Below are 230,686 nucleotides of genomic sequence, written 5' to 3' on the forward strand. Positions count from 1 at the left end.
GACGCGGTGACGGCAGCAGCCGCCATAGCCTTCTTGAGCACGAGAGATCCCTTTCCTGGGTTCTTGGGTTCCCGGCGTACCGGGGTTTCGAGCGGTACGGAAGACCCCGGCTTTCCGAGGGGTACGGAAGACCCCGGCTCCGGAGCCTCCTGACCAACTCGGGCTTGCGGAGTTGGTTCTTCCGCTTCACTCCAAAGGGCGGTTGCCGACGACGGCCCGACGGCCTCCCGGCCGGGCATGTCCCCCATCCGCCGGCCGTCTTCGGAGCCGCCTCACGACGGGCGCGCCATGACGGCTGTTCGGGTGAAGTCCCGCAACCAAACGTCCGCCGTTCAGTTTGAGTCGGTGCGCAGACGAGCTGGAGTGTTCCTGCAGAAAGGCAAGCAAGTGATGATCAAGAAGGTTATGGCTGCGGCTGCGGTCACGGCCTCCGTAATCGGTGCCTCGGCCGCCGCCGCCCCCCAGGCCCTTGCCATCGGCGACGACACCGGTACGACGTCCGCCAGTGGCGTCGGTGCCTCGCAGGTGTTCGGCAACTCGGCCACCTACGGCGCCCAGAGCCCGCAGCTCGCCCTGGTCCAGGGTTCGCTGAACAAGCCCTGCATCGGTCTGCCCGCCAAGGCCAACGCCGGTTCGCTCGTGGGTCTGGTGCCGGTCGGCGTCCAGGACCTCAACGTCCTGTCGAGCCCGCAGGCCCAGCAGTGCACGGAGAACTCGACACAGGCCAAGGGCGACGAGGCCCTGTCGCACATCCTGTCCGACATTCCGGTGCTCTCGGGCAACGGCGAGGGCAACGGCTGAGTTCCCGTTCCGGCCCGTTTTCGGGGTCGGCAGTCCGGGCATCCGAGTGAATTGTGCGGAGTCCCGGACCGCAGAAGGGTTTCTTCGTTCGGCACGGCTCGTTGGTAGGGCGTCGTGGCATTGCCCGTGCATGTCCGCGGCACTCACCCGACCGCCGAACAGAAGGAAATCCGATATGAAGTTCAGAAAGACCACGACGGTGCTGGCGGGACTGGTAATGGCCATGGGAATGGCCGCGCCGGCGCTCGCGGACTCCGGGGCGACCGGTGTCGCTGCCGGCTCGCCGGGGGTGCTTTCCGGGAACGTCATCCAGATTCCCGTGCACGTTCCGGTGAATGTCTGCGGCAACTCCGTCAATCTCATTGCCGTGCTGAACCCTGCGTTCGGCAACCTCTGTGTGAACGACTGACATTCAGTCCTCGCATACAGCCCTGAAGGGTCGTTTTCCGCCGGTCCTGGGGCGTGCCCTGCGGCACCGCCCCGGGATCGGCTCGCGAAGCGAAAGCGGGAAGAACAACAACATGCGACAGGTCATCAGCAAGGGAATTCTGACGGCCGCGGCGGCCACCGGGATTCTGTCCTTGACCAGTGTGTACGCCAGCGCCGACTCCCAGGCCGACGCCGAGGCCGCGAACTCGCCCGGCGTGCTGTCGGGCAACAACGTCCAGGCCCCCGTGCACGTGCCGGTCAATGTCTGCGGCAATTCCCTGAACGTCGTCGGGGTGCTCAACCCCGCGTTCGGCAACGCCTGCGTCAACGCCTCCGACGAGGGCGCGGCCGGTGCCGAGGGCGCCTCCGCGGAGGGCGCCGCGGTGGGCTCCCCGGGCGTCGCCTCCGGCAACGTCGTCCAGGTTCCGGTGGACGTCCCGGTCAACGCCTGCGGGAACACCGTCGACGTCATCGGCGCCCTGAACCCGGCCGGCGGCAACAACTGCGGCAACGGCACGGCCGAGACGCCGCTGACGCCGGAGACCCCGGAGACCCCGGAGACCCCGGAAACCCCGGTGACGCCGGAGACTCCCGAGACTCCGGTCACGCCCGAGACCCCGGTCACGCCGGAGACTCCGGAGACGCCCGAGACCCCGATCACCCCCGAGATCCCGGAGGTGCCCGAGGTTCCCGAGGTTCCCGAGGTGCCGGAGGTTCTGGTCCCCGTGGTGGACACCCCGGTCGACGACCGGGTCGTCGACTCCTCGACCACGGACCAGCTGGCCCAGACCGGCGGCAACGCCGGAACCCTGGCGGCCGGTGCCGCCGCGGTCGGCCTGCTGGCCGGCGGCGCCCTGCTGTACCGCCGCGGGACGGCTGCCGCGCGTCGCTGAGTGCCGCGCTTCCCGTGAGAACCCCGGCCGGGAGAGTCACCTCATCGGACTCTCCCGGCCGGAGCCGTTTCCCGGCCCGGCCAGGGAGGGACGCCGTGCGGACATCGCGCCGGGCGGAGACGGTCCCGGACGGACCGTGCGGGGAGCGGGTGCGGGAGTTGCGGCCGTCGGCGTGCGGTCGGGCCGCTCCCCGTCGGGTCCGCGGTGATCGTGCCCGGCGGGTGGCTGCCGCAGGGCCGGCGCAGGGCGATGCGGATGCCGTAGTGCCGTGAGGACCCTCGCCGGCGGGTCGGGTGATCGTGCTCGGGGCGTGCCCGGCTCGCCGCGTCGGAGCGGGGCCCTTCGCGGGGCCGGTACGCCCACGGCGCGTCGGACGACCGTCTTCAGGCGCGCCGCCTCCCGGAAGGGGGCGCGCCCGGTCATGGGGCGCGGTGTGCGCGACGCCGTCGTCAGCCGGCCGCCGGGCCGGCGCCCGTGGGCCGGGCGGCCGACACCTCGCGGTAGACGTCCGAGATCGCTGACGCGCTGTGCCGTACGTCGTGGGTGGCGAGGACGTGCTGGCGGCCCTGGCGGCCGAGCGTCCTGCGCAGCGGGCCGTTGAGCAGGAGGTCGCCGACCGCCGTGGCCAGGGCGTACGGATCCTGCGGGGGCGTCGTGCAGAACAGCGCGTGCCCCGGGGGCAGGCTCTCGCGCGTCCCCGCGACGTCCGTGACCACGACCGGGCGGCCGCAGGCCATCGCCTCCAGCGGTGTCAGGGCCATGCTCTCCCAGCGGGAGGGCACGACGACCAGGTCCGCGGCCCGGTACCAGGGTGCGGAGTCCGGTTCGTCGCCCGCGAACCTGACGGAGACGGGGGCGGACGCGCGCAGGGCGTCGGCCCCGGGCCCGTCCCCGACCAGGACGAGCCGGGCGTTCGGCAGTCTGCGCAGCACCTGATCCCACGCCGCGAGCAGCACGTCCTGGCCCTTCTGGCGGCACAGCCGACCGACGCACACCACGAGCGGTGCGGACCCGGGCAGGTCGGCGACCAGCGACGGAAGGTTCCGCCCCGCTCCCTCCGCGGCGGGCCGGAACCGCTCGGTGTCCACCCCGTTGGGCACGACCGTCCACGCCGCCTCGACGCCGGCCGCCTGGCCCTTGCGCCGCTCCGTCTCGCTGACGCAGACGATCCGGTCCGCCCAGCGGGCCCCGTACCGCTCCCAGCGCCGGGCCGGACCCGCGAGGACGCCCCCGGCCGCCCCGAAGGGCCATCCGTGCGGCTGGAAGACGGTGGGGACGCGTCCGCGCAGGGCGAGCCGGGCGGCCAGCCCCGCCTTGGGACCGTGGGCGTGCACGAGCTGCGGGCCCGCGGCCGCCACGATCCTGGCGAGCTGCCCCACCTCCCGGGCCAGCAACGGGCCGGCCGACCTTCCCGCGCGCCACCGGTGGACGCCGGCGCCGAGCGCGTGCACGGCGTCCGCGAGCACGCCCCCGACCGGGCAGGCCACCGCGACCGGGGTTCCTCCGCGGATCTGATGGGCCACCAGGTCCAGGACCACCCGGGCCATCCCGCCGTCGGTCTGCTGGACGACGTGCAGCACGGCGGGCCGGACCGGACGCGGGTGCGTGCGTCCGGCCGGCGGGTGGGAGGCGGTGCGCCGGTGCCCGTCGGATCCTCCGCCGGCCGCAGGCACGGGAGGGAATTCCGGTGCGCGGGGCATCGGAAGGTGATCCGGCTGCTGCCGGAACTCAGCATGCTGCGCGGATCGTCGATTCCGGTTCATATCCAAGGCTATTCACATGAGCGGGCCGGTGGGGGGCAGCTTCGTGCGCTCTTTGCGGAGCCGGTGCGAGAGGTGACTCTAGCCCTATTCCATTCCGGCGCCGGACCGCTCTTTCCGTGTCCGAGCAGGACGGTCGGTGTACGGATTAATCCTTTTGGCGTTCCTCCGTGTCCGGACTTCGGGTGCCCTCGTTGTTGCTTGCGCCGCATCGGAAACCCCCGGAAGGAAGAAATGATGAAGCGAATCGCGAAGTCGGTCGTGTTTGCGGGCACGGGCGTCGCCCTGATCATGGGCGGAGCGGGCATGGCCGTCGCGGACAGCGGCGCGGCCGGTGCCGCCGAGGGCTCGCCCGGCGTCGCGTCCGGCAACGTGGCCCAGGTTCCGGTCCACGTCCCGGTGGGCGTCTGCGGCAACACCGTCGACGTCGTCGGTCTGCTGAACCCGGCCTTCGGCAACGTCTGCGCCAACGACTGACGCGTGCCGGCGTCCGGCGGCCCGCGCCGCCGGACGCCCGTATCCCTGTGCGCCGACCGGTTGTTCACTCCTTCGGCCGCACAACCTGGCAGACCTCGCTGCCGTTGAACCATTCGGACCGGGCAGTCACGCACGGCCACTGAACATCTTGACCAAGGAGTGCTTCTCCATGTCGCGTACCGCGAAGGCTTTCGTCCTGTCCACCCTCGCCGCCGCCGCTGTTGCGGGTTCCACCGGCATCGCCGCCGCTGACAGCGGCGCGGAGGCCGCAGCGGCGAACTCGCCGGGCGTGCTCTCCGGCAACGTCGTCCAGCTCCCGGTCCACGTGCCGGTCAACGCCTGCGGCAACACCGTCGACGTGGTCGGTCTGCTGAACCCGGCCTTCGGCAACGCCTGCGTCAACGACTGATTCGCCTGTACGGGCGCTTCGGGCCGCCCTTCCCGCCGCGGCGGGGAGGGCGGCTCTTCTCGTGCCGTGCGCGTCCGGGGCGTCCGGACGGCCCCTTTTCCGTCCGTGAGACCGGCGGGAGGATCCGATAGGACGATCCGAACGGGGAGCTTCATTCGGGTGGGGCTGCGAGAATCCGCGGCCTTCGGGGTTTCCGGGCCGGGTGACCGGTCGTTACAGAACACGTAACCGCCCGGAACAGCACGACAGGGCATGCCAGGCATCCGCAATGTGCCTGAAGCGTCCGCCACTTGTGCGCGCGACACGCGTCGCCGAAGGAGAGATTCACTGATGAAGCCCATGAAGGTCGCTGCGGTCGTCGCCGGTTCGCTGGTCGCCGCGGGTGCCGCGGCCCCGGCTTTCGCCGCTTCCGAGCTCGCTCCGACCAGTCTGAACGGCGCGCTGGACACGGTCGCGAGCGAGACCACGGGCGCCGTGGAGCCCGTCGCCGACAGGACCCTGGACACGGAGCAGCACGGCTCGCTGCTGAACACGGTCCAGAACACCGCCGACGACCTGAACAAGAGCAAGGCGGCCGCCCCGCAGCAGCTCCTCGGCGGACTACCCCTGGGTGCCTGACGAAGCCCGGCACGGTTCCCGCGGGCCCGGCGGAAGGTTCCGCCGGGCCTGTGCGCGTCCGGGCTTCGCCCCGTCCCTCGGGGCCGCGGGTCTGCGTACGGATGAGCGAGTGCGACCCCTTCGGGCTAATCGGGCGGAGGGCTCCCCCGGGCGTGTGACATGGGCGCCCGGAGGGTTCCGGTAAGTCGCTATGGTCCCGAAGGTGACCTCAACCCCCGGCGCCGTACGCGCCTTCCGCCCGGCCCGACTGGGCACCCTCGTCGTCATCGCCTGGAGCGGCGAGCACCCCGACGACGAGCGCGACATGCCCTTCCTGCTGGCCTACGCGCTCGGGGACGGTGACGCCGGGCCGGAGGGGACCGAGGCCGCGACCCGGCAGCTGCTCGAGGACGTGGGCCTGCCGGTCGGGGCCGAGTACGTGGACGCCGCCGAGTCCGCCGGGCTACCCCTCACGCTGCTGGTGGAGGCGGGGCAGGCCGTCCTGACGATGCCTCACCTCAGCGCGCAGTGCACGGTGCCGCCGGAGTGGCTGGCGGCCGTCCGGGACCGGGGGCACGTGTACGTCATCTTCGCGACGCGGCCGTGGCCGGACGCCGCGCCCGGGAGCCCCGTCACGGAGGACGGGTTGCGGGCGTTCGTCGGCGACGAGGCGGTGCTGTCGACGGCGGCCCACTGTCTGCTGCCGGTCCGTCAGCTGCGGGGCTGAGCGGTCACCGGGCAGCAAGAGGCCCGGCTGACGGCGGTACGACCGCCGGCCGGGCCTGTTCACACCTTGCTGGTCAGAGCTGCCGGACACCGCTCGCCGGGCGGGAGGGCGCGCGGTGCGCGTCCGCCCGGGCTGCCCCGGCGAGCCTGAATCGTATTCCGGTGCCCACGGCGGCGGCCGCCGCCGGGTGAGGAAGCGTCAGCTTCACGGTGGCCTCCTGTTCACAGGGGGTTGGGGTCACCCGCGACGCTAGTCCGGATCTGACGATCCGTCGTGTCGAGCGGGGTGGCGATTACTGCGTGTGCGCATCGGCCCAGGTGACGGAGGGCCGGGGAATCGGCCGGACGGAACCGTCCGGAGAGGGAGTCTGGAGAGACATGGGGACACGAGCCAAGACGCGCGTCCCGCGCCCCGTGAGGGCGCCGGACGACGCCCCCGCGACCGAGGTGGGCGCGAGCCGGGGCTTCGCCCTGATGCTCGTGGTCACGGGCGCGGCGGGACTGCTCGCCTCCTGGGTCATCACGCTCGACAAGTTCCGGCTGCTGGAGGACCCGGGCTTCACCCCGGGGTGCAGCCTCAACCCGGTGGTGTCGTGCGGCAGCATCATGAAGAGCGAGCAGGCGGCCGTCTTCGGCTTCCCGAACCCGATGCTGGGGCTCGTCTCGTACGCCGTGGTGATCGCGGTCGGCGCCGGGCTGCTGGCGGGGGCCCGGTACCGGCGCTGGTTCTGGCTCGCGCTGAACGGGGGAGCCCTCTTCGGGGTCGCCTTCTGTACCTGGCTGCAGTTCCAGTCGCTGTACCGGATCGGCGCCCTCTGCCTGTGGTGCTGTCTCGCGTGGGTCGCCACGATCGTGCTGTTCTGCCGGGTGACCCGGCACACCGTCGGGCACCGGATGCTGCCCGTGCCGGCCGGTCTGCGGGACGGCCTGCGGGAGTTCGGCTGGCTGCCGCCGATCGTGTGGACCGGGATCATCGGCATGCTCGTGCTCACTCGATGGTGGGAGTTCTGGACCGGCTGAATCCCTGGGGCGCGGACCGGCCGGTCCCGCGTGGCTCCTCGGCGGCCGGGTGACCGGGCGTGAGCCGGCGGCGCCCCCACGGTCCCCGGGCCGGGCGACGAGGCTCAGACCTCGGGGACGTGGGCGAAGCGGCCCGCGATGTGGAGGTCGGACTCGATCGCGGCGGCCGTCGCGCGGAGCTGCGGGAGGACGTCGGCGAGGCACTCGTCGGCCGTGCGGCGGGTCGTGTGCATGGCGACGTTGAGTGCGGCGACGGTACGGCCCGTGTGGTCCCGGACCGGGACCGCCAGCGAACGCAGTCCCTCCTCCAGTTCCTCGTCGACCAGTGCGAACCCCTCGTCGTGGACGCGGGCGAGGAGATCGAGCAGCCGCCCCGGTTCGGTGACGGTGCGTGAGGTCAGCGGGTGCAGTTCGGTGCGGGCGAGCCGGTCCGCGCGCTCCCCGGCGGGCAGTCCCGCCAGCAGGACACGCCCCATCGACGCGGCGTACGCGGGGAACCGGGTGCCGATGGTGATGTTGACGCTCATGATCCGCTCGGTGGCGACGCGCGCCGTGTAGCGGATGTCGTCCCCGTCGAGGACCGCGAGGGACGCGGAGTCGTGGACGCGGCGCACCAGTTCCGCCATGTGCGGGACGGCGATGTCGGGGAGCGTCGTCCGGGACAGCGCGGGACAGCCGAGGGACAGCACGCGCGGCGTGAGCCGGAAGACGCGGCCCGCGGAACTGACGTAGCCGAGGTGCTCCAGGGTGATGAGCGCGCGGCGGGCCGTGGCCCTGGCCAGGCCGGTGGCCTCGGCGACCGCGGTCAGGGGCAGTTCGGGGCGGCCCTCCCCGAAGGCGGTGATCACGGTGAGGCCCCTGGCCAGCGACTCCACGAACCCCGCGCCGAGTTCCTGCTTGGAGGCCGTGGTCCAGTGGGCGAGGCCGTTCGGCGCGGTCGCCCCGGCGGCCGGGCCGTCCCGCCGCAGCTCCTCCTCCATCGCGGCGACGGTGTCACGGAGCACCGGCAGTACGGCCCGGCCCAGCGAGTCCGCGGTGTGCCGGCTGGTGTGGCTGACCACGCTCACGGCGCAGACGACGGAGCCCGCGGGATCGTGCACGGGCAGGGCGATGGCCACCAGTCCCGGCTCGATGAGCTGGTCGTCCACGGCCCACCCGGCCTCCCGGGAGCGTGCCGCTCGCCGCCGGAACGCGTCCCCGCCCGGGGGGCCGTCCCCCGCCGATCCGCCCGGCGTGCCGCTGTCCTCCGTCCCCGGGGCGTTCCCGCTCCGGGCCGCCCACGCGTCCTCCGTCCACCCGGCCGCGAACACCGCGCCCGCGGCCGTCCGCTCGTACGGCAGCAGGTCGCCGATCCGGAAGCTGGGGGACATGGCCCTGCGCCGGGTGGTCTGGTGGACGAAGCGGATGCCGTCCCGGTCGGGGACGGCGAGCGAGACCGACTCGTCGAGCTCGTCGGCGAGGCGTTCGGCGAGCGGGCCGAGCCGGCCCGGCAGGGAGAGCGCGGCGAGGTAGGCGTTGCCCAGCTCCATGAGCCGGGGGGCGAGCCGGACCTCGTGGCCCTGGAGGCGTACGTACCCCATCCGCGCCAGTGTCGCCGCGACGCGGTCGGCGGTCGAGCGGGCCAGCCCCGTGGACCGCGCGAGGTCGCTGAGTTCGATCCGGCCGCCCGCGTCGCTGAGCGCGCGCAGCACGGCGACACCGCGCATCAGCGGAGCCACGGCCTCTGCGGGGGGAGCGGCGGGCATCGGTTCTCCAGGGCGTTGACACGGGTGCCGGGTGCACGCAGACTCATGGCGAGTCGTAGATGAACTCTAGTTCATCTGGCGAACGGATCGAGTGGAAGTCTCCATGGACAAAGTCGTGCGGTCCGCCGCCGAGGCGGTGGACGACATCGCGGACCACGCGTCGCTCGCCGTCGGCGGCTTCGGCCTCAGCGGCGTGCCGAGCGTGCTGATCGGCGCGCTGCACGCCCGCGGGGTCCGAGGGCTGGACGTCGTCTCCAACAACTGCGGGGTGGACGGCAGCGGTCTCGGCGTCCTCCTCGCCGACGGGCGGATCGACCGTGTCGTCTGCTCCTACATCGGGGAGAACAGGGAGTTCGCCCGCCAGTACCTCGCCGGCGAACTGGAGGTCGAACTGGTGCCGCAGGGCACTCTCGCCGAGCGTCTGCGCGCGGGCGGCTGCGGCATCCCCGCCTTCTACACGCCGGCCGGGGTCGGCACCCAGGTCGCCGACGGCGGACTGCCCCGGCGGTACGCGCCCGGCGGAGGCACCGTCGCGGTGGCGTCGCCACCCAGGGAGATCCGCGCCTTCAGCGGCCGCGACCACGTCCTCGAGCACGGCATCACCACCGACTTCGCCCTGGTGCGCGCCGCCCGCGGCGACCGTCACGGCAACCTCGTGATGAACAAGTCCGCCCGCAACCTCAACCCGCTCGCGGCCATGGCCGGGCGGGTGACGATCGCCGAGGTCGAGGAGCTCGTCGAGCCGGGGGAGCTGGACCCGGACACCGTCCACGTGCCCGGCGTCTTCGTGCAGCGGGTCGTGCCGCTGACGCCGGAGCAGGCCGCCGCGAAGGGCATCGAGCACCTCCGGACCTCCGCGCGGGAGGCCGGCGTGCGGGAGACGTCCGTACGGCAGCCGTCCGGGCGAGGGGCGGTGCCCGGCCGATGAGCTGGACCCGGGAAGAGATGGCCGCCCGCGCGGCCGCCGAACTGACCGACGGCAGCTACGTGAACCTCGGCATCGGGCTCCCCACGCTCGTGCCGGGCTTCCTCCCGCCCGGCGTGGACGTCGTCCTGCACTCGGAGAACGGCATCCTCGGCGTCGGCCCGTACCCGTACGAGGACGAGGCCGACCCCGATCTGATCAACGCGGGAAAGGAGACCGTCACGGTGGCGCCCGGCGCCGCGTTCTTCGACTCCGCGCTCTCCTTCGGCATGATCCGCGGCGGCCACATCGACACCGCCGTGCTGGGGGCCATGCAGGTCTCCGAGCGAGGGGACCTCGCCAACTGGGCCGTCCCCGGAAGAATGGTCAGGGGAATGGGAGGCGCGATGGACCTCGTCCACGGCGCCCGCCGGGTCGTCGTCCTCACCGACCACACCGCCAGGGACGGTTCCCCGAAACTCGTCCGCGCCTGCACGCTCCCCCTCACGGGCCGGGCGTGCGTGCACCGCGTCATCACCGATCTCGGCGTGCTCGACATCACCGCCGCCGGATTCGCCCTCGTCGAGACCGCCCCGGGGGTCACCCCCGACGAGGTACGAGAGAAGACTGGAGCTGAGCTGTCATGACCGACCGCCTCCGTGACGTCTACGTCGTGGACGCCGTCCGCACACCCATCGGTAAGTACGGCGGCGCCCTCGCCGGGGTGCGGCCCGACGACCTGGCAGCCGGGGTGCTCGGCGCCCTCGTCGCGCGTACCCCCGAGCTCGATCCGGCGCGGATCGACGACGTCTTCTTCGGCGACGCCAACGGTGCCGGAGAGGACAACCGGGACGTGGCGCGGATGGCCGTGCTGCTCGCGGGACTGCCGGTCACCGTGCCGGGCACGACGGTGAACCGTCTGTGCGGCTCCGGCATGGAGGCCGTCATCCAGGCCGCACGCGCCATCGCGGTCGGCGACGCGTCGATCGCCGTCGCCGGCGGCGTCGAGTCGATGAGCCGCGCGCCCTGGGTGCTGCAGAAGCCCGAGCGCGGCTTCCCCGCCGCCCACCAGCAGCTGCACTCGACCACGCTGGGCTGGCGGATGGTCAATCCGCGCATGCCGCAGGAGTGGACGGTCGGCCTGGGCGAGGGTGCCGAGCTGCTGGCCGACCGGTACGGCATCGGCCGCGACGAACAGGACGCGTTCGCCCTCGCCAGCCACCGCAACGCCGCCCGTGCGTGGGCCGAGGGGCTGTACGACGGCGAGGTGGTCCCCGTCGACGGAGTGGAGCTGTCCCGGGACGAGTGCATCCGCGACTCCACCTCCACCGAGGCACTGGCCAAACTGAAGCCTGTCTTCCGCAAGGACGGCACCGTCACCGCGGGCAACTCCTCCCCGCTCAACGACGGCGCCGCCGCGCTGCTGCTCGTGGACGAGGACGGGCTGCGCGCCACCGGCCGGGAGCCGCTCGCCCGCATCGGCGCCTCGGCCGTCACCGGCATCGAGCCGCAGTACTTCGGCGCGGGCCCGGTCGAGGCGGCCCGGAGAGCGCTGAAGAAGGCCGGCCGGGAGTTCGGCGAGCTGCACACCGTGGAACTCAACGAGGCGTTCGCCGCCCAGGCGCTGGCCTGTCTGCGCCAGTGGCCGGACCTCGACCCGGCCCGCGTCAACCCGCGCGGTGGCGCCATCGCCGTCGGCCACCCGCTCGGCGCCTCCGGGGCCCGGCTCACCGGAGCCGTCGCCCACCAGCTCGCCGCCGCGGGCTCGGGCACGGGACTCGCGACGCTGTGCATCGGCGTCGGGCAGGGGCTGGCCCTGGTCCTGGAGAGGTGACGGGACCGGTGGCCGACGGGGGGATCCCGAGCCAGGAGCGGATCACGGCGGAGATCGCGGCGGCGCACGGGGCCGCGCCGAAGCCGGCGCACCATCCGCGCCGGGACTTCGCGCCGTACCGCAGCAGCGTCCTGCGCCATCCGCACCACTCCGTCGTGACCGTGGAGGATCCGGACGCGGCGGAGCGGAGTGCACCGGTCCTCGGCACGAGGGACGTACGGGAGGGCGATGCGGACCTGACGCGGCAGCATCCGGGGGAGCCGCTGGGCGAGCGGATCACCGTCACCGGACGGGTGCGGGACCGCGCGGGACGGCCCGTACGGGGCCAGCTCGTGGAGATCTGGCAGGCCAACGCGTCGGGCCGGTACGCGCACGAGCGCGACCGGCATCCGGCACCGCTCGACCCGAACTTCACCGGGGTGGGCCGCTGTCTGACCGACGACGAGGGGCGCTACGCGTTCACGACCGTCAGGCCCGGGGCCTACCCGTGGCGCAACCACGTCAACGCCTGGCGGCCCGCGCACATCCACTTCTCGCTGTTCGGGACCGCGTTCGCCCAGCGGCTGGTGACGCAGATGTATTTCCCGGGCGACCCGCTGTTCCCGTACGACCCCATCCTCCAGGCGGTCACCGACCCGGCGGCCCGGGAACGGCTCGTCGCCGCGTACGACCCCACGTTGTCGCGGCCGGAGTGGTCCCTCGGCTACCGCTGGGACATCGTGCTGGACGGGCCGGCGGCCACGCTCCCGGATCCCGGGGAGGGGGCCCCGTGACGCTTCCTCCCACGCCCGCCCAGACCGTGGGCCCGTTCTTCGGCCACGCCCTGCCGTACGAGGGGGGCGGGGACCTCGTCCCGGCCGGGCGTCCCGGCGCGATCTCCGTCCACGGGTACGTGCGGGACGGGAACGGCGATCCGGTGCCGGACGCGCTCCTGGAGTTCTGGCAGCCCGGCACCGGGTTCGGCCGGGTGGCGACGGACGCGGACGGGCACTGGGAGGTGCGGACGGCGCCACCGCCGGCGGCGAGGCCGTACCTCCCGGTCTGCGTCTTCGCCCGGGGCCTGATGCACCACCTGTTCACCCGGGTCTACACCTGCCCGGCCGCCGCCGACGGGCTGCTCGCCGCGCTTCCGGCGGAACGGCGGGCCACGCTGGTCGCCCGGCCCGAAGGGGAGGGGACGTACCGCTTCGACATCCGTCTGCAGGGGGAGAAGGAGACGGTCTTCCTTGACTTCCACGGGTGACGCGGGGGTGTCCGCGGGGGACGGGGGGCGGTTCGCCGAGGACGTGGAGGTGTCCGTGGGGGACGTGGGGGTGTCCGCAGGGGGCGCGGGTCCCTCCGCCGAGGACGTGGGTCCCTCCGCCGAGGACGTGGGTCTGTTCGCGCCCGTCCGCGCGGGGTGCCCCGTCGAGGCCGCGACCGGCGACCGGGCCTTCCTCCAGGCGCTGCTGGACGCGGAGGCCGCGCTGGCCCGGGCCCAGGACCCCGCTGCCGGCAGGACGGTCACGGCCGTGGCCCGGGCCGAACGGTTCGACGTCCGCTCGCTCGCCCTCCGGGCCCGGGCGGGCGGCAACCCGGTGATCCCGCTCGTCGCGGACCTGACGGCCGCCGTCGCCGAACGGGACACCGCCCACGCCGAGTTCGTGCACCGGGGCGCGACCAGCCAGGACATCCTCGACAGCGCGCTGATGCTGCTGGCGGCGAGGGCCCTTGAGCTGACGGCGGCAGACCTGGAACGCACCGAGCGGGCCCTGGGCGCGCTCGCCGCCGCCCACCGGTCCACCCCGATGGCCGGCCGCACCCTCACCCAGCACGCCGTACCGACCACCTTCGGCCTCAAGGCGGCCGGCTGGCGGGAGCTCGTCCTGGACGCCCACGACCGGCTGACGCGGGTACGGGACGCGCTCCCGGCCCAGCTCGGCGGGGCGGCGGGCACCCTGGCCGCCTTCGGCGAAGCGGCACCGGCGACCGTCTCCGCGTACGCCCGGGAACTCGGCCTGGCCGAGGCCCGGTTGCCCTGGCACGTCCTGCGCACCCCCGTCGCCGACCTGGGAGCGGCGCTGGCGTTCGGCGCGGGCGCGCTCGGCAAGATCGCCGCCGATGTGCTGGTGCTGTCCCGCACGGAAGTGGGCGAGGTCGCGGAGGGCACGGGCGGCGGCTCGTCCGCGATGCCGCACAAGAGCAACCCCGTGCGGGCGACGCTGATCGCCGCCGCGGCCCGCCAGGTCCCCGCCCTCGCCATGGTCCTCCTCGGCTCGCTCACCGCCGAGGACGAGCGCCCGGCCGGCGCCTGGCACGCCGAGTGGCAGCCCCTGCGGGAGGCGCTGCGGCTGGTGGGAGGCGCTGCGGCCGCGGCGGCCGTGCTGTGCGAGGAACTGGTGGTACGGCCGGACCGGATGCGCCGGAACCTCGCCGCGACCCGCGGACTGGTGCTGACGGAGCGGGCGGTGGAGGCACTGGTGCCGGTCATCGGCCGGGCCGCCGCGCGGCGGACGGTGACGGAAGCGGCCCGTCGCGCGGCCGAACGCGGTACGGACCTGTCCGCGGCCCTCGCCGAGGACCCCGCCCTGCGCGGACACCCCGAACTGCCCGCGCTCGCCTCCCTCTCCGACCCGTCGGGCCATCCGGGTTCGGCACCCGCGCTCGTCGACCGGGCGCTGGAGCGCGGTCGCGGACGGAACGCCGAGCCCGGCTCGGGGCCGGCTCGCCGGACGACGGCGGACGGCGGTCCACGACCACGGGACGGCGGGGGACGCCGCGTCGCGGAGGGCGGACCGCGCGCGCCGGCCCGGGGTGGCCCAGGCCCGGACGGTGGCGGACCACCGGCCGGTGGCGAGGAGCGCGCGGATGACGGTGCACCGCGCCGGGATGTCGGCGCGCCATGTGCTCACGGCGGCGCGCGACGCGCGCGCCCCGGTGGGCCGTGCCCGGATCAGGGTGCGGCGGGCTCGGACGGTGGCGGACCACCGGCCGGTGGCGAGGAGCGCGCGGATGACGGTGCACCGCGCCGGGATGTCGGCGCGCCACGCGTTCACGGTGGCGCGCCGCGCCCCTGCCTCGACGGACCACGGGAGACGGCGTGACCACCCCCCTGCTGCACCACCGCGTCGACGGGCCCGAGGGCGCGCCCGTGCTCGTCCTCGGCCCGTCGCTCGGCACCTCCCTGCGCGTGTGGGAGCCGCAGACGGCCGGGCTCGCCCGCGACCACCGCGTCGTCCGCTGGGACCTCCCCGGGCACGGCGGGTCCCCCGCCGGCCCCGGCGTGCTGCAGGCCGGGGCGACGGTCGCCGACCTCGGCCGGCACGTCCTGCGCCTCGCGGACGCGCTCGGCGCCGGGGCGTTCGCGTACGCCGGGATCTCCCTCGGGGGCGCCGTCGGGACCTGGCTCGCCGCGCACCACCCCGACCGCGTGACGCGGCTCGCGCTGCTGTGCACCTCCGCGCACTTCGGCGGGCCCGGCCCGTGGCGGGCACGCGCCCGCCTCGTGCGCGCCAGGGGCACAGCGCCGGTGGCGGAGTCCGCCCCGGCACGGTGGTTCACCCCCGCCTTCACGGGCCACGACGCGCTCGTCACCGATCTGCGCTCCGCCGACCCGGAGACGTACGCCGTCTGTTGCGAGATCCTGGCGGGCACCGACCTGCGGCCCGACCTCGCCCGGGTCGTCGCGCCCACGCTCGTGATCACGGGCCGCGAGGACAAGGCCACACCGCCCGCCCACGGCCGGGAACTCGCCGACGGCATCCGGGAGGCGCGTTACGTCGAAGTGCCGGGCGCCGCCCATCTCGCGGGAGTCGAGCAGCCACAATCCGTACTCACCGCACTGCAGGCCCACTTCGCGTAGAGGAGCACCGATGCACACCACCGTCGGCATCGTCGGCGGCGGCCCCGCGGGGCTGCTGCTGGCGCGGCTGCTGCACAACGCGGGCATCGACAGCGTGGTCCTGGAACTGCGCGATCGCGCCTACGTCGAGCAGCGGCAGCGCGCCGGAATCCTGGAGCAGTCCACCGTGGACGCGCTGCGGGCCGCCGGCGCCGGTGAGCGCATGGACGTCGAGGGCATCCCGCACCACGGCATCGAGCTCCGCTTCGGCCGCCGTGCCCACCGCCTCGACTTCCCCTCCCTCACCGGCGGCAGGAGCGTCATGGTGTACGCGCAGACGGAGGTCGTGAAGGACCTGATCGCCCTTCAGCTCGCCGACGGCGGACCGCTGCTCTTCGGCGCCGAGGTGACGTCCGTCGAGGGTGCCGACAGCGACAGCCCGGTCGTCGAATTCGTGGAGAAGGGCCGGGCGCAGACCCTGACCTGCGACTACGTCGTGGGCTGCGACGGTTTCCACGGCGTGACGCGGGACGCGGTCCCCGCGGCCGTGCGCACGGTGTACGAGCGGACGTACCCGTACTCCTGGCTGGGGATCCTCGCCGAAGCGCCCCCCGTGTACGACGAGTTGGTGTACGCCCACTCCGAGCGCGGCTTCGCCCTCGCCAGCATGCGCTCCCCGACCGTGAGCCGGCTCTACCTCCAGGTGCCGAACGGCACCGATCCCGCCGACTGGCCCGCCGAGCGGATCTGGGACGAGCTCGACGCCCGTCTGGCCCTGGACAAGGACCCGGGCCGAAAGCTGGAACGCGGGCCGGTCACGGCCAAGGCGGTGCTCCCGATGCGCAGTCATGTCACCGAGCCGATGCGCCACGGCCGGGTCTTCCTCGCGGGCGACGCGGCGCACATCGTCCCGCCGACCGGGGCCAAGGGCCTCAATCTGGCCGCCGCCGATGTGATCGTGCTGGCCCGCGCCCTCGTGCGGTGGCGGGAGACCGGCTCGACGGAACTGCTCGACGCCTATTCCGACACGTGTCTGCGGCGGGTGTGGCGGGCGGAGCACTTCTCGGCCTTCATGACGACGACGCTGCACGCCGATCCGGCGCAGTCGCCGTTCGACACGCGGCTGCAGCTCGCGCAGCTGGAGCGCATCGCGACCTCGCCGCACGCGGCGGCGGAACTGGCCGAGAACTACACGGGCCTGCCGCTGCCCCGCTGACCGGGACGGCGGGCAGCGGGCCGGCTCCGCGGTTCCGTCCGGCGGCCCGGCCGGGGCGAGGGCCGGGAAACCCCGGCCCTCGTCGCCGCTCCCGGCGAAGCACGAATCCCCTCGTCACCGGGCACGGGCCCTACGGCTCCTGCGGGGTCATGTGCAGCATGAACCAGTCGCGGGCCAGATCGGAGACCTCGTCGAGGGCCCCCGGCTCCTCGAAGAGATGCGTCGCGCCCGGGACGACCACCAGCCGGCACTCGCAGCGCAGCGCCGACTCCGCCTGGCGGTTGAGGTCGAGGACCGTCGTGTCCCGGCCGCCGACGATCAGCAGCGTCGGGGCGCGTACTCCGGGCAGCCGGGGTCCGGCCAGGTCCGGCCGCCCCCCGCGGGAGACGACGGCACCGACCTCAGGTCCGGCGCTCGACGCCGCCCAGAGTGCCGCGGCGGCGCCGGTGGACGCCCCGAAGTAGCCGACGGGGACGGGGGTCCGGGTGCGCAGCCAGCGGGTGGCCCCCGAGAGCCGGTCCGCCAGGACCTCGATGTCGAAGACGTTCCGGCGGTCGGCGGCCTCCGGCTCGGTGAGCAGGTCGAACAGCAGCGTGCCGAGACCCGCGGAGTTCAGCGCCGTCGCCACCGCCCGGTTGCGGGGGCTGTGCCGGCTGCTCCCGGAGCCGTGGGCGAACATCACCACCGCGGAGGCGCCTTCCGGCAGGGCGAGTTCCCCGGCGAGCCGCGTTCCGCCCGCCTCGACCTCGACGGCCTCGGACCGGGCGGGTGCCGGCGGGTCGGCCGCCGACCGTGCCAGCAGCGCGACGACCTCCTCGTCCGGGGTCTGCGAGAAGTCCTGGTACCACTCCCCGACCGCCGAGAACGCCCGCGGCGTCGACAGGCACACCACCTCGTCCGCCTCGGTGCGCAGCCAGGACACCGCGTCCGGCGGTGCGACGGGGGCGGCGAGGACCACCCTGGCCGCTCCCTGCGCCCGGACGACCTCGCAGGCCGCCGCGGCGGTGGCGCCGGTCGCGATCCCGTCGTCCACGAGGATCACGGTCCGGCCCTTGATGGCGACGCGCGGCCGGTCGGCCCTGAACCGCTCCGCCTGCCGGGTCAGTTCGGCGGTCTCGGCCCGTTCCACCGCCGCGACGTCCTTCTCGGAGACATGGCCGCGGCGGACGATGTCGTCGCTGATGACCCGGACGCCCCCCTCGCCGATGGCGCCGAACCCCAGCTCCCGGTGGTACGGCACGCCCAGCTTGCGTACGACGATCACGTCCAGCGGCGCACCCAGGGCCCGTGCCACCTGGAAGGCCACCGGCACCCCGCCCCTCGGCAGCCCGAGCACGACGGGATCGGCTTCCCGCAGATGCCCGAGGGCTCCGGCGAGGCGCTGCCCCGCGTCGACGCGGTCGGTGAACAGCACAGTGGCTCACCCCCAACAGGGGTTCTCCTTCGAACCAACCCCATGGGGGGCCGCTTCGCAACTCGGGACCGGGGTCCCTCAGGCGCCGTCCGGCAGGCACAGGACGGGGATCCGCTGCACCAGGTTGTTCCCGAAGCCGCCCCGGTTCCACGGCTGGTCGAGCGGCTGGGTGCGGCCTTCGGCGTCGGTGGCGCGTGCGACGAGCACATGGGAGCCGGGGGTGGCGGTCCAGGCCGTGTGCCAGTGGCGCCAGGCCCAGCGGTGGTCCTCCGGTACGTCGAGCGCCGCGTCGTGCCAGGTCCGTCCGTCGTCGGTGCTGACCTCCACCCGCGCCACCGGGGCGTGGCCGGACCAGGCGCGGCCCTCCAGCCCGGTGCGGCCGGGGCGCACCACCCGGGTCCGCGACATGAAGTCGGGGAAGCCCGGCGGGATCATCAGGGCGCGCGGGGCGATGCGGGTGACCGGCTCGCCCGGGTCGTCCGCGGACTGCCGGTAGCGGTACGCGACCGACTGCTGGTAGCCCGTGAACGGGGTGTCGGTCAGGCTGATGTCGCACAGCCACTTCACATGGGCCATGCCGTACCAGCCGGGCACGACCAGCCGCACGGGACGGCCGTGCTGGGGTGGCAGCGGCCCGCCGTTCATCGCGTACGCGACCAGTACCTCCGGGTCGTCGCCCGTCGCCACGTCCAGCGGCAGGCTGCGGCGGTAGTCCTGCTCGACCCCGCGTTCCACCCCGTGGTCGGCACCGGTGAACACCGCCTCGACGGCGCCCGGCTCCACCCCGGCCTCCCGCAGCAGCACGCGCAGCGGAACGCCGGTCCACTCGGCGGTGCCCACCGCCTCCACCAGCCACGGCTGGCTCACCGGCCGGGGGCTGAGCAGCGCCCGCCCGTTCCCGGCGCACTCCATCGTGACGCGGACCGTGACGGAGGGGTACGACCTGAGGTCCGCCAGGTCCAGCCGCAGCGGCGTCCGCACCAGCCCGCCGACGCCGATCCGCCAGTCGGAGGCCTCGGTGGCGGGGATGTCGTAGTGGACGAGGACGTAGTGCAGCCCCGGGGGCGTCAGCCCGTACCGGAGGGCCTCCAGCGGCATTCCGTGGTTGCGGGCGGCGAGGGCCAGCTCCTCCGGGCTGATCCCCTCGCCGGGTCCGGCGACGCGCCCGGGAAGGCTGACGGCCGTGAGGTCACGGTCCATGCCTCCATCGTGCGCCGCCCGTCGGCGGGCGGCAGCGCACGCGACCGGCAGTACGCGCTCAGGACCAGGAAGCGCTGGAGAACAGTCCGCCCAGTCCGAACGATCCGGTGTCGGAGAACTCCATCGGTTCCTCGTGCCTCCGGTGCCGCCCCGAGTACTCCCTCGAACCGGTCGCGTAGTCCCGCGAACCGCTCGCGTACTCCCTCGACGGGACCGAATGGTCCCATGAGCCAGTGGCGTAGTCCCGTGGCCCGACCTGGTCGGCCTTGACGAGCTGGCCCTCCGCGGCGAGGGTCTGTACGCGCTGGAGAACCGTTCGCAGTTCCAGACCGAGCTCGTTCGCGACGACCTGGAGATCCAGCCCGGAGTGCCAGCTCCACACCAGAACGGAATCCATCGAAGGAGACCAGACGGGACTTGCGGGCTGGGCGGACGGAACGGGCTGGACGGGTTCGGCCCAGGTCTGTTCCTCGACGGGCGGAACCGAATAGGTGCCGGTCGGCTGGGACGGCTGTGCGGCGGTGTAGGGGGACACGGGCGGAACCGAGACCGACGCCCCGGCCGGCTCCGCCCGGGGAAAAGACGCCGTGGTCTCCCCGGCCGTCTGCACGGGTTCCCCGCCCGCATCGGCGGATTGATCCGACATTCGGGTCAGTAGATTTGCCGCGACGGTCCGCGCGCCTTCCCGGCCGACGGTCCTGCGGGCAACCCTGACCTCGCGTTCCGGCAGACCCATCATGCCGGCGACGGTGCCGTCGTCGCCGACGACCACCGCGAATGCGGCCAGCATCCTCGTACGATCGGCCTGGGCCTCGTCGAGTGCGCTCTGCGCCAGTCGCACCCGGTCGTCGCTGGTGCAGAAGGCATTCGCAAGGACTGTATTTCTTTCCCACAACTCACGCGGTTCCACATACGCACAAACGCTTCGCCCGGGTCCGGGACTCGCGCTCGCCCGAGAATTCACACGATGAGCTCCAATGGCTCAAGTTTTCACGATTCACGGTCGTAGCTACGAGGACGGGGGGCCCGGCGCCGCGGTGGGCCGGAGCCGGGCCGGTCAGCGGGGCCGCGGCAGGTGCGCGACGGCACCAGGCGCGGCCGGGTGCTCGCCGTCCCCGGAGGACACCAGTGCCTCGGCGTCGGTCAGCGGCGGGAGGGGATCGCGCTCGAGCCGGAGCATGCGGAGCGTCCGCTGGGTGTCCTCCTCGAACGCGCGGAGGGAGGCGAGCCGTTCCCACTGCGGATCGCGGGCGCCCGGCAGCATCGCCCCGCGCGCCCGCCACTCGGACACCAGTTGCAGGTACAGCGGTGTCTGGGCGAGTTCGCCCGGACCGTTGCGGCGGGGGCCGGACCGCTCGGGACCGGGGCGGCGCTCCCACGCCAGGACCCCGGTATGGGGCGCCGGAGGGGACAGGGGGTCCGAAGACCCGGGTGCCGGCGGAGTGCTGGAAGAATTCATCGCTGACAAAACGATTTCCCGCGCCGATGGACACGTCGGCGCCGGGCGTACGGTCCGGCCGGCCCGCCGGAGGTGCCCATTGATACGGAAAGCAGATCTGCGCCGCGGGCGAATGGAACCGGCCGCCGTCACCCGTTTGGATCGTACCCCGGGTGCATTTCCCGGCACTTTTACGGTAGTTGTAGAGCGGCATTCGGGCGGCACACCGCGAAGGGGTCCAACAGCATGAGCGTCGCAGAGTCGGTCGCGGTCCATTCGGGTACCGCCGACCCCGGACCCTGCGGCACTCCCGGGCGACGGAACGACTCACCGGCGATCTCCTACTGCCGGACCATCGACCGCACGCTGGTCATCGCGCTCCGCGGGGTGATCGACCGGGAGAGCGTCTACCCCCTGCGGCTGATGCTGACCGTCGGCGTGAAGTCCGGGTACTCGCGACTCGTCGTCGACTGCGCGGAAATCACCGAGTGCGACAACGAGTTGCTGGAGCTCTTTCTCTCCTGGAAGCGCCACGACCGGAACATCGTTCTGGTCCATCCGTCCTGTCCGGTGCGCGATCTGATTGCCGCCGAGATTTCCCGACGGCTCTTTCTCTGTGCCCTCTCGGTCAAGCACGCACTGGACCTGATGGAGTGCTGAGGGCGGTTCCGGAACGGGCGGCCGAACTCGTGCCGTCCGGAAGAATTTCTTCTTCGCCCGGCCGGTGGCGGGTGCGGCCCGGGGAACGCGACAGGGCCGAATCGGGTACGGGGGGTGCGGGTTTCACAGCCGCTCGGGTGATTGCGTCCACGACACGTGGCAATCCGTAACCCTGGGATCGCGGAGAGTGAAGACTGCAGCCCGTGGCCACGCAGGTCGTGACACGCAGGCGAACGAAACGCACCGCCTAGTGCGTGCACGCCGGTGGTTCGGTCACTCCAAGTACCGCGAGGAAGGTTCTCTGGTGAGCCGTACAATCCGCAGTTCCCGCACGAAGACCGCCATGCTGGTTTCGGCCGGCACCGTCGCCGCCCTGCTCAGCGTCGTTCCGAGCACCGCAGCCGCGGCCGACACGCTGCCCGCCTCCACCGCCGAGCTGCCGGGCTCGAGCGCTCTGGTGATGAGCTTCGACGACGACGACGACCGCCGTGGTGAGCGCGGCGAGCGCGGCGAGCGTGGCGAGCGTGGCCAACAGGGCCCTCCCGGACCGCAGGGCCCCGAGGGTGAGCTCGACACGTACGTCGTGACCGGCCTGGTCGCGACCAGCGACGTCATCGGCACGGACGTCACGTCGACGGCCCTGTGCCTCGGCAACGACATCGCCATCGGCGGTGGCTACGACACCACCGACCTCCTCTCCATCGAGGTCGAGGACAGCGCGCCGGTGTTCGTCGGCACGGGTCCCGCCACCGGCTGGAGGGCGACCGCCTCGGTCCTCGCCCTGGGTGGCTCGATCACCGCCTACGCGGTCTGCCACGACGTGGAGTAGTTCCCGCACACGCAGGGGTGAGGCACCGGCTGTCCGCCTCACCCGCGCACCAGGACGGTGCCCCGGAGCCTCGGCTCCGGGGCACCGTTCCCGTTTCCGGCGGACGTCTCCCGGGCAGGCCGCCGTCCGTCATTCGCCGATGCGCACCAGCGCCAGCGTGATGTTGTCCGGGCCGCCCGCCTCGATGGCGGCCTTCCACAGCTCGTACGCGGCCCTGCCGTCGTCGTGGACCCGCAGCAGGGAGTGGAGTTCCTCGTCCGGCACGGGGTCCGTGAGCCCGTCGGTGCACACGAGGCAGCGGTCGCCGGGCGCCAGGGAGGCGGTCGTGACGTGGGGCGTGACGGGTGTGTAGGAGGGGCCGCCGCCGAGCGTCTGGGTGACCGCCGTGGTGACCCGCCGCCCCGGCCGGGGCGGCGGGCTGTCGTCCACGCTCAGCTGCCGCAGTCCGTCCTGGGCCGCGTCGTACACCTTGCTGTCGCCGACGTTGAACACCGTCACCCGGTCGTGCAGGACGACGACGCCCGCGACCGTTGTGCCCATCGTGAGCAGGTCGGGGTTGCCGTCGGCGGCCGAGTACACCATGTGGTTGCACATGTTCAGCGCCTCGCCGACATCGTCCTCGTCGTCCAGCGCGGGGCCGAGCGCGGCGAGCTGCCGCACGACGAGCGCACTGGCCACCTCGCCCGCGGGCTGCCCGCCGAGGCCGTCGGCGACCGCGGCGACGAGCGGGGTGCCCAGCGGGAAGAGCAGCGTCTGCGGGTTCTCGGTCACCGTGCCGCACAGCGTCCAGGGGCCGGCGACGAGACTGTCCTCGTTGTGCTCGCGGACCAGCCCGACGTCGCTCAGGGCGGTCACGGCTATGTACGGCATCGTGGGCTTCGCCTCACCGCTGTGGACGGCAGGTCCTCACCCCCATTGTGACGCGAAGCCCGTCGCGGGGCCGGGGGAGCGCCCGGAGGCGGCCCGCTAGAGCCAGTCCCGGTGCTTGAAGACGAAGTACAGGCTGACGCACACCAGCAGCATCAGCGCGACGGCGAACGGGTAGCCGAAGCGCCAGTCGAGCTCGGGCATGTGGACGAAGTTCATGCCGTAGACGGTGCCGATGAGGGTGGGTGCGAAGAGGATGGCGGCCCAGCTGGAGATCTTCTTGATCTCGTTGTTCTGGGCGTGGCCCGCCTCGGCGAGCATCTTCATCTCCTCGTTCTGCGCCTGCGAGACGAGGGTGGCGTTGACGGTGAGGATGTCGCCGAGCGCCTGCCGGAAGCCGTTGACCCGCTCGGCGACGGTGGTGGCGTGGTCGGCGACGTCCCGCAGGTAGCGCTGGAGCTCCTCGTTCGTGCCGTACTTCTGGAATCCGGCCTGGAGCCCGTTCATGATCGCCATGAGCGGGCGGGTGGCCCGCTGGAAGTCGACGACCTCGCGGGACAGCTCGTAGATCCGCCGGGAGACCTGCGGGTCGCCGCGGAAGACCTCGGTCTCGATCTCGTCGATGTCGTGCTGGAGGCCCGCGATGACCGGGGCGTAGCCGTCGACGACCGCGTCCAGGATGGCGTAGAGCACCGCCTCGGGGCCCAGGGCCAGCAGTTCCGGGTCGGCCTCCAGCCGGCTGCGCACGACCGCCAGGTCCGGGGTCTGGCTGTGCCGCACGGTGAGGACGAACTCGGGCCCGACGAAGACGTGGATCTCGCCGAAGTCCACCTCCTCGGCCTCGTCGAGGTACCGGGCCGGGCGCAGCACGACGAAGAGCGTCTTCCCGTACCGCTCCAGCTTCGGGCGCTGATGGGCGACGATGGCGTCCTCGACCGCCAGTTCGTGCAGTCCGAACTGCTCCGCCGCCTCCCACAGCTGGGCGGGGGAGGGTCGGAACAGCCCGATCCAGGCCATCGTGCCCGGCTCGCCGGGGAGCCGGTGGTAGATCTCCGCCAGTGAGACGGGCGTCTCCATGCGGTGCCCGTCGCGGTAGAGCGCGGCGTCGACGATGCTGCGTTCGAGGGGTGCCGGCTCCTGCGACTCGTGCTCCGCCCGTGGATCCATGGAGTGCTCGGGAGCGGGGTCGGCCTGCTGCCGGCCGTGACCGGAGGTCCGGAGCGGCCACCTGCCCGCCCTTGTCGCGCGTGGACGCCTGTCGGACATCGCCTGCACCTCGTCTGGCGGGGTCGCTCGGTCGCGGCATTGCTGGGCAAGCCGGCACGGAACAGCCTATTTCGCGATCGCCACGGCCGCGATCACTGCGGTCCGACCGGGGCTGTCCGGCGCAGCCGTCCGCCTACTTCAGTGCCAGGATGATGAACGCCCCGACGACCCCCAGGACCAGGGCGACGCCCGCGGGGACCCAGCCGCCGTTCCGCCACGGGAAGCGCGTGTCGAGCGAGAGCCCGAGCGGTCCGACGGCGGCGACGGTGAGCGCGCCGACGGCGAGGAGCATCGGGTAGGCGAAGGCGGTGCCGGCGGCGGACCACAGGTCGATGTCGGGGGCGACCGCCATCGCGTTGACCATGACCCCGACGCAGGCGGCCGCGGAGAGCGGGGTGAGCAGACCGGCGGCCAGTCCCAGGCCGCCCAGGAACTCGGAGACGCCGGCCAGGCCGGCGAAGAAGACGCCGGGATCCCAGCCGAGCTGGGAGAACCCCTTGCCCGTTGCCTCCAGGCCGGGGCCGCCGAACCAGCCGAACAGCTTCTGGGCCCCGTGCCCCGCCAGGATCAGTCCGACGGCCAGCCGGAGCAGCAGCACGCCCGCGTCGGCCGCGCCGACCGTGACGGCTGCGCCGCCCGCCTCGGGACCCGTCGAGTGTCGGGCACGGTCGGTGGGGAGTTTCATGGTGGTGTCACCTCCTGCGCCGGTGCCGCAGGTCCCCGGGGCCGCCGGAGCGGGGTGTCCGGGGGCGGGCCGTCGGCGCGGTAGGGCGGAGAAGCGGTTGTGGGGCCACACGCCGGTGGATCGAGCCTCACCATCGATACTGCCCTCTCCGGCGGAGGTCGGCCAAGTTCACGGCGTGCACATGCGGGCACCGTGTGCCGGACGCCGGGCCGTCACCCGTCGCTTCCACCCTCAACGGGAAGTCGTCATGTTCCCGACATGGAGGAGTGCTTCGTGAGCAGACCCCTTCCCTTCCGGCCGGCCACCGCCGTCCTGGGCATGGTCCTCGTGGCGTCCGCCGCCCTCCCGGCCGCCGCACAGAGCCCCGAGGCGTCCCCCGGCCCCGCCGAACCCACCGCCTCCGCCCTGCCGGCCGTCACCCCGACGGCCGAGGCGCCGACCCTCTACGACGACGAGGCGGGCGGCCACGCGAACGCGGACGACCCCGCGATCTGGCGCAACGCCGCCGACCCCGGCCGCAGCCTGGTGATCGCGACGGCCAAGGAGGGCGGACTGCGGGTGTACGACCTCGACGCCCGCCCGGTGCAGTCGATCGCGGCGCCCGGGCCCGGCCGTCCGGGCGACGCACCCGGCCGCTTCAACAACGTGGACCTCGTGCACGGACTGCGGCTGCCCTCCGGGCGCGCCGACGTCGCCGTGACCACCGACCGCGGCCACGACCGGCTGCGCGTCCACCGCATCGACCGCGGACGCCCCGGCGGGCCCCTCGTCGACATCACCGACCCCGCCGTGCCGCCGGTCTTCTCCCGGAACCAGGACGAGATCAACGGGCAGCGCACCGCGTACGGCCTCGCCACCTGGACCGACCGGGCCGACGGCCGCTCGTACGCGCTGGTCAGCCGGCGCGCGAGCACCGAGGTCGCGCTGCTGGAACTGCGGCCGACCGCCGCGGGGACGGTCACCTACCGGACGGTGCGCACCCTGAAGCTGCCCGCCTCCTTCCGGCTGCCCGACGGCACCGCCTGGACGCCGTGCGGTGAGCCCGGGGACGCGCCGCAGGTCGAGGGAATGGTCGTCGACCCGGCGAACGGCATGCTCTACGCAGGCCAGGAGGACGTCGGGATCTGGCGCGTCAGGGCCGACCTGACCGGCGCTCCCCGGCTCGTCGACAAGGTCCGCGAGTTCGGCGTGCCCGCCGCCTACGACGAGGCGACCGAGGAGTGCGTCGCGGGCACGGACCCCGGCTTCGGCGGCGAGCGCCTGTCCTCCGACGTCGAGGGGCTGACCCTGGTCACCGAGCCCGGTGGCGACGGGTACCTCCTGGCGTCGAGCCAGGGCGACGACACCTTCGCGCTGTACGACCGTGAGGTGGGCGACCGCAACGAGTACGAGGGCGGTTTCCGCGTCACCGCCGCCTCGGCCGGCCTCGACGGCTCCGAGGAGTCCGACGGCGCGGCCGCGCTGAACGCGCGGCTCGGCGCGAAGTACCCGAACGGCCTGCTCGTCGTGCAGGACGGTCACGACACACCGGGCGACGGCGACCGTGAGGCCACCGGCTTCAAGTTCGTGGACCTCGGCGCCGTGCTGAAGCGCGTCGGCCGCTGACGCGGCGGCCGACCGAACGGCGTGGGCGCCCCGGCAGGACCGCCGGGGCGCCCTCCGTCACGGTCCTACCGGGCCACGAACTGCGTGAGGATGGCCTGCACCTCGTAGATGTCGACACCCTTGGTGAACGTCTTCTGGATCGGCGCGGCACTGCCCGAGATCCAGATCTTCAGCTCCGCGTCCAGGTCGAACGTGCCGGCCGTCTCCACCGCGAAGTGGGTGATGCTGCGGTACGGGACGGAGTGGTACTCCACCTTCTTGCCGGTGATGCCCTGCTTGTCGACCAGCAGGAGCCGGCGGTCGGTGAACAGGATGGTGTCGCGGATCAGCAGGAACGCGGCGTGCACCTGCTCCCCCTGCCCCAGCAGCCGCGCGTAGTCCTGCTGTGCCTTGGCCGGATCGACCGTGTGCGCGTTTCCGAACAGCGCCATGAGAGGCCCCCCACTCATTGAAGTTGCAACGATTTTCGCACTGTATACCGGAAGTCCGGGAAGGAGCCGGATCGGTCCGGCGCCGGGGCGGTCAGCCGGTGACGTCGGGCGTACGGGTCACGGTCCGGCCCGCGGCGGCGGCCGAGCGGGCGAACCTCGCGGCGTCCACGACGGCCGCCCCTCCCGTGTCGTTGTTGAAGTACACGTACACGTCGTCCCCGTCGGGCCACGCGTCGCCCAGCCGCCGGACCCACCCCGTCAGGGCCTGGCGGCCGTAGCGCGGCGGGGGTTGGGCGAGACCGCCGTGGAGACGCAGATAGCCCCAGTCCGCCGTGCGCCACAGCGCGGTGACGGGGCGGGAACCCCGGTCCGCCCAGCACAACGCGCTCCCGTGCCGCTCCAGCACCGCCCGGAGCTCCCGCTCCGCGTCCCACCACGAGGGGTGGCGCAGTTCGACGGCGACCCGGACCCTGCGCGGGAAGCAGCGCAGACAGGCGTCGAGCGCCGCGGTGTCCTCCCTGAAGTTCGGCGGCAGTTGTAGCAGGACGGGCCCCAGCCGGCCGCCGAGCCCCTCGGCCCGGTCCATCAGCCGGCCCACCGGCTCCGCGGGATCGTGCAGCCGCTTCAGATGCGTCAGGTAGCGGCTCGCCTTCACCGCCATGACGAAGTCCCCGGGCGTGCGGTCGCGCCAGGAGGCGAAGACGTCCCGGTCGGGGAGCCGGTAGAAGGCGTTGTTGTTCTCCACCGTGGCGAACCGCCCGGCGTACTCCTCCAGCCACAACCGCTGGGGTGCCCGGGGAGGGTAGAGGACGCCGCGCCAGTCCTTGTACTGCCATCCCGAGGTTCCGACGATCAGGGGCACGGAGGGATCCGTGCCCGGCCCGCGGCCGGTCGTACCGCGCGCGCGTGACGGGCACCCGTACGGGGCCCCGCCTCAGGGGGCGACGAACAGCGTGGGGAACCGGGGCGCGAGCCAGGGCCTGCGGCCCCAGGCGAGCACCCCGCCCCGGGCGATGGCTCCCCAGGGGCCGCGGCGGCCGAGCGCCATCAGGAGGAACGCGACCGGCTCGGTGAGGATCGTGCAGTCCGGCCGGTCCGGCGTCCGCGCCTCCACGACGGGCCGGCCGTCGGTGAAGGTGACGCCGAACGCGCCGCCGCCCCGCAGCCGGACCTCGTAACGCGCCGTCAGCCCGGCGGCGGCGGAGGTGTCGAGGACCCGGGGCATCGCCGCGATCAGGAAGGGGAGCGTCAACCGGACCCGGCGCCGGTCCACCATGTGCGGACGCCCCAGGGCACGGGCCAGGTCCCAGCCGTGGCCGAGCATGTGCGTCAGAAGGTACGAGCCGAGCGTCGCCAGGTCCATCGGGCCCAGCGGGGTGTGCAGCGTGCCGGGCTCCTCGGTTCCCCGGGCGTCCACCGCCCCGAGGAACGCCTCGGCCTGCTCCACGATCATCGCGGCCAGCGGCCCGGCGCCCCGCTCGGCGAACCCGGCCAGGGCGAGGGCGTTGGCCGCGGCCAGGCTCTGCGGTGTGCCGTCCCCGTGGCGGCGCTCCCGGCCGGCCGCGATGTCGGCCATCAGTTCGTTCGCCTGGGCCAGATGGGCGGCCGCCTCGCCGACGGTCCACTCCGACCCGGGCACCGGGAGGCCGGTGTCCGCCGTACCGGACAGCAGGGCGGCGATCTCCCCCGCCGTGTCGCGTATCGCGTCGCCCAGCCCCTCGGGCAGAGTGCCCACCGTTCCCCGCCCGGCCGCCGTCGCCATCTCTCCGCCCTCCGCACCTCGGGTCCGCGGTACCCAACCAGGTGGGCCGGGACCTGACAAGAGCGGTGGCGGGGCCGAACGGCGAACGGGGCACGGGCACCGGAGGCGGGAACGGCCGTGCGAGCGGCGGGACGAGGAGCGCGAGCCGGCCGTGAACGCGGACGAGCGGGAGATCCGGAACCTGATCGATCGGTGGGCGGAGCGCGTGCACGCGGGCGCTCTCGACGCCGTGCCGGCGCACCACGAGGACGTGCGAAAGTCCCTCCTGGCCCGCGACGCCTGGCCCGCACGCTGCGTTGTCGGAGTCATCCACGTACGTCCCGTACGAGGCTGATCCTCCGCCTTCCGATCCGCGGGCCGCGCCACCGGTCGGCCGCGGGCAACACGGCGGTCGGCCTCGCGTCGACTGATGTTCGCCCGGACGTCACCCGCCCCGGGACCTGATCGACGACGATCCCAGGGGGGAAGAGGGGCGGGCGCCGAGGCATGGGACGCATGAGACGTACGAACCGACGGGCGCGCCCGGCCGCGGGCGCGGTCGTGGCCGCACTGGTACTGGCGGGCTGTGCGGGGGAGGGCCCTGCCGAGGACCGGGTCGAGGCCGGTCCCCCGGCCGTGACCGCGGACGTCGACTGCGCCGGCTCGGGCAGGGTGCAGGGCTCCGGTTCGACCGCTCAGCAGAACGCCATGAAGCACTGGATCGACCAGTACCAGCGCGCCTGCCCCGGTGTCCGGATCGCCTACAACCCCGTCGGGTCCGGCGCCGGGGTGGCGCAGTTCCTGCGGGGAGCGACCGCCTTCGGCGGCACGGACAGCGCGCTGGGCGATCAGGACGTCAAGATCTCCCGGACGTTCTGCGCCGGCGGCCGGGCCATCGACCTGCCGATGGCGGGCGGGCCCGTGGCTCTCGGCTACCACCTACCGGGCGTCCACGACCTGGTCCTCGACGCCCCCACCCTGGCTGCGATCTTCGACTCCCGCATCACCGTCTGGGACCACCCCGACATCCGCCGGCTCAATCCCGGCGTGCGGCTCCCCGAGCTCGCGATCACCGCCGTGCACCGCTCGGACGACTCGGGCACGACGCAGAACCTGAACGCCTATCTGTCGGGCGCCGCGGGCGACGACTGGCCGTACGAGGCGAAGAAGGCCTGGCAGGCCAGGGGTGGCCACTCGGCGGCCGGTTCGGACGGAGTCGCCTCGGCGGTGGCCGCCACCCAGGGGGCGATCGGCTACGTCGAGCTGTCCTTCGCCGCCACCCGGAAGATCGACACGGTGCGCATCGACACCGGCGCGGCCGAACCCGTCGCGCCCAGTGCCGATACCGCCTCCCGGGGCATCGCCCAGGCGAAGGTGGTGGGGCGGGGCAACGACATGAAGCTGGAGTTCGACCACGGGACCTCGGCCGACGGCGCGTACCCGATCGTGCTCGTGACGTACGAGGTCGTCTGCGACACGGGGAACGACCCGGCGAACCTGCCGGCGCTGAAGTCGTTCCTGGCGTACACCGCAGGTGAGGAAGGGCAGAAGCTGCTGCCGACGATCCACTACGCCCCGCTTCCGGAGAGCGTGGCGCTCCGGGTCAGGAGGATCGTCGCCACGCTGTCCTGACGCCTGACGCCTGACGCCTGACGCCTGACGCCTGACGCCTGTGGCTCGGCTCGGCGGCTCGGCGGTGGTCAGCCGAAGCGGCCGGAGATGTAGTCCTCGGTGCGCTGGTCGGAAGGGTTGCTGAAGAGCGTGCCCGTCTCGTCGAACTCGATCAGCCGGCCGTGGCGCACTCCGTCGCGGTCGGTCTGCGAGCTGAAGAACGCGGTCCGCTCCGACACCCGCGCGGCCTGCTGCATGTTGTGCGTGACGACGATGATGGTGAACTCCTGGGCCAGGTGCTCCATCAGGTCCTCGATCTTCGCCGTGGCGATCGGGTCCAGCGAGGAGCACGGCTCGTCCATGAGGATCACCTCCGGTTCGACCGCGATCGTCCGCGCGATGCACAGCCGCTGCTGCTGTCCTCCCGAGAGCGTCAGCGCCGAGGCCCTGAGCTTGTCCTTGACCTCGTCCCACAGGGCCGCGTGGGTCAGGGTCTCCTCGACGAGGTCGTCCAGGTTCCCCTTGAAGCCGCCCACCCGGGGGCCGTACGCGATGTTGTCGTAGATGGACTTCGGGAACGGGTTGGGCTTCTGGAAGACCATGCCGATGCGGCGGCGGACCTCGATGGGGTCGACCTCGCGGCTGTAGAGGTCCTCGTTGTGGTAGCGGATCTTGCCGACGACGCGGGCGTCCGGCAGCAGGTCGTTCATCCGGTTGAAGCAGCGCAGCACGGTGGACTTGCCGCAGCCCGAGGGGCCGATCATCGCCGTGATCTGGCGGGCTCCGATGTTCATATTGACGTCGCGCACGGCCTCGTGGCCGCCGTAGAACACGGACAGACCGCCGACCTCGAAGACCGTTTCGGACGGCCGCAGGGGGTCGCGGTGGGCCGGCTGCGGCGGCCTGGTGCCGCCGGGTCCGTGACCGGGAGGGGTGGTCATGGGGCTTCCTCACACAGGGTCTTCGATGGCACGGCGGTCACCAGCGGCGGGTGAAGTGGTTGCGCAGCCAGATCGCCAGCGAGTTCATGACCAGCAGGATCACCAGCAGGACGACGATCGCGGCGGACGCGAGCGCGGTGAACTCGGCGCGGGACTGACTGATCCAGTTGAAGATCTGGATCGGCAGCACCGTGAACTGGCTGTTCACACCGGTCGGGTTGAACGTGATGAACGTCAGCCCGCCGAGCAGCAGCAGTGGCGCGGCCTCCCCGATGGCGCGGGACAGCGCGAGGATCGCGCCGGTCGCCATGCCGGGCACGGCGGCGGGCAGCACCTGGCGCCAGATGGTCTGCCACTGGGTGGCGCCCAGCGAGAGGGAGGCCTGCCGGATGGACTGGGGCACCGCCCGGATGGCCTCCCTGGACGAGATGATCACGATGGGCAGCACCAGCAGGGACAGGGTGAGCGCGGCAGTGAGCACGGTCTGGCCGAAACCCAGCCCGCGCGAGATGATCCCGAGCCCGAGGATGCCGTAGACGATGGAGGGAACGGCCGCCAGGTTCTGGATGTTGATCTCGATCGCCCGGTTCCACCACCGGCCGCGGTCGGCGTACTCCTCCAGATAGATCGCCGTGAGCACACCGGTCGGCAGGCAGTACAGGGCGGTGAAGGAGATGACCCAGATCGTTCCGGTGATCGCCGACTGGGCGCCGGCGTTCGACGGGTCGATGATGTCCGGGAAGTTGGTCCACAGCTTCGCGTTCAGCCGGGGCCATCCCTCGACGACCACGTAGGTGAGCAGACCGACCAGGAAGACCACGCCGATGGCCAGCGAGGCCCACAGGCTGAGCCGGAAGAACCGCTCGCGCAGCGGAGTGCCCCGGCCCTTCAGCCGGGGGACGTCGGGCGGGTCGGAGGTGACCGCGGTGGGGATCATTCGTACACCTCCCGGTAGCGGCGCACCAGGCGGATGCTGATCAGGTTCATCACCAGCGTGATGGCGAAGAGCAGCAGGCCCACGGCGAAGATCGTCTGGTAGCCCGTGGACCCCGTGGGCAGGTCGCCGATGCCGGCCGCGGCGATGAACGCCGTCATCGTCTGCATGCCCTCGAGCGGGTTGAAGGTGAGGTTCGGGCGGCCGCCGGCCGCGATGGCCACGATCATCGTCTCCCCGATGGCGCGGGAGACCCCGAGGACGACGGCCGCGACGACGCCGGACAGGGCGGCGGGGAACACGACCCGGGTGGAGACCTGCATCCGCGAGGATCCGAGGGCGTAGGCGGCGTCGCGCAGCGAGCGGGGCACGGCTGCCATCGAGTCCTCGGACAGCGACGCGATCGTCGGGATGATCATGATGCCCATGACGAAGCCGGCCGAGAGGGCGTTGAAGACCTCCGGCGGGTCGTTTCCCGGCCAGAACCGCTGGAGGAGGGGGGTGATGGCCTTGAGCGCGAAGAAGCCGTAGACCACGGTCGGGATGCCGGCGAGCACCTCCAGCACGGGCTTGAAGATCCCGCGGACGCGGGGCCCGGCGTACTCGCTCAGGTACACGGCCGCGCCGAGACCCAGCGGAACGGCCACGAACAGCGCGATGACCGTGACCACCAGGGTGGCCGTCACCAGCGGCAGCACGCCGAAGTGCGGCGGTTCGAACAGCGGTGACCAGTCGGTACCGGTGAGGAACTCCCCGAGGTCCACCTTGCCGAAGAACTCCACGACCGGCGGGATCAGTGCGACCACGATGCCCACCGTGGTCAGTACCGAGACCAGTGCGGCGGCCACGAGCAGGACCTTGACGGCCCGCTCGGTCCAGCGCGGCTGAGACCGCTTCAGGAAGCCGGGGGTTCCCGGAGCGGTGCGTCGGCGCAGTGTCCGCGGGGTCATGGCGCGTGCTGCTCGCGCAGCCTCGTCAGGTCCTGCCGCAGCTCCGCCTCCTGGCGGGAGCTGAGCGGGACGAACTGGGCGGCCCTGGCGATGTCGGCGTTGTTCTCGACGTAGTACTCGACGAACGCCTCGACCTCCTTCCGGTCGAGGGCGGCGGCGTTCGGATAGATGAGCAGGGGCCGCGACAGGGGCCGGTAGGTGCCGTTCTGGACGGTGGTCCGGGTGGGCGCGACACAGCCGTTGCCGCCGTCGATCCTCAGGAGCTTCAGCCGGTCCTTGTTCTCCTCGTAGTACGACAGTCCGAAGTAGCCGAGTCCGCCGCGGGAGCCGGAGACGCCCTGCACGGTGACGTTGTCGTCCTCGCTCGGCGAGTAGTCGGTGCGGGACCGGCCCTCCTCGCCGTTGACCGCCTGGGTGAAGTAGTCGAAGGTGCCGGAGTCGGTGCCGGGCCCGAACAGCTCCAGTTCGACGTCCGGGAAGCGCGGGTCGACCTGGTTCCAGTTGTCGACCCGGGAGCCGGGCTCCCAGATCTTCCTCAGCTGCTCGACGGAGAGGCAGTCGGCGAAGTCGTTGTCCTTGCTCACCACGACGGACAGGCCGTCGTTGGCGATCCGGAGCTCCTCGTACCGCACACCCTTGTCCGCGCAGAGGGCCTGTTCCTCGGCGGTGATCCGCCGCGAGGCGTCGGCGATGTCCGTCTCGCCGTTGCAGAACTTCTCGAAGCCGCCCCCGGTGCCGGACGTGCCGACCGTGATCCGCACCCCGGGGTTGCGCTGCTGGAAGAGCTGGGCGGCCGCCGTGGAGAGCGGGGCCACGGTGCTGGAGCCGTCCACTCTGATCGTCCCGGAGAGCCCGCCGCCGCCGTCCCCGGAGCCGGCGTCGGCACCGCCGCACGCGCCCACGGCCACCACGACGGCGGCGGCCAGCGTCACACGTGCCGTGGCCCGGCGCGGGGAACGGGGGATGTTCACGTCGGTTCTCGATCCTCGTCTGCGCACTCGCCGGTCGTCGGTGCCGGGGCACGCCTGTCGGCCGCCAGAGCGACAAAGTACCCCATAAGGTTACGAACGACCCGTGCTCTGCGCGACCGACGAGGAGATCGCGGGGAGAGGGCGGGAGACCGGGCCGGACGGGCGGCGGTCCGGCCCGGCGGATGACGGTCAGGCGGGCGCGTGCTCCCGGTCCCCGCTCGGCCGGGGCAGGCCCTCCGGCCGGCCGAGGCCCCGGAAGAGACGGCCCGGCCACCAGAACCGGCGCCCGAGGTCCAGGGCGAGGGCGGGCACCAGGACCGTACGGACCAGAAGGGTGTCGAGGAGGACGCCGATGCCGACGAGCACTCCCATCTGGGCCATGGTCACCAGGGGCAGTCCCGCGAAGACCGCGAAGGTCGCGGCGAGCACCGCACCGGCCGAGGTGATGACGCCTCCGGTGCTGGTCAGACCCTCCAGCACGCCCGGGACGTGCCCGAGGCGCCCGGTCTCCTCCCGCACCCGGTGCATGAGGAAGATGTTGTAGTCGATGCCGAGCGCCACCAGGAAGACGAAGCCCGTCAGCGGGATCGACCAGTCGACCCCGGCGTGCCCGAGGACGTGCTCGAAGAGCAGGTTCGAGGCGCCGAGAGCGGCGAAGTAGGAGAGCACGACCGTACCGAGCAGCAGCAGCGGCCCGACCAGCGACCGCAGCAGCCAGACGAGGACGAGCAGGACGACGGCGAGGACGGCGGGGATCACCGTGCGCAGGTCGCGGGCGGCCGCGCGCTGGGTGTCCAGGGTCTGGGCCGTGGTCCCGCCGACCAGGGTGACGGAGCCGTCGTGGCCCCGGTCGGCGGAGTGCACGGCGGCGCGCAGCCGGTCGACGGTGTCCTTGGCGGCACCGCTGTCGGGGGCGTCCTCCAGCACCACGGAGAGCGCGGCGAGTTCACCGTCCGGAGTGCGGTCGCCGTCCTCCACCCGGGCGACGCCCGGCACCTCGGACGCGACGGCCCGGACCTCGGCGGCCCGATCCGCCGCCACGACGATCCTGGCCGGGTCGGAGGCGCCCGACGGGTAGTGGGCGGAGATCCGTTCCTGGGCGACCACCGACTCCGGCTTGTCCTGGAACATCTCGGACTGCTGCAGGCCCATGTTCATCCCGGTCGCGCTGAGCGCCAGCACGCAGGTGACGGCGGCGGCCATCAGCCAGGACCAGCGGGGGTGCCGGGCGACCGCCGCGCCGACGCGGGACCAGACCGTGTGCGCCTTGCGGGCGGGGGTGCGGTACCGGGGCACGAACGGCCAGAACACCCAGCGGCCCGCGATCACCAGCAGCGCCGGCAGGACCGTGACCATGGCGAGGAAGCCGCACACCACCCCGACCGCGCCGACGAGTCCCATCGACCGGGAGGAGTTGATGTCGGCGAGGGCGAGGCAGGCGAGCCCGACCGCGACGGTGCCGGCGGAGGCCAGGACGGCGGGGCCGGAGCGCCGCAGCGCGACCGCCATCGCCGTGTGCCGGTCCTCGTGGCGGTGGAGCTCCTCCCGGTAGCGGGCGATCAGCAGCAGCGCGTAGTCCGTGCCGACGCCGAAGACGAGCACCATGAGGACGCCGGCGCTCTGCGGGTCGACGGGCAGGTGCGCGTACCGGGCCAGCAGATACGTGCCGACCTGGGTGAGCACGGCCGCGAAGCCGACGGCCAGCAGCGGGAACAGCCACAGCACCGGGCTGCGGTAGGTGACCAGCAGCAGAACGGCCACCACGAGAGCGGTGGCGATCATCAGGGTGGAGTCGAGGCTGTCGAAGACGGCGACCTGGTCCGTCAGTGAACCGGCCGGGCCGCCGACCGCCGCTTCCACGCCCGGCGGGGCGCCCTCGCCGGCGATCCGGCGCATCTCGTCGAGGGTGCCGGTCAGTCCGTCCTCCTCGGTGGAGAGCGGGACCACGGTCATCAGCGCCTCGCCGTCGTCTGACGGGAGTGGCGGGGCGACCTGCTCGCCGTCGGCCGCGAAGCCGGCGAAGACGGCCCGGTCGGCGTCGGCCTTCGCCCGCGCGCCGTCACCGGTGTAGACGACGACGGCCGGCATGACCGTGTCGTCACGGAACCTCTCCAGCTCCGTGTTGACCCGCGCGGACTCGGCACCGCGCGGAAGGAAGGCGTTGGCGCCGGTGTCCTCGACCTCGCCCAGCCTGCCCGCGAGCGGGCCGAGGGCGACGGCGAGCAGCAGCCAGACCGCGAGGACGAGCCATTTCGTGCGGCGGCCCCCTGGGGCGGTGGCCACGCGCGTGAGCAGCGCGTTCATGAGTAGTCTCCTGGGGGTGGAGTTCGGGGCGCACGGGACCCGCACCGCGGCGTGAAGGTTGCCGACCTGCCGCGGAGTCACGGGTGCCGTGGGCCTGGGACGTTGTGCTCCATGGGCACGGCCGGGAGTTGCAGCTCCCGGCCGTGCCGTTCGTCGTGATGTGACCGGGCCGATCGCCGTGGTGCGCGGGGCCCGTCGTCGTGGTGTGACCGGGCCGATCGCCGTGGTGCGCGGGGCCCGTCGTCGTGGTGCGACCGGGCCGATCGCCGTGGTGCGCGGGGCCCGTCGTCGTGGTGCGACCGGGCCGATCGCCGTGGTGCGCCGGGTCGGCGGGTGCGCGCTACTCGATGGAGCGCATCATCTTCTCCATCGAGGCGATCGAGGTGCGGGCCTGCGTCAGCTCCTCCAGCGTGCGCCGGTGCAGCTCGACGTTGTCCTCCAGCAGCTCGGCGTACCTGGCCGCGAGCCGCTTGTACTGCTCCTCGCGGGCGGCGAGCATCCTGGCCCGCCAGGTCGCGGCGACCTGCCACACGACCACCATCAGGAAGAGGAAGACACCGCCGGCACCGACCGCTCCGGCCCAGTCCGTTGAGTTCATTTCGCCGTCTCCTTCACGGTCTCTTTCTCCTCCTGGGTGATCGTCGCGGCCGCTCGTGCGACCGCTTCCGGGGTAAGGGCGACGGCGAACGGGGTGACCTCGAAGTACTTCACGGCCTTTCCGTCCGCCGCCTGCTCCAGCGAGCCCGTGACGAGCCCGGCGGCCTCCAGACGCTGCAGGTGCATGTGCAGAAGGGGCCGTCCGATGCCCAGTTCGCGGGCGAGCCTGCTGACGTAGTCGCGGCCGCCCTCGGCGAGCGCCGCGACGATCCGCAGCCGGTGCGGATTGCCGAGCGCCGCGAGGATCCGCAGCAGTTCGTCCCCGGTCGGGTGCGGGGCCGTTCCTCCGGTCATCACGCCCCCTTCTCGGGCTACCTGTCAGACAAAGCTGACACCCCCCGCGGCACCTGTCAAAGAGAACTGACACATCTCAGGGTCGAAGGGGGGAGATCTCAGGGGTGCCTCGGGGTCGGGCCACGCACGAAGGCCCCTCACCGCTGGGTGAGGGGCCTTTCGGGGTGCGGGACGCCGCCCGCCGTGCGGTCCGTGCTCAGGACTGGTCGGCCGTGCGGTCCAGCGGGGGGCGGTCGAGGTGGGGGAGCAGATGGCCCATGCGCTCCCGCTTGGCCCGCAGATAGAAGATGTTCTCCTCGCGGGGCTGCGTCAGCAGCGGTACCTGCTCGCTGACCTCGATGCCGTGCCGCAGCAGCGCGTCGCGCTTGAGCGGGTTGTTCGACATCAGCCGCACCGACCGGACGCCGAGGTCGTGCAGCATGTCCGCCGCCACGCCGTAGTCACGGGAGTCGACCGGGAGGCCGAGCGCGAGATTCGCCTCGACGGTGTCCATGCCCTCCGCCTGGAGCTGCATCGCCTGGAGCTTGGCGAGCAGGCCGATGCCGCGCCCCTCGTGACCCTGGAGGTACACGAGGACACCACGGCCCTCGCTGACGATCGCGCGCAGTGCCGCGGACAGCTGGTCGCCGCACTCGCAGTGGCGTGAGCCGAACGCGTCACCGGTCAGGCACTCCGAATGCAGCCGGGCGAGAACGTCCTCTCCCGTGATGTCGCCGTATACCAGCGCGATTTGTTCGTCACCGCGAATACGATCCAGGTAGCCGATGGCGCGGAAAACACCGTATTTGGTGGACAGTTGGACAGTTGCCATGCGCTCGGTGTTCTTGGCGCGAGCGTCCATGCGGAGAGTGCCATCGCTGTCTGTCATGGCCGGATCCTATCGGGTAGCCTCTGGCGGGAGTTGTCTTCGGTGTGGAGATCTCGACTGACCGGTGTATTAAGCCGGTTCCGATCGGCCGCATCTCATGGAACGCAGAAAGTGCGCGGAAAGAAAGGGGCGGGAACATGACCGACCCGCAGGTACGGCCGCCGGAACCGGGCCTGTTGCCCTTGGACACGACCCGGGACGCGGGCGAGGGGCGGGCGGACGTCGCGGTCCTGCCGATCGGCAGCTTCGAGCAGCACGGCCCGTATCTCCCCCTGGCCACCGACACGTTGATCGCCTGTGCGATCGCCCGGGAGGTCGCCGCCGCGTACCCGGTCCACCGGCTGCCGCCGCTGACGTTCTCCTGCTCGCACGAGCACTCCGCCTGGCCGGGCACCGTCAGCATCTCCGCCACGACGCTCCATGCCGTGGTGCGGGACATCGCCGAATCGCTCCGGCGCTCCGGCGTCCGCAATCTGGTGCTGATCAACGGGCACGGCGGAAACTACGTCCTGCGCAATGTGGTTCAGGAGGCCGTCGGCACCGGCATCCGGATGGCGCTTTTCCCCGGATCGGCCGACTGGAGTGCCGCCCGTGAACGCGCGGGTGTGGAGACCCCGTCCCACAGCGATATGCACGCGGGTGAAGTGGAGACTTCGATTCTGCTGCATGACCATCCCGAACTCGTACGCCCCGGTCATATGACCTCCGATTTCCTTGCCGACGACCGGGAGCATTTGCTCACCCTCGGTCTGCGCCCTTACACGGAGACCGGTGTGGTCGGCCGGCCTTCCCTGGCCTCGGCGGAGAAGGGTAAGGAATTGCTGGCCGCTCTCGTCGATTCCTTCGACGCGTATTTCTCGCTGCTGGCGGCGGAACGTTCCGCCGCCCCGGCCGGGGAGGGGGCCCGATGAGCCGGGGAGGGAGCCCGGCGAACGGCCTTCCCACCGAGCGGCCGGCCGGCGTGCTCGACGCGACCGGCGCCTGGGAGCGCCTGCTGCGCATACGGACCGAGGCGGACGCCGCGGCCGCCGGGCTGCGCCGCGACGCGCACGGGCGGTACAGGTGGACGGACGACGTCTCCGCCGAGGCGCACCTCCTCGCCGAGCGCTACGTGCCGCTCTGCCTGTCGGGCCCGCGCTTCACCTTCGCCCAACTCGGTCAGAGCCTCGACGGATTCATCGCGACCCGCAAGGGCGACGCCGACTACGTCACCGGCCCCGAGGACCGCGAACACCTGCACCGGCTGCGCGCGCTCTCCGACGCGGTGGTCGTCGGCGCCGGGACCGCCGTCGCCGACGACCCCCGGCTGACGGTCCGCGCCTGCCCCGGCCCGCACCCGGTGCGCGTCGTCCTCGACCCGCACGGCCGGGTCCCTGCGACACGGCAGGTGTTCACCGACGGCGCGGCCCCCACCCTGTGGGTGGTCGGTGCCGGCAGCGAGGACGGACGGGTCGCCGCTGACGCCACGGCCGGCACCGGAGTGGACGTACTGGTCCTCCCCGACACCGCGGCGTTCGCCCCCCGCCGACTGGTGCACGAGCTGGCGCGCCGGGGACTCGGCAGGGTGCTCGTCGAGGGCGGGGGCGTGACCGTGTCCCGCTTCCTGCACGAGGGCGCCCTGGACCGGTTGTACGTCACCGTCGCGCCGGTGCTGATCGGCGACGGCGTGCCGGGCCTCGCCTTCCCCGGTCCCGACGTGATGCGGGACGCGCTCCGGCCGCCCGTGCGCCGCGCCTTCCTCGGCGAGGACACCCTCTTCGAACTCGACCTGCGCGCGACGCAGTCCGGCGAACCACTGGACGGCGAGCACGGCGGCACCGGGGAGGGCGGCGGCGAAGGCGAGTAGCCCGTAGGCCACGGCAGTGCTCAGTCCCTGGGCACTGCCCAGGCCGGCGGCGCCGAAGGCCCAGGCGGTGACACCTTCCCGGGGGCCCCAGCCCCCCACGTTCAGCGGCAGGGCCATCGCGAGCAGCGCCAGCACCATCAGGGGCAGCAACTCGGCCGCGGCGGCCGTCGATCCGGCGGCCCGGGCGGCGAGGAGGAACATCGCGAGATGCCCCGCCAGCACCGCGACGGAGGAGACCAGCACTCCGGGACCGTGGCGCCGGCCGAGGAACGCCACCCGCGCCTCGGCCAGCGTGCCGCGGACCGCGCGGCCCCACCGCGAGCCGGCCGTACCGCCCCGCCGCCGTACCGCGACCGCGGCCACCAGGCAGACCGACGCCGCGAGGACCACGGCCGCACCGGGTGTCAGGACGAACTCCCGGAGGACCCCGCCCGCCCGGTCCAGCGGCCGTGACGGATGCGCCACCAGCAGCACGGCACCGACGGCCACCAGGACCGCCTGCCCCGCCACGCGCTCGAGGACGACGGCGCGCACCCCCCGGCCCACGGAGCCTTCGCTCCGCCCGTGCCGCACCGCGCGGTGCACGTCACCGGCCACCCCACCGGGCAGCGCGGCGTTCAGGAACAGGGAGCGGTAGTAGTCGGCGACGGCCGGGCCGAGCGCCAGCCGGATGCCCAGCGCCCGTGCCACCAGGCACCAGCGCCACGCGCTCAGCACCGTCGTGAACAGGCCGATGCCCAGGGCGGCCAGGAGCGTGGGCGCGTCGACACCGCGCAGCCCGTCCACGAACGCGCCGGTGCCCTGCCACCACAGCGTCGCCGCGACCAGTGCCGCCCCGGCGAGCATGCCGAGCCGCCCCCGGACCGCCCTGATCACGAGGCGCCGCCCGTCCGCCCGGGCAGTGCCAGCACATCGCTGTGATGGACGACGACGCTCAACTCGCCTGCCTCGCACGCCTCCAGACGCCGCCGCAGATACGCGTCGGCGCGCGAGGCGAGGTCCGGCCGCTGGTCCCGCGCCGCGCCGACCCAGCCCCGCAGCCACTCCGCCGTCAGCTGCCGCGACAGCCGCTCGTCCGGCGCGTGGCCGTCGACGCCCACGGCGCCGGAGGCCGGCACCGCGTCCGCGGAGGTTCCCGCCGCGGAGCCCAGCCGCCACGGGCTGGTCTGCACCCGCACGGTCATGCCCCGGCGGGCGAACGCGACGGACGCCGCCGCGACCGCGTCGGGCCCGAGCAGCCGGCGGCCGTGCTCCTCACGGCGCTGATGCGCGTTGAAGGCGTCGGTGATCTCGTCGTCCATCGGGTCCGCCGGGGCGAGGTCCACCCGCCCCACCACCGACAGCGCCAGCAGCACCGGGCAGCCGGCGCCGGCGCAGGCCGCGACCAGCCCGTCCAGCTCCTCCCGGGTGAGCAGGTCCAGCAGCGCGGACGCCGTCACCAGCGAGGTGCCCTTGAGCCGTTCCGCCGTCAGACGGGAGACGTCACCGCGCTCCGTGGCGACCGTGACGGGGCTGCCGTCCGCGGCCGTACGGGGCAGCCGGGTGGCGGCCAGTTCGAGCAGCCGGGGGTCGTGGTCGTGCAGGATCCAGTGCTGGCGGCCGCTGAGCCGGGGCGCCAGCCAGCGGCCCATCGAACCCGTGCCGCAGCCCAGGTCCCGGATCACCAGGGGGGCGATCCGCCCGTGCCGGTCGGCCGGCGCCGCGCCGGAACCGGGCAGACGCAGCCGCAGCGGCTCCAGGAGTTCGGGCGCTCGGGCGGCGGCGTCGGCGGCCTCCCGCAGCGCCAGCCACTCCGGCGCGTAACGCGTGACATCGGTCGTACTCACACGGCCTCCAGGGGATTCTGCCGGAGTTGTTCCAGCGCCTTGGCCAGGCTCCGGGAGGTCGACTCCCAGCCGGCCAGTGCGGTGCGCCGCCGTCGCGCGGCCGTCTTCGAGCGGTGCCGCTCGCCGGGCTCGGTGAGCCATCGGCGCAGGGCCGCGGCGAGCGCCGCCGGGTCCCGCGGCGGCACGAGCGTGCCGGGCACGCTGCCGTCGGGCGCCCGCCCGACCGCTTCCGGCAGCCCGCCGACAGCCGTCGCCAGTACGGGGATGCCGCGCGCGAGCGCCTCGGTGGCGACCATCCCGTACGTCTCGGTGTGCGAGGCGAGTACCAGCAGGTCGGCGGCCGCGTAGCTCGCGTTCAGTTCGGGGCCGGACCGGGGGCCGGCGAGGCGCACCCGGCCGTCCAGTCCGTGCTCCGCGATCAGTTCCCGGAGCCGGGCGACATAGTCGGGGTCGTGGCCGGTCCCGCCCACGAGGTCGCACGTCCACGGCAGTCCGGCGACGGACGCCAGGGCCTCGACCAGGAGGTGCTGCCCCTTGCGCGGGGTCACGGAGGCCACGCAGAGCAGCCGGGGGCCCCCACGGTCCCGCGCGGCGCCCGGTCCCGGGAGGGCGGGCGCGCCGGTCGCGGTGCCGGGCGCGAGCGGCGCGACATCCGCACCGGGGAAGGCGACATGGACCCGTTGAGGGTCGAGACCGTGGTGCTCCACGAGCCGTCCCGCCGCCCACCCGCTGGGCGCCACGACCGCCGCCGCCGCCCGCAGCGTGGTGCGTTCCGCGGCGTCCAGCTCCGCGGCCACGGCCGGGGCGAGCCCGGTCTCGTCGCCCAGCGGCAGATGCACCAGCACAGCCAGCCGCAGTCGCTCCGCCTCGGGCACGACGACGTCGGGGACCCCGCACGCGACGAGTCCGTCGAGGAGGACCAGGCTGCCGTCGGCCGACTCGCGGAGCACCCGGGCCAGTTCGGCGCGCGGACCGGCACCGGGCCGCGGCCACCCGCCCGCGACGGCGTGCTCGTGGACCTGCCAGCCGATCCTGGGCAGTTCACGGCACACCCTGCGGTCGTAGACGTTGCCGCCGCTCGGTGCGGCCGGATCGTCCACGCCCCCCGGCATGACGAACCGGACGGTGCGTTCGGGCGCTCCGGCGGCGCCGTGCTCCGGGGGGCGTGTGGTCACGGAGCCCGCTCTCACAGATCCCGCTCGTAACTCGCCCACGCGATGTGCGACTCGTGCAGCGTGACCGAGACGCCGGACAGTCCGCGCGCCCCCTCGCCGAGCGCTCCGGTGTGCACCCGGTCCGCGAGCCGGTCGGCGATGACCTTGGCCAGGAACTCCGTGGAGGTGTTGGTCCCGGCGAACTCGGGCACCTCGTCGAGATTGCGGTAGTTGAACTCCCCGACCACGGAACCCAGTTCGGCGGTGGCGAGGCCGATGTCGACGACGAGATTGTCGGCGTCCAGCTCGGCACGGCGGAAGGTGGCGTCCACGAGGTACGTCGCTCCGTGCAGACGCTGCGCGGGCCCGAAGACCTCGCCGTGGAAGCTGTGAGCGATCATGAGGTGCTCACGGACGGTGACGCTGAACAACGGCTGTGACCTCCCGGTCGTACGGCTCGGCCGCCGGCGGGCGGCCGTGTTCATCAGTACGGCCGGAGAGTACTGCCCGTTCAAAGGCGCAGGTCGTTCGGAATCCCGCCTGGTCCGGGCGTGGCGGGGGGCTGCGCGCCGGGCACCGGACGCGGCACGCGGGGGCCCACCCGGGAGGAGCCGTGCGGGGTCGGTCGGGCGCGGTGACGAAGCGTGGTGCGCGGCGGCTCGGGTGCGGTACCGGGCGCTGTGGGGTGTGAGGTTGGGGCCCGGCGTCGCGGCCTGGTGCGCGGCCGGTCGGCCCTGGTCCAGCGGGCGCGGTGCGCGGCGGGACCGGTCAGGCCGCTCGATGCCGTGGTGTCCCGCGGCCCGGACCGGCCGGCTACTCGGTGTCGTACACCACCCGGTGGCACAGGCCCGGGAGTTCACCCGCGGCGATCCGCGCCATCACCGACGGCAGTTCCTCGAAGGCGCACTCGCCGGTGATCAGCGCGTCGAACACGGGGTCCGCGAGCAGGTCGAGCGAGAGCGCGAGGCGGTCGGCGTAGCTGCGTCGCGAACGCCGTGCCTCCGCGACCCGTCCCACCTGGCTGCCGCGCAGGACCAGCCGGCCGGAGTGGAAGGCCTCGCCCAGCGGCAGGCTGATCCTCCGGTCGCCGTACCAGCTCAGCTCCAGCACCGTGCCCTCCGGCGCGAGCAGTTCCAGCGAGCGGGTCAGACCGGCCTCGGTGGCACTGGCGTGCACCGCCAGGTCGCAGTCGCCGAGGGCCTCCTCCGGAAGGGCGAAGTCGACACCCAGCGCCTCGGCCAGTCCGGCCCGCGAGGGGTCCGCGTCGATCAACTGCACCCGCACGCCCGGGTACCGGGCGAGCAGCGCGGCGACCGAGCCGCCGATCATCCCGGCGCCGACGACCGCGATCCGGTCGCCCACCAGGGGCGCGGCGTCCCACAGGGCGTTGACCGCGGTCTCCACCGTCCCCGCGAGCACCGCCCGTCCGGCGGGCACCGTGTCCGGCACGGGGGTGACCGCACTCGCCGGAACGACGTAACGGCTCTGGTGCGGATGGAGGCAGAACACCGTCCGGCCGAGGAGGCGCCCCGGCCCCTCCTCCACGACGCCGACGCTCAGATAGCCGTACTTGACCGGCCCGGGGAACTCGCCCTCCTGGAAGGGCGCCCGCATCGCCGCGTACTGGCTCTCCGGCACCCCGCCGCGGAAGACGAGGCTCTCCGTGCCGCGGCTCACCCCGGAGCACAGGCTGCGCACGACGACGTCGCCCTCGTCGGGCTCCGCCAGACGAACATTCCGAATCTCGCCCTGACCTGGGGAATTGAGCCAGAAGGCGCGTGCGACGCGCTCCATCCACGACCTCCCGCTGAACACTCCCGCGACGGTTTACGTTCTGAAAATCATGAGACCGCGCACACCGTACGCGGCACTCGTCGACTCTGTCACACGTCCGGAGGGTGGTACCGCGGTGGCCCTGATCGGCACCTACGAGACTCGGCTGCTGCGCCCGGAGACGGCAGCGGGGGCGGGCGCGCAGACGGTCCTGCTGGTCCTGCTGGACGCGGCGGCCGGACTGGGCGCCGCCGGCTGGCTGGCGGGCGCCGCGTTCACGGTCGCGACGTGGGCGCTGCTCACACGTGCCCTGCACCGGTCGTGGCCGCCGAGGCCGTTCGGTCCCGCGAACGCCGTCACGCTGGTCCGGACGACGCTCGTCGGCGGGGTGACCGCGCTCGTCGCGGAGTCCTTCGCGAGCGGACCGCGGACCACCGCCCTCGTCGCGCTGACGGCGGTGGCGCTGGTCCTCGACGCGGTCGACGGCCAGGTCGCGCGGCGCACCGGGACGGAGTCCGCGCTGGGCGCGCGCTTCGACATGGAGGCCGACGCCTTCCTCATCCTCGTGCTCAGCGTCCACGTGGCCGCCTCACTGGGCGCGTGGGTGCTGCTGATCGGCGCGATGCGGTACGTGTTCGTCGCCGCGGCGCAGGCACTGCCGTGGCTGAACGGCCCGCTGCCGCCGAGCATGGCCCGCAAGACCGTGGCGGCGCTCCAGGGCATCGTCCTGCTCGTGGCCGCAGCCGGCCTGCTCCCCGTCGTGGTCGCGTGGTTGCTCGTCCTCGCCGCACTGGCCTCCCTCGTCTGGTCCTTCGGCCGTGACATCAGGGGCCTCTGGTGCGTCAGGGCACGCGACGGCGCCCCTGTCGCGCGCCCGTCCCGGCCCCGTGCCGCGGTGGTACGGGAACGGGCGCACGAGCAGGTCTGACCCGCCGGCCGGGTCGGGGGTGGCGGGCGCGGGGGGCCCGCCACCGGCCCGGCCGGTGCGGCGAAAGGCCCCGGCCGGGGGAAACGGCCGGGGCTTTTCGCATGGCGCGCTGCGAGCGCGGGCCGTCGGGCGCACCAAGGGCCGCGGCCCGGGGCGGGCGGCACGCGGCGCGGTGCGCCGACGCAACCGGAGGGCCGGGTGCGGGCCTTCGGACGGGCGCCGGGGTTGCGGGCGCCGAGGTTGCGTGAGTTGAGGGGGCACGGGGAGCCGAGGCCACGGAGGGGCGAGGCTGCGCGGGACGGGGCGGCACGCGCGGGACGGGGCGCCGGCGTCCGGTCCCGCCTTGAGGCAACGGGGGCTGAGGGCAAGGGAGCCGCGACCGCCCGGAGTCGAGGCCACGGGGACGCCCGGAGTCGAGGCCGCGGGACCGCCCGGGTCGAGGCCGCGAGGACGGGCACCGGCATGCGCGCGGGGACGGGACCGGAGGCTGCCGAGGCCCGTCCGTGCGCGTGCGTGGGTCCGGCCGGCGTCGCGCCTCTCAGCGCCGCGCCGCCGTCGCCGTCCCCGGGCGGTCGCCGTAAGCGGAGAGGAACCGGTCCCGGAAGGCGTCCATGCGCCAGACCGGGGCGTCAGGACCGGGCCTGAGGCCGGGCTGCCAGTCCCAGTCGGAGACCCGCTCCAGCACGGCCGGGTCGCGGGCGAGGATCGAGACGGGCACGTCCCGGCCGAACCTGTCCTCCGTGACCGTGGACACGGGCTGGTGGTCGCCGAGGAACACGAGCACCGTGTTCTCGTCGCCGTACTTCTCCACGTACGTGATGAGGGTCGTCAGCGAGTACTCGATCGCACGCCGGTACTCCGTGCGGACCTGCGCCGGGTCCTTCCAGACCTCCTCGGGGTCCTTGCCCGACTCCTCGATGGCGTCGTAGACGGATCCGTCACCGATCTCGTCCCAGCCGAGCGTCCTCGGTATCGGTGCCCACGGGTTGTGGCTCGACGCGAGGATGATCTCCGCCATCATCGGCCCGCGGCCCGGCTTTCCGTGCTCCAGGCGCTCGAACGCGGACAGGCTGTACTGGTCCGGCACCGGAGTCCAGCTGAACTTCGGCCCCTTGTAGCCCATGGTGCGCGAGTCGTACACGTGGTCGAGACCGTAGAACTTCCCCTCCGGCCAGGACCGGGTGACGCCGGGCATGATGCCGACGGTCCGCCAGGCCCCCGTCTTCCGGAAGGCGCTGGTGAGCGTCATGCGGTCGCCGGACGTGAGGTTGCGGTACCGCTGCTGGTTCTTGATCCACAGGCCCGAGTTGAAGGTGGAGTGCGCCAGCCAGCTCCCGCCGCCGTAGGTGGGGGACGTGAGGAACGCGCTCCGGGAGGACCAGCCGGCCGCGCGCAGCCGGCGGTCCCCGTCCGCGAGCAGCGCGGAGACCCGCGGCGCCATCTCGGGGTCCTGGACCGCGCTGCGCCCGTAGCTCTCGATGAAGGCGAAGATGACGTCCTTGCCGCGCAGTCCGGTGAGCAACCGGTCGGCGGGTACGTCGGCGAAGTCGTCGTCGGCGGACTCCCGGGCGAACTCCTCCTTGTCCCGCAGCCCCGCGCGCACCTGCTGCACCCGGTCCTGGAGGAACTCGGCCGAGCTGCCCGCCGCGACGGGCACGGCCGTGTTCCGCACACCCAGCGCGGCGCACAGGACCCACACCGTCCCGAGCACGAGCGTGCCCCCCGCGGCCGCGGCGCCGTGACGGGCCAGCACGCGGTTCAGCCGTACGGTCGCCCACGCGAGGAGGACGAGCAGCAGGAGCACGAGGACGACGACTCCGACCACGACCGCGATCGCGCCCGCCGGCCCCATGGAGTCCCGGAGGAACGACTGGCCGTCGTCGAGGAGGATCCAGTCGAGCACGAGGTCGAACGGTCGCTTGTAGACCGCGTCGAACCCCATGTCGAGCAGCTTGAGCACGACCATCAGACCCAGCGCCGTCCCGACGACCGCCGGTACCGAGCGCCTCACCCGGCCGGAGCCCACCGGCCCGAGGAGCAGCAGCACGGCGACGCCGCAGATCCCCTCCACCGGTATGCGGAGGAACATCGGCACCGTGAGATGCCCGAGCTTGTTCGGCAGGAGCAGCGCGGCGAGGACGAGCACGGCGGCCAGGGCGGTGGCGCCGTGGCGGACCACGAGGGACGCGCGGGCCCCGACCGGGTTCCGGCCCCGGCGTCCTGTGGCGTCGCTGCCGGGTGCCACAGGACGCTCACCGTCCCGGGCCCTGTCACCGTCCCGGGCGCCGTCCTGGGGTCGGGCCCCGTCACCGTCCCGGGCCCTGTCACCGTCCCGGGCGCCGTCCTGGGGTCGGGCCCCGTCACCGTCCCGGGCCCTGTCACCGTCACCGTCTTGTTCACGGTCACCGTCGGTGAGTGTCCCCGCGGCCGCGGTGCCCTCGGCCCGGGCGCCCCCGTCGTCCTTGCTCGTGACGTCCTGACCCGTCGTGCTTCCGACGTCCTGACCTGCGCTCGCCCGGTGAGCATCCTCTTCCGCAGCGGTTCCGCGGTCCGGCACGCCCTCCGGAGGGCCGTGCCGGGAGCCGTCGGGTGCGAGCCGGGCGCCGGCGTCCGTGCCGGTGTCCGTCCCGGTTTCCGAGGCCGGAGCCGTGGCCTGGGCCGGCAGCCGGCTTGAGCGTGTCCAGAGCGCCACCCGAAGGTCCTTCCGCGCAGGGCCGGTGATCGGCATGACGACACAGGGCCGCCACGCCCGCGACTACCTGTACGGCTCGTCGACGGGTTCAGTTCAAGGGCATCCTGCCCCCGCGGCTCCACCACCCCGCCGACCCATCCCACCGGCCAGTCGGCGGGGGCGGTCCGGACACCTGCCGGATGGTCCGCCCGGGCGGCCGTGGCCGACGCTGGAGCACATGAGGCCCGACGTACAGCAGGCCGCTGCCGTCCGCCGCAGCACCGGCGGCACCGGCAGCACCGGCAGCACCCGCGGACTCCCGCCCGCCCACGCGGCGGACGGTCCGGCCCGTCGGGAGCGTCCTCGTCCGCGCCTCTGCGACACACGGCATGTCCGCGGTCCCCACGGGCCGCGCCCAGGCCGCTCGCGTACCTGCGGCACGCGGCCACACACACCGCCCGCCGGTCAGCCGACCGGCGGCAGGAGTCCGGCGCATCCGCCGGACCCGGAAGGAGGTCGGTCGCCATGACGGTCCGCCTGACGATTCTCTGTGCGGCTGCGGGGGACGGCACCCGAGGCACCCGGAGCACGGTCTTCGGTGACGGGTCCCCGAGCGAGCGCGTCCTGCGGGAAGCGGGCGTGGCCCGGGCGGCCGTGCCCTCGTACCTGCCCTCCCTCCGGGCACCTTCGGCGCGCTGCGCGACCGTGGCCGCCGCCCTCGGACTGGAACCCGCGGTCGAGCCCGTGCTGCGCGACATCGACTACGGCACCTGGCGCGGCCGCACGGTCGAGGAGGTCGCGGCCGACGATCCCCACGGCTTCACGGCCTGGCTGAGGGACCCGGACGCCACGCCCCACGGCGGCGAGTCCGTGCGCCGGCTGTGCCGGCGTACCGCCGACTGGCTGGACGGTCTCCCGCCGGACACCGGCCGCGCCCTGGTGATCGCCGAACCGGCGGCGGTACGGGCCTTGCTCGTGCACGCCCTCTCGGCACCGGCGCGTGCCTTCTGGCGCCTCGACGCCCCGGCCCTGTGCACGATCTCGTTCGCCGCGCGCGACGGCCGCTGGGCCGTCCGGCCCGGCCGGTTCCCGGTCCACTCCCGTCCCGGCCAGGGCGTCTGGGGCGTCTCCGACGTGGGGGACGTCTCCGACCTGGTCCGGCACGTCGGCCCCGCGCGGGCGACGCAAGCGAGGAGCGCCGTACGACGCCGGATGGTCGCGGGGGCCCGTCCCGGCCTCAACCGGAATGACGTGAACGCTGCCGGGTGACCCTGAGAGTCAAGGAATCCCGGGCTTCTGACGTGGAAGCGGAATATCTGTCACTTCCCTCGCCCGGGGACCGACTTGGGGTTACCGTGTTTCACCACATCGTTCACTGAATCTACACAAGGGGGGGCCTTGAGTAGTCCGTACACGATCGGTCCGCAGCCCGGACCGCGGCCGCCGGGAACGCCCCGGCCACTGTGGAAGATGAAGCGCACCTATGCGGGTGGCCTGCTCCTCATGGCGATCGGCTTCGGCTGCGGGGGAGCCGCGAGCGGGTCGGCGGAAGGGGAGTCGTCCTCGGCGGCGAAACCGGGGCCCGGCCCGACGGTCACCGCGACCGTGACCGCCAGGGCGACGGTGACCGCGACCCCCGCAGCGCCCGCGGCGACGGTCACCGAGCCGGGCCCCACGGTCACCGTCACCAGGACGAGGACCGTGAAGGTCCGCGACTCGGACGGTGACGGCGGGAGTGCGAGTGGGGGCGGTGGGGGCTCCGCCGACGTCCACTACGAGAACTGCGCGGCGGCGCGCGCCGCCGGCGCCGCGCCCGTCCGTCGCGGTGAGCCGGGTTACGGCAGCCATCTCGACCGCGACAACGACGGCATCGGCTGCGACTGGGGCTGATGACCCGGCGCCTGCCGGACGGCCTCGGGGGTACGGGCCGCCCGGCAGGCGGCCGCGTGCGCCGGGGGTCGGATGTCTGCACTCGGCGGGCGCGTGCGCGGGGAAGCCGGCGCATGCGCTCGTCGGGCGCACCGTCCTCCGGACGTACGGCGAGGACCGGGCCGAGCGGCTGTCCGCCACGGGCCTGCTCCATGAAAGGGACCTCACCCGTCCCGTACGCCGACTCTCCACCGGTCAGCGCCGCCGTCTCGAACTCGCCGTTCTCCTCGCCGACCCGATCGACCTGCTGCTGCTCGACGAACCCACCAACCACCTCGCCCCGGCACTGGTCGAGGAGCTGGAGGCAGCCCTCGCCGACCACCGAGGCACCCTGGTCACGGTCACGCACGACCGCCGGATGCGCCAGGCTTCACCGGTCGCGAACTGACCCTGACACGTCACGATCCACGCCCCGCGCCGCAACCGGCGCCTCGGCCCGGCAACCTTCCTCGTACCCGCACCCGTACCCGTACCCCTTCCTGACCGCTCCCCGGGTCCGACCTCTTTCCGGGCCGACCGTCTCCCGAGCCCGGCCGCCGGCTGAGCCTGAGCCTGACCGTTCCCGCGCGGCTCCTACCCCGCGGCACTGACCAGCGGGCGTGACGCCTGCTGGACCTCGGGCGTCTCCGCCGGGTACAGCTCGTGGTGGATCGCCTTGGCCACCCGCTCGATGGTCTCCATGCCGTAGTCACACCCCACCTCGGGCGCCGCGCCCTCGGGGACGCGATTGTTCTCGGTCAGGATCACGAGGCCGTAGTCGTAGGAGCCTCCGGTGATCGCACTCATGCTGTGGACCTTCCAGTCCCCGCGGTCCCAGGAGCTCCTGACCCCCTCCTTCGAGGAACGCTGCAGCCATCCGTTCTTGACCTGGACGACGGCGTCCGGCGGAGCACCGGTCGGCGTCCCCCAGCGCTGGTCGCCCTGCACCTCACGCATCAGTCGCAGAACGTAGGCACGTTCGGCGGTGCTCAGTACCGACTCGTCCTCGCCGGTGAGCAGTTGCAGCAGCTTCACCTGCTCGCGCGCGGTGATCTGCGTCAGCCCCATGAAGCCGGCGTCGTTGAGGTCGGTGTCCTCCAGCCCGGCCTCGTCGAGGAAGCCCTGGATCCGCTCCTCCCCGAGCCGGTCCCACAGGGCGTACGTCGCGTCGTTGTCCGAGTTCACGATCATCTCCCTGGCCAGGGACCGCTCCTCCCTGGACAGGTCGGTCCCCTTGGCCAGCAGCAACGCCCCCAGCACGATCGGCTTGACGGTGCTGGCGGAGTCGTAGTGCACATCGGCGCGGTAGCTGCACGAGGTACGGGACCTACGGTCGTAGAGCGCGATCGAGACCCGACTGGACCGCCCCTGCAGCGACTTCACCATGTGGCGGACGAGCGTCTGCGCCAGCTTGGGCCTGCCGGAACTGCATTCGACCACCCGGCCGTTGAGCCGCTGCGTCGCGTGCTCGGTCCTGAGGGCGTGCTGAGGGCCGGACTTCGGGAGGATCGGGATCACCGGGTTGATGGCGATCGCAAGGACGACGACCCCGAACGCGGCCACCGATGTGAGCTTGCTGCGCACCAACTCTCCTCCTCCCCGCACCGGTCCACAGCTGTGGACAACGCACCGCGTCCTCGCCGGCCGGCCCCCGCGGGCACGGGCCGGTACCGGTCGTGAAATCAATTGATCACCACTTGTGGCCTGACGCTACAAGCCCGTCCCGCGCCGTGCCCGCCGGGCCAGCCAATGGGTGTACGGACCCGCCCCGGGGCCCGCCGCCCACCCCCGGCGCGCCCATCTTGAGACCCACCGAGGGTCGGGGCCGTCCCGGTGCCGCCCCTCTTCCGCCTGCCCGGACGCTCGCTCGACGGGCGACACGCAGGAAACCGACTTACCGTCGAGCAGGAGACGCCGCACCGAGATGCGGAGCCCTGCCGCGCTTCCGCCCGGCCGATCCTCGTCACGACACCGTCAGGAGACGACCTGCCATGGCCACAGCATCCGAAACCCCGGTACTCGACACCCTCGCCGCGATGACGGTCGACTCGATCGAGAGGTGCGGGCTGGCGCCGGACATGTTCATGCTCACCCGTATCGCCGCTCTCGCCGCCTCGGACGCTCCGCCGATCTCCTACGTCGCCCACATCGACCCCGCCGTCCAGGCCGGCCTGACCGCCGACCAGCTGCAGGACGTCCTCGTCGCCATCGCCCCCATCGTGGGCACCGCACGCGTCATGACGGCGGCCGGCAACATCGCCAAGGCACTCAGCATCGAGATCGCCGTCGCCGACGCCGAAGCCCAGGCCGGCGCGTAAGGACCCCAACCCCTCCTGCCCTGACGCCACGGCGCGCCCGGCATCGACGACCTGGTGCGCGTCGGGGCTTCTTCCACCGGGGCAAGATCGACTTTTCGTCGGCTCCATCCAGTCGCACATCGTGCATGCGCGCGCCGCGGATACCCTCCCGTTGTGGCTGACATCGAACCGACCGATCCACAGCGCGAGCGGGACAACGGGCGCGTAGCCCTCTGGCTCGCACCTGATGACCTCCGGTGGCTCTCCCGCCACTGCTGTTGCCCGCCAGACGCGTCCGAGGCGGACCACGAGCGTTGCGGCCGTCTCCGCTTCAGGGCGCATGCAGCACTCCACAAGCACGGCCTCCAGCGCTGACGACAGGAGTCAACCTAAGCTGCGCCCGTGTGGAAAGAGACTGCCGCTGAAGCCTCGCCCGACGTCGAGTTCAGCGATCCCATCGATGCGACCGCTCTGGCCGAGGCGGAACGGCGCCTCGGCCGGAGTTTGCCGCCGCAGCTGACTGCACTGCTGATGGAGACCGACGGAATGGTCGCCGGGGACGGGACCGACATCGTGTGGTCCCTGGACCGGATCGTGGAGCAGAACCTGCTGTTCTGGTCCCCCGATACATTTCCCGGCCTGTATATGCCCTTCGATCCGCTGCTGTTCTTCGGCGACAACGGCGGAGGAGACCAATTCGCCTTCGTGCTCACACCTGCGCGCCCGGACATCTTCGTCTGGGACCACGAGAACGACAGCCGACTATGGGCGGCACGCGAGCTGGAGGACTACCTGTGCCGCTCCCTTGCGAGCGATGGCGACTGGTGGAGGTAGCCGTTTGAAGGGCGCGCCGGCTCTGCGTCCCAGCTTGGAAGACTCCGAGTCACTGTCGCTTTCGGGCGCCGCGGTTCTCCGTGAGTCCCTCTCGCTCTCGGCGGTTGGGTGCACGTACCTGGGAGCGCGACGCGTTCCTCGCATGCAGCCCGACGAAGAAGTTGAACATGTTCAACAGTGCTGGCAGGATGGCGAACGCGTGATCGGCGCCCGGTCGAACCGCAGTCATTTGCGGTGCCGCGGCGGGAGGCCGGATTGTGAACACACTTGCCTCGCCACGGCGGATCGCGGCTCTCATCGTCTGCCTGTTCGTACTGGTGGGATGCAATCCGCACATGTACGACGAGGTGCCCGCAGTGCAGGATGCGAGGCGGGCGGAGATCGTGGGTTCGTGGGTCTGTACCGACCGCACGGAGGTCACTCTCCTGCCTGACGGAAAGGCGGTCATCAGCCTTCTCAACGGTCAGGAGTTCGACTTCGACGACAGGTGGCGGCTGTCAGGGACGGGGGAGTGGGAGCTGACCAACGAGCGCGCCGGATGGAACGACGGTCAGCATGTCCGGCTGACTCTCACCGCGCGCACGTCCTCGGCCGCGCGCACTCCGGATCCCGCTGAGCGTCTCGACCCGTCGACCGGGCAAGAGCCGGCACCTGAGACCTACACATGGACCTTCGAGTTGCAGCGCGACGACAAGAAGCAGCTGATGTTGTACTTCTTCTTCGGTGACCCTGACTCCCGGAGCACCTACGTCCTGGAGCGAAAGCAGCCGTAGCAAGCCCAAGCCATGCATTGGAGAGGCCCGACGACACGTCTTCTGTCGTTCGGCCCCATCCGTGTCAGGTCGGTCACCGTGACCGCCCGAGGGGTCCAGTCCGGGGCCACGCCGAGGGACGCCATGGTGCGCGCCGGGCAGTCCTCCGAGCGGGCGGCACTGATCTACCGGCAGTCGGACCTGGAGCGGCAGCGGGAGGTGGCGGCCGGTCTGGACCGGCTCGTGCAGGCACGCGTGATGCAGCGGATTCCCCAGCATCCGGCACGGACGTGGCACGGGACGCTCAGCGCGGTCCAGGCAACAGGAAAGGCCCGGGTCTATGACCTGGGCCTTCGTCGTGGAGCGGGTGACGGGAATCGAACCCGCGCTCTGAGCTTGGGAAGCTCATGTTCTACCATTAAACTACACCCGCGAAGCGGCTTGGTTGATCAGTGCCGCAGCGTTGCACAGTGTACCCCATCGAAGGCCTTCGGTGTATTGCACCGAGGGTCTTTCGTGCATTTCCGACGCTTCGGTCATCGGTCAACAGCCGGCGGTCGTTCGTCGCTGCCCGCCACCATCACGCGGTCGGATGAGGCGTCCGCGCCCTCGCCCGTCCCGTCCGTGCCGGGCCCGAAGTGGCTGCGCCGTGGAGGCGTTGGGGCGTACCTTCGGCGGCGGAGTGCCGCGTGGAGTGCTGTCCTGTTGATCCCCTAATGTGGCTGTCTCGTCCATGCTTGTTGGGGAAGGGACTTGATGCAGCCGATGGACCCGAAGGACTCGATGGATCAGGGCGATTCGCTCGCGCGCACCGTCGTCCGCTGTGCCGAGGGGCACGTCTTCACCACCCCGTCGTTCCCGATGCAGCAGCTCGGCACCGGCCGGATCGGGCCCGGGCGGCTCATCCGCTGTCCCCGGTGCGCGCGGCTGCGGCAGGCCGTCCCCGTGGAGCTGCAGAACCGCTGACCGCGGGCGCCGGGTTCGTGCCGGTGCCGCGTCCGTGCGGCGCCGGGTCCGTCCGTGCGGCGCCGCGCGGGCTCCGCCCGATTGGGGCGGGCCCGCGCGCTCTGCGTATCCTCGGGGCGTGCTTCTCTCAGACAAGGACATCCGGGCCGAGATCGACGCGGGACGGGTGCGCATCGACCCGTTCGACGATTCGATGGTGCAGCCCTCGAGCATCGACGTGCGGCTCGACCGCTACTTCCGGGTGTTCGAGAACCACCGCTACCCCCACATCGACCCCGCCGTCGAGCAGGCGGACCTGACGCGCCTGGTCGAGCCGGAGGGCGACGAGGCGTTCATCCTGCACCCCGGCGAGTTCGTGCTGGCGTCGACGTACGAGGTCATCACCCTGCCCGACGACATCGCCTCGCGGCTGGAGGGCAAGAGCTCGCTCGGCCGGCTCGGTCTGGTCACGCACTCCACGGCCGGCTTCATCGACCCCGGGTTCTCCGGGCATGTCACGTTGGAACTGTCGAACCTGGCCACCCTGCCCATCAAGCTGTGGCCGGGGATGAAGATCGGGCAGCTGTGCATGTTCCGGCTGAGCACGCCGGCGGAGCACTCGTACGGTTCCGAGAAGTACGGGTCGCGCTACCAGGGGCAGCGGGGGCCGACGGCCTCGCGGTCGTTCATGAACTTCCATCGGACGCAGGTGTGAGGACCGGTGCGCCATGAGTGAGGTACGCGAGAACCTGACGTACGAGAAGTTCGGCGTCGCGGTCCGTGAGCTCGCGCAGACGATCGCGGACGACGGCTTCGAGCCCGACATAGTCCTGTCGATCGCGCGCGGCGGTGTCTTCGTCGCCGGCGGGCTGGCGTACGCGCTGGACTGCAAGAACATCCACCTGGTGAACGTCGAGTTCTACACCGGCGTGGGCACGACGCTCGAGATGCCGGTCATGCTCGCGCCCGTCCCGAACGCGATCGACTTCTCGGACAAGAAGGTCCTGATCGCCGACGACGTCGCGGACACGGGAAAGACCCTGAAGCTCGTCCACGACTTCTGCGTCGACCACGTCGCCGACGTGCGGTCCGCAGTCGTCTACGAGAAGTCGCAGTCGCTGGTGAAGTGCGAGTACGTGTGGAAGCGCACGGACGACTGGATCAACTTCCCGTGGAGCGTCCTGCCTCCAGTGCATATGTCGGGCGAGGCGCCGAAGGAGAATAGAGAGGCGCTCTGACCTGCGTGGATTCACGCATCCTGTCGTCTGAGTGGTACGAGGGACCTCGGTGTCACCGAGGTCCCTCGTCGTCTGCGCGGTGAGTCGGTTTCGGACCTGGGGCCTTCTGGTCCGTAGCCCTACCGGGATCGGATGTCACCGGGTGAAGGGGCTACGCAACCGACGTTCTGGGTCGGCAAAGGTCGGCGTGTGTCACCGAGGTTGCGGTACTTCGCTGCTGTACCGAGGTAGCTACCGCAACGCGGTCGGATGCACGTGCTTCCACACCTTGCGGATTTCATGGACCAGCGCACGTTGTTCCTCGATCCAACCGCGGTCCACTTCCAGGCTGATTGCCACCCGTGTCGTCTGCTGATCGGCGACCGTGACAGTGATGTGATCCTGGTCCTCTTCCCGGTCCGTGAGCTGGATGCCGATCTCGGCTACTCGGGCGTGCTCGCGCCACACCGCGTCTCGGCCGGCCTCGACCTCGTCCAGCACGTGCTCCCAGGTAGCGAGCTCGTACGGCTCAACGTAGGTGTGATGGACTCCGGCCACGAAGTCGTTGTGCACCATCAGCGCGCCGCTGGTGTCCGGAATGCCGGGCGCTCCGGATTCATCGAGTTCAATGGCCACGCTGCCGCCGTACTTGCCAGTGATCCGAAGCAGAGTAAACCGCTCACGATCTTCCATGTCCCGCCCCAGAGTGTTCGTTCTCCAGCACTGTTGCCGTGCAGCGTACGGGCGCCGCGCGCGGCGAGCGGAGCGAGCCGCCTTGATCGAGGCAGAGAAGCCTGTAACAGATGCGGATCGGCTATCCGATGGCCGTGCGTTGGCCCCGCCGGGCGCATGCAGAAGGCCCCAGCCGCGCATCGGCAGGGGCCTGCTGCATGGTTCGTCCGCCGACCGGACCCCGGTCAGATCGTGCCGAGCTTGATGATCGCGAGCAGCGCGATCAGCTGGAGCGCCGAGGCGCCCAGGGCCTTCGGCCACGGCAGGTCGTGCGACTTGCTGACCATGGACGTGAACAGCGCGGCCGCCGCCAGCCAGGTCACCCAGCCCACCACCTGCACCAGCGAGTTCTCGCCGCCCAGGAAGAGCGCGACGAGCAGCCGCGGGGCGTCCGTGAGGGACATGATCAGCATGGAGAGGCCCACGGTCGGCTGCCATGCCCCGTCGCCGCCGAGCTGCCGGGCCAGGGTGTGGGTGACCGCGCCGAGGACCAGGCCGCCGAGGACGAAGCCGACCCCGGTGACGATCACGGACGTGAGGGCGCTCGCGAACGGCGCGTTGATCGCCTCGTCGCGCGTCTGGTCGAATCCGAAGATCGCGAGCAGGCCGTAGAGGAACGTGACGCTCAGCGCCGGACCCCAGACCGGGTAGTCCCGCATCTGCAGGAAGGTCGGGCCGGGCCGCAGCACGATGCCGCTCAGCAGTTGCTTCCAGTGCAGGCGCGGGCCGGACGGTACGGGCGCGGCGCCGGCGTGGTACGTGGAGCCGTCGCCGTACGGGTCCTCGCCGACGCTGAACGCCCGGGTGTGGCCGGGGTTGTCGGCGTACGGGTCGGCGCCGTGTCCGCCGCCCTGCTGGTGCTGCTGGTACGGGTCGCCGAAGTACTCGGGCTCGCCGTGCTGAGCCTGGTGCCCGTGCCCGTGCCCGTGTCCATGGCCCTGGCCGCCGTGTCCGCCGCCTCTGCGGGGCCACTGCTGCTGCGGGGGGTACGGGGGCGCCGCCTGGCCTCCTCCGGGGCCGTACGGCTGTCCGTACGGCGACGGGGGCGCCTGCTGCGGTTGTTGTTGCGGGGTGCGGTTGTTGTCCCGGCCGCGTCCGATCCTGAATCCAGCCACGCATTCGAACGTACCCGGTCCCGCTGTGTCCGGTGTCCGGGGCCGGGTAACCGGGGGACCTTTGCGGCCGAGCTGTGACATCCCCTAGGGGGACCCCGGGAGGTTTTCGGCAGGTCCTCCGCAGGTCTTCGGTGGGTTCGGCGGCCCAGGGAACGCGGGCCCCGCACCCGGACTCCGCACACCCGGACTCCGCACACCCGGACTCCGCACACCCGGACCCCGCGCACCCGGGATCCGGGCGGCCCTGGTCCCCGGTGCCGCCTCAGCCGAGGAAGACGGAGGTGCTGAAGGTGATCAGGGGCCGGTCCCGGTTCCCGGCGCCGGGGTGGATCGCGATGACGTCCGCGCTCTCACCCCGGTGAGTCCGGGTCACGATGTCCGCGCGTCCGTCCCCGTCGAAGTCCGCGCGGCGGAGCAGTTCGGTGACGGGCGAGGTCTCGCCGGCCGGGAGCGGGGGTGCGGGCGGCAGCGGCACGGCCTCGTACGTGTACCGGCCGCCGGGCCGGCCGGGACCGTCCGGGCCGCCCCGCAGGAGCGTGCCCTTCGCCCCGGCGCCCGGGGCCAGGGGTGCGGTGGAGTGGACGAGGTCGTCGTAGCCGTCGCCGTCCGCGTCCGGCCGGGGTGCGGGGGCGGCGAGTACGGGGCCCGCCCCCGGGACCGCGGCACCGGCCGCGCGGGGCGCGCCGGTGCGGCGGAAGGGCCCGCGCAGAAAGCTCATCCGGCCCTCGCTCGCGGTCACCGCGAGGTCCTGCGCGCCGTCGCCGTCGAAGTCTCCGCAGACGGGGTGGTCGGGCCACTCGTTGCCGTACCGGGCCTGCTCGGGGATCCGCAGGACCACCGCCCTGCCGCTGAGTCCGGACGGGCCGCCGAAGAGCAGTTGCAGCGGGACGGGCGGGCGTCCGGTGCCGTCGTACGGGGGGTCCGTGGCGACGACGAGGTCGCCGAAGCCGTCCTTGTCGAGGTCGCACGCGGCGGCGGCGTCGAAGGCGGAGGGCAGGGTGCCGCCGGCGGCGGCGCCGTTGGCGCGCGGGGTCAGGAGCTGGCGTACGGCCGGGGAGACGGGGCCCTGCGCGGCGGAGGCGCCCGCGGGGCCGTCGCCGGTGCCGTACACGATGCCGATTCCCGCGTCGTCGTCGCGGCCCGCGCCGGGTGCCTTCACCAGGTCGTCGAGGACGAGGTCGCGGTGGCCGTCCCCGTTGAAGTCCTCCGGGACGCGGCTGCCGTCACCGCGCGGCACCGGGAGCGCCTGGGGTACGGCCTGGCCCGCGAGGGCGCGGGGCTGGGCCGAGCGGGGTGCGGCGGGACGGTCGGGTACGGGGCGGGAGGGGGCGACGAGTCCGCAGCCGGCCAGGGGCGCCAGCAGCAGGGCGCCCGCGCCCGTCAGGGCGGCGTTGCGCAGGAGACGCAGCACGAGGGCACCACTTCCGTTCGTCCATCCGGGTCGCCGGAGCCGGGGTGCGGGACCCGGGCCGCATCATCATGCCCCTGTCAGGTGCATCGGCCAATGGCCGGGCGGGCGGCAGTTCGCCGGAGAGCGGAGGGCCCGGCGCCGCAGCACCGGATACGGCGGGAGATCGGGACCGGAGACGGCGGACCACGGCGCCCGGGAGGACGGACCACGGCGCCCGTGAGGACGGAACACGGCGCCCGGGAGGACGGAACACGGTGCCGGGGAGGACGAGACGCGGCGCCCGGGACCGCGGACCGCGGCGCCGGGGACGCGGGACATCCCAGGGGCGACGGAACACGCGCCCGGGACGACAGAAGCGGCCGGTCCTGCCCCCGAGGCAGATCCGGCCGCTTGCTGCTCGTCCTTGCAGACGACTACTTCACTGGCTCCGGTTCCGGGTCCGGCGAGTCCGCCGGCGCCGTGTCGTCCGCGTCGCCGTCGTCGCCGTCGTCGCCCGGCTCCGCCGGGGTCTTCACCGAGTCCAGCAGCAGCTGGGCCACGTCCACGACCTGGAGGGACTCCTTGGCCTTGCCCTCGCCCTTCTTGCCGTTGACCGAGTCGGAGAGCATGACCAGGCAGAACGGGCAGGCGGTGGAGACGATGTCCGGGTTGAGGGACAGGGCCTCGTCGACGCGCTCGGTGTTGATGCGCTTGCCGATCCGCTCCTCCATCCACATGCGCGCGCCGCCGGCGCCGCAGCAGAAGCCGCGCTCCTTGTGGCGGTGCATCTCCTGCTGGCGCAGGCCGGGCACCTTGTCCATGATCTCGCGCGGCGGCGTGTAGACCTTGTTGTGGCGGCCGAGGTAGCAGGGGTCGTGGTACGTGATCAGGCCCTCGACCGGGGTCACCGGGATCAGCTTGCCCTCGTCGATGAGGTGCTGGAGCAGCTGCGTGTGGTGGATGACCTCGAACTCGCCGCCGAGCTGCGGGTACTCGTTGGCGATGGTGTTGAAGCAGTGCGGGCAGGTGGCGACGATCTTCTTGGCGGCCTTCGGCTTCTTCGTGGACTCGTCCACCTCCCCGTCCTCGTCGAGGGACTCGCCGAACGCCATGTTCAGCATGGCCACGTTCTCCTGGCCGAGCTGCTGGAACAGCGGCTCGTTGCCGAGGCGGCGGGCGGAGTCACCGGTGCACTTCTCGTCGCCGCCCATGATGGCGAACTTGACGCCCGCCATGTGCAGCAGCTCGGCGAAGGCCTTGGTGGTCTTCTTGGCCCGGTCCTCGAGGGCGCCGGCGCAGCCGACCCAGTAGAGGTAGTCGACCTCGGTGAGGTCCTCGACGTCCTTGCCGACGATCGGGACCTCGAAGTCGACCTCCTTGGTCCACTCGACACGCTGCTTCTTGGCCAGGCCCCAGGGGTTGCCCTTCTTCTCCAGGTTCTTGAGCATCGTGCCCGCCTCGGACGGGAACGAGGACTCGATCATCACCTGGTAGCGGCGCATGTCGACGATGTGGTCGATGTGCTCGATGTCGACCGGGCACTGCTCCACGCACGCACCGCAGGTGGTGCAGGACCACAGCACGTCCGGGTCGATGACGCCGTTCTCCTCGGCGGTGCCGATCAGCGGGCGCTCGGCCTCGGCCAGCGCGGCGGCCGGGACGTCCTTCAGCTGCTCCTCGGACGCCTTCTCCTCGCCCTCCATGCTCTTGCCGCCGCCGGCCAGCAGGTACGGGGCCTTGGCGTGCGCGTGGTCGCGCAGCGACATGATCAGCAGTTTCGGGGAGAGCGGCTTCCCGGTGTTCCAGGCGGGGCACTGCGACTGGCAGCGGCCGCACTCGGTGCAGGTGGAGAAGTCGAGGATGCCCTTCCAGGAGAACTGCTCGACCTGGGAGACGCCGAAGACGTCGTCCTCGCCCGGGTCCTCGAAGTCGATCTCCTTGCCGCCGCTCGTCATCGGCTGCAGGGCGCCCAGCGCGGTCTCGCCGGTGGCGTTGCGCTTGAACCAGATGTTCGGGAAGCCCAGGAAGCGGTGCCAGGCCACACCCATGTTGGTGTTCAGCGACACCGTGATCATCCAGATCAGCGACGTGCCGATCTTGATCATGGCGGTGAAGTAGATCAGCGTCTGGAGCGTGGGGACGCTCAGTCCGTCGAAGGCCAGGACCAGCGGGTACGAGACGAAGTACGCGGCCTCGTAGTGGTCCACGTGGTGGATCGCGCCCTCCAGTCCGCGCAGGGCGAGGATCGCGAGGCCGATGGTCAGGATGACGTACTCGACGAAGTACGCCTGCCAGGCCTTGGAGCCGGCGAAGCGCGACTTGCGGCCGGCGCGGGACGGCAGGTTGAGCAGCCGGATCGCGATCAGCACGAGGATGCCGACGACGGTCATCAGGCCGATGAACTCGATGTACATCTCGAAGGGCAGGAAGCCGCCCAGGATCGGCAGGGTCCAGTCGGCCTTGAACAGCTGGCCGTACGCCTGTGCGAGCGTCGGCGGCAGTGTGAGGAAGCCGATCGCGACGAACCAGTGGGCGAAGCCCACGATCCCCCAGCGGTTCATCCGGGTGTGGCCGAGGAACTCCTTGACCAGGGTGACCGTGCGGGCCTTGGGGTTGTCGGTACGGCTGCCCGCAGGCACGGGCTGACCGAGCTTCACGAACCGGTAGATCTGCGCGACGGCTCGGGCGATGAGCGCAACGCCGACCACGGTCAGGACCAGCGACACGATGATCGCGGCGAGTTGCATTTGGGGGCTCCTCGGGCCTGCGAGGGTGGGGAATCGGCACTTACTAAGCGGTAACTTAATCAGTCCGTGCCGAGCGTACCCAGTTATTCCGTCGCACTGTAGCCAGGCAGGCGGTGATCTGCGTCGCTCAGGGCACCCTGAGTGCGGGGCGGGAGCAGGGCCGGGAGCGTGCGCACCAGGACGGCCAGATCCAGCCCGATCCAATGGTGCTCCACGTAGTGCTGGTCGAGCAGCTCCGGTTCGTCCCAGGGGAGCGGCGAGCGCCTGCGCAGCTGGGCGGGGCCGGTGAGTCCGGGCCGCACGGTCTGCCGCCAGGGGGCGGCGGCGCGGGGGTTCTCCGGGGCCAGGGCCGCGGGGCCGACCAGGGACATCTCGCCGGTGACGACATGGGGCAGCCGGGAGAGCAGGTCCAGCCGCGCGCGGCGGGTGCGCAGCGAGCGGACCGTGAAGGGGTATCCGTGGAGGCCCGCCCTGAGTTCCCGTGCGACGATCCCGCCGGGCGGGCGCCGGAGGGCGAGGGAGCAGGCCGCGGCGGCCAGCAACGGCGCCGCGAGGACCAGCAGGAAGGTCCCGAGGGTCAGATCGAGGAGGCGCTTGGGGTCCATCGGACCCCTCCGTGACACCGGCCCCGCCGGTCCCGCCGGCCCTGCCGGAGGCGGTGATCCCGCTGATCCCGCTGGTCCCGCCGATCGCATCGACTGTACGGGGCGCAAGGCACTCACCTGACCGTTCTGTCGTTTCTCAGTCGATTCCTGGTGGTTTCTGTCCAGTCGGACGCGTCTATGAACCTTTCGCGTGCTTTGCAGAACGATGGCACGGTGGGCGCGGGGGTGTGTGCAGGCCGCGCCGGGTGGGCAGGCGAAGGGGGGCCGCACCATAGTTGAGTCGACAGGACTCAGGTCTGTTGACGCCTCGGGACGGGTGAGGCATCCTTGAGCGAGTTCCACTCAAGTTCACTGGAGGAATCGAAATGGCACGTGCGGTCGGCATCGACCTGGGCACGACTAACTCCGTCGTCAGCGTTCTGGAGGGCGGTGAGCCCACCGTCATCACCAACGCCGAGGGCGCCAGGACCACGCCGTCCGTCGTCGCCTTCGCCAAGAACGGTGAGGTGCTCGTCGGCGAGGTCGCAAAGCGTCAGGCAGTGACCAACGTGGACCGGACGATCCGCTCGGTGAAGCGCCACATGGGCACCGACTGGGGGATCGAGCTGGACGGGAAGAACTTCAACCCGCAGCAGATCTCCGCGTTCATCCTGCAGAAGCTGAAGCGGGACGCCGAGTCGTACCTGGGCGAGAAGGTCACGGACGCGGTCATCACCGTCCCCGCCTACTTCAACGACTCCGAGCGCCAGGCCACCAAGGAGGCCGGCGAGATCGCGGGTCTGAACGTCCTGCGCATCGTCAACGAGCCGACCGCCGCCGCGCTGGCGTACGGCCTCGACAAGGACGACCAGACGATCCTCGTCTTCGACCTCGGTGGCGGCACCTTCGACGTCTCGCTGCTGGAGATCGGCGACGGCGTCGTCGAGGTGAAGGCCACCAACGGTGACAACCACCTCGGTGGTGACGACTGGGACCAGCGCGTCGTCGACTACCTGGTGAAGCAGTTCGCCAACGGTCACGGCGTGGACCTGTCCAAGGACAAGATGGCTCTCCAGCGTCTCCGCGAGGCCGCGGAGAAGGCGAAGATCGAGCTGTCGTCCTCCACCGAGACGACCATCAACCTGCCCTACATCACGGCGTCCGCCGAGGGCCCGCTGCACCTGGACGAGAAGCTCACGCGCGCCCAGTTCCAGCAGCTGACCGCGGACCTGCTCGAGCGCTGCAAGACCCCGTTCCACAACGTGATCAAGGACGCGGGCATCCAGCTCTCCGAGATCGACCACGTGGTCCTCGTCGGTGGCTCGACCCGTATGCCGGCCGTCGCCGAGCTCGTCAAGGAGCTGACCGGCGGCAAGGAGGCCAACAAGGGTGTGAACCCGGACGAGGTCGTGGCGATCGGCGCCACCCTCCAGGCCGGTGTCCTCAAGGGTGAGGTCAAGGACGTCCTGCTCCTCGACGTGACCCCGCTGTCCCTCGGCATCGAGACCAAGGGCGGCATCATGACCAAGCTCATCGAGCGCAACACGACGATCCCGACCAAGCGCTCGGAGATCTTCACGACGGCCGAGGACAACCAGCCGTCCGTGCAGATCCAGGTCTACCAGGGCGAGCGCGAGATCGCGGCGTACAACAAGAAGCTCGGCATGTTCGAGCTGACCGGCCTTCCGCCGGCCCCGCGCGGCGTCCCGCAGATCGAGGTCTCCTTCGACATCGACGCCAACGGCATCATGCACGTGACCGCCAAGGACCTGGGCACGGGCAAGGAGCAGAAGATGACCGTCACCGGCGGCTCCTCGCTGCCGAAGGACGAGGTCGACCGGATGCGCCAGGAGGCCGAGCAGTACGCGGAGGAGGACCACCGCCGCCGCGAGGCCGCCGAGACCCGCAACCAGGCCGAGCAGCTCGTCTACCAGACCGAGAAGTTCCTCAAGGACAACGAGGACAAGGTCCCCGGTGAGATCAAGACCGAGGTCGAGACGGCGGTGACCGAGCTCAAGGAGAAGCTGAAGGGCGAGGACACCGCGGAGATCCGCACCGCCACCGAGAAGGTCGCGGCGGTCTCCCAGAAGCTCGGCCAGGCCATGTACGCCGACGCCCAGGGCCAGCAGGCCGCGGGTGGCGCGGACGCCGGGGCCTCCCAGGCGAAGGCCGACGACGACGTCGTCGACGCCGAGATCGTCGACGACGAGAAGGACCAGAAGGGTGGCGCTGCCTGATGACGGAGGAGACCCCGGGTTTCGAGGAGAAGCCCGACGTCCCCTCCGGCGCCACTCCCGATGACGCGGCGCAGGCCGCCGCCCCCTCCGAGGAGGGGGCGGCCCAGGCCGGGGACGCAGCACAGACGGCCCGTACGGCTGCCGACGCGGGCCTGACGGCCCAGCTGGACCAGGTCCGGACCGCGCTCAACGAGCGCACGCTGGACCTGCAGCGGCTGCAGGCCGAGTACCAGAACTACCGCCGTCGGGTGGAGCGGGACCGGATCACGGTCAAGGAGATCGCGGTGGCGCAGCTCCTGACCGAGCTCCTGCCCGTCCTCGACGACATCGGCCGGGCCCGTGAGCACGGCGAACTGGTCGGCGGCTTCAAGTCGGTGGCGGAATCGCTGGAGACCGTCGCCGCCAAGATGGGGCTGCAGCAGTTCGGCAAGGAGGGCGAGTCCTTCGACCCGACGGTCCACGAGGCCCTGATGCACAGCTACGCGCCGGACGTCACCGAGACGACCTGTGTGGCGATCCTGCAGCCGGGCTACCGGATCGGCGAGCGCACCATCCGGCCCGCGCGGGTCGCGGTGGCCGAGCCGCAGCCGGGGGCCCAGCCCAAGGAGCAGGCGGCGGAGCAGGCGACGGACGAGGAGAGCGGTGGCCCGGACGAGGGCTGACGCAGACGGCAGGCACCGGAAGGAGGGACGTCGATGAGCACGAAGGACTTCGTCGAGAAGGACTACTACAAGGTTCTCGGCGTCCCCAAGGACGCCACCGACGCCGAGATCAAGAAGGCGTACCGGAAGCTCGCGCGCGAGAACCACCCGGACGCCAACAAGGGCGACGCGAAGGCCGAGGAGCGCTTCAAGGAGATCTCCGAGGCCAACGACGTACTCGGCGACCCCAAGCGGCGCAAGGAGTACGACGAGGCGCGGGCCCTCTTCGGCAACGGTGGCTTCCGGGCCGGACCCGGCGCCGGAGGAACGTTCAACTTCGACCTGGGCGACCTCTTCGGGGGCGCCCAGGCCGGGGGCGGCGGCGGTGCCGGCGGCTTCGGCGGCGGACTCGGGGACGTCTTCGGCGGCCTGTTCAACCGCGGGGCCGGCACCGGCCCCCGCACGCAGCCGCGCCGCGGCCAGGACATCGAGTCCGAGGTGACGCTCAGCTTCACCGAGGCGGTGGACGGGGCCACGGTCCCGCTGCGGATGTCCAGCCAGCAGCCCTGCAAGGCCTGTTCGGGCACCGGCGACAAGAACGGCACGCCCCGGGTGTGCCCGACCTGCGTCGGCACCGGCCAGGTCTCGCGTGGCGGCAGCGGGTCCTTCTCGCTGACCGACCCGTGCGTGGACTGCAAGGGCCGCGGGCTGATCGCCGAGAACCCCTGCGAGGTCTGCCACGGCAGCGGCCGCGCCAAGTCGTCCCGGACCATGCAGGTCCGCATCCCGGCCGGGGTGAGCGACGGCCAGCGGATCCGGCTGCGCGGCAAGGGCGCGCCGGGCGAGCGCGGCGGACCGGCCGGCGACCTGTACGTGGTGGTCCACGTCGGTGAGCACCCGGTCTTCGGGCGCAAGGACGACAACCTCACCGTCACGGTGCCGGTCTCCTTCACGGAGGCCGCGCTCGGCGGCGAGGTGAAGGTCCCGACGCTCGGCGGGCCCCCGGTCACCCTGAAACTGCCCGCGGGTACGCCGAACGGCCGTACGATGCGGGCCCGCGGCAAGGGCGCCGTACGCAAGGACGGCACCCGGGGCGATCTGCTGGTCACCGTGGAGGTCGCGGTGCCCACGGAGCTCGGCGACGAGGCCCGTGAGGCACTGGAGGCGTACCGCAAGGCGACTGAGGGCCACGACCCGCGGGCAGAACTGTTCCAGGCTGCGAAGGGAGCATGACGCGATGGACGGCCGACGTCGACAGCCCGGATTCGGTGGCCGGGCGTATGAACTGACCGAAGAGACGCCGGTGTACGTCATCTCGGTGGCGGCCCAGCTGTCCGGACTGCATCCGCAGACCCTTCGGCAGTACGACCGCCTCGGCCTCGTCTCCCCGGACCGTACGGCCGGGCGCGGCAGGCGGTACTCGGCCCGGGACATCGAACTGCTCCGCCAGGTCCAGTCCCTGTCCCAGGACGAGGGCATCAACCTGGCCGGCATCAAGCGCATCATCGAGCTGGAGAACCAGGTGGCGGCGCTGCAGGCCAAGGTCGCGGAGCTGTCCGCGGCGGTCGAGGGCGCGGCGCTGGCGATGCAGCAGCGCGAGGCCCAGGTGCACGCCTCGTACCGGCGCGACCTGGTGCCCTATCAGGACGTGCAGCAGACGAGTGCGCTGGTGGTGTGGCGGCCCAAGCGGGACGGCTGAGCGTCTCCGCCGGGCCGTGGCGCACGGAAGGCGGTGAGGGGCCGGGAGGTGTGGACCTCCCGGCCCCTCCGTCGTGTGCGGTGGGGTCGTGCCGCGAAGGGCACGGTGCCGGCGGCGCCGACGTCCCGCCGGCCCCGCCGGGGGCCGGTCACGGCGTCAACTCGCCCGCCATGTCGAGCGCGGTCGCCCACCACGGCTGCCCACCGGTCCCGAACGCCGCGGCCAGCGCGGTGCCGACGGCGATGTCCCGGGGCTGCGCGCCGGCGTCCGCGAACCCCTCGGACCGGACGTGCCCGTCGCCCTCGGACGTGAGCGTCCCGAGCGGTGCGCCGTCCCTGAGGAACCGGCTGGAGTCCAGTGAGCAGGGCACCAGCCGGTAGCGGGTGTCCCCGGTGAAGGCGTCGACGCGGTAGGAGCTCCGCAGCAGCCGGCCCCTTCCGGGCACGATCCGCGCCGGTGCGCCGTCGACGGTGAGCGTCAGGAGGGCCCGGTCACGGGTGCCCACGGGGATGTGGGGATGCGCTTCCGTACCCGGGGAGCGGACGATGCGCACCAACGGCAGTCCGGTTCCGGCCACTTCGACGACGCCCGCGGGGTGGTCGAGGCGGACGACGGGGCCGGAATCGCTCTGAGTCATGATCAATGATCATGCTCCAGGATCCCGGACCGGGCAATGAGGAAGCCGAGTTGGGCGCGCGAGCCGCTGCCGAGGGCGGAGGCGAGTTTGGCGATGTGGGCGCGGCAGGTGCGGACGTTCATCCCGAGGCGGCGCGCGATCGCCTCGTCCACGTGTCCCTCGACGAGGAGTTTGGCGATGGAGCGCTGGACGCCGCTGATGCCGTCCAGTTCGGGGGCGTAGGCGACGACCTGGTCGTCCCAGGGGACGCCGTGGAGCCAGAACTGCTCGAAGACGCCGACGAGATACTGCACCAGACCTTCGTGGCGCAGTTCCAGGGCGACCCGGCGGTCGCTGCGCGCCGGAATGAAGGCCACCTTCCGGTCGACGATGATGAGCCGGTCGATGATCTCCTCGAGGGTGCGGACCTCCGCGCCGTAGGGGGCGACCCGTTCCACGTAGGCCAGGGTGGCCGGATGGTGACGCGCCGTGTGCTGGTACAGCGTGCGCATCGAGACGCCCCGGTCGACGAGCATCGCCACACGCCGCAGCCCCTCCTGGAGGGTCGCGGGCCGGCGGCCGCTGCCGGGCTGCACGGTCAGCAGTTCCTCCTCGCACTCGGCGATGACCCGGTCCAGCGTCGCGTTGATCAGGTTCAGGCCCTCGAGGACGGTGATCGCATGTGTCGTGGACGGATCGTGAGCGTTCAGCGTCATGAATGGCTCGAACGACTCCGCCAGTGAGATGGTGAGTCGTCTTCGCTCCTGGATCTCCCGCTCTATGGGGTGCATCAGCTGGTGCAGGGCGATGGACGGCGGAACCGGACGAAGCCACTCGGTGTCGTCGGGATCCGGGCGCAACATGCCCAGATCCATGAGGCACGGGGCGTCGGTCACCTCCGACCGCGCGATGCGGCCACTGCGCAGAGCGGACGCATACAGGTTTTTCCCGGCCTCGCACAGCTCGTCGTGACTGTGCTTATCTCCCCCATCGCCCGGTTTCGTCTGCATATGCACCCCCCTCAGGGTCCTGAATTACAGGAACATGATGCCTGGCCACGCTGGTGAAGGCGTTCGGAGTGAGCCATCGTCTTAAACGCGGGGGAGGAGGTAGTGATTACAGAGGTGGAGATCGGCCATGACCAGGATGGTTCGTGCACTGTGCGCTATAGCCGTTGCGGCTGCTCTCGGCGGTCTCGCGGCGAGCGGTGAGCCGACGTGGGAGTCGGCGCCCACGACGGTGACCGCGACTCCGGGTGAACCCACATGGGAGAGCGCGCCGGCGGACGCGGACGCATGAGCATGCCCCCGGACGATCGCGTCTTCCGGCGGGAGATGGCGACCGCGTACCGATCCGGGTGGCACTTCATCGATCTCGTCACGGCAATCCCCCACCGTGGCGACTCGTTGATGGTCACTCTCTTCGGGGAACCGATCGTCGTCGCCCGCGAGGACGACGAGGACGTCCGCGCCTATCGGTGCCTTCGCCGGCCCCGTGGGGCCCCACGACCCGTCCGCTGTGCCATCCGGTACGGCATGATCTTCGTCAATCTCGACCAGCGCGACCATCAACTGGTCGAACCCGAGACCACCACCGCCACCCCCCGCAGTGCCTGAGCGGTTCCCCCGTCGTTCAAGATCGCTCAGGCGCTTCCCCCACACAGCGGCGCCATCGTGGACCTGAAACACGATGGCGCCGCTGTGCTGTGCGCGTGCACGCGCGCGCGTCCGCTACGCCCGGCCCATCGCGCGGATCAGGGCGATCTCGATGACCACGCGGTCCGGGTTCGGGGCCGGCGTGCGGCCGTAGCGCTCCGCGTAACGCGCGACCGCGTCGGCGACGGTCTCCGGGTCCGTGCGGACCGTGGCGCGGCCCTCGAGCGTCGCCCAGCGCCCCTTGTCCACCTGGCAGACCGCGACCGGGGCGCCCTCGGGCCCGGCGGCGAGGACGTTGGCGACCTTGCGGCTGTTCTTGTTGGTGATCACCCGGGCGACGCCCTTCGCGCCGCCCTCCGGGTCGTACGTGACACCCACCGCCACGACGTGCGGAGTGCCGTCGGGGCGCGGTGTGGTGAGCGTGCACATGTGGTACTCGCGCCAGAAGCCGAGATAGGACTCGTGGGGGTGCCTGGGGTCGATGGCCATGCTCCGGAACCTACCCGGGCGGGTGCACGTCGATGAATCCGGGGAAGACGTACGCGGAGATACTTGAGCGGAATCGACTCAACTTTGTGTACGTTGGATGAGTCAGGGTGATACGGAGCCGAGGCGAGGAGGAGAAGCCGCACGTGGACGCAGAGCTGACCAACAGGAGCCGGGACGCGCTGAGCGCCGCGACCACCCGGGCCGTGTCCGAGGGGCACGCCGACCTGACCCCCGCGCATCTGCTGCTGGCGCTGCTCGCGGGCCAGGACAACGAGAACATCACCGATCTGCTGGCGGCCGCCGACGCCGACCAGGCCGCGGTACGGTCGGGAGCGGAGCGGGTCCTCGCGGACCTGCCCAGCGTGACGGGTTCCACCGTCGCGCCGCCGCAGCCCAACCGTGAGCTGCTCGCCGTCATCGCCGACGCCTCGCAGCGCGCCAAGGAGCTCGGGGACGACTACCTCTCCACCGAGCACCTGCTCATCGGCGTCGCCGCCAAGGGCGGGCGGGCCGCCGAGGTGCTCTCCGGGCAGGGCGCCACCGCGAGGAAGCTGCAGGAAGCGTTCGAGAAGGCACGAGGAGGGCGCCGGGTGACCACGCCCGACCCCGAGGGTCAGTACAAGGCCCTGGAGAAGTTCGGCACCGATTTCACGGCCGCGGCCAGGGAGGGCAAGCTCGACCCCGTCATCGGCCGTGACCAGGAGATCCGCCGCGTCGTCCAGGTGCTCTCCCGCCGCACCAAGAACAACCCCGTGCTCATCGGCGAGCCCGGCGTCGGCAAGACCGCCGTCGTCGAGGGCCTCGCCCAGCGCATCGTGAAGGGCGACGTCCCGGAGTCCCTCCGCGAGAAGCGGCTCGTCGCCCTCGACCTCGGCGCGATGGTCGCCGGGGCCAAGTACCGCGGCGAGTTCGAGGAGCGCCTCAAGACCGTCCTCTCCGAGATCAAGGAGAGCGAGGGCCAGATCATCACCTTCATCGACGAGCTGCACACGGTCGTGGGGGCGGGCGCCGGCGGGGACTCCGCCATGGACGCGGGCAACATGCTGAAGCCGATGCTCGCCCGCGGCGAGCTGCGCATGGTCGGCGCCACGACCCTCGACGAGTACCGCGAACGGATCGAGAAGGACCCGGCGCTGGAGCGCCGCTTCCAGCAGGTGCTGGTCGCCGAGCCCACCGTCGAGGACACCATCGCCATCCTCCGCGGCCTCAAGGGCCGTTACGAGGCCCACCACAAGGTGCAGATCGCGGACAGCGCCCTGGTGGCCGCCGCGACGCTCTCCGACCGCTACATCACCTCACGCTTCCTGCCCGACAAGGCCATCGACCTCGTCGACGAGTCCGCCTCCCGGCTGCGGATGGAGATCGACTCCTCCCCGGTCGAGATCGACGAGCTGCAGCGCTCCGTCGACCGGCTGCGCATGGAGGAGCTCGCGCTCTCCAAGGAGACCGACGAGGCGAGCATCCAGCGACTGGAGAAGCTCCGCCGCGACCTCGCCGACAAGGAGGAGGAGCTGCGTGGGCTGACCGCACGCTGGGAGAAGGAGAAGGAATCCCTCAACCGCGTCGGTGAGCTCAAGGAGAAGCTCGACGAACTCCGCGGCCAGGCCGAGCGGGCCCAGCGCGACGGCGACTTCGACACCGCGTCCAAGCTGCTGTACGGGGAGATCCCCGCGCTGGAGCGGGAGCTGGAGGCCGCCAGCGAGGCCGAGGCCCGGCAGGAGGCCGCCAAGGACACCATGGTGAAGGAGGAGGTCGGCCCGGACGACATCGCCGACGTCGTCGCCTCCTGGACCGGCATCCCGGCCGGGCGGCTGCTGGAGGGGGAGACCCAGAAGCTGCTCCGGATGGAGACGGAGCTGGGCAGGCGGCTGATCGGCCAGTCGGAGGCCGTCCAGGCCGTGTCCGACGCCGTGCGCCGCTCGCGGGCCGGCATCGCCGATCCCGACCGGCCCACGGGCTCGTTCCTCTTCCTCGGCCCGACCGGTGTCGGCAAGACCGAGCTGGCGAAGGCCCTCGCGGACTTCCTCTTCGACGACGAGCGGGCGATGGTCCGCATCGACATGTCCGAGTACGGCGAGAAGCACAGCGTGGCGCGGCTCGTCGGTGCCCCGCCCGGGTACGTCGGCTACGAGGAGGGCGGCCAGCTCACCGAGGCGGTCCGCCGGCGCCCGTACAGCGTGGTGCTGCTGGACGAGGTGGAGAAGGCCCATCCCGAGGTCTTCGACGTCCTGCTGCAGGTCCTCGACGACGGCAGGCTGACCGACGGACAGGGCCGGACGGTGGACTTCCGCAACACCATCCTGATCCTGACCTCCAACCTCGGCAGCCAGTACCTCGTGGAGCCGCTGATCGGCGCGGAGGAGAAGAAGCAGCAGGTCCTGGAGGTCGTACGGGCCTCGTTCAAGCCGGAGTTCCTGAACCGGCTTGACGACCTCGTCGTGTTCTCCGCCCTGGACAAGACGGAACTGGCGCACATCGCCGAACTGCAGATCGCCCGGCTCGCCAAGCGGCTCACCGAACGCCGGCTCACCCTCGACGTCACCCCTGAGGCGCTGGAGTGGCTGGCCGACGAGGGCAACGACCCCGCCTACGGCGCGCGGCCGCTGCGCCGGCTGATCCAGACGGCCATCGGCGACCGGCTCGCCAAGGAGATCCTCGCCGGCGAGGTGAAGGACGGCGACACGGTCCGCGTCGACCGTGCCGAGGGCGGCCTGATCGTGGGCCCGGCACAGTGAGCCACGCCCGGGTGGGGTTGCCAGCCCCCGCCCGGGATGGGGGAGGATGGCCGCATCCGTACGAAGGGAAACACCCGGTGAGCATCGACCCGTCCTCGATTCCGAACTTCGGGGGCAAGCCCCAGCCTCAGGCTGCGTCAGGACCGGCGGGCCCGGTCGTCCCCGACCAGGACCTGGTCAAGCAACTCCTCGACCAGATGGAGCTGAAGTACGTCGTCGACGACGAGGGTGACCTCGCGGCGCCGTGGGAGGAGTTCCGCACGTACTTCATGTTCCGCGGCGAGAACGAGCAGCAGGTCTTCTCGGTGCGGACGTTCTACGACCGTCCCCACGCGCTCGAGGACAAGGCCCAGGTCCTCGACGCCGTCGACGACTGGAACCGCCGCACGCTGTGGCCGAAGGTCTACACCCACACCCACGAGGAGGAGGGACAGCCCACGACCGTCCGCCTCATCGGCGAGGCCCAGATGCTGATCGGCACGGGCGTCAGCCTCGAGCACTTCGTCTCGTCGACGGTCAGCTGGGTGCGCGCGGCCATCGAGTTCGACAAGTGGCTGGTGGAGCAGCTCGGCCTCACCCCGGCGGACGAGAAGCCCGCCGACGACGCCTGAGCGGTCCCGCGGTCCCCGCGCCCGGGCGGCCGGGGGCGCCGCGGCGGTGCACTCCGCCGCGGGGCTCACAACGCCGTCGGGGCGACGGTCAGATACGTCCCGTAGCAGAACGACAGCCCGGCCAGGGCGGCGACCACCGTGATCGCCGCCCTCGGCCGGGCTCTTGTCAGTGCGGCGGCCAGCGGCAGCAGCAGCGGGAACGCCGGCAGCAGGAAACGCGGCTTGGACTCGAAGAAGCCGGAGCCGCCGACCGTGATCAGCACCAGCACCCCCGTGTACACCAGCAGGGACAGGGGCGGCCGGTCCAGCACGAAGAGGGCGAAGAGCAGCACGCCGGCCCCCGCGATCACCAACGCCATCGGGAAGCCGAAGAACGTCGGCGCGGTCACCATGCTGCGGATCACCTTCAGCGACCCGAGTCCCAGGTCGAACCGCGAGGTCCAGCCGCTCTGCACGGCGAAGTAGCCGCCGAGCACATCGCCCTTGCGCACCCCGACCCACAGCACGTAGCCCAGCCAGCCGGCGGGCGCCAGCGCGGCGCCGGCCCAGACGCGCGCCCGGCCGGCGTCGGTGCCCCGCCGCCTGAACAGCTCGCAGCCGGCCACCACGCAGACGGCCGCCGCGACCGCGATCCCGTTGGGCCGGGTCAGCCCGGCGAGCCCCGCCAGCGTTCCGGCCCACAGCCAGCGGCCGGTCACCACCGCGTACAGCGACCAGGCGGCGAACGCCGTCAGCAGCGGCTCGGTGTAGGCCATGGACAGGACGACGGCGTGCGGCAGCAGAGCCCACAGCAGCACGACGAGGGTCGCGAGCCGCCGGCCGTACAGCCGCTCCACGACCGCGTAGACGCCCCAGGCGGCCACGCCCGCCGCGGCCCACGACAGCGCCAGCCCCGCGGTGCCCCCGGTGACCGGCAGCACGGACGTGACGGAGCGGATCAGTCCCGGGTACAGCGGGAAGAAGGCGAGATCGGACTGGACGGCTCCGTCCGGCCAGTACACCGTGCGGCCGTATCCGTTCGCGGCGATGCCGACGTACCACTTGGAGTCCCACGAGGTGGCGAGCAGCGCCCGTGGCGAGCGGCCGATGTGCCACGCCCACAGCGTCACGACCACCATGCCGGTGAGCCGGGCGGCCGCGAACAGCCCCAGGGCGGGGGCCGCCCGGTGGAGCGCGGCGCGCGGGCGGGAGACGGACCGGTCCTCGGTGGACGCTGCCTTGTCGAAGGTCTCGGCGAACAGGGGGCACCTCCGTGCACGCGCGTGTGCGGTCACCCCGACCTTCGGCGGTGCGCGCGCGGTGCGCGACCGCTGGGCAGCCGCCCGGGTGGATCGCCCGCGCACGCGGACCGGACGCGCGTGTCGCCGTGACAGCGGACGGCCCGCTCGCCGAGCGGGTCCGACACATCCCGCCCGGTCCCGCCCCCTGGCGGACGCCGCACTCCTGGCGGACGCCGCCCTGTGGGGGTCACGGCCCGGCGCCGTGGCCGGAATCAGGCCGCACCCGACGCGAGCCCCTTCAGCCGCGAGACGGCCTCCTCCAGGACGTCGGTGCGCTTGCAGAACGCGAAGCGAACAAAGGGTGCGCCCTGCTCGCGGTGGTCGTAGAAGACCGCGTTGGGGATCGCGACCACCCCGCAGCGCTCCGGCAGCGCACGGCAGAAGGCGAAACCGTCGCTCTCACCGAGGGGCCGGATGTCGGTGGTGACGAAGTAGGTGCCGGCCGGGCGGAAGACCTTGAAGCCCGCCTGCTCCAGGCCGCCCGCGAGCAGGTCCCGCTTGGCCAGCATGTCCGCGCGGAGGTCCGCGAAGTACGAGTCGGGCAGGCGCAGGGCCTCGGCCACGGCGTATTGGAAGGGCCCGGCGGAGACGTACGTCAGGAACTGCTTGGCCGAGCGGACCGCGGTGACCAGCTCCGGGGCGGCGGTCACCCAGCCGACCTTCCAGCCGGTGAACGAGAAGGTCTTGCCCGCCGAGCCGATGCTCACGGTCCGCTCGCGCATCCCCGGGAAGGTCGCGATCGGCGTGTGCTCGCCGTCGAAGACCAGGTGCTCGTACACCTCGTCGGTCACGACCAGCAGATCGCGCTCGACCGCCAGCTCCGCGACGGCCGCGAGTTCCGCACGGGTCAGGACGGTGCCGGTGGGGTTGTGCGGGGTGTTCAGCAGGATGACGCGGGTGCGGTCGGTGACGGCGTCCCGCAGTTCGTCCAGGTCCAGCGCGTAGGCGCCGTCCCGGGGCCGGAGCGTGACGGGGACGCGCGTGCCGCCCGCCATGGCGATGCAGGCGGCGTACGAGTCGTAGTACGGCTCCAGGGCGACGACCTCGTCGCCGGGTTCGACGAGGGCGAGCAGCGAGGCCGCGATCGCCTCGGTGGCGCCTGCCGTGACCAGCACCTCGGTGTCGGGGTCGTACCCGAGGCCGTACCGGTCCCGCTGGTGGTCGGCGACCGCGGTGCGCAGCTCGGGCACGCCGGGGCCGGGCGGGTACTGGTTGCCGCGGCCGTCGCGCAGCGCCCGCACCGCCGCCTCCCGCACCTCCGCGGGGCCGTCGGTGTCGGGGAAGCCCTGGCCGAGGTTGATGGAGCCGGTGCGCACGGCCAGCGCGGACATCTCGGCGAAGATCGTCGTCCCGAACTCGGCGAGGCGGCGGTTGAGCAGCGGTCGGGGGCCCGGTGCACGTCCTGGAGCTGTCATGGCGGCCATCCTGCGCGGAACCTCTGGACTAGCTCAAGTCTGCTTTGGGCCGTGAGGGCGGGGGGCATCCCCCAGGCACGTCGGAAGCAGCCTCGCTTCGGGGGACGAAGGAAGGTGAGGTCAATGATCGGAATCGTGATCGCCATCGGGGTGATCGTCGTCATCGGTCTGGTGGTCGCCGCGTCGAGCGGCAAGGGCGGGAGCCGGTCGCGTCGCCGTGGCGGCAGCAGCTGGTGGGCCGGCAGTGGCAGCGGCGGCTCCTCCTGCGGTGGCGGCTCGTCCTGCGGCGGAGGGTCCTCGTGCGGTGGTGGTGGCGGTGGCTGCGGAGGCGGCAACTGACCACCGGTGCGACGGCGGGGGCGGCTGACACGGGGCAGCCGGCCCCGCAGGACCGGAGGCGCTCGGACGGGACGGAAGTCCGCCGGGCGCCTTCCTGTTGACGGGCGATGCACTTAACCGCCGTCGTTGTGCACTTCCTCCATGGGTTTCTGTTGAACAGTTGAACCGTAAGGCCCCCCAGGGGATGGAATGCACGTCAAGTTGGGTAAAAGGGCTGTGGACGCCGCGCACTTCATGGTTCCCTCGCTGTTGAGAACATCCAGCCCTCGGACCGTCTGTGGACCCGAGTCGGCAGATCCCCCACCCTCCCTGTGCTGCCTCCGGGGCGCCCCGGTCCACCCGTCACGCGTGTTTGCGGAGCCGACCCATGCTCACGACCCTGAAGACCTCCTACACCGACACCCGCGCGGCCGACCTGGCCTGGGCACTGGGTCGGGAGCCGCTGCCCGCGCTCGCCGAGCTCGATCTGGAACTGGCGGGCACCAAGCTGCAGTTGAGACTTCTGGGCGCCTCGCACCAGGTGCTGCTCGAAGGGAAGCACGGCACGTGCTCGGAGACGGTGGCGTGCATGCCCGGCCGCAGCACCCCGCTGCCGCTGGGCGTGGCGCGGCGGCTCGGGGACTGGGAGTACGACTTCGCCGCGCGCGTCGAGACGCTGTCCGAGGGCTCGTTCGCGGGGCGCGCGCAGGAACTGCTGGCGCTGGTGGCGGACCATCCGCACGGGCTCGCCGGCACGTTCCCCGGTTCGCCGCACGCCTTCACGGCGATGGTCGCCCAGCAGGTGGACGGCCAGTTGCGATGGCGGACCTGGCACGCGTACCCGCAGGAGGGCCAGTTGGTCGTGACCCGCACCCATGTCGGCGCGCGCGTGCCCGCATCGCGCTGACCCCGGCCGTCGCCACGGCATTTCGGGACAATTGCACCCGTGTGGGTGACGCTTCGGGATGGATGCGTGACGTAGCGTTACGGCATGATCGACCAGCCTGTGTCAGCAGCGGTGCGGGGCGGGGTGCGGCCGCCGCCCGTCCGTCCGGGCGCGGGCCGGTTCCTCGTCCTCCTCGTGGTCTTCGTCTGCGCCGCCTGCGGGCTGGTCTACGAGCTCGAACTCGTCGCCCTCGCCTCCTACTTGATCGGTGACTCCGTCACCCAGGCGTCCGTCGTGCTCTCCGTCATGGTCTTCGCGATGGGCATCGGCTCACTCCTCGCCAAGCGGCTGCGCTGCCACGCCGCCGTCGGCTTCGGGCTGGTGGAGGCGGCGCTCGCGCTGATCGGCGGCTGCTCGGCCCTCGTGCTGTACGCGGCGTTCGCCTGGCTCGGCGAGGCCCGGTACGCCCTGGTGGCCTTCTCGCTCGCGATCGGGGTGCTGATCGGCGCCGAGATCCCGCTGCTGATGAGCCTCATCCAGCGGGCGTCACGGTGCGGCGGCCGGGGCGAGGAGGACGCCGCGGGGACGGTCGCGGACCTCTTCGCCGCGGACTACGTGGGCGCGCTCGTCGGCGGTCTCGCGTTCCCGTTCCTGCTGCTCCCGTGGCTCGGGCAGCTGACCGGCGCCCTGCTCACGGGCGCGGTGAACGCGGTGGCCGGCGGGGCGCTGGTGCTGTGGCTGTTCCGGCGGGACATCTCGCCGCGGTCGCGGTGGTGGCTGATCGGGGCGAACCTGACCGTCCTGGCCGTGCTGGGCACCGCGACGGCGCTGGTCGCCGACTTCGAGTCGGCGGCGCGGCGGGCCGTGTACGGCGAGCCGGTGCGGGTGGCCGTGCACACCGGGGTGCAGGAGGTCGTCCTGACCGGCGCGGAGGACGGGCCCGTCGACCTGTTCCTGGACGGCAGGCTGCAGATGAGCGGCGGGGACGGGGACCGCCACCACCGGGCGCTGGTACATCCCGCGATGCGCCGGGGCCCGCACGCGCGCGTGCTGATCCTCGGCGGGGGCGACGGACTCGCGGCGCGCGAGGTGCTGCGCCACCCGGGGGTGGACTCGGTCACCGTGGTCGAGCTCGATCCGGGCATGGTGCGGCTGGCGCGCACGGATCCGGCGCTCTCCGCGCTGAACGGCCATGTGTACCGGGACCCGCGGCTGCAGGTCGTGTACGCGGACGCCTTCCGCTGGCTGAGGGGCGCCACGGCCCCCCGCCACACGTACGACGTGGTGGTCTCGGACCTGCCCGACCCGGGGGTCACGCCCAGCACCAAGCTGTACTCGCAGGAGTTCTACGGTCTCGCCGCCGGGGTCCTCGCGGACGGCGGACGGCTCGCCGTTCACGCCGGGACGGTCGGGGCGCGCCCGCACGCGTACTGGACGGTCGAGTCCACGATCCGTGCGGCGGGCTTCGCGACGCGGCCGTACCGCGCGCCGGGCCGCCCCGACCGCGGCTTCGTCCTCGCCGTCCCCGCGGCGCGGGGCGCCCCGCCGGCCCCGGGACCCGGTGTGGTGAGCGTCGAGGACGAGCGGCCGGGGGACGTGCCGCCGTCGACGCTGCTGCGCCCGCGGTACGCCGAGTGAGCGCCGTGAAAGGTGCGGGTTCCGCGCAGAAGGGCTCCCGTCGGGCCGGGGCTGAGTAGGCTCGGCTTCCATGGAGCATGAGGTGTTCGTTCCGGTACCGGCAGACAGTCTCCGGCGGACGCTGGCCGACCCCGCGCGGGTCGCCCGGTGCGTCCCCGGGCTCCAGCAGGACGCCGACGCGTCGGCGGGCCCGCTCGTGGGCCGCCTGAAGGTCCGGGTGGGTGGTCACACGATCACGTACCGGGGCGCGCTCCGGATCACGGAGCGGGAGGGGGGATTCGCGGTCGAGGGCGAGGGCACGGAGGCCCGTGGCCACGGCTCGGCCAAGCTCGCCCTGACCGTCCGGCTCACCGGGACGGAGGGCGGTACCACGCTCGCCTTCACCGGATCGGCCCACGCGGACGGCCGCCTCGCCGACGCGGCACCCGGCGCGGCCGAACAGGCCGCGACCCGGCTCCTCGACCGGTTCGCCTCGTCCCTGGGAGCCGCCACGGAGGCGGACGGGAAGCGCGGGGCGGCGGAAGGCGCCGAGTCCGCCGCGAGCCCGGACACGGACACGGGCAAGGACTCAGGCGCGAGCACGGGCACGGGCGCGGGTCCGGAGGCAGCCGGCGGTGCGACCGCGAGCGGAGCCGCAGCCGCGAAGGACTCCGGCGAGGACTCCGGGGAGGCCGGACGGCCGGACGACGCGGCCGGGGCGGCGGCGCCCGACCCGGGCGATGACCCCGCCACCGCACCGGCAGAGGCGGGCGGCGCTCTCGAGGACGCGCTGGACGACGAGGGTCCGGACGACGGCTCGGTGGGCGACGACGCCGTGGACGAGGGCCCAATGGACCAGGGCTCGGCCCTGTTCGAGGTCGACGTACCCCCGTCCTCGCTGGACCCCCTGGCCGACGAGGTGTTCGGCGAGGACGAGGAGCCGCCCGCCGAGGCGGCCCATGCCCGCAGGACGATGATCGGCCGCAGTGCCGAAGAGGTCGACCACGCACCGCCGCGCGGCCGGTACGCCCCCGTCCCCGCACCCCAGCCCGCCTCCGCCGGGAGCACCCTGCGTTGGGCCGCCCCCGCCGCCGCGCTCGCCATCGCCTCCGCCGTGGTCGTGGGACGCGCGCTGCGTCGTCGCAGGTAGCCGACGGATCCTCAAGCGGCCCATACGACACGGGCGCACCTGGCCGTGCGCCAGTAGGGTCGGGGTGTGAGTAGCGAAGAGAACGTCCGGCTCACCGCCGGCGACGTCGAGTTGACCGTCACTCCGGGCAACGGCTGCCGGATCGGCAGCTTCCGCATCGCGGGTACCGAGCTGCTGCGGCAGGGTGAGCGATACGGCTGCTTCCCGATGGTTCCCTGGTGCGGCCGCACCGAGAACGGCCGCTTCCGCAACGGCGGCGTGGAGCACCAACTGCCCGTCAACGATCCGCCGCACGCCATCCACGGCACCGGGCGTGACACCGCGTGGCGGACCGCCCGGACCGGCCCCACCGAGGCCGTCTTCACCTACGAACTCGGCGAACCCTGGCCGTACACGGGGCTCGTCACCCAGACGTTCGAGCTGAGCGAGGACTCGCTGACACTCCAGCTCGGCGTCGAGACGTACGACGACTCGTTCCCCGCCCAGGCGGGCTGGCACCCGTGGTTCCAGCGCCACGCCTTCCCGGACGGCAAGGGCGTCCGGCTCGACTTCATCGCCGACTGGCAGGAGGAGCGCGGTTCCGACCACCTGCCCACCGGCCGGCGGGTCGCTCCGACGCCCGGCCCCTGGGACGACTGCTTCGGCATGGAGGACGGTGTCGACGTCACCCTCACCTGGCCGGAACAGCTCGAGCTGACGGTGAAGAGCCGCACGGAGTGGGTGGTCGTCTACGACGAGCAGGAGGAGGCGGTCTGCGTCGAGCCGCAGTCCGGCCCGCCGAACGGCCTCAACACCCATCCCCGCCTGGTCACACCCATCGACCCGCTGGAGATCGCGACGACCTGGTCATGGCGTCGACTCGACGGGTGACGGGTGACGGGTGACGGGTGAGGGGCGGCGGACCGGAGGGGGTGCATGGAGACCGGGCCGGGGCGGCCCCGGCGAGGCCGGAGGCGGTCCCGGCGGGGCCCGGAGGACAGGGCCTAAGCTCATGGCCATGACTGACGTACGTGCTGAGCTGCTCCAGCAGATCAAGGACAAGGCCGTGGTGCACGGCAGGGTGACCCTCTCCTCGGGTCGTGAGGCCGACTACTACATCGACCTTCGCCGGATCACGCTGGACGGCGAGGCGGCGCCGATGGTCGGCCAGGTCATGCTTGATCTGACCGGGGACCTGGACTTCGACTGCGTCGGCGGCCTGACGCTGGGCGCCGACCCCGTCGCGTCCGCGATGCTGCATGCCTCCGCGGCCCGGGGCGGGCGGCTGGACGCCTTCGTCGTGCGGAAGGCCCAGAAGACGCACGGGATGCAGCGGCGCATCGAGGGCGCGGACGTCAAGGGCCGCCGGTGCCTCGTGGTCGAGGACACCTCCACGACCGGGGGTTCGCCGCTCACCGCCGTCGAGGCCGTCCGGGAAGCCGGAGGCGAGGTCGTCGCCGTGGCGACGATCGTGGACCGCGGCGCCGCCGGGGCGATCTCCGAGGCGGGGCTGCCCTATCTGACCGGATTCGAACTGTCGGACCTCGGTCTCGCCTGATCCGGACAGCCGGATCTGACCTGCGCTTATCGCAAGGGGTGGGCGTTTCACGTGAAACGTCCCGCCCCTTGTTCTCTGAGCCCCCATGGGCGTCTGGAAAGATAGGTGCGACGATGACGTCGCCCCCAGGTCAGGGTGCCAAGCAACGCAAACCGCACATCACAAGGAGCGGACAGATGCCCATCGCAACCCCCGAGGTCTACAACGAGATGCTCGACCGGGCGAAGGCAGGCAAGTTCGCCTACCCGGCCATCAACGTCACCTCGTCCCAGACCCTGCACGCTGCGCTGCGCGGTTTCGCGGAGGCCGAGAGCGACGGCATCGTCCAGATCTCCACCGGTGGTGCGGAGTACCTGGGTGGGCAGTACAACAAGGACATGGTGACCGGCGCCGTCGCCCTCGCCGAGTTCGCGCACATCGTGGCCGACAAGTACCCGGTCAACATCGCCCTGCACACCGACCACTGCCCGAAGGACAAGCTGGACGGCTACGTCCGTCCGCTCCTCGCCGTCTCCGAGCAGCGCGTCTCGCAGGGTCAGAACCCGCTCTTCCAGTCGCACATGTGGGACGGCTCCGCCGAGACCCTCGCCGACAACCTGGCGATCGCCCAGGAGCTGCTGGCCCGCGCCGCCGCCGCCAAGATCATCCTCGAGGTCGAGATCACCCCGACCGGTGGCGAGGAGGACGGTGTCACGCACGAGATCAACGACGAGCTGTACACCACCGTCGACGACGCCATCCGTACCGCCGAGGCGCTCGGCCTGGGCGAGAAGGGCCGCTACCTGCTGGCCGCGTCCTTCGGCAACGTCCACGGTGTCTACAAGCCGGGCAACGTCGTGCTCCGTCCCGAGCTGCTCAAGGACCTCCAGGAGGGCGTCGGCGCCAAGTACGGCAAGTCCGAGCCGTTCGACTTCGTCTTCCACGGCGGCTCCGGCTCCACGGCCGAGGAGATCGCGGTCGCGCTGGAGAACGGCGTCGTCAAGATGAACCTCGACACCGACACCCAGTACGCCTTCACCCGCCCCGTCGCGGACCACATGCTCAAGAACTACGACGGTGTGCTGAAGGTCGACGGCGAGGTCGGCTCCAAGAAGACCTACGACCCGCGCACCTGGGGCAAGGCCGCCGAGGCCGGCATGTCGAAGCGTGTCCTCGAGGCCTGCCAGGTGCTGCGCGCCGCCGGCAACAAGCTGAAGTAACCGCAGCGAGCGGGACGAGACCAGTCCGACGTGAGGCCCGGTACCGGCGAGCGGTGCCGGGCCTTCGTCCTGTCCGGAGGGATCCGACGTTGACGCACCAGGCCACGTACGACTTCGACACCCCCGTCGACCGGCGCGGCACCGCCAGCGTGCAGTGGGACGGAGTCGCCGACCGGTTCGGCGTGGACGGACTGCTGCCGTTCACCATCTCCGACATGGACTTCGCGTCACCGCCGCAGGTGCTGGACGCCCTGCGGGAGCGCCTCGCCCACGGGGTCTTCGGGTACACCGACTGGCGTCTCGGTGCGTTCCGCGAGGCGATACGCGACTGGTACGCCCGGCGTTACGACACCACGCTCGATCCGGAGCGGATCGTGTACGGGCCGTCGGTGCTCAACCAGGTGTCGCAGCTGCTGCGGATGTGGACGGAGCCGGGGGACGGAGTCGTCGTCCACACCCCCACGTACGACGGATTCCGCAAGGCGGTGACGGGGCTCGGGCGACAGCTCCGGGGGGTCGCGGTGGGCGACGAGGCAGGGCTGGAGCGGGAGCTCGCCCGGCCGGACGCGAAGGTGCTGATCCTCTGCTCGCCCCACAATCCCACCGGCCGGGTGTGGACCGAGGACGAGCTGAAGGGGATCTCCCGGCTGGCGGGGGCGCACGGGGTCGCCGTGATCTCGGACGAGATCCACGCGGACTTCGTGCACGACGGGCACCGGCATCTGCCGTGGACGCGGTTCGCGGACGAACGGGGACGGTGGGCCGTCGTCACCTCGGCGTCGAAGGCGTTCAACTTCCCGGCGCTGACCGGCTCGTACGGGATCATCGGCGACCCAGAGGAACGTACGGCGTTCGTCCGGCGGATGGAGACGGGCGAGGGGCTCGCCTCCCCGGCCGTGCTCTCGCTGACGGCGCACATCGCCGCGTACCGGGACGGAGCCGCCTGGCTGGACGCCGCCCGCGGCTATGTGGCGGGGAACCTGGCGATGCTCCGGGAGCGGCTGCGGTCGGCCTTTCCCGCCCTCGGCTGGGAGCCGCCGCAGGCGGGGTATCTGGCCTGGATCGACCTGCGGGCGCTGGGTGTGGACGACGAGGCGCTGCAGCGGGAGCTGGTCGAGCGGGAACGCGTCGCGATCATGCCGGGCGCGGTGTACGGGGCGGAGGGCTTCGTCCGCCTCAATCTCGGCTGCCCGCGGTCCAAGGCGGAGGCGGGCGCGGACGCGCTGGTACGGGCCCTGACCCGGCTGACCTGACCCGGCCGGCCCCTGACGCGGGCGATCCGGCTCGGGGTGTCCCGGACCCGGACCGCGAGGTCCGGCCCCGGCGCCGTCCGCGGGCCCCGTGACCGGCCGGTCCGAGCCTCCTCGGCTCCCGGCGTCTCCGGCCGCCGGGTCCGGATCGAGGTCCGTGCCGGGTCGCCGGGAGCCGCGGAGGGCGGAATGATCGCCCTATGGACATCAGGCTCGCGTCGGCCACCGGGCGCTGGATCGTCCTGACGACCGTCCTCGGTTCCAGCATGGCCATGCTGGACTCCACCGTCGTCAACGTCGCCCTGCCCCACATCGGCGAGGACCTCGACGCCGATCTCGCCGAACTCCAGTGGACCGTCAACGCCTACATGCTGACCCTCGCCGGGCTGATCCTGCTGGGCGGGGCGCTGGGCGACAGGTACGGGCGACGGCGGGTGTTCGTCGTCGGCGTGGTGTGGTTCGCGCTCGCGTCGCTGGCCTGCGGACTGGCGCCGAACGCCCCCGTGCTGATCCTCGCCCGAGCGCTGCAGGGCGTCGGCGGGGCGCTGCTCACCCCGGGGTCGCTCGCGCTGATCCAGGCGAGTTTCCACCCGGACGACCGGGCCAAGGCCGTGGGTCTGTGGTCCGGTTTCGGCGGCGTCGGTGCGGCGGTCGGGCCGTTCGTCGGCGGATGGCTCGTCGACGGTCCCGGCTGGCGGTGGGTCTTCCTGCTGAACGTGCCGCTGGCCCTGCTGTGCGTGCCCGTGGCGCTGCGTCACGTACCCGAGTCGCGGGACCCGGCGGCGCACGGCCGGTTCGATGTACTGGGTGCGGCCCTGGGGGCGCTGAGTCTGGCACTGGTGACGTACGCACTGATCGACGGCTCGTGGTGGACCGGCGTCGTGGGCGTGCTGACGGGCGCCGCGTTCGTCCGGTTGGAGCGGCGCCGGAAGGACCCGATGCTGCCGGTGTCGATCTTCCGCTCCCGGCTGTTCACCTCGGTCAATCTGGTGACCGTGTGCGTGTACGCGGGGTTCAGCGGCTTCTTCTTCCTCGTCGCGCTGCAACTCCAGGTCGTGTCCGGCTACTCGGCCCTCGCGACGGGCACCGCCCTGCTGCCCACCACCGTGCTGATGCTGCTGCTCTCCGCACAGGCCGGGCAGCTCGGCGAGCGGATCGGCCCGCGCATCCCGCTCACGGTCGGCCCGTTGCTGTGCGCGGCCGGGATGCTGCTGATGCTGCGTGTCGGTCCCGACGCCTCCTACGTCTCCGATGTGCTGCCCGCCCTGCTGGTGCTGGGCCTGGGGATGGTGACCGTGGTGGCCCCGCTGACCGCGACCGTGCTGGCCTCCGTGGACACCGCGCGGGCCGGGATCGCCAGCGGCGTGAACAACGCGGCGGCCCGTGCGGCGGGGCTGCTCGCGGTGGCCGCGCTGCCGATGCTGGCCGGGATGGGGCCGGAGACGTACCGGATCCCGGAGCAGTTCGCGGCCGCCTTCGCCCGGGCGATGCCCCTGTGCGCGGCGATCCTCGTGGTGGGTGCGGCACTCGCCTTCGCCCTGGTGCGGCGGCCGACGGAGGCACCCTGCCACGCCGCGTGCAGGGTGCACTGCGGTGTCGGCGCGCCACCGCTGGAGCCGGTGCCGGAGGCCGGGGACGCCAAGGGCCGCCGTCCCTGACGAGGGCCACGCCGGCGGGGTGGTTCCGCCGCAGGTCAGCGCCCTCGCCCCGGCGCCCCGCGGATCCCTCGGAGGGGACGCCGGACCGCCTCGGGCACGACCGGTACCGGCTCCACGGATCCGCCCGCGACCTGTGACACTGAACCCATGGCCATCCACGAGAACCTGCTGGGGGGACCGCCCCCCACCCATCTGCCCGACGACCCGGAGCCGCGGGAGATGCTCGCGAACGGCACGGCTCCCGCCGACGTCGCCGCGAAGTACCCGACCTCCTCGCTCGCCTGGGCCCAGCTCGCCGACGAGGCGTTCGAGGCCGGGCGGGTCGTCGAGTCGTACGCGTACGCGCGTACGGGATACCACCGGGGTCTGGACGCGCTGCGCCGCAGCGGCTGGAAGGGGCACGGCCCGGTGCCGTGGGAGCACGAGCCGAACCGCGGCTTCCTGCGTGCCCTGCACGCTCTCGCCCGCGCCGCGCAGGCGATCGGCGAGCAGGACGAGTACGAGCGCTGCAGCACGTTCCTGCGCGACTCGTCCGAGACGGCGGCCGACACCCTCGGCTGATCCCGCCGGACCGACCCGCACGAGGGGCGGGTGCCCTGACCGGGCACCCGCCCCTCGCGTCACCCGCGGGACCCGTGTTTATGATGCGCGCAGGGGACCGGGGCTCCGAGACCACGAACGGAAGGAGCGGACCGCTACCCGGACACATGTGTCAGGAGACGGCGAATGTCGCAATTTCCCGATGCCTCCGGAGCGGGTTCGGTCACCCCGAACCTCGACTTCGCGGGCACTACCCCGTACGAGGACTACGTCCAGGCGGACGTCCTCACCCACCTCCAGCACCCCCTCTCCGACGACCCCGGCGAGATGGTGTTCCTGGTGACCACCCAGGTGATGGAACTCTGGTTCACCGTCATCGTCCACGAGTGGGAGACCGCCTCCCGGGCACTGCGCCGCGACGAGGTGCCCGTCGCGATGGACGCGCTGAAGCGCTCCGTGCGCGAGCTGGACGCGCTCAACGCCTCCTGGCGGCCGCTCGCGCAGCTCACCCCCGTGCAGTTCAACGCCTACCGCAGCGCCCTCGGCGAGGGTTCGGGTTTCCAGTCCGCGATGTACCGGCGGATGGAGTTCCTGCTCGGCGAGAAGTCCGCGTCCATGCTCGTGCCGCACCGGGGTGCCCCCCGCGTCCACGCCGAGCTGGAGAAGGCCCTGCACGAGCCGAGCCTCTACGACGAGGTGCTGCGGCTCCTCGCCCGCCGCGGCCTGCCCGTTCCCCAGTCCGTCCTCGACCGCGACCTGTCGCAGCGCTACGAGCCGTCCCCCGAGGTCGAGCGGGTGTGGGCGGAGGTGTACGCGAGCGAGGACCAGGACGCCGAGCTCGTGCGCCTCGGTGAGGCGCTGACGGACGTCGGCGAACTGGTGTGGCGCTGGCGCAACGACCATCTCGTCGCCACCCGGCGCGCGATGGGCGCCAAGGCGGGCACCGGTGGCTCCGCGGGCGTCGCCTGGCTGGAGAAGCGGGCGGCCAAGAACGTGTTCCCCGAGCTGTGGACGGCGCGCAGCCATGTCTGAGACGCGACTCACCGAGCGGGCCGCGGAGCTGGACGCGGCGGACGGTCTGGCCAAGCGGCGGGAGCTGTTCGCGCTCGACGACGGCACGGTCTACCTGGACGGGAACTCACTGGGCGCCCTGCCGCGCCACGTCCAGGACCGGATGGCCGACGTCATCGGCAGGCAGTGGGGCGAACTGCGCATCCGCTCCTGGGACGAGAGCGGCTGGTGGACCGCGCCGGAGCGGATCGGCGAGCGGATAGCCCCGCTCGTCGGCGCCGCGCCCGGTCAGATCGTGGTCGGCGACTCCACCAGCGTGAACGTCTTCAAGGCCGTGGTCGCGGCGGTGCGGATGGCGCCCGAAGACCGGGACGAGATCCTCGTCGACGCCACCACCTTCCCCACCGACGGGTACATCGCCGAGTCGGCCGCCCGGCTGACGGGCCACCGGACGGTCGTCGTCGACCCCGCCGACGTGGCGGACGCGGCGGGCCCGCGCACGGCCGCCGCGCTCGTGAACCACGTCGACTTCCGCACCGGCCGCCTGCACGACCTGCCCGGGATCACGGCCGCCCTGCACGCGCGGGGCGCCCTCGCGGTCTGGGACCTGTGCCACAGCGCGGGCGCGCTGCCCGTCGGCCTCGACGAGCACGGGGTGGACCTCGCGGTCGGCTGCACGTACAAGTACCTCAACGGCGGGCCGGGTTCGCCCGCGTACCTGTACGTCGCCGAGCGCCATCAGGACCGCTTCGACTCCCCGCTGCCCGGCTGGAACTCGCACGCCGACCCGTTCGGGATGACCCCCGGATACGCGCCGGCCGAAGGCGCGGTGCGCGGCCGGGTCGGCACGCCCGACATCCTCTCGATGCTGGCGCTGGAAGCGGCGCTGGACGTGTGGGACGGGGTCACGGTGGAGGCGGTGCGGGCCAAGAGCCTCGCCCTCACCGACTTCTTCCTCGAGTGCGTCGAGGCGTACGTGCCGCCCGGCAGGGTCACCTCGCTCACCCCGGCCGCGCACGCCGAGCGGGGCAGCCAGGTGGCGCTGGCCTGCCCCGACGCACCCGCGGTCATGGAGACCCTGATCGCCCGCGGGGTGGTCGGCGATCTGCGCCGCCCCGACGTGCTGCGGTTCGGCTTCACCCCGCTGTACGTCGGTTTCGCGGACACCGAGCGCGCGGCGCGGGTCCTCGCCGACGTGCTGGCCGGGGTGAACCCCCCGCCGAGCGGCTGATCACGGGGGGCCGACGGCCTGGTACCGTCCCGGCTGGCCAGGCCGATTCGGCCCCCTCACCGAAAGGTTGGAGCAGCATGCCGGACCCCGCCGCCGCTCGTGACGCCGCCGAGGAGGCTTCGGCCCTGTCGCATCCGGCCGTCGCCCCGGACGCCTCGGCGGCCTACGGCGAACACCCGGACCAGGTCGTCGACTTCTACGCGCCGCGTGACGGCCGGGACCCGGCACCGCTGGTCGTGGTGCTGCACGGCGGGGCGTGGCGGGCGCCGTACGACCGGCAGCACATCACCCCGTTCGCGGACTTCCTGGCGCGGCGCGGTTTCGCCGTGGCGAACGTGGAGTACCGCAGGGGCGCGGCGCTGCCCCAGCAGCGCGGCGAGGAGGGCGGCGGCGGGCCGGTCGCCGGGCGCTGGCCGGACACCTTCGACGACGTCGCGGCGGCGATGGACGCGCTGCCGGAACTGGCCCGCACGGTGCTGCCGCAGGCCGACCCGAGGCGCATGGTCCTCACCGGCCATTCGGCCGGCGGGCATCTCGCGCTGTGGGCGGCCGCCCGGCACGTCCTGCCGGCGGGTTCGCCGTGGCGGCTCCCGGCCGAACCGGAACTGCGCGGCGTCGTCGCGCTGGCGCCGATCGCCGACCTGGGCCGGGCGGCCGAACTGGACGTCTGCGGTGGGGCGGTGCACCAGCTCCTCGGCGGGGAGGCGGAGTTCGAGGCGCGCGCCGGCTGGGCGGACCCCGCCGTGCTGCTGCCCACCGGGATCGCCACGACCGTCGTCCAGGGGCGCGAGGACACCGTCGTGCCGCAGGCCGTCGCCGAGTCCTTCGTCGACGCGGCGGCGAAGGCGGGCGAGACGGTCGGGTTCACACTGCTCGGCGACGTCGGCCACTTCCCGCTGATCGATCCCTCGGCGGACGCCTGCGCCGTGGTCGCCGAGGAGATCGCACAGCTCGCCTGGTGACGGGCGGCCCCTGCGGATCCCACCGGACGCCGTCGACGAGGAGACGGGACGGTGCGCCGGGAGAGCGCGGAGAGCGCGGAGAGCGCGGAGAGCGGGGAGGGCAGGGAGAGGGCGGAGACGGGTCAGTGCGCCAGGGAAGATGCGGACAGAAGGTGTCCGCAAGGCTTTCTACGGTGAGTCCATGACGAACCCCACGCACCCCCAGAAGATCCTCGTCGCCGGCGCCACCGGGACGGTCGGCCGCCAGGTCGTCGCCGAACTGCTGGACCGCGGGCACGCGGTCCGCGCCCTGACCCGCGACCCCGACCGCGCCCGGACGTCGCTGCCGGCGGGCGCCGAGGCGGTCCGCGGCGACCTCACCGATCCGTCGAGCCTGGCACCGGCACTGGAGGGCGTCACCGGACTGCACCTCATCACCTTCGGCGGCGAGTACATGGCCCCGCTGGAGACCGGACCCGAGATCGTCGCACTCGCCCGCGAGGCCGGGGTGCGGCGGATCACCGTCCTGAACGGCGGGGGTGACACCCCGCTCCAGGACGCCGTGCAGAAGAGCGGCCTCGCCTGGACCGTGCTGATGCCGGTCGAGTTCATGGCAAACGCACTGGAGTGGGCCGAGGGGATCCGCGCCGAGGACACGGTCCGCGAGCCGTTCACGGACCGGCTGAGCGCCATGGTCCACGAGGCCGACATCGGCGCGGTCGGCGCGGTCGCCCTCACCGAGGACGGCCACGACGGGGAGACGTACCTGATCACCGGGCCCGAGGTGCTGAGCCTCCAGGACAAGGTGGACGCGCTCGCGAGGGCCCGCGGCAAGGCCATCGCCCTGACGGAGCTCACCCCGGACGAGGCGGTCGCCCGATGGCGGGCCGCGGGTCTGCCGCAGGACGTGGTCGACTTCCTGATCGACGTGTACGGCAACACCCCGCCCGAGGGCCGGACCGTCGTCGACACCGTGCGGAGGGTCACCGGCCGCCCGGCACGGACCTTCGCCGAGTGGGCCGCTGAGCACGCTCCGGCGTTCCGCGCCTGACCTGGGAGGACGAAGCGACCCCCGAGTAGTACCTGGGACGGACGCGGAAGGATCCGCATCACAGGTGACGACCGCGTCCGTGCCGCGGCCGTACCTTTGCTGACGTGACCGACACGCCGACCACGCAGCGCATACCGCGCACCGAAGCCGACAGCCGCAGCCCCGAGTTCCGCCTGGCCATGGGCGCGCTCGGCGGGTTGCGGCAGGACCTCTTCCAGGACGCCTTCGCGTACCGGCCGCTGGCTCCGCTGGCGGCCGACGGACCGGTGATCCGGCGGCTGCCGGGGCGGATCCGCCGGTACGCCGTCTGGACCCCGCACGCCATCGTCGTGGGCGGCGCCCTGCTCACGCTGCTCATAGGCTCCGCCGTGTCCTACGGGATCCACGGTCTCGTCACCCTCGTCCTCGCGGCGTTGCCCGCGGCGGCGGTGCTGATGACGCTGGTCCGTCCGATGCTGGCCTTCTGGGCCTCGCTCGCCTCGACGCCGTTCCTCGCCGTCCTCGGCAGCGCCGGCGACGGGTGGCCGTGGGCACCGGCCACCATCGCCTCCCACCTCATCGTGCTGACCGTCGTCGCGGCACGGACCCGGCCGCGGGCCGCGTTCTGGATGTGGCTGCTGACCGGCGTGTACGGGCTCTTCGCGGAGGACATCCTCGGCAACGGGTACTCCAGTGAGACCGCACCGGTGATGTTCGTCGCCGCCGTCTCGCTGCTCGTCGTGGCGCTGGCGCAGGTCCGCCGGGATGCGGAGCGCGAGGTGGCGGCCCAGCAGAGCGTCACCGCCGTCGAGCGGGACCGGCGCACGCTGCTGGAGGAGCGCACCACCATCGCCCGCGAACTGCACGACGTCGTCGCCCACCACATGTCGGTCGTCGCCATCCAGGCGGAGGCCGCGCCGTACCGGGTGGAGAACCCGCCGCCCGAGCTGGAGCAGGCGTTCGCGACGATCAGGGAGAACGCCGTGGCCGCGCTCACCGAACTGCGCCGCGTGCTCGGGGTCGTACGGGCGGAGGACTACGAGGCCCCCGACGCGCCCCAGCCGACCCTCGCCGACCTCGGCGGGCTCCTCGGGAACGTGCGGGACGCCGGGCTGGAGGTCGACCTCGCGATCACCGGAGCGGTCCGGCAGCTCCCTCCGGGCGTCGAACTGTCGGCCTACCGCATCACCCAGGAGGCCCTGAGCAACGCGCTGCGCCACGCGCCGGGGGCGTCGGCGAAGGTCGAGGTGTCGTACGTCCTCGGCGGGCTCGGCATCCGTATCGTCAACGGTCCGGCCCGTGGCCTGGCGAAGCCCGCCCCGGCCGGCACCGCGCAACGCGGGCTCCGCCCGCCCCTCACCACCGGAACCGGCCACGGCCTCACTGGCATGCGGGAGCGCGTCTCCATGCTGAACGGCGAGATGACGACCGGTCCGACGGAGGACGGCGGCTACGAGGTCGCCGTTTTCCTCCCCGTCGCGAAGGACGAGACCGCATGACCATCAGCGTCCTCATCGTCGACGACCAGGCGATGGTCCGCGAGGGCTTCTCCGTCCTGCTGAACGCCATGCCCGACATCGAGGTGATCGGCGAGGCCGTCAACGGCCGCCAGGCGGTCGCCCAGGTCGACGCACTGCGCCCCGACGTCGTCCTGATGGACATCCGGATGCCCGAGCTCAACGGCATCGAGGCCACCCGGGAGATCGTCGCGGCCGACAGTGACGCGAAGGTGCTGGTGCTGACGACCTTCGACCTGGACGAGTACGTGTACCAGGCGCTGCGCGCCGGTGCCTCCGGCTTCCTGCTGAAGGACGCCTCCGCCCGCCAGCTCGCGGACGGGGTGCGGGTCGTCGCGGCCGGCGAGGCCCTGCTCGCGCCGACCGTCACCCGCAGGCTCATCACGGAGTTCTCCCGGATCTCGGCGGCGCCCAGGACGCCCGCCCTGGCCAGGATCGGCGATCTGACCGAACGCGAGACGGAGGTGCTGGTCCTCATCGCGCAGGGGCTGTCGAACGGGGAGATCGCCTCGCACCTCGTCGTCGCCGAGTCCACGATCAAGACCCATGTCAGCCGCATCCTGGTGAAACTGGGGCTGCGGGACCGGACGCAGGCGGCGGTGTTCGCCTACGAGGCACGGCTGGTCACCCCGGGCTGACGCACGTCGCCGCCCGGCGTCGGGCGAGGGCGCCGACGGTCCCTGTGGCCGCCGCTCCCCGTGGCCCCCTGGCCGCCGCCGTCCCCGGGCGGGGCACGGCGGTTCAGCGCGGCGGGTGCGGTGGCGGTGCGGGCGGTCGCGGCGGTTCGGGCGGTTCCGGGGCGTGCGGCGGGGCGTGCGGGGGCGCCCCGGGTGGCGGAGCGGGCGCGTGCGGCGGTGGTCCCGGTGGCCGCGGCGGTGCGCCCGGCGGGTGCGCCGGCTCCTGCGGCAGGCTCCCGAGGCCCGGCGCCGGCTCCGGCCACACCAGCAGCACGGGACAGGGGGCGTGGTCGACGACGAACCGCGCGGCCGGGCCCAGACTGCGCGGTCCGAGATGCCCGCGGTCCCCGTCCCTGGCGACGACGAGCAGATCGGCGCCCTCGGCCGCGGCGACGACCTCACGTTCCGCCCGGCCCGTGCGTTCCAGCGGGGTGCACGGCCGGCCGAACCGCTCTGCCGCCCGGGCCAGCAGCCGGGCCGCCGAGTCGGCCCCGAGGCTCTCCACCCGGTTCCCCGGATCGTCCTCGTGATGGCCCCGACCGAGCAGACCGGCGAACGCCCCGTGGGCGACGTCCGCGGAGGCCGGTTCGCTGACGTGCAGCAGCGTGACCGCTTCGCCCTCCGCCGCACGGGCGCGGGCGGCGTCGACGCACGCGGGCCAGGTGCCCTCGACGATCCAGGCGATCACGGGCATGGAATCAGCCTCCCGGGCCTTGGAACAGGAGCAGTGACGCCCACAGTGCCACGACCGACAGCAGGAGTGCGGCCGGCACGGTGAGCAGGCCGAGCCGGGTGAACTCCCCGAGGTCCACCTCGTGTTCGTGCTGGTGCAGGATCCGGCGCCACAACAGCGTGGCCAGCGACCCCGCGTAGGTCAGGTTCGGGCCGATGTTCACCCCCAGCAGGACGGCCAGCACCGCGCCGGGACCGGCCGGGGCGGCCAGGGGGAGCAGCACCAGCACCGCGGGCAGATTGTTGATCAGATTGGCGAGGAGGGCCGCCAGGGCCGCGAGCCCCAGCAGGGCCGGCAGGGAGGTGCCGGACGGGACGACCTGTCCGAGGACGTCCGCGAGTCCGTTGTCGACGACCGCGCGGACCACGATGCCGAGCCCGAGGACGAACGCCAGGAACGGCAGCGAGGCCGCGTTCACGACGCCGCGCACGGTGGTGCGCCCGCGGACGGCCGCGTGGACGCCGAGGACGAGCGCACCCGCGGCGGCCGCCCAGGCGGGCTCGAGGCCCAGTGCCGGGGCGGCGACGAAGCCGGCCAGTGTGCAGCCCACGGTGGCGAGCGCGAAGACCGGCAGCGCGACGGGTTCGCCGGCGGTCTCCGCGCCCGCCCCGGTGTTCAGGTCGGAGGCGAAGAACCGGCGGAGGACGACGTACTCGACGGCGATCGCGACCAGCCACGGCAGGGCCATCAGACCGGCGAACCGGGTGAAGCTCAGACCGCTGGCGGCGAACGCCAGCAGGTTCGTCAGATTCGACACGGGCAGCAGCAGTGAGGCCGTGTTCGACAGATGGGTGCAGGCGTAGACGTGGGGCTTCGGCCTGACGCCCATCCGGGCGGCGGTGGCGAAGACGACGGGGGTGAGCAGCACGACCGTCGCGTCCAGGCTGAGCACCGCGGTGATGACCGACGCCAGCCCGAAGACGGACGCGAGCAGCCGCTCGGGCCGGCCCGCCGACCGCCGCGCCATCCACGCACCGCAGGCGCGGAACAGCCCCTCGTCGTCGCACAGCCGGGCGAGTACGAGCACCGCGGCCAGGAAGCCGATCACCGGGCCGAGCCGCGCGGCCTCCTCGGCCGCGTGCGCGGGGGAGATCGCGCCGGTGACGATCAGCAGGACCGCCGCCGGTACCGCCACGGCCGCTTCCGGCAGACCGAAGGGCCTGATGACCGCGCAGGCGAGCACGAGGAGCAGCAGAAGGACGGACAGTGCCTCCGCGAGGGGTGTGGACAGGATCTGTGCCTCCGGGGCGGTGTGCGGTGGTCGCCCGGTGCTGCGGGACGTGGTGTGCGGTGGTGGCCTGGTGTTCTCGGGGCCGTGGGTGCCGCGCCCCCACATCGAACCACCCCGGGGACCCTCCTCCCGCCACGCGCCGCGGGCGGCTAGCGTCCGCGTATGGATGCTCCTGTGTTCGCTCCCTGGTCGCCTGTGTTCACCGCGGACCCGTACCCCGCGTACGCGGAACTCCGCGACCGGGGACGGGTGCACTGGTTCGAGCCCACGGGGCAGTGGCTCGTACCGCACCACGCCGATGTGTCCGCCCTGCTGCGCGACCGCCGCCTCGGCCGTACGTATCTGCACCGCTTCACCCACGAGGAGTTCGGGCGCACACCCCCGCCGCCCGGGCGCGAGCCCTTCCACACGCTGAACGACAACGGGCTGCTGGACCTCGAGGCGCCGGACCACACACGGATCCGGCGGCTGGTGACCAGGGCATTCACCCCGCGGACCGTGCAGGCGCTGGAGCCCACCGTGCGCCGGCTCGCCGCCGAGCTGGTGCGCGGGCTGGTGAAGAACGGCGGCGGCGATCTGCTCGCCGACGTCGCCGAACCGCTGCCGGTCGCGGTCATCGCGGAGATGCTCGGGATTCCCGAGTCGGACCGGGGCCTGCTGCGGCCCTGGTCCGCGGACATCTGCGGGATGTTCGAGCTGAACCCGTCCGAGGAGACCGCGGCGAGGGCGGTCCGGGCCTCGCTGGAGTTCTCCGCCTATCTGCGGGAGCTGATCGCCGAGCGCCGCGCCGAGCCGGGCGAGGACCTGATCTCGGCGCTGATCTGCGCGCACGACGAGGGGGAGACGCTCAGTGAGCAGGAGATGGTGTCCACCTGCGTGCTGCTGCTGAACGCGGGGCACGAGGCCACCGTCAACACCACCGCGAACGGCTGGTGGACGCTGTTCCGCCATCCCGGGGAGCTGGCGAGGCTGCGGGCGGACCACGCGCTGCTGTCCACGGCTGTGGAAGAGCTGATGCGGTTCGACACTCCGCTCCAGATGTTCGAGCGCTGGGTCCTCGACGACATCGAGATCGGCGGCACGGTCGTCCCGCGCGGCTCCGAGCTGGCGCTGCTCTTCGGCTCGGCCAACCGGGACCCGGCCCGCTTCGAACGCCCCGGCGTACTCGACCTCGGCCGCGTCGACAACCCGCACATCACGTTCGGCGCCGGCATCCACTACTGCCTGGGCGCTCCGCTGGCCCGGGTGGAACTGACCGCTTCCTTCGGCGAACTGCTGCGGGAGGCGCCGACGATGCGGCTCGTGGCGGAGCCGGAGTGGAAGCCGGGGTATGTGATCAGGGGACTGCGGGAGCTCCGCGTGGAGCTGTGAGGCACGCGCCGCGAGGCCGGGCGGGGCGCAGGGCTTCGCGTGCCGGTGCCGGGCCTCGCGTTCCCGTGCCGGACCCGCCGGGGCGCCCGGCCCTTGCGGCGGTGTCCTCGGATCTTGCGGGGTACCGGGCCTCGTGTGCCGGTGCCGGGCCTCGCGGCGGTGCCCTCGGACCTCGCGGGGCGGCGGTCCGCGCTTCGGCGCCGGTCCGCGCTCGGCCGGGCCTCGCGGGTCGGCGGGCCTGTGGAGGCGGGCGGGCCTTGTGGCGGTGCCCTCGGACCTCGCGGGGCGGCGGTCCGCGCTTCGGCGCCGGTCCGCGCTCGGCCGGGCCTCGCGGGTCGGCGGGCCTGTGGAGGCGGGCGGGCCTTGTGGCGGTGTCCTCGGACCTCGCGGGGCGGCGGTCCGCGCTTCGGCGCCGGTCCGCGCTCGGCCGGGCCTCGCGGGTCGGCGGGCCTGTGGAGGCGGGCGGGCCTTGTGGCGGTGTCCTCGGACCTCGCGGGGCGGCGGTCCGCGCTTCGGCGCCGGTCCGCGCTCGGCCGGGCCTCGCGGGTCGGCGGGCCTGTGGAGACGGGCGGGCCTTGTGGCGGTGCCCTCGGACCTCGCGGGGCGGCGGTCCGCGCTTCGGCGCCGGTCCGCGCTCGGCCCGGCCACGCGTTCCCGTGCCGGACCCGCCCTGCGGCCGGGCCCCGCCGTCCTGTCGCCCGGCGGGGCGGCCCGGGTCAGGTCTGCAGATCGCGGCGGCGGAAGGCCGCGAGGCCCGCGGTCACCAGGGCGGCGGACAGCGCCGTCAGGATCAGCACCGGCGGCCAGTCCATCCGCGGTCCCGGGAGCTTCGGCAGATGGCCGAAGGGGGACAGGTTCAGGACCGCCTGCGGAACGTCTAGCGCCGGGCCGACCCAGCCGATCGCGAGGCACAGTCCCGCCACGGCCCAGCCCGCCGCCGCGGCCCCTGGGACGGCGCCGTACAGCAGCAGCGCCACGCCCGCGAGCGTCCACACGGCCGGCACCTGGGCCAGTGCGGCGCCGGTGACGGCGGTCAGGTCGCCACCGTGGCCCAGCGCCAGGCCCGCCCCGGCGAGCAGCATGATCAGTACGGTGCCGCCGAAGGCGACGGCCAGATGACCGGCTGCCCAGCCGGTCCGGCCGACCGCGTTCGCGAGGACCGGTTCCGCGCGCTGGGACGTCTCCTCGCCGTGCGCGCGCAGCACGGACCCGACCGCGTACAGCGCGGCGATCAGCCCGAACATGCCCACCATCGCGGCGAGGAAGGCGTCGGTGAGGGCCGATTGCCCGCCCATCCGCTCGAAGATCTCCCTGGCCTGCTCGTTGTCGCCGACCAGGTCCGCCGCGCCGTCCGCCATGCCCCCGAAGACGGTCCCGGCGAGCAGGAAGCCGGCCGCCCAGCCGGACAGGGTGGCGCGCTGGAGCCGCCACGCGAGTCCGCCCGCGGTCGCGATCCGGCCCTCGGCGGGGCCGGGACGCGTGGGCAGGAAGCCCATGCCGACGTCCCTGCGCCCCGCGAGGGCGTACGCGGCGGCGCCCTGGGCGGCCGTCGCGGCGAGCATCGGCAGCAGGACCCACCAGCGTTCGTCCGCGTAGGCCCGGACGTACTCGGCCCAGCCCACGGGGGAGAGCCAGGTCAGTACGGACGAGTCACCGCCGAGGCCCCCGGCGGGGTCGCCGGCCGTGCCCGCGTCGCCCGCGGCACGCAGGACGAAGGCGAGGCCGAGCACCGCCGCCGCCGCTCCCTTGGCGAGCCGGGCGCTCTCGGTGAGCTGCGCGGCGATCGCCGCCACGGTGGCGAACACCAGACCGGTGCCGCCCACGGCGAGGCCCAGGGCGAGCGCGCCGGTGGAGCCCAGCCCGAAGAGGCCCGCCGTGATCAGCAGGACCACCGCCGCATTGGCGAGGCCCGCGGTCAGCAGCGCGGCCGTCAGCGGAGCGCGCCGGCCGACCATGGCCGAGGAGAGCAGTTCCTGACGGCCCGTCTCCTCCTCCTCGCGGGTGTGCCGCACCACGACGATCAGGCTCATCACCGCGGCCAGCACGGCTGCGAACGTGCCGAACCGCCAGGCGACCAGCGCCCCGGTGCTGTCGCCGAACACCGGACCGTAGAGGCTGCGCAGCGAGCCGTTCGTGGCCATCGACGCGGCGAGCCGGGCCCGTTCGGCCGGGGAGTCGTACAGCGCCTGCATCGAGCCGACGCCGCTGACGACCGTGCCGGCGACCACCAGTACCCAGACGGGCAGCATGATCCGGTCCCGGCGGAGCGCGAGCCGGAGCAGGGTGCCCGTGCCCGCGAGCGGCCGGCTGCCGGTGCCGGGCGCGTACGGCGCACCGGTCTCCGCGACGGCGGTCATCGTGCCATCGCCCCTTCCGTACGGGTGCCGCGGTCGTCGGCTCCGCCGGGCCCGGCGCCGTCGCGGAGGTCGTCCTCGTAGTGCCGGAGGAACAGCTCCTCCAGCGTGGGCGGGGTGCAGGTCAGCGACCGCACACCGGCATCGGTGAGCGACCGCAGCACCGCGTCCAGCTTGTCCGTCTCGACCTGGAACCGGACCCGGCATCCGGCGCTTCCGGAGGGGACCGCCGGGCCCTGGACGTCGAGGTCGTGCACACCGGGCAGCCGCGCGAGCCCGCCGGGCGTGCCCGCCAGGTCGGCGCTGACGCTGGTGCGGGTGAGGTGCCGCAGGTCCGCCAGCGAACCGCTCTCCACCGTCCGCCCCTTGCGGATGATGCTGACGCGGTCGCACAGCGCCTCGACCTCGCTGAGCACGTGGCTCGACAGCAGGACCGTCCGGCCGCGGTCGCGCTCCTCGGCGACGCAGCTCTGGAAGACCTCCTCCATGAGCGGATCGAGCCCGCTCGTCGGCTCGTCGAGGATCAGCACGTCGACCTCGGAGGCGAACGCGGCGACCAGGGCCACCTTCTGCCGGTTGCCCTTGGAGTACGTGCGCCCCTTCTTGGTGGGGTCCAGTTCGAACCGCTCGGTCAGCCGGTCACGGCGGGCCCTGTCGAGTCCGCCGCGCAGCCGGCCGTAGAGGTCGATGACCTCGCCGCCGGAGAGGTTGCGCCAGAGCGTCACGTCGCCGGGGACGTACGCGATCCGGCGGTGCAACTCGACGGCGTCCTTCCAGGGGTCCATGCCGAGCAGCCGGGCGGCGCCGGAGTCGGCGCGCAGCAGTCCCAGCAGGATGCGGATGGTGGTGGACTTCCCGGCGCCGTTGGGCCCGAGGAAGCCGTGGACCTCACCGGTCTCGACCGCCAGGTCGAGACCGTCCAGTGCGCGTGCCCGTCCGAACGACTTGTGCAGTCCGGCGACGCTGATGGCCTTCGTCATGATTCGGAACGTACGCTAGCTTCAGAAAGTTGTGAAGTTAAGGAAGCGTATAAACTCGGATCCGGTCCGTGCACAGGGGAGATGATCCGGGGATGACGCCGATGACCGGGAAGGCCAGGGACGCCGAGGCGGTCTCGCTCTTCGTGGAACGCTTCGCGGCCCAGCTCGTCGAGGCCGGCATGACGCGTATGCCCGCCAGGGTCTTCGCCGCGCTGCTCTCCTCCGACTCGGGCGCGATGACCTCCGCCGAGCTGGGAGAGCAGCTCCAGGTCAGCCCCGCCGCGGTGTCCGGGGCGGTGCGCTATCTGTCGCAGCAGCACATGGTCTCCCGGGAGCGCGAGCCCGGTTCCCGGCGCGAGCGCTACCGGGTCCACAGCGACCAGTGGTACGAGGCGCTCACCAACCGCGACGCGATCCTGAAGCGCTGGTCGGACTCGCTGCGCGAGGGCGTGACGAGCCTCGGCGCGGAGACGCCGGCCGGTCGCCGGCTCGCGGAGACCGTCGCGTTCTTCGACTTCCTCCAGGACGAGCTCACGGCGATGATGGAACGCTGGCGGGGGCACCGCGAGCGGATGTTCGGCCCGTCCTGACGCTCCTCACACGGCGTCCCTCCTCGCGCGGCACCGGCCCTGTCGTCGCCGGCCCGCTCGTGCGACGGCCGCTCGGACGCCGGCCGTACGGCGCCCACCGGCGCGAGGCCGTCCCGCCCCGCCCGCCGTACTGCGCGCCCTCGTGCGAGGGGCATCGCCACACCGCACGCCGCCGGGCGACGCGCCCCCGCTTCTACTCCGCGGCCGCCATCGGCCCCGGCAGGGTCAGCGACCACGCCCTGGGCCGCAGGGTCCAGGTCCGTCTTCGGACGGGGCCGGCGACGAGCGCGTCGGCGCGGTAGCGGAAGTCCGCGCCCGAGACCGTGACGACCTTGGCCAGGGTCCGTACCGCCCCCGCGTCGGATCTGCGGTGCACGGTCACCTCCGCGGCGCCGTCGGCCGCCCGCACGCGTACGTCCTCGACCGGCTCGTCCAGATCGCTCAGCAGGACTCCGTCGGCCTCGACCCGCAGCCGGTGCGTCCGTACCCCGGCCGGTGCCGGCGGAACGGGACGGACCAGGGTGCGGACCAGGGAGCGGCAGGTGTGCCACACCGAGCCGGCCTGAGCCGCCGCCCCCGCGACCGCGGCGCCCGGACCGGCCGGGATGCGCAGATCGGCCAGCACCACTCCGTCGCTGTCGTCGGCGAGCAGATCCAGAGGGTGGGCCGCTCCGTCGAGGACCGCCCGGGCGGCCGCCACCGCACCGGTCGGCACGCCCAGCGAGCGGGCCACCTCCACGGACGCGCCGGCCCCGACCGGGACCAGTGACAGGGCCTCGTCGGCGAGCTCCCGGGCCCGGTGCAGCAGACCCACGGCGCGCAGCAGCGCACGGTCGTCACCGATCACGACAGGGCGCCGGGAACCCCTCCGGGCCAGGGCGCGGGAAAATTCCTCGGGCCCGTCGGGCAGGCAGATTTTCGCCGCCGACCCGGCACACAGCACATCCTTCGCGATACGAACGGACTCGCCGTCGATACGGCGGGCGACCGGGTCGATGACCACCAGGAGCTGGTCGGGAGCCGACACCTCGGTCCTTCCTCGGGTAGCATCTTTGTGCAAGAGCCCCTTGCGCTATTGCGCCAGGGGCTTCGTCTATTCCGGGGCACACCGGTTGGCGGCTCAGGCCCCCGACCATGGACATGCCCCGCCCGGAAGGGGTGTACGCCTGTGCCCGCACTTGTGCTGCTCGGTGCTCAGTGGGGTGACGAAGGCAAGGGAAAGGCCACCGACCTCCTCGGTGGATCCGTGGACTACGTGGTGCGTTACCAGGGTGGTAACAACGCCGGCCACACCGTGGTGGTCGGTGACCAGAAGTATGCGCTCCACCTCCTCCCTTCCGGAATCCTCTCGCCGGGATGCACCCCGGTCATCGGCAACGGAGTCGTCGTCGACCCGGCGGTCCTGCTCTCCGAGCTGAGCGGGCTGAACGAGCGCGGCGTCGATACGTCCAAGCTTCTGATCAGCGGAAACGCCCATCTGATCACCTCGTACAACGTCACGCTCGACAAGGTGACGGAACGGTTCCTCGGTAAGCGGAAGATCGGCACCACCGGCCGCGGCATCGGACCGACCTACGCCGACAAGATCAACCGCGTCGGCATCCGGGTCCAGGACCTGTACGACGAGTCGATCCTGACGCAGAAGGTCGAGGCGGCGCTGGAGCAGAAGAACCAGCTCCTGGCCAAGGTCTTCAACCGCCGCGCGATCGAGACGGACCGCGTCGTCGAGGAGATGCTGGGCTTCGCCGACCAGATCCGGCCGTACGTCGCCGACACCACGCTGATCCTGAACAACGCGCTCGACGAGGGCAGGGTCGTCCTCTTCGAGGGCGGTCAGGGCACGCTCCTGGACGTCGACCACGGGACGTACCCCTTCGTCACCTCCTCGAACCCGACGGCGGGCGGTGCCTGCACGGGCGCGGGCGTGGGCCCGACGAAGATCAGCCGGGTCATCGGCATCCTCAAGGCCTACACGACCCGCGTCGGCGCGGGGCCGTTCCCGACGGAGCTGTTCGACGAGGACGGCGAGGCGCTGCGCCGCATCGGCGGCGAGCGCGGTGTCACCACCGGCCGTGACCGCCGCTGCGGCTGGTTCGACGCGGTCATCGCCCGTTACGCGACCCGCGTCAACGGCCTGACCGACTTCTTCCTCACCAAGCTCGACGTGCTGACCGGCTGGGAGCAGATCCCGGTCTGCGTCGCGTACGAGATCGACGGCAGGCGCGTCGAGGAGCTCCCGTACTCGCAGACCGACTTCCACCACGCGAAGCCGGTCTACGAGTACCTGCCGGGCTGGTCCGAGGACATCACCAAGGCCAAGTCCTTCGCCGACCTGCCGAAGAACGCGCAGGGCTATGTGAAGGCGCTGGAGGAGATGTCCGGGGCACCGATCTCCGCGATCGGTGTCGGGCCGGGCCGTGACGAGACGATCGAGATCAACTCGTTCCTGTAGGCCTTCCGGACCCAGGGCCCGGTAGCCCGGGGACGGGTGATCCGGCCCGGACCGCGCGGGTCCTCTCCCCGCCCACGGCCCGTGGCCGGTGAGCCGAGTGCTCACCGGCCACGGGCCGTCCCCGTGGCCCCCTCTCACGTCCGTGCCCGGCCGAACAGCACGGCGACCGCCAGGTACGGCAGGGCGAGCAGGGCGAAGACGGCGCCGTGCGACGCGTGCGCGGACAGTCCCGCGTACGTCCCGTACACCAGCAGTGTGGTCAGTCCCGTGCCGAGTCCGGCGAGGGAGGTCACGGTCGCTCGGCTCGGGCCGGTGATCGCCTCCTGCAGCCGTGCGTCGGCCAGCACGTCGGTCAGCTGGAAGACCAGGAAGCCGGCCCCCACCAGGACGAATCCGCCGGGTCCGCCGTTCAGCGCACCCGCGGCGAGCGCCGCCGCGCCCGCCGCGACGGCGGCCCCGAGCGTCCGCCCCGAGAACCGCTCGCCCACCCCCACCAGCAGCGAGCCGAGCGTCACCCCGACCCAGACCACCAGCACCAGCAGCGGGACGGTCGCCGTCGCGACACCGGTGGCGGCGGCCAGCAGCGGTACGTACTCGTCGAGCGCGCCCCAGACCGAGGTCACGACCACGGACAGCAGCAGGGCGTGCCGTACGCGACGGCTGCCGCGGACCTCGGCGAGCCCCGCCCGGAGGGCCGCCGTGTACGCGCCGCGGCGGGCGCGCCGTCCCCCGTCCCGGCCCGTGGGCCCCCGATCTTCCGGCAGCGACGCGCCCACGGCGGCGCACAGCAGACAGGAGACGACGCTGCCCGCGCCGACCAGCAACTCGCCGCCCCGGGCGAAGGCGGGCGCCGCGGCGGCAGTGGCCGCGGCGGTCGCGGCCATGCTCACGGTGGCGGCGCGCCCCATGACCCGGCCGTAACGCGAAGCGGCGCCGAGCCGTTCGAGTTCGTCGTGGACCAGGGCCTCCATGGCCCCGGAACGCAGCGAACCGCCGACACCCCACAGCACGAACCCGGCGGCGTACGCGCCGTACGAGGGGAACAGCACCCACAGCGCGAACCCGGCCGCGGTGAGCAGCGGCCCGACGGCGATCAGCAACCGTCGGGACACCGCGTCGGCCCACACGCCCGACGGGACCTCGGCCAGCAGACCGGTCAGCGACCAGAGGGCGAACAGGGACGAGATCTCGGCGGTGTCCAGGCCGTGCCCGGCGAAGAGCAGCGCGTAGACGGGGTAGAGCAGGACGAAGTCCTCGAGGCCCGCGTAGAGGTAGAGCGTTCGCTCGAGCCGGCGGACACCGGGCCGTGGCGGGGACGGGCAGGACGAAGCGATGAGCATGGAGGATGGTCCTTCTGCGGAACGGACGGGGACGCCGGGTGCTCACCCGTCGCGGCGGTCCGCGGCAGCCCGTTCCAGGACCTGCTGCCGTGCATCAATGTCGTCGGCTCATGTGCCCGAGTCTGGCACACGCGGACCCGGCCCGGTCCGGTGTTCTCCCGGCCACCGGACGCACTCCGGCGGGGAGAACCCCTCCCCGGGTGTCATGGCGGTGCCGCACGTTGCACCGGCCCGCATCGTGCGCCCTGTCCACGACGTGGGGGATCGCGCGCGCGGGCGGCTCCCGTGCACCGCGCGGGAGCCGTCCGCCGTCCGGAAGCGGTCCGCCGTACGCGGTCTTCCCGGGCGTCGCCGGTCAGCGGCGGAAGTACTCCGCGGGCTCCCCGTCCGGTCCCATTCCGTACAGGAGCAGGCGCTCCTTGCCCCGGAACCGGTCGACGCGCAGGGTGTGGGCGACGTCGCCCGGGGTGCAGTCGCGGTCGGACGCGGCGGCGTCGGGCACCGTGGGGCCGGCGACGAGCACGTGGGTGACGCCGCCGAGCACGCTCGTACCGGAGCAGTGGACGGTGGCGTCCAGGAGTTCCCCCGTGGCCCCGTCCGTCTTCGGGTACGACTGCTCGAAACGGAGGAGCGGGGCGCCGACCGGGCCCTGGGTGATCGTGACGGTGTTGTCGAAGAGGTCGTTCTGGTCGCCGCCGGCCAATTCGTCGAAGTGCTGCTTCCACGTGCCCAGGAAGGCGGCCGGCACGATCCGCGGACCCGTCACCGTCCTGCGGAAGGTGGCGGTGACCGCGCCGGACCGCCACTCCATGACGTCCTGGGAGCGCACGGTGAGCGTCTGGTGCGCGGCGGGCTGGCACTCCCCGGCCGGGACGCTCGTGGTCACGTCGCTCTCGCCGAACACGATCCGGTCGTCGTCCGCCGACACGAGCACGGACCGCCCCATGCACAGCCGCTCGCCGGTGACCTGGACGTACGTGGCGGTCTTGGTGCCCTTGCCGCCCTGGCCGATCTCGATGCGGGCGGTCGACCTGGGGCTCTCGTCCGAGCCCTTGAGCACGCCCTCCCAGGCGCCGAGGAACACGGCGGGCACCTCCCCTGCCTTGCCCTCGCCCGCGGGATCCGTCGAGGGGGAGCCCGCGGGGGGCTTCTCGTAGGCCTCGGGCTCCCGGTCCGGCCAGTACGCCCTCGCGAGCGCGGTGCCTCCCGCGAGCAGGGCGCCCACGCACGTGACGGCGAGGACGGTGCGCCACCGGCGGCGCGGTCGCGGCGGACGGGCTCCGGGACCGGTCCCGGAGCCCTCGGGGCCGGGCGGCGCCGGGGCATGCGCGCCGCCCCGGCCGCCCCCGGCGGAAGGTTCCGGCGACGGGGTGTGCGGAACCGGGGTGTCCGCGTCCAGCAGCCGGGCCGCCTGCTCGCCCAGCCGCGCCAGCAGCGCGGGCGGCAGCCAGGCACCGCCCGACTCCGATGAGGTCCGGGACAGTTCGGCGGCCGAGGGCCGGCGGGCGGGGTCCTTGTCGAGGCAGGCGCGTACGAGCGGACCGAGCTCCTCCGGGAGCCCTTCCAGGTCCGGCTCGTCGTGTGCGATCCGGAACATGATGGCGTGCACCCCGCTGTCGGAGGCGCCGAACGGCTGCCGCCCGGTGGCCGCGTACGCCAGTACCGCGCCCACGCAGAAGACGTCCGAGGCGGCGCCGACCTTCTCGCCGCGCACCTGCTCCGGCGACATGAAGCCGGGCGAGCCGACGACCGCACCGGTGCTGGTGAGCCCGCCGTCGGTGACGGTGTCCACGGCCCGTGCGATCCCGAAGTCGATGATCCGCGGACCGTCCACCGCCAGCAGGATGTTGGACGGCTTCAGATCCCGGTGCACGAGCCCGGCGCCGTGGATGTGCTCCAGGGACCGCCCCAGCCCGGCGGCGAGGGTGCGCACCGATGCCGGGGGGAGCGGCCCCTGGTCGTCCACGACCGCCCGCAGCGCCGGTCCGGGTACGTACGCGACGGCCACCCACGGCGAGTCCGCGTCCGTGTCCGAGTCGATCAGCGGTGTGGTCCCCGCCCCGCCCACCCGCTCCAGCGCGGCGACCTCCCGCGCGAAGCGGAGCCGGAACTCCTCCTCGGCGGCGAGTTGCGGATGCACCACCTTCACGGCCACCGTCCGCCCGCCCTCGGACCGGGCGAGATACACCCGCCCCATACCGCCGGTCCCGAGCCTGCCGAGCAGTCTGAACGGACCGATGCGTACCGGGTCTTCGGGCGTCAGCGAGTCCACGTCGGGATCCTCGCACACGGTGCCGGAGAAGCCACCGGGCCTCCAGGGGCGGGTCCCGGCGGCACGGGTGCGTGGCCTCCGAGGCTCCGTCCGTACGCCTGCTGTGTGCGCCGCCCGTCTGCGGGCGCGCGGCGGCGGCTCACCGGCGGCGAGGATTCGGCCAATCCTGGTCTAGACCTTGACAGGTCCAGACCATTGCCTGTTCAGTGCTCAACAAGCCTTGTGGCGACACGACTTGGGAAACCCGTCCCGCGTACCCGCCCAACCCCCCCATCCCCCACACCCCCCACAGGGAAAGGTCGATAACGTTGTCGCGTCGGATCATCACCCTGCTCGCCGCCTTCGTGGCGGTGCTCGGACTCACGGTCCTCGTCCCCTCGACCGCGTCCGCCGCCGCGTGCGCCGCGGCGTGGAACTCCTCGTCCGTCTACACCGGCGGCATGACCGCGTCCCACAACGGCCGCAACTGGCAGGCCAAGTGGTGGACCCAGAACGAGACGCCCGGCTCCGCCGACGTCTGGGCCGACCAGGGTGCCTGCGGCGGCGGTGGCGGCAACCCGAACCCGGACCCCTCGGGCTTCGTCGTCAGCGAGGCGCAGTTCAACCAGATGTTCCCGAACCGGAATTCGTTCTACACGTACAGCGGACTGACCACGGCGATGAGCGCGTACCCGGCCTTCGCCAAGACCGGAAGCGACACGGTCCGGAAGCAGGAGGCCGCGGCCTTCCTCGCCAACGTCGCGCACGAGACGGGCGGCCTGGTCCACATCGTGGAGCAGAACACCGCCAACTACCCGCACTACTGCGACTGGAGCCAGTCCTACGGCTGTCCGGCCGGCCAGGCGGCGTACTACGGACGCGGACCGATCCAGCTCAGCTGGAACTTCAACTACAAGGCGGCCGGTGACGCCCTCGGCATCGATCTGCTGGGCAACCCCTGGCGCGTAGAGCGCGAGGCGGCCGTCGCGTGGAAGACCGGCCTCTGGTACTGGAACACCCAGAGCGGCCCCGGCACGATGACCGGCCACAACGCCATGGTCAACCAGGCCGGGTTCGGCCACTCGATCCGCTCGATCAACGGTTCCCTGGAGTGCGACGGCAAGAACCCGGCGCAGGTCCAGAGCCGTGTGAACAACTACCAGCGCTTCACCCAGATCCTGGGCGTGCCGACGGGCGGCAACCTGTACTGCTGATCCCGGTGCGGCGGGCCCCTCACAGGGCCCGGCACGCGGCCGTACACGCCGAAGGGCGGCCACCGAGAGGTGGCCGCCCTTTCGTCCGTCCCGGTCGAACGGTCCGGAAGCGGGGACCCGGTCCCGCCGCGAGCCGTGAGCCGCGAGCCCCGAGCCGTAAGGCCGAAGCCGGGACCGGGGTGCCCGCTACTGGCTGACCGTGCCGAACTCGTCGCCCGCCGCCGGAAGTCCGCCCGCGCCGGGCTGGTACGAGACCACCGGTTCGGAGGCGCCGTCGACCAGGCTCGCCCACGGCAGGGCGTGGAGCGCGCCGCGCGCGTTGGGGCCGACCGGCATGCCGACGTAGAGGTGGGTGGCGGCGGCGGTCAGGTGGTTGCCCACGGCGTGGGAGGTGCCCGCCGTTCCCGGCAGACCCGCCTTGCCCGCCTCGACCACGACCTCGGAGGCTCCCGGGCTGCCGATCAGTGGCACGACCCGGACGGAGCCGGCGTCCTTCACGGTGCCGATGTCCTCTCCGGGGACGCCGATCGACAGCAGCACGGTCCGGGCGGTGCCGACCGCCCCGGGCCGGATGTTCACCGCGGCGACCTTCCGGCCGAAGTTGTCGCCGGCCTCGTGCTCGCCCGCGATGCCGGGGCTTCCCTGGGTGATCTCGGCGAGCTGCGTGATCTTGCCCGCCGCGTCCACGCGCACGGTCACGACGCGTCCGGCGTCCTTGATGAGCGTGCTTCCGCTGCCCATGTCCTCGCCCGGCGAGCCGATCGCGAGGATGGACTCCACCCCGGTGGACGTGGCGTTCGGGCGGTGCTCGACCATCGCCAGCGAGGCGCCGAACTGGTCGCCGGCCTCGGCGCCGCCACTGATCAGGTCCGAGTCCTGGTCGAAGCCGGCCAGCGGGGTGGGCCCGCCCGACGAGCCGACGGCGTGCCCGTAGATCTGCACCCCGCCCGAACCGGACTCGGTGCCGATGTCCTCGCCCGGGGTGCCGACGGCGAAGTGCCCGGGGGCACCGGCGACGGCGGTGCCGAACCGGTCGTCCTTCTCGGCGGCCCCGACCGCTCCGGGCTTGTCCTGGTGCGTCGAGGCGTTCGTGGTACCGCGCAGGTAGAAGACGTTGCCGGCGTTGGCCACGTCGGCCAGGTCCTCGCCGGGGACGCCGATGACGAGGTAGGGCTCGCCCGCGACGGTGGCACCCGCGGCCAGGGCGTGGCCCATCCGGTCGCCGGCCTCGCTGCCGGAGGCCTTGACGGCGCCCGCGCCACTGCCCTGCTCCAGGGTCAGTGCCGCGGGTCCCTTGGCCAGACCGCCGGTCGCGCCGTACAGCACCTGCACCATGCCCGCGTCCGCCGCGTCGCCGAGGTCCTCGCCCGGGATGCCCACGACGAGGTCGGTGCAGCCGTCCAGGTTGTGGTCGAAGCTTGCCAGCGCCTCGCCGAACTGGTCGTTCGCCTCCGCGCCGCCCGGAATGCCGGCGCTGTCCTGGTTCAATTCAGCCGTGCCCCCGCCGCCGCCGTACACGATCCGTACGACCCCGGCCTTGGCGTGCGTGCCGACCGTGGCCTTCGGATCCGAGACCGCGATGTCGCGAACTCCGTCGCAGTTGAAGTCGGTCGGCCTGGCGGCCGTGACGGTGGCGGAGACCCAGCCGGCCAGGTCGTCCGCGCGGGAGGCCACGGCGCCGGTGCGCGTCTCGCGCTCGCCGAAGCATCCGCCCTGCCAGGATCGGCTGTTGACGCCGACCAGCTGAGCCGAGCCGTTCGCCTCGCGGAGCAGCGGGGCGCCGGCGTCCCCCTTGCAGAGTCCGCCGTTCACGCCGGTGACGGCGATGTCGTCGGAGCCCGCGGTGTCCACCGTGAGTGACGCGGTGTGCGGTGTGCCCGGCACCCACTCGGTCCTGGTGCGGCCGTAGCCGACGGCCTTCAGCTCCTCGCCGGGGGCGGCCGCGGTCGCCGACACCGTCACCGGTGCCGTTCCGGAGATCGGCTTGGCGAGCCGGGCGAGGACGAGGTCGCGGCCGGCGCGGGGCACCAGCTCGACGATCTCGCCGGTCTTCCCGGCGACCGTGGCGGTCGTCCGGAGCGCGGGCTTGCCCGCGGCGACGGAAGCGGACTCCGGGTCGGCCGCGAAGCAACTCGCGGCGGTGAGGATCCACTGCGGGGCGACGAGCGAGCCGGTGCAGGCGCGGGCGGCCTCGTCGGCGCCGATGGCGAGCCGGGCGGTGAAGGCGTGGCTGCCGTCGGGTGCGGGGTCGCCCGCCACTGCGTGGGCGGGTACGGAGATGAGCGCACCGGCGGTGGCGACGGCGGCTACGAGGGCGGCGCTCGCGCCGGCCCGTGGACGAACGGGGGTCACGTTTCTCGATTCCTTGGTGCGGGGAGGCCGGTCAGCCGGTGACGCGGATCTCGACGAGCACGGACCGGGCGCCGCCGACGGTGCCCTCGCCCACGCTCTCGAAGCCGTCCTTGGGTACGTCGACGGTGGTGGTGTCACCGTTGGCGGTCAGGTCGGCGCTGATGGGATGGTCTTCCGTCTCCAGGGCGAAGACACGCGGCAGTTCGAGGGTGAGGTACCCCGACTTGGCGGTGGCGCGGAAGCAGTAGTTGGGCTTGCGGCCGACCGCGTCGTCCTTGACCGTGTAGACCTTGATCTGTCCCGGAGCGGTGTCGCACTCCGCGAGGAGGATGCGTCCGTCGCCCTTCTTCAGCTTGATTCCCTGGTCGGCCAGGATGCTGTCGGCACCGGGGTAGTTGTAGTCCTCCACCGCGACCGGGGGGTTGCCGGCCGCGTTCGCCCCGGCGGCCGATTCGCTCGCCACGGCGAGGGGAATTCCCACAACCGCGGCGAGGACGCCAATGGCTCCCGAGAGAAGAAGACGACGAGTGCGGAAAGTCACCGCACGCTCCTTTCAGGCGGCACCCATTCGTTCGGAGTGGCCGAAAAGTAATTGTCCAGTAAAGGTGACGAGCGAATGTAGATCTCTCGGTGAAGGGTCGTCAACTTCGTTTAACGGTACGCAAGTAGCGTCGCGTCAGGGTTTGGTGGGGTAGTTCCCGGACTGTCGCGGCGGCGATGATGCGCGTGTCACACCGGAATTGCGTGACGGCGGGTGCCGGTATCCGGATGTCTGTATTCAGGTTGTGAAGAACGGAGTTGAGGATTCCGGTGATGTGGGCAACATGCGGGCGTCCAAGGCTCGACCGCGCGCGCTCTCGGAAAAGACCCGCGTTATGCTCCCGACGTCAAAGCGGAGTAATGGCAACTCCCGTTGCTGGTAACCGAGATGAGTGTTTCTTTTGAATCGAAGAATTCATGGGGGGAGGCGGGTGAGGGGAGCCGGGAGAGCGGCGCGCACGTCGCTGATCACCGGCCTGCTCCCGCTCGCCCTGCTGGTGGGTCTGCTGGGGGGCACCGCGAACGCCGCCGACGACCCGCTCTCCGACGACGGCCTGTTCAGCGGCCAGAGCGGCAGCCCCACACCGCTCACCAGCCGCGCCCTCGTCGTGGACCTGTGGAAGACCGGCGGGCCGGGCGTCAAGGCGGCCGCCGAAGCGGCGCTGACGGGTAGCGACGCCGACGTGCAGAACCTCCTGGACACCGTGCGCGAGACCGGGGTGCAGGACAACCGCGTCGCCGCGGCCCAGCTCGCGTCCATCGGCGGCAGCGAGCTGCTTGACGCCGCGCGCGCGGCGCTCTCCGGTACGCCGGAGGAACTGGAGACCTTCCTCGCGGAGGGCTGGGAGGACCCGCTCCTCCAGGACCAGCGGGTCCAGGCCGCTCGGATCGCCGGCTCGGGCGGCCCCAACGTGCAGGAGGCCGGCCGGGCCGCGCTGAACGGCACCCCGGCCGACGTGCAGGCGTTCCTCTCCTCCGGCCAGTACGCCGAGCGGCAGCAGGACGAGCGCGTCCAGCTCGTGCAGATCATCAGCACCGGCGGGACCAATGTGAAGGCCGCGGGACGCCTCGCGCTGAGTGGGACACCCGAGGACGTACGGGAGTTCCTCGAGGTCGGACAGCACGTGGCGCGCTCCCGCGACCAGGAGCGGGCGACGGTCGAGCAGCTCGCCGCCCGGGCGAAGGAGGCGGGCCGGCAGGCGGCCAAGGAGACCGAGGCGGCCAAGGCCGCGTCGGCCAAGGCCGTGAAGGCCGCCGAACTCGCCAAGGAGGCCGCGGAGAAGGCCGCGAAGGAAGCATCCCTCGCCGAGAAGGACTCGCTGGACGCCGCAGCCGCGGCAGGACGTGCGGCCAAGGCCGCCAAGCAGGCCGCCACCGCCGCCCAGCAGGCCATCTCAGCGGCCAACGCCGCCAACAACTCCGCACGGGTCGCGGCGAGCGCGGCCTCCCAGGCGGCGGCCGCCGCCGCGGGTGCGGCACGCGCTTCGTCGAACGCCCGCAGCGCCGCCGCCGACGCGGCACGGGACGCGAAGAACGCCTCCGCCGCCCGTAAGGCGGCCGAGGACGCACGCGCGGCCGCCAAGGGCGCCGACCTCGCCGCCGACGCCGCCGACCAGGCCTCGAAGGCGGCCACCGCCGCCGGTGCCGCTGCCCTGTCCGCCGTCAGCGCGGGTGTCAACGCCGACCGGGCCGCGAACGCCGCGGTGACGGCGAGCAATTACGCGAACCAGAGCAGCGCCCAGGCCGCCGAGGCCCGCCGCGCCGCCGCTGCCGCCAAGCGCCACGCCGCCGAGGCCAACCGCGCCGCCGGAGAGGCGGAGCGGCTGTCCCGCAAGGCCGCGACCGCGGCGGCCCAGGCCCGTGACGAGGCCCGTTCGGCCGCCGCCCACGCCAACGCGTCTGCCAAGGCGGCCGACGACGCGGCCGACCACGCGGGCGAGGCGGCCCAGGCCGCCAACAGGGCCACCGCGCACGCGAACGCCGCTTCGGAGGCCGCCGCCACGGCGTCGAAGGCGGTCGCCAAGGCCCAGGAGGTCTTCGAGCTGGCCCGCGAGGTGGAGGCCGAGGAACTGCGCGGCCGGACCAACGCCGGTATCGAGCAGGCCAGGGACCTCAAGGAGCAGGACGACCTGCGCCGGGCCGCGGTGGCCGACGGCGTCCGGGAGGCCGAGGACCGGGACGCCGAGGCCCAGCGGCTGGCGACGGCCGCCGCCCGGCCGGGGGCCGACCTCGGCCAGGTGGCGACCGACGGACGCGAGCTCGCGCTGCTCGCCGCCCGGAACGCGGACGCCTGGAGCCGTGCCGCCGCGGAGGTGGCCCTCGCCTCCTCCGACGACTACGTCGTCGACTACGTCCGCAACGGCTGGAAGGAGGCGCGCGAGCAGGACGAGCGTTTCCAGGTCGAGCGGCTGGCCGAGGACAGCATGAGCAAGGCCGTGCGGGACGCGGCCGAGACCGCTCTCGCCGGGGACGCCACCGTTGTCCACGCCTTCCTGACCAAGGGCCAGTACGACGCCGGTGCGCAGGACTTCCGCGTCGCCATCGCGCAGGTCGCCGACACGGGCGGCCCGATCGTCACCGACGAGGCGAGGAAGGCCCTCGCCGCCGGTACGCCCGCTGCCTACCGGCAGTTCCTGCTCACCACCCAGCACACCGCCCGGACCCAGGACGAACGTGTCCAGGCGGCCCAGCTCGTCTCCAGCGGCGGCCCGGAGGTCAAGTCCGCCGCGCGCGTCGCGCTCGAAGGCTCACCGCAGGCCCTGCACGCGTTCATCGCCAGAGGCCAGTTCATGGCCCAGCGCAAGGACATGCTCGCGGCCACCCACGTCGCCCAGGTCCGTCAGCTGATCTCCGAGGCCTCGGGCGTCGCGGCCACCGCCCAGCAGGATGCCTGGAAGGCCCAGCAGGCCGCCGCACTCGCCCGCAAGGCCGCGGCCGACGCGGACAAGTACGCCAAGCAGGCCAAGGAATCGGAGACCAAGGCCAAGGGACACGCCGCCGAGGCCGCGAAGCACGCCGACGCCGCGGAGAAGTCCGCCGCACAGGCCGCGGAGTCGGCACGCACCGCCCGTAACGCGGCGAACAGCGCCAACAGCGACGCGCGCGCCGCGGCGGCTTCCGCCGCCACTGCCACCGTCTCCTCGGAGATGGCGCAGGCGTCGGCGTCGAGCGCGTGGTCGGCGGCGAACGAGGCCCGTGCCTCGGCCAAGGCGGCGGGCAAGGACGCCAAGGCGGCCCTCGCGGCGGCCAAGGACGCCTACTCCGTCGCCGTCAAGAAGCTGAAGGCGGAGGAGGAGGCCCGCCGCAAGGCCGCCGTCGCCGCCAAGGAGAAGGCGGCGAACGACTCGGGCGCGAAGGCCCGCGAGATATACCGCTGCGGCTTCGTGGGCTGCGACCTCGCCAACAGCAACCATCCGCGCTGGTGCCAGCAGAACGAGATCCTGTGCGCGATCTTCGCCGACGCGAGCCGGTTCGGCGAGGCGATGAAGCAGCTCCACGACGTCGCGTCGATCTTCACCGACCTCGGCCTGCTCGAAGCGTGCGCGGACGACCCGACGATCTCCAACTGCTGGGAGCTCCTGGCGGACGTCACCGTCAAGTCGAAGGCACGGTGGGCGGAGGCGTCGTACGACCTGATGCGCAAGCTGTTCAAGGTGAACAAGGTCTGCAAGGCCGTCAAGGTCGTGCAGCAGTTCTCCGTCCAGCGGGCGTCCCTGTCGGCTGCGGCGGGTCCCCGCAAGCTTGCCTGCGGCTCGTTCAGCAAGGCGTACGACGGCGACGGGATGATCCTCGCTGACGCCAAGGACGGGGTGCTGAGCCTGGCTGTCGAAAGGAACGACAGCACCACCAAGGGCTACCAGATGTTCGACGACGTGATGGCTCACTACGGCCCTGAGAACATCGAGGCCATCGAAGGCAAGTGGGTCACCAAGATGCCGACCAACCTCGATGCCTTCAACAAGGCCATTCGCGAGGGCAAGACGCCGGAGGAAGCCGCGGCGGGTGCCTTCACCGGCAGGAATGCGGCGAGGTACGGGTTCACCGAGGTGGAGATAAAGAAGACGGAAGGGGCGGCCGGGCACTACACGAACGTCGAGGTCGTCTACAGGAAGAAGAGGTAGGAAGGAGGACGGATGTCCGACACCGATGACGCGGTGAGGGCTCTCCGGAGGCTGAGAGCGGAGGGGGCGGGCTTCTCCGCCTTGATCGAAGCGCTCAGGCGTGACGACGGGTTCCGGCTGACCCCGCTCCGCCTGATGTGGGCATTCCAGGAGGCGTTCGGGCTCCCCTGGGTGCAGTTCCGCGATCACCTTCTGGAGTGCCTCGGCCCCGACCTCCGGCCCCTCGTTCCCGAGGAGGAGGTCGAGCGCAGGGCCGAGGAGCTGCTGTCCCGGTACATGACGCGGGAGCGGTAGCCGAGGAGGAGGAAGAGGCCGGTGCGGACCGCGTGAATGCGCGGACCGCACCGGCCTCCGCCGTGCCGGGCGTCAGGCGTCCAGAGCCGAGAGGTCCAGCAGCGCCAGCCGCTCCGGGTCGGCGAGGATGTCGATCCGGACGACCCTGCCGTCCGCGACGGTGAAGGACATGACCGAACGGGCCTCGCCCTCGGGCGCCGTGAGCGTGCCCACCGTCCCGTTGACGAGGACGAGCCGGGCCAGCGGGGCGAAGCGCTGGTACAGGAGGGCCTGCCCGGCGACGGACCGCGCACCCCGGACGACCTTCGACAGGTTCCGTGCCACGACGCCGCCGTCCACGCGCAGCGTGATGTCCGGGTCGAGCAGGGCCACCAGCGCCTCGAAGTCCCCGCCGCGCGAGGCCGCGACGAACGCGTCGACGACCTCCCGCTGCCGGGCCACGTCCGGGTCGGGGGCCGGTCCGGCGTCCTGGACCCGGCGGCGGGCCCGGCTGGCGAGCTGCCGCGCGGCGGCCGGGGTGCGGTCGACGACCGGGGCGATCTCGTCGAACGGCACCGAGAACATGTCGTGCAGGACGAAGGCCAGCCGTTCCGCGGGCGCGAGCGCGTCGAGGACGACCAGCATCGCGAGCCCGACGGAGTCGGTGATCAGCGCCTCCTGCTCCGGGTCGGCGCCGCGCAGCTCGCTGATGACCGGGTCCGGCACGTGGACGTCGAGCGGGTCCTCCCGCCGGGACTTCCGCGACCGGAGCATGTCGAGGCAGACCCGGCCGGTGACCGTGGTCAGCCAGCCGCCCATGTTTTCCACGCCGCTCGTGTCGGTACGGCCGAGACGCAGCCATGCCTCCTGCACGGCGTCGTCGGCCTCGGTGAGGGAGCCCAGCATCCGGTAGGCCACCGCGCGCAGATGCGTGCGGTGCTCCTCGAAGCGCCGCGCCAGGATTTCGTCGTCGTCCACCGGTGCCGAGCCCCCGTCCTGTCGTGTCATCGCGCCCGGCCCGGGAGCGACATCCGGGCGCCGGACGCGACCGCGGACACCGCTGTCGGGCAGTTCGGTGTCGCGGGCGTGGATGTGACCGGACGTGGACCGGTGCCGTTGCCCATGTCTGCTCTCCCGCCAACCGCTCGACGAGGCCCGGCGGTTCACGTGTGCCAGGGCCGTCCCCGGATCCTCGCACAACGCCGGCCGCGTGCGCCCAGGTGCCCGGGTCCTTGATCAAGAGGCGCTTGTCCCGGGACCCCGGGTGCACGAGGAGGTCGTGCGCGGTCGGCTGGACGGGCGTCACGCCGTCGCGCGTCGTGAACGGTGCCGGGTGCTCCTCCGGTCGCCCGACGGTGCCGGGCGCTCCTCCCGTCGCCCGAAGCGACGCCCCTGCCTGCGTGCCAAGCGTGCCTGCGCTACGGCGACCGTCCCGTCGCGTGACACCGGTACCCCTTGCGCGCTTCGTGCCGCCCGCCGGCTGCCACGGCCCGGCTGTCTCCGCCCGGCTGTCTCCGCCCGGCTTTCCCGCCCGGTTCCCTCGGCCGGAGGGCGCGGAACCCGCCGTCCGACGCGGAATCCCCGAGCGGGGCCGGCGCCGCGACGCCGGGAGCCCGATCGGGCGGTCGGTGGGAAAATCGGTGCATGAGCGGCCGGGGCCTCGTGACGCTGTTCCTCTGCGGCGACGTCATGCCGGGCCGGGGTGTCGACCAGATCCTCCCGCACCCCGGCGATCCCGCGCTGCGCGAGAGCTACATCCGGGACGCCCGGGACTACGTGGCGCTCGCCGAGGCGGCGAACGGGGCGATCCCGCGCCCGGTCGACTACACCTGGCCCTGGGGTGCGGCGCTCGGCGTCCTGGACCGGTTCGACCCGGACGTCCGCGTGATCGACCTGGAGAGCAGTGTCACGACGAGCGACGAGTTCGCCTCGGGCAAGGCGGTGACGTACCGGATGCACCCCGACAACCTGCCCTTCCTGACGGCCGCGCGGCCCGACGTGTGCGCGCTCGCCAACAACCACGTGCTGGACTTCGGGCGGCGCGGCCTGGAGGAGACCGTGGACGTGCTCGGGCGCGCCGGACTCGGACCGGCGGGGGCGGGCCGGGACCGGGCCGAGGCCGAGCGGCCGGTCGCGGTGCCCACGAGGAGCGGCGGCCGGGTGCTGGTCCTGTCGTGCGGGATGGCGTCCGCCGGGGTCCCCTCGCGGTGGGCGGCGGGGGAGGGCCGGCCGGGCGTCGCCTATGTGCCCGACCTGTCGGTCCGCAGCGCCGACGCGCTCGTCCGTCGGCTGCGCGCGGTGCGCCAACCCGGCGATCTCGTGGTCGTGTCGATCCACTGGGGCTCGAACTGGGGGTACGGGGTGTCGGAGAGCCAGAGCAGTTTCGCCCACCGGCTCGTCGAGGGCGGCGTGGACCTCGTGCACGGGCACTCCTCCCACCACCCCCGGCCGATCCAGGTCCACCACGGCAAGCTCATCCTGTACGGCTGCGGCGACCTCATCGACGACTACGAGGGCATCACGGGGTACGAGCGCTACCGCGACGACCTGCGGCTGCTGTACTTCCCCGCCCTGGACGCGGAGACCGGCGAACTGGCGGCCCTGCGGATCGTGCCGATGCAGGCGCGGCGGATGACCCTCCACCCTGCGTCTCCGACGGACTCCGGCTGGCTGTGCGAGGTGCTGAGCAGGGCCGGGCGCGCGTTCGGCACCCAGGTGGAGCCCGAACTCGGCGGGGACGGGACGCTGGCCCTCCGCTGGCGCCGCCGCTGAGCCCCGCCCCCCGGTGGATGTCAGGGGCGCCCCGGCCCGCGTCTGCCGCGCGGTCAGCCCACCTTCGTGTACCGCAGGGGCTCCCCGCCCGAGCCGACCAGTTCGCGGACGATCGTGCGGTCGTCCGGCATGTCGAGACGGCTCCACTGGCCCGGCGAGCAGCTCCGCCGGTCGCCGGACGTCACCTGTGTGGGGCCGAGTTCGAGGGGCGGGCCGGGGGCGCGCAGGGTGGCCGACCAGCGGCAGTCGTAGTTGACGCCCTGCCCGGTCAGGGTCATGACGGTGTCGCCGGCCGAACCGCTCGTGATGGTCATGACGCGGGTGTTCGTGTTGCCGTCGGCGGTCGTGAACTCTGCCTGCCAGGTACCCACGTACTCCTCCGGCACGGTCCCCGGAGGTGCGGCGGGGGAGGAGTCCTGTGTGGCGGGCGTGTCGTCGGCCGTCGTCCCGCCCTGGCCGCCCGAGCTGCCGGGCGAACGGGGCGCGGACGCCGAGGGGCCCGGCGCGGCGGGCGTGTCCTTGTGCTTGCCGTTCATGAGCGCGTAGACCGAGCTGCCCGCCGCGACCGCGACCACCACGGCGACCGCGACGAGGGCCACCGTGCCCCGTCTGTCGCGCCGTTGGCTCCCGGGTACGGGCGGCAGTCCGTACTGCGGGTACGTGCCGTACGGAGGCGGCACGGCCGGAGGGGTGTGCGTGGGAGCGGGGTGGTGCGTCGCCCATCCGGGAGGCGGGGCAGGGACCGGGGTGGGCGCCGGGCCCGGAGGAGGCGTCGGAGGACCGGCCATGGTGGGAAGGGCGTGCACTCCCGGCGCCCCCGGCGCGCCGCCCGGACGGCCCGGCGCGGCGGGCGTGTGCCCGGGCGGTGGTGTGCCGACTGCGGCGGCCTGCGCGTCGCCGGGGGAGAAGTGCGCCGGGGAGCCCTGCGCGTGAGAGCCCTGCGCGGCGTCCGGGGTGCGCGGACCGGGCCCGGGGCCCGCGGCATCCGGCCCCGGGGTGTCCGCGAAGCTCTCCGGGTGCTCGACCTCCAGCAGTCTCACGGCGTGGCTGCCCAGTTGGGCGATGAGCGCGCCCGGGAGCCACGGCACGCTGGAGTCCTGCGACACGCCCCCGGCCCGTTCCCGGATCTGCTCCAGCGTGGGCCTGGCTCCGGGCTCCTTGTGCAGGCAGTCCCGTATCAGGTCACGCAGTGACTCCGGGACGCCGGACAGATCGGGATCCTCCTCCGCGATGCGGAACATCTGTGCGTGGACGCCGCTGTCGGCGGAGCCGAACGGCAGCTTCCCGCCCGCCGCGTACGCCAGGACCGAGCCCAGGCAGAACACGTCGCAGGCCGGGGTGATGCGGTCCCCCCGGACCTGTTCGGGAGCCATGAACCCGGGCGAGCCGACGAGCGCGCCGGTGCGGGTCAGCCCGCCGTCCGCGATGGTCTCCAGGGCGCGGGCGATGCCGAAGTCGATGACCCGGGGCCCGTCGATGGTGATCAGGATGTTGGAGGGCTTCAGATCGCGGTGCACGATGCCCGCGCTGTGGATGTCCGAGAGCGCGCGGGCCAGCCCGGCGGCGAGGGTGCGGACGGAGTGCTCCGGCAGCGGCCCGTGGGCCGGGCCGCCCTGTCCGCCGGAGACCACCGAGTGGAGCGACGGCCCGGCGACGTACCCCGTGGCCACCCACGGCACCTCGGCCTCGGTGTCCGCGTCCAGCACCGGGGCCGTCCACGCCCCGCCCACCTGGCGGGCGGCCGCGACCTCCTGCCGGAACCGGCTGCGGAACTCCTCCTGCTCGGCCAGCTCCCGCCGTACGAGCTTGACCGCGACCGTGCGGCCCCGGTCGGAGCGGGCCAGATAGACCTGCCCCATGCCGCCGGCGCCCAGGCGGGCCAGCAGTCGGTACGCCCCGATGCGGCGCGGATCTCCGGATGCCAGCTGCTCCATGGCCGAGCGCCCCTCCCCCGACATACGTGGACGTACCCGCACGTGTGCGGGTACGTGTGCGCGCGTACGGATCTGTGCGCGTGCCCGATCGCACGAGAATAGTGCGCCCCGGGCCGGCGCCCACAGGCAACCGCGTCCGGGCCGGGATCCGGCTCGATCGCGCCCCCGCTGCGGCCTGTTGCGTTTCCCAGGCGAGGACATCCACGACCGTCGCGCCGGTTCCCGGGCGGTGGGCGAGGGGGCGGACGAAACACGACGACGCCGTTGCGCGGCGCGACGCCCTCCGCGAACCGGAGCCGGGGAGCGTCCCGGCAGCGGAGGGCCGGCCCGGGGCCGGGGCCGCCGTGGCGCCCGCCCCTCCCTCCACGCGACGTCGTCGGCTGGTGCCGTGACCGGAAAGGCTCATCCCGGGTCGCGACGCCCCGCACGGCACCCGGCCACGTTGCCACCTCACCCGCGTACGTCCGGGGCGAGGGCGATCCTCCGCCGTGCGATGCACCGCCGGAAGCCGCGACCTTCCCGGCCGTCCTTCCCGGTCACGGTACTGTCACGGCACTACCTGCCGGTCGCCGCGTCCGGGCCGGCCGCGTCCTCCCCGTCGTCCGCACCGAGTGCCTCCATCGCGGCGTGGAGCCGCTCCAGTGCCCGCACCGTCTCGGCGAACTGCTCGTCCCCGAGCCGGGCCGCGAGACGCCCGGCGAACTCGGCGTGCCCCGGGTCGATCTTCTCGACCGCCGCCCTGCCCTCGTCGGTGGGCCGGAGCAGCTTGGCCCGGCGGTGCGCCGGGTTCGGCACGTACTCGGCGAGACCCTTGCCGACGAGCAGGTCGGCGATCCGCTGGACGCTCTGCCGGGTGATGCCCATGGCCCGGGCGATGCCCGCGACCGGAAGCGGCTCGCGCAGCACGGCACCGAGGACCTGCCACCAGGCGGAGGTCAGCCCGGCCGGGCGGGCCAGCTCCTCGGCGACACCCAGGAACTGGCCGTTCAGCCTGAAGACGCCGAGGGCGGTGGCACTGAGCAGCTTCTGCCTCTCCCTGCCCAGGTCCCGGCCCGGTCCCCCGGCCGGCTCCCGGGCGGGTGCGCCGCTCCGTTCACGGCCCCACCCGCGGGCCGGGGTGCGGACCGTACCGCCGGCCGTGCCCTCGCTGCGGTCGCCGGTCATGCGTTGAGCTCCTCGAACGCCGCCGGGTCGGAGTCGTGGAACAGCCGGTACCAGGCGTCGAGCTTGCCGCCCTCGAACGCGCCGAGCCTGCCGAGCACTTCGCGGGCGAAGGCCACCGGCTCGGTCGGGCCGCCCGTGATCAGATCGCCGTCGGTCACGGCGTCGGAGTCGACGTAGTGCTCCCCGCCCTCGTAGCCCGTGGCGGCGAGGTAGTACGACACGGCGCTGGTGTGCTTCCGGTCGTCCAGCAGGCCCTCGCGCGCCAGTCCGGCCGTGGCCCCGCAGATCGCCGCGACGGGTACCCCCGCGTCCAGGAACTCCCTCGCCTTCCGGGCGAACGGTGCCAGGTCGTCGCCCGTGTCCCACAGGTCGGCGCCGGTGAGGATGAGCAGCTCGCTGTCCTCGGGCCGAAGTGTGTCGAGGCCGAGGTCGGGCTGGATGCGCAGTCCGCCGATCGTGGTGACGGGCTTGTCGGCGGCGGGTCCGACCGTACGCACGGCGTGGCCGGTGCGGGCGAGCCAGGCGGTCGCGTGACCGGTCTCCCAGTCGGCGAACGTGTCGTAGACGGCGACGTGGACTGCCTTGTCCGCGCTGCCGGCCTCCGCGGCCTCGGCGGTCCCGGCGGTGGTACCGGTGGCGGATGTCGTGTCGGCGGTCATGGCGGCCTCCCTGGCCCGGGGGTAGGAGCTGGTTCCCTACGATGACAGAATCCTGTCATAACGACAGCACGCTGTCAATAACTGAGGCGTGTGTTCCGTGCCGCGACACCTTGCCCATGAAAGCGGCCGAGGCCATACAAGGTGGCCATGTCGACCCCGGCCCGCGGCTCCCTAACCTGGGCGCATGACCCCTCATGTCGAACCCGATCCGCAGGCCGGCGCGGCCGTGAAGGCCGCCGACCGCGCACACGTCTTCCACTCGTGGTCCGCCCAGGGCCTGATCGACCCGCTCGCCGTGGCCGGCGCGGAGGGTTCGTACTTCTGGGACTACGACGGGAACCGCTACCTCGACTTCACCAGCGGCCTCGTCTACACCAACATCGGCTACCAGCACCCGAGGGTCGTCGAGGCGATCCAGGAACAGGCGGCGCGGCTGACCACCTTCGCGCCGGCGTTCGCCGTCGACGTGCGCTCCGAGGCCGCGCGCCTGATAGCCGAGCGCACGCCCGGTGACCTGGACAAGATCTTCTTCACCAACGGCGGTGCCGAGGCGGTCGAGAACGCGGTGCGCATGGCCCGGCTGCACACGGGCCGGGCGAAGGTGCTCTCGGCGTACCGCTCGTACCACGGCGCCACCTCCACGGCGATCAACCTCACCGGCGACCCGCGCCGCTGGGCCTCCGACACGGCCTCGGCGGGCGTCGTCCACTTCTGGGCCCCGTTCCTGTACCGCTCGCCCTTCTACTCCTCGACGGAGACGGAGGAGTGCGCGCGGGCGCTGCAGCACCTGGAGGACACGATCGCCTTCGAGGGTCCGCAGACCGTCGCGGCGATCGTCCTGGAGACCATCCCCGGCACCGCGGGCATCATGACCCCGCCGCCCGGCTACCTCGCGGGCGTCCGCGAGATCTGCGACCGGTACGGCATCGTGTTCGTCCTGGACGAGGTCATGGCGGGCTTCGGGCGCACGGGCACGTGGTTCGCCGCGGAGCACTACGGGGTCGTGCCCGACCTGATGACCTTCGCCAAGGGCGTGAACTCCGGTTACGTGCCGCTCGGCGGCGTCGCCATCTCCGCCGAGATCGCGGCGACCTTCGACAAGCGCCCCTACCCCGGCGGCCTCACCTACTCCGGTCACCCGCTCGCCTGTGCCGCCGCGGTCGCGACGATCCGGGCGATGGAGGACGAGAAGGTCGTCGAGCACACAGCCCACATCGGCGAGACCGTGCTCGGCCCGGGGCTCCGCGAGCTGGCCGAGCGCCACCCGTCGGTGGGCGAGGTGCGCGGCCTCGGCGCGTTCTGGGCCCTGGACCTGGTGCGCGACCGCGAGACCCGTGAGCCGCTGGTGCCGTACAACGCGGCGGGCGAGGCGGCCGCGCCGATGGCCGCCTTCGGGGCGGCCTGCAAGAAGAACGGCCTGTGGCCCTTCATCAACATGAACCGCACCCACGCCGTCCCGGCCTGCAACATCACCGAGGCCGAGGCCAAGGAGGGGCTGGCGGCGCTGGACGCGGCCCTCTCGGTCGCCGACGAGTACACCGCGTGACGTCTGACGTCTGACGCAGCCGGGGCCCGCGCGCCCCGCCACGGGGCCGGGGCCGGGGAGGCCTCGGCCCCTCTGCGTGCGCGCCGGGCCGGGGAGCACCGGCCCGGCGGTGGGGCCGTGGCAGAGAAGGGCAGAGAGGTGCAGAGAGGTACGGCCCTGGCCGGCAGACGCGTGGAGGGGCCTGGCGAGGGCCGTGCGGCCGGGCGCGGGAGCCCCGGGCCCTACCCCGGGCGGGCCGGGGCGTCGCGGGGCTTAGGGTGTCCGTCAACCGGACGGAGGGGACCGACACCATGCCCGCGAGCGGAGCTGTCACCCGCAACACCCTGCGGCAGCAGATCGCCGGCGCGTTGCGGGACGAAGTCCTGGCCGGACGGCTGCGTCCCGGGCAGGAGTTCACGGTCAAGCAGATCGCCGAGCAGTACGGCGTCTCCGCCACACCCGTCCGCGAGGCCCTCGTCGATCTCGCCGGACAGGGCCTGCTCGACTCCAACCAGCACCGCGGCTTCGAGGTGCACCGCTTCTCCGTCGAGGACTTCCGCGGCATGATCGAGGCCCGCTCGCTCATCGTGGACGGCATCTTCCGCGAGGGGGGCGCCCCCCGCGCGCATCCGGCGACGGGCGCGGCGCTGGTCTCCGTGCGCCGCCGCGCGGAGGAGGCGGCACGGGCCGCCCGCTGCGGGGACCTGAACGTCCTCATCGGCTACGACCTGCGGTTCTGGCGTGAGGTGGGCGCGCTCGTCACCAACCGCTACATCGCCGAGTTCCTCGACCGCCTCCGGGTGCAGTCCTGGGTCTTCGCCGTACCCCGGCTGCGGGCCGAACCCGCGCTCGGGGAGTGGCTGTGGAGCGACCACGAGCAGCTCGTCGACGCGATCACCGGTGGCGACGCCGCGGCGGCCCGGGCGCTGATCGCGGAGGACGACGATCTCGCCCTGCGCTGGGCGGAGCGACTGGAGCGGCGCCCGGAGTGAGGGCTGCGGGGCCCGTGGGGATGCGTCGGGGGTGAGGGCTGCGGGGCCGGCGTGGGTCTGCCGGGCGGGAGCCGCGGGGCCCTGCGGTCGCGTCGGACCGTCGGACTCCCGGAACGGACCGGCGGCGACCGGTGGGAGCGGTCCCGCGCCGGCAACCGGACGCGCGGGCCCCGGCGCGGCCGGAACTCGCGGGCCCGGGGCCGCGCGGACCGGCCGAGGATGGGGTATGTGACCTGCAGACCCCCTGCACGGTGCCGCCACCCGGGCCGGACCCGTCGTCGGCGACGGCTGACTGTGCGCGATGTGCTAGTAGCACTACGCTGTCCCGACCATCGCACAACCTGCTACGACTCCGATGGAGAGCGAGCCCGTCTTGGCCTGTGACCTCTGGCTGGTCCCCCTCGTCGATGTGCTGTGCCACAGCCCCGACAACCCCTTCGCCGAGGAGATCGCCTCGTACGACAAGGCCCTCACCGAGGCCGGTCTGCCCACCGTTCCCGTCTTCGCCTACATGCCGGGCCTCTCGGGCGACGTCGCCCCGGTCGCCGGCTTCGACTACGACGCCCTGCACTTCCTGCGCCGGGCGTACCTCCTCCAGCTCTGCGGGCTTGCGGTGACGCCCGTCGACGAACTGGGCGGCGACTACGAACAACTGCTGGAGATGTTCGAGTCCACGGCCCAGCAGTCCCATCTGGTGTGGCACTACGACCACGCCGGCGCTTACGTCCCCGTCGACTTCCCCGAGCCCCTGTCCAACGAGGAACTCCTCGCGGGCGGCGGGCCGCTGGGCTCCTCCCAGGGCCTGCTGCGCGAACTCGAGTACGTGGCACCGTCCATCGGCATCGACCCCGCCAACCCCCCGTCCGCCCCGGCCCCGCCCACCCGCCCCACCTCCCTGGAGGAACCCGCGGGCCCCATCCCCTACGACGACAGCCCCTTCGCCCGGGAACGCCACGTCTGGCTGGGGCTGCACGCGGCCGCGACCCGGAGCCTGGGCCAGGGTTCGATGATCATCTTCAGCTGACCCCGGACCTCGCCGGTTCCCGGTGTCCGTGCCGCCTACCGTGCCTCCGGCGGGCGCTGCCGCGGCATGTTCGGCCGGGTGGGCGGGGGCGGCAGGGGGAACCGGCCCGAGGGGTGGGCGTGGTCCGGGCGCGACGGCACCGGTGCCGACTGCATCAGCAGCGGGGCCGGACCGGCCCGGAATTCGAGCATCCAGTCGGCCGTCTCGGCGCGGACCAGCTCCGTCAGGTCCTCCGAGAAGCGGCGCAGCACGGTGAGACAACGCTCCGCGGCCTCGCTCGCCGTGCCCTCCGTGGGGCCGAGCACCTCGCGGACGCTCTCGGAGGCCCAGTCGAACTGCAGGCTCTGGAGCCGGCGGTGCACCGCCTGGGCCGCCGCCATGTCCCTCGTCCAGCCCGAGGTCAGGCCGAAGTACCGGTCCCAGGCCGCACAGGCGGCGGCGAGCAGCAACGACAGATATCCCCAGCCCGCCGCGCCGGCCAGCTTCCCCGTCAGGTCCAGCAGGGGCAGCGCCGCGCCCGCGATCACTCCCAGGACCGTGCCGGCGCGCAGCGCACGAGCGGCCCGCCGCTTGCGTACGCGGTCGGCCAGGTACCAGTCGGCGGTCCGCAGCGCGTTCGCCTCCACCCAGCGGTACAGCTCGTCGAGACGGTCCGCGGGCTCGCCCCAGTCGCCGAGCGGGAACGGCCGGCCGGCCAGATCGCGGCCGCGGTCGCGGTCGCGGCGGGGGGTGCTTCCGGAGGCCGGGGCGCCGCCGTTCTCCGGGAACCCGGCCCCGTCCTCCTCCCGGGCCGACCCCCCAGGCTGCATCTCCGGCTGACTCACCGGGGCACTCCTCTGCGCTCTGCGTGACTACGGCTGTGCGTGACTACGGCTGTGCATGACTGCGCGGCGCGACTCCGGCGACTCGGCGGTGCGAGGTCGCGGACACAGCCCTGCTAACCCTGCGTGACGTGCGGTGCACGCGGGGGTTCTGGTGCGCAGGGTCTTCCTACCGCCGAACGGTGGGCCGGGGGAGCGGAATCCCGGTAATTGCGCCCGCACGAGCGTCCTCGTCCGGTACGGGAAGGATGCGCCTTCTCCCGCGGAAGTCACTCGAAAGAGTTGGTGCCCACTGGGCGGGGCGCGCCGTCCCCCGACCACGTAGGCTCGGTTTACCGAACAATCGACGTCGAAATGCCAGGAGTGACCGTGATTCCCGGTGGTGGCCAGCCCAATATGCAGCAGTTGCTTCAGCAGGCCCAGAAGATGCAGCAGGACCTCGCCCGTGCGCAGGAGGAGCTGGCGGCGACGGAGGTCGAAGGCCAGGCGGGCGGCGGTCTCGTGAAGGCGACCGTCACCGGCTCCGGCGAGCTGCGCGGCCTCGTGATCGACCCCAAGGCGGTCGACCCGGACGACACCGAGACCCTCGCCGATCTCGTCGTCGCCGCCGTGCAGGCCGCCAACGAGAACGCGCAGCAGCTGCAGCAGCAGAAGCTCGGCCCGCTCGCCCAGGGGCTGGGCGGCGGCGGGATCCCCGGACTCCCCTTCTGACGCCCTTTCCGCGCCGGTCTTGACCCTGGTCGGACCGGACCAACTACCGTAACCATCGAAGCAATCCCAGAGAGGCGTTCCGTTGTACGAAGGCGTGGTTCAGGACCTCATCGACGAACTGGGCAGGCTGCCCGGCGTCGGTCCCAAGAGCGCGCAGCGGATCGCCTTCCACATCCTCCAGGCCGAGCCGACCGACGTCCGGCGCCTCGCTCACGCCCTCCTCGAGGTGAAGGACAAGGTCCGCTTCTGCGCGGTGTGCGGGAACGTCGCGCAGCAGGAGCAGTGCGCCATCTGCCGGGACGCGCGCCGTGACCCGGCGGTCATCTGCGTGGTCGAGGAGCCCAAGGACGTCGTCGCGATCGAGCGGACCCGCGAGTTCCGCGGTCGCTACCACGTGCTGGGCGGCGCGATCAGCCCGATCGAAGGCGTCGGCCCGGACGACCTGCGCATCCGCGAGCTTCTCGCGAGGCTCGCGGACGGCACGGTCACCGAGCTGATCCTGGCGACCGACCCCAATCTCGAGGGCGAGGCGACCGCCACGTACCTGGCGCGCATGGTCAAGCCCATGGGGCTGAAGGTGACGCGTCTCGCCAGCGGGCTTCCCGTTGGCGGCGATCTCGAATACGCCGACGAGGTCACGCTCGGGCGTGCCTTCGAGGGGAGACGACTACTCGATGTCTGACGCAACGCTGCACTCCGCCACACAGGACCCCGACGACTTCGCGGTCCAGATCGCCGACTCGATCGAGAGCTTCATCGTCGCCACCACCGAGGTGGCGCGCGGTGACGAGCCGGACAGCGCCGTGCCGTTCCTGCTGCTGGAGGTGTCCCAGCTGCTGCTCGCCGGCGGTCGGCTGGGCGCCCACGAGGACATCGTTCCCGAGGAGCGCTACGAGACGGACACCGGACCGGACCTGGACGTCGACGACCTGCGCGAGCGGTTCGCCCGCCTCCTCGACCCGGTCGACGTCTTCTCCGAGGTCTTCGACCCCTACGAGCCCCGCAAGGCACCGGTCCCGTTCCGGATCTCCGACAACCTCGCGGACATCGTCACCGATCTGCGCCACGGCCTGGCCCACTACCGCGCCGGCCGCACGACCGAGGCGCTGTGGTGGTGGCAGTTCTCCTACTTCTCCAACTGGGGCCCGACCGCCTCGGCGACGCTGCGCGCGCTGCAGTCGCTGGTCTCCCATGTGCGCCTCGACCAGCCGCTGGACGAGCTGGACGGGCTGGACACCGACGAGGACCTGCCCGACGACGACCTCGCCGAGGAGGCGGGTCGCGTGATGGCGGAGGAGATCGCAGGGCCGCTGGGGCTCCGCAAGGCCCCCGCCGCGCAGTGATCCGCTCCCGCCCCACCCGGAGCTGATCCCCTCCCTTCCCCTCCCCTCCCTTCCCCTCCCACCCGCGGTACGGCCCCCTCCGCTGCACGGTGCGTGCCGCGGCCCGGGGGCCGTCCGGCTCCGCGGCGTCGACGGCCACGGCCTCCCGCGAGGGCGGCGCCCGCGCGTCCTGCGGGCATGCGGCCGTCCTCCGGGCTTTCGGATGCGCCTGCGGCAACTCGGCCCGAGTCGTACGGGATCCGTTCCGGCCCGGGTGTTCCGGAGGGCCGGCGGCGACGCTCGCTCCCGCCCGGGCGGACCCGGCGCGTGGACCCCGTCGGGCGCACGTGAACATGTGACGCCGCCCACAGAACCGCGTACCCCGGGGGCCCTTGGGCAGATGCATCGTCGGGCGGCCCGGCCTTGCCGATGATCACGAAGTGAGCGGGACATCTCACGATGTGATATGGCGGCGGCGATTCCGGGCTGCTCGTTAAACTGACGCAGACCGCAGTGATGACTGCGGCACAGACCGAGCGAGGAGCGCACGTGGGCCTTGTCGTGCAGAAGTACGGAGGCTCCTCCGTTGCCGATGCCGAGGGCATCAAGCGGGTCGCCAAGCGGATCGTCGATGCCAAGAAGAACGGCCACCAGGTGGTCGTCGTGGTCTCGGCGATGGGTGACACGACGGACGAGTTGATCGATCTCGCCGAGCAGGTATCCCCGATCCCTGCCGGGCGTGAGTTCGACATGCTGCTGACCGCCGGAGAGCGGATCTCCATGGCGCTGCTGGCGATGGCGATCAAAAACCTGGGCCACGAGGCGCAGTCGTTCACCGGCAGCCAGGCAGGCGTGATCACCGACTCGGTCCACAACAAGGCGCGCATCATCGATGTCACACCGGGCCGGATCCGGACGGCGCTGGACGAGGGCAACATCGCGATCGTCGCCGGCTTCCAGGGCGTCTCGGCGGACAGCAAGGACATCACCACGCTGGGCCGCGGCGGTTCCGACACCACGGCCGTCGCGCTGGCGGCGGCCCTGGACGCCGAGGTCTGCGAGATCTACACCGACGTCGACGGCGTGTTCACCGCCGACCCGCGCGTGGTGAAGAAGGCCCGCAAGATCGACTGGATCTCGTTCGAGGACATGCTGGAGCTCGCCAGCTCCGGTTCCAAGGTGCTCCTGCACCGGTGCGTCGAGTACGCACGCCGCTACAACATCCCGATCCACGTCCGCTCGTCCTTCTCGGGGCTGCGGGGCACCTGGGTCAGCAACGAACCGCACGCCGAGCAAGGAGCCCGCAAGGTGGAGCAGGCCATCATCTCCGGAGTCGCCCACGACACCTCCGAGGCGAAGATCACCGTCGTCGGCGTCCCGGACAAGCCGGGCGAGGCCGCCGCGATCTTCCGCACCATCGCGGACAACGAGATCAACATCGACATGGTGGTGCAGAACGTCTCCGCCGCGTCCACGGGCCTCACGGACATCTCCTTCACCCTCCCGAAGACCGAGGGCCGCAAGGCGATCGACGCGCTCGAGAAGACCAAGAGCGCCATCGGCTTCGAGTCGCTGCGCTACGACGACCAGATCGCCAAGATCTCGCTCGTCGGGGCGGGCATGAAGACCAACCCGGGTGTCACCGCCTCCTTCTTCGAGGCGCTGTCCGACGCCGGGGTGAACATCGAACTGATCTCCACCTCCGAGATCCGGATCTCGGTCGTCACCCGCGCCGACGACGTCAAGGAGGCCGTCCGGGCCGTCCACTCCGCCTTCGGCCTCGACAGCGACTCCGACGAGGCCGTCGTCTACGGAGGCACCGGCCGGTGACAGCTCGGCGCGTGACGGTGGTCGCGCGATGAACCGCAAGCCGACGCTCGCGGTCGTGGGTGCGACCGGGGCCGTCGGCGCGGTGATGCTCCAGATCCTGTCCCAGCGCGCGGACGTCTGGGGGGAGATACGCCTGGTCGCCTCACCGCGTTCGGCCGGCCGCAAGCTGACCGTCCGCGGCGAGGAGACCGAGGTCGTCGCCCTCACCGAGGCGGCGCTGACGGGAGTCGACGTCGCGCTGTTCCTGGTGCCGGCCCCGGTCGCGGCCCGGTGGGCGCCGGTCGCCGTCTCCAAGGGCGCGGTCGTCGTGGACAATTCGGCCGCCTTCCGGCTGGATCCCGACGTCCCCCTCGTCGTTCCCGAGATCAACCCGCATGCCGTTCGGCTCCGACCGCGCGGCATCGTCGCGAGTCCGGGCTGCACCACCCTGGCGATGATCGTCACGGTCGGCGCCCTGCACGCCGAGTTCTGCGTGGACGAACTCGTCGTCTCCGCGCTCCAGGCGGTCAGCGGTGCCGGACAGTGCGGGGTCGAGGCTCTCCGTACCCAGCTCGCACTGGTCGCGGACACGGAGCTGGGCACCGGACCCGGCGATGTGCGGCGGGCGGTCGGCGACGGGCTCGGCCCTTTCCCCGCGCCGACGGCGCTGAACGTGGTCCCGTGGTCCGGCGCGCTCGCGGAGGACGGCTGGTCCTCCGAGGAACTGGCGATCCGGGCCGAGACCCGCAAGCTCCTGGACCTGCCCGAACTCCGGGTCTCCGCTACCTGTGTGCGTGTGCCGGTCGTCACAGCCCACTCGGTCTCGGTGCACGCGCGCTTCGAGCACGAGGTCACCGTCGAGCGGGCCCACGACATCCTCGCCACCTCTCCGGGCGTGGTGCTCTTCGACGACCCCGACGCGGGCGAATTCCCCACGCCCGCCGATGTGGTGGGCACCGACCCGACCTGGGTCGGGCGCGTCCGGCGGGCCATGGACGACCCGAGGGCCCTGGAACTCTTCGTGTGCGGGGACAACCTCCGCAAGGGCGCGGCCCTGAACACCGCCCAGCTGGCAGAGGCGATCGCCCGGGAATTCTGAGCCGAGCGTCGGCGGATCTTTGTAGGATCTGTGAAACCCCTGTGATCAAACAACCGGGACATGCCACTTGAACTGGGGTGATGGCATGTCCGACGATGCATTCACGCCACTGTGCAACCGGTTGCTGTGCGGGGAGCGTCTATGCGGTCGTCCCTTCGCGGTGCCGCGATAAGCCATGACAAATGGGGCATTGGGGAAGATCGGGAGCGCATGAGGGCCTACGGTGCGTCGTCACAAGCGATGGTGTGCGCGTACAACCCTGAGGGGGGTCGGCGTGTCCAACAGGCGTGGCAGAGGTACTCGACATCACCGCGGTGGCCCCGGTCCGCGGCAGGGCGTTCGTCCCCGCCCGGTCGCCGGGCGTGCCCCCGATCCGGGGCGCCGGCAGGGCTCCGGCCCGCGGCGCCACGGTGCTCCCCCTCCGGGGGCCCCGCCCTTCCCCTGTCTCCGGCAGGGGTTCCGGCGGGATGCCGGTGATCGCTCCCATGCCGGCCGCACACTCCGCCCCCATACCGTCGCAGCGCGAAAGCGCTGAGGAGACGGTGGCCGCGGGCACCACCGTCGACCACCTCACCGAGACCTACCGCGCCCACTACCGGTCGCTGCTCGGTCTCGCCGCCCTGCTGCTGGACGACACCGCGTCCTGCGAGGACGTCGTCCAAGAGGCGTTCATCCGCGTCCACTCGGCGCGGCGCCGCGTCCGCGACCCGGAGAAGACCCTCGCCTACCTGCGGCAGACGGTCGTCAACCTGTCGCGGTCCGCGCTGCGTCGGCGGATCCTCGGGCTCAAACTGCTCTCCAAGCCGATGCCCGACATGGCGAGCGCGGAGGAGGGCGCGTACGACCAGCTGGAGCGGGACGCGCTGATCAAGGCGATGAAGGGCCTCCAGCGGCGCCAGCGCGAGGTGCTGGTGCTCCGCTACTTCGCCGACATGACGGAGGCACAGGTCGCCCAGACGCTCGGCATATCGCTGGGCTCGGTGAAGGCATACGGCTCACGGGGCATCGCGGCCTTGCGCGTTGCCATGGAGGCCACGGCATGACCAGGCACGAACGCGGGCACGAGCACGGACGCGAGGACCTCCCGCAGCAGGGTTCCGCGCCACGCGACGCGCACGGCTCGTCCGGCGACACACCGGACGAGAAGCACACGACTGAGCTTTACGGGCCGGACGGGCCGTTGAACGACCGGACTGGGAAAGAGACTGTGAACGACGGGCCGCGGAACGGAATGGACCACCAGGGGCTCGGGGGTGACACACCCCGGCGCGACGTGCCGTCCGGCGCGGAGACCCCCTCCGGCGACCTGCCGGGCCGGGACCGGCTGCTCCGCGACCTGCTGGGCGGGCCGGCCCAGGACGCCCCGGCGCCGGCCGGGAACGCCCGGCGGGAGTCCGACGGCCCGGACCGCGGCCACGAGGACCGCGAAGCGCGGCGGGCCGGGGGCCGGAAGGGCCGCCACGAGGACGGGAACCCCGAGGACCGCGAAGCGCGTCGCGAGAGCCGGCACGGCCACGAGGCCGGACCGTACGGCTCCGACGGCCGTACGGCTTCCGGTGGCTCCGCTGCCGCGCTGCCGGCCGCCGGTGCACCCGGTGCCCCGACTCCGGCCGTTCCCCGTCCCGCCACGCCCCCTGCCGCCGCCGTTCCCGACGTGACGGGCCCGGACGGTCTCGGCGGGGACGAACTGGCCCTGCGGCGGCTTCTCCGCGACACCGTCGGCGACCTCGAACCCACCGACGGCGCCCTGGACCATCTGCGCCGGGCCGTGCCCGCACGGCGCGCCCGCAAGCGCCAGGCCCTGGTGGGCATGGTGGCCTCCGTGATCCTCCTCGGCACCGCCGTCCCCGCCTTCGTCCATGTGGCGAGCTCGGGCGGCCTCGACGACCATCCGGTCAACGCCGGGCACGGCGAGCAGGCCCAGGGCGGCACCGGCGACGAGGAACGCCTGGACGGCGGGCAGGCGTCGAACGGCGACCCCGTCGGGGGGCAGCCGAACGTCCCGGGTGCGCCGAGCGCGAGGCAGCAGTCGCCGAGCCCGGGTGCCGCGGCGTCCCCGGGCATCCCGGGCGGCACGGGGGCCACCCCGTCCGACGGCGCCGTCGCCTCCACGCCCGTCTGTGAAGCCGGCCAGCTCGGGGTGAACGCGGCGCAGGCCGGCGCCGCCGAGGCCGACGGCAAGGTGTACGGCACCTTCCGCATCTCCAACATCTCCCCGAGCGACTGCTCGATCGGGGCGCCGGGCGCGGTGAGCTTCAGCACGGCGGGCGCCGCGGACGCCACGAAGATCAGTGTGGTCACGCACACCACCGGGGACGCGGCGAGCGGACTGCCCGACCCGTCCCAGGAGATCAGCGCCGTGGTGCTCAAGCCCGAGGCGTCGTACGAGGTGAAGTTCGCCTTCGTCCCCTCGGAGACCTGTCCCACGACCGGAGCCTCACCCGATCCGACGCCCACGGACGGCACTTCGGGCACCACCGACGGCGCGGGCACGACCCCGAACACCGAGCCCCAGCTCGACGAAGGGACCGTGGCGGACGGCAGCGTCTCGGTGGTCCACACCCCCGAGGCGGGCGGTCCGAGCGCGGAGGTCACGATCCCCAACGCCTGCGCCGGCACGATCTACCGCACGGGTGTCCTCAACCCGTCCTGACCGCCCGCCCGCGGGTCTGGCCCGGCATGTGCCGTGACCGCCCCGGCGCTTTCCGGGCGGCGCCGCGCCGCACGTCGACACGGCGGCCCACCCCCGCCGTGCGGGCCGGGGAGATCCGTCCGGTCCTCCGAGATCGCGTCGTGGTGGCTGGTTCGCAGGGAGCGAGCCGACAGCCCACCCGCAGTCCGCCGCGCGCGAGTCGGCGGCCCACACGTGTGCGGGCCGGGCGCCGCCCGCTCTCCCGGCTTCCCTGCGCGGAGGCCCGACCACGGGTCCGCGCGGCCGGATCACGCCGGGTCGAGGCCCAGCGCCTGGTCCTTGGCGGCCTCCGCCTCGCGACGCACGAAGCGGAACCACATGAACAGCACGAAGCCCGCGAAGGCGAACCACTCCAGCGTGTAGCCCAGGTTCTGGAACGCCTTGAGGTCGAGCCCACTGCCCTGCGGAGCGGCCGCGGGCACCGGACGCATCCCCTCCGGCGCGGTGGTGAGCGTGATCCACGCGTCGTACACGTCGTCCGGGACGAGGTTCACCAGCGAGGCGGCGCTGATCATGCCGAGCTGACCTCGCGGCAGGCCCCCCGCGGCGTGCACCCCGTCGCTGCTCTGGGTCTCCGAGGCCTGCAGCGCACCGGTGACCGTCACCTGACCCGTCGGGGCGGGCGGTGCCGTCGCCCCGGTGGGCAGCCAGCCCCGGACCACCGGCAGCGCCCTGCCGTCGTCGGTGTGGAGCAGCGTCAGGACGTACGAGCCCCGGCGTCCGTCCAGCTCCCGACCCGGCACGAGGAACTGCTCGCCGTACCGGCCGTCGGCCCTGGCGAGCCGACCCGAGGTGTCCTTGTCCACCGGCAGCAGCTCCGCGAGCGGTGCCGCTGCCTGCTCGCCCTGTTCAGGCCGCTGCTCGGCGGCCCGGTGGGTGTCGACGCGGTCCTCGAACCGGCCGAGCTGCCAGGTCCCCATGAAGATGCAGAAGGGGATCGCCAGCGCGACGAAGACATTGATCCCCCACCAGCGGGGCGTCAGCAGGAACCGGTACACGCCTCCACGGTACGGAACGCCCCGCTTTCCTCCTCTCCCGGGTCCCGGTTCGGCCCGTCCTGCCGCCGGGCCTCGGCTGCCCGGGCCGCCGGGTCCCGGTGACGTCCGGGCCCCCGGCGGCCGTGGCCCCGGCGCCCGCTACCGCAGGTGCCGCTCGGCGAAGGCCAGCTCGAGCCGCACCTGCTTGATCCGCTCCTCGACCACCAGCGAGCCGTGACCCGCGTCGTACCGGTACACCTCGTGGACCGCGCCCCGGGCCGCGAGGCGGTCCACGTAGTTCTCCACCTGGCGGATCGGGCAGCGCGGGTCGTTGACGCCGGCCGAGATGTAGACCGGGGCACGGACCGCGTCCACGTACGTCAGCGGGGACGAGGCCTCGTAGCGCTCCGGTACCTCCTCCGGCGTGCCGCCCAGCAGCGTGCGGTCCATCGCCTTCAGGGCCTCCATCTCGTCGTGGTACGCCGTGACGTAGTCCGCGACGGGCACCGCGGCCAGGCCCAGGGCCCAGGAGTCGGGCTGCGTGCCCAGCCCGAGCAGCGTGAGGTAGCCGCCCCACGAGCCGCCCGACAGGATCAGCTTCTCCGGGTCCGCCACACCGGAGGCGACGGCCCACGCGCGGACCGCGGCGACGTCCTCCAGCTCGATCAGCCCGACCCGGTGCTTCAGGGCGTCGGTCCACGCCCGCCCGTACCCCGTCGAGCCCCGGTAGTTGACCCGGATCACCGCATAGCCGTGGTCGACCCAGGCCGCCGGCGCGGCCGCGAAGGCGTCGCTGTCGTGCCACGTCGGGCCGCCGTGGATGTCGAAGACGGTCGGGAACGGCCCCTCTCCCTCGGGCCGCTGCACCAGCGCGTGGATCCGGCCGCCGGGCCCCTCGACCCACACGTCCTCCACGCCGACCGAACCGGGCGCCTTCATCCCCGGCGGGTCCAGCACCTCCCGGCCCGTCGTGGAGCGGACCCTCGGCGGCTGCGCCGCGGACGACCACAGGTACTCCACCGTCCCGTCCGGCCTGGCCGTGGCGCCCGAGACCGTCCCCGCCGGGGTCTCCACGCGGGTCAGCGCGCCCGTGGCCGGGTCGAACCGCCACAGCTCGCTGCGCGCCTCGAAGCTGTGCGCGACGAGCAGTGCCGAGCCGTCCGGATACCACTCGGCGCTCACATCGCCCGGCAGATCGATCGCCAGGTCGGTCTCCTCTCCGGTCGCCACGTCCCACAGCATGGGCTCCCAGCGCCCCCGCCGCTGGTGGCCGACCAGGAGCCGGGTGTCACCGTGGACCGGGGCGAAACCGAGGACCTCCAGCCCCAGCTCCTCCGAGCCGCCCCTGGTGTCGTCCAGCTCGCACACCGTCGTCCCGTCCAGCCGGACGACCCGCAGCGCCGCGTGCATCGCGTCCCCGTGCTCGGTGTGCTCCAGCGTGAGCAGCGTGCCGTCGTGGGAGAGGTCCCCGACGCCCGCCGACTCCCGGTGCCGGTAGATCTCCACCGGTGCGGCGCCGGGACGCGCGACGTGGATCGTCGTCCCGTCCTCGTCCGTGGAGCGGCCCACCACGGCGGTGCCGTCCCGGCCGAGGGCCACGCCAGCGCTGTACGAGGGCTCGAGGCCCGGCGTCGCCGGTTCGTCCGGTCCGCCGCCGAACGGCTGCCGCATCCAGACGCCGAACTCGTCGCCGTCCGTGTCGGAGAACCACCAGATCCACGCGCCGTCGGGGGTGAGTATCCCGTCCGTCGTCCCGTTCGGCCGGTCGGTCACCTGGCGCTGTGCGCCGGTGGCGCGGTCCCAGGCGTACAGCTCGTACGTCCCCGTCGCGTTCGACACGAAGAGGGCGCGGTCCGGGGCGTCCTCGGCCCAGTCGGGCAGCGAGACCCGGGGCGCGCGGAACCGCTGCTCCCAGGCCGGCATGTCCGCGGGCCCGCCCGCGGACACCGCCGGGAGCTCCGCGGCGGGGACCGCGGGAACGGCGGTGGGCGTGCCGGACGCCGTGGATTCGGTGATCTCAGTCATGCCCACCATTCTGCGCCGCCGCGCCCACAATCCGTTCGCCCCCTCCGGAGCCTGTGGACAACCTCCGCGGCATGTACTCACCACCCCCTCCCGACTGGCGCGAGGCCGACCGAGCCCGGTGGGACGAACGGGTCCCGATCCACGTCGCGGGCGCCTCCACGATCTCGACGCCTTCCGCGCCGGGGCCGCGGGAAGGAGACGAAGCCCCGTCAGCGCACGGCCGCGTAGGCGGTCAGCCGCGCCATGTTGCCGGTCCAGGCGGAGGTGGTGATTCCGATGGGGAGGTCCGGGGAGGGGTTCACAACCCGGGTACGACGGCGGGGAGTCGGGCGTATGCCCTTACGCCTACCACCGGGCTCAGCGGCGCTCAAGAGTTCTCACACATGATGTTTGTTCATTGAAATGAACCCTATGGTGGGCGGCGGATCGGATGCGGCGCAGCCGGTTCCCCGGTCCTCGGCCCGCTGCATCGGCGACGATCACGGCGGCCCTCTCCCGCACCTCTGCGGCGTACGAACCCGTCAGGCGGCCCGGAGCCGGGCGCTCCCGCGGGAGGGCAGGGCTAGGTCATGCGCTTGAGCGTCGCGTAGACGACGAGATTGCCGAGATAGCCCGTCTTCTTGGTGTATCCCCCACCGCACGTGATCACCCGCAACTGGGGGACGCCGGCCCCGGCGTACACCTTCTTGCTGGGAAAGGAGTGCTTCGCGTACACCTCGACGGCGTCCACGGCGAAGTGCGCCGTACGCCCGTCGAGTCGGGTGACCTGGATGGCGCTGCCCTTGGTGAGTGCGCCCAGCCGGTAGAAGACGGCGCGGCCGGTGGGGGTGTCGACATGGCCGGCCACGACGGCCGCACCGACCTCCCCGGGCGCGGGCCCCCGGGAGTACCAGCCGGCGAGTTGCGCCTTGTCGACCGGCGGAACCTCCAGCGCGCCGTTCTTGCCCAGCGCGAGGTTCATCATCGGGGTGTCCACACCGATCGCGGGGATGCGGAGCCGCACCGGCACGGAACGCGGCCGCGTACCGGGCGGCGCCGCGGCCGCCCTTCGGGGAGCCGGTCCGGCGGCGAGAAGGGGCGGGACGCCCGGTCCGAAGGAGACCGCCGGGCCCGGCACCGGTGGGGTGAAGGCCTGGGCGGCGGACGGCTGGGGAGCCGTCTCGCCGCGCAGCCCGTGAACCAGCAAGCCGATGCCGACCAGCAGCATGACGCCGAACACCCTTGTCGACGTGAGGAGGGAGGAGTGCTTGCGTCCCATAGCGGTCCGGGCTCCGGTCTCGGTTACGGAGGTGACGGGTCCCGTCGGCCGGCGCCGGGGGACGCTCAGGCTGCCGAACCGTTGCCGTGACGGCGCCGCAGCGTCAGGACACCGCCCGCCGTCGCGGTGAGGACCAGTACGGCTCCGATGGCCATCTCCGTGCTGTTCATCCCGCCACCACCACCGAATCCACCGCTGACGGCACCGTTCGGACGCCCGGCGACCTCGAATTCGGACTGGACGCGGACTCCGGGCGGGCACTTGACCGTGATGTCGTACGTGCCTTCCTTCGCGTTCGCGGGAACGGTGAACGTGCCCTCCAGTTCCCCTTCGCGGCCGCTCTCGGTCAGGTTGATCTGACCTCCGATCTCCGCCTGGCCCTTGGCATAGGTCGCGCCCGGCTCACAGGCCCCCGACGTGCTGACGGTGATGGTCGAGCCGGGATATCCCACCTCGGGACTGACCGTGATCTCGGACCCTTCGGCGACTGCCGCGGGAGCCGGGATGCCGAGTGCGGCCAGGGCCAAGGCGCTGCCGGCGAGAAGACGTGCGGTACGCATTTTCACCACCCTCCGAGTGGCGCGGGTCAGGACTCGTTGCCCCGATGAGGACGCCGCGCTTCAGGGGGAAAGGCAACCAGTTCTTGTGATCAAACGACCGCAGTGAAATGGCCCGACGACTCGTCGTCGATTTCCTGCCGTGCCATTCCCACAGGTCGCGACGGCCGCAATACGCTCAAGGGCGGAATGTCGAAACGGCATGGCGAACGGGTGGCGACACGCGGGTCGCGGCCGACGCCCGGGCGTGTCGCGGGGCTTGCGCGAATCCGCGGCGGCGGCCGCCCTGGCCGACGGAAGCCTGTGCGGGGCGGCCCGGCGCAGGCCCCGGCCTGCGTCCGGCGCGGCGGCAGCGAGCCCGAAGTCCCGGCGCCAGTCCGTCCCATGACACCGCCTCAGAAGAACGCGCAGCCGCAGAGAGAGGAGAAGTGACACCGTGAGCGCACTTTCCCACGCCCGCATCGCCACCAGGCTCCCCGCCCAGGACCTCGACAGGGCCCGGCGCTTCTACTCCGAGAAGCTCGGTCTCGACCCCGTCGACGAACGCCCCGGCGGCCTGCTCTACCGCTGCGGCGGTTCGCACTTCGCCCTCTTCCGGTCCGCCGGGGCGTCGTCGGGCACCTTCACGCAGATGGCCTTCGAGGTCGACGACATCGATGCGGCCGTCACCGAGCTCGAGGGACGCGGAGTGGTCTTCGAGACCGTCGACCTGCCCGGACTGAGGACGGTGGACGGCGTCGCCGACATCGAGGGCAACTACCCCTCCAAGGGCGCCCGCGGCGAGCGTGCCGCCTGGTTCCGCGACAGCGAGGGGAACATGCTGGGGGTCGGACAGCCGGTGCGGTGAAAGTGGCCGCAGCGCCCGTCCGGCCCGGCCCGTTCACCATCCGCGCAGCCAGTCCTCGATGAGGTCCAGGTCGTCGTCCCGCAGGCCACGGCGGGGATCGACGCGATGGAGCAGGGCTCTGTCCCCGTGGCGGGCGGCCGTCCAGGCTCTGTCCGCGTCGCTGATCTCGTCGTCGACCCAGACGAACGGGCGGCCGCCGGCCCGGTCGAGAAGAGGCCGCGTCTTCCAGTGGAGCCCCGCTCGCCGATCCCGCTCCTCCTGCTCCGACGGCTCCGGCCAGTCCACCACCGCGAGGCGGGGCAGCCCGAGCCGCGGTGCGATGCACTCGTTCGCGTCGTCCAGCCACGTCGTGGCCCAGACGAGCTCACAGGGGAGCGCCGCCAGCCGCGGACCCAGCGCCGGATCGAGCCGGTCCAGCAGCGGGTTCGCCCCGGCATCGCCCTCCTCTCGCGGCGTCTCCCCGCCGGCCTCGTACGCGCCGGGTCCGGCACCGAACGGCAGAAGGGGCCCGTCGACATCGAGGAAGAAGAGGGGGCGGCCGGCCCTGGCATCGGTCACCGAGGCACGATATCCGCCGCCTGCGACACCGCCCCCGGAACCACTCAGGGGCCCGACCCGCGACGCGGATCAGGCCGCTGACCGTTCGCACGCCGACCAGGGCACCGGCACCATCAGCTCGGGGGGAACGGGTGTGCGCGGACTTGCGGATTGCCGGATCCGACGTCAGCCGTCGCGGACCGGGTCCAGGATCTCGTCGCGGACCGCGATCATGGTCAGCTCGTCACGGGCCTCCATGTTGTACGTCCCCGGCTTGGAAGACCACGTACGCGGATATCTGCTGACCTGGCGAGAGGCTGAAGCGCGGGGAGTGGCTCCGGCCCCGGTACTCCGCGTGATGCTCCGCTGGTCGCCGACCAGCCGGGCGCATGAGGGGCACGCCGCCTAGACAGGCTCTTGGCAGACCTCGACCTTCACAGGGCCGTGCTCCCGGATGACTGCCCAGGCCTCCCGCGAGGTGAGAGTTTCCGCCCACTGGTCGACATCGTTCCCTGAATCGTGGAAGAACCAGGAGTTGAAGTCCCCCAGGGCTGCCAACGCTGGTGTCGGCTCGTACACCAGCTCGCAGTGAACCTGCACGAGGTGATCGTGGTCGCCCGCCTCGTCCAGGACCTCGAACTGGCGCGTGAGGTCCAGGGAGAACGCCGGTGTGCCGTGGAACGAGAACACTCCGTACTGGAACAGCAGGCCGTCGGCGTCGGGGGAGCCTGATGTGTCGAACCGTAGTCGCCCGAATCGGATGAATGCCGACCAAGCGTCCTGAGTTGCCGGGGCACTCGACAGCCCGCCCAGCTGCTCCCGTAGGAGGCGTACCGCGACGTCCACTGATGGCCTGCCGGGCATGCGCTGATCCCTTCGCTGGGTCCACCGGAAGCAGGTCCGGCCCGTGCTCCAGACCGGCGTCGTGGTGATGGACGGCATCTTCGAGCGATCTCCAGCGCTGGCCACGCCGAGGGACAGACAGCAAGGCCAGAGGGTCCTCACCGATTCGGCAAGGACCCTCTGGCCTGCTACTTAGCTGTCGGGGTGGCGGGATTTGAACCCACGACCTCTTCGTCCCGAACGAAGCGCGCTGCCAAGCTGCGCTACACCCCGATGTCACTCGCTCTCGCGGCGACGTCGTTTACTTTAGCCCACCGGCGCCCGGAGACGAAATCCGGTTTTACGGGGCCCTCACCTGGGGCGGAGCGGCATGAGCGGTGCCGGTCGGCGTCCGGGGAGGGGCGGGTGCGAGCGGGGGAGCATCGGGCGTCACACCCGTACCGTCGGGCTCCTGCCCCTGCGGGTGGCCCTCGGACCACCGCCCGGAGGGACGGCGGCTGCTTCCCCTCAGTCCCGCGCCACCAGCGTCAGCAGCGTCGCCTCCGGAGGGCAGGCGAAGCGGACCGGGGTGTAGCGGTTCGTGCCGCAGCCGGCGGAGACGTGGAGGTAGGAGACGAGGCCGTCGGACTCGTGGGTGGAGAGGCCCTTCACCCGGTCGGTGTCGATGTCGCAGTTGGTGACCAGGGCGCCGTAGAAGGGGATGCACAGCTGGCCGCCGTGGGTGTGGCCCGCGAGGATCAGCGGGTAGCCCTCGGTGGTGAAGGCGTCCAGGGAGCGCAGATAGGGGGCGTGGACGACGGCCATCGAGAAGTCGGCCGTCTTGTCCGGGCCGCCGGCGACCTTCTCGTAGCGGTCCCGCTTGATGTGGGGGTCGTCCAGCCCGGTGAAGGCGAGTTCGAGTCCGCCGTCGAGCTTCAGTCGGCCGCGCGTGTTGTTCAGGCCGAGCCAGCCCGCCGCGTCGAACGCGTCCCGGAGGCCCTCCCACGGGTTGTGCACCACGCCCACCGCCGGGGCGTTGCCGTTGAGCCCGTGGCGGCCCTGGGCCTTCTCGAACAGATAGCGGGCCGGGTTGCGCAGCTTCGGGCCGTAGTAGTCGTTCGAGCCGAAGACGTACACGCCCGGGTACTCCATCAGCGGCCCGAGGGCGTCGACCACCTCGGGCACACCGTTGGGGTCCGACAGGTTGTCGCCGGTGTTGACGACGAGGTCGGGGCGCAGCCCCGCCAGGGACTGCAGCCAGGCCCGCTTCTTGCGCTGTCCGCACACCATGTGGATGTCGGAGACCTGCAGGACGCGCAGAGGCCGCATCCCTCTCGGCAGGACCGGGACCGTCACCCGCCGGAGCCGGAAGGAGCGGGCTTCGAACCCGGCCGCGTAGGCGATGCCGACTGCTCCGAGAGCCGTGACACCGGCACCGATTTTGAGGGGGAGGCCGTAGCGTGCGCGCATGCGCCCATCGTCGCAGACGGTCCGCTCTCCGCATACGGCCCGTCCCCGTCCGTGCCCGGCCGCCCGAGCGGCAGCAGCAGGAGCAGGAGCAGTGCTATCCACACGTAGGCGTTGGCGCCCAGGAACCCGGGCACACCGCCGTCGTTCCAGCGCCACAGCCAGACCATGCTGCTGCACAGGACGGCGTAGCTCGCCAGGGCCCAGGTCAGCAGCCTGCGGCGGCGTTCCCCGCCCGGCGCGGCCCGCAGGCCCTTGTCGGTGAGGACGGCGAGGGCCGGGATCAGCCAGACCAGGTGGTGCACCCAGGTGACCGGGCTCACGAGGCACGCCGCGATTCCCGTCAGGGCGAAGCCCGCGAGCTCGTCACCCGCGGAGACGGCCTGCCGCACCCGGCGGGCCCACAGCCACATCAGGAGCAGTACGCCCACGGCCCACACCGCGCGGCTGGGCTCGGCGAACGGTTCGGTGAGCCGGGCCAGCATGCCCTGCCAGGACTGGTTGGAGACGTAGGAGAGCGAACCGACCCGCTCGGTGTTCCACATCGCCTCGGTCCAGAACGTGCGCGATGCCGTCGGCGCCGCCCAGGCCGCGAGCAGGGTCGCGGCGCTCGCCGTGCCGATGGCGACCCCGGCCGCCCGCAGGCGCCGGGTGACCAGCAGGTAGCAGATGAAGATCGCCGGGGTGAGTTTGATCGCGGCGGCGAGACCGATGCCGAGACCGGCCAGCCGGCCGAGGGACGGGAACCGCTCGCGCCCGGCCGTCAGCAGCCAGCAGTCGGCGAGGACCAGCGCCAGCAGGAGCAGATTGACCTGGCCGAAGCTCACGGTGTCGCGGACCGGCTCCAGCAGGGCGAACATGCAGGCCGCCACGGCGTACGCGAACCATCTGTGCCGGCTCTCCCGCCGGATGGTCGCGTCGAGGCAGACGTGGAGGATCACGGCGGCGGCCGCGACGTTCATGAGCTGGCTTATGGCCAGCGCGCTGTGCCAGCCGACCAGGGTCATCGGCAGCATGCACAGCGCCGCGAACGGCGGATACGTGAAGCCGTAGCGGGTTCCGGGCCTGAGGTAGTCGTAGATCGGGTGGCCGCCGATCCAGTGCTCGACCGCCCCGTAGTAGACGTGGAGGTCGAACCAGTGCCGGTGGAACGGCACGGTCGCGAGGAAGAAGACCACCACCGCGGACATGCCGAGTGCCACCAGGACACGGCCCCGTGTGGTCACGGGGATCCGCACGCTGTGCTCCCCAGCGGACGGTGCGGGTCCCGCGCCGGGCTGTCGGGCGCCGGAGGGGAATCCTGGGGACGGGGTGCCGCCGGAGGAGGCACCTTCGGGCACGAAGCCGTCGGAGGACGTTCCTCCGGACGGGGAACTGCCGGAGGGAGTGCCTCCGGGCGGGCGGCTTCCGGAGGGAGTGCCTCCGGAAGAGGGGCCCTGTCTGCCGCTCGTGCCGCCACCCTGTATGCGCACCACAGCGCCAGTACCCCCAGTGTGCTTCCGCCAACTGCGATCAACAGCTGATTATGGTCGGGCGCGAACCCACTCGGCATCACCACAAGAGCGAGAACTCCGCTCAGCAGGGCCGCCGCGCGCCTCGGGCGCACCGCACCCCCGGGCGCCGTGGCGGCGATCAGGAACACGCCCCACAAGACGTACCACGGACGGATCGCCGGGCCCAGGACGGCCACGGCACCCAGGCTGAGACCGACCGCGTACACCGGCCGACGCAGATGGTGGCGCTTCCAGAACACGAGGACGGCGACGGCGGTGGCGGCGAGACCGGTCAAGTGCCAGGCGGGAACGGCGAATTCCGCGAGCCCGCTGCCCACCCTCCGCAGCGCCGCCCCGGTGAGGCGGCCGAGCGTCGAGGTGAGCGACCAGTTCCCCGGTGACACCGGGGTGTCGAGAGCGGACGTCCAGCCGTAGCCGGTGCCGGCCAGTGCCGTGGCCGCGACGGTGGTGGCGGCCGCCGTGCCGCCGGTGACGAGGGCGGCCCGCAGCCGCGGGTGCCGGCCGGAGCCGCGCCGGGCCCGGAGCAGCGCGACGGCCGGCAGCCCCAGTGCGGCCGGGGCCTTCACCAGTGCGGCGAGGGTGACGAGCGCGGCACCGACGGCCGGCCACCGGCCGAGCGCCGCGACGAGGCCCGCGCCCAGCAGCCCCAGCATGACCGCGTCGTTGTGGGCGCCGCCCACGAGGTGCAGCAGCACGAGCGGGTTGAGTCCGCCGAGCCACACGGCGGTGCGCGGGTCGGCGCCGCAACGCCGGGCGAGCGCCGGAAGGCACAGCGCCATCAGCGCCACGCCGAGCAGCGCGACCAGCCGCATGCCGAGGACCCCGGTGACCACGCCGGCGCGGGCGAACTCGGCCAGCGCGGACGCACAGCCGAGGAAGACCGGGCCGTACGGGGTCGGCGTGTGCCGCCAGACCGGTGCCACCTCGGCGGTCAGCGGGCCGCCGAGCCGGGACGGGCCGTGGGCGTAGACGTCGATCCCGGCGTCGACCATCGCCCCTTGCGCCAGATAGCTGTACACGTCCCGGCTGAACAGGGGCGGGGTGAGGAGCAGCGGTGCCGCCCACAGCGCGAGGGTGAGCAGCAGGCTGCGGAGGCTCGGCGGCGCGGGCCCGCGCGCGGTCCGCCCGAGCAGCGCCCAGGCGGCCACCAGCAGCACCAGTCCGAAGTAGGCCGCGGCCAGTCCGAGCACGGCCGCGCCCGAGTGCGGCGCCGGGACGTCGCGTACGGGCAGGGCACCGGCCGCCGTACCGCCCGCGGCCAGCGCCGCCGACCCCGTGAGCCCGAGCAACTGGCAGCGCCGGGTGTCGACGGGGAAGCGGAGGACCGGCATGGGCGCAGGCTGTCAACGGCCGGTGGCCGCAGCCCGACGCGGGCACCACCCGGAGACGGCCACGACGTGTCCGGCGCCTGACGCGCGGAGGTCGGGCCGAGGCCGCGCGGAGGTCGGGCCGAGGCCGCGAGGGAAGGGACCACGGGCGGCGGGGGAAAGGTTCGCGGGCCGCGAAGGAAGAGATCGCGCCGCGAGGGAAGGGACCACGGGCGGCTCGGGAAGGGACGACGGGCGGAAGGGACCGCAGGCGCGGGGGAGAGGGACCGCGGCCTCGCCCCGGCTTTCGTACGAGCGCGGGGCCCGCCCGGCGCGCGCCCCGGGAAATGCGCGGGCGCGTCACGGCGCGCGCCTGCCACAATCGACGCATGACCACGCTCAAGTCCAAGCTGCAGGAAGACCTCACCGAGGCGATCAGGGCGCGCGACGAGCTGCGCTCCTCGACGCTCCGGCTGACCCTCTCCGCGATCACCAAGGAGGAGGTCGCGGGCAAGGAGGCGCGTGAGCTCTCCGACGACGAGGTCCAGAAGGTGATCGCCAAGGAGGCGAAGAAGCGCCGCGAGGCGGCCGAGGCCTTCGCCCAGGGCGGACGTGCCGAGCAGGCGGACCGTGAGAAGGCGGAGGGCGAGATCCTCGACGCCTACCTGCCCAAGCAGCTGACGGACGACGAGTTGAACGGCATCGTGGCGCAGGCCGTCGAGGAGGCCAGGGCCGCCGGTGCCGAGGGTCCCCGGGCGATGGGCGCGGTCATGAAGATCGTGAACCCGAAGGTGGCGGGCCGCGCCGAGGGCGGCAGGGTGGCCGCCGCCGTCAAGAAGCTCCTCGCCGGCTGACTCGGCGGCCGGCGCGGGACCCGCGTTCGCGACCGTACGGCGAAGGGTCCCGGTGCCATCCGCACCGGGACCCTTCGCCGTTTCGCTTTCCGCCCTTGGCCCGCAGGGCGGCCGCAGACGGCCGCTCCCTCGGTCGGCGCGCGGGGTCACCCCCGCTGCCGGCCTCCGTCCCCGCCGCCGTCCTGGCCGCGGGTGACGTTGCCGCCGATGAAGTCCGGCGGGAGCGAGATGCCGGGGAACGGGTCCCGGCCGCCGTTCTTGCCCGGCTTGTCGTCGTTGCCGCGGCCGTCCTCCGGGCGCCCCTCGTCGTCCTCGTCGCCCTCCGGCTTCGACGTGTCGGGCACGTGGACGGTGTTGAAGTCCGGGGCCTCCTTGCCCTCCAGGGCCCCCGCCATCGCGTCCTTCCAGATCGGGCCGGGGACCTGACCGCCGAAGACCTTGTCGTGGTAGCGGCCGCCGATCCGGATGTTCACCATCTTGACCTTCTGGGTGGCACTGCCGACCCAGACCGCACCGGACAGGTTCGGCGTGTAGCCCACGAACCAGGCGTTCCTGCGCTCGTCCGTCGTACCCGTCTTGCCCGCGTTGTCACGGTCCGTCAGGCCGGCCTCCTGACCGGTACCGGAGTCGACCACACCGCGCAGCAGCGTGTTGATGGTGTCCGCCGTGCGCTCCGACATCACCTTGCCGCACTCGGTCTGCGGCACCCTGAGGCTCTTGCCGTCAGCGGTCGTGATCGACTCGATCGCGGTCGGCGTGCAGTGCGTCCCGCGGTTCGCGAACGTCGCGTACGCGTTGGCCATCGTCAGCGGCGAGATACCGGTCGAGCCGAGGGTCAGCGGCGCCGGGCTGGCCGGGAGCTTCTCCCCGTTGCCCTGCACCACGCCCAGGCGGTCGGTCATCTCCACGACGGGGCAGAGACCGATGTCTCCTATCATCTGCACGAAGTACGTGTTGACGGAGAGCTCCATCGCCTCGCGGAGGGCGTAGGGCCCGACTTCCTTCTCGTTCTCGTTCTCCACCGTGTCGCCGCCGCGGTTCCGCCACGGCCGGTCGGAGCAGCTCGCGATCGAGTCCGGGTACGGCATCTTGTACGGAGCCGGGTACGCCTGCGTCGGCGGACGCCCCTGCTCCAGTGCGGCCGCGGCCACGAACGGCTTGAAGGTCGAACCCACCGGGAAGCCGTAGTTGGAGCCACCCATCTTGGCGTCGACCGAGTAGTTGATCTGGGTCTCGTTCTCGCCGAAGCCGTACGGCTTGGACTGGCCCATCGCGATGATCCTGCCCGTCCCGGGCTCGACCATCGTGACCGCCGCCGCGACCTTGTCGTCCTGGTAGACGTGGTCCTTCAGCGACTCCTGGGCGGACTTCTGCGCCTGCGGGTCCAGGGTCGTACGGATCGTCAGACCGCCCTGGTTCCATACCTTGGCCCGCTCCTCGCGGGTCTTGCCGAAGACCGGGTCCGTGAGGAAGACCTCGCGCACGTAGTCGCAGAAGAAGCCCGCGCCGTCGACGGCCGTGATGCAGCCGTTCTTGGGCTTGCTGACCTTCAGCGTGATCGGCGTCTCCTTGGCCCTGTCGGCCTCGGACTGGGAGACGTCGCCGACGTCGGCCATCCGCTGCAGCACGGTGTTGCGACGCTTGGTCGCCTCCTCGCTGTCGTTCACGGGGTCGTAGCGGCTGGGCGACTGGACGATGCCGGCGAGCAGCGCGGCCTCCTCCAGCTTCAGGTTCTTCGCCGACTTCGAGAAGTAGCGCTTGGACGCCGCCTCGATGCCGTAGGCCTGCTGGCCGAAGAAGGTGATGTTGAGGTAGTTCTCGAGGATCTTCTTCTTCCCCAGCTCCTCCTCGACCTGGATCGCGTACTTGAGCTCGCGGACCTTGCGGCCGATGGTCTGCTGGGTGGCCTGGGCGACCTTGTCCGGGTCGTCGCCGGCCTCCTCGACGAAGACGTTCTTCACGTACTGCTGGGTGAGGGTCGAGGCGCCCTGGGCGACGCCGCCTTCCTGCGCGTTGCGGTTGAGCGCGCGCAGCACGCCCTTGAGGTCGATCGCCCCGTGCTCGTAGAAGCGGGCGTCCTCGATGGCGACGATCGCCTTCTGCATGTACGGCGAGACGTCCTTCAGCGGGACGACCGTGCGGTCACGCGAGTAGACCGTGGCGATCTGCCCGCCCTCGGAGTCAAGGATCGTCGTGCGCTGACTCAGCGGCGGGGTCTTGAGGTTGGCGGGGATCTCGTCGAACCCCTCGACCGTGCCCTTGGCGGCCAGTCCCAGCGCCCCGGCGGCCGGCAGGGCCAGGCCCGCCAGCACGGCTCCCGCGAGCACACTGACACCGAGGAACTTGGCGGCCTGCTGGGTCCCGGTCAGACCACCGCCCGATCGCTTCTTCGACATAGGGGCAGCCTACGTTCTCATTCTCCGGACACGCGTATATGCCTTGGCCTAAGCTGCTCCCAACTGTCACAGCAGTGCGGTTGTGTATCAAGACCCCGCGCCATCCCCGAATCGCCTCGCGGCGGCCTCCTCCCTGCGGTCGTTCCCCGCGCCCAGCCGATTTGCCGGATTTATTACGTATGCCCTCAGCTCACTCCCCCGGGTGATCTGCCGCTTACGCATAGTCCGTTCGGACCATTCAAGATTGGGCCCGAAGGGGGTGTTGCGCTGTGCCCACCTTCCGTAACGTCCTCAACTGGCAGCGGTGAATATGCCGCTGCCGCCGTGGGGGAGCCTCGATTCGGGAGAGGACGGCGCCGGCATGGGCTGGGTAACCGACTGGAGTGCGCAGGCAGCTTGCCGCACTACCGATCCGGATGAACTGTTCGTACAAGGAGCGGCGCAGAACAGGGCCAAGGCGGTGTGCACCGGATGCCCGGTGCGGACGGAGTGCCTGGCCGACGCGCTCGACAATCGCGTCGAGTTCGGCGTGTGGGGTGGCATGACCGAGCGGGAGCGGCGCGCATTGCTGCGCAGGCGCCCCACCGTCACCTCCTGGCGCCGCCTGCTGGAGACCGCGCGTACGGAATACGAGCGGAGCGCGGGCATCCTGCCCGTGGGGCTCGAGGACGACGAGACCTACGAGACGTTCGCGGCCGTGGGCTGAGGCGGCGGCCCGGTCCGACACGGGCCGACCCGGTGCCGGTCGCGCCACGGCGTGATCCTGCCCGTCGCCGGCCGCCCGCTCCGCGGGCCCGGGGGTCCGTTGGGCCGGTGAGCCGTGTGCGACGGGCGTGCCGTGGGCTGAGCCGGTCGGCGGCCTGACGTTCGGACGTCCCGCGACGCCGTACGGCGTGACCCTGCGTGCGAGCCCTGCTGGACGCCGAACACGGGCGGTCTGCCCGTGCCGTGTGCGGCCTTTCGAGCGTGCCGCCTCCGCGCGAGCGATGTGAGCCATCACACAGCGGCGCGGGCCGGTGCCCGCGTCGAGCGGAGGCGTACCTGCCGTCGCTCGTGCGCGTCGGGTCGACCGCGTCGTCCGGCCCGCCTTGCCGCACCGCGACCGGCCACGCGGACCACGGTCCGTAACGACGGTCTGCTGCGCCGACGGTCTGCTACGCGGCTCCGGGCGCGGAGCCACCGCCCGCGAGCTTGTCGCCGATCGCACGCAGACCGGCGAGGTCGTGCACATCGCCCGGCAGGGCGGCCACTTCGGCCACGGCCACCTCGGGATGGAGTGCGGTGAAACGGTCACGTGTGCGCTGCTCGCGCGACAGCACCTGCATCCGTTCGGCATGCAGGCGCAGCAGACCGGCGGTCAGTTGTGAGGTCGGGGGCGCCGAGGGCTGGTCGGACTCGGACTCGGAAACCGGCTCCACGGCGGAAGGGGTGGGAGAGGACCCCGTGGAGCCACGCCCAGCAGCCTTCCCGGCCTCCTGATCCACAATGCGGCCCTCGTCAAGATTTTCCGCGGCGGCGAGAGCACGCTCGGCGGACAGCCGGGCGGCACCGCTTCCGTGCACCCGGTTGAGCACCAGCCCGGCCAGCGGCATCTCCTCCGCCGCCAGGCGCTCCACGAAGTAGGCCGCCTCGCGCAGCGCGTCCCGCTCCGGGGCGGCGACCACCAGGAACGCCGTTCCGGGCGCCTGCAGCAGCCGGTACGTGGCATCGGCCCGAGTGCGGAACCCGCCGAACATCGTGTCCATCGCCGCCACGAAGGTCTGTACGTCCCGCAGCAGCTGACCGCCCAGCAGCTTCCCCAGCGTGCCGGTCATCATCGACATCCCGACGTTCAGGAACTTCATCCCGGCCCGGCCGCCCATCTTCGCCGGGGCCATCAGCAGCCGGATGAACTTGCCGTCCAGGAACGACCCCAGCCGCTTCGGGGCGTCCAGGAAGTCCAGCGCCGACCGCGACGGGGGAGTGTCCACCACGATCAGGTCCCACTCGTCGCGCGCCCTCAGCTGCCCCAGCTTCTCCATCGCCATGTACTCCTGCGTGCCCGCGAAACCGGCCGACAGGGACTGGTAGAAGGGGTTCTCCAGAATGGCGCGGGCCCGCGACGGGTCCGCGTGCGCCTCGACGATCTCGTCGAAGGTGCGCTTCATGTCGAGCATCATGGCGTGCAGTTCGCCGTCGCCCTCGATGCCCTCCACCCGGCGCGGGGTGTTGTCCAGCAGGTCGATCCCCATCGACTGGGCCAGCCGGCGTGCGGGGTCGATGGTGAGCACGACCGCCCGGCGGCCGCGCTCCGCCGCCCGCACCCCGAGGGCGGCAGCGGTCGTCGTCTTGCCCACCCCGCCCGCGCCGCAGCAGACGATGATGCGGATCCCCGGGTCGTCGAGCAGGGGGTCGATCTCGAGCAGCGGGGTGTCCTGCAGCGTGCTGCCGTGCGTCATCGACGACGTCATCCGTTCACTCCGGTCACTGGGCATCCGTCCCGGTATCGGCTCCGGCGGTCACACCGAGCTTTCGCAGCTCGGTCGCCAACTGGTACAGCCCGGCCAGGTCGACCCCCTCGCTCAGCAGGGGGAGTTCGTACGCCGGCAGCTCGAGGGCCTTCAGCGCAGCACGCTGCTCGCGCTCCAGCTCCACGCGCTGGGCGTGCTCGGCGGCCTGCTCCAGCAGCGGTCCGACCAGTCCGGCCGCACCGCTGACGCCCGCCCCGGTCAGCGACTTGGCGATGTCCTTGCGGCGGCCGGCGGTCGCGGCGGCACGGACCGCCTCCTCGTCCAGGATGTGCGGACGGACCATGTTCACGATCACGTTGCCGGTGGGGAGGTCCGCGGCGCGCAGCTCGGCGATGCCGTCCGCGGTCTCCTGGACGGGCATCTCCTCCAGCAGCGTCACCAGGTGCACCGCCGTCTCTGCGGACTTCAGTACGCGCATCACGGCCTGGGCCTGATTGTGTATCGGGCCGATCTTGGCGAGCCCCGCGACCTCGTCGTTGACGTTCAGAAAGCGGGTGATGCGGCCGGTCGGAGGGGCGTCCATGACGACGTGGTCGTAGGCGTACCGGCCCTGCTTGTCCCGGCGGCGGACGGCCTCGCAGGCCTTGCCGGTCAGGAGGACGTCCCGTACACCCGGTGCGATGGTCGTGGCGAAGTCGATCGCGCCGAGCTTCTTCAGCGCCCGGCCGGCCGACCCGAGTTTGTAGAACATCTGGAGGTAGTCGAGGAGGGCCCGCTCGGCGTCGATGGCGAGCGCGTGCACCTCACCGCCGCCGGGAGCGACGGCGATCTTGCGTTCCTCGTAGGGCAGCGCCTCCGTCTCGAAGAGCTGCGCGATGCCCTGCCTGCCCTCGACCTCGACGAGGAGGGTGCGCTTCCCCTCGGTCGCGAGGGCGAGCGCGAGGGCCGCGGCGACCGTCGTCTTACCGGTACCGCCCTTGCCGCTGACGACCTGGAGCCTGCTCACGTCCTGGAGCCTAACCAGTCGGCCCGCAGGCTAAGCGACCCCGGGTCGCCTTGGGCGGGTCAGGCGTGCCGGGGCGTCTCGCGTGCCGCACGAACCTGTGGCACGGAGCCGCACGCCGGTGCGGCTACAGTCGGCTCCATGACCAAGTGGGAATACGCGACCGTGCCCCTTCTCGTGCACGCGACCAAGCAGATCCTGGACACCTGGGGCGAGGACGGCTGGGAGCTCGTCCAGGTCGTCCCCGGGCCGAACAACCCCGAGCAGCTCGTGGCCTACCTCAAGCGGGAGAAGTCATGAGCGGTGCCGTCGAGGCCAAGCTCGCCGAACTCGGGCTGACGCTGCCGGCCGTCGTACCGCCGCTGGCGGCGTACCAGCCGGCCGTGCAGTCGGGCCCGTACGTCTACACCTCGGGGCAGCTCCCGATGGTGGAGGGCAAGCTTCCGGTCACGGGCAAGGTCGGTGCGGAGGTGACCCCGGAGGAGGCCAAGGAACTGGCCGCCACCTGTGCGCTGAACGCGCTGGCCGCCGTGAAGTCCATCGCCGGTGACCTGGACCGGATCGCCCGGGTCGTGAAGGTGGTCGGCTTCGTGGCCTCCGCTTCCGACTTCACCGGGCAGCCCGGCGTCATCAACGGCGCGAGCGAGCTTCTGGGTGCGGTCCTCGGCGACAAGGGTGTGCACGCGCGCAGCGCCGTGGGCGTCGCCGTGCTGCCGCTGGACGCGCCCGTCGAGGTCGAGATCCAGGTGGAGCTCGTCCAGGGCTGAGCCGTGAAGAGGCCCGGATCCCCGTCGCGGGGAGTCCGGGCTCTCTCTTCGACGGGGGACGGAGTCTCCTCGAGGAGCGGAGCCGGGGTCTCCCCTTCGGCGCCCGAAGTCTCCCTGCGGGTGTACGGGTCTCGTCCCCTCGACGGGTCCCGAACCCCGCTGCGGCCGGGGACCGTCCCCTCGACAGGTCCCGGTCCCTCGCGGCGGTCGGGGACTCGATCCCTCCACAGGTCCCGGTCCTCGCGGCGGCCAGGGACCCGTCCCCCTGGGCGGCCACCGGCCTCTCGTCGGGGAGTCGGGGTCGCCCCGACGGACTCCGGAGTCCTCCGTGGGAGGGCGGTCCGAACCGCCGCGCGGCAGGAACAGCCGGCGGGATCGCGCTCGCCGGCCCGCATCGGCGGAACCGCGGCGGACACGGGCCGGCCTGCCCGCCCGAACCGCCGCCGCGGACCGGGCACCCCTCGAACATCCGCGCGTGAGCGCATAGCATCCGGCCATGTCCAATGGTCAGTGGTACCCACCGGAATGGCCCGACCGGATCCGGGCGCTCGCCGCGGGCGAGATCACCGCCGTCGCCCCCCGCCGGGCGGCGACCGTGATGCTGCTCAAGGACGCCTCCGAGGGTGTACACGTCCATATGCTGCGCCGCCGCGCCTCCATGGCCTTCGCCGGGGGTGCGTACGTCTACCCCGGCGGCGGGGTGGACGAGCGGGACGCGCGCCCGGTGCGCTGGGCGGGGCCTTCCCTGTCCGAGTGGGCACAGCGGCTCGGGGTCGAGGACGAGGCGTCCGCGCAGGCCGTCGTCTGCGCGGCGGTCCGGGAGACCTACGAGGAGGCCGGGGTCCTGCTGGCCGGGGAGACCGGGGACTCCGTCGTCGAGGACACCACGGGCGACGACTGGGAGGCCGACCGTGCGGCGCTCGTCGACCGGAATCTGTCCTTCGCCGAGTTCCTGGACCGCAGGGGGCTGGTGCTGCGGTCGGACCTGCTCGGGGCCTGGGCCCGCTGGATCACCCCGGAGTTCGAGCCGCGCCGCTTCGACACCTGGTTCTTCGTCGCCTCGCTGCCCCACGGGCAGCGGACGAGGAACGCCTCCACCGAGGCGGACCGCACGGTGTGGATCCGGCCTGCCGACGCGACCGCCGGGTACGACAAGGGCGAGCTGCTGATGATGCCGCCGACGATCGCCACGCTGCGGGTGCTGGGGCGGTTCGCCACCGCCGCGGACGCCCTCGCCGCCGCGGCCGAACAGGACCTCGCGCCGATCCTGGCCCAGGCACGCCTGGAGAACGGGGAACTGGTGCTCAGCTGGCCGGGCCACGACGAGTTCACCAAACACGTCCCCGCGGGCGGGGCCGGACCGGCCGATCCGGCGGGAGGCACGCCATGACGAACGCATCGGCGCTGCCGGGTCAGCCGCGCGGCGCGGTGGTCTCCGGGCGGGCGACCTCCCGCACGATCAACGTCCTGGCGCCCAATCCGTCCGCGATGACGCTGGACGGCACCAACACCTGGATCGTCACCGAGCCCGACTCGGACCTCGCCGTCGTCGTGGACCCGGGCCCGCTCGACGAAGCGCACCTCCGGAACGTCGTCGCGACGGCCGAGGAGGCGGGCAAGCGGATCGCACTGACCCTGCTCACGCACGGGCATCCGGACCATGCGGAGGGAGCCGGCCGGCTCGCCGAGCTGACCGGGACGAAGGTGCGTGCCCTCGACCCCGCGCTGAGGCTCGGTGACGAAGGGCTGGCGGCGGGGGACGTGATCCGTACCGGGGGCCTGGAGCTGAGGGTCGTGCCGACCCCGGGGCACACGGCGGACTCGCTCTGCTTCCATCTGCCCGCCGACCGGGCCGTGCTGACGGGAGACACCATCCTCGGCCGGGGCACCACGGTCGTCGCGCATCCGGACGGCCGCCTCGGTGACTATCTGGACTCGCTGCGCCGGCTCCGTTCCCTGACCGTCGACGACGGGGTGCACACCGTGCTCCCAGGCCACGGACCGGTCCTGGAGGACGCCCAGGGCGCCGTGGAGTTCTATCTCGCCCATCGCGCGAACCGGCTCGCGCAGGTCGAGACGGCCGTCGAGAACGGCCACGGCTCCGCGGCCGACGTGGTCGCGCACGTGTACGCCGACGTGGACCGGTCGCTGTGGCCCGCGGCGGAGCTCTCGGTCCGGGCGCAGCTGGAGTACCTGCAGGAGCACGGCCTCATCTAGGCCGCGTTGCGAAGTCTCTCCCGGCCCGCGACGCCGGGCACGCACGCTCTCTGCGTTGTCGGATTCATCCAGGCACGTCCAGTACGAGGATGAGCCTCCGCCCTGCGATCGCACGCACCGGACGCCGCGCTGCCGCGGTGCTCCGGGCAGCCGGCCCAGTCGCCGGGCGGCCGGGCCCGCCGCCGGGGGCGCGGGCGCGCTGCACGCCCGCGGCGCGTGCACGGCGCGCTGCTCGACGCAGGCCCCGCCCTGCGGGCGGGCGGAGCTACTTTCACAACGCGGCCCAGGGCTGCCGGCCCCGGTTCCTCCTCATCGGCGGCCTCGTCGGGGGCACGGGCCTCCGGGTGCCTCCCCGCTCCCCTCCGGACCGCCTCCCGTGCCCGCCGGGCCTTACCCGTGCCGTCCCCCGGCCGTTCTCTCCGGGCCGGAGCGCGACCGCATCCGCGGAGGCACCCCGCTCCGGGGCCCGCGACACGGGTGCTTTACGCTCCGCTTACTTTCAGCGTTTCGTACTTGTACGTACCCGGGGGGAAACCGTGTTCGTCGTCTCCATCCTGCTCGTCGTCGCCGCCGTGGTGATGTTCTTCGTCGCGCGTGGCGGCGGGCCACGCGGCCTCAGGATCGGTGCCGCCGCCGCACTGATCGCCGGCGTGTTCGCCGGCATCTCCAGCATGGTGTACGTCGTCAGTGCCTACGAGGTCGGCGTCCCGGTCGCCTTCGGCAAGGTCGGCACGCCCATGACGTCCGGCATGCACGTCACGTCGCCCTTCACGAGCGTCACGACGTTCTCGACCCGGCCGGTCGACCTCAACCTCTCCGACAAGGACGTGGTCGAGGTGCGCTCCAGCCAGGGCGGCGTCATGTACGCGGAGGTGACGGTCAAGTGGGCGGTGACGCCCGCGAAGGCCGTCGAGCTCTACAAGCTCGCCGGCAGCGAGGACGCCATCCAGCAGCGACTGGTCTACCCGGACAGCCGTGAGATCGTCCGCAACGTCTTCGCCCGCTACACCAGCGAGCAGGGCTACGCGTCGGCCCGCGAGCAGATCAACACGGAGATCGGCCGTCTCGTCAAGGAGCGGCTGGCCCCTCGCGGCATCGACGTGACCACGGTGAACCTGCGCAATGTGAAGCCGTCCGACCGTCTGCAGGACCAGATCGACCGCAAGATCCAGCAGCAGCAGGCCACGGAGCGTGCGACCGAGGCGGCGCGCACCGCGACGGCGGAGGCCGAGCGGCGAAGGATCGAGGCCGAGGGCATCGCCCGGGCGAACAAGATCCTCAACAACTCGCTGACGGACAAGGTCCTGATGAACCAGTGCATCGACGCCTACAAGGACGCGGCGGCCAAGAACCCCGTCTACGCCGTTCCGTGCGGCGGCGGCAGCGGGAACCCGCTGATCGTGGACGGCAGCAAGCGCTGACCGACCGCGTACGCGGTGATCGGGGCGCCCGGAGAGAGGTGCTCGGGACACGCGAAGGGGCCGCCCGGCAGATCTGCCGGGCGGCCCCTTCGTTCCGTGTCTGTCAGCGGCCGTGCCGAGCCGCGCGTACCGGAGCCGGGCCCCGGGTGCGGTCCCGTCGGGCCCGACGGTCGTACGATCCCGTGCGAGGCGCCTCCGTACGAGGGCTGCCGGGGCCCGCCCGGACGGCGGCTACCGGGAACGCTTGGCGAGGCGCTCCACGTCGAGCAGGATGACGGCGCGGGCCTCGAGGCGGAGCCAGCCGCGCTGTGCGAAGTCGGCGAGCGCCTTGTTCACGGTCTCGCGGGAGGCGCCGACGAGCTGGGCCAACTCTTCCTGGGTCAGGTCGTGGACGACGTGGATGCCCTCCTCCGACTGCACGCCGAAGCGGCGCGAGAGGTCGAGGAGCGCCCGGGCGACACGGCCGGGGACATCGGAGAAGACCAGGTCGGACATCTGGTCGTTGGTCTTGCGGAGCCTGCGGGCGACGGCGCGCAGCAGGGCGGTGGCCACCTCGGGGCGTGCGTTCAGCCAGGGCTGCAGGTCGCCGTGGCCCAGGCCGAGGAGCTTGACCTCGGTGAGGGCGGTGGCGGTCGCGGTGCGCGGGCCCGGGTCGAAGAGGGACAGTTCGCCGATCAGCTCACCGGGACCGAGCACGGCCAGCATGTTCTCCCGGCCGTCGGGCGAGGTGCGGTGGAGCTTGACCTTGCCCTCGGTGACCACGTACAGGCGGTCGCCGGGGTCGCCCTCGTGGAAGAGCGCGTCGCCGCGGGCGAGCGTCACTTCACTCATCGAGGCGCGGAGCTCCGCGGCCTGCTCGTCATCGAGCGCCGCGAAGAGCGGGGCGCGCCGCAGAACGTCGTCCACGAGTTCTCTCCTTGTCGACCTGCTCAGGGGACGGTGGTCCCCATGATGCCGCACAGGAAAACAGTGCGATCGATCACAAGGGTCCACCACAAGTTTGACGCACCGGCCCCTCCTGCCGTGCGTCAGGGGCCGATTCGAGTGGTGATCCGCCATGGCCGGGGCGGATGTCCCTGGCGGCCCTTAGGCTGGCCGGGTGTCCAATTCGCCGGTGAGAGCACAGGCCGAGGGGGCCATCAGAGTGGCAGGGGAGCAAAATTCCGCTGTGGGCGAACATGATTCATCCGCACCGACAGAAGTAGCAAAAGCGAAAAACAGGACCAGCTCCACGGCTTCCCCGACGGCACCACGGGCGGCGGAGCGGAAGACGCCGGAGGCGAAGACGGCTGCCGCGAGGAAGGCCGCCGGCAGGAAGACCGCAGCCGGGACCGCTTCCGGGTCCCCCGCGGGGAAGGCGGCGGAGTCCTCCAGGGCTACGACCACGACCAGGAAGGCCGCCGTCAAGAAGGTCGCCGCCAAGCAGGCCCCCGTGAGGAAGTCAGCGGCCCCGAGCGGGACCGCCACCACCGGGGCAGCCTCCGCGAGGAAGGCCGCCTCCGCGAAGACGGCCGCCTCCGCGAAGAAGACCGCAGCCACGGAGAAAGCCACGGCCCTGAAGAAGGCGTCGGCCGCGAAGAAGGCCGCCCCCGCGAAGAAGGCCGCGGGCTCCGGGACGGCGGCCAAGGCGCGGACCACTCCCGCGGCCAGGCCCGAGTCGCGGCAGGCCATGGTCCGCCGGGCCCGGCGGATCAATCGCGAGCTGGCCGAGGTGTATCCGTACGCGCACCCCGAGCTCGACTTCCTGAACCCCTTCCAGTTGCTCGTCGCCACGGTCCTGTCCGCCCAGACCACGGATCTGCGGGTGAACCAGACGACGCCCGCGCTCTTCGCGGCGTACCCGACGCCCGAGGACATGGCCGCCGCCGTGCCGGAGGAACTGGAGGAGCTGATCAGGCCGACCGGCTTCTTCCGGGCCAAGGCGAAGTCCCTCATCGGCCTCTCCAGGGCCCTGCGGGACGATTTCGGCGGCGAGGTCCCGGGGCGGCTGGAAGACCTGGTCACGCTGCCGGGCGTGGGGCGCAAGACGGCCTTCGTGGTGCTGGGGAACGCGTTCGGGGTCCCGGGTATCACCGTCGACACCCACTTCATGCGGCTCGCCCGCCGATGGAAGTGGACCGAGCAGGACGACCCGGTCAAGATCGAGGCGGAGGTCGCCGAGATCTTCCCGAAGAGCGACTGGACGATGCTCTCCCACCGGGTGATCTTCCACGGCCGCCGGATCTGCCACGCCCGCAAGCCCGCCTGCGGCGCCTGCCCCATCACGCGGCTGTGCCCCTCCTACGGGGAGGGCGAGACCGATCCGGAGAAGGCGAAGAAGCTCCTGAAGTACGAGATGGGGGGCTTCCCCGGGCAGCGTCTGAACCCTCCGCCCGACTACCCGGGCAAGCCCGCGCCTCCGCTGGGGGCCGCGTGATCCCTCCGGGCGCCTGCCGCCGGACCCGGCGGCAGGCGCCCGGCTGCCCGACCCCGGTCCGGCGGGCCTCGCCCGCCTCGCCCGCCTCGCCCGCCTCGCCCGCCTGGGCCCGGTCGGTGCGGTCGGGCACGTCGTCCTGCAGGGTCCCCCGGACCGCGTCGGGACGCGGTCTGCCGCAGCCGGGCCGGAACGATCCCGGCCACCGCACGCGTTGCACACCACGGGGGTGCCCATGACACGCACACATGAGACATACGACGGCGACGCGGTCGTGAGCAGCGACGGCCTGCCCGAGTGGCTGGAGCCGGTCGAGCGGTCCGCCAGGACGATCGCTCCCGAGCAACTCAGCCGGTTCCTTCCGCCCGAAGGCGGCGGGGGGCGGCAGTCAGCCGTGCTGATCCTCTTCGGGCACGGCGCCCAGGGCCCCGAACTGCTGCTCATGGAGCGGGCGAGCAGTCTGCGCTCCCACGCCGGCCAGCCGTCGTTCCCCGGCGGTGCCCTCGACCCCGAGGACGGGGATCCGGCCACCACGGGGCCGCTCCGCGCGGCACTCCGGGAGGCGGAGGAGGAGACCGGTCTGGATCCGTCCGGCGTCCAGATCTTCGGCGTGCTGCCCCGGCTGTACATCCCGGTGAGCGGCTTCGTCGTTACCCCGGTCCTCGGCTGGTGGCGCGACCGCTCGCCCGTCGCCGCCGTCGACCCGGCCGAGACCGCCCGGGTCTTCACGGTGCCCGTGGCGGATCTCACGGACCCGGCGAACCGGGCGACGAGCGTCCACCCCAGCGGTCACCTCGGCCCGGCATTTCTGGTCGAATCGGCTCTGGTCTGGGGTTTCACCGCCGGAGTGATCGACCGCATCCTTCACTTCGCGGGCTGGGAGCGGCCATGGGACCGGTCCAAGCAGGTCCCGCTCGACTGGCGCGCATGAGACCGTTGCCCCCGTGCTGTGTTTTCCCGGTGGCCGGTCCGGCGTCACCGGGAGCTGATCCGGAGACCCCCTGCCGGACGGAGTGCCGGACGACGAAACTGCGAGGCTATCGACGGTGAACGTGCTGGACATCCTGCTGCTGCTCGCCGCCGTGTGGTTCGCCGTCGTCGGGTACCGCCAGGGCTTCGTCGTCGGCATCCTGTCGGTGATCGGATTCCTCGGCGGTGGGCTCGTCGCCGTCTATCTGCTCCCGTTCCTCTGGGACCGGATGACGAACGGCACGGAGGTGTCCACGGCAGCGGCGATCGTCGCGGTCGTGATCGTGATCGTCTGCGCGTCCGTCGGCCAGGCCCTCACCACCCACCTCGGCAACAAGCTCCGCAGGTACATCACATGGACCCCCGCGCGGGCGCTGGACGCGACCGGCGGCGCCCTGGTGAACGTCCTCGCCATGCTGGTCGTGGCCTGGATCATCGGCTCCCTCTTCGCCTTCACCACCCTGCCGCCGTTCGGCAAGGAGGTCCGGAACTCCAAGGTCCTCCTCGGGGTCTCCAGGGTGATGCCCGCGCAGGCGGACAGATGGTTCGACGACTTCTCGTCGATGCTCGCGCAGAACGGATTCCCGCAGGTCTTCAGCCCCTTCGCCAATGAGCCCATCACCGAGGTCAGGCCCCCGGACCCGGCGCTGGTCAACAGCCCGGTCGCGGCCCGCGCGCAGCGCTCCATCGTCAAGGTCGTCGGCACCGCGCAGAGCTGCAACAAGGTGCTGGAAGGCACGGGCTTCGTCTTCGCCGAGCGCCGTGTCATGACGAACGCGCACGTCGTGGGTGGAGTCGACGAGCCGACCGTGCAGATAGGCGGCGAGGGCAGGCGGTACGACGCGAAGGTCGTCCTCTACGACTGGAAGCGCGACATCGCCGTCCTGGACGTCCCCGACCTGAAGGCACCGCCCCTGCGCTTCGCCGAGGCGGACGCCCGTTCCGGGGACAGCGCGATCGTCGCGGGCTTCCCGGAGAACGGCTCGTACGACGTGCGCTCCGCGCGTGTCCGCGGCCGCATAGACGCCAAGGGACCGGACATCTACCGCAGCGGCGAGGTGCGCCGCGACGTCTACTCGCTGTTCGCGACGGTCCGCCAGGGCAACTCCGGCGGCCCGCTGCTCACGGCCGACGGCCAGGTGTACGGAGTGATCTTCGCCCGGTCGCTCGACGACGCCCAGACGGGTTACGCGCTGACGGCGGACGAGATCCGCGACGACATCAGGCTCGGCCGCACGGCCAATCAGCAGGTCGACAGCCAGGCCTGCGCGCTCTGACGTTCCCCGCCGTACGGGCACGCGCGACGACCGGCATCGCCGGGCGCCGCCCGGCGCCGGCGGTGCGCGCCGGTGTCCGCCGGCCGCGGGCACGCCGCCGGGGCCGCCGTGGGGTCCCGGCACCGGACGCAGGGCGCGCCTGCCGGCGTAGCCGCTCCGGACCGAGGCCGCTTCCCCGTGCGTCGGCCGAACCCGGAGGCGTGGCGTGTGCCGTTCGTCAGCCGGTCCGGTCGCGCCGCAGGTGCCGTGGCTCAGCGGAGGCGAGCGGAGTCCGCGTGCAGGCGACCGGCCCCGTGCGCACAGCTGTGCCGGGGAGGCCGGTACTCCCTGTGCGGGGTTCCGCGCCCACAGGCGGGTCCGCCCCGTGGAGCGTGAGCAGGTGACGCGGACGGCGGTGTGACGCCGTCAGCCGCGAGGATGGCGCAGTCGCGCCGAGACCCAGCGGGCCCGGCGCCGGAGGATGCGCGGAATCCCGAGACGGGGATCATGGCCCCGCCCCTGGGGGCCGCCCCTTTCGTCCGCCAGCGGCGCGGAGGCCGAGCGGGAGTTGCGTGCTGTGTCACCGTAGTCGTGCGTCCAGCCCATACCCCGACGTGTGCCCGTGCCCCAAGGTCGGTAACCGCATCGGGGCCCGCCAATTGGCCTATGCGCGAGGCAATCCCCGTTTACCGCACACCCGTTCGCGGGGCGACCGCTCCGGCGTGCGGATGTGCGGCGGTCAAGTCGACCGAGGCGGCCCCGGTGAGCCGGAGCGCACCGCGGTGACGCGCGGCCCGGAGCGGCGTCCGGGCCCGGGATCAGCGGTCCGGCTCGGGGTCCTTCAGCCAGTTGATGAGCTCGTTGGAGAACGCCACCGGGTCCTCCTCATGGGGGAAGTGGCCCAGCCCGTCGAACAGCCTCCAGCGGTACGGGGCTTCGACGTACTGCCCGGAGCCCGCCGCGCTGCGCGTGCGCATCGCCGGGTCCAGCGAACCGTGGAGATGGAGCGTCGGAACCCGTACCGGACGCTTCATCCTGCGGTTGAACTGGATGCCGTCCGGACGCGCCAGCGACCGCACCATCCACCGGTACGGCTCGATCGAGCAATGCGCCGTCGACGGGATGGACATGGCCCGGCGGTAGACGTCGAGCGTCTCCTCCTCGGGCGGGCGCGGACCGGACCACTCCCGGATCAACCGGCCCACCAAGGCCGCCTCGTCCGCGAGGAGCTGACGCTCCGGCAGCCACGGACGCTGGAAGCCCCACACGTACGATCCGGCACGGCTCTGGGCGAAGTCGCCGAGCATCGAGGAACGCCAGCGGCGCGGGTGCGGCATCGAGGAGACCACGAGCCGGCGGACGAGCTTGGGCCGCATCACGGCCGCCGTCCAGGCGAGGTAGCCGCCGAGGTCGTGGCCGACGAGGGCCGCGTCGGGTTCGCCGAGGGACCGCACGACGCCGGTGATGTCGAGCGCGAGGTTCGCCGGGTCGTAACCCCGGGGCGTACGGTCGCTGCCCCCGACGCCGCGGAGGTCCATCGCGACCGCGCGGAAGCCGGCGTCGGCCAGCGCGGTGAGCTGGTGCCGCCACGTCCACCAGAACTGCGGGAAGCCGTGCAGGAGCAGCACCAGCGGCCCGTCGCCCAGCTCCGCGATGTGGAAGCGCGCACCGTTGGCCGCCACGTCCCGATGGGTCCAGGGGCCATCGATCCGTACGGGGCCGCCGTTTCCGGTGCTGTTTCCGTTGCCGACAGAGGGCGTATCGGGTGCCGTCATGCGGACGAGCGTGCCACAGATGTGGACGGGTCCTTCGCTCCACGGGGGTGCGGCTTGGCGTTCTGGAGCACTGCGGCGGTCCGCTTGGCCGAGGCGATGGAGCGCTCCGGCGGCTTGACCTTCTTGAACTTGGTCATGGCCAGCAGCGCCGCCAGGCCCGCCAGCAGCAGGAAGGCCGCTCCCACGATCAGGAACGACCAGGCGAGTCCCAGGCCGAGGTTGTGGATGCCGTACGCCGCGGCGAAGCTCAGCACCGGCAGGGAGAACAGGGCGAGCACACCGGCGACCGTGCCGGCCACACCGCCCGTCACGCCCCGCTTGACGTCCTGCCTGAGCTCGGCCTTGGCCAGCGCGATCTCGTCGTGCACCAGGGCGGACATCTCGGCGGTCGCGGACGCCACCAGCTGTCCCATGGTCTTGTCGGCGCCGGCCAGCCGAACCGGTCCGACCACATCGCCCGCGGCTTCGACGACGGTGGTGCTCCTGCCGGGGTCGCTCATCGGTGACTCCCCTCATCTCTGCTTCGGATCTGCTGTCAGATCATGCCGGACTGTCGCCGTCGGCGCGCGACGCACCCGCGACTTCCGCCCTCCGCCGGTGCTCCGCGGCCTTCTTCTCGTAGATCTCGGCCATCCGCAGGTGATACTCCGGGTTGTCCTGTTCGTACACATCCGGAATGCCGTCCTGGTCCTCGTCGCGCTCCTCCGCCTCGCACAGGGCCTGGTACTTGCGTACCCGCAGTTTCAGCAGCACACAGGCGATCACCGCGGCGATCAGGGAGCCGAGGAGCACCGCCGCCTTGACCTCGTCGGTCAGGACGGCGTCCCCGGCGAAGGCCAGCTCGCCGATGAGCAGGGAGACGGTGAAGCCGATGCCGGCCAGCGACGCGACCGCGAAGACGTCGGGCCAGGCCAGCTCCTCGTTGAGCTCGGCCCTGGTGAAGCGGGCGGCCAGCCAGGTGCCGCCGAAGATGCCGATGGACTTGCCGGCCACCAGACCGATCAGGACACCCAGGGTCTCGGGACGGGTGAAGACGGCGTGCAGGGCGCTGCCGGAGACGCTGACACCCGCCGAGAACAGAGCGAACAGCGGTACGGCGATGCCGGCGGAGATCGGCCGCACCAGATGCTCGATGTGCTCGCCGGGGGAGTGCTCCTCGCCCTCGCGCCGGGTGCAGCGCAGCATGAGGCCCATGGCGACGCCGGCGATCGTGGCGTGGACGCCGCTGTTGTACATGAGCCCCCAGACGACGAGGGCCAGCGGGACGTACACGTACCAGCCGCGCACGCCCTTGTGCAGCAGGAACCAGAAGACCACGAGGCCGACCACCGCTCCGCCGAGCGCGGCGAAGTTCAGGTCGCTGGTGAAGAAGATCGCGATGATCAGGATCGCGAAGAGGTCGTCGACGACGGCGAGGGTCAGGAGGAACGCGCGGATCGCGGACGGCAGCGACGTGCCGATCACCGCGAGCACGGCGAGGGCGAAGGCGATGTCGGTGGCGGTGGGCACCGCCCAGCCCGCCAGCGAACCGCCGCCGGCGGTGCTGACCAGCGTGTAGACGAGCGCGGGGGCCGCCATGCCGCAGACGGCGGCGATGACGGGGAGCGCGGCGGCCTTGGGGTCGCGCAGTTCGCCGGCGACGAGTTCCCGCTTGAGCTCGATCCCGGCGACGAAGAAGAAGATCGCGAGAAGTCCGTCGGCCGCCCAGTGCTGGACGGACAGATCGAGCCCGAGCGACGCGGGGCCCAGGTGGAAGTCGGCCACGGCCTCGTAGCTGCGGCCGAGCGGGGTGTTGGCCCAGAGAAGTGCGGCGACGGCGGCGACGAGCAGGAGGACTCCGCCGACGGTCTCGGTGCGCAGTGCTTCCGCCACGAAGTTCCGCTCGGGGAGCGAAAGGCGTCCGAGGAACTTACGGGGGCTGGGGGTCGGCGCTGCCACGAGTGGGGACCTCCGGTCGGATAGGCACGGCAAAGCACATGCCGACCAGACTTCCCGGCGCACCTCGGTTTTCCTGACGCATCTCTGATGCGGTTCCTTACCCTACCTAATCACTTCGTCGGGTGTACCGGGTACGTACGGTTGATCTTCACCATAGGCGCAAAAGGGGCACCCGGCGCGTTCGCTCCGGGTGCCCCTCACGGTGGACTGCGGGCTCAGTCCTCCGAGGCAGCCGTCGGCAGCTTGGACTGGATGAGGTCCATCACCGAGGAGTCGGTGAGGGTCGTGACGTCACCGAGCTGCCGGTTCTCCGCGACGTCCCGCAGCAGCCGGCGCATGATCTTGCCGGAGCGGGTCTTGGGCAGCTCGGCCACCGGCAGCACGCGCTTGGGCTTGGCGATCGGTCCGAGCGTCGCCCCGACGTGGTTGCGCAGCTCGGCGACGAGGTTCTCGTCCTCGCTCGCGGTGCCGCGCAGGATCACGAACGCCACGATGGCCTGGCCCGTGGTCTCGTCGGCCGCGCCGACGACGGCCGCCTCGGCGACCTTGGGGTGCGAGACCAGGGCCGACTCGACCTCGGTCGTCGAGATGTTGTGGCCGGAGACGAGCATGACGTCGTCGACGCGGCCCAGCAGCCAGATGTCGCCGTCGTCGTCCTTCTTCGCGCCGTCGCCCGCGAAGTACCGGCCCTCGAAGCGCGACCAGTACGTGTCGAGGAAGCGCTGGTCGTCACCCCAGATGGTGCGGAGCATCGAGGGCCACGGCTCGGTGAGGACCAGGTAGCCACCGCCGCCGTCGGGCACTTCGCGGCCCTCGTCGTCGACGACGGTCGCGGCGATGCCGGGCAGCGGTCGCTGGGCCGAGCCGGGCTTGGTCTCGGTGACGCCGGGCAGCGGCGAGATCATCATGGCGCCGGTCTCGGTCTGCCACCAGGTGTCCACGATGGGGGTGGAGCCGCCGCCGATGTGCTCCCGGTACCAGATCCACGCCTCGGGGTTGATGGGTTCACCGACCGAACCGAGGACCCGCAGGCTCGACAGGTCGAACTTGGCGGGGATGTCGTCGCCCCACTTCATGAACGTGCGGATCGCCGTCGGCGCCGTGTAGAGGATCGTGACGCCGTACTTCTGGACGATCTCCCAGAAGCGGCCCTGGTGCGGGGTGTCGGGGGTGCCCTCGTACATCACCTGCGTCGCGCCGTTGGCCAGGGGCCCGTACACGATGTACGAGTGGCCGGTCACCCAGCCGATGTCGGCCGTGCACCAGTAGACGTCCGTCTCCGGCTTGAGGTCGAAGACGGCGTGGTGGGTGTAGGCCGCCTGGGTGAGGTAGCCGCCGGAGGTGTGCAGGATCCCCTTCGGCTTACCCGTCGTGCCGGACGTGTACAGGATGAAGAGCGGGTGCTCCGCTTCGAACGCCTCGGGGGTGTGCTCGGCCGGCTGACGGCCGACGACGTCGTGCCACCACACGTCCCTGCCCTCGGTGATCGCGGTGTCCTGGCCGGTGCGGCGGACCACCAGCACGTGCTCGACCTGCGGGCACTTGGCCACCGCTTCGTCGATGGCGGGCTTGAGCGCGCTGGGCTTGCCGCGGCGGTAGCCGCCGTCGGCGGTGATGACCAGCTTGGCGTCGGCGTCCTGGATGCGGGAGGCCACGGCGTCCGCCGAGAAGCCGCCGAAGACCACCGAGTGTGCGGCGCCGATCCGGGCGCAGGCCAGCATCGCCACGGCGGCCTCGGGGATCATGGGCATGTAGACCGCGACCCGGTCGCCCTTGCGGACGCCCAGCTCCGTCAGGGCGTTGGCGGCCCTGGAGACCTCGTCCTTGAGTTCGGCGTAGGTGAGGGAGCGGCTGTCGCCCGGCTCGCCCTCGAAGTGGATGGCGACGCGGTCCCCGTGCCCGGCCTCGACGTGGCGGTCCACGCAGTTGTACGCGACGTTGAGCCTGCCGTCGCTGAACCACTTCGCGAAGGGCGGGTTCGACCAGTCCAGGATCTCGGTCGGCTCCTGGGCCCAGGTGAGCCGGCGCGCCTGCTCGGCCCAGAAGCCGAGCCTGTCCGCCGCGGCCTGCTCGTACGCCCCCGCCGTCACGTTGGCGTGGGCGGCCAGCTCGGCCGGCGGTGCGAACCGCCGCTCTTCCTTCAAGAGGTTGGCCAGGCTCTCGTTGCTCACGACATCTCCCTTTCCCAGGGCGTCCTATGTGCCTATGTGTCCCAGGCCATAGCTCATCAGGCGGAGGGCCGGGTGACAAGGGCCTTCAGGAAATTGGTTTAGACCTATTGTGGGCTGGAGCGGCTGGTGGGACGCCAGGTCGCTCGTCCCGGGCAAGCGGCCCCTTCTCCCCGGGCGGTGGGGGAAGGGGCCACCCGTACTCACGTATGCCACACCGGGGTGGTTCACCCCGGTGTGGCCCGGGCGAGGTCGCCTCCCGGGGCTCCTCCTCCGCGGACGACCGCCGTCCGACGGGCGATGCCGTCCGACGCCACCGCAGCGGGAGCGACCGCTTCGTCACGGCTGGCGGAATGCTCGCGGCGGAATGCTCGAATGCCCGGAGCCGGACTCGGTCACAGTTCCAACTCTCGGTAAATGAACCGTCATGAAGAGTAAAGACCGGAATCTGATATTCAGGGTCGAATGGGGCGTTCGTTCACTCCATCCGGTGATTAGTCATTCCGGCTCGGCCTGTCTCCGCTGATTCGTGCGGTCCGGTGAGAGTTTGTTCTGGTTCACAGTCATATCGGCGTACTGGTCGCACATCACCGCACACGACGGAAGAGGGTGGACGGATGCTGCCCGCCGCACGGAAGGCTGTCCTCGGTGCCGTGGCCACCGCGCTCGTCATGGGCCTCGCCGCGTGCTCCGGTGGCGACGGGTCGGGGCTCTCGGGCGCCCTGGGGAACCAGTTGGGCCAGATCGGGGACGGCTCGACCTCGTACACCGGGGCCCAGCCGGGCCTGGCGCGCCCAGAACGGCTGAAACCGGGTCAGAAGCCGCCGCAGTTCGTGGTGTTCTCCTGGGACGGGGCCGGCGAGGACAGCACGAAGCTCTTCTCCCACTTCAGGGAAGTGGGCAAGAAGCACGGCATCACGATGACGTACTTCCTGAGTGGCGTGTACCTGTTGCCCGAGTCGAAGGCCGAGTTGTACGACCCGCCCCGGCACGAACGGGGCCGCTCCGACATCGGCTTCAACGACACCAAGGGCATCAAGGCCACCGTCCGCGAGCTGCGCGCTGCCTGGTTGGACGGGAACGAGATCGGCACCCACTTCAACGGCCACTTCTGCGGGCCGGTGGGCGGTGGTGCCACCTGGACGCCGGAGGAGTGGAAGAGCGAACTCGCCCAGGCCAGGTCGTTCGTGAAGAAGTGGCGGACCAACGCGGGCCTGCCGCGCGAGCAGTCGCTGCCGTTCGACTACGACCGGGAGCTCATCGGCGCCCGCACGCCCTGCCTCGAAGGACGTGACAACTTCCTGCGGGTCGCGGCGAAGCAGGGCTTCCGCTACGACAGCAGCGGCATCAGCGAGCAGATCTGGCCGGACAGGAAGCACGGCCTGTGGGACCTTTCCCTGCAGATGGTCCCCGTGCCCGGCCGCGCCTTCGAGACGCTGTCCATGGACTACAACTTCATGATCAACCAGTCGGGTACAGCCAAGGGCGCCCCCAGCATGCACACGCTCTGGGGGAACCAGATGCGCGACGGGCTGATCAAGGGCTTCGATCGCGCCTACAAGGGCAACCGTGCGCCGCTCATCATCGGCAACCACTTCGAGTCGTGGAACGGCGGCACGTACATGCGCGCCGTCGAGCAGACCATCGGGTACGTCTGCGTGCAGCGTGACGTGCGGTGCGTGTCGTTCCGGCAGCTCGTCGACTGGCTGGACGCCCAGGACCCCGAGGTGCTGAGGCAACTGCGCACCCTGCCGGTCGGCCGGGCGCCGAGCGGCGGCTGGAAGAACTTCCCGACCGCCACCTCGGGTTCCGACAAGCCGGGCGGCAGCGCGGCGGCCGGAGCCGGCACCGGGGCCGGGTCGGTCACGGCCCGGCCGCCGGCCGGACCCGGTGCGACCGGGGCCGGTGGAGCCGCGGAGGCGAAGCCCGCCCCCGGGGCGAGGGCCGCCGAGGCCGCCTCCGCCGGGGACGGGGCCCCCGCCGTGGGCCGGACGGGTCTGGTCTGGCCGGCCGCGGGCGCCGGGTCCGCCCCGGACCGGCTGGCGCACGACGGCCCCGCGGCGATCAGGCCGGTTGCGGCGCGCTGAACTGCGCGGCGTGCTCGCCGAGCACGAAGTCGGGGTCGACCTGCGCGGCCAGGTCGGCCCCCGTCTTCGCATTGCCCCAGCTCTCGGCGTTCTTCAGATGGAACTGCACCATCTGCCGGGTGTACCGCACCCAGTCGCGCCGCCCGTACGACGCGTCGGCCGCCCGCAGGAGCGTGCGCAGCGCGTCCCGGTTGGGCTCCTCGAGTTGCGCGAACCGGGGCGGACGGCCCTTCTCCATCGATCGCACCCAGTCCGAGTGCCCGACGGTCACGAGAAGGTCGTCACCCACCTCGTCGCGCAGGAAGTCGAGATCGTCAGGGCCCTGGACCTTGTTGCCGACGACCCTGAGCGCGACGCCGAAGTCCCGCGCGTACTCCTTGTACTGCCGGTAGACCGAGACGCCCTTGCGGGTCGGCTCGGCCACGAGGAACGTCATGTCGAAACGGGTGAACATGCCGGAGGCGAAGGAGTCGGAGCCCGCCGTCATGTCGACGACGACGTATTCGTCGGGGCCGTCGACGAGATGGTTGAGGCACAGCTCCACCGCCCCGACCTTGGAGTGGTAGCAGGCGACGCCGAGGTCGGACTCGGTGAAGGGGCCGGTCGCCATCAGCCGGATCTGCCCGTCGTCGAGCCGCACCGTCCGGGCACAGGCCCCGTAGACCGGGTTGTCCTCGCGGACGCGGAGCAGCCGCGAACCTTCACCCGGCGGCGTCGTCTTGATCATCGTCTCCGCGGACGTGATCCGCGGGTTGGTGCCGCGCAGGTACTCCTTGATGAGCGGCAGGTGTGCACCCATCGCGGGCAGCTCCGCGGCCTCCTGCTCGTCGAGCCCGAGGGCGGCGCCCAGGTGCTGGTTGATGTCGGCGTCCACTGCGACGACGTGGGCCTGCTGGGCGGCGAGGTGGCGGATGAAGAGCGAGGACAGCGTCGTCTTGCCGCTACCGCCCTTCCCTACGAAAGCGATCTTCATGTTCACCTACGGTAGCGGGACGATCGCTCGCCGTGGTCGAAGTGCGTGAAGAAGACCACTCCAACGTGGGGTGCGGGGCGCGGTGCGCGTAGCCTCCCTACTTATGAGTACGAACGCCTCTGACCCCTTGGCCGCGCTGGGTGACCTTCCCGGGGTCGCGGACGCCGTGGACTCCGTGCGCAAGGCCGTCGACCGGGTCTACGGGCACCGCGTCATGCGGCGCCGCAGCAACGAGGTCACCTCCGAGGCCGCGCTCCGTGGCGCCCGGGCGTCCGCGGCGCTCTCCGGCGCGGACTGGGCCTTGGAGGAGGTGCGCCGGCGCACCGACTTCGGCGGGGAGGCGGAAGCCCGTACCGTCGGGGCCGCGCTCCGGCTGACGGCGGAGGCGGGTCAGTTGCTGTCCATCTGGCGGCAGTCCCCGCTGCGCGTGCTGGCCCGGCTGCACCTGGTCGCGGAGGGCGGTGCCGCTCCCGACGAGACGGTCGGCCGGCCGCGGCTCGCTGGGGAGAAGGTCGACGAGCCGCTCATCGAGGCGCCGCTGCCGGGCGCGGACGAGGTCGCCGGGCGGCTCGACGGGCTCTCGGGGCTGGTCATCGCGGGAAGTTCGGCCCCTGCGCTGGTGATGGCCGCCGTCGTGCACGGCGAACTGCTGGCCCTGCGCCCGTTCTCCTCGGCCAACGGGCTGGTCGCCCGGACGGCGGAGCGCATCGTCCTGGTCGGCAGCGGACTGGACCCCAAGTCGATCTGCCCCGCCGAGGTCGGTCACGCCGAGCTCGGCCGGACGGCGTACCTCGAGGCGTTCGACGGGTATCTGTCCGGGACTCCGGAGGGCGTGAGCGCCTGGATCGCGCACTGCGGCCGCGCGGTCGAACTCGGTGTACGGGAGTCCACGGCCGTGTGCGAGGCACTTCAGCGCGGGGCTGCGTGACGTCGTCCGGACGAGCCAGGGAGCCCGGCGGTCAAGGGCGTTGAGCGCGGGAAAAGACCGGACACAAGGGGTTGCGGCGGTACCGGGTGGTACCGCCGCTGGCATGTCGGCCAAGTTACCAAGCGTCCTCGATATGTTGCCCATCAGGTCGGGAACTTTGCCCGTCACCTGGTGCGGCTGGCCCGTAATCGACGGGTCGACGTCGCGTGGGTGCTCAGCGTCCATGCTCGGTCCGTGGGGCCTTTGTTGCGTAGAAGGTGATCCTCTCGGATGTCCCAGGTCTCGCGGGCCGTTAACTCCTTTGTACTCCAGCCGTACGACAAGCGGAACCCCTGACCGCACTTTTTACTTTCAATCTCAAATGCGGGCAAAGGCGGCGGCGCTTCGGCGCCGGTTGGCATACCAGACGAGCCCGGCGGTGGCCGCCGCCGCTCCCACCGCCGCGGCGGCGAGGAGCGCGGGGCGCGGGGGCATCGTGAACCCCGGGATGCGCTGCTTCAGTCGGACCGGCCGATTGAAGACGAGAACCGGCCAGCCCCTTGAGGACGCCTCACGGCGCAGCGTCCGGTCGGGATTGACCGCGTACGGATGACCCACGGCCTCCAGCATCGGGACGTCGGTGATGGAGTCGCTGTAGGCGTAGCACCGTTCGAGGTCGTACCCCTCGGACGCGGCGAGTTCCTTCACCGCCTCGGCCTTGGTGGGACCGTACGCGTAGTACTCCACCTCGCCGGTGAAGCAGCCGTCGTCGCCGACCACCATCCGCGTCGCCACCACGCGGTCGGCGCCCAGGAGCTCGCCGATCGGCTCGACCACCTCGGCGCCCGAACTCGAGACGATGACGACGTCGCGGCCGGCGGTGTGGTGCTCCTCGATCAGAGAGGCCGCCTCGTCGTAGATGATCGGGTCGATCAGATCGTGCAGGGTCTCGGCGACGATCTCCTTCACCTGCTGCACGTTCCAGCCCCTGCAGAGCGCGGACAGGTACGTGCGCATCCGCTCCATCTGGTCGTGGTCGGCGCCGCCTGCGAGGAAGACGAACTGGGTGTACGCCGTCCTGAGCACGGCGCGGCGGTTGATCAGTCCACCGTGGTAGAAGGACTTGCTGAAGGTCAGCGCCGATGACTTCGCAATGACCGTCTTGTCCAGGTCAAAGAAGGCGGCTGTGCGCGGCAAGGAGTGGTTTTCCACGACGCAGAGCATATGCGCCCTCCATTCGGCGTAAGGTGGGGCGCGTGGGTTTGCCTGAGAAGGCTCTCGGGTACACCATGGAAGTCACGGATCGTTCGCGACCGTGCTAACCCGGTCCGACTCCTCCCCCCCCGAGTCGGCCGTGGGGACGACCCCCGCTCTCCCCCCCGGCGGGGGTCGTCGCATGTCCGGATGCATTTTCGTCTTCCGGCGCTGGTCGCCCTCCTCTCTCGACGCCCGGAACGGGCGGCTCCGCCGCTCGCTGTCGTTCGTCACCCTGTGTGATTGTCGCGCTGCGCTGGGGAAGTCCTGCCGGAAGTCACCGGTATGGGCTACCGGGATATTCACAAGCGGTGAGTTGTCCACAGTTTTTGAGCAAGATCCACACGATTTTCCGGTGCCCTGCACGGTGATTCCGTCCGCGAAGTTCACGGGCCGAAGGAATCACTGATCCCGCACCGATCCCGCCTGTGGTGGGAGCGGTGCGGGGACACGCGGGGACGGTCGTCCGGCCCCCGCGAGAGCCGCCGCGGCAGTGCGGCGAGAGGGGGAACGTCGTGTTGGGACACATCGTGTCCGGAGCGTCCGGGAGGACCGCCGCGCCGGGGTCGCCCGGTGGGACCGGAGGGGAGGCGGCCCCGGCGGAGCGCCGGGCGGGGCCCCTGATCATCACGGAGGATCCGCCCCTTCTGGACGACCTGCTGAGGCTGTGCGCCGCCGCCGGCGCCGAGCCGCAGGTCCACCACACGGTGCCGGAGGACAGAGGCGGCTGGGAAGCGGCACCCCTGGTCCTGGTCGGTGACGACGCGGCCGCCCGGTGCGTCGGCGCCACCCGCAGACGCGGTGTGCTCCTCGTCGGACGCGACCAGGACGATCCACAGGTGTGGCGTCGGGCGGTGGAGATCGGCGCCGACTGCGTGATCAGGCTCCCCGATGCCGAGGGATGGCTCGTCGACAGGATCGCCGATGTCGCCGAGGGCGTGGGCTGGCCCGCTCTGACCGTCGGTGTGATCGGCGGGCGGGGCGGAGCCGGGGCCTCCACGCTGGCCTGCGCCCTCGCGGTGACGGCGGCGCGTGAGGGCAGGCGCACGATGCTCGTCGACGGCGACCCGCTCGGCGGCGGTCTCGATGTCCTCCTCGGCGGAGAGCAGCAGCAGGGGCGGCGCTGGCCGGACTTCGCGGCGTCCAGGGGCCGGGTCGCGGGCGGTGCGCTGGAGGAGTCACTGCCTTCGGTGCACGGGCTGCGGGTGCTCAGCTGGGACCGGGGCGACTCGGTGACGATTCCCTCGGAGGCCATGCGGTCGGTCCTGGCCGCCGCACGCAGACGCGGTGGCGTCGTCGTCGTGGACCTGCCCCGCCGGGTCGACGAGGGGACGGCGGAGGCACTGGCCCAGCTGGATGTCGGGCTCCTCGTGGTGCCGGGCGACCTGCGTGCCGTGGCCGCCGCACGGCAGGTCGCCTCGACCGTCAGGATGGTGCTGGGCGATCTGCGGGTCGTCGTCCGAGGGCCCTGGACCTCGGGGCTGGACGAGCGGTGGGTGGCGGAGGCGCTGGAACTGCCCCTGGCCGGTGAACTCCCTCTGGAGACGGGGCTGTCCGCCGATCTCGACGCGGGAGTCCCGCCGGGAGCGGGGGAGCGCGAACCGCTGGCCAGGTTCTGCTCCGCGTTCTGGGCGCGGGCGCTCACCGGTGGAGGTGCGGCGTGACGTCGGTGCTCCTCGAAGCGGTACGGCAACGGCTCGCCGAGAGCGGGGCCGAGCCGACCCCCGCCAGGGTTGCGGCGGCGCTGCGGGCGCAGGGGCGGCTTCTGGGGGACACGGAGGTGCTCGGCGCCGCCGAGGAACTGCGAGGCGAACTGGTCGGCACCGGACCGCTGGAGCCGCTCCTCGCCGACCCCGCCGTGACCGATGTGCTCGTCTCGGCACCCGACCGGGTGTGGGTCGACCGAGGCGGCGGACTCCGTCTCACCGACGTGAGCTTCCCCGACGCGGCAGCGGTGCGCCGGCTTGCCCAGCGACTCGCGGCCGTGGCGGGGCGGCGACTGGACGACGCCCGACCCTGGGTGGACGCCCGGTTGCCCGACGGCACACGGATGCACGCGGTGCTGCCTCCGGTGGCGGTGGGGTCGACCTGTCTGTCGCTGAGGGTCGTCCGGCCGAGGGCCTTCTCCCTGCACGAGCTGATGGCGGCAGGGACGGTACCGCCGGGCGGCGACCGGCTGTTCAGGGCGCTGATCGAGGCGCGGGTCTCGTATTTGATCAGCGGCGGCACGGGCTCCGGCAAGACGACCCTGCTGTCCACTCTGCTGGGACTGGTGGGAGAGCACGAGCGCATCGTGCTCGCGGAGGACTCGGCGGAACTCCGTCCCGACCATCCGCACGTGGTGCGCCTGGAGTCCCGCCCGGCAAACCAGGAGGGCGCGGGTCTGGTCACCCTTCGCGACCTGGTGCGCCAGGCACTCCGTATGCGGCCCGACCGGCTGGTCGTCGGGGAGGTGCGCGGTGCCGAAGTGACCGATCTGCTGGCGGCGTTGAACACGGGGCATGACGGAGGTTGCGGAACGGTCCATGCCAACACGGCCGCGGACGTGCCGGCCAGGCTGGAGGCCCTCGGGACGGCCGCCGGCCTCGACCGGGCGGCTCTGCACAGCCAGTTGTCCGCGGCCCTGTCGGTGGTGGTGCATCTCGTGCGGGGTCGGGGCGGCGGGCGCCGGGTCGCCGAGATCCATGTGCTGGAGCGGGACGCGGCGGGACTCGTGGTGACCGTGCCGGCACTGCGCTGGAGTGCCGAGCACTTCGCCCGCGAGCGCGGCTGGGAACGGCTGCGGTACCTGATCGGGGGCACGCGATGACGACGGCTGCGATGTACGCGGCGGTGTGCGCGGGAGCCGTCGCATGCCTGACGGCGGGCCGCGACGAGGGCCTGCGACGGGCGCGCCTGGTGCTGGCGTCCGGCGGCGCGGGGCACCCGGCTCCACGATGGTCCTGGGAGCGCCTGCGGCGATCGGTGGACCGTCTGCGGCGGGAATGGCTGTGCCTGCCGGTGGGCGCGGTGGCGGCCGTGCTCGGGGAGTCGGTGCTGCCGCTTCTCGCGGGCGCGGTGGCGGTTCCCCTGGTCGGGCGGCGACTGAGGGCGTCCGAGCGGGGAAGGGCGAGGGACCGCAGAGCCGGCGCCGTGATCGCTCTGTGCGGTGGGATCGCGGGGGAGCTGAGGGCCGGCAGCCAGCCGGGACAGGCGCTGCTGACCGCGGGCCGGGCCACCGGTGCGCTGGGCGCCGCGGAGGCGGCGGTGCTGGCGGCTGCCCGGTTCGGCGGGGACGTGCCTGCGGAGCTGCGGCGGGCGTCGCACGAGCCGGGTGCGGGCGGACTGGCCGGGCTGGCGGCCTGCTGGCTCGTCGCCGTCGACAGCGGTGCCGGCCTGGCGGCGGGGACCGACCGCCTCGAAGAGGCCCTGAGGGCGGAGCGGGACCAACGCGACTCGCTGCGGGCGCAGTTGGCGGGGGCGTGGTCGACGGTCGTGGTGCTGGCCCTCCTTCCGGCGATCGGACTGGCCCTCGGCTGGGCACTCGGGGCGGATCCCCTGCGGGTCCTGCTGCACAGTCCCGCAGGACTGGGCTGTCTTCTGGTGGGCGGACTGCTGGAGGCCGTCGGGCTCTCCTGGGCAACGCGGATCGTGCGGAGCGGTGAGCGGCCGTGAGCGACGAGTTCGTCCGGAGCCTGGGCATCGCCGTTCTGCTGAGCACGGCCGCGGCCTGGGTGGTCAGAGGGCGGCTGCGGCATCGGCGGGCGTGCCGGCGGCTCCGCGCCCTCCTGGGGCCGAGCTCCGTGCGGCCCGGTACGCCGCATCGCCGGCGCCTTGTGCGCGTGCCGGAGCGGTGGCGGCCTTGGGCGTCCCCGCTCGTGACGGTGGTCGTCGGCTGGATCCTGGCCGGCGGAATCACCGGATGCCTGCTGGGACTTGCTGTGGCGTACGGCCTCCGGCGGTGGCAGCGGGGCCGTGCACGGGACAGGGCGACGGGCGCTGTCGGGCGCAGGGTGTCCGAACAACTGCCGCTCGCCGCCGAACTGCTGGCGGCGTGTGTCTCGGCGGGAGCCGGACCGCGTGAGGCGGCGTCCGCGGTCGGGCAGTCGCTCGGCGGACCGGTCGGAGAGCGACTGGCGCGGACGGCGGCCGAGCTTCGACTGGGAAGCGAACCGGCCCGGGCGTGGGGGAGGTTCGGGGAGATACCGGGTGCGGCGGGTCTCGCCCGCTGCCTGGAGCAGGCGGTCGCGTCGGGGGCGCCGGCCGCGGAGCCGGTCGCCCGACTGGCTGCGGGGCTTCGGGCGGAGAGGGCCCGCGTCGCGACTTCCCGGGCGCAGCGCGCCCAGGTGCTGATCACCGCACCGGTGGGGCTCTGCTTCCTGCCCGCCTTTCTCGCGATCGGGGTGGCCCCCGTGGTGATCGGCCTCGCCACCGGGCTGCTGCACGGCAACGGAGGCAACTGACCGGTGGGATCCGGTCAGCATCGCCGGAGCGCCGACGGCATCGGTGCCCCGCGCGCCCACCTCAACGGCGCCGACGGCATGGCGTCGGACGGCATCAACGGCCTTCAGAGCGAACAGAAGCGAACAGAAACGAGGGGATCGACATGAGCGTGACCGGTACGGGGACCACGAGGACCACGAGGACGACGAGGACCACGGGAACGGCATCCGCCGACACGACGTCCGTGGACCCCGCATCCTCCGGGGGTGTGGCCCGGACGAGGGGAGTCTTCGCCAGGACGCGTGACCGGCTGTCCGGTCGGCTCCCCGGGGGCGACGCCGGAATGACGACATCGGAGTACGCGATGGGCACGATCGCGGCATGTGCCTTCGCCGCTGTGCTCTATCAGGTGATCACCAGCGACACGGTCTCCACGGCCCTCGAATCGATCATCGGGAAGGCGCTCAGTGCGCAGTTCTGACACCCCTGGCACCCCTGACACCCCTCGCACCCCGGCGCCCGGGCCCGGGCGCCCGGGCTGCGGAACCGACCGGGGATCCGTCACGGCGGAGGCCGCGGTGACGGTGCCCGCGCTGGTGGTCTTCACGATGGCGCTCGTCTGGGCACTGATGGCGGCGTCGGCGCAGATCCAGTGTGTGGACGCCGCCCGGGCGGGGGCTCGGGCCGCGGCCCGCTCGGAGCCGGAGGCCGCCGTGGTCTCCGCCGCCCGTTCGGCCGCACCGTCCGGCGCGAAGATCTCCCTGGGCAGGGAGGGGGACCTCTGGCGGGTGCGGGTCGAGGCGGCGAGCCCCGGTCCCGTCACACCGGCTCTCACTCTGACGGCCGAAGCCGTCGCTCTCGCGGAGGACGCGGTGGTGAGCGGTGAGCAGACGGAGCAGGGCGGTGGGCCATGAGGGGCCGTGACAGGGGGTCGGCGACCGTCTGGGCAGCCATGGCGGCATGCGCGATGTCCGCGGTCTTCGCCGTGGTGCTCGCGATGGGGCAGGTGGTCGTCGCCCGTCACCGGGCGGGTGCCGCGGCCGACCTCGCGGCGCTCGCCGCAGCCGGGCGGGCGCTGGAGGGTGCCGGACGGGCATGTGCCCAGGCGGCACGGGTGGCCCGGGCGCAAGGGGCGGTGGTCGTGCGGTGCGCGGTGGCCGGCGAGATCGCCGACGTGACCGCCGCCGCGGTTCTCGGCCCGTACAGGCCGGAGGTCAGATCCCGCGCCGGTCCGCCGGCCCCGCCCGGCCTGCGGGATGCGTCGAGCCCACGGGATACGTCGAGCCTGCGGGATACGTCGAGCCCACCGGGCCCGTACCTTCCGCCGGCCCTGCCCGGTCCGCCCGATGCGGCCGATGCGGCCGGTCGTCGGGACCCTCCCGGCCCGCGGCATCCGGACGTTCCAACCGGCCGGTCCTCGGAGGCGAGGCGGCCAGGCCCGTAGGGGAACCAGGTCGGGGCAGCAGACTTGGTCGGCAGGAGTGACGGCGATCGTCGGTCCTCCGGGATCCCCGGGCCCTGGTCCTCCGGGATACCCGCGCCGCTGATGCTCCTGCGTCCTCCCGGCTCCCCGGGCCCTCCTGGTGCTCCTGCGTCCTCCGAGCTCCCCGGAGATCCCGGTCGGCAGTAGCGACCGCGATCCGTCACCCCTCCGGGATCCCCGGGTTCTCCTGGCTCTCCTGGCCCTCTTGGTCCTCCTGGTCCTCGGGTGTCGCCCGGTCTTCCCGGACCGGGTCCCGCGGGGCTGCCGGATCGCCCTGACGGCCCCGTGGCTCCGTAGTCGTTCCCACGTCCCCGTCACGGGGACCCGGGGCCTGAAGCAGGCCTGGGGAGCCGGCCTCAGGAGCGTCCGGGGCACCCCTCAGGAGGACGGTGAGCAGGCGGACGGCGGCGCGCTTGTGGAGCGGGTCGTTGCCGTTGCCGCACTTGGGGGACTGGACGCAGGACGGACAGCCCGCCTCGCACTCGCACGAGGCGATGGCCTCCCGGGTCGCTTCGAGCCATTCACGGGCCGTGTGGAAGGCCCGCTCGGCGAAGCCCGCTCCGCCGGGGTGGCCGTCGTACACGAAGACCGTCGGCAGCAGCGTGTCCGGGTGCAACGGCACGGACACACCGCCGATGTCCCAGCGGTCGCAGGTGGCGAAGAGGGGGAGCAGCCCGATGGAGGCGTGCTCGGCGGCGTGCAGGGCACCGCCCAGCTGCTCCGGGTTCACCCGGGCGGCGTCCAGCTGGTCCTCGGTCACGGTCCACCAGACGGCGCGGGTGCGCAGGGTGCGCGGCGGCAGGTCGAGCTTGGTCTCGCCGAGCACCTCACCGGTGATCAGCTTCCGGCGCAGAAAGGAGACGACCTGGTTGGTGACCTCGACGGAGCCGTAGCAGAGACGGCCGGCGCCCCAGGGGATCTCGGTGTCGGTCTCGAGGACGGAGATGGAGGTGGTGTCCCGGGCGGTGGTGGAGTACGGCGGGTTCGCCTCCTCGACGAGGGCGACGGAGTCCTCCAGGTCCAGCCGTTTCACCAGGTACGTACGGCCCTGGTGAAGGTGCACGGCGCCGTCGTGCACGGCGGCGTGGGAGGCCGGCTCGTCGACCGTGCCGAGCAGCCGGCCGGTGGCGGCCTCGACGATCTGCACGGGTCTGCCGCCCTCGCCGCGGATGTCGGTGAGGTCGGCGGCCCGCTCCCGGCGGGTCCAGTACCAGCCTGCGGTGCGCCTGCGCAGCAGCCCGGCGCTCTCCAGCTGGGGCAGCAGCCCGGGGACGGCCGGACCGAACAGCTCCAGGTCCTGCTCCGTCAGGGGGAGCTCCGCCGCGGCGGCGCAGAGGTGCGGAGCGAGGACGTAGGGGTTGTCCGGGTCGAGGACCGTGGACTCCACGGGCTGCCGGAACAGCGCCTCGGGATGGTGGACGAGGAAGGTGTCCAGCGGATCGTCCCGGGCGACCAGCACGGCGAGGGCGCCCTGCCCGGAGCGGCCGGCCCGGCCCGCCTGCTGCCAGAGCGACGCACGGGTGCCGGGGTAGCCGGCGATGAGGACCGCGTCCAGGCCGGACACGTCGACGCCCAGTTCCAGGGCGGTGGTGGCGGCCAGCCCGAGCAGCTCGCCCGAGTGCAGGGCACGCTCCAGCGCGCGCCGCTCCTCCGGCAGATAGCCGCCCCGGTACGCGGCGACACGCCGTGCGAGCGTCCGGTCGACCTCGGCCAGACGTTCCTGGCTGATGACCGAGATCAGCTCCGCGCCCCGCCGAGAGCGCACGAAGGCGACCGTACGGACGCCCTGGACGACCAGATCCGTCAGAAGGTCCGCGGTCTCCGCCGTGGCGGTGCGGCGCACCGGGGCGCCCTTCTCGCCGTGCAACTCGGTGAGCGGCGGCTCCCAGAGGGCGAAGACGAGCTCACCGCGGGGTGAGGCGTCGTCCGAGACCTCGGTGACGGGCAGACCGGTCAGCCGGCCGGCCGCGACGGCGGGATCGGCGGCCGTCGCCGAGGCCAGGAGGAACACCGGGTGCGCGCCGTAGCGGGCGCACACCCGGCGCAGCCGGCGGAGGACCTGGGCGACGTGGGAGCCGAACACGCCGCGGTAGGTGTGGCACTCGTCGATCACGACGTAGCGCAGGGAGCGCAGGAAGGACGACCAGCGGGGGTGGGACGGGAGTACGCCCCGGTGCAGCATGTCCGGGTTGGTGAGGACGTAGTTCGCGTACTGGCGGACCCACTCGCGTTCCTCGACGGGGGTGTCGCCGTCGTACACGGCCGGTCGCACACGGTTGCCCAGCGGTGACGCGAGCTCCTTCACGGCGCGGCACTGGTCGGCGGCCAGGGCCTTGGTCGGGGCCAGGTACAGGGTGGTGGCGCCGCGTCCGTTGGGCGCTTCCGAGCCGTCCAGCAGGGTGCTGAGGACCGGCGCGAGGTAGGCGAGGGACTTGCCGGACGCCGTGCCGGTGGCGATCACGACCGACTCGCCGTCCAGGGCGTGCTCGGCAGCGGTCGCCTGGTGGGCCCAGGGGTGTGCGATCCCGGCCTGCTGGATGGCGTTGATCACTTCCGGACGGATGCGGTGCGGCCAGACTGCATGGCGGCCCGGCCTGGGGGGCAAGTGCTCCGTATGAGTGATGCGCGCAGCCCGGCCCGCCCCCGCGGCGAGCCGGTCGAGGACCGTACCGGGGGAGGGGCGGGTTTCCCCGCTCTCGGAGGGGCGTCTGGGTCGGTGATTCATGGCCATCGGCACCGAGTGTGTCACCGGCGTGACGGACAATGGTCCCAAGGCGTCGTGCATGGCTGCTGGTAAGTGATTGAATGCCATCGCGGCTGGCGATCCGTCCCCTGGCTCCGCCGGGGAGACCGAGGGGCGACCGCTCGATAGCAAGGTGCTGGAGGATCCGTGGACCTGTCCCTGTCGACTCGCAATGTGTCCGGCCCTGGCGGCGACCGCACGGTCGTCGAGGTCGGTGGCGAGATTGATGTGTATACCGCGCCCAAGCTGCGCGAGCAGTTGGTCGAGTTGGTGAACGACGGCAGCTACCACCTGGTTGTCGACATGGAGGGTGTGGACTTCCTCGACTCGACCGGCCTCGGCGTGCTCGTGGGCGGTCTGAAGCGCGTACGTGCGCATGAAGGCTCGCTGCGCCTGGTCTGCAACCAGGAGCGCATTCTCAAGATCTTCCGGATCACTGGTCTGACCAAGGTGTTCCCCATTCACACCACGGTCGACGAGGCCGTCGCGGCGACCGACTGAGTCGCCCGGGGGTTCCCCGGGGACTCCGGCCCGTTCGGAGGCTCCGGGGAGTCCGGAGGAAGGCCAGGGTGCCGGGCGCCAGCCCGGTGCCCCTGAGAAGCACGCTCGCACGCTCGTACGTCCGAGGGGGACCGCATGGCCACCGTTGAACTCCGCTTCAGTGCTCAGCCCGAGCATGTCAGGACGGCCCGCCTGGTGGCGGCCGCCGTGGCGCGGCGGGCAGGGGTGGACGAGGCGGTGCTGGACGAGGTCAGGCTCGCCGTCGGCGAGGCGTGCAGCCGTGCCGTCGGGCTGCACCGCAGCCATGGCGTCACCGCTCCCGTGCGCGTCCTGCTCACCGAGGAGGAGAAGTCCTTCTCGATCGAGGTCGGCGACGAGGTGCCCTTGTCCGGCGCTCCTGCGGGAGCCGAGGCCGGGAAGCACGGCTCCGGTCCCGGTGACGACCACGAGGACGCGGACGGCCGCGACCAGATGGGGCTCGCCGTGATCAGTGGTCTCGTCGACGACGTGGAGGTGACGACGGGTGAGCACGGAGGCGTCATCCGGATGAGTTGGCCGACGAATCCGGCCACGCTCGTGTCATGACCCGATGACCGCCCCTGGCGCGCCGCGCTGACGGCGGCACCTGCGCCCGCTGTTTTGAGAGGCCCTGCTGAGCAGGGCCTTTTTCATTTCCCTAGATCATTGATCAAGCGTCAATGCTTTTGCCCCATTACCGCTTTCGAGGGTAATCCTGAGCCGCGATCATTTGGTGAGGAGCGAACGAAGGTCAATTCCATTTGTCGCGCACTGTTTTGATCAGGTTCCGCTCCCTACAATCCGTCCACATCTTGAGCTCTGAACGTCAAGGAGGACGAATGGCGGGGCTCTTCAACCCAACCCTGACCGAACCTACTTCCCTCGCGGCCGCGGTACTCACCGATGACAACAGAATGATCGTAATTGTCATCGCGGTCGTCGCGATCGCGGCGCTGGTCGTCGCCCAGTTGCTGGTACGTCAAGTGCTGGCGGCCGGCGAAGGCACCGAGTCCATGAAGAAGATCGCGGCAGCCGTCCAGGAAGGCGCAAACGCCTATCTGGCCCGGCAGTTGCGCACTCTCGGCATCTTTGCCGTGATCGTCTTCTTCCTGCTGATGCTGCTGCCGGCCGACGACTGGTCGCAGAGACTGGGACGTTCGGCCTTCTTCCTGGTGGGCGCGCTGTTCTCGGCCGCCACCGGATACATCGGCATGCGTCTCGCGGTGCGTGCGAATGTGCGCGTGGCCGCGGCGGCGCGTGAGGCGACCCCGGCCGAAGGGGAGCCTGCAAAGGATCTGACGGCCGTCGCACACAAGGCCATGAAGATCGCTTTCCGCACCGGCGGTGTGGTGGGCATGATCACGGTGGGCCTCGGCCTGCTCGGTGCCTCCTGCGTGGTCCTCGTCTACGCCGCGGACGCCCCCAAGGTCCTCGAGGGCTTCGGCCTCGGAGCCGCGCTGATCGCCATGTTCATGCGTGTCGGCGGAGGCATCTTCACCAAGGCCGCGGACGTCGGAGCGGACCTCGTCGGCAAGGTCGAGCAGGGCATCCCCGAGGACGACCCGCGCAACGCGGCGACCATCGCGGACAACGTCGGGGACAACGTCGGCGACTGCGCCGGTATGGCCGCCGACCTCTTCGAGTCGTACGCCGTGACGCTCGTTGCCGCCCTCATCCTGGGCAAGGCCGCCTTCGGCGATCTGGGGCTGGCCTTCCCGCTGATCGTTCCGGCGATCGGCGTGGTCACCGCGATGATCGGTATCTTCGCGGTCGCCCCGCGGCGCGCCGACCGCAGCGGGATGTCCGCCATCAACCGGGGCTTCTTCATCTCCGCGGTGATCTCGCTGGTCCTGGTGGCCGCGGCGGTGTACGCCTACCTGCCGTCGTCGTACGCCGAGCTGAGCGGTGTCACGGAGCCCGCGATCAGGGGCCACGAGGGAGACCCGCGCATCCTCGCGCTGGTCGCCGTCGCGATCGGCATCGTGCTGGCCGCCCTGATCCAGCAGCTGACCGGGTACTTCACCGAGACCACCCGCCGGCCGGTCCGCGACATCGGCAAGTCGTCGCTCACCGGTCCGGCCACCGTCGTGCTCGCCGGTATCTCCATCGGCCTGGAATCCGCCGTCTACACCGCGCTGTTGATCGGTCTCGGTGTCTACGGGGCGTTCCTGCTCGGGGGTACGTCGATCATGCTCGCGCTGTTCGCCGTGGCCCTCGCCGGCACCGGACTGCTCACCACCGTCGGTGTCATCGTCGCCATGGACACCTTCGGGCCGGTCTCCGACAACGCCCAGGGCATCGCGGAGATGTCCGGTGACGTCGAGGGCGCGGGCGCGCAGGTCCTCACCGACCTGGACGCCGTCGGCAACACCACCAAGGCGATCACCAAGGGCATCGCCATCGCGACGGCCGTCCTCGCGGCGGCCGCGCTCTTCGGTTCGTACCGGGACGCGATCGCCACCGCGGTCGCGGAGGTGAGCGCCAAGGCCGGGGAGATGGGCCTGAGCCTGGACATCTCGCAGCCCAACAACCTGGTGGGCCTGATCCTCGGCGCCGCCGTCGTCTTCCTCTTCTCCGGGCTGGCGATCAACGCCGTGTCCCGGTCCGCCGGTTCCGTGGTCTTCGAGGTGCGCCGTCAGTTCCGCGAGCACCCCGGGATCATGGACTACAGCGAGAAGCCGGAGTACGGACGCGTCGTCGACATCTGCACCAAGGACGCCCTGCGCGAACTGGCCACTCCGGGTCTGCTCGCCGTCATGGCGCCCATCGCGGTCGGCTTCACGCTCGGCGTCGGCGCCCTCGGCTCGTACCTCGCGGGCGCGATCGGCACGGGCACCCTCATGGCCGTCTTCCTCGCCAACTCCGGTGGTGCGTGGGACAACGCCAAGAAGCTCGTCGAGGACGGGCATCACGGCGGAAAGGGGAGTGAGGCGCACGCGGCGACGGTGATCGGTGACACGGTCGGCGACCCGTTCAAGGACACCGCTGGACCGGCGATCAACCCGCTGCTGAAGGTGATGAACCTCGTGGCGCTGCTCATCGCGCCCGCGGTCGTCCAGTTCAGTTACGGCGACGACGCCAACGCGGGCGTGCGGGCCGTGATCGCGACCGTGGCGATCCTGGTCATCGTCGGCGCGGTGTACATCTCAAAGAGGCGTTCGGTCGCGGTGGGTGACGAAGGCAACGCCGCGGAGCGGTCGTCGAAGTCACCGGACCCGGCGGTCGTTTCGCAGTAAACCTCTCATCTGGACGAAACGCCTGCTCACAGCACGGGCGGACGCTGCGGTCGACCGCAGCGTCCGCCCGTTCGTCCGCCCGGCGGAAGGCCGGGAACGGAGGCGGCGGTGAGTCTTGTCTCTCCTAGGGCAAACAATCCCGTAAGCGAGCAAGCCGGACATCAGGCCCGGGATTGTTGTGCGGAGGCCGTGTATGTTCCGGGGCCGAGAGCCTTGGAAGGGACCTATCCGGTGAAGGTGAACAAGAAGCTCGCGGCCGCCGTGTCCGGCGGTGCGGTACTGGTGCTCGCGCTGACGGGCTGCAGTGACGACGGCGACAGCGGCAAGGTGGACGCCTGGGCGAAGAGCGTCTGCGACCAGGCGCGGCCGCAGATCCAGAAGCGGACCGACGCCCAGCAGGCGATCATCTCGACCTCGGTGGACGGCAAGCCCGCCGACATACAGGCGGCCGACTCCAAGGCCTTCAAGGACATCGCCGACGCCAACAGGGCGCTGGCCTCCGCGGTGCAGGCCGCGGGTTCCCCGCCCGGTGAGGGCCAGGAGCAGCTTCGGCAGGACGCGATCAAGGAGCTCAACGCCACCGCGACCGCGTACCTCGACCTCAAGAAGAAGGTCGACGCCCTCGACCCGAAGAACCAGCAGAAGTTCGCGGACGGCCTGCAGGACGTCGCGGAAGGCCTGAAGAAGATCCAGAAGATGGACCAGGTCGCCCTCGGCAAGCTGCAGTCCGGCGAGCTGGGCAAGGCGATGGGCAAGCAGAAGGGCTGCCAGCGGGTCAAGCCGTCGGTGAACGCACCCGCCGGTACGGGCGACGGTGCCTCCGAGCCCGGCAGCAAGCCGTCCAACGCGGCCGGCCCGTCGAAGTCGGCCGGCTCGGCCGAGCCCGAGGCGTCCAAGGGGTCGTCCGAGTAGGCGAGCCGATCGCCGCGCCGGGCGGGCGAGCCGCCCGGCCGCACTTCCGGCGCGACGGGATCCCGCCGGACCGTGCCCCGCGCTCTCGTGGGCCGGCCGGCCGATCGTGTCCGGCTCCGGCGCGACGCGGTTCCCGCCGGACGGGGACGCCGCGGTCCGGCGTGGCCGCTCCCTCCGCTTCCCCCTCGGACCGGATTCCGTGAGCCGGACTCTCTCGGACCGGGCCGCGCCCTCGGACCGGACCGGGTAAGCCGCACGCCCTCGGACCGGGCCGCGTGAGCCGCACGCCCTCGGACCGGGCCGCGTGAGCCGCACGCCCTCGGACCGGGCCGCGTGAGCCGCACGCCCTCGGACCCGCTCCGCGGCCGGTGCGTATTCACGGTCGCCGCGGTGCGCGCGGCAGCGGCGGCGAAGGCCGAGTGCCGTGCCGCGGGTGAGAATGGGCGGGTGAGTACGACCAGCCTTGCCGCAGGCCTTCCCGTTCCCGATCAGTCCGCCCGGCTCCGCGACGCCCTGCTCGCCGCCGACTTCACCGCCGACGGGCTGCTCGAGCTGCTCGGTGCGCCCGCCTACAGCGCCCTTGCTCGCAGCGAGACCGTCCCGGCCCTGCGCGCCACGCGCGGCGACTCCCCGCTGGAGACGCTCGTACGGCTCTTCCTGCTGCAACGGCCGGTGGAGCCCGAACGCGCCCGGGCGGCGCTGCCCCTGGACGTGGCGCTCGCCGACGGCTGGGTGGCCGAGTCCTCCGACGGCATCCGGGCGACGGTGGACATCCGTCCGTACGGGGGGCCCGAGGGGCAGGACTGGTACATCGTCTCCGACCTCGGCTGTGCGGTGGGCGGGGCGGGCGGCGCGAGCGGCCGGGGCGAGGGCGTCGTCCTCGGCGTCGGCGGCGCGTCGACCACCCTCGCCGGCATCACGGTCCGCACCCCCGTGTCCTCCGCCCTCGACATCGGCACCGGCTCCGGCATCCAGGCCCTGCACGCCGGCCGGCACGCCACGCGGGTCACGGCCACCGACCTCAATCCGAGGGCCCTGGCGTTCACCCGGCTCACCCTGGCGCTGTCCGGCGCGCCCGAGGCGGATCTGCGCGAGGGCTCACTCTTCGCGCCGGTCGGGTCGGAGACGTACGACCTGATCGTGTCGAACCCGCCGTTCGTCATCTCCCCGGGTGCACGACTCACGTACCGGGACGGCGGAATGGGCGGGGACGATCTGTGCCGTTCACTCGTTCAGCAGGCCGGGGACCGTCTGAACGCAGGGGGGTTCGCGCAGTTCCTCGCCAACTGGCAGCACGTGGAGGGGGAGGACTGGCAGGAGCGGGTGCGTTCCTGGGTGCCCGGCGGCTGCGACGCCTGGATCGTGCAGCGCGAGGTGCAGGACGTGACGCAGTACGCCGAGTTGTGGCTCCGGGACAGCGGTGACCACCGCACCGCTCCCGAGGAGTACGCGGCGCGGTACGACGCGTGGCTCGACGCGTTCGAGGCGAGCGGGACCCGGGCGGTCGGCTTCGGCTGGATCACGCTCCGGAAGACGGACTCGGACCGGCCGTCGATCGTCGTCGAGGAGTGGCCGCACCCCGTCGAGCAGCCGCTCGGCGAAGCCGTGCGCGCGCACTTCACGCGGCAGGACTATCTGCGCACGCACGACGACGCGGCCTTGCTCGCCGACCACTTCGTGCTCGCGGACGACGTGGTGCAGGAGCAGGTCGGGCTACCGGGCGCGGAGGACCCCGAGCACGTCGTGCTGCGCCAGAACCGGGGGATGCGGCGTGCCACGAAGGTGGACACGGTCGGCGCGGGCTTCGCCGGCGTCTGCGACGGCACGCTGAGCGCGGGCCGGATCCTCGACGCCATCGCCCAGTTGGTCGGCGAGGACCCGGTACTGCTGCGCGACCGCACGCCCGAGGCGATCAGGGTGCTGGTGCAGGAGGGCTTCCTGGAGCCCGCCACCCCGCGCGGCTGAGGACCATGCGCCGGGGGACGTCCCGTACGGTTCGCGCCCGGCGCATTCCGCGGCGCCGAGGCGCCCGAACGGTGCGCCGCTCGCCCCGCGGCCGCTCGCCGCGGTGCGCCGGGCCGACCGCCGCTCGGCCCGTTGCGGCCTCCGTCCTGCCTGCGGATCGGCGGCTGCCCGGTCCGTGCCGTCGAGGCGCCCGTCGGGGCGTGCCGGCCCTGATGCGCCACCCGCTGAGGCGGCCGCCCCGCCGGGGAACTGGTTCCTCCCGCAGCGCGACGCGTGTCGCCGCACGGCCCGTCGTGCGCCTGCCCGCTCGGTACGTGCGGCGGCCGACGCACGCCGAACGGTTCCCTGCCCCCGGGCCGGCCGCCGGACCGCTTCCCGCCTCCCTTCACCCAGGCCGGGAACGGCTCCTTCCGCCCCCGGGAGTGACGCCCATCAGCCATCGCTCCCGTACGGAATCGGCCATTGTGCGTACGTCCGGGCGGGGTGCCGGACGTGTCCCCCGTGGAGCCGGTGGGTGCCTCGCGCGGGCGCAGGGCGGGCTCCGCGGGTGGCCGGCGCGTCCCGCGGAAGCCATTGCTCCGGAAATCGTCCGCGGCGGCGCCGCCCGGGTGAACCCGTGTCGCGTTCACCTCGAGTTCGCGTGGGTGACGCCCGGAGGTGCCAGCCTCGGCCACGGGTCGTCCCGGGGACAGGGCGGGAAAGGGGAGACGGACATGGAGAGCGGTCCGGCGATCTTCGCGGGAACGGCATTCGCGCTGTTCGGAGCCGCACTGTTGATATGGACGGGAGCGCGGGTACGGCACCGGGCCCCGGTCGCGCACGGCGTGAATCCCGCCACGGCCGCGGCGCTCGCCACGATCTTCGGTGCCGCCTTCCTGGCCGCCGGCGTCTGGTGCTTCGGCCGCGTCTGAACGCCTCGCGGCCCTCGTCCGTCCGCCGCCTCCTGCCGTCCGCCATGGGAGTCCGGGCGGCAGGAATGCCCGGAGTCGGGTTACCGTTCGAGTGGCCGTTGCGAGCTTTTGCCGTTTGACACGGGGGCGGGTTGTACCGTCACACTCCGCAGCGACAGCACAGTGCACTACGGCCGTACGCCGTACGTTGTACGCCGTACGAGCCAACAGCGTCGACCGGAGAGAAGAGCGAAGTTGTCCCCGACCAGCGAGACCGCACAGGGCGGCCGCCGACTCGTCATCGTCGAGTCGCCTGCCAAGGCGAAGACGATCAAGGGCTACCTCGGCCCCGGCTATGTCGTCGAGGCGAGCGTCGGGCACATCCGTGACCTCCCGAACGGTGCCGCCGAGGTCCCCGAGAAGTACACCGGTGAGGTCCGGCGTCTCGGTGTGGACGTCGAGCACGACTTCCAGCCGATCTACGTCGTGAACGCCGACAAGAAGGCCCAGGTCAGAAAGCTCAAGGAGCAGCTGGCCGGATCGGACGAGCTCTACCTCGCCACCGATGAGGACCGCGAGGGCGAGGCCATCGCCTGGCACCTGCTGGAGGTCCTCAAGCCCAAGGTCCCGGTCAAGCGCATGGTGTTCCACGAGATCACCAAGTCCGCGATCCAGGAGGCCGTCGCCAACCCGCGCGAGCTCAACAAGCGCATGGTCGACGCCCAGGAGACCCGCCGCATCCTCGACCGTCTGTACGGCTACGAGGTCTCGCCGGTTCTCTGGAAGAAGGTCATGCCGCGGCTGTCCGCGGGCCGTGTCCAGTCCGTGGCCACCCGTCTCGTCGTCGAGCGCGAGCGCGAGCGCATCGCCTTCCGCTCCGCCGAGTACTGGGACCTGACCGGCACGTTCTCCACCGGCCGTGCCGGCGACGCCTCCGACCCCGCCGCCTTCACCGCCCGGCTGACGACCGTCGACGGCCGCCGTGTCGCCCAGGGCCGCGACTTCGGCCCGGACGGACGGCTGAAGTCCGACCAGGTGCTCCACCTCGACGAGGCGAACGCGCGCGCACTCAGGGCCGCGCTGGAGGGCGCCGCGTTCTCGGTCCGCTCGGTCGAGTCGAAGCCGTACCGCCGCTCGCCGTACGCCCCGTTCCGTACGACCACGCTCCAGCAGGAGGCCTCGCGCAAGCTCGGCTTCGGGGCGAAGGCGACGATGCAGATCGCGCAGAAGCTGTACGAGAACGGCTTCATCACCTATATGCGTACGGACTCGACCACGCTCTCCGACACCGCCGTCGCGGCGGCCCGGGCGCAGGTCACCCAGCTCTACGGCGGCGACTACCTGCCGGAGAAGCCGCGCACGTACGCCGGGAAGGTCAAGAACGCCCAGGAGGCGCACGAGGCGATCCGCCCGTCGGGCGACCGTTTCCGCACCCCGGCCGAGACCGGTCTGACCGGTGACCAGTTCCGTCTGTACGAGCTGATCTGGAAGCGGACCGTCGCCTCCCAGATGAAGGACGCGGTCGGCAACTCCGTCACCGTCCGGATCGGCGGGACCGGCTCCGACGGCCGGGACGCCGAGTTCTCGGCGTCCGGCAAGACGATCACGTTCCACGGGTTCATGAAGGCGTACGTCGAAGGCGCCGACGACCCGAACGCGGAGCTGGACGACCGCGAGCGCCGCCTGCCGCAGGTCGCCGAGGGCGACCGGCTCACCGCCGAGGAGATCACGGCGGACGGGCACGCCACCAAGCCCCCGGCCCGCTACACCGAGGCCAGCCTGGTCAAGGAGCTGGAAGAGCGCGAGATCGGCCGCCCGTCGACGTACGCGTCGATCATCGGCACCATCCTCGACCGCGGCTACGTCTTCAAGAAGGGCACGGCTCTCGTGCCGTCCTTCCTCTCCTTCGCCGTGGTCAACCTGCTGGAGAAGCACTTCGGCCGGCTCGTCGACTACGACTTCACGGCCAAGATGGAGGACGACCTCGACCGCATCGCGCGGGGCGAGGCCCAGGCGGTGCCGTGGCTGCGGCGCTTCTACTTCGGTGAGGGCACGGGGACCGGCGGGGCTGCCGAGGCCGGGAACGGCGACGGCGACCACCTCGGTGGGCTCAAGGAACTCGTCACCGACCTCGGTGCGATCGACGCCCGGGAGATCTCGTCCTTCCCGGTCGGCAGCGGCATCGTGCTGCGCGTCGGCCGCTACGGCCCGTACGTGGAGCGCGGTGAGAAGGACTCGGAGGGGCACCAGCGTGCCGACGTGCCCGCCGACCTCGCGCCGGACGAACTGACCGTCGAGCTCGCCGAGGAACTGCTGGCCAAGCCGAGCGGCGACTTCGAGCTGGGCAAGGACCCCGTGACCGGCCACGAGATCGTCGCGAAGGACGGCCGCTACGGGCCGTACGTCACCGAGATCCTGCCCGAGGGCACACCGAGGACCGGCAAGAACGCGGTGAAGCCGCGGACCGCCTCCCTCTTCAAGTCGATGGCCCTCGACACGGTGACCCTCGAGGACGCGCTCAGGCTGATGTCGCTGCCGCGCGTCGTCGGCAAGGACGCCGAGGGTGTCGAGATCACCGCGCAGAACGGCCGCTACGGCCCGTACCTGAAGAAGGGCACGGACTCGCGCTCCCTGGAGACCGAGGACCAGCTCTTCGCCATCACGCTGGACGAGGCGCTGGCGATCTACGCCCAGCCGAAGCAGCGTGGCCGCGCGGCCGCCAAGCCGCCGCTGAAGGAGCTCGGCACGGATCCGGTGAGCGAGCGTCCCGTCGTGGTGAAGGACGGTCGCTTCGGCCCGTACGTCACCGACGGCGAGACCAACGCGACCCTGCGGACCGGCGACAGCGTCGACACGATCACGCCCGAGCGCGGCTACGAACTGCTCGCGGAGAAGCGCGCCAAGGGCCCGGCGAAGAAGACCGCCAAGAAGGCCCCCGCGAAGAAGACCGCGGCGAAGAAGACCGCGGCGAAGACGACGGCCGCCAAGAAGACCGCGGCGAAGAAGACGACCACGGCGAAGACGGCCGCGAAGAAGACCACGGCCAAGAAGACGACGGCGAAGAAGACCGCGGCCGCGAAGACGTCGTCCTCCGACGAGTAGCGACGAGTAGCGACGAGTAACGACGAGTAAGGACGAGTGGCGCGGCGCACGCGACGCCGGCGTCACGAACGTCCGGCAGGGGCCCCCGTGGAGCACCACGGGGCGCCCCTCCGCCGTTTCACGGGCACTCGCCGCCCGTTTGTTCGGGCGGGGCCTCCGGGGAGCAATCTCCTCCGGATAGGCTGGGCGGATGACGCGAGCCGACCAGCCAACGGCCCAGAGCCCCACCTCTGAACCCGAAGCACGTGCCGCCGACGCACTGGCCGCGGACTCACGCGAGCGCGCCGTACGGTCGCTGCTGCGTGTACCCGCGCTGCGGCGGTTGTGGAGTGCGCAAGTCGTCGGCGGCATCGGTGACGCCCTCGCCCTCCTGGTGCTGATCCTCCTGGCCCTCCAGACGGCGGTCGCCGAGGGGGCCTTCGGCGGCGGGTACCGGGGCGCCGCCTTCGCCGTCGCCGCCGTCTTCGGCGTGCGCATACTCGCCACCTTCCTCTTCGGGGCCGTACTCCTCGGCCCGCTCACCGCGCTGACCGCACCCGGCGGCCCCCTGGACCGCCGCTGGACGATGATCGGCGCCGACGGCCTCCGCATCGCCCTGCTCGTCATCGCCCCGCTGTGGATCGACTGGACCCCGGACAGCGCCGTGGCGTACGTCCTCGCCACGGTCTTCGTCGTCGGCGTCGCCGAACGCTTCTGGACGGTCGCCAGGGAGAGCGCCGCTCCCGCGCTGCTGCCCGCGCCGCCGCTGGAGGGCGCGGCCGTGCGCCCGCTGCCCGACCAGCAGGACGCCCTGCGGAGGCTGTCCCTCCGAACCTCCTTCGCGGTCATCCCGGCCGGCGCCGCCGCACTGCTCGTGGCGACGCTCGTCGGCAATCTGCTCGGCACCGGTGTCGAGTGGTTCTCGGTGCACCAGGCCGCGCTCGGTTCGTACGTGGCGGCGGGCCTCTTCGCCGCTTCGCTGTCCGTCCTCGCCGCGGTCGAACTCCCGGACACCCAGACCCCGCGCCCCCGTTCCCCGCTGGAGGGCCTGCGCCGCCCGTCCACGGGAAGCGGCCTCGACAAGGGCCGTACGGGCGCCGTCCCGCTGCTGGTCCTGGCCTGCGCCGCGATCGCCGGGGCCATCGCCTCCGCCGCCGCCGTGTCCGTCCTGCACGCCCGCGACCTGGGCGGCGGGCCGGTCGCCTTCGCGCTGCTCGTCCTCGCCCTGACCGGCGGCACCGTCCTCGGCGTCCGGGGCGCCCCCAGCGTGCTGCCGGCGCTGTCCCGCCGCAGGCTGCTCCCGCTGGTCATCGCCGTCAGCGGCGTGGCACTGCTGGCGATGGGACTCGTCCCGGACACGGCGACGGTGCTGTTCCTCGCGGTCCTCGCGGGCGGTTCGGCCGGCGTCGCCGCGCACACCGGGCACGCGCTGATCGACCTGGAGACCGAGGAGTTCCGGCGGCCGCGGGTCACCGAGCATCTGCAGGCAGTCGTCCGGGTCGCCATCGGACTCGGTGCCGTCGGCGCCCCGCTGCTCGCCGCCGCCATCGGTCCGCACCGCCTGGCCAGCGGCGACTTCGTCTTCGCCCACGGCGGTGCCGCCTTCACCCTGATGCTGGTCGGCGCCCTGCTGCTGCCCGTCGCGGTGATCGTCCTCGCCAGGACCGACGACCGGTCCGGCGTGCCGCTGCGCCGCGACCTCGCCGACGCGGTCCGCCGCGGCGCGGACCCGGCCCAGGCACCCGCGGCCACCGGCTTCTTCATCGCCGTCGAGGGCGGCGACGGAGCCGGCAAGTCCACCCAGGTCGAGGCACTCGCGGAGTGGATCCGCGCCAAGGGGCACGAGGTCGTCGTCACCCGCGAACCCGGCGCCACCCCCGTCGGCAAGCGGCTGCGCTCCATCCTGCTCGACGTCTCGTCGGCCGGGCTGTCCAACCGTGCCGAGGCCCTCCTGTACGCTGCCGACCGCGCCGAGCACGTCGACACCGTCGTCCGCCCGGCACTCGGGCGCGGAGCCATCGTCATCTCCGACCGCTACATCGACTCGTCCGTGGCCTACCAGGGTGCGGGCCGCGACCTCTCCCCGACCGAGATCGCCCGGATCTCGCGCTGGGCGACGGACGGGCTGGTACCTCATCTGACCGTGCTGCTCGACGTCTCCCCGGAGACCGCGCGCGAACGCTTCACTGAGGCACCGGACCGGCTGGAGTCCGAGCCGGCGGAGTTCCATCGCCGGGTACGGGCCGGGTTCCTCACCCTGGCCGCCGCCGACCCCGGCCGCTATCTCGTCGTGGACGCGGGGCAGGAACCCGAGGCCGTCGCCACGGTCGTACGGCACCGGCTCGACCAGATGCTCCCGCTCTCCGAGGCCGAGGTGAAGGCCCGGGAGGAGGCGCGGAAGGCCGCCGAGGAAGAGGCCCGCCGCAGGGCCGAGGAAGAGGCCGCCCGCAGGGCCGAGGAGGAGCGCCTGGAGCGCGAGCGCCAGGAGCAGCTCGCCAGGCTGCGCGCCGAGGAGGAGGAGCGCAAGCGCCGCGAGCTGGAGGAAGCGCGCCGGCAGGAGGCCGAACGGCAGGCGGAGGAGGCCAGGCAGCGGGCCGAGGAGGCGCGACGGCTGGCCGAGGAGGAGCGGCGCCGCCGCGAGGCGGAGGAGAAGACCCGCCGGGAGGAGGCCGAACGCCGTCGCCGGCAGGCCGAGGAGGAGGCCCGGCTGCGGGCCGAGGCCGAGGAGCGCCGTCGCGAGAAGCAACGCAAGGCCGAGGAGGCCCTGCTGCGTGCGGAGGAGGCACGCCGGGCCGCGGAGGCGGCCGCGGCCGCGGCGCAGCCCTCGGCCGCCGAGACGACGGTGCCCACTCCCGTGGTGGGGTCCAACGACGTGACGCAGACGGTCGAGACGCCGCGTCCGCCCGTCGACATGACGAAGGAGGACGCGGAGACGACGGTCCTTCCCCAGGTGCCGCAGCCTCCCGAGGGGTCCACGCACAGCACGCAGGGCATGGCACCGGGGGCCGCGACGGCCCCCGGGGGCGCGGCGGACGAGACCGCGGTGCTGCCGCCGGTGCGGGATGACCGCCCGGGGGCCGTGGGTGCCGACGACACCGCGGTGCTGCCGCCCGTGCGGGGTGAGAGCCCTGCGGACCGCGTGCCGCCGGGCCTCTTCCGTGACGAGCCGTCCGCCCACGCGGAGGAGGAGCGCACACGCGAGCTTCCCCAGGTCGACGAGGAGGGACGACCGCGCCGCCGCTCCGACTGGGCGGAGGAGACCCCGCTCGACGACCTGCCGACCCTGGCGGACGAACTACTGGGACCGCACGACGACGAGGACGGCGGGCGCCGGAGGCGCTGACCCGGTCCGCGGAGCCCGGCCCGGTCCGTCCCGACCTGGCGTGTCCCACCTGGCGTGTCCCGGCCTGGCATGTCCCGGCCTGGCCCGGTCGGGCGGGGGTGGCGTGGCCGGGGTCGTCCGAGGACGCAGGAGGACGATGAGCACCCCGGCCCGACGCAGGAGGGTTCCGCTCACCCTCGGATCGTTCCGAAAGGCGGCCCTCCGCTCGGCGAGCCCTCTCGGGGTGCTCGGAGAGCGAGCCTCCGCCTCGCCATCGCACGAGGGGTCCCTCCCCTTCGGATCGTACGGAAGGCGGCTCTCCGCCTGGCGAGCCCTCAGCGGCTTTCGGGGAAGCGCGCCTCCGCCCCGTGATCGGACGAGGGCGACCCTCCGCCTCGCGGTGGCGGGCACGGGCGGTGCGAGGCCGGGACCTCGGGCTGCGGTGCCTCGGCGCGAACCCGGCCGAGGCCGATCCGTGCCGGTCGGATGCGAGGACACCGCCCGGTCGGATGCGAGGACACCGCCCGGTCGGATGCGAGGACACCGCCCGGTCGGATGCGAGGACACCGCCCGGTCGGATGCGAGGACACCGCCCGGTCGGCTACGAGGACTTCGCCCGGCCGGACCGCGGGCGGGCGTCGGCGGGCATGCGAGGACGACGGGACGCCGGTTGTCCACAGGCGGTGAGGGGTGTCCGACCCCTGCCCCACAATGGGAGCCGGTGCAGGACCTCGGACCTCGGACCTCGGACCTCGCAGCGCGCAGTTCACAGCTCACATCTCGTACGACGTCGGAAGGCGGTGGCGGCAGCATGGCCGTGTGGGACGACCTGGTCGGCCAGGAGCGTGTCCAGGAGCAGCTGGCCGCCGCCGCGCGCGACGCCGACGCGCTCGTCACGGCGGAGGCGGCGGGGGAGGAGCCTCCGGCCGCGTCGAGGATGACGCATGCCTGGCTCTTCACCGGCCCGCCCGGTTCGGGCCGTTCCACCGCGGCCCGCGCCTTCGCCGCCGCCCTGCAGTGCACCAGCCCCGACCGGGCGCTGGGCGGTGCCCCGGGTTGCGGCTTCTGCGACGGCTGCCACACCAGCCTGGTCGGCACACATGCCGACGTGGAGGTGGTCCGGACCGACATGCTGTCCATCGGCGTGAAGGAGACCCGTGACCTCGTCCGCCGCGCCCAGCTGTCGCCCGCGGTCGGCCGCTGGCAGGTGATCGTCCTCGAGGACGCGGACCGCCTCACCGAGGGCGCGGGCAACGTCCTCCTGAAGGCCGTGGAGGAGCCCGCCCCCCGCACGGTCTGGCTGCTGTGCGCGCCCTCCCTGGAGGACGTGCTGCCCACGATCCGCTCCCGTTGCCGTCACCTCTCGCTCGGTACGCCGTCCGTCGACGCCGTCGCCGACGTGCTGATGAGACGGGACGGCATCGAGCCGGAGGCCGCCGCGTCCGCCGCCCGGGCGACGCAGGGGCACATCGGTCGCGCCCGCCGGCTCGCCACGGACGCGGCGGCCCGCGCCCGCCGCGCGACCGTGCTGAAGCTCCCGCTGAGGGTGGAGGACGTCGGCGGCTGTCTGAGGGCCGCGCAGGAGCTGATCGACGCGGCCGCGGAGGACGCCAGGCAGGTCTCGGAGGAGATCGACGCCAAGGAGGCGGAGGAGCTCAAGGCGGCCCTCGGTGCCGTGGCGGGCGGCCGGATGCCACGGGGCACGGCGGGGGCGATGAAGGAGCTGGAGGACAACCAGAAGCGCCGGCGCACCCGCACCCAGCGCGACAGCCTCGATCTCGCGCTCACCGACCTCACGGGCTTCTACCGGGACGTGCTCGCGCTGCAGCTCGGTTCGAAGGTCGCCCTCGCCAACGAGGACGTGCGGGACGCGCTCGACCGGGTCGCGCGCAGCTCCAGCCCGGAGGGGACCCTGCGCCGGATGGAGGCGGTCCTCGCCTGCCGCGAGGCCCTGGACACGAACGTGGCGCCGCTGCTGGCGGTGGAGGCGATGACCATGGCGCTGCGCACCGGGTGAACCTCCCCGCCTGCCGCAGCTCCTTGAGGGCGAATCACCTATACGGGTGCAAAGGGGCATGATCCGGCTTGGTGCCTATAGGCTCCCAGGATGGACACCAGGCAGTTCCTCAGGACCTCCGCCATCGCGTTCACCACAGCCCTGGGGCTGCTCGTCTCCGGCTGCAGCGGCAGCAGTCCGGCCTCGAAGGCGTCCGAACCCTCGGGATCGGTGCCGGGAGCGGCAGCGCCCTCCCCGGTGTCGACCGCGGCGCTGAAGCCGTACTACAACCAGAAGCTGGACTGGCGTAACTGCGGCGCCCCCGGCTTCCAGTGCGCCACGCTCAAGGCCCCGCTCGACTACGCCGAGCCCGACGGGCCGTCGGTCAAGCTGGCCGTCGCCCGGGTGAAGGCCACCGGACCGGGCAAGCGGATCGGCTCGCTCCAGGTGAACCCGGGTGGGCCGGGCGGCTCGGCCGTCGGCTACCTCCAGGCGTACGCGGGGGTCGGCTATCCGGCGCCGGTGCGGGCCCGGTACGACATGGTGGCCATCGACCCGCGCGGAGTGGCCCGCAGCGAGCCCGTCAAATGCCTCGACGGCAAGGAGATGGACGCCTACACGCAGAGCGACCAGACGCCCGACGACGCGGCCGAGGTCGACAAGCTGAGCACCGCCTTCAAGGGCTTTGCGGCAGGTTGCAAGGAGCGCTCGTCCAGCGTGCTTCCGCATGTCTCGACGGTCGAGGCGGCCCGGGACATGGACATCTTCCGGTCCGCGTTGGGTGACGAGAAGCTCTCGTACGTCGGGGCCTCCTACGGCACGTTCCTCGGCGCGACCTACGCCGAGCTCTTCCCGGAGCGGACCGGCCGGCTGGTGCTCGACGGGGCGATGGACCCGTCCCTCCCGGCCCGTCAGATGAACCGCGACCAGACCGAGGGCTTCGAGACGGCCTTCAAGTCCTTCGCCGCCGACTGCACCAAGCGTGCGGACTGTCCGCTCGGGACGAAGTCGACCGCGGACGCCGCGGCCCGGATGAAGGCGTTCTTCGCCAGGCTGGACACCCGTCCGGTGTCCACGGGTGAGAGCCGCGAACTCACCGAGTCGCTGGCCACCACGGGTGTCATCGCCGCGATGTACGACGAGGGTGCCTGGCCGCAGCTCCGCGACGGACTCGCCGAGGCCATGAAGGGCGACGGCGCGGGACTGCTGGCCCTCTCCGACAGCTACTACGAACGCGAGAGCGACGGTACGTACTCCAACCTGATGTCCGCCTACTCCGCAGTCAGCTGCCTCGACCTGCCGCCCGCCTTCACCACTCCCGACCAGGTCACGGCCTCCGCCGGCGACTTCGAGAAGGCGTCCCCCGTCTTCGGCAGGAACTTCGCCTGGGCCTCCCTGAGCTGCGCCTACTGGCCGACGCCCGCCACCGGTTCCCCGCACCGCATCGAGGCCGAGGGTGCCGCGCCGATCCTGGTCGTGGGCACCACCCGCGACCCGGCCACCCCCTACAAGTGGGCGCAGGCCCTCGCGGGCCAGCTCGCCTCGGGGACCCTGCTGACGTACGACGGCGACGGTCACACGGCGTACGGCCGTGGCAGCGCCTGCGTGGACACGGCGATCAACAAGTACCTGCTCACCGGGACTCCGCCGGCGGACGGCACGCGCTGCCGCTGACTGAAGGCCCGCTCCTCCCCCCTGACCGGCCCGGACCGCGTGATCGCCAGGCTGGTCAGGGGCACCCCCGATTAACCTGTAGACTTAGCGCCGCTGCTGATGCGAACCTGCTCCTGCCGGAACAGTCATATCCGCAGCTTGCCGCCTTAGCTCAGTTGGCCAGAGCAACGCACTCGTAATGCGTAGGTCTCGGGTTCGAATCCCGAAGGCGGCTCACCTGAGACCCCAGGTCGGATCCATTCCGACCTGGGGTTTTCTCGTTCAGCGGACGCGGCGGCGGGAGCGGGCCGCGCGGCTGTCGTGGGTCTCGGTTCGGGTCTCAGTGGGGCCCGGATCGGACGCCGGAGGAGCACCAGCCGCGATGATCTTGCGAGCCCTCGTCATGCGTGGGTCTCCGGTTCGAATCCCGAGGGCGGCTCTCCTGGAAACCCAGGTCACATGGATGGTGAACTGGGGTTTTGTGTTGCTCGGGGCGCGGCGGGATGCCCAGCCGGAGTGACGGAAGTGCCTGAGCGATGCGTGAGCGGGGACGCCCTCGGTGCCGGGGTGGCCACGCTCGTCGCAGACGGAAGCTACGTCGTTGTGAAGTTCAAGATCCTTCTCGCAACGCCGCCGGCCGTGGAAACGAGGAGCCGGAGCCGTCGCGGCAGACGAGCACCGGGGCGCACTCCCTACCGCTGCTCGGCAGCGAGCTCGTGCACCCGGCGTTCCGGAAGCTTGAGTACCGCCGCATCGCCGGGGGTGTACTCGTGCACCTGACGTCAGGGGACCAGCTCGGTCGTGGCCTCGGTGGCGCTCTCGCCGACGCCCGCGGATCAGGCCCCCCTGGCGCCGACCGCAACTCGCGCTCCGCGACCGAGGCGAATCCCTGCAGTGGAAGTGGTAGCCGGCGCGTGCCGGGAGGGTCAGGGAACCGGCTGCGCCCGACGGGACGTCACATGCGAAAGTGATCATAGGATTTAGTGCTTGCGGGTGGGAGCGGGGGCTGTTGCGTCGTGGGGTACACGATTCCCGAGGGCGTCGACACGATGCTCGATGTCGTCGGTGTGGGCTGGCCGAACGTGGACGAGGACGCCTACCGCGATATGGCGGACTCGCTGCGGGAGTTCGCGGACGACGCCGACGACGACGCGGGTACCGCGTACGGGCACGTCCAGAAACTGCTCTCCAGCGGGCAGAGCGAGTCGCTGACCGCCCTGGACAGACACTGGTCGAAGGTGCAGGCCAAGCACAAGGACCTGGCCAAGGCCGCCCGGATCGTCGCGGGCGCACTCGACCGCGTGGCGGACATCATCGTCGCCCGCAAGATCGCCGCGGTTGGTGAACTGGCGGACCTGTGCGCCACGGTGGGCCTCACTCTCGCATTGGCACCCGTGACGGCCGGTCTGTCCACCCTGCTGGCAGGCGCCAAGATCGCGGCAACCCGCATCGCCTTCAAGCGGATCCTGAAGGAGATGGCCGAGGCGGCCGTCGCCGAGATCGTCGCGACGCTCACCGCGCCGGCGGTCGCCGCGATCGAGAACATCGTCGCCGACCTCGCCATCCAGACCGCGCTCAACGCCGCCGGGGTCCAAGAGGGTTACAACACCGACCAGACGGTGCAGGCCGGCAAGGACGGGCTGCAGATCAACTCCGCCGGCGGCACGACCGGCCCCGGACCCGGCGGTGGCCCGGAGATCGACCACGACGCGCACGGCAAGGCCGGCATGCATCTGGCCAGCGTGCAGATCTCCATGAAGACCCGGGCGGGCGGCAAACTGGGCAAGGCCAAGGGCCACCACGGCCGCGCCAAGGGCAAGGACTCCCTGACCGCCGTTCTCGATACCACCATCGAAGGTGTCACCGAGAAACTCACCAAGGCGCTCAACGACCTTGGCGACCACGTCGGCAAGAAGATCCCCGACGCCATCACCAAGGGCTCCAAGACCCACAAGGACACCGACGGCGACGTCCGCGACCGCGTCAAGGCCATCGCGGCGAAGGACGGCAAGGACGAAGGCGGTCTCGACGGCCGGAGAGGAAGGTCCGAGGAGGGCCGCCGTCGCCCGAAGCCGCTGCGAGAGGCGGGGGAACGGGCCCGCGAACTTGCGGCTTCGCTGTTCAAGCGGCGGTGCAAGACCGACCCCGTGGACGTCGCGTCGGGCGAGATGGTTCTCACCCAGACCGACGTCTCGCTTCCGGGGGTGCTGCCGCTGGTGCTTCAGCGCACGCACATCTCGAGTTACCGGTTCGGGCACTGTTTCGGAGCCAGTTGGACCTCCACTCTGGACGAACGCGTGGAACCGGCCGGCACGGGCGCAGCCTGGGCGCGCGAGGACGGCTCGGTCCTGTTCTACCCCTACCTGCCGGCAGAGGAGGGCGAGGAGGTCCTCCCTCTGGAGGGGGACCGGGTGCCGCTCGCCTTCGTCGAACGTACGGCGCTGGGCAACGTCACGTACGAAGCCCTGGACCGGCATTCGGGCCTCTCGCGGCGGTTCACCGGCAACCCGTACGAGGGGGGTGGCCTGTACTGGCTGTCCGAAGTGGAGGACCGCAACGGCAACGTCCTCCGAATAGCGCGCACCGAGAACGGGCTGCCGACGATGGTGGTGCACGAGGGCGGGTATCGGCTCGCCGTGTCGTCGGATGCCTCACTGGGACGGATCACCGGTCTCTGTCTGCACACGCCCGACGGGCCGGTCGAGGTCGCGGCGTTCGGATACGACGATCGGGGACGGCTGGAAGCCGTACGGAACTTCTCCGGGGACCCGCTGCTGTTCACTTATGACGACGAGCAGCGCGTGACGTCGTGGACCGACCGAAACGGCCACACCTACCGTTACCTCTACGACGCCGCCGGCCGTGTCGTGCAGACCATCGGTCCCGACGGCGCGCTGTCCTCCCGCTTCTCCTACGACGACACCGCGCGCATCACCCGCTTCACCGACTCCACCGGAGCGGTCACCGTCTCCCGGCTCAACGCGTCCGGACAGGTGATCTCTGAAACGGATCCCCTGGGAAACACCGTCCTGCGCGAATGGGACCGGTACGACAACCTGCTGTCCCGGACCGACGAGCTGGGCAACACGGCCGAGTTCACCTGGGACGAGCGCGGGAATCTGACGTCGATTCGACGCCCTGACGGCACCGTCGCCTCCACCGTCTACAACGACTTCGACCTGCCCGAAGAAACGACCCATCCCAACGGTGCGGTATGGCGGCAGCGGTTCGACGGCCGTGGCAACCGCATCTCCCTCACGGCTCCCGACGGCACGTCCTCCTCCTACCGCCTCGACGCCCAGGGTGCCGTCGTCGAGGAGACAGACCCCACCGGCGCGGTCCGGCGGATCGAGCACGACCGTGTCGGCGTCGCTCTCGCAGTCACCGACCCTCTCGGACGGCGCTCTTCGGTCGTACGGGACGCCTTCGGCCGCCCCGTGCGCACGACCGACCCGAGCGGAGCCGTCACCGTCATGGAATGGCGGGCCGAGGGCTGGCTCTCCCGCCGTGTCCACCCTGACGGTACGGAGGAGTCCTGGACCTGGGACGCCGAAGGCAACTGCCTTTCGCACACCGACCCCCGGGGTGACACAACGCGGTTCGAGTACACCCACTTCGACCTTCTCTCCGCTCGCACCGGAGCGGACGGAGCACGCTACGAGTTCGCGTACGACACCGAGTTGCGGCTCACCGAGGTGCGCAACCCTCAGGGCCTCACCTGGACGTACGTCTACGACGCGGCCGGCAACACCGTTTCCGAGACCGACTTCGACGGCCGGACCGCCACCTATGCGTACGACGCGGCCGGCCGCATCGTGCTGCACACGACGCCGCAGGGCGACAAGATCCGCACCGCGTACGACGTGTGCGGCCGGGTCGTGTCCAAGGACGTGGCCGGCAGGACCACGCGCTACACGTACGACGCCGACGGAGAGCTCCTGAGTGCAGCCTCGCCCACCTCGACCGTGGTGTGGGAACGGGACGCGCTGGGCCGCGTCGTGACGGAGACCGTCGACGGGCGGACCATGCGGTTCCAGTACGACGCCGCAGGGCGAACCGTGCGGCGGACGACTCCTTCGGGAGCCGTGTCGGAGTCCGTCTACGACGCCGTGGGCAACCGCACCGCCCTGCGCGGCGGCAGCCACACCCTGGCGTTCACCCATGACCCCTGCGGCCGGGAACTGACCCGCACCATCGGCCGAGACGCCCCCGCGCTGACGCTCACATCGGCCTGGGACGCGGCCGGACGGCTGGCCTCGCACGTGCTCTCCACGCCCGAGGAGACGGTACGCGCGCGTTCCTTCGCATATCGAGCGGACGGCTTTCTCGAGCGGATCACCGACGAGGTCAGGCGCACGAGCACGCACTTCGCACTCGACACCGTGGGACGCCCGGTCCGGGTGACGGCGGAGAACTGGACCGAGACCTACGCATACGACGCGGCAGGCAACCAGACCGAGGGGACGTGGCCCGACGCCGCTCGCCGGACCGGAGCCCGTGGCACGCGCACCTTCGAGGGCACGCGGCTGCTGGCCGCCGGAAACGTGCGCTGCGAGTACGACGCCGCAGGCCGTACCGTGCTGCGCCGGCGGACCCGCCTGTCACGCAAGCCCGACACCTGGCACTACACCTGGGACGCGGAGAGTCGGCTGGTCGCCTGCCGCACCCCCGACGGGGCGCTGTGGCGGTACACCTACGATCCGCTCGGCAGGCGTACCGCCAAGCACCGCATGTCCGACGACGGCAGCACCGTGCTTCACTCCGTGCTCTTCACCTGGGACGGAACCCGGCTTGTCGAGCAGACCGACACCGCCAACGACACCACGCTCACCTGGGACTACAACGGGCGCGTGCCGCTGGCTCAGCGAGAGCGCCGAACCCGTCGGGACGGCGTTCCGGGGGAGGGTGCGGAGACTGATTCCCGATTCTTCGCGATCGTCACCGACCTGATCGGCGCCCCGAGCGAACTCGTCGACGAGCAGGGCCACGTCGGATGGCATGCCCGAACCACCGTGTGGGGCAGCACGCTGTGGAACCGGGACGCCGTGGCATACACACCGTTGCGGTTTCCGGGCCAGTACGACGACCCGGAGACCGGGCTCTACTACAACTGCTTCCGCTACTACGACCCCACCACCGCGCGTTATGCCAGCCCCGACCCGCTCGGGCTCGCAGCCGCGCCGAACCCGGTCGCCTACGTCAGCAACCCGCACGCCTGGATGGACCCCGAAGGCCTGAAGATCGCCAAGGGCTGCACCGAGTCAGGCGGCTGGTACAGCGGGATGACACCCGCCAACCTCAAGGACGACGACGGCAACCGGCGCACGGACGTCGACATGGAGATCAACCACATCCCGGCGAAGAATGCCTACGCCCATCTGGACGAGCCCGGATTCCGGACGAACGCGGACGGTGGCGGCGCCGGAATGGGGCCGGCCATCAGAATGGAGTACGACGATCATCGTAAGATGACGAGCACGGGATCGAGCCACAAATCAATCAAGTGGCGCGCCGATCAGAGAGCGCTGATCGATGCGGGGCGCTGGGACAAGGCGATGAAGATGGACATCGACGAATGCCGCCGCAAGTTCGGCACCAAGTACGACACGCACATCGCCGACATGATCGCCAGTCTTGAAAAGAACCGGAAATTCCAGGCGATGCTCAAGAAGCGCGGCTGGACGATCGACTACGACATTCTCAAGTAGAGCGCAGAAGGAGCACTTGTGGACATTGTTCTGGACCCGCCTCGCGGCGCCGGGCCCGTACGGCTGGGAATGTCCCTCGATGAAGCGGTCGCAGCGGTGTCCCCGTGGGGGCCCCACGAGGTCGAGCAGGATGACGACGAGAAGACGATCTACACCTCCTGCGGCAACGTGCGCGTCAACATCCTGCTGGAGGAGTCGGGCGAGGCAGTCACCGCAGTCGAGTTGTGGTGGCCGGGTGAGGGACGGGAGGCGGACGTGCGGGTCCTTCTCGGCGACGACGACGTCTTCAACACCCCCGCCGAGGACCTGTTCCGTCGGGCGGTCGAGCGCGGCTGGACCGTCGACACGTCCGAGGCCGAGCACCCCTTCGTCCCCGGTGTCTCCCTCGGCTTCACCCGGCAGACAACCCAAGAGGTGCCCCGCACCGCACAAGGGCTTCCGGTCCACGTCACCTCGGTCCTGGTCGCGGGCGAGCACTACTACGACTTCCGCCTGGTTGATCGTTGACCTGGACGATGCGTGTCCTGCGGGAGACGGGCCGGTTCGTGACAGGTCGGGTCCGGCGTCACGCCGATCAAAGGCGTATCTCCCTGATCAGCGGAGACGGGGTGCGGTGCACGGTGCGGCACCTCACGGGGTGATCTTGCCGGCCTCGTCATGCGTGGCTCTCGGGTTCGCATCCCGAAGCCGCCGCCGCTCAGCCCGGCTCGGACATGTCCGAGCCGGGCCCTTTTGTTCGGCAGGAGGTTCCGAGGGTGCCGCGTCGGATGGTCCCGGCCATGGTCGCCACTCCTGTGCCGCCGTCCCCTCGCCGCCCGCGGGGGGTGCGCGACGCGGACGACATCACCCGGTCGGCCCTCCCGCCAGATATTCGAACAGGCGTATCATTCTGGCTGTGGCCGATGACGACTTCCCCGACGATCTTCGCGACGCCCAGCTGCGCCTTCACCAGGCCCGGTCCGCGTACCGCGCGCTGTGCCGGGAGCTGCCGTGGTCGGTCGAGCCCGCCGAAGGGTGGACGGGGGAAGAGGGGCACTACTCCAGCTACCGTCGCGAGTTCCCGGAGAGCCCGGGGTGGAGCGAGGAGCAGAGGGCCGAGGAGGCCCGGCTGCGCGAGCTCGTGCTGACGCTGTCGATCGACGTGTCGACCCACCCGTACTGGGCGGCTCTCACCGGGCCGGACGTGGTGAAGGCCCGCATGGCGCTCAAGCACGCAGAGCCTGTCGGGGCCGAGAACGTCGGGGCTGCGCCCGCCCAGGCCGACGACACGGTTGCGGCGAGCGGTTCCGGCGGGGACGGCTCCGGTGGCGACGGTTACGGGCGCGAAGCCCGCGGGCGCGAGGCCGGCGGGGACGGCTCCGGGCACGGGTCCGGCGGAAACGGCTCGGGAAGGGACGGCACCGCGCAGGATGCGGCAGGGGACGGTTCCGGCGGGGCGCCGCCGACCAGCTCCGCCGCGGCGTGATCGGGGCAGGGGGCCATGTCCGACCTGTCGCGCTCCGAGCGCATCAGGCTCAACGAGGGCCTGCGCGACTGGCTCGCCTACCAGTTGAGGCAGACCGAGCGCATCCTCGACGAGCTGAAGCGTGAGGAGGAGGAAGACCGCAGGCGCCGTGAGGTGGCCCGGATCGAGCTGTCGTGGAAGCTGCAGCCCGCCCGAGTGGAGGGCGCCCAGCCCATGCTGCACCGGGGGAACTGCGGGCTGTACCGAACGCAGCTCGGCTACCTGGACAAGGAGCACGTCGTCATCGCCCTGGAGGAGTTCCCGGAGCTGGTGATGTGCGAGGTGTGCGCGCCGTGGGGCAGCCTCGGCGTCCCCCGGCCGCCCGGGCAGCCGGGGAGGTAGACGCACGGCGCGTCGGGCCGAGCGTCCGGCCGAGCGTTTCGCGCCCGGCGGCCCGGCGCGTCGTCCCGGGCCCCGTGCGTACCGCCGCCCGCGACCGGCTGCGATCACGACGCGCGCGGCGCACCCTGGATGCATGGCTCCGCCGATCGTCGTGCACCGGCCGTCCCCGTCCGGCGGGCGGCGGGTCACCGTGCGCGGGGAGATCCTCGGTCTCGCGCACGACGACAAGGACGTGATCGAGTTCCTCCGCCGGGCGGGTCTCCCGGACGCCTGGGACCTCCTCGACGACCCGAACTGGGTCGAGTGGCGGGGCGGTCAGGCGCACCAGTGGCATGCCGCCTGACGCGGGCGGCCGGTGACCCGGTTCCTCAGTGGGGGCGCCTTGTGGCCCGCCCGACGCCCATGTGGGTGAAGCCCGCGGAGAGGAGGGCGGCGGGGTCGAGCAGGTTGCGGCCGTCAAGGAGCAGCGGGTTCCGCATCACGCGGGCAGCGGTCGGCCAGTCGACGTCCGTCAGCTCGGGCCACTCGGTGACCAGGATCGCCGCGTCCGCGTCGGTCATCGCGCCGAGGGGGTCCGGCAGCCGGGTGGCCGAGCCCCAGGGTTCCTGCCCGCCGTCGGTGTACGGGGCCATCGGGTCCCAGCAGGTGACCGTGGCGCCCTCGGCGAGGAGGCGGGAGGCGATGATCGCGCTGGGGGCCTCGCGCATGTCGTCCGTGCCGGGCTTGAACGTCATGCCCAGCAGCGCGATCCGGCGGCCCTTCAGGCCGTCTAGCTCGGTCTTCAGCCGCTGGATGGCCCGCCTGGGCTGGAGCTCGTTCACCTCGATGACCGCGTTCAGCAGCTGGAAGGGGTAGCCGGAGTTGCTGGCCATCGCCCGCAGCGCGCGGGAGTCCTTCGGGAAGCACGAACCGCCGTAGCCGAGACCCGCCTTCAGGAAGTGGGGTCCCAGACGGTGGTCCAGGCCCACGGCACGGGACACGTGCCCGATGTCGGCGCCGGTGGCCTCGCAGACGGTCGCGATCTCGTTGATGAAGGTGATCCGTGTGGCGAGCAGGGCGTTGGAGGCCAGCTTGACCATCTCGGCCGAGGCGACGTCCATCAGCTCGACCGGCGAGTCCAGCCGCTGGTAGAGGTCCGCGACCCACCGCGCGACGGTGTCGTCCGAGGCGCCGATCACCACGCGGTCGGGGCACAGGAAGTCCTCGACCGCCCTGCCCTCCGCGGTGAACTCGGGGTTCGAGGCGTATCCCACGTGGCCGAGCCCCCGCTCGTCGAGGGCGGCCCGCACCCGCGCACCCGTGCCGACCGGCACCGTGCTCTTGACGACGACGGCGACCAGGTGCGAGGCGTCGCGCAGGGCGTCCACGACCGCCCAGACGCGTGACAGGTCGGCGTCGCCCGAGGCGGTGGGCGGGGTGTCGACGCAGACGAAGGCCACTTCGGCGTCGCGTACCGCCTCGTGCACGTCCAGCGTGAAGGCCAGCCGCTCCTTGTTGCGGGTGATCAGGTCGCCGAGGCCCGGCTCGAAGAAGGGCACTTCGCCGGAGTTCAGCAACCCGATCCGCTCGGGTCGGATGTCACGCACGACGACACGGTGACCCAGCTCCGCGAAGCACGCTCCCGTCACCAGGCCGATGTAGCCCGCGCCGAAGACAGCGATTCTGCGGGACGCGCCAGTCATCAATGGATTCCTTTTCTCGTTCTCGTGGGACGCCGTCCGCTCCCGGGGACGGGTTCAGGCGCGGCGCCCCTGGTTCCTCGGATGGTTGCGGGCGGTGCGCTCGTTGCCGAACTTGTACGAGCCGGTCCAGCGCGCCATCACCTCCTGGGCGTCGCCGGACTCCACCTCCTCGGCGAACTGCGCGGCGCGGTCGCCGCGCAGGGTCGCGGCCTTGCGGCGGCGGTGAGTGATGACGATGGTTCCGTCGGCGCGGGCTTCGTAGCTGAAGCCGGAAGGGCTCGGCATGAGCGGACCTGCCTCGTTTCTCTGGTGTCGGGGGTGCTTCCACGGGCTTTCCGGGCCGGCCGTCAGGCCGTGTCGCCCGTTCTGGTCAGTGCCCAGGAGGAGCGCACCGGCAACACGCGGGGGACGGCGCCTTCCTCCTCCGCCAGCATGCCGCCGGCGAACAGCCGGACCAGCGGGTGCATCCGGTACGCGTGTCCGCCGTGCCCGCGGACCACGTCGGTCCAGTGGCCGGCGGCCAGGTCGGCGAGCAGTTCCTCGGCCTCCTCGACACCGGTGCCCAGGGCGCGGGCGGCCGTGCCGGCCGGTACCGGCTGCGGGCCGAGCGCCGAATGGAACCGCAGGGCCCGGCGGGCGGCGGGCTCCAGCCGGCGGTACGCCTCCAGCAGGCGGTCGCGCAACGACAGGTCCGAGAAGGCCAGTTCGGCCAGGGTCCGGTCGGGGTCGGCGAGCCGGCCGGCGTGCCGGGACAGCGGCCAGTGCGGCCGGGCCGCGGCCTTCGAGCCAGCGATGCGCAGGGCGAGGGGCAGCCCGGCGCAGACGTGGACCACGGCCGCGGCGGAGGCGGGTTCGGCGCCCGTCCGGGAGCGGCCCGCCAGCTTCTCGAACAGGTCCCGCGACTCGGGCGGCGAGAGCGGCGCCAGGACCGTTCGGCTCACTCCCTCCAGCGCGTACAGTCCCGAGCGGCTGGTGATCAGCACCGCGCACCCGTCGGTGACGGGCAGCAGCGGACGCAGTCGGCGTTCGTCGGCAGCGTCGTCGAGCACCAGCAGCAGACGCCGGTCCGCGGTCCGGGTGCGCCAGGTGCGGACGCGCTCGTCGAGGGTGCCCGGGATCCGGTGCGCCGGCACGCCGACCAGTCGCAGAAGTTCGCCCAGGGCGTCCGCAGGGTCCAGCGGCTCGGGGCCGGAGCCGCGCAGGTCGAGGTGGATCTGCCCGTCCGGGTAGGAGCGCTTGACGCGGTGCGCCGTGTGGAGGGCGACGGCCGTCTTGCCGATGCCGGGCAGGCCGGTCACCACATGGACGGCCTGGTCGGGGCGGCGCGGACGGCGGCCGGTCAGCGCCGTGCCCAGCCGCATCACTTCCTGGGCCCGCCCCGTGAAGTCGGCCGGTGCGGGCGGCAGTTCGGCGGGCCGGAGCGGGCGCTCCGGGCGCCGCGTCAGGGGCGTGGCCGCCCCCGGCGCCGCCGTGGCCACCGCCCGCGGCGTGACGGCGACCGGCTCTCGTGCCGCCGGTGCCACGGCGGGCGCGGGCGGTACGGACGCCTCCGGTGCGGTGCCCCGGGAGCCGCGCGGAGAGCGCGGCAGCAGGGACGGATGTCCGGTCAGCAACGCCTGGTGCAGACGGCGGAGTTCGGCCGAGGGCTCCAGACCGAGTTCGTCGGCGAGCGTGGCCCTGGCCGCCCGGTAGGCGGCGAGCGCGTCCGCCTGCCGCCCCGCCCGGTACAGCGCCGTCATCAGCTGACCGCGCAGGCCCTCGCGCAGCGGGTCGGTGGCGATGAGCGCGATGAGTTCGGGGATGAGCTCGGCGTGCCGTCCCAGCTCCAGATCGGCGTCGATACGGCGTTCCAGGGTGACGAGGCGCTCCTCCTCCAGCCGGTCGCGCTCGACGTCGGCGAGCGGGTCGCAGACACCGCCCAGCGCCGCGCCCCGCCAGACGGCGAGGGCGCGGCGCAGTTCACCGGCGGCGGTCGCCGGGTCGCCGGCGGCCAGTGCCTCGGCGCCCCGCGCGGCCCGCTCCTGGAACTCCAGCAGGTCGACGCGTACGCCGTGGTCCGGCAGCCCGATGAGGTAGCCGGGGCGGCGGCGCTCCACGTCGACGTCGGGGCCCAGCAGCCGGCGGACGCGGGAGGCGTACGTGTGGAGCTGGGCCGTGCAGGTGGAGGGCGGGCGGTCGTCCCAGAGCAGAGCCGCCAGCCGGGTGTCGCTGACGACGCGGCCCCGGGCGAGGAGCAGCGCGGCGAGTACGGTGCGGGGCTTGGGCCCGCCGAGTTTGACCGGGGCGCCGCCGCGATGGGCCTCGACCGGGCCGAGCAGGTTCAGATGCAGGGTCTCCGTGGAGGCCGACGCGGTCACGGGCCCCATATGTTGCCGTTCTTCGCCTGGTGGGCGGGCTTGCCGTGCGGGCCGCCGGCCACGGTCACGGCGCCGCGCTCCGGGGACGCCCCGTGGGCGCCGGCGGCAGCCGCTCCGGCCACCGTCCCGGGTCCCAGGAGGACGGCGGCGAGCGCGGCCGCCGCGAGCGCCGTCTTGTGCTGGGCACTGAGGAAAGTCTGCATGGTCCCCCCTGGACACATCGGCTGAGCAGATCGGTCCCGGTACGCAGGCCGGTCGTGCCGGCCTGGTTTGCGCGCCTTTCCCCGTCGATCGGCGCTCTGTCCCGGTGGGACCACTCTGCTCGGGGACGGCGGCCTTGCCCAGAGGTTTCTCGTGTCAGGGACCTGCAATGGCAGCACGAGGACACGTCCGCCGGCCCGGGCCCCGTGCCGGAGCGGGCCGGCGGCAGGGCTCGCCGTCCGTGACGGCCAGCGGTCTCCACCGGGCTGTCGTGGGGCCCTCCGGGGGCCGTGCCCGTCGGCGGTCAGCCGTCCAGGCCCAGCAGTTCCACCAGCAGGGTCAGCGGCATCGCCGAGAGCCTTCGGAACCGCAGGCCCCCGGTCGTGCAGCGCCCCAGCACCGTGTCGGCGGCACGCTCCGACTCGGTGAGCGTGAGATGGGAGAGGAAGAGCACGACGTCGAGGGACGGCGCCGCCTCCCGGGGCGGCGCTCCGGCGGACGGCGGCCCCGGCTGGACGTAGATGTGCTCCACCCCGTCGCCGGGACGGGCCGCCTGCGACAGCAGGGCCCGCACATCGGCGGGGGAGAGGCGAGTGGTGGATTCCAGCCGGATGTCTACGAGATACACGGTCGCCCCGCCGCGCCGGCCCGGACCGCTGTCCGGGTCACCGAGGCGCTGTTGTTTCCGGGACCTGCGACGGGAGTAACAACCGTGTCCCCGGGGCCCGAAACGCTGCCGTCCGGAATCGGCCATCGCGTAGAGTGTGCGGCCGCATCCGCGTCCGTGACCACGCGCGCGGAAGTGATGTGCGGTGCGACCCACCGCCGCCCTGGGGGAGGGGAACCATGCTCGGTCGATTGGGGATCGGCCCGGATGAGGAAGCGGTATACCGCGCCATGCTCAAGGACGGCCCGGGGGCCGTTTCCGGTCTCGCGGAGGCCTTGGGATGGCCCGAGGCACGTGCGCGCTCGGCCCTGGACCGGCTGGCCGCACTGTCCCTCGTGCGGCCGTCGGCGGACGGCGGCCCGGGCCGCCTCGTCGACCCGGAGCTGGGCCTGACGTCGCTGCTCGCGAGCCAGGAGACCGAACTCCTGGAGCGGGAACGGCAGATCAGGGCGAGCCGGGTCGCGGTGGCCGGGATGCTCGCCGACCTCCGCGCCACCGGCGGGCAGGACGTCACCGAGGTGCAGAAGCTGCGGACCATGGACCAGATCCAGTCGAAGATCGAGCATCTGGCCGAGACCTGTACCAGCGAGATAGCGGCGTTCGTCCCCGGCGGGGGCCAGAGCGAGGAGCACCTGGAGGCCGCCCGGCCGCTGGACACCTCGACCAGCGACCGGGGGGTCCGCCTCCGGTACATCTTCCTCGACAGTTGCCGCAACTCCCCTGCGACCAGGGAGTACGTGGCCTGGCTGGGGGAGCGCGGAGGTCTGGTGCGCACCGTGCCCCGGCTGCCGCTGCGCATGCTCATCTACGACCGCAGCAGGGCGATCGTGCCGATGGACCCGACCGCGGCCGACATGGGGGCACTGGTGCTGGACGGCACCGGCGCGCTGACCGCGCTGCTGGCCCTCTTCGAGCAGACCTGGCAGCAGGCGCAGCCGCTCGGCGAGAGCGCGGCCGAAGCCGTGTCCGGCACCGGCAACCCCCTGACCCCACCGGAGCGGGCCGTGCTCGACCTGCTCACGGAAGGGCTGACGGACGAGGCCATAGCCCGCCAACTGGGCGTTTCCGTACGGACCATACGGCGCGTCACCGCCGACCTGATGCAGCGCCTGGGGGCGCGCAGCCGCTTCGAGGCGGGCGTGCTCGCCACCAGCAAGGGCTGGGTGAACGTGTGACCGCCGGCTTCCCATGACCGCCGAAACCCGACGCACCACGCCTGCCCCCGATCCGGTCGCTCCTTCGCCGAACGGTGCCAGCGGGTTCTACATTTCCTCTGCACCGGCGAGTTGCAGGCCCTCCAGACCGGCGGCCGACCGGGTCCGGAACCAGTCGATCGTCGCGGTCAGTCCGCGCTCCGTCGTGAACCGCGCCGTCCAGCCGAGCCCTTCGCGCGCCTTCGTGGTGTCGGGCCGGCGGATCGACGGATCGTCCGTGGGGCGCGGCACGTGCACGATGCCGGAGGCGGACCCGGTGAGCTCCCGGATCCACTCGGCGAGCCTGAGGACCGAGATCTCCTCCTGGTTCCCGAGGTTGACGGGCCCCGCCAGGTCCGACTCCGTCATGCGGACGATGCCGTCGATCAGGTCGGGCACGTAGCACAGCGAGCGCGTCTGCGAGCCGTCGCCGGCCACGGTGATCGGCCGCCCGGCGAGTGCCTGCCGGATGAAGGTGGGCACGGCGCGGCCGTCGTGGGCGCGCATCCTCGGCCCGTACGTGTTGAAGATCCGGACGATGCCGGTGTCGACGCCGTGCGTGCGGCGGTACGCCATCGTGATCGCCTCGGCGTACCGCTTGGCCTCGTCGTACACCGAACGCGGCCCCACCGGGTTGACGTTGCCCCAGTAGGACTCCGGCTGGGGGTGCACCAGTGGGTCGCCGTACGTCTCCGAGGTGGAGGCGAGAACGAACCGCGCGCCCTTCGCCCGGGCCAGGTCCAGCAGGTGCCGGGTGCCCTCGGAGCCCACCCGCAGGGTCTCCAGCGGCAGTTCGAGGTAGTCGACCGGAGAGGCGGGGGAGGCCAGGTTCAGCACGGCGTCGACCGGGCCCTCGATCGCCGGCGGTCCCGCCGTGACATCGGCCTCCACCAGCCGGAACGCGTCGCCGACGAGATGAGCCACGTTCTCGGGGGACCCGGTGACGAAATTGTCGACGCAGAAGACCCGCCAGCCGTCCGCGAGCAGCCGTTCGCACAGATGCGAGCCGAGAAAACCCGCACCGCCGGCCACAACCGCTGTTCTCGTCATCGTTTGTTTTCCTCCCTGGAATCGCACGGCACATCCGTGGCGGAGTTCCATGAGTCCCCCGCTTCTTTTGGGATTTGACCGCAACGGACCGGCTCCTGCAAGCGTGTGTATTTCACCGGCAAGGGGCTCGTGATTTCCTCACGGGACATGTGAGATCTTCACGCCCGGCCACGTGGTGGCTTCCTCACCCGTAATCGGTGAAGCCGGCACTACCGGACCGCGGGGGCGATCGGAAGAATCGAGGCGTCAACAGCGGAGAGCGGGCCGGCGCCGAGTCGCCGGGATTCCGGGAATTCCGCGTCTTCTATTCGAGGGGACGGCCACTGTGTCGCAGAACAGCATCACCGCCGAGAATGTGGAAGAGCTGATCGCGAAGAACATCGCGGAGCGGTTCGCCGACGACCACGAGGTGCTCGGGCTCTCCCAGCACTTCCGCCGCGAGGGCTACGTCAAGCTCCCCGGCCTGGTCTCCGCGGACGTCTTCGCCGCGGTCGCCCAGGAGACCCACGAGCTGATCGACACCCACCAGAAGCGCATCGACATCCGGCTCAAGGAGACCGGTGACTCCCCGCGCTACATGTCCACGGTCGGCCAGAAGTCCATCGCCACGGACGGCTCGCTGATCCCCGCCGTGTACGAGTCGCCGGCACTGAAGGGCTTCCTGTCCCGCCTGGCCAAGGAGGAGGTCATGGGCTGCCCGTGGGACGAGGAGAAGTACATCATCACCCGCCAGCACCAGAAGGGTGACACCCACGGCTGGCACTGGGGCGACTTCAGCTTCACCGTCATCTGGCTGATCGAGGCCCCGTCGCTGGAGTACGGCGGCATGCTGCAGTGCGTTCCGCACACGGACTGGAACAAGGACGACCCGCGCGTCGAGGAGTACCTGCAGAAGCACCCGATCCGCAGCTACGGCCACGCCAAGGGCGACCTCTACTTCCTGCGTTCGGACACCACGCTGCACCGCACGGTCCCGCTGAACGCCGACAAGACCCGCATCATCCTCAACACCTGCTGGGCCAGCCGCGCTGACCAGCAGAAGGCGACCACGCACGAGACCATGAACGCGATGTTCGACTGACCCGGACCGGGCGCGAACAGAAAAGGCGACGGACGATGGCCAGGATGCCTGCCACGCTTTCGATCACCGCGATGGTGCCCTGTTTCAACGAGGAGGAATGCATAGAGCAGGCATACCTGCGCATCAAGGAGGAGGTGTACCGGTACGGGGATGCCGAAATCCTCTTCGTCGACGACGGAAGCACGGACGGCACCCTCGGCATCATCAAGCGCATCGCCCGCGACGACCCGCGCGTCAGCTACATCTCGTTCGCCCGCAATTTCGGACTCGAATCGGCCTTCACCGCCGGCTTCTCGTACGCGTCGAAGGAATGGACCGTACAGCTGGACGCCGATCTGCAGTCGCCGCCCGAGGAGCTCCACAAGCTGGTCCGGCGGGCCGTGGAGGAGGACCACGACGCGGTGTTCGCGGTCCGGACCGGCCGGCAGGACCCCTGGTACCGCCGGCTGGGCACGGTCGGTCACCAGGCCATCGCCACCCGGATCCTCGGCATCGAACTGCCGGTCCACGCCTCGGTGTTCCGGGTGGTGCGCACCTCGGTGGCCCGCAAGGTCGCGGAATGCAAGGTCAGCACCCCCTACTTCATCGCGACCCTGCCGCTGATCGGCGCGCGGTACGCCACGGTGCAGACGGCGCACGCGCCGCGCGCCGCCGGACGGGCCAAATGGTCGCTGGGGAAGCTGTTCCGGCACGCCGCCGATCTCTTCGTCGGCTTCTCCTACCGGCCGCTCACCCTCATCTACCTCGCGGCGCTGGGCGCCGCGGCGGCGGCCGTGGCGCTGACCGCGGCCGGCAGCGGGGTACAGCCGCTGGCACTGGCCTCCGTCCTGCTGCACACGGCGGGACTGGGCGCCCTCGCCCTGCTCGCCCGCTACATGGTGCGGGTCATGCGGGGCAGCGCCGGGCTGCCCCGCTACCAGATCCGCGAGGCCAACGTGCCCGTCCGGCCGCAGGACGACCTCTACGCCTACCGAAACGAGTCCACCGGCCGGGCGGCGCCCGCGCCGCTGCTCCAGACAGGGAACCTGCCATGACAAAGCCTCACATCCTCGTGCTGGGCGGAGGCGAGGACCAGCTGCCCGCCTACCACGGGGCGCGCCGCCTCGGGTACGGAGTCGTCGGCGTCGACCAGCGCCCGGACGCCCTCGGCGCGTCCGCCGCCGATCTGTTCCTGTGCATGACCACCCGGGACCCGGAGCGGATCGCCGCCATGGTCGGCCATCTCGAGATCGCCGCGGTGATCTCACCCGCGAGCGACGCCGCCCAGGAGTCGGTGGCCGAACTGAGCCGGCTGCTGGGGACCCCGCACCAGCCCGCGCCGGACGCGGTCCGGGCCTCGGTCGACAAGGGATACTTCCACGAGGTGCTGGAGCGGCTCGGACTGCCCACGTACGCCTACATCCAGTCCGCCGACCCGGTGGAGCTGCGAGTCGCCGCCGCCGCGCTGCCGCTGCCCGTGATCGTGAAGCCGAGCGACTCCTCCGGCAGCAAGGGCGTCCGGGTCGTCGCCGACCAGGCCGCACTGCCCGAGGCCGTCGAGGAGGCCCGCAGGTACTCCTTCTCGGGCGAGGTGATCGTCGAGGAGATGCTGCTCGGCAGGCATCTCTCCGCCGAGGCGTTCCTCCGCGACGCCAGGCTGGCGACCATCGCGGTCACCGAGCGCGGCACCACCGGGGCGCCCCACATGATCACGACCGGTCACACGGTCCCGGCCGAGCTGGCGCCGGCCACGGAGATCGCCCTGCGCTCCATGGTCATGGACATCTGCGGCGCGCTCGGGCACACGGACGGCCCGGTGAACTTCGACTTCGTCGTCGACCGCACCGAGGAGATCCGCTTCATCGAGATGGGCGCCCGGCTCGGCGGCAACGGCATGCCGCTGCTCGTCCGGCACGCGTACGGCATCGACACCTACGAGGCCGCGCTCCGCCTCGCCCTCGGCCTCCCCTTCGAACTGCAGCCACGCCACGACAAGAAGACGGCGCTGCAGATCCTGACCACCGACACCGACGGCGTCCTGCGCACCGTGGAGGGGGCCGACGAGGTCCGCGCACTGCCGCAGACCGCCGAGCTGAGGCTGTTCGCGGGCCCCGGCAGCCGGGTGCGGCGCTACACCCAGGCGGGTCACAAGCTCGGCTACCTGCTGCTGGTCGCCGACACCTACGGCGAGCTCCGGGAGGCGCAGGCCAGGGCGAGGTCCCTGCTCCGCTTCGGCGTGGAGCCCGACGCCCCGCGCAACCCCGCACCCGCCCCGGCGGCCGCGGCCCCCATCCCCACCGATCTGCTTACGGAGAAGCGTTGACCACGCTCCGGCGCCATGCGCCCTTCCTGGTTCTGACCGCGCTCAGCCTCGTCTTCGCCGGCATCGTGTGGTTCGCCATGCCGCACGACCGCGAGGTCAAGAGCCTCGCCATCATGCTGTTCAAGCTGGTGCCCTTCGTCCTCGCCGCCGAGGCGATCGCCCAGCTCGACCCGGAGTGGGCCAAGAAGCTCAGACTGCACCTCGTCGTGCCGCTGTGCTTCCTGCTCTACTTCACCTACTTCGTGCCGAAGATCTTCTTCTACGCGGAGAACCACCCCGAGCTGTACTACTACGTCCTCACGCTCACGCCGTTCCTGATCCTGACCTTCGCCTTCTGCTTCCGGATCGGCGGCGGCGCGGCCCATCTGGTGCGCCGGCTCGCCTACGCGATGCTCCTGCTGATGCTCTCCGGTCTGGAGGACCTCGCGTACCTCACGGTCAACGACCACACCGACCCGCAGTGGCAGACCATCCCCGAGGTGTGGACCTGGGCCTCCCACATGACGGTCCGGCTCGGCCACCCGGCCAGCAAGTACGAGGCGTTCGCGCTGATCATCACGCACGTCGTGCTCGCCCTGTTCGTGCTGCTCGCCCCGACCCGCTGGTTCAGCGCGCTCGGCCGGTTCCTGCCGCGCCGCTCCGCCGTGTCCCGCACCGCCGCCTGACGGCCCCGCCGCCGAAGGGGAGATGACGAGATGTTCCTCCGAGAGGCCTGGTACGTGCCCGTCACGTTCGCCCGGCAGTACGGTTCCCGGCGCTCGCTGCGCCGGCGCCAGCTCTCGCAGCTGAACCGGATGCTGGCGCACGCCAGGGCACGGGTCCCGTACTACCGGGACAGCCCCGACCACCGCACCGGCCCGCTGCGCTCCCTCGCCGAGGTGGCGAAGCTGCCGGTCATCGACAAGGAGGTCCTGCGCAGCCGGCCCCTGGAGGAACTCCTCGCGGACGGGGTGGAGCCGGGTACCGTGCCCACCTTCCGCACCAGCGGCTCCACCGGACGCCGGGTCACCGTCGTCCACGACCAGCACAGCCACGACTACCACATGGCCTCGTGCGTACGCCGGTTCCTGGCCACCGGGCGCTATCTGCCCACGGACCGCCTCTCGCACATCAGGCCGTTCGCGCCGCCCTCGCGCGGCTTCGAGAAGGCCGGACTGTTCCGCCGCCATGTGCTGCTCACCGACCGGCCGATGGAGGAGATCAAGGCCGAACTGCTCGCCGCGCGACCGCAGGTGCTCATCGGGTACCCGGTGCATCTGCGCGCGCTGCTGAGGGCACTGGACCCGGCCGAACTCGCCGCACTGCGCGGCACGCTGAAGCTGGTGATGACGGAGTCCGAACTCCTCGTCCCGGAGCACCGCGCACTGCTGGAGCGGGAGTTCGGTGCGCCCGTGCACGACGAGTACTCGGCGTTCGAGGTGCTCAACATCGCGTACGAGTGCGCGCACCAGCGGGCCCATCTCGCCGAGGACCGGCTGCTCGTGGAGATCCTCGGGCCGGACGGGCGGCCCCTGCCCGACGGGGGCGAGGGGCGGGTCGTGGTGACGGCGTTCATGGAGCGCGCGATGCCGCTGATCCGCTACGACCTCGGCGACGTCGGCCGCATCGACACCGACCCGTGCCCGTGCGGCCGCCGCTTCAGGACCCTGCGGCTGACCGCGGGCCGCGTCAACGACGCGGTGCTGCTGCCCACCGGCCGCCAGCTGTACCCGGACACGTTCCTGCATCTGGCCGCGACGTTCCCCGGCATCGCCGAGTGCAGCGTCGTGCAGGACCGCGAGGGCTCGGTCCGGCTGAACGTCGTCCCGTCCGCGCCGCTCTCCGCCGCCGAATGGGACGGACTGACCGCCGGGGTGCGGGCCCGACTGCTCGCCGTGGCCGGCTGCGACTTCCCCCTGGAGGTCGTCCGGACGGACAGCGTCGAGATCACTGCGGGCGGCAAGGGCCGCTTCGTCACCTCCGAGGCGGTGGTCCCCGGGCCGGCCCGCACCGCACCGGCATGACGGCGCCGTCCGGTGGGCCGGACCGGCGCCCCACCGCCCGGTCGCTGACCTCGCTGCTCGCCGGACGCACCGCCTTCCGGCTGGCGCTGCTCGGGGCCAACGCCGCTCTGCTGGCGAGCTGGGGGGAGGCCGGGTACGAGCCCTACGCCGCGGCGATGGGCACGGCCCAGGTGCTCACCACGCTCACCACGCTCGGGATCGAGAAGTCCGCGCTGAAGCTCGTGCCCAGGGCACGCCGCACAGGGCGCCAGCTCATCACCGTCCTGCTGGTGTCCGCGCTGCTGCTCGCCGGGGCGGCCGTGCTCTGGCTGGGCTGCGCGGCACTGTTCGTACCGGCCGGCGACACGGGCATGCTGAGGCTGCTCGCAGGTCTCTACGCCGCGCTCCTCGGGCTGAACACCGTGCTGGTCGGCCTCTGCCGGGCCCTGGACAGGAACCGTGCCGACGTCCTGAACTTCGCCGCCCTCTCCCTGGTCATCGCCACCGGGGCCGGGGGAGCGGGCCTTCTCGGCTGGGGCCCCACGGCCTTCACCGGCTGGATCCTCGGCGGCACCGCCCTGCTCAACCTGGCCCAGCTGCCGGCCCTGTACCGGGCCGCGGGCCGGCCGGTGCGCCGCGGCATCACCCGTCCCGTGGTGTCCACCTCCGTGCTGATGGCCTGCGGCGACATCGCGGCCGCGGGCACGGTCAGCCTGCTCTTCGCGATGCTCGGCGCCTCCCGGCACCACGAGCAGACCGGCCATCTGTACCTGATGGTCCTCGCCTCGTCCGTGCTGCTGAACGGCTTCGGCTATCTGATGCGGCTCTTCCAGCCGCATGTGTCCCTGACGCTCCGGTCGGTGGACGGCGCCTCGCTGGACCGCCGGGTGGTGCGGCGTCTGCTGCCCGTCGCGGCCACCGGGGCGGTGTGGACCGCGGTGGCCCTGTGGCTGGCACGGTCGGCGGAACAGACCGCGCTCGTCCCTCCGGCGGTCGCCGTCCTGCTGCTGTACGTGCTCTGCGTGCCGCTGTTCTTCGCCGTCGGCAGCCTCAACTACCTGCTGGAGAACGCGACCTCGCGGACCCTGCGGGCCACCGCGGTGAGTGCGCTGGCCGGACTGCTCTGCGCCGTCCTGCTGGGCCTGTTCCTCGTACCGGCGCTGGGCGCGCTCGGCGCGGTGACCGCGCTCGCCTCGGGCGAGGTGGCCCACGCCGTGCTCGCCCGCCTCCTGCTCGGGAGCTCCGTCCGCGGCACCGCGCCCTCCGCGGACGCCCCGGCCGCGCCCCGGACGCCCGGGACGCCTTCGGCGGACGCCCGGACCGCGCCCGACCCGCCCGCCGCGGTGACGACCGAATCCGGAGCCCGCGATGAGCGGACCGCCCCGTGCACCTCAGGGTGCCGCAGATGGTCCCCGCGTCCGTCGGGACGACCGGGTCCGCGCCGCATCCGCCGTAGTGCTCCCGCCGGCCAGGTGCCGGCCCCGTCCACGACCGGACGGCCCCCCGTCCACGTCCGCGGCCGCATCCGACGCGGCCACCCCCGTCAAGGAAATGGAACCGGCATGAACCTCGCCTCACCAGCCCCCGTCTCCCTCGTCACCGGAGGCGCCGGCTTCATCGGATCACATGTGGCGCGCGAACTGCTCGCCGCCGGCCATCGGGTGGTCGTGCTCGACGACCTCAGCGGCGGTGTGCGCGGCAACGTCCCCGAGGGGGCGGAGTTCCGGCACGGCAGCGTCTGCGACCCCGAGGTGGTCGACGCCGTCTTCGCCGCCCACCGCGTCGACTACGTCTTCCACCTCGCCGCGTACGCCGCCGAGGGACTGAGCCACTTCATCAAGCGCTTCAACTACATGAACAACGTGGTCGGCAGCGTCAACCTCATCAACGCGGCCGTCAACGCGGGCACGGTCAAGTGCTTCGTGTTCACCTCGTCGATCGCGGTCTACGGCGCCAACCAGCTGCCGATGAGCGAGGAACTGGTCCCCGCGCCCGAGGACCCGTACGGCATCGCGAAGTTCTCCGTCGAGCAGGAACTCCGGGTCACCCACGAGATGTTCGGCCTGCCGTACATCGTCTTCCGGCCGCACAACGTCTACGGCGAGTACCAGAACATCGGCGACCGCTACCGCAACGTCATCGGCATCTTCATGAACCAGGCGCTGCGCGGTGAGCCCTTCACCGTCTTCGGTGACGGCGAGCAGACGCGCGCCTTCAGCTACATCAAGGACGTGGCGCCCTCCATCGCCCGCTCGGTGGAGATCCCCGAGGCGTACAACGAGGTCTTCAACGTGGGCGGCGACCACGTCTACAGCGTCAACCGCATCGCGGCCGCCGTCTGCGACGCCATGGGGGTGGACCTGCGCGTCAACCACCTGCCGGAGCGCAACGAGGTGCGCGACGCCTACGCCACCCACGAGAAGGCCCGCAAGGTCCTGGGCACCGGGGAGCAGCCCGTCGGCCTCGAGGAGGGCATCGGCCGCATGGCCGCATGGGTCAGGGAGGTCGGCCCGCAGGAGCCCTCGGTGTTCTCCGGCATCGAGGTGGTGCGGAACCTGCCGCCGTCCTGGCGGGCGGCGCTGGAGGAGCGTCGCGCCATCTGAGGGGTGGCCCCGCGCCGGAACGTCGCAGGCCGGGACGGCGTCCTCCGTGCCGTCCGCCGGGTGGCGCCGAGGACGCCGGGCGGTGCCGAGGACGCCGGGCTGGGGGAGGGACGGGCTCGTGACGCCGGTCCCTCCCCCCGCTCAGCCCGCGGTCTTCGAGACCTTCACCAGCCTGACCTTGCCGTTGGACTCCGGCGCGATGGAACGCACCCGTTCGACCGCGACGTCGAAGCCGGGGACCGCCTCCCGCACCGCCTCCGCGATCCGGTCCGTCACCGAGGCGCCGGCACCCGGGGCGAGGACCACTCGGACGGTGACCTGCGCCGGCCGCTCCTGGACGAGCTGCATCCGGGAGACCTCGGGGAAGCCCTGCACCCGGTAGGTGAGGAAGTCGGCGTAGAACTCCCGCCCGTCGTGGCCGCGGAAGCGGTCCTCGCTGCGGCCCTGCACCCGCAGCACCACAGGGGTGCGCCGTCCGCAGCGGCAGCCGGCCGGGCCGACGGTCACCCGGTCGCCCAGCCGGTAGCGGATCAGCGGCATCGCCTCGCTGTGCAGCCGGGTCACGAGGATCTCGCCCTCCGCCTCGCGGGTCCCGTCGGCCGGAACGACGGAGCCGTCGTCCTGCTCCAGTTCCACCACGACGTCCGCTGTCCGCAGGTGCAGCGAGCCGCGGCGGCAGGTACGGGCGATGGTGAACACCTCGACCGACGCGTACACCTCGTCGCAGCGCGCCCCCAGATGGCCGAGGACCAGGGCGCGCGCGGTCGGCGTCAGACGTTCCCCGCCGAACAGCACCCGCCGGGCGCCGCGGTAGCGCACGCCCCGTCGTTCCAGCTCCTCCACCACGGAGGCGATCACATGGGGGAAGCCGACCAGGAAGGTCGGCCGGGCCGCCAGGAACGCCTCGACCTGTTCGTCCAGCGTCCTGCTGGTGTCGATGTGGAACGTGCGGAGCAGGCCGAACCGCTCCAGCGGGTGCCGCAGGAAGGGACTGACCCGGAAGTAGGCCATCCGGTCCCACGGGCGCAGGCCCGTGGCCAGCATGTCGTACAGGTACGACGCCCGCAGATAGCCCAGGTCCCGCTCGGAGTTGCGGATGGTGACCGGGATCCCGGAGGAGCCGCTGGTGGTGCCCGCCTTGGTGTTCGCCGTGGTGAACCCGGCCGCGAGCAGGTCCTCGGCCGGCCGGTCGTGGAACTCGGCGCGGTCCAGCGTCGGCAGCGACGGAAGGTCCTCCGGGCCCCGGAAGGCGGCCGCGGTCTCCGGCGCGATCAGCTCCCGGTAGCGCGGCACGTTCGTCTGCGCGTGCCTCACCAGCCCCACGAGCAGACGCCGCCGCTCGGCGTCCAGACGAGCCGGGTCGGCCCGCTCCAGCCGGTGCGTCCGTACGAGACCGCGGAGCACGGGCACGAGCCGCATGACGGGTGAGACGGACGCGTTCACGGTGTTCTCCCCAGGACCGGTGCGCCGTGCACGGAGCAGCGTCCGGGGGCGAAGGACTCGGCGCCCTCGGGCCGGACGTGGACGAACGTGGGGCGCCGCCGGCGCAGCAGCGTCAGCACCGTGGCCCCGTCGAGCAGCCGGGCATGGACCCGGGACGGGTTGAGGTGCAGTTCCCCGCAGCCGCCGGGGACACCCCCGAGATGGCCGAGCCACGGCTCGTACCAGACCGAACCGGATGCCGGGCGTGTCCGGGCGGCTTCCGCCAGGGTGACGCGTTCCACGGTCACCGGGCCCGCCGCCATGTCCGTGAGCTGCGCGGCGTCGCCGACCACGAGCGCGTCGCCGTCCGGCCCCGGGTGTTCCGTGCCGGAGCGTTCGGCGGCGTACCGTCCCGCGTCCGCCGTGCTCGCCAACAGCACGCGCCAGTCGGCGCCGTACGCCCGCACGGGATCCCGCAGCGAGGGTGAGATCTCGTACACCTTCCGGCCCGCGGGCCGGTGCCCGGCGAGCCGCAGCGCCTCGTGCAGTTCGGCGATGTGCTCGGCGGCCGGGCGGCCGGGGTCGCGCCGCGCCGGCAGCGCCGAGCCGAGGGGCATCAGCAGGTGCCGCCGCAGTTCTGCCTCGTCGCGGGTGAGCGGCGGCAGGGCCCCGGTCGCCGCGTGACGCTCCCGGTAGTGGGGAACCGTGGCGACGGCACGGCGCACGGTCCGCGCGTAGCGCTGTCGGCCGCGCATCTCAGCAGTGGGTGTTCTGGTCGTGGACGAGGAGCCAGTTCCCGTCGGTGCGGGCGAAGACCAGGCTGAGCAGATAGCGCAGCTCGTACGGCTTGCCGTCCTGGTCCAGGTCCCGGTAGTCGACGGAGAGCACCGCGACCGCCGTGTCCTGGTGCACCACGGTGCGGGTCGTCTCGGTCTCCATCGTCCAGTCGGGGTCCCCGAACCAGCCCTGGTGGAAGGCCCGGATGGCGTCGGCGCCCTCCACCGTCTTCCCGTTCGGCAGGATGACCGTCGCCTCGTCGTGGACGGTGGCCATGTAGGCGTCCAGGTCGCGGGTGCGGACGGCCGCGAGGTGCTGGTCGAGCGCGGTGGTGAAGTCCATGGGATCTGCTTTCGTTCGTCGGTGGGGCGTCTGGGGTGGATCGTCGTGGGTGGGGCGAGGACGGATCAGAAGGGGACGGCGACCGCGTGGCGCGGTACCGCCCTGGCGCCGAAGGACTCCTTCAGCTGCCGCATGCCGGGACCGAGCCCGACGGAGGGCACCCCGGTCGTGATCATCCGGTCGATCTCCCTCAGGTACAGGTCGAGATAGAGGTCCCGGCCCCCGTCGGAGCCGGTCACCGTGGTCACCCAGCCGCCCGGCACGTCCAGCACCAGGTCGAAGGACACGGGACGGCCGGAGCTCTTGTCGCGGTGGACGAAGTACGAGGCCCCGGAGGAGCGGTTGAGCCGGTCGAAGTAGGAGGGCAGCAGCGGTACGACGCCGCCCGGGCGGCTCGTGTGCTTCATCCGGGTCAGCTGGTCCAGCCGGCTGGCGTGCACCGGGTCGATCGCCGGGACCGCCGTCTCGACGACGAGGTCCGGGTCGGCGCCGATCCGCTCGTGGAGCGCCGACAGCCTGCGCCGCCGGCCCCGTGGCAGTCCGGCGAAGTACGCGTCCATGCTCGGCCAGCGGTTGTGCAGCAGAGCGTTCGGGGCGGTGGCCCGCCTCAGCCGCAACGGCCCCTCGAGGTGGGCGAGTTCAGGGGACTCGACATCGAGGTGGACGACGCCCAGGCAGCGCGCGCCCAGCCGGCGGCGCACCGCCCGTTCGAAGGCGCGCGTGGCCGCCCTGCGGCCCGCGGTGTCCAGACCGGGGGCGTACAGCCGCCCCGCGCTGAAACTGTTCGGCAGATGGACCTGGAACCAGCCCGGTACGGCCGCACGGCCGGGCGGGCGGAACCGCTGCGCGACCGGTCGGACCCCGAGCCGGCCGCAGAACGCCGCGACCGGTTCGCCCGCGTCCCCGACCAGCCCTGCGAAGAGCGGACGCCGGTTTCCCCAGGCGGCCGCCTCCAGCAGCTCCTCCTCCCACAGCACGCAGGCACGGCCGTTCCGGACGAAGGCGTCCCAGCCGTCGGGCGCCGGCCCGCCGCCGGGTGTGAAGATCTCAGTTCGCACGGCTCGGGGCCTCCTGACGGGCACGGTCGGATCCTGCGGACACACGGGAGCGCAGCGGGCGTTCGCCGCGGTCGCGGTAGGCCGCCAGCGCGTCGGCGAGCGCGGCGGCGCCGAAGACGTCGGTGAGGGTGTCCAGGCGGGGGCCGTGCTCCGTGCCGAACAGCGCCCCGTAGATCTCCCGGAAGTCCTCCCGGGTGCGCTCCGCCCGCGGCGCGCCGGTCCCGGTGTGCTCCCGGAGCTGCGCGATGAGCAGGTCGACCGCCGGACCGGCCGGTGTGTCACCGGTCGCGGCCCAGTAGCGGTCCCGGCCGTACTCCGTGAGCCAGGCGAGCGCGTGGCCGATCCGTTCGTCGAGCAGCGTCCGGTCGGCGCCCGGGTGCAGGGCGAGGAGGTGCCGGCGCGCGGCGTCGGCCGCGCGGCCGTGCGCGTACAGCGCCCCCAGGACCGAGCGCATCCGCGGCAGGGTGCCGTACCCGCCGGGCTCCTCGTCGGTCAGCAGTTCCCAGAGGGTACGGGCCCGCTCGTCCCGCGGTACGGACCGGACGAACCGGTCGAACTCGTCGTACGCGCCCAGGAACACGCCCGCGCCGAAGCCGAGCCGCAGATCGGACAGGCAGTTGCGGCGGGCGTACAGCCACAGCACCAGCGGGACGGGGTGGACGGCGAGGAGGTCGCGCACGTACGGGCCGCCGCCGCGCGATCCGGAGATCTTGCCGTCGCCCCGCTCGCCGCGGACCAGGCCGTACGGGACGATGACCGGCTGCGGGGAGCCGAGATAGCCGTCGTACACCGGCCGGGTCCGGTCCATGGTGCTGCCCGCGCTGCAGTGGTCCTGGCCCGCCGGCTCGCAGTCGATGCGTTCGTGCGCGACGCGCAGCGTCCAGTCCAGCGCCCACGACGGCTTGACGTCCGCCGGGTCGCGGGCGGTCAGTTCGGCACCGCAGGACAGGCACCGGTAGCGCGCGGCACGCTCGTCCAGGCGGTGGATCTCGGTGGTGTTGCGGCCGCACTGGAGGCAGTAGACGGAGAAGAGGTCCCGCCCGTCGTCCTTGCCGAGGAGCGCCGCGAGCCTGCCCGCGTCGCGCTGGTAGCGGCGCTGGATCTCCCGGTACTCACCGGCTCGGTACCGCTCGTACTGGTAGTGCGTCTCCCAGCCGCTGCCGGGCGGCGTCCGTCCGTCGTCGTCGGCCTCCGCGGGCAGGATGCCCATCGCCCGGAGCTCGGTGAGATAGGCACGGCAGATGCGGGTGGCGCGCTCCCGGTGCTCGGCGAGCGGCCGCCCTCCGCAGTCCGCGAGTTCCGGGTCCCGGGCGGCCTGGCTCTCCCGTACGGGGTCGTAGTCGTCGAAGCTGAGGAGGATCGCGGAGCGGCGGCCCATGCGGCGGAGGGCGCGGTGCACCAGGTGGGCGCAGACGGTGTCCCGGAAGTTCCCGATGTGGAAGTAGCCGGTGGGAGACATGCTGGTCTGGATCAGGATGCGGTGCTGCGCGGGGTGGCGGTCGGCGAGCCGGCGCGCGTAGTCCAGGGCCCAGTGCGGCACGCTGCGGTCCTGCGTGTGCAGCCCGCCGGAGCGGGCCTCCTCCCGCGCCTTCGGGTCCTGCTTCGGCGCACGTCGTCTCCTTGGCATGGCAGGAGTACAGCGCCCGCTCCGATAAACGCCCTATACGTCACGACGCATGAACGCCCCCTGTACGTCACGACGCGATCTCCGCACGCCCGCCGGGGCGTTCAGGGCAGCCAGCCGTTCTCCTTCGCCGTGCGCAGGGCGTCGATGCGGTTGCGTGCGCCGAGTTTGTTCACGATCGTCGTGAGGTAGTTGCGGACTGTCCCGACCGACAGGTTCGTGGCGGTGGCGATCTGCGCGGTCTCCGCACCGGCGGCGACGAGCCCCAGCACCTCGATCTCCCGCCTGGTCAGCGGATTGTCCCCGATCTCCCAGGCGGCCATGGCCAGTTCGGGATCGATGACCCGCCTGCCCGCACCCACCCTGCGTACCCCTTCGACGAGTTCCTCCGGCGACGCGTGCTTCGGCAGGAAGCCGCTCACCTGCGCGTCCAGCGCCCGCCACAGCTGCCCGGGCAGCGCGACGCCCGTGAGGATCAGCGTCCGGCAGCCGGGGACCTGGTCCCGCAGCAGGCCGGCGGCGGTGATGCCGTCCATCCCGGGCATGTCGATGTCGAGCACCGCGGTGTCCGCTTCCGTCCGGATCACCGCAGGTACCACCTCGGTACCGCTCGCGACCTGTGCGACCACCTCCATGTCCGGCTCCAGTTCCAGGAGTGCGGCCAGCGCCACCCGGATCATGTGCATGTCCTCGGCCAGCACGATCCTCTGCATGGGTCCCCCCGTTGTCCGTCCGGGCCCCCTGAATGCCGCCGGACCGGTTCCTGTCCGGACGACGGGGCCCTGTGCGACTCCGGTGCCCTGTGTACCACCGTCGAGGGCGCCTCGAGCCGGGCTCGTATAGCGGAGTGATAGCGGGGCCGGTGAAGCTCGGTCCGTACCGGACGCAGAACGGGGGCGACATGACGCAGACACGGCCCGCACCGTCCGCGCAGGCGGTGCCCTGCGCCGGCACCGCCACGCCCGTGCCCGCCGTCGTGGCCGGCACCGCAGGGCGCGCCGGCGCCGTGCCCGCCGTCGTGGCCGACACCGCCCAGCGTCGTGTCGTCGTACGGGAACGGCTGCGCTTCGCCCGCGATCTGCACGACCTGCTCGGGCCGCGGCTCCTGGCGATCACGCTCCAGTGCGAGCTGGCCCTGCGTCTGATGGACCGCACACCGGAATCCGCCCGCAGCCGGCTGGCCGAGGCGCTCTCCGGTATGCGTGAGATCCACGAGGAGGCCCGGCGGGTGGCGCACGGCTACCACTGCCTGTCCCTCGACACGGAGATCGAGTCCGTGCGGAGCCTGCTGGAGTCGGCCGGGGTCCGCACCGAGACGGAACCGCCGGCCGTGCCGCTCCCTCCGCCCCTGCAGACGGTCCTGGCCACGACGGTGCGGGAGGCGGCCGCCAATGTGCTGAGGCACAGCGGCGCCCGCAACTGCCGGGTGGCGGTGGACACGCCCCCGGGCGAGGTGCTGCTGACCGTGTCCAACGACGGGGTCCACGAGCCCGGGCGGCACGGCTCTCCCGCCGAGACCGCCGCGCATTCCGCCACGGCGCCGGGACTGGGACTGCGCAGCCTGGCCGAACGCATCACGGCCGCCGGCGGCACGCTGGCCCACGGCCCGTATCCTTCCGGGCACTACACGGTGGAGGCCCGCTTCCCGCTCCCCGCCGGCTTGCCGGACGGGCCGCGGGCCGCATGACGAAAGCCCCGGTCATCGCAGGTGACCGAGGCTCTCTCTGTCTTCGGATCCGGCGTGGCGGTGACACTCCCCCGAGTGTGGCCATCCACGCCGAGCACCGTCTCACCGGATCCGACGAGGTGATACAACCAGCCTCCACCAACACATCGCTAACATGAGGCCAACGGTCAGCGCAGGAGGAAGGCAATGCGGTTCGGCCTGCTCGGTCCGCCGACCGTGCACGACGCCGCGGGTGAGATCCGCACGACGGGCAGCGCGAAACTCCGCGTACTGCTCGGCACCCTGCTGCTGCGCGCCAATCGCGTCGTACCCACGGATGTGCTGAAGGATGCCCTCTGGGGCGACGAACCCCCTGCCTCGGCCCGGGCTTCGCTGCACAACCACGTGGCCAGACTGCGGCGGCTGCTCGGCGAGGAGGACAGGCTGCGGGCGGTGGCGCCCGGCTATCTGCTGCGTGTGGAACCCGGGGAACTGGACGTCGACACCTTCGAGCGCCACATCGGGACGGCGCGCGCCGCCTACATCCGCGCCGTCACCCGTACGGCGTCCCTCGACGCCCGTCCCGGCGGCCGTGCCGCCCCGAAGGAGGGCCGGGGCCTCGACGGGCCGCCGCAGGCCGGTCCGGTCCCGCGCGGAGCCGGCCCGGGCCCCGCCGGCACGGGCGCACCGGGCGGCCTCGGGGACGGGGCGGGCGCGGGCGGCCGGGCCGGCGCCGACGGCTCGGACGGTGCGGCCGGCGCAGGGGACTCGGACGGTTCGTATGGTTCGGACGGTTCGGGCGGCGGGCGCGAGGACTGGCAGACCGTCCTCGACAGCTCCCGCGCGGCACTCGACCTCTGGCGCGGGGACCCGCTGACCGGGCTGTACGACCCCGAGGACGGCACGCCCGCCATGGTGCGGCGGCTGCGCGAATCATGGCTGCTGCTCCTGGAATGGCGGTACGACGCGTTCCTCCAGCTGGGACGCCCCGACGGCCTCGGCCCCGAACTCACGGCGCTCACCGCGCAGTACCCCCTGCGCGAAGCCTTCCACCGGCAGCTGATGCTGGTGCTCCACCGCACCGGACGGCAGGCCGAGGCACTGGCCGCCTACCAGTCGCTGCGCCGCGGACTCGTCGAGGAACTCGGCATCGAACCGGGGCCCACGGTCCAGCAGGCCCACCGGGAGATCCTGCGGGGCCCGTGGACTCCCGGCGGCGCGCCCGTACCGCCCGGTGCGCGCCCACCGCGCGGCGGGCGCACACCCGCCGACGCGTCCGAGGCCGCCACGTCCCCGCCGGCCGAGGGCTCCCCGGACGGAGAGCCCGTACCGCCCGCCGGGTCCTCCCCGCGGCCCGCCCAGCTCCCGCCCGCCCCCGCGCACTTCACCGGCCGCCAGGCCCTCGTCGCCGACCTGCGCGCCGTGCTCACCCGGCCCGGTCGCGACCGCCCCGCCGTCGCCGTCCTCAGCGGCATGGCCGGAGTGGGAAAGAGCGCCCTCGCGCTCCATGTCGCGCACAGCCTCCGGGAGGACTTCCCCGACGGCCAGCTCCACCTCCACCTCCACGGCGCCACACCCGGCATGACCCCACTGGCACCGTGCCAGTCGCTCACCGCCCTCCTGCTCGACCTCGGCGTCGCGCCGCGCGCCATCCCGGAAAGCCCCGACGCCGCCGCCGCCCTGCTGCGCTCCACCCTGGCCCCGACCCGCACCCTCCTCGTCCTCGACGACGCGGCGTCGGCCGCACAGGTGCGGCCGCTGCTGCCGGCGGGGGCGGGCTGCGCCGTCGTCGTCACCAGCCGCTCCCCGCTGACCGCCCTCGACGGCGCGGCGCGCTTCGCACTCACCCCGCTGAGCCCCCCGGAGAGCGCCGCGCTGCTGCGTGCCGTGTCCGGCCGCGACGGCGCCGGGGCGGACGGCACCGACGACATGGACCGGCTCGCCGAGTTGTGCGGACGGCTGCCGCTCGCCCTGCGGATCGCGGCGGCCCGGCTCGCCGCCCGCCGCGCCCTCACCCCCGCGGCCCTCGCCGGACTCCTCACCGCTCAGGCCGGCCGGCTGGACCACCTGGAGTACGACGACCTCAGCGTCCGCCGCTCCCTCTCCGTGGCGCACGAGGCCCTCGACCCGGACGCCGCGCTCGCGCTGCGCCGGCTGGGCGCCGTCGACCTTCCCGAGTACGACGCGGCGCTGGTCGCGCATCTGATGTCGGCCGACGCCACCGGCCCGCCCTTCGACGAGCGGCGCGCGGTCGCCGCGCTGGAACGGCTCGCCGACGTGGCGCTGCTCGACGAGGTCGCCTACGGGCGCTTCGTCCCCCACGACCTGGTCCGCGACTTCGCGCACGAACTCGCCGTGCGGCTGGACGGCGAGGAGGGGCGGGCGGCGACCGTCGAGCGGGCTCTGCGGTGGTTCGGGGAGTCGGCGCGCCAGGCGGGGCTGGCGCTGGTCCCGGCCCATCTGGCGGGCAACCGCGTCCCGCCCCCGATCGGCGAGGTCCCGCCCTTCCCGGGCGAGGCGGAGGCCCTGGCCTGGGGGGACCGCGAACTGCCCGGCCTGGTGGCCCTCGCCCAGGCGTACGCGCCGAAGTCGCACACCGCGCTGCGCGTCATCCGTGCCGCCTTCCCGTATCTGCAGCGGCGCGGGCGCCTCCAGGAACTCGGCCTGCTCAACGAGGCCGCCCTGGGCGCCGCGCGCGCCGCCGGCGACGGGGAGGCCGAGGCGCACGCGCTCACCGACCTCGCCGCTGTCCACTTCATGCTGGGGCGGAGCGAGCGCTCGCTGGCGCTCAACGACGAGGCCATCGGCCTGTGGCGCGGTCTCGGCGAGGACTGCTGGGTCCAGCGCGGGCTCGCCAACCGCGGCATGTTGCTGGAGCGGCTCGAACGGTACGAGGAGGCCGCCGAGGCCCTGGAGGAGTCACTCGCCTGCGCCCGGCGCCTCGGTGACGACTACGGCGAGGGGATCATCCTCAGCCACCTCGGCAACCTCCACGAGCACACCGACGCACCGCACGCCATCGCCTGCCACGAGCGCAGCCTCGACGTCGGCGTACGGCTCGGCAGCCCGCTGCTGCGCCACACGGCCCACTGCAACATCGGTTACGCCCGTCTCACCCTCGGCCAACCCGGCCTCGCCCTGCGCCACTTCGAGGAGTGCCTGGCCATCGTCGGCGCCGGTGACGAGGGCGACTGGCAGAGCCAGTCCCAGTCGCGCATCGGCCTGGTGCGGGCCCTGCGCGCACTCGGCCGGGGCGGCGCCGCCGTCCGGGAGTGCGCCATCGTGCTGGAACGGGCGGTCTCCCGCGCCGACGGTTTCACCGAGGGACTGGCCCGCCATGAGCACGGACTGCTGCTGCGCGCGGAGGGCCGCATCGACGAGGCCCTCGACGAGTGGCGGCGCGCGTACGCCTGCCTCGACGGCACCGACGCCAAGGTGCTCCCGGAACTGCGCGCGCTTCTG

199 protein-coding genes, 3 tRNA genes and 5 pseudogenes (2 of these 207 only partly in view) are annotated in these 230,686 nt (G+C 72.4%); 120 read left to right on the plus strand and 87 right to left on the minus strand.

The genetic code is table 11. From position 1 onward, the window contains the following. Positions 1–41, minus strand: partial view of a rodlin gene (locus QRN89_RS18340; protein WP_290350505.1) — the 5' end (the start) only. The gene continues 370 nt to the left of window position 1, outside the view; only the first 41 of its 411 coding nucleotides appear in the window; it begins with the start codon at positions 39–41; its stop codon lies beyond the left edge, outside the window. 349 nt (positions 42–390) lie between these two features. Here QRN89_RS18340 and QRN89_RS18345 point away from each other — a divergent pair, with 349 nt between their 5' ends. The 3 genes from QRN89_RS18345 (at position 391) to QRN89_RS18355 (ending at position 2,123) form a co-directional block, all read left to right on the plus strand. After that, a complete protein-coding gene (locus tag QRN89_RS18345; RefSeq protein WP_290350506.1) occupies positions 391–801 on the plus strand; it encodes a rodlin in 411 nt (136 codons plus the stop codon). Positions 802–976: 175 nt separating this feature from the next. Beyond that, entirely contained in the window at positions 977–1,210 is a 234-nt protein-coding gene (locus tag QRN89_RS18350; protein ID WP_290350507.1) for a chaplin, read from the plus strand. Positions 1,211–1,322: 112 nt separating this feature from the next. Then, positions 1,323–2,123: a chaplin gene (locus QRN89_RS18355; protein WP_290350508.1), complete on the plus strand. Its 801-nt coding sequence runs from the start codon at positions 1,323–1,325 to the stop codon at positions 2,121–2,123. Between the two features lie 449 nt (positions 2,124–2,572). On the opposite strand, the gene QRN89_RS18360 is transcribed toward QRN89_RS18355, so the two are convergent. Continuing rightward, positions 2,573–3,670, minus strand: coding sequence for a glycosyltransferase family 4 protein (locus QRN89_RS18360; RefSeq protein WP_290353761.1), 1,098 nt, complete (start codon positions 3,668–3,670; stop codon positions 2,573–2,575). Between the two features lie 450 nt (positions 3,671–4,120). On the opposite strand from QRN89_RS18360, the gene QRN89_RS18365 reads away from it, so the two are divergent. From QRN89_RS18365 to QRN89_RS18385, 5 genes are all read left to right on the plus strand, one after another. Next, positions 4,121–4,360, plus strand: coding sequence for a chaplin (locus QRN89_RS18365; protein ID WP_093653916.1), 240 nt, complete (start codon positions 4,121–4,123; stop codon positions 4,358–4,360). 169 nt (positions 4,361–4,529) lie between these two features. Beyond that, positions 4,530–4,769, plus strand: coding sequence for a chaplin (locus tag QRN89_RS18370; protein ID WP_093653752.1), 240 nt, complete (start codon positions 4,530–4,532; stop codon positions 4,767–4,769). A 330-nt stretch (positions 4,770–5,099) separates the two neighbouring features. Continuing rightward, complete coding sequence (locus tag QRN89_RS18375) at positions 5,100–5,387, plus strand: hypothetical protein (RefSeq protein ID WP_290350509.1); 288 nt, start codon at positions 5,100–5,102, stop codon at positions 5,385–5,387. Between the two features lie 202 nt (positions 5,388–5,589). Further along, the gene (locus QRN89_RS18380) at positions 5,590–6,093 is read left to right on the plus strand and encodes a DUF5949 family protein (RefSeq protein WP_290350510.1); all 504 of its coding nucleotides are present in this window, start codon (positions 5,590–5,592) and stop codon (positions 6,091–6,093) included. Between the two features lie 473 nt (positions 6,094–6,566). After that, positions 6,567–7,112, plus strand: coding sequence for a vitamin K epoxide reductase family protein (locus QRN89_RS18385; protein ID WP_290353762.1), 546 nt, complete (start codon positions 6,567–6,569; stop codon positions 7,110–7,112). A 104-nt stretch (positions 7,113–7,216) separates the two neighbouring features. Here the strand turns inward: QRN89_RS18385 and QRN89_RS18390 are convergent, their stop codons facing one another. Next, positions 7,217–8,857: an IclR family transcriptional regulator domain-containing protein gene (locus QRN89_RS18390; RefSeq protein ID WP_290350511.1), complete on the minus strand. Its 1,641-nt coding sequence runs from the start codon at positions 8,855–8,857 to the stop codon at positions 7,217–7,219. Positions 8,858–8,960: 103 nt separating this feature from the next. Between QRN89_RS18390 and QRN89_RS18395 the strand changes: the two genes are divergently transcribed. The 8 genes and pseudogenes from QRN89_RS18395 (at position 8,961) to QRN89_RS18430 (ending at position 16,631) form a co-directional block, all read left to right on the plus strand. Then, positions 8,961–9,785, plus strand: coding sequence for a CoA transferase subunit A (locus QRN89_RS18395; protein ID WP_290350512.1), 825 nt, complete (start codon positions 8,961–8,963; stop codon positions 9,783–9,785). Then, positions 9,782–10,408: a 3-oxoacid CoA-transferase subunit B gene (locus QRN89_RS18400; protein ID WP_290350513.1), complete on the plus strand. Its 627-nt coding sequence runs from the start codon at positions 9,782–9,784 to the stop codon at positions 10,406–10,408. The genes QRN89_RS18395 and QRN89_RS18400 overlap by 4 nt, the downstream gene beginning before the upstream one ends. Beyond that, positions 10,405–11,595, plus strand: coding sequence for a thiolase family protein (locus QRN89_RS18405; protein WP_290350514.1), 1,191 nt, complete (start codon positions 10,405–10,407; stop codon positions 11,593–11,595). The genes QRN89_RS18400 and QRN89_RS18405 overlap by 4 nt, the downstream gene beginning before the upstream one ends. Positions 11,596–11,603: 8 nt before the next feature. After that, entirely contained in the window at positions 11,604–12,368 is a 765-nt protein-coding gene (gene pcaH, locus QRN89_RS18410; protein WP_390701213.1) for a protocatechuate 3,4-dioxygenase subunit beta, read from the plus strand. Further along, a complete protein-coding gene (locus tag QRN89_RS18415; protein ID WP_290350515.1) occupies positions 12,365–12,838 on the plus strand; it encodes a peptidase associated/transthyretin-like domain-containing protein in 474 nt (157 codons plus the stop codon). Before pcaH ends, QRN89_RS18415 begins: the two co-directional genes overlap by 4 nt. Positions 12,839–12,944: 106 nt before the next feature. Continuing rightward, a pseudogene (gene pcaB / locus QRN89_RS18420) lies at positions 12,945–14,261 on the plus strand (3-carboxy-cis,cis-muconate cycloisomerase); the annotation flags it as partial. A gap of 413 nt (positions 14,262–14,674) precedes the next feature. After that, a complete protein-coding gene (pcaD, locus tag QRN89_RS18425) occupies positions 14,675–15,436 on the plus strand; it encodes a 3-oxoadipate enol-lactonase (protein WP_290350516.1) in 762 nt (253 codons plus the stop codon). Between the two features lie 10 nt (positions 15,437–15,446). Further along, positions 15,447–16,631 carry a 4-hydroxybenzoate 3-monooxygenase gene (locus QRN89_RS18430; protein WP_290350517.1) on the plus strand — a complete coding sequence of 395 codons (1,185 nt, stop codon included), beginning with the start codon at positions 15,447–15,449 and terminating at the stop codon, positions 16,629–16,631. Positions 16,632–16,761: 130 nt separating this feature from the next. Here QRN89_RS18430 and QRN89_RS18435 read toward each other — a convergent pair whose 3' ends face one another. The 4 genes from QRN89_RS18435 to QRN89_RS18450 form a co-directional block, all read right to left on the minus strand. Beyond that, on the minus strand, positions 16,762–18,045 hold the full coding sequence (locus QRN89_RS18435) for a phosphoribosyltransferase family protein (protein ID WP_290350518.1): 1,284 nt from the start codon (positions 18,043–18,045) through the stop codon (positions 16,762–16,764). A 78-nt stretch (positions 18,046–18,123) separates the two neighbouring features. Continuing rightward, positions 18,124–19,245 carry a sulfite oxidase gene (locus tag QRN89_RS18440; RefSeq protein WP_290350519.1) on the minus strand — a complete coding sequence of 374 codons (1,122 nt, stop codon included), beginning with the start codon at positions 19,243–19,245 and terminating at the stop codon, positions 18,124–18,126. Between the two features lie 58 nt (positions 19,246–19,303). Further along, a complete protein-coding gene (locus QRN89_RS18445) occupies positions 19,304–20,086 on the minus strand; it encodes a hypothetical protein (RefSeq protein WP_290350520.1) in 783 nt (260 codons plus the stop codon). Between the two features lie 216 nt (positions 20,087–20,302). Next, positions 20,303–20,704: a hypothetical protein gene (locus tag QRN89_RS18450; RefSeq protein WP_290350521.1), complete on the minus strand. Its 402-nt coding sequence runs from the start codon at positions 20,702–20,704 to the stop codon at positions 20,303–20,305. 225 nt (positions 20,705–20,929) lie between these two features. Here QRN89_RS18450 and QRN89_RS18455 point away from each other — a divergent pair, with 225 nt between their 5' ends. Further along, entirely contained in the window at positions 20,930–21,343 is a 414-nt protein-coding gene (locus QRN89_RS18455) for an STAS domain-containing protein (protein ID WP_290350522.1), read from the plus strand. A 304-nt stretch (positions 21,344–21,647) separates the two neighbouring features. Beyond that, positions 21,648–22,172 (plus strand): hypothetical protein, encoded by a 525-nt coding sequence (locus QRN89_RS18460; RefSeq protein ID WP_290350523.1) that lies wholly within the window; start codon positions 21,648–21,650, stop codon positions 22,170–22,172. 129 nt (positions 22,173–22,301) lie between these two features. Here the strand turns inward: QRN89_RS18460 and QRN89_RS18465 are convergent, their stop codons facing one another. The 3 genes from QRN89_RS18465 to QRN89_RS18475 form a co-directional block, all read right to left on the minus strand. Next, positions 22,302–23,042 carry a PP2C family protein-serine/threonine phosphatase gene (locus tag QRN89_RS18465; RefSeq protein WP_290350524.1) on the minus strand — a complete coding sequence of 247 codons (741 nt, stop codon included), beginning with the start codon at positions 23,040–23,042 and terminating at the stop codon, positions 22,302–22,304. Positions 23,043–23,138: 96 nt separating this feature from the next. Then, positions 23,139–24,305 carry a magnesium and cobalt transport protein CorA gene (locus QRN89_RS18470; RefSeq protein WP_290350525.1) on the minus strand — a complete coding sequence of 389 codons (1,167 nt, stop codon included), beginning with the start codon at positions 24,303–24,305 and terminating at the stop codon, positions 23,139–23,141. 133 nt (positions 24,306–24,438) lie between these two features. Next, a complete protein-coding gene (locus tag QRN89_RS18475; protein WP_290350526.1) occupies positions 24,439–24,990 on the minus strand; it encodes a DoxX family protein in 552 nt (183 codons plus the stop codon). A gap of 273 nt (positions 24,991–25,263) precedes the next feature. Between QRN89_RS18475 and QRN89_RS18480 the strand changes: the two genes are divergently transcribed. Further along, complete coding sequence (locus QRN89_RS18480; RefSeq protein WP_290350527.1) at positions 25,264–26,595, plus strand: phytase; 1,332 nt, start codon at positions 25,264–25,266, stop codon at positions 26,593–26,595. A gap of 65 nt (positions 26,596–26,660) precedes the next feature. On the opposite strand, the gene QRN89_RS18485 is transcribed toward QRN89_RS18480, so the two are convergent. The 3 genes from QRN89_RS18485 to QRN89_RS18495 form a co-directional block, all read right to left on the minus strand. Beyond that, a complete protein-coding gene (locus QRN89_RS18485) occupies positions 26,661–27,026 on the minus strand; it encodes a PH domain-containing protein (RefSeq protein WP_269729309.1) in 366 nt (121 codons plus the stop codon). 91 nt (positions 27,027–27,117) lie between these two features. Beyond that, positions 27,118–27,888, minus strand: coding sequence for a DUF72 domain-containing protein (locus QRN89_RS18490; RefSeq protein WP_290350528.1), 771 nt, complete (start codon positions 27,886–27,888; stop codon positions 27,118–27,120). A 72-nt stretch (positions 27,889–27,960) separates the two neighbouring features. Further along, positions 27,961–28,788 (minus strand): maleylpyruvate isomerase family mycothiol-dependent enzyme, encoded by an 828-nt coding sequence (locus tag QRN89_RS18495; protein WP_290350529.1) that lies wholly within the window; start codon positions 28,786–28,788, stop codon positions 27,961–27,963. Between the two features lie 151 nt (positions 28,789–28,939). Between QRN89_RS18495 and QRN89_RS18500 the strand changes: the two genes are divergently transcribed. Both QRN89_RS18500 and pstS read left to right on the plus strand, forming a co-directional pair. Next, on the plus strand, positions 28,940–29,122 hold the full coding sequence (locus tag QRN89_RS18500; RefSeq protein WP_290350530.1) for a hypothetical protein: 183 nt from the start codon (positions 28,940–28,942) through the stop codon (positions 29,120–29,122). Positions 29,123–29,283: 161 nt separating this feature from the next. Next, on the plus strand, positions 29,284–30,399 hold the full coding sequence (gene pstS, locus QRN89_RS18505; RefSeq protein ID WP_290350531.1) for a phosphate ABC transporter substrate-binding protein PstS: 1,116 nt from the start codon (positions 29,284–29,286) through the stop codon (positions 30,397–30,399). Between the two features lie 68 nt (positions 30,400–30,467). Here pstS and pstB read toward each other — a convergent pair whose 3' ends face one another. The 8 genes from pstB to ribA form a co-directional block, all read right to left on the minus strand. Next, the gene (pstB, locus tag QRN89_RS18510) at positions 30,468–31,319 is read right to left on the minus strand and encodes a phosphate ABC transporter ATP-binding protein PstB (protein ID WP_290350532.1); all 852 of its coding nucleotides are present in this window, start codon (positions 31,317–31,319) and stop codon (positions 30,468–30,470) included. Between the two features lie 37 nt (positions 31,320–31,356). Continuing rightward, entirely contained in the window at positions 31,357–32,256 is a 900-nt protein-coding gene (gene pstA / locus QRN89_RS18515) for a phosphate ABC transporter permease PstA (protein ID WP_290350533.1), read from the minus strand. Further along, the gene (gene pstC, locus QRN89_RS18520; protein WP_290350534.1) at positions 32,253–33,203 is read right to left on the minus strand and encodes a phosphate ABC transporter permease subunit PstC; all 951 of its coding nucleotides are present in this window, start codon (positions 33,201–33,203) and stop codon (positions 32,253–32,255) included. The genes pstA and pstC overlap by 4 nt, the downstream gene beginning before the upstream one ends. Continuing rightward, a complete protein-coding gene (locus tag QRN89_RS18525; protein ID WP_290350535.1) occupies positions 33,200–34,174 on the minus strand; it encodes a PstS family phosphate ABC transporter substrate-binding protein in 975 nt (324 codons plus the stop codon). The genes pstC and QRN89_RS18525 overlap by 4 nt, the downstream gene beginning before the upstream one ends. Before the next feature lie 189 nt (positions 34,175–34,363). Beyond that, complete coding sequence (locus QRN89_RS18530) at positions 34,364–36,478, minus strand: MMPL family transporter (RefSeq protein ID WP_290350536.1); 2,115 nt, start codon at positions 36,476–36,478, stop codon at positions 34,364–34,366. A 340-nt stretch (positions 36,479–36,818) separates the two neighbouring features. Beyond that, a complete protein-coding gene (locus QRN89_RS18535; RefSeq protein WP_290350537.1) occupies positions 36,819–37,076 on the minus strand; it encodes a hypothetical protein in 258 nt (85 codons plus the stop codon). Then, positions 37,073–37,429 carry an ArsR/SmtB family transcription factor gene (locus QRN89_RS18540; RefSeq protein WP_290350538.1) on the minus strand — a complete coding sequence of 119 codons (357 nt, stop codon included), beginning with the start codon at positions 37,427–37,429 and terminating at the stop codon, positions 37,073–37,075. The genes QRN89_RS18535 and QRN89_RS18540 overlap by 4 nt, the downstream gene beginning before the upstream one ends. Positions 37,430–37,625: 196 nt before the next feature. Then, positions 37,626–38,297, minus strand: coding sequence for a GTP cyclohydrolase II (gene ribA, locus QRN89_RS18545; protein WP_290350539.1), 672 nt, complete (start codon positions 38,295–38,297; stop codon positions 37,626–37,628). Positions 38,298–38,434: 137 nt separating this feature from the next. Here ribA and QRN89_RS18550 point away from each other — a divergent pair, with 137 nt between their 5' ends. Both QRN89_RS18550 and QRN89_RS18555 read left to right on the plus strand, forming a co-directional pair. Then, the gene (locus QRN89_RS18550; protein WP_290353764.1) at positions 38,435–39,208 is read left to right on the plus strand and encodes a creatininase family protein; all 774 of its coding nucleotides are present in this window, start codon (positions 38,435–38,437) and stop codon (positions 39,206–39,208) included. Next, positions 39,205–40,143, plus strand: a complete 939-nt coding sequence (locus tag QRN89_RS18555) for a RibD family protein (protein ID WP_290350540.1) — start codon at positions 39,205–39,207, stop codon at positions 40,141–40,143. The genes QRN89_RS18550 and QRN89_RS18555 overlap by 4 nt, the downstream gene beginning before the upstream one ends. Here the strand turns inward: QRN89_RS18555 and QRN89_RS18560 are convergent. From QRN89_RS18560 to QRN89_RS18580, 5 genes and pseudogenes are all read right to left on the minus strand, one after another. After that, positions 40,033–40,989, minus strand: a pseudogene (locus tag QRN89_RS18560) (lysylphosphatidylglycerol synthase transmembrane domain-containing protein); the annotation flags it as partial. The gene QRN89_RS18555 and the pseudogene QRN89_RS18560 overlap by 111 nt on opposite strands. Before the next feature lie 26 nt (positions 40,990–41,015). Continuing rightward, positions 41,016–41,969 carry a methyltransferase domain-containing protein gene (locus QRN89_RS18565; RefSeq protein WP_290350541.1) on the minus strand — a complete coding sequence of 318 codons (954 nt, stop codon included), beginning with the start codon at positions 41,967–41,969 and terminating at the stop codon, positions 41,016–41,018. Further along, on the minus strand, positions 41,966–43,159 hold the full coding sequence (locus QRN89_RS18570) for a glycosyltransferase family 4 protein (RefSeq protein ID WP_390701210.1): 1,194 nt from the start codon (positions 43,157–43,159) through the stop codon (positions 41,966–41,968). The genes QRN89_RS18565 and QRN89_RS18570 overlap by 4 nt, the downstream gene beginning before the upstream one ends. Continuing rightward, positions 43,156–43,554 (minus strand): 6-pyruvoyl trahydropterin synthase family protein, encoded by a 399-nt coding sequence (locus tag QRN89_RS18575; RefSeq protein ID WP_290350542.1) that lies wholly within the window; start codon positions 43,552–43,554, stop codon positions 43,156–43,158. The genes QRN89_RS18570 and QRN89_RS18575 overlap by 4 nt, the downstream gene beginning before the upstream one ends. Positions 43,555–43,936: 382 nt before the next feature. Next, a complete protein-coding gene (locus QRN89_RS18580) occupies positions 43,937–44,917 on the minus strand; it encodes a zinc-dependent alcohol dehydrogenase (protein ID WP_290350543.1) in 981 nt (326 codons plus the stop codon). Positions 44,918–45,032: 115 nt separating this feature from the next. On the opposite strand from QRN89_RS18580, the gene QRN89_RS18585 reads away from it, so the two are divergent. After that, on the plus strand, positions 45,033–45,824 hold the full coding sequence (locus QRN89_RS18585; protein WP_290353766.1) for a CDP-alcohol phosphatidyltransferase family protein: 792 nt from the start codon (positions 45,033–45,035) through the stop codon (positions 45,822–45,824). Between the two features lie 538 nt (positions 45,825–46,362). Here QRN89_RS18585 and QRN89_RS18590 read toward each other — a convergent pair. Beyond that, positions 46,363–48,552 carry a sulfatase gene (locus QRN89_RS18590; RefSeq protein ID WP_290350544.1) on the minus strand — a complete coding sequence of 730 codons (2,190 nt, stop codon included), beginning with the start codon at positions 48,550–48,552 and terminating at the stop codon, positions 46,363–46,365. Positions 48,553–49,020: 468 nt separating this feature from the next. Here QRN89_RS18590 and QRN89_RS18595 point away from each other — a divergent pair, with 468 nt between their 5' ends. The 3 genes and pseudogenes from QRN89_RS18595 to QRN89_RS18605 all read left to right on the plus strand — a co-directional run. Then, the gene (locus QRN89_RS18595) at positions 49,021–49,764 is read left to right on the plus strand and encodes a histidine phosphatase family protein (protein WP_290350545.1); all 744 of its coding nucleotides are present in this window, start codon (positions 49,021–49,023) and stop codon (positions 49,762–49,764) included. A 201-nt stretch (positions 49,765–49,965) separates the two neighbouring features. Then, positions 49,966–50,385, plus strand: a complete 420-nt coding sequence (locus QRN89_RS18600; protein ID WP_290350546.1) for an excalibur calcium-binding domain-containing protein — start codon at positions 49,966–49,968, stop codon at positions 50,383–50,385. Positions 50,386–50,530: 145 nt separating this feature from the next. After that, positions 50,531–50,907: pseudogene (locus QRN89_RS18605) on the plus strand (ATP-binding cassette domain-containing protein); the annotation flags it as partial. Between the two features lie 90 nt (positions 50,908–50,997). On the opposite strand, the gene QRN89_RS18610 reads toward QRN89_RS18605, so the two are convergent. Further along, positions 50,998–51,987: a serine hydrolase gene (locus tag QRN89_RS18610; protein ID WP_290350547.1), complete on the minus strand. Its 990-nt coding sequence runs from the start codon at positions 51,985–51,987 to the stop codon at positions 50,998–51,000. 407 nt (positions 51,988–52,394) lie between these two features. On the opposite strand from QRN89_RS18610, the gene QRN89_RS18615 reads away from it, so the two are divergent. From QRN89_RS18615 to QRN89_RS35955, 4 genes and pseudogenes are all read left to right on the plus strand, one after another. After that, on the plus strand, positions 52,395–52,721 hold the full coding sequence (locus QRN89_RS18615; RefSeq protein WP_290350548.1) for a carboxymuconolactone decarboxylase family protein: 327 nt from the start codon (positions 52,395–52,397) through the stop codon (positions 52,719–52,721). 381 nt (positions 52,722–53,102) lie between these two features. Continuing rightward, positions 53,103–53,534, plus strand: a complete 432-nt coding sequence (locus QRN89_RS18620; protein WP_290350549.1) for an SMI1/KNR4 family protein — start codon at positions 53,103–53,105, stop codon at positions 53,532–53,534. 257 nt (positions 53,535–53,791) lie between these two features. Next, the gene (locus QRN89_RS18625; RefSeq protein WP_290350550.1) at positions 53,792–54,307 is read left to right on the plus strand and encodes a hypothetical protein; all 516 of its coding nucleotides are present in this window, start codon (positions 53,792–53,794) and stop codon (positions 54,305–54,307) included. 96 nt (positions 54,308–54,403) lie between these two features. Next, positions 54,404–54,630, plus strand: a pseudogene (locus QRN89_RS35955) (hypothetical protein); the annotation flags it as partial. Positions 54,631–54,645: 15 nt separating this feature from the next. Here the strand turns inward: QRN89_RS35955 and QRN89_RS18635 are convergent. Next, a tRNA-Gly gene (locus QRN89_RS18635) sits at positions 54,646–54,719 on the minus strand. Between the two features lie 323 nt (positions 54,720–55,042). On the opposite strand from QRN89_RS18635, the gene QRN89_RS18640 reads away from it, so the two are divergent. The 3 genes from QRN89_RS18640 (at position 55,043) to QRN89_RS18650 (ending at position 56,469) form a co-directional block, all read left to right on the plus strand. After that, positions 55,043–55,252, plus strand: coding sequence for a hypothetical protein (locus QRN89_RS18640; RefSeq protein ID WP_290350551.1), 210 nt, complete (start codon positions 55,043–55,045; stop codon positions 55,250–55,252). A gap of 118 nt (positions 55,253–55,370) precedes the next feature. Continuing rightward, the gene (gene dcd, locus QRN89_RS18645) at positions 55,371–55,946 is read left to right on the plus strand and encodes a dCTP deaminase (RefSeq protein WP_093653801.1); all 576 of its coding nucleotides are present in this window, start codon (positions 55,371–55,373) and stop codon (positions 55,944–55,946) included. Between the two features lie 13 nt (positions 55,947–55,959). Beyond that, positions 55,960–56,469 (plus strand): phosphoribosyltransferase, encoded by a 510-nt coding sequence (locus QRN89_RS18650; protein ID WP_290350552.1) that lies wholly within the window; start codon positions 55,960–55,962, stop codon positions 56,467–56,469. A 231-nt stretch (positions 56,470–56,700) separates the two neighbouring features. On the opposite strand, the gene QRN89_RS18655 is transcribed toward QRN89_RS18650, so the two are convergent. The 5 genes from QRN89_RS18655 to QRN89_RS18675 all read right to left on the minus strand — a co-directional run bounded on the left by QRN89_RS18655 (position 56,701) and on the right by QRN89_RS18675 (position 63,037). Beyond that, positions 56,701–57,141 carry a DUF5959 family protein gene (locus QRN89_RS18655; protein WP_290350553.1) on the minus strand — a complete coding sequence of 147 codons (441 nt, stop codon included), beginning with the start codon at positions 57,139–57,141 and terminating at the stop codon, positions 56,701–56,703. Positions 57,142–57,365: 224 nt separating this feature from the next. After that, entirely contained in the window at positions 57,366–58,295 is a 930-nt protein-coding gene (locus QRN89_RS18660; RefSeq protein WP_290350554.1) for a Yip1 family protein, read from the minus strand. Between the two features lie 262 nt (positions 58,296–58,557). Continuing rightward, positions 58,558–59,706: a VCBS repeat-containing protein gene (locus QRN89_RS18665; protein ID WP_290350555.1), complete on the minus strand. Its 1,149-nt coding sequence runs from the start codon at positions 59,704–59,706 to the stop codon at positions 58,558–58,560. Between the two features lie 413 nt (positions 59,707–60,119). Then, entirely contained in the window at positions 60,120–62,432 is a 2,313-nt protein-coding gene (locus tag QRN89_RS18670) for a (Fe-S)-binding protein (RefSeq protein WP_290350556.1), read from the minus strand. 83 nt (positions 62,433–62,515) lie between these two features. Then, positions 62,516–63,037 carry a sugar transferase gene (locus QRN89_RS18675; RefSeq protein WP_361233623.1) on the minus strand — a complete coding sequence of 174 codons (522 nt, stop codon included), beginning with the start codon at positions 63,035–63,037 and terminating at the stop codon, positions 62,516–62,518. 365 nt (positions 63,038–63,402) lie between these two features. Between QRN89_RS18675 and dnaK the strand changes: the two genes are divergently transcribed. From dnaK to QRN89_RS18695, 4 genes are read left to right on the plus strand one after another with little or no spacing between them, the layout of a single operon-like run. Then, positions 63,403–65,253 (plus strand): molecular chaperone DnaK, encoded by a 1,851-nt coding sequence (gene dnaK, locus QRN89_RS18680; protein ID WP_290350557.1) that lies wholly within the window; start codon positions 63,403–63,405, stop codon positions 65,251–65,253. Then, positions 65,253–65,915 carry a nucleotide exchange factor GrpE gene (grpE, locus tag QRN89_RS18685; protein WP_290350558.1) on the plus strand — a complete coding sequence of 221 codons (663 nt, stop codon included), beginning with the start codon at positions 65,253–65,255 and terminating at the stop codon, positions 65,913–65,915. Before dnaK ends, grpE begins: the two co-directional genes overlap by 1 nt. Positions 65,916–65,948: 33 nt before the next feature. Continuing rightward, a complete protein-coding gene (dnaJ, locus tag QRN89_RS18690) occupies positions 65,949–67,127 on the plus strand; it encodes a molecular chaperone DnaJ (RefSeq protein WP_290350559.1) in 1,179 nt (392 codons plus the stop codon). 4 nt (positions 67,128–67,131) lie between these two features. Continuing rightward, a complete protein-coding gene (locus QRN89_RS18695) occupies positions 67,132–67,593 on the plus strand; it encodes a heat shock protein transcriptional repressor HspR (protein WP_093653810.1) in 462 nt (153 codons plus the stop codon). A gap of 148 nt (positions 67,594–67,741) precedes the next feature. Here the strand turns inward: QRN89_RS18695 and QRN89_RS18700 are convergent, their stop codons facing one another. Together QRN89_RS18700 and QRN89_RS18705 are read right to left on the minus strand one after the other, a co-directional pair. Then, positions 67,742–68,230 (minus strand): hypothetical protein, encoded by a 489-nt coding sequence (locus tag QRN89_RS18700; RefSeq protein ID WP_290350560.1) that lies wholly within the window; start codon positions 68,228–68,230, stop codon positions 67,742–67,744. Positions 68,231–68,232: 2 nt separating this feature from the next. Then, complete coding sequence (locus QRN89_RS18705) at positions 68,233–69,084, minus strand: helix-turn-helix transcriptional regulator (protein ID WP_290350561.1); 852 nt, start codon at positions 69,082–69,084, stop codon at positions 68,233–68,235. A 420-nt stretch (positions 69,085–69,504) separates the two neighbouring features. Here QRN89_RS18705 and QRN89_RS18710 point away from each other — a divergent pair, with 420 nt between their 5' ends. Next, positions 69,505–69,825, plus strand: coding sequence for a Rieske (2Fe-2S) protein (locus tag QRN89_RS18710; RefSeq protein ID WP_017947895.1), 321 nt, complete (start codon positions 69,505–69,507; stop codon positions 69,823–69,825). Positions 69,826–69,939: 114 nt separating this feature from the next. Here the strand turns inward: QRN89_RS18710 and QRN89_RS18715 are convergent, their stop codons facing one another. Then, positions 69,940–70,353: a pyridoxamine 5'-phosphate oxidase family protein gene (locus QRN89_RS18715; RefSeq protein WP_290350562.1), complete on the minus strand. Its 414-nt coding sequence runs from the start codon at positions 70,351–70,353 to the stop codon at positions 69,940–69,942. A gap of 143 nt (positions 70,354–70,496) precedes the next feature. Here QRN89_RS18715 and clpB point away from each other — a divergent pair, with 143 nt between their 5' ends. Beyond that, positions 70,497–73,088, plus strand: a complete 2,592-nt coding sequence (gene clpB, locus QRN89_RS18720; RefSeq protein WP_290350563.1) for an ATP-dependent chaperone ClpB — start codon at positions 70,497–70,499, stop codon at positions 73,086–73,088. 77 nt (positions 73,089–73,165) lie between these two features. Continuing rightward, positions 73,166–73,699 (plus strand): type III secretion system chaperone family protein, encoded by a 534-nt coding sequence (locus tag QRN89_RS18725; protein WP_290350564.1) that lies wholly within the window; start codon positions 73,166–73,168, stop codon positions 73,697–73,699. A 65-nt stretch (positions 73,700–73,764) separates the two neighbouring features. Here QRN89_RS18725 and QRN89_RS18730 read toward each other — a convergent pair whose 3' ends face one another. Both QRN89_RS18730 and QRN89_RS18735 read right to left on the minus strand, forming a co-directional pair. After that, complete coding sequence (locus QRN89_RS18730) at positions 73,765–74,973, minus strand: glycosyltransferase family 39 protein (RefSeq protein ID WP_290350565.1); 1,209 nt, start codon at positions 74,971–74,973, stop codon at positions 73,765–73,767. 218 nt (positions 74,974–75,191) lie between these two features. After that, positions 75,192–76,394: a pyridoxal phosphate-dependent aminotransferase gene (locus QRN89_RS18735; RefSeq protein WP_290350566.1), complete on the minus strand. Its 1,203-nt coding sequence runs from the start codon at positions 76,392–76,394 to the stop codon at positions 75,192–75,194. A 123-nt stretch (positions 76,395–76,517) separates the two neighbouring features. Between QRN89_RS18735 and QRN89_RS18740 the strand changes: the two genes are divergently transcribed. The 16 genes from QRN89_RS18740 to QRN89_RS18815 all read left to right on the plus strand — a co-directional run bounded on the left by QRN89_RS18740 (position 76,518) and on the right by QRN89_RS18815 (position 92,917). Further along, on the plus strand, positions 76,518–76,733 hold the full coding sequence (locus tag QRN89_RS18740) for a hypothetical protein (RefSeq protein WP_290350567.1): 216 nt from the start codon (positions 76,518–76,520) through the stop codon (positions 76,731–76,733). 367 nt (positions 76,734–77,100) lie between these two features. Next, the gene (locus QRN89_RS18745) at positions 77,101–77,619 is read left to right on the plus strand and encodes a DUF2617 family protein (RefSeq protein WP_290350568.1); all 519 of its coding nucleotides are present in this window, start codon (positions 77,101–77,103) and stop codon (positions 77,617–77,619) included. 84 nt (positions 77,620–77,703) lie between these two features. Further along, positions 77,704–79,236, plus strand: a complete 1,533-nt coding sequence (locus QRN89_RS18750; protein ID WP_290350569.1) for a polyamine aminopropyltransferase — start codon at positions 77,704–77,706, stop codon at positions 79,234–79,236. A 70-nt stretch (positions 79,237–79,306) separates the two neighbouring features. Continuing rightward, positions 79,307–80,365 carry an SRPBCC domain-containing protein gene (locus QRN89_RS18755; RefSeq protein ID WP_290350570.1) on the plus strand — a complete coding sequence of 353 codons (1,059 nt, stop codon included), beginning with the start codon at positions 79,307–79,309 and terminating at the stop codon, positions 80,363–80,365. Positions 80,366–80,431: 66 nt separating this feature from the next. After that, positions 80,432–81,235: an aldose epimerase family protein gene (locus tag QRN89_RS18760; RefSeq protein ID WP_290350571.1), complete on the plus strand. Its 804-nt coding sequence runs from the start codon at positions 80,432–80,434 to the stop codon at positions 81,233–81,235. A 127-nt stretch (positions 81,236–81,362) separates the two neighbouring features. Next, positions 81,363–81,902: an orotate phosphoribosyltransferase gene (gene pyrE, locus QRN89_RS18765; protein WP_290350572.1), complete on the plus strand. Its 540-nt coding sequence runs from the start codon at positions 81,363–81,365 to the stop codon at positions 81,900–81,902. Between the two features lie 176 nt (positions 81,903–82,078). Continuing rightward, complete coding sequence (fbaA, locus tag QRN89_RS18770) at positions 82,079–83,101, plus strand: class II fructose-bisphosphate aldolase (protein ID WP_290350573.1); 1,023 nt, start codon at positions 82,079–82,081, stop codon at positions 83,099–83,101. 89 nt (positions 83,102–83,190) lie between these two features. Beyond that, positions 83,191–84,354 carry a MalY/PatB family protein gene (locus tag QRN89_RS18775; RefSeq protein ID WP_290350574.1) on the plus strand — a complete coding sequence of 388 codons (1,164 nt, stop codon included), beginning with the start codon at positions 83,191–83,193 and terminating at the stop codon, positions 84,352–84,354. Positions 84,355–84,551: 197 nt separating this feature from the next. Beyond that, positions 84,552–86,009 (plus strand): MFS transporter, encoded by a 1,458-nt coding sequence (locus QRN89_RS18780; protein ID WP_290350575.1) that lies wholly within the window; start codon positions 84,552–84,554, stop codon positions 86,007–86,009. Between the two features lie 147 nt (positions 86,010–86,156). Then, the gene (locus QRN89_RS18785) at positions 86,157–86,570 is read left to right on the plus strand and encodes a DUF3151 domain-containing protein (protein WP_290350576.1); all 414 of its coding nucleotides are present in this window, start codon (positions 86,157–86,159) and stop codon (positions 86,568–86,570) included. Positions 86,571–86,735: 165 nt separating this feature from the next. Further along, the gene (gene kynA / locus QRN89_RS18790) at positions 86,736–87,581 is read left to right on the plus strand and encodes a tryptophan 2,3-dioxygenase (protein ID WP_290350577.1); all 846 of its coding nucleotides are present in this window, start codon (positions 86,736–86,738) and stop codon (positions 87,579–87,581) included. Next, complete coding sequence (gene kynU / locus QRN89_RS18795; RefSeq protein WP_290350578.1) at positions 87,574–88,791, plus strand: kynureninase; 1,218 nt, start codon at positions 87,574–87,576, stop codon at positions 88,789–88,791. Before kynA ends, kynU begins: the two co-directional genes overlap by 8 nt. A gap of 77 nt (positions 88,792–88,868) precedes the next feature. After that, a complete protein-coding gene (locus QRN89_RS18800; RefSeq protein ID WP_290350579.1) occupies positions 88,869–89,753 on the plus strand; it encodes an alpha/beta hydrolase in 885 nt (294 codons plus the stop codon). 181 nt (positions 89,754–89,934) lie between these two features. Next, positions 89,935–90,783 (plus strand): NmrA family NAD(P)-binding protein, encoded by an 849-nt coding sequence (locus QRN89_RS18805; protein WP_290350580.1) that lies wholly within the window; start codon positions 89,935–89,937, stop codon positions 90,781–90,783. A gap of 104 nt (positions 90,784–90,887) precedes the next feature. Beyond that, positions 90,888–92,261 (plus strand): sensor histidine kinase, encoded by a 1,374-nt coding sequence (locus QRN89_RS18810; protein WP_390701204.1) that lies wholly within the window; start codon positions 90,888–90,890, stop codon positions 92,259–92,261. Next, positions 92,258–92,917, plus strand: coding sequence for a response regulator (locus QRN89_RS18815; RefSeq protein ID WP_290350581.1), 660 nt, complete (start codon positions 92,258–92,260; stop codon positions 92,915–92,917). The genes QRN89_RS18810 and QRN89_RS18815 overlap by 4 nt, the downstream gene beginning before the upstream one ends. Before the next feature lie 103 nt (positions 92,918–93,020). Here QRN89_RS18815 and QRN89_RS18820 read toward each other — a convergent pair whose 3' ends face one another. Then, positions 93,021–93,650: a universal stress protein gene (locus QRN89_RS18820; protein WP_290350582.1), complete on the minus strand. Its 630-nt coding sequence runs from the start codon at positions 93,648–93,650 to the stop codon at positions 93,021–93,023. A 4-nt stretch (positions 93,651–93,654) separates the two neighbouring features. Beyond that, positions 93,655–94,920: an SLC13 family permease gene (locus QRN89_RS18825; RefSeq protein ID WP_290353769.1), complete on the minus strand. Its 1,266-nt coding sequence runs from the start codon at positions 94,918–94,920 to the stop codon at positions 93,655–93,657. A gap of 162 nt (positions 94,921–95,082) precedes the next feature. Between QRN89_RS18825 and QRN89_RS18830 the strand changes: the two genes are divergently transcribed. After that, positions 95,083–96,291 carry a cytochrome P450 gene (locus QRN89_RS18830; RefSeq protein ID WP_290350583.1) on the plus strand — a complete coding sequence of 403 codons (1,209 nt, stop codon included), beginning with the start codon at positions 95,083–95,085 and terminating at the stop codon, positions 96,289–96,291. Positions 96,292–97,007: 716 nt separating this feature from the next. Here the strand turns inward: QRN89_RS18830 and QRN89_RS18835 are convergent. Then, positions 97,008–98,648 (minus strand): ABC transporter permease, encoded by a 1,641-nt coding sequence (locus tag QRN89_RS18835; RefSeq protein ID WP_290350584.1) that lies wholly within the window; start codon positions 98,646–98,648, stop codon positions 97,008–97,010. Beyond that, on the minus strand, positions 98,645–99,625 hold the full coding sequence (locus QRN89_RS18840; RefSeq protein WP_290350585.1) for an ABC transporter ATP-binding protein: 981 nt from the start codon (positions 99,623–99,625) through the stop codon (positions 98,645–98,647). The genes QRN89_RS18835 and QRN89_RS18840 overlap by 4 nt, the downstream gene beginning before the upstream one ends. Positions 99,626–99,717: 92 nt before the next feature. On the opposite strand from QRN89_RS18840, the gene QRN89_RS18845 reads away from it, so the two are divergent. Beyond that, positions 99,718–100,215: a GbsR/MarR family transcriptional regulator gene (locus QRN89_RS18845; protein ID WP_290350586.1), complete on the plus strand. Its 498-nt coding sequence runs from the start codon at positions 99,718–99,720 to the stop codon at positions 100,213–100,215. Positions 100,216–100,408: 193 nt separating this feature from the next. Here the strand turns inward: QRN89_RS18845 and QRN89_RS18850 are convergent, their stop codons facing one another. Continuing rightward, entirely contained in the window at positions 100,409–101,242 is an 834-nt protein-coding gene (locus tag QRN89_RS18850) for a diacylglycerol kinase (protein WP_290350587.1), read from the minus strand. A gap of 141 nt (positions 101,243–101,383) precedes the next feature. On the opposite strand from QRN89_RS18850, the gene QRN89_RS18855 reads away from it, so the two are divergent. Further along, a complete protein-coding gene (locus tag QRN89_RS18855; protein WP_290350588.1) occupies positions 101,384–102,667 on the plus strand; it encodes an adenylosuccinate synthase in 1,284 nt (427 codons plus the stop codon). 134 nt (positions 102,668–102,801) lie between these two features. Here the strand turns inward: QRN89_RS18855 and QRN89_RS18860 are convergent, their stop codons facing one another. Both QRN89_RS18860 and QRN89_RS18865 read right to left on the minus strand, forming a co-directional pair. After that, positions 102,802–104,007, minus strand: a complete 1,206-nt coding sequence (locus QRN89_RS18860; protein WP_290350589.1) for an MFS transporter — start codon at positions 104,005–104,007, stop codon at positions 102,802–102,804. A gap of 355 nt (positions 104,008–104,362) precedes the next feature. Beyond that, on the minus strand, positions 104,363–106,279 hold the full coding sequence (locus QRN89_RS18865; RefSeq protein WP_290350590.1) for a serine/threonine-protein kinase: 1,917 nt from the start codon (positions 106,277–106,279) through the stop codon (positions 104,363–104,365). A 308-nt stretch (positions 106,280–106,587) separates the two neighbouring features. Between QRN89_RS18865 and QRN89_RS18870 the strand changes: the two genes are divergently transcribed. Next, on the plus strand, positions 106,588–107,472 hold the full coding sequence (locus QRN89_RS18870; RefSeq protein ID WP_290350591.1) for a glycoside hydrolase family 19 protein: 885 nt from the start codon (positions 106,588–106,590) through the stop codon (positions 107,470–107,472). 186 nt (positions 107,473–107,658) lie between these two features. Here QRN89_RS18870 and QRN89_RS18875 read toward each other — a convergent pair whose 3' ends face one another. Continuing rightward, positions 107,659–109,824, minus strand: a complete 2,166-nt coding sequence (locus tag QRN89_RS18875; RefSeq protein ID WP_290350592.1) for a S1 family peptidase — start codon at positions 109,822–109,824, stop codon at positions 107,659–107,661. Between the two features lie 31 nt (positions 109,825–109,855). Then, on the minus strand, positions 109,856–110,365 hold the full coding sequence (locus QRN89_RS18880; RefSeq protein ID WP_290350593.1) for a hypothetical protein: 510 nt from the start codon (positions 110,363–110,365) through the stop codon (positions 109,856–109,858). 430 nt (positions 110,366–110,795) lie between these two features. Here QRN89_RS18880 and QRN89_RS18885 point away from each other — a divergent pair, with 430 nt between their 5' ends. Next, positions 110,796–114,485: an ALF repeat-containing protein gene (locus QRN89_RS18885; protein ID WP_290350594.1), complete on the plus strand. Its 3,690-nt coding sequence runs from the start codon at positions 110,796–110,798 to the stop codon at positions 114,483–114,485. A gap of 12 nt (positions 114,486–114,497) precedes the next feature. Next, positions 114,498–114,779: a hypothetical protein gene (locus tag QRN89_RS18890; RefSeq protein ID WP_290350595.1), complete on the plus strand. Its 282-nt coding sequence runs from the start codon at positions 114,498–114,500 to the stop codon at positions 114,777–114,779. A gap of 72 nt (positions 114,780–114,851) precedes the next feature. On the opposite strand, the gene sigJ is transcribed toward QRN89_RS18890, so the two are convergent. Further along, positions 114,852–115,736, minus strand: a complete 885-nt coding sequence (gene sigJ / locus QRN89_RS18895) for an RNA polymerase sigma factor SigJ (protein ID WP_290350596.1) — start codon at positions 115,734–115,736, stop codon at positions 114,852–114,854. 666 nt (positions 115,737–116,402) lie between these two features. Between sigJ and QRN89_RS18900 the strand changes: the two genes are divergently transcribed. After that, on the plus strand, positions 116,403–117,530 hold the full coding sequence (locus QRN89_RS18900; RefSeq protein ID WP_290350597.1) for a CapA family protein: 1,128 nt from the start codon (positions 116,403–116,405) through the stop codon (positions 117,528–117,530). Between the two features lie 53 nt (positions 117,531–117,583). Here the strand turns inward: QRN89_RS18900 and QRN89_RS18905 are convergent, their stop codons facing one another. From QRN89_RS18905 to QRN89_RS18915, 3 genes are all read right to left on the minus strand, one after another. After that, the gene (locus QRN89_RS18905; RefSeq protein ID WP_290350598.1) at positions 117,584–119,464 is read right to left on the minus strand and encodes a serine/threonine-protein kinase; all 1,881 of its coding nucleotides are present in this window, start codon (positions 119,462–119,464) and stop codon (positions 117,584–117,586) included. A 555-nt stretch (positions 119,465–120,019) separates the two neighbouring features. Then, positions 120,020–120,508: a MarR family winged helix-turn-helix transcriptional regulator gene (locus QRN89_RS18910; RefSeq protein ID WP_290353770.1), complete on the minus strand. Its 489-nt coding sequence runs from the start codon at positions 120,506–120,508 to the stop codon at positions 120,020–120,022. 116 nt (positions 120,509–120,624) lie between these two features. Continuing rightward, positions 120,625–121,287, minus strand: a complete 663-nt coding sequence (locus QRN89_RS18915) for a DJ-1/PfpI family protein (RefSeq protein ID WP_290350599.1) — start codon at positions 121,285–121,287, stop codon at positions 120,625–120,627. A gap of 184 nt (positions 121,288–121,471) precedes the next feature. Here QRN89_RS18915 and QRN89_RS18920 point away from each other — a divergent pair, with 184 nt between their 5' ends. From QRN89_RS18920 to QRN89_RS18930, 3 genes are all read left to right on the plus strand, one after another. Then, a complete protein-coding gene (locus QRN89_RS18920; protein WP_290350600.1) occupies positions 121,472–122,833 on the plus strand; it encodes an aspartate aminotransferase family protein in 1,362 nt (453 codons plus the stop codon). 290 nt (positions 122,834–123,123) lie between these two features. Further along, positions 123,124–123,804, plus strand: a complete 681-nt coding sequence (locus tag QRN89_RS18925) for a GntR family transcriptional regulator (protein WP_290350601.1) — start codon at positions 123,124–123,126, stop codon at positions 123,802–123,804. A gap of 373 nt (positions 123,805–124,177) precedes the next feature. Continuing rightward, a complete protein-coding gene (locus tag QRN89_RS18930; protein WP_093653934.1) occupies positions 124,178–124,828 on the plus strand; it encodes a putative DNA-mimic protein in 651 nt (216 codons plus the stop codon). A 35-nt stretch (positions 124,829–124,863) separates the two neighbouring features. Here the strand turns inward: QRN89_RS18930 and QRN89_RS18935 are convergent, their stop codons facing one another. Then, positions 124,864–125,652 (minus strand): SLATT domain-containing protein, encoded by a 789-nt coding sequence (locus QRN89_RS18935; RefSeq protein ID WP_290350602.1) that lies wholly within the window; start codon positions 125,650–125,652, stop codon positions 124,864–124,866. Positions 125,653–126,018: 366 nt separating this feature from the next. Here QRN89_RS18935 and QRN89_RS18940 point away from each other — a divergent pair, with 366 nt between their 5' ends. The 7 genes from QRN89_RS18940 (at position 126,019) to QRN89_RS18970 (ending at position 133,243) form a co-directional block, all read left to right on the plus strand. After that, positions 126,019–126,360: a YbaB/EbfC family nucleoid-associated protein gene (locus tag QRN89_RS18940; RefSeq protein WP_123188694.1), complete on the plus strand. Its 342-nt coding sequence runs from the start codon at positions 126,019–126,021 to the stop codon at positions 126,358–126,360. Positions 126,361–126,442: 82 nt separating this feature from the next. After that, positions 126,443–127,042, plus strand: a complete 600-nt coding sequence (gene recR, locus QRN89_RS18945; protein ID WP_290350603.1) for a recombination mediator RecR — start codon at positions 126,443–126,445, stop codon at positions 127,040–127,042. After that, on the plus strand, positions 127,035–127,703 hold the full coding sequence (locus QRN89_RS18950) for a DUF5063 domain-containing protein (RefSeq protein ID WP_290350604.1): 669 nt from the start codon (positions 127,035–127,037) through the stop codon (positions 127,701–127,703). The genes recR and QRN89_RS18950 overlap by 8 nt, the downstream gene beginning before the upstream one ends. A 528-nt stretch (positions 127,704–128,231) precedes the next feature. Continuing rightward, the gene (locus tag QRN89_RS18955; RefSeq protein ID WP_290350605.1) at positions 128,232–129,512 is read left to right on the plus strand and encodes an aspartate kinase; all 1,281 of its coding nucleotides are present in this window, start codon (positions 128,232–128,234) and stop codon (positions 129,510–129,512) included. 28 nt (positions 129,513–129,540) lie between these two features. Beyond that, positions 129,541–130,590: an aspartate-semialdehyde dehydrogenase gene (locus QRN89_RS18960; protein ID WP_290350606.1), complete on the plus strand. Its 1,050-nt coding sequence runs from the start codon at positions 129,541–129,543 to the stop codon at positions 130,588–130,590. Positions 130,591–130,877: 287 nt separating this feature from the next. Further along, a complete protein-coding gene (locus tag QRN89_RS18965) occupies positions 130,878–131,633 on the plus strand; it encodes a SigE family RNA polymerase sigma factor (protein WP_290350607.1) in 756 nt (251 codons plus the stop codon). Then, positions 131,630–133,243, plus strand: coding sequence for a hypothetical protein (locus QRN89_RS18970; protein ID WP_290350608.1), 1,614 nt, complete (start codon positions 131,630–131,632; stop codon positions 133,241–133,243). The genes QRN89_RS18965 and QRN89_RS18970 overlap by 4 nt, the downstream gene beginning before the upstream one ends. Positions 133,244–133,530: 287 nt before the next feature. Here QRN89_RS18970 and QRN89_RS18975 read toward each other — a convergent pair whose 3' ends face one another. Both QRN89_RS18975 and QRN89_RS18980 read right to left on the minus strand, forming a co-directional pair. Continuing rightward, the gene (locus QRN89_RS18975) at positions 133,531–134,280 is read right to left on the minus strand and encodes an SURF1 family protein (protein ID WP_290350609.1); all 750 of its coding nucleotides are present in this window, start codon (positions 134,278–134,280) and stop codon (positions 133,531–133,533) included. Between the two features lie 138 nt (positions 134,281–134,418). After that, a complete protein-coding gene (locus tag QRN89_RS18980) occupies positions 134,419–136,182 on the minus strand; it encodes a S9 family peptidase (RefSeq protein WP_290353771.1) in 1,764 nt (587 codons plus the stop codon). 173 nt (positions 136,183–136,355) lie between these two features. Between QRN89_RS18980 and QRN89_RS18985 the strand changes: the two are divergent. Then, positions 136,356–136,468, plus strand: a pseudogene (locus QRN89_RS18985) (SAM-dependent methyltransferase); the annotation flags it as partial. Positions 136,469–136,846: 378 nt separating this feature from the next. On the opposite strand, the gene QRN89_RS18990 reads toward QRN89_RS18985, so the two are convergent. Together QRN89_RS18990 and QRN89_RS18995 are read right to left on the minus strand one after the other, a co-directional pair. Next, complete coding sequence (locus tag QRN89_RS18990; RefSeq protein ID WP_290350610.1) at positions 136,847–137,542, minus strand: class F sortase; 696 nt, start codon at positions 137,540–137,542, stop codon at positions 136,847–136,849. Between the two features lie 65 nt (positions 137,543–137,607). Continuing rightward, complete coding sequence (locus QRN89_RS18995; protein WP_290350611.1) at positions 137,608–138,102, minus strand: hypothetical protein; 495 nt, start codon at positions 138,100–138,102, stop codon at positions 137,608–137,610. 433 nt (positions 138,103–138,535) lie between these two features. Here QRN89_RS18995 and QRN89_RS19000 point away from each other — a divergent pair, with 433 nt between their 5' ends. Then, a complete protein-coding gene (locus QRN89_RS19000; protein ID WP_290350612.1) occupies positions 138,536–138,946 on the plus strand; it encodes a VOC family protein in 411 nt (136 codons plus the stop codon). Positions 138,947–138,979: 33 nt separating this feature from the next. Here QRN89_RS19000 and QRN89_RS19005 read toward each other — a convergent pair whose 3' ends face one another. From QRN89_RS19005 to mptB, 6 genes are all read right to left on the minus strand, one after another. Beyond that, positions 138,980–139,504 carry an HAD domain-containing protein gene (locus QRN89_RS19005; protein ID WP_290350613.1) on the minus strand — a complete coding sequence of 175 codons (525 nt, stop codon included), beginning with the start codon at positions 139,502–139,504 and terminating at the stop codon, positions 138,980–138,982. A gap of 384 nt (positions 139,505–139,888) precedes the next feature. Then, positions 139,889–140,347, minus strand: coding sequence for a hypothetical protein (locus tag QRN89_RS19010; protein ID WP_290350614.1), 459 nt, complete (start codon positions 140,345–140,347; stop codon positions 139,889–139,891). 178 nt (positions 140,348–140,525) lie between these two features. After that, positions 140,526–140,599 (minus strand) — tRNA-Pro (locus tag QRN89_RS19015). A gap of 234 nt (positions 140,600–140,833) precedes the next feature. After that, a complete protein-coding gene (locus QRN89_RS19020; protein WP_290350615.1) occupies positions 140,834–141,775 on the minus strand; it encodes a metallophosphoesterase in 942 nt (313 codons plus the stop codon). Beyond that, on the minus strand, positions 141,658–143,010 hold the full coding sequence (locus QRN89_RS19025) for a glycosyltransferase 87 family protein (RefSeq protein WP_290350616.1): 1,353 nt from the start codon (positions 143,008–143,010) through the stop codon (positions 141,658–141,660). The genes QRN89_RS19020 and QRN89_RS19025 overlap by 118 nt, the downstream gene beginning before the upstream one ends. Further along, the gene (gene mptB, locus QRN89_RS19030) at positions 142,995–144,617 is read right to left on the minus strand and encodes a polyprenol phosphomannose-dependent alpha 1,6 mannosyltransferase MptB (RefSeq protein ID WP_290350617.1); all 1,623 of its coding nucleotides are present in this window, start codon (positions 144,615–144,617) and stop codon (positions 142,995–142,997) included. The genes QRN89_RS19025 and mptB overlap by 16 nt, the downstream gene beginning before the upstream one ends. Before the next feature lie 365 nt (positions 144,618–144,982). Between mptB and QRN89_RS19035 the strand changes: the two genes are divergently transcribed. Further along, a complete protein-coding gene (locus QRN89_RS19035; protein WP_290350618.1) occupies positions 144,983–145,447 on the plus strand; it encodes a GatB/YqeY domain-containing protein in 465 nt (154 codons plus the stop codon). A 146-nt stretch (positions 145,448–145,593) separates the two neighbouring features. Here QRN89_RS19035 and QRN89_RS19040 read toward each other — a convergent pair whose 3' ends face one another. Further along, the gene (locus tag QRN89_RS19040) at positions 145,594–147,843 is read right to left on the minus strand and encodes a transglycosylase domain-containing protein (protein ID WP_290350619.1); all 2,250 of its coding nucleotides are present in this window, start codon (positions 147,841–147,843) and stop codon (positions 145,594–145,596) included. Between the two features lie 361 nt (positions 147,844–148,204). Here QRN89_RS19040 and QRN89_RS19045 point away from each other — a divergent pair, with 361 nt between their 5' ends. Then, the gene (locus tag QRN89_RS19045) at positions 148,205–148,549 is read left to right on the plus strand and encodes a WhiB family transcriptional regulator (protein WP_171052979.1); all 345 of its coding nucleotides are present in this window, start codon (positions 148,205–148,207) and stop codon (positions 148,547–148,549) included. Between the two features lie 448 nt (positions 148,550–148,997). Here QRN89_RS19045 and bagB read toward each other — a convergent pair whose 3' ends face one another. Next, positions 148,998–150,293, minus strand: a complete 1,296-nt coding sequence (bagB, locus tag QRN89_RS19050) for an ATPase BagB (RefSeq protein ID WP_290350620.1) — start codon at positions 150,291–150,293, stop codon at positions 148,998–149,000. Positions 150,294–150,306: 13 nt separating this feature from the next. Next, entirely contained in the window at positions 150,307–151,299 is a 993-nt protein-coding gene (gene bagA / locus QRN89_RS19055) for an ATPase BagA (protein WP_290350621.1), read from the minus strand. Positions 151,300–151,437: 138 nt separating this feature from the next. On the opposite strand from bagA, the gene sp36 reads away from it, so the two are divergent. The 5 genes from sp36 to QRN89_RS19080 all read left to right on the plus strand — a co-directional run bounded on the left by sp36 (position 151,438) and on the right by QRN89_RS19080 (position 155,701). Further along, a complete protein-coding gene (gene sp36, locus QRN89_RS19060; RefSeq protein ID WP_017947820.1) occupies positions 151,438–151,596 on the plus strand; it encodes a Sp36 family protein in 159 nt (52 codons plus the stop codon). After that, entirely contained in the window at positions 151,593–152,063 is a 471-nt protein-coding gene (locus QRN89_RS19065; protein WP_290350622.1) for a RidA family protein, read from the plus strand. The genes sp36 and QRN89_RS19065 overlap by 4 nt, the downstream gene beginning before the upstream one ends. A gap of 496 nt (positions 152,064–152,559) precedes the next feature. Further along, positions 152,560–153,453 (plus strand): NUDIX hydrolase, encoded by an 894-nt coding sequence (locus QRN89_RS19070; RefSeq protein WP_290350623.1) that lies wholly within the window; start codon positions 152,560–152,562, stop codon positions 153,451–153,453. Beyond that, a complete protein-coding gene (locus QRN89_RS19075; protein WP_290350624.1) occupies positions 153,450–154,280 on the plus strand; it encodes an MBL fold metallo-hydrolase in 831 nt (276 codons plus the stop codon). Before QRN89_RS19070 ends, QRN89_RS19075 begins: the two co-directional genes overlap by 4 nt. A gap of 536 nt (positions 154,281–154,816) precedes the next feature. Next, positions 154,817–155,701: a prohibitin family protein gene (locus QRN89_RS19080; protein ID WP_290350625.1), complete on the plus strand. Its 885-nt coding sequence runs from the start codon at positions 154,817–154,819 to the stop codon at positions 155,699–155,701. A 231-nt stretch (positions 155,702–155,932) separates the two neighbouring features. On the opposite strand, the gene QRN89_RS19085 is transcribed toward QRN89_RS19080, so the two are convergent. After that, positions 155,933–156,607, minus strand: coding sequence for a Crp/Fnr family transcriptional regulator (locus QRN89_RS19085; protein ID WP_017947815.1), 675 nt, complete (start codon positions 156,605–156,607; stop codon positions 155,933–155,935). A 526-nt stretch (positions 156,608–157,133) separates the two neighbouring features. Between QRN89_RS19085 and nth the strand changes: the two genes are divergently transcribed. The 3 genes from nth (at position 157,134) to QRN89_RS19100 (ending at position 160,360) form a co-directional block, all read left to right on the plus strand. Continuing rightward, positions 157,134–158,117, plus strand: a complete 984-nt coding sequence (gene nth / locus QRN89_RS19090; RefSeq protein ID WP_290350626.1) for an endonuclease III — start codon at positions 157,134–157,136, stop codon at positions 158,115–158,117. 232 nt (positions 158,118–158,349) lie between these two features. Beyond that, entirely contained in the window at positions 158,350–159,045 is a 696-nt protein-coding gene (locus QRN89_RS19095) for an NUDIX hydrolase (RefSeq protein ID WP_290350627.1), read from the plus strand. Positions 159,046–159,160: 115 nt separating this feature from the next. Beyond that, positions 159,161–160,360, plus strand: coding sequence for a MarP family serine protease (locus tag QRN89_RS19100; protein WP_290350628.1), 1,200 nt, complete (start codon positions 159,161–159,163; stop codon positions 160,358–160,360). A gap of 405 nt (positions 160,361–160,765) precedes the next feature. Here QRN89_RS19100 and QRN89_RS19105 read toward each other — a convergent pair whose 3' ends face one another. The 5 genes from QRN89_RS19105 to acs form a co-directional block, all read right to left on the minus strand. After that, positions 160,766–160,945 (minus strand): hypothetical protein, encoded by a 180-nt coding sequence (locus QRN89_RS19105; RefSeq protein ID WP_290350629.1) that lies wholly within the window; start codon positions 160,943–160,945, stop codon positions 160,766–160,768. Positions 160,946–161,157: 212 nt separating this feature from the next. After that, positions 161,158–162,114 carry an alpha/beta fold hydrolase gene (locus QRN89_RS19110; RefSeq protein ID WP_290350630.1) on the minus strand — a complete coding sequence of 319 codons (957 nt, stop codon included), beginning with the start codon at positions 162,112–162,114 and terminating at the stop codon, positions 161,158–161,160. Further along, complete coding sequence (locus QRN89_RS19115; RefSeq protein WP_390701196.1) at positions 162,111–162,614, minus strand: phage holin family protein; 504 nt, start codon at positions 162,612–162,614, stop codon at positions 162,111–162,113. The genes QRN89_RS19110 and QRN89_RS19115 overlap by 4 nt, the downstream gene beginning before the upstream one ends. A 40-nt stretch (positions 162,615–162,654) precedes the next feature. After that, a complete protein-coding gene (gene nhaA / locus QRN89_RS19120) occupies positions 162,655–164,052 on the minus strand; it encodes a Na+/H+ antiporter NhaA (RefSeq protein WP_290350631.1) in 1,398 nt (465 codons plus the stop codon). 215 nt (positions 164,053–164,267) lie between these two features. After that, positions 164,268–166,223 carry an acetate--CoA ligase gene (gene acs / locus QRN89_RS19125; RefSeq protein ID WP_290350632.1) on the minus strand — a complete coding sequence of 652 codons (1,956 nt, stop codon included), beginning with the start codon at positions 166,221–166,223 and terminating at the stop codon, positions 164,268–164,270. Positions 166,224–166,837: 614 nt separating this feature from the next. On the opposite strand from acs, the gene QRN89_RS19130 reads away from it, so the two are divergent. Beyond that, positions 166,838–168,307, plus strand: coding sequence for a polysaccharide deacetylase family protein (locus tag QRN89_RS19130; protein WP_290350633.1), 1,470 nt, complete (start codon positions 166,838–166,840; stop codon positions 168,305–168,307). On the opposite strand, the gene QRN89_RS19135 is transcribed toward QRN89_RS19130, so the two are convergent. Continuing rightward, on the minus strand, positions 168,285–169,280 hold the full coding sequence (locus tag QRN89_RS19135; protein WP_290350634.1) for an ATP-binding protein: 996 nt from the start codon (positions 169,278–169,280) through the stop codon (positions 168,285–168,287). The genes QRN89_RS19130 and QRN89_RS19135 overlap by 23 nt on opposite strands. Before the next feature lie 103 nt (positions 169,281–169,383). Here QRN89_RS19135 and QRN89_RS19140 point away from each other — a divergent pair, with 103 nt between their 5' ends. Beyond that, on the plus strand, positions 169,384–170,208 hold the full coding sequence (locus tag QRN89_RS19140) for a Fic family protein (RefSeq protein WP_290350635.1): 825 nt from the start codon (positions 169,384–169,386) through the stop codon (positions 170,206–170,208). 357 nt (positions 170,209–170,565) lie between these two features. Here QRN89_RS19140 and QRN89_RS19145 read toward each other — a convergent pair whose 3' ends face one another. Beyond that, complete coding sequence (locus QRN89_RS19145) at positions 170,566–171,411, minus strand: HAD family hydrolase (protein WP_290350636.1); 846 nt, start codon at positions 171,409–171,411, stop codon at positions 170,566–170,568. A 557-nt stretch (positions 171,412–171,968) separates the two neighbouring features. Here QRN89_RS19145 and ssd point away from each other — a divergent pair. The 7 genes from ssd (at position 171,969) to QRN89_RS19180 (ending at position 177,307) form a co-directional block, all read left to right on the plus strand. Further along, positions 171,969–173,105 carry a septum site-determining protein Ssd gene (ssd, locus tag QRN89_RS19150; protein WP_290353773.1) on the plus strand — a complete coding sequence of 379 codons (1,137 nt, stop codon included), beginning with the start codon at positions 171,969–171,971 and terminating at the stop codon, positions 173,103–173,105. After that, the gene (locus QRN89_RS19155) at positions 173,102–174,250 is read left to right on the plus strand and encodes a TadA family conjugal transfer-associated ATPase (protein WP_290350637.1); all 1,149 of its coding nucleotides are present in this window, start codon (positions 173,102–173,104) and stop codon (positions 174,248–174,250) included. Before ssd ends, QRN89_RS19155 begins: the two co-directional genes overlap by 4 nt. Beyond that, positions 174,247–175,095, plus strand: a complete 849-nt coding sequence (locus QRN89_RS19160) for a type II secretion system F family protein (protein ID WP_290350638.1) — start codon at positions 174,247–174,249, stop codon at positions 175,093–175,095. Before QRN89_RS19155 ends, QRN89_RS19160 begins: the two co-directional genes overlap by 4 nt. Beyond that, entirely contained in the window at positions 175,092–175,883 is a 792-nt protein-coding gene (locus QRN89_RS19165; RefSeq protein ID WP_290350639.1) for a type II secretion system F family protein, read from the plus strand. The genes QRN89_RS19160 and QRN89_RS19165 overlap by 4 nt, the downstream gene beginning before the upstream one ends. 143 nt (positions 175,884–176,026) lie before the next feature. Continuing rightward, the gene (locus tag QRN89_RS35830) at positions 176,027–176,344 is read left to right on the plus strand and encodes a DUF4244 domain-containing protein (RefSeq protein WP_390701195.1); all 318 of its coding nucleotides are present in this window, start codon (positions 176,027–176,029) and stop codon (positions 176,342–176,344) included. Then, positions 176,331–176,777 carry a TadE family type IV pilus minor pilin gene (locus QRN89_RS19175; RefSeq protein WP_290350640.1) on the plus strand — a complete coding sequence of 149 codons (447 nt, stop codon included), beginning with the start codon at positions 176,331–176,333 and terminating at the stop codon, positions 176,775–176,777. The genes QRN89_RS35830 and QRN89_RS19175 overlap by 14 nt, the downstream gene beginning before the upstream one ends. 53 nt (positions 176,778–176,830) lie before the next feature. Continuing rightward, positions 176,831–177,307: an Rv3654c family TadE-like protein gene (locus QRN89_RS19180; RefSeq protein ID WP_356948694.1), complete on the plus strand. Its 477-nt coding sequence runs from the start codon at positions 176,831–176,833 to the stop codon at positions 177,305–177,307. 199 nt (positions 177,308–177,506) lie between these two features. Here the strand turns inward: QRN89_RS19180 and QRN89_RS19185 are convergent, their stop codons facing one another. Next, on the minus strand, positions 177,507–180,158 hold the full coding sequence (locus QRN89_RS19185; protein WP_290350642.1) for a DEAD/DEAH box helicase: 2,652 nt from the start codon (positions 180,156–180,158) through the stop codon (positions 177,507–177,509). 78 nt (positions 180,159–180,236) lie between these two features. Between QRN89_RS19185 and QRN89_RS19190 the strand changes: the two genes are divergently transcribed. From QRN89_RS19190 to QRN89_RS19265, 16 genes are all read left to right on the plus strand, one after another. Beyond that, positions 180,237–180,590, plus strand: coding sequence for an STAS domain-containing protein (locus tag QRN89_RS19190; RefSeq protein WP_003967428.1), 354 nt, complete (start codon positions 180,237–180,239; stop codon positions 180,588–180,590). A 135-nt stretch (positions 180,591–180,725) separates the two neighbouring features. Next, positions 180,726–181,175, plus strand: coding sequence for an ATP-binding protein (locus QRN89_RS19195; RefSeq protein ID WP_290350643.1), 450 nt, complete (start codon positions 180,726–180,728; stop codon positions 181,173–181,175). A gap of 272 nt (positions 181,176–181,447) precedes the next feature. Continuing rightward, complete coding sequence (locus tag QRN89_RS19200; RefSeq protein ID WP_290350644.1) at positions 181,448–183,844, plus strand: sodium-translocating pyrophosphatase; 2,397 nt, start codon at positions 181,448–181,450, stop codon at positions 183,842–183,844. Between the two features lie 237 nt (positions 183,845–184,081). Next, complete coding sequence (locus QRN89_RS19205; RefSeq protein ID WP_390701194.1) at positions 184,082–184,756, plus strand: small secreted protein; 675 nt, start codon at positions 184,082–184,084, stop codon at positions 184,754–184,756. Positions 184,757–185,203: 447 nt separating this feature from the next. Beyond that, positions 185,204–186,721, plus strand: a complete 1,518-nt coding sequence (locus QRN89_RS19210; RefSeq protein ID WP_290350646.1) for a DUF7059 domain-containing protein — start codon at positions 185,204–185,206, stop codon at positions 186,719–186,721. A 713-nt stretch (positions 186,722–187,434) separates the two neighbouring features. Continuing rightward, positions 187,435–187,632 carry a hypothetical protein gene (locus QRN89_RS19215; RefSeq protein ID WP_290350647.1) on the plus strand — a complete coding sequence of 66 codons (198 nt, stop codon included), beginning with the start codon at positions 187,435–187,437 and terminating at the stop codon, positions 187,630–187,632. Between the two features lie 234 nt (positions 187,633–187,866). Next, positions 187,867–190,713, plus strand: a complete 2,847-nt coding sequence (gene topA / locus QRN89_RS19220; protein ID WP_290350648.1) for a type I DNA topoisomerase — start codon at positions 187,867–187,869, stop codon at positions 190,711–190,713. Positions 190,714–190,903: 190 nt separating this feature from the next. Continuing rightward, positions 190,904–194,035, plus strand: coding sequence for a dTMP kinase (gene tmk / locus QRN89_RS19225; RefSeq protein ID WP_290350649.1), 3,132 nt, complete (start codon positions 190,904–190,906; stop codon positions 194,033–194,035). Positions 194,036–194,825: 790 nt separating this feature from the next. Further along, entirely contained in the window at positions 194,826–196,031 is a 1,206-nt protein-coding gene (locus QRN89_RS19230; protein WP_290350650.1) for a DNA polymerase III subunit delta', read from the plus strand. 90 nt (positions 196,032–196,121) lie between these two features. Next, a complete protein-coding gene (locus QRN89_RS19235) occupies positions 196,122–197,684 on the plus strand; it encodes an alpha/beta hydrolase (protein ID WP_290350651.1) in 1,563 nt (520 codons plus the stop codon). A gap of 140 nt (positions 197,685–197,824) precedes the next feature. Beyond that, positions 197,825–197,898: transfer RNA gene (locus tag QRN89_RS19240), tRNA-Thr, on the plus strand. A gap of 781 nt (positions 197,899–198,679) precedes the next feature. Further along, positions 198,680–203,371, plus strand: a complete 4,692-nt coding sequence (locus QRN89_RS19245) for an RHS repeat-associated core domain-containing protein (RefSeq protein ID WP_290350652.1) — start codon at positions 198,680–198,682, stop codon at positions 203,369–203,371. Between the two features lie 18 nt (positions 203,372–203,389). Beyond that, complete coding sequence (locus QRN89_RS19250; protein ID WP_290350653.1) at positions 203,390–203,878, plus strand: hypothetical protein; 489 nt, start codon at positions 203,390–203,392, stop codon at positions 203,876–203,878. 388 nt (positions 203,879–204,266) lie between these two features. Beyond that, on the plus strand, positions 204,267–204,836 hold the full coding sequence (locus QRN89_RS19255; RefSeq protein ID WP_290350654.1) for a DUF8825 domain-containing protein: 570 nt from the start codon (positions 204,267–204,269) through the stop codon (positions 204,834–204,836). Positions 204,837–204,851: 15 nt separating this feature from the next. Next, positions 204,852–205,217 (plus strand): DUF6233 domain-containing protein, encoded by a 366-nt coding sequence (locus QRN89_RS19260; protein ID WP_290350655.1) that lies wholly within the window; start codon positions 204,852–204,854, stop codon positions 205,215–205,217. Positions 205,218–205,350: 133 nt separating this feature from the next. Next, positions 205,351–205,560 carry a hypothetical protein gene (locus QRN89_RS19265; protein ID WP_093660987.1) on the plus strand — a complete coding sequence of 70 codons (210 nt, stop codon included), beginning with the start codon at positions 205,351–205,353 and terminating at the stop codon, positions 205,558–205,560. Between the two features lie 25 nt (positions 205,561–205,585). On the opposite strand, the gene QRN89_RS19270 is transcribed toward QRN89_RS19265, so the two are convergent. From QRN89_RS19270 to QRN89_RS19290, 5 genes are all read right to left on the minus strand, one after another. Beyond that, positions 205,586–206,899 carry a UDP-glucose dehydrogenase family protein gene (locus tag QRN89_RS19270; protein WP_290350656.1) on the minus strand — a complete coding sequence of 438 codons (1,314 nt, stop codon included), beginning with the start codon at positions 206,897–206,899 and terminating at the stop codon, positions 205,586–205,588. Positions 206,900–206,953: 54 nt separating this feature from the next. Further along, positions 206,954–207,184: a hypothetical protein gene (locus QRN89_RS19275; protein ID WP_290350657.1), complete on the minus strand. Its 231-nt coding sequence runs from the start codon at positions 207,182–207,184 to the stop codon at positions 206,954–206,956. Between the two features lie 62 nt (positions 207,185–207,246). Then, the gene (locus QRN89_RS19280; RefSeq protein ID WP_290350658.1) at positions 207,247–209,265 is read right to left on the minus strand and encodes an AfsR/SARP family transcriptional regulator; all 2,019 of its coding nucleotides are present in this window, start codon (positions 209,263–209,265) and stop codon (positions 207,247–207,249) included. Beyond that, positions 209,253–209,459: a hypothetical protein gene (locus QRN89_RS19285; protein ID WP_290350659.1), complete on the minus strand. Its 207-nt coding sequence runs from the start codon at positions 209,457–209,459 to the stop codon at positions 209,253–209,255. Before QRN89_RS19285 ends, QRN89_RS19280 begins: the two co-directional genes overlap by 13 nt. 302 nt (positions 209,460–209,761) lie before the next feature. Then, positions 209,762–210,085, minus strand: a complete 324-nt coding sequence (locus QRN89_RS19290; protein ID WP_290350660.1) for a hypothetical protein — start codon at positions 210,083–210,085, stop codon at positions 209,762–209,764. 218 nt (positions 210,086–210,303) lie between these two features. On the opposite strand from QRN89_RS19290, the gene QRN89_RS19295 reads away from it, so the two are divergent. Further along, entirely contained in the window at positions 210,304–211,299 is a 996-nt protein-coding gene (locus QRN89_RS19295) for a TrmB family transcriptional regulator (protein WP_290350661.1), read from the plus strand. Positions 211,300–211,386: 87 nt separating this feature from the next. Here the strand turns inward: QRN89_RS19295 and QRN89_RS19300 are convergent, their stop codons facing one another. Then, positions 211,387–212,367, minus strand: a complete 981-nt coding sequence (locus QRN89_RS19300) for a UDP-glucuronic acid decarboxylase family protein (protein ID WP_290350662.1) — start codon at positions 212,365–212,367, stop codon at positions 211,387–211,389. Positions 212,368–212,692: 325 nt separating this feature from the next. Between QRN89_RS19300 and QRN89_RS19305 the strand changes: the two genes are divergently transcribed. The 6 genes from QRN89_RS19305 to QRN89_RS19330 are packed head-to-tail and all read left to right on the plus strand — an operon-like array spanning position 212,693 to position 220,335. Next, positions 212,693–213,448 (plus strand): HalD/BesD family halogenase, encoded by a 756-nt coding sequence (locus tag QRN89_RS19305; protein ID WP_290350663.1) that lies wholly within the window; start codon positions 212,693–212,695, stop codon positions 213,446–213,448. 44 nt (positions 213,449–213,492) lie between these two features. Further along, positions 213,493–214,482, plus strand: a complete 990-nt coding sequence (locus QRN89_RS19310; RefSeq protein WP_290350664.1) for a glycosyltransferase family 2 protein — start codon at positions 213,493–213,495, stop codon at positions 214,480–214,482. Continuing rightward, positions 214,479–215,750 carry an ATP-grasp domain-containing protein gene (locus QRN89_RS19315; protein ID WP_290350665.1) on the plus strand — a complete coding sequence of 424 codons (1,272 nt, stop codon included), beginning with the start codon at positions 214,479–214,481 and terminating at the stop codon, positions 215,748–215,750. Before QRN89_RS19310 ends, QRN89_RS19315 begins: the two co-directional genes overlap by 4 nt. Beyond that, on the plus strand, positions 215,747–216,415 hold the full coding sequence (locus QRN89_RS19320; protein ID WP_290350666.1) for a hypothetical protein: 669 nt from the start codon (positions 215,747–215,749) through the stop codon (positions 216,413–216,415). Before QRN89_RS19315 ends, QRN89_RS19320 begins: the two co-directional genes overlap by 4 nt. 30 nt (positions 216,416–216,445) lie before the next feature. Next, positions 216,446–217,753, plus strand: a complete 1,308-nt coding sequence (locus tag QRN89_RS19325) for a phenylacetate--CoA ligase family protein (protein WP_290350667.1) — start codon at positions 216,446–216,448, stop codon at positions 217,751–217,753. Then, positions 217,750–220,335 carry an NAD-dependent epimerase/dehydratase family protein gene (locus tag QRN89_RS19330; RefSeq protein WP_290350668.1) on the plus strand — a complete coding sequence of 862 codons (2,586 nt, stop codon included), beginning with the start codon at positions 217,750–217,752 and terminating at the stop codon, positions 220,333–220,335. The genes QRN89_RS19325 and QRN89_RS19330 overlap by 4 nt, the downstream gene beginning before the upstream one ends. Positions 220,336–220,476: 141 nt before the next feature. Here the strand turns inward: QRN89_RS19330 and QRN89_RS19335 are convergent, their stop codons facing one another. From QRN89_RS19335 to QRN89_RS19360, 6 genes are all read right to left on the minus strand, one after another. Then, entirely contained in the window at positions 220,477–221,778 is a 1,302-nt protein-coding gene (locus QRN89_RS19335; RefSeq protein ID WP_290350669.1) for a phenylacetate--CoA ligase family protein, read from the minus strand. Further along, on the minus strand, positions 221,775–222,512 hold the full coding sequence (locus QRN89_RS19340) for a hypothetical protein (protein ID WP_290350670.1): 738 nt from the start codon (positions 222,510–222,512) through the stop codon (positions 221,775–221,777). The genes QRN89_RS19335 and QRN89_RS19340 overlap by 4 nt, the downstream gene beginning before the upstream one ends. Before the next feature lies 1 nt (position 222,513). Next, positions 222,514–222,876 carry a YybH family protein gene (locus tag QRN89_RS19345; protein WP_290350671.1) on the minus strand — a complete coding sequence of 121 codons (363 nt, stop codon included), beginning with the start codon at positions 222,874–222,876 and terminating at the stop codon, positions 222,514–222,516. Between the two features lie 65 nt (positions 222,877–222,941). Continuing rightward, positions 222,942–223,934, minus strand: a complete 993-nt coding sequence (locus tag QRN89_RS19350; protein WP_290350672.1) for a hypothetical protein — start codon at positions 223,932–223,934, stop codon at positions 222,942–222,944. Further along, complete coding sequence (locus QRN89_RS19355; RefSeq protein WP_290350673.1) at positions 223,924–225,561, minus strand: nucleotidyl transferase family protein; 1,638 nt, start codon at positions 225,559–225,561, stop codon at positions 223,924–223,926. Before QRN89_RS19355 ends, QRN89_RS19350 begins: the two co-directional genes overlap by 11 nt. 101 nt (positions 225,562–225,662) lie before the next feature. Next, positions 225,663–226,271, minus strand: a complete 609-nt coding sequence (locus QRN89_RS19360; RefSeq protein ID WP_290350674.1) for a response regulator transcription factor — start codon at positions 226,269–226,271, stop codon at positions 225,663–225,665. 188 nt (positions 226,272–226,459) lie between these two features. On the opposite strand from QRN89_RS19360, the gene QRN89_RS19365 reads away from it, so the two are divergent. Further along, positions 226,460–227,245 (plus strand): sensor histidine kinase, encoded by a 786-nt coding sequence (locus QRN89_RS19365; protein ID WP_290350675.1) that lies wholly within the window; start codon positions 226,460–226,462, stop codon positions 227,243–227,245. A 186-nt stretch (positions 227,246–227,431) separates the two neighbouring features. Continuing rightward, on the plus strand, positions 227,432–230,686 hold the 5' portion of the coding sequence (locus tag QRN89_RS19370; RefSeq protein ID WP_290350676.1) for an AfsR/SARP family transcriptional regulator. Its footprint extends 15 nt past the window's final position; only the first 3,255 of its 3,270 coding nucleotides appear in the window; it begins with the start codon at positions 227,432–227,434; the stop codon falls past the right edge of the window.

The sequence above is a fragment of the Streptomyces sp. HUAS CB01 genome (genome assembly GCF_030406905.1).
Classification (GTDB): domain Bacteria; phylum Actinomycetota; class Actinomycetes; order Streptomycetales; family Streptomycetaceae; genus Streptomyces; species Streptomyces chengbuensis.

Excerpts from the sequence above, each read along its gene's own strand:
- QRN89_RS18755 (WP_290350570.1), top strand. The coding sequence starts at position 79,307 with ATGGAGCATGAGGTGTTCGTTCCGGTACCGGCAGACAGTCTCCGGCGG.
- QRN89_RS19010 (WP_290350614.1), bottom strand. The coding sequence starts at position 140,347 with ATGCCCGGCAGGCCATCAGTGGACGTCGCGGTACGCCTCCTACGGGAG.
- QRN89_RS18925 (WP_290350601.1), top strand. The coding sequence starts at position 123,124 with ATGCCCGCGAGCGGAGCTGTCACCCGCAACACCCTGCGGCAGCAGATC.
- QRN89_RS18695 (WP_093653810.1), top strand. The coding sequence starts at position 67,132 with ATGGACGGCCGACGTCGACAGCCCGGATTCGGTGGCCGGGCGTATGAA.
- QRN89_RS18345 (WP_290350506.1), top strand. The coding sequence starts at position 391 with ATGATCAAGAAGGTTATGGCTGCGGCTGCGGTCACGGCCTCCGTAATC.
- QRN89_RS18860 (WP_290350589.1), bottom strand. The coding sequence starts at position 104,007 with ATGCTCATCGCTTCGTCCTGCCCGTCCCCGCCACGGCCCGGTGTCCGC.
- QRN89_RS18450 (WP_290350521.1), bottom strand. The coding sequence starts at position 20,704 with ATGAATTCTTCCAGCACTCCGCCGGCACCCGGGTCTTCGGACCCCCTG.
- QRN89_RS19310 (WP_290350664.1), top strand. The coding sequence starts at position 213,493 with ATGCCTGCCACGCTTTCGATCACCGCGATGGTGCCCTGTTTCAACGAG.
- QRN89_RS18365 (WP_093653916.1), top strand. The coding sequence starts at position 4,121 with ATGAAGCGAATCGCGAAGTCGGTCGTGTTTGCGGGCACGGGCGTCGCC.
- QRN89_RS19040 (WP_290350619.1), bottom strand. The coding sequence starts at position 147,843 with ATGTCGAAGAAGCGATCGGGCGGTGGTCTGACCGGGACCCAGCAGGCC.
- QRN89_RS18920 (WP_290350600.1), top strand. The coding sequence starts at position 121,472 with ATGACCCCTCATGTCGAACCCGATCCGCAGGCCGGCGCGGCCGTGAAG.
- QRN89_RS18440 (WP_290350519.1), bottom strand. The coding sequence starts at position 19,245 with ATGGACCGTGACCTCACGGCCGTCAGCCTTCCCGGGCGCGTCGCCGGA.
- QRN89_RS18805 (WP_290350580.1), top strand. The coding sequence starts at position 89,935 with ATGACGAACCCCACGCACCCCCAGAAGATCCTCGTCGCCGGCGCCACC.
- QRN89_RS19035 (WP_290350618.1), top strand. The coding sequence starts at position 144,983 with ATGACCACGCTCAAGTCCAAGCTGCAGGAAGACCTCACCGAGGCGATC.
- sp36 (WP_017947820.1), top strand. The coding sequence starts at position 151,438 with ATGACCAAGTGGGAATACGCGACCGTGCCCCTTCTCGTGCACGCGACC.
- QRN89_RS19070 (WP_290350623.1), top strand. The coding sequence starts at position 152,560 with ATGTCCAATGGTCAGTGGTACCCACCGGAATGGCCCGACCGGATCCGG.
- QRN89_RS19275 (WP_290350657.1), bottom strand. The coding sequence starts at position 207,184 with ATGCCGAGCCCTTCCGGCTTCAGCTACGAAGCCCGCGCCGACGGAACC.
- QRN89_RS18840 (WP_290350585.1), bottom strand. The coding sequence starts at position 99,625 with ATGACGAAGGCCATCAGCGTCGCCGGACTGCACAAGTCGTTCGGACGG.
- QRN89_RS19330 (WP_290350668.1), top strand. The coding sequence starts at position 217,750 with ATGACGGCGCCGTCCGGTGGGCCGGACCGGCGCCCCACCGCCCGGTCG.
- dnaJ (WP_290350559.1), top strand. The coding sequence starts at position 65,949 with ATGAGCACGAAGGACTTCGTCGAGAAGGACTACTACAAGGTTCTCGGC.
- QRN89_RS19160 (WP_290350638.1), top strand. The coding sequence starts at position 174,247 with ATGACGACGGCTGCGATGTACGCGGCGGTGTGCGCGGGAGCCGTCGCA.
- QRN89_RS18455 (WP_290350522.1), top strand. The coding sequence starts at position 20,930 with ATGAGCGTCGCAGAGTCGGTCGCGGTCCATTCGGGTACCGCCGACCCC.
- QRN89_RS18670 (WP_290350556.1), bottom strand. The coding sequence starts at position 62,432 with ATGCAACTCGCCGCGATCATCGTGTCGCTGGTCCTGACCGTGGTCGGC.
- QRN89_RS19195 (WP_290350643.1), top strand. The coding sequence starts at position 180,726 with ATGGCCACCGTTGAACTCCGCTTCAGTGCTCAGCCCGAGCATGTCAGG.
- QRN89_RS18705 (WP_290350561.1), bottom strand. The coding sequence starts at position 69,084 with ATGGATCTGGGCATGTTGCGCCCGGATCCCGACGACACCGAGTGGCTT.
- pyrE (WP_290350572.1), top strand. The coding sequence starts at position 81,363 with ATGACTGACGTACGTGCTGAGCTGCTCCAGCAGATCAAGGACAAGGCC.
- QRN89_RS18900 (WP_290350597.1), top strand. The coding sequence starts at position 116,403 with ATGAGCGGCCGGGGCCTCGTGACGCTGTTCCTCTGCGGCGACGTCATG.
- QRN89_RS19065 (WP_290350622.1), top strand. The coding sequence starts at position 151,593 with ATGAGCGGTGCCGTCGAGGCCAAGCTCGCCGAACTCGGGCTGACGCTG.
- QRN89_RS18580 (WP_290350543.1), bottom strand. The coding sequence starts at position 44,917 with ATGGAGCGCGTCGCACGCGCCTTCTGGCTCAATTCCCCAGGTCAGGGC.
- QRN89_RS18405 (WP_290350514.1), top strand. The coding sequence starts at position 10,405 with ATGACCGACCGCCTCCGTGACGTCTACGTCGTGGACGCCGTCCGCACA.
- QRN89_RS18800 (WP_290350579.1), top strand. The coding sequence starts at position 88,869 with ATGCCGGACCCCGCCGCCGCTCGTGACGCCGCCGAGGAGGCTTCGGCC.
- pstA (WP_290350533.1), bottom strand. The coding sequence starts at position 32,256 with ATGATCCCCACCGCGGTCACCTCCGACCCGCCCGACGTCCCCCGGCTG.
- QRN89_RS19355 (WP_290350673.1), bottom strand. The coding sequence starts at position 225,561 with ATGCCAAGGAGACGACGTGCGCCGAAGCAGGACCCGAAGGCGCGGGAG.
- QRN89_RS18820 (WP_290350582.1), bottom strand. The coding sequence starts at position 93,650 with ATGCCCGTGATCGCCTGGATCGTCGAGGGCACCTGGCCCGCGTGCGTC.
- QRN89_RS19295 (WP_290350661.1), top strand. The coding sequence starts at position 210,304 with ATGCTCGGTCGATTGGGGATCGGCCCGGATGAGGAAGCGGTATACCGC.
- QRN89_RS18370 (WP_093653752.1), top strand. The coding sequence starts at position 4,530 with ATGTCGCGTACCGCGAAGGCTTTCGTCCTGTCCACCCTCGCCGCCGCC.
- QRN89_RS18990 (WP_290350610.1), bottom strand. The coding sequence starts at position 137,542 with ATGGGACGCAAGCACTCCTCCCTCCTCACGTCGACAAGGGTGTTCGGC.
- QRN89_RS19075 (WP_290350624.1), top strand. The coding sequence starts at position 153,450 with ATGACGAACGCATCGGCGCTGCCGGGTCAGCCGCGCGGCGCGGTGGTC.
- QRN89_RS18700 (WP_290350560.1), bottom strand. The coding sequence starts at position 68,230 with ATGACTCAGAGCGATTCCGGCCCCGTCGTCCGCCTCGACCACCCCGCG.
- QRN89_RS19235 (WP_290350651.1), top strand. The coding sequence starts at position 196,122 with ATGGACACCAGGCAGTTCCTCAGGACCTCCGCCATCGCGTTCACCACA.
- QRN89_RS18640 (WP_290350551.1), top strand. The coding sequence starts at position 55,043 with ATGCAGCCGATGGACCCGAAGGACTCGATGGATCAGGGCGATTCGCTC.
- QRN89_RS18735 (WP_290350566.1), bottom strand. The coding sequence starts at position 76,394 with ATGACAGCTCCAGGACGTGCACCGGGCCCCCGACCGCTGCTCAACCGC.
- QRN89_RS18615 (WP_290350548.1), top strand. The coding sequence starts at position 52,395 with ATGGCCACAGCATCCGAAACCCCGGTACTCGACACCCTCGCCGCGATG.
- dnaK (WP_290350557.1), top strand. The coding sequence starts at position 63,403 with ATGGCACGTGCGGTCGGCATCGACCTGGGCACGACTAACTCCGTCGTC.
- QRN89_RS19280 (WP_290350658.1), bottom strand. The coding sequence starts at position 209,265 with ATGGGGCCCGTGACCGCGTCGGCCTCCACGGAGACCCTGCATCTGAAC.
- QRN89_RS19130 (WP_290350633.1), top strand. The coding sequence starts at position 166,838 with ATGCTGCCCGCCGCACGGAAGGCTGTCCTCGGTGCCGTGGCCACCGCG.
- QRN89_RS18535 (WP_290350537.1), bottom strand. The coding sequence starts at position 37,076 with ATGAACTCAACGGACTGGGCCGGAGCGGTCGGTGCCGGCGGTGTCTTC.
- QRN89_RS19200 (WP_290350644.1), top strand. The coding sequence starts at position 181,448 with ATGGCGGGGCTCTTCAACCCAACCCTGACCGAACCTACTTCCCTCGCG.
- pstS (WP_290350531.1), top strand. The coding sequence starts at position 29,284 with ATGAGACGTACGAACCGACGGGCGCGCCCGGCCGCGGGCGCGGTCGTG.
- QRN89_RS19265 (WP_093660987.1), top strand. The coding sequence starts at position 205,351 with ATGGCTCCGCCGATCGTCGTGCACCGGCCGTCCCCGTCCGGCGGGCGG.
- QRN89_RS19140 (WP_290350635.1), top strand. The coding sequence starts at position 169,384 with ATGAGTACGAACGCCTCTGACCCCTTGGCCGCGCTGGGTGACCTTCCC.
- QRN89_RS18740 (WP_290350567.1), top strand. The coding sequence starts at position 76,518 with ATGATCGGAATCGTGATCGCCATCGGGGTGATCGTCGTCATCGGTCTG.
- QRN89_RS18675 (WP_361233623.1), bottom strand. The coding sequence starts at position 63,037 with ATGGACCCCAAGCGCCTCCTCGATCTGACCCTCGGGACCTTCCTGCTG.
- pstC (WP_290350534.1), bottom strand. The coding sequence starts at position 33,203 with ATGACCCCGCGGACACTGCGCCGACGCACCGCTCCGGGAACCCCCGGC.
- QRN89_RS19135 (WP_290350634.1), bottom strand. The coding sequence starts at position 169,280 with ATGAAGATCGCTTTCGTAGGGAAGGGCGGTAGCGGCAAGACGACGCTG.
- QRN89_RS19020 (WP_290350615.1), bottom strand. The coding sequence starts at position 141,775 with ATGCGCGCACGCTACGGCCTCCCCCTCAAAATCGGTGCCGGTGTCACG.
- QRN89_RS18980 (WP_290353771.1), bottom strand. The coding sequence starts at position 136,182 with ATGCCGGCCTGGGAGCAGCGGTTCCGCGCGCCCCGGGTCTCGCTGCCC.
- QRN89_RS18785 (WP_290350576.1), top strand. The coding sequence starts at position 86,157 with ATGGCCATCCACGAGAACCTGCTGGGGGGACCGCCCCCCACCCATCTG.
- QRN89_RS18995 (WP_290350611.1), bottom strand. The coding sequence starts at position 138,102 with ATGCGTACCGCACGTCTTCTCGCCGGCAGCGCCTTGGCCCTGGCCGCA.
- QRN89_RS18745 (WP_290350568.1), top strand. The coding sequence starts at position 77,101 with ATGCTCACGACCCTGAAGACCTCCTACACCGACACCCGCGCGGCCGAC.
- QRN89_RS18400 (WP_290350513.1), top strand. The coding sequence starts at position 9,782 with ATGAGCTGGACCCGGGAAGAGATGGCCGCCCGCGCGGCCGCCGAACTG.
- QRN89_RS19315 (WP_290350665.1), top strand. The coding sequence starts at position 214,479 with ATGACAAAGCCTCACATCCTCGTGCTGGGCGGAGGCGAGGACCAGCTG.
- QRN89_RS18710 (WP_017947895.1), top strand. The coding sequence starts at position 69,505 with ATGAGCATGCCCCCGGACGATCGCGTCTTCCGGCGGGAGATGGCGACC.
- QRN89_RS19325 (WP_290350667.1), top strand. The coding sequence starts at position 216,446 with ATGTTCCTCCGAGAGGCCTGGTACGTGCCCGTCACGTTCGCCCGGCAG.
- QRN89_RS18470 (WP_290350525.1), bottom strand. The coding sequence starts at position 24,305 with ATGTCCGACAGGCGTCCACGCGCGACAAGGGCGGGCAGGTGGCCGCTC.
- QRN89_RS18835 (WP_290350584.1), bottom strand. The coding sequence starts at position 98,648 with ATGACCGCCGTCGCGGAGACCGGTGCGCCGTACGCGCCCGGCACCGGC.
- QRN89_RS18845 (WP_290350586.1), top strand. The coding sequence starts at position 99,718 with ATGACGCCGATGACCGGGAAGGCCAGGGACGCCGAGGCGGTCTCGCTC.
- QRN89_RS18540 (WP_290350538.1), bottom strand. The coding sequence starts at position 37,429 with ATGACCGGAGGAACGGCCCCGCACCCGACCGGGGACGAACTGCTGCGG.
- QRN89_RS19285 (WP_290350659.1), bottom strand. The coding sequence starts at position 209,459 with ATGCAGACTTTCCTCAGTGCCCAGCACAAGACGGCGCTCGCGGCGGCC.
- pstB (WP_290350532.1), bottom strand. The coding sequence starts at position 31,319 with ATGACCACCCCTCCCGGTCACGGACCCGGCGGCACCAGGCCGCCGCAG.
- QRN89_RS18375 (WP_290350509.1), top strand. The coding sequence starts at position 5,100 with ATGAAGCCCATGAAGGTCGCTGCGGTCGTCGCCGGTTCGCTGGTCGCC.
- QRN89_RS18905 (WP_290350598.1), bottom strand. The coding sequence starts at position 119,464 with ATGGAGCAGCTGGCATCCGGAGATCCGCGCCGCATCGGGGCGTACCGA.
- QRN89_RS19340 (WP_290350670.1), bottom strand. The coding sequence starts at position 222,512 with ATGCGCGGCCGACAGCGCTACGCGCGGACCGTGCGCCGTGCCGTCGCC.
- QRN89_RS18815 (WP_290350581.1), top strand. The coding sequence starts at position 92,258 with ATGACCATCAGCGTCCTCATCGTCGACGACCAGGCGATGGTCCGCGAG.
- QRN89_RS18360 (WP_290353761.1), bottom strand. The coding sequence starts at position 3,670 with ATGGCCCGGGTGGTCCTGGACCTGGTGGCCCATCAGATCCGCGGAGGA.
- QRN89_RS19215 (WP_290350647.1), top strand. The coding sequence starts at position 187,435 with ATGGAGAGCGGTCCGGCGATCTTCGCGGGAACGGCATTCGCGCTGTTC.
- QRN89_RS18385 (WP_290353762.1), top strand. The coding sequence starts at position 6,567 with ATGCTCGTGGTCACGGGCGCGGCGGGACTGCTCGCCTCCTGGGTCATC.
- bagB (WP_290350620.1), bottom strand. The coding sequence starts at position 150,293 with ATGACGTCGTCGATGACGCACGGCAGCACGCTGCAGGACACCCCGCTG.
- QRN89_RS18485 (WP_269729309.1), bottom strand. The coding sequence starts at position 27,026 with ATGGCGCTGTTCGGAAACGCGCACACGGTCGATCCGGCCAAGGCACAG.
- QRN89_RS18395 (WP_290350512.1), top strand. The coding sequence starts at position 8,961 with ATGGACAAAGTCGTGCGGTCCGCCGCCGAGGCGGTGGACGACATCGCG.
- QRN89_RS18555 (WP_290350540.1), top strand. The coding sequence starts at position 39,205 with ATGAGCCGGGGAGGGAGCCCGGCGAACGGCCTTCCCACCGAGCGGCCG.
- fbaA (WP_290350573.1), top strand. The coding sequence starts at position 82,079 with ATGCCCATCGCAACCCCCGAGGTCTACAACGAGATGCTCGACCGGGCG.
- QRN89_RS18650 (WP_290350552.1), top strand. The coding sequence starts at position 55,960 with ATGAGTGAGGTACGCGAGAACCTGACGTACGAGAAGTTCGGCGTCGCG.
- QRN89_RS18830 (WP_290350583.1), top strand. The coding sequence starts at position 95,083 with ATGGATGCTCCTGTGTTCGCTCCCTGGTCGCCTGTGTTCACCGCGGAC.
- QRN89_RS18950 (WP_290350604.1), top strand. The coding sequence starts at position 127,035 with ATGTCTGACGCAACGCTGCACTCCGCCACACAGGACCCCGACGACTTC.
- QRN89_RS19300 (WP_290350662.1), bottom strand. The coding sequence starts at position 212,367 with ATGACGAGAACAGCGGTTGTGGCCGGCGGTGCGGGTTTTCTCGGCTCG.
- QRN89_RS18350 (WP_290350507.1), top strand. The coding sequence starts at position 977 with ATGAAGTTCAGAAAGACCACGACGGTGCTGGCGGGACTGGTAATGGCC.
- QRN89_RS18655 (WP_290350553.1), bottom strand. The coding sequence starts at position 57,141 with ATGGAAGATCGTGAGCGGTTTACTCTGCTTCGGATCACTGGCAAGTAC.
- QRN89_RS18430 (WP_290350517.1), top strand. The coding sequence starts at position 15,447 with ATGCACACCACCGTCGGCATCGTCGGCGGCGGCCCCGCGGGGCTGCTG.
- QRN89_RS18715 (WP_290350562.1), bottom strand. The coding sequence starts at position 70,353 with ATGGCCATCGACCCCAGGCACCCCCACGAGTCCTATCTCGGCTTCTGG.
- QRN89_RS18465 (WP_290350524.1), bottom strand. The coding sequence starts at position 23,042 with ATGCCGTACATAGCCGTGACCGCCCTGAGCGACGTCGGGCTGGTCCGC.
- QRN89_RS19270 (WP_290350656.1), bottom strand. The coding sequence starts at position 206,899 with ATGACTGGCGCGTCCCGCAGAATCGCTGTCTTCGGCGCGGGCTACATC.
- QRN89_RS18890 (WP_290350595.1), top strand. The coding sequence starts at position 114,498 with ATGTCCGACACCGATGACGCGGTGAGGGCTCTCCGGAGGCTGAGAGCG.
- QRN89_RS19105 (WP_290350629.1), bottom strand. The coding sequence starts at position 160,945 with ATGGGCTGGACGCACGACTACGGTGACACAGCACGCAACTCCCGCTCG.
- QRN89_RS18530 (WP_290350536.1), bottom strand. The coding sequence starts at position 36,478 with ATGAACGCGCTGCTCACGCGCGTGGCCACCGCCCCAGGGGGCCGCCGC.
- QRN89_RS18960 (WP_290350606.1), top strand. The coding sequence starts at position 129,541 with ATGAACCGCAAGCCGACGCTCGCGGTCGTGGGTGCGACCGGGGCCGTC.
- QRN89_RS19360 (WP_290350674.1), bottom strand. The coding sequence starts at position 226,271 with ATGCAGAGGATCGTGCTGGCCGAGGACATGCACATGATCCGGGTGGCG.
- QRN89_RS19345 (WP_290350671.1), bottom strand. The coding sequence starts at position 222,876 with ATGGACTTCACCACCGCGCTCGACCAGCACCTCGCGGCCGTCCGCACC.
- QRN89_RS18915 (WP_290350599.1), bottom strand. The coding sequence starts at position 121,287 with ATGACCGCCGACACGACATCCGCCACCGGTACCACCGCCGGGACCGCC.
- QRN89_RS18780 (WP_290350575.1), top strand. The coding sequence starts at position 84,552 with ATGGACATCAGGCTCGCGTCGGCCACCGGGCGCTGGATCGTCCTGACG.
- kynA (WP_290350577.1), top strand. The coding sequence starts at position 86,736 with ATGTCGCAATTTCCCGATGCCTCCGGAGCGGGTTCGGTCACCCCGAAC.
- QRN89_RS18970 (WP_290350608.1), top strand. The coding sequence starts at position 131,630 with ATGACCAGGCACGAACGCGGGCACGAGCACGGACGCGAGGACCTCCCG.
- QRN89_RS19180 (WP_356948694.1), top strand. The coding sequence starts at position 176,831 with ATGTCCGCGGTCTTCGCCGTGGTGCTCGCGATGGGGCAGGTGGTCGTC.
- kynU (WP_290350578.1), top strand. The coding sequence starts at position 87,574 with ATGTCTGAGACGCGACTCACCGAGCGGGCCGCGGAGCTGGACGCGGCG.
- QRN89_RS19260 (WP_290350655.1), top strand. The coding sequence starts at position 204,852 with ATGTCCGACCTGTCGCGCTCCGAGCGCATCAGGCTCAACGAGGGCCTG.
- QRN89_RS19115 (WP_390701196.1), bottom strand. The coding sequence starts at position 162,614 with ATGAGCGACCCCGGCAGGAGCACCACCGTCGTCGAAGCCGCGGGCGAT.
- mptB (WP_290350617.1), bottom strand. The coding sequence starts at position 144,617 with ATGCCGGTCCTCCGCTTCCCCGTCGACACCCGGCGCTGCCAGTTGCTC.
- grpE (WP_290350558.1), top strand. The coding sequence starts at position 65,253 with ATGACGGAGGAGACCCCGGGTTTCGAGGAGAAGCCCGACGTCCCCTCC.
- QRN89_RS18595 (WP_290350545.1), top strand. The coding sequence starts at position 49,021 with ATGACGGTCCGCCTGACGATTCTCTGTGCGGCTGCGGGGGACGGCACC.
- QRN89_RS19095 (WP_290350627.1), top strand. The coding sequence starts at position 158,350 with ATGACACGCACACATGAGACATACGACGGCGACGCGGTCGTGAGCAGC.
- QRN89_RS18355 (WP_290350508.1), top strand. The coding sequence starts at position 1,323 with ATGCGACAGGTCATCAGCAAGGGAATTCTGACGGCCGCGGCGGCCACC.
- QRN89_RS18390 (WP_290350511.1), bottom strand. The coding sequence starts at position 8,857 with ATGCCCGCCGCTCCCCCCGCAGAGGCCGTGGCTCCGCTGATGCGCGGT.
- tmk (WP_290350649.1), top strand. The coding sequence starts at position 190,904 with ATGACGCGAGCCGACCAGCCAACGGCCCAGAGCCCCACCTCTGAACCC.
- QRN89_RS19230 (WP_290350650.1), top strand. The coding sequence starts at position 194,826 with ATGGCCGTGTGGGACGACCTGGTCGGCCAGGAGCGTGTCCAGGAGCAG.
- QRN89_RS19110 (WP_290350630.1), bottom strand. The coding sequence starts at position 162,114 with ATGACGGCACCCGATACGCCCTCTGTCGGCAACGGAAACAGCACCGGA.
- ribA (WP_290350539.1), bottom strand. The coding sequence starts at position 38,297 with ATGACAGACAGCGATGGCACTCTCCGCATGGACGCTCGCGCCAAGAAC.
- QRN89_RS18550 (WP_290353764.1), top strand. The coding sequence starts at position 38,435 with ATGACCGACCCGCAGGTACGGCCGCCGGAACCGGGCCTGTTGCCCTTG.
- QRN89_RS19045 (WP_171052979.1), top strand. The coding sequence starts at position 148,205 with ATGGGCTGGGTAACCGACTGGAGTGCGCAGGCAGCTTGCCGCACTACC.
- QRN89_RS35830 (WP_390701195.1), top strand. The coding sequence starts at position 176,027 with ATGAGCGTGACCGGTACGGGGACCACGAGGACCACGAGGACGACGAGG.
- QRN89_RS18590 (WP_290350544.1), bottom strand. The coding sequence starts at position 48,552 with ATGCCGATCACCGGCCCTGCGCGGAAGGACCTTCGGGTGGCGCTCTGG.
- QRN89_RS19185 (WP_290350642.1), bottom strand. The coding sequence starts at position 180,158 with ATGGCATTCAATCACTTACCAGCAGCCATGCACGACGCCTTGGGACCA.
- QRN89_RS19145 (WP_290350636.1), bottom strand. The coding sequence starts at position 171,411 with ATGCTCTGCGTCGTGGAAAACCACTCCTTGCCGCGCACAGCCGCCTTC.
- QRN89_RS19365 (WP_290350675.1), top strand. The coding sequence starts at position 226,460 with ATGACGCAGACACGGCCCGCACCGTCCGCGCAGGCGGTGCCCTGCGCC.
- QRN89_RS18750 (WP_290350569.1), top strand. The coding sequence starts at position 77,704 with ATGATCGACCAGCCTGTGTCAGCAGCGGTGCGGGGCGGGGTGCGGCCG.
- QRN89_RS18475 (WP_290350526.1), bottom strand. The coding sequence starts at position 24,990 with ATGAAACTCCCCACCGACCGTGCCCGACACTCGACGGGTCCCGAGGCG.
- QRN89_RS18495 (WP_290350529.1), bottom strand. The coding sequence starts at position 28,788 with ATGGCGACGGCGGCCGGGCGGGGAACGGTGGGCACTCTGCCCGAGGGG.
- QRN89_RS18600 (WP_290350546.1), top strand. The coding sequence starts at position 49,966 with ATGAAGCGCACCTATGCGGGTGGCCTGCTCCTCATGGCGATCGGCTTC.